Raw genomic sequence first — 174,372 nt, 5'->3', positions numbered from 1 at the left:
GCGAGGATTTTTTGGTTCCTTTTTGATCCTTCAAAAAGGGACCCGCCGTAAGGGCGGAAAGGTGAATAAGCGTCGACATCGCAAATGAATGCGCACACAACTTTCAACACCAACTAACCAAACAACCAAACAACCAAACAACCAAACAACCAAACAACCAAACAACGCTACCCCAAAAAACTCAAAGCCGCTGAAGAATCAACTCCCCCGAGGCCCCAGCCAACCCAGGCTGCCCGGCCTGCCCAGGCCGCCCATTCCCCCCAGCATCGGTCCGATAAACCAGACACCCCTTACTGACCCCACCCGCCCCAGCCTTCCCGGCAGCCCCCGCCTTACCAGGCGCACCACCATCAAGCCGCACCACAATCCGCTCCTGCGCAAACCCTTCAGGCACCGCCAGACGAACTCGCCCACCGGGGGCCCCATCATGCCCGTTGCCACCATCATCACCATTGGCCCCACGACTGGCCTGCCCCCAGGTGCAGCCCCCCGGCTTGCCATTGGCGCCGTCGAGCCCGACATACCCCGGCGCCCCAGCCCCGCCCCGGGCATCGATCGATAGCCGGTCCGCCTCCAGCGCCTGCAACCGCAGATCCAGGTTACGCCCCGGCCGCGCGGGCCGCTCGTAGCTTCCGGGCGCCCCTGGCGCACTGAATTCGCTACCCTCGCCCAGCCGAGCCGTCAACGCCTCGATGCTCAGGTCGCGCTCGGCCGGCGCGATGGCGATGCGCGCATCGCGCCCCAGTTCGAGCCGATCGATCTTCAGCTCGGTAAGGCTGGCCGGTAGCAACAAGGTCGCCGAGTCGGCCACTCGCAGGTGCTCCAGGTGCACGCTGGCCGCCTTGTTCGGCAGGCGCAACATCGAATGGGCAGCAACCTCCAGGCTTTCGGCCTGGGCCACGGGTGTAGCCATTACAGCCAGCAAAATCAGTTTACGCATGGCTCGGCGCCTCCTGCGACCGGGGAATGGACATGACATGGAAGATGCCGGTCAACAGAATCTGCAGGCGGTCGAACCAGCGGTGGCTGCGCCCGCGCAGGCTGCCGTTGAAGAACAGCACCTCGAGCACATGCAGCGACAGCAGGACGATACCTGCGGCATTGATCAGCAGATTGAGCGGCAATGGCTGCGGCATGAACTGGTTGAACAGCACCACACCCCAGAACGCCACCGTCAGAGCCTTGCCCAGGCCCAGGATGAACTTCATACCCCGCCCCCATGATTTATTGTTATGCCGACGCGGTCCGTTCGAGCGAACCGCGTCGGCAACAGTAACCCTACTGCCGGGGCATGCGCCAGAGGGGTCAGTTCAGGTGCAGTTCCACCCGTCGGTTGCGCGAGCGACCTTCGTCGGTGTCGTTGTCGGCCACCGGCTCACTCTCGCCACGGCCTTGGCTGGTCACCTTGTTCGGCGCCAGGCCCTGGCTGATCAGGTACTCGGCAACACCGCTGGCACGGCGCTCGGACAGGCGCTGGTTGTAACTGTCGGAGCCCACGCTGTCAGTGAAACCGATCACCTTGACACTGGCCACACTGGGGTCGTTGAGCTTGGGCAGCAAGCCCTGCAGACGCTGCTGGGCACCTTGGGTGAGTTCGGCGGAGTCGAAGGCGAACAGCACCTGGCCCTGATCATCGAGCGTGATCACTTCCGAGGTCGCCGCAGGCTCCGGCTGCGGTGCGGCGGCTGGATACTGCGGCAATGGGCAGCCCATATGGTTGACCTGGGTACCGGCCGGAGTATCCGGGCAGCGGTCGCGGCGGTCGAAAACGCCATCGCCATCCTCGTCGCCATCCTGGGCATAACAGATCAGGCCACCGGCAATCGCACCGGCAACGCCGGCACCAGCCGCCCAGCTGGAACTTTCGATGGCGCCCAGGCCGCCACCGACCAGGCCGCCAAGCAGGCTGCAGATGGGCCAGGTCCTTTGATTGAGGGGCGCGCTGCCATCGCTGTGGGTGGCGCAACCTGCCAGCAGGCTCGTGGCCACCACCAACGGCAGTGCCGCTTTCGACAAAACACGCATGGTGAATGCTCCTGTGTCACCGGCCGCTACCGGTCACACAGGAGTAAAGACGTGCCCACGCCACTTCTCAAGGCGCGGGCACGTCGCCATCAACGCTGGATCTTGATCTCGGTTCGACGGTTCATGGCACGCCCGTCGGCGGTGGCGTTGTCGGCGACCGGCTGCGTTTCACCCGCCCCCACCACCGAGACGAAGCTGGCACGCGGCACACCGCTTTCGACCAGGTAGTTGGTCACCGACTGGGCGCGGCGCTCGGAGAGCTTCTGGTTGTAGCTGTCGGAACCGACGCTGTCGGTGTGGCCGGAAACGCTCAGGCGCGCGCTCGGGGCTTCCTGCTTGAGCCGCGTGGCGATGGTGTTCAGGCGCTCCTTGTCGGTGGCCGTCAGGCGTGCCGAGTCAAATTCGAAATGCACGTCACGGATGACGATGACTTCTTCCTTCTGTACCACGACTTCCTCGACCACCGGCACCGGCTCCGGCGGGCAGCCATTGGCGTCGACCTGCACGCCGCGCGGGGTGCCCGGGCACTTGTCGCGGCTGTCCGGTACGCCGTCGCCGTCTTCGTCACCGTCGCCATGGGCCCAGCAGTAACCCGCCGCCAGGCCGCCACCGAGCAAGGCGCCCCAGCCGGCCCAGCTGGAGCTCTCGATCGCGCCCAGGGCCGCGCCGCCCACGCCCCCGACGGCAGCACACTTCGGCCAGTCGGTTTTCTGCAAACCTGCACAACCAGTCAACACACTGGTGAGCAGAACCAGGGGTATCGCTGTGCGTACTATGCTCATCTTGTTGCTTCTCCTAGGGGGAATCGGTAGAAAACCGATGCTCTGGGAGTAAAGACCGGCGCTTCCCGCTCTGCCAGCAATAAGCCACGCCGCAGCGGCGCACCCCTTTGCCCGCTGGCCTGGGACCGTTAGTCTTGAGCGACCTGAACGAGGAATGGCAATGACCGACGCTTTCTCCCAACGCACGCCCCAGCAGGCCCTGGCCGCCCTGTTGGAACGTTTCACCCCGCGCCACTTGCTGCTGGTGGGCAGCCGCTTCCCTGCCCTGGAAGCCTTCGCCGCCGCCCATCCCGATACCCACATCGAAGTTGCCGCACCCGGCCCGCTGCCTGCCGAACAGGCAGCCCGGCGCTTCGACCTGGCGGTACTGGTCGATTGCCTGGAACACCTGCCCAAGCGCACCGGCCTGGAGCTGCTCGGCGGCATCCGCAACCTCAACGCCAGCCGCGTCGCGGTGCTGGCCGACTTGGCCGCCTGCGGCTGGCAGGCCACCGATTTCTATTCGCTGGCGCTCTCGGCCAGCGAGCAGTTCCAGCGCGATGAACAGGTATTGAGCCTGTTCACCTATGATCTGCATGACTACAAACAAGTCCCGGATTGGCTCAACGCAAAGTTCTGGGCCAACCCCGAAAACTTCGGCAAGTACTGGTGGTGACCGAATGAGTGTCTCGATCTGCCCCTGCGGCAGTGGCAACCTGCTCGATACCTGCTGCGGGCACTATCACAGTGGAACACCAGCACCGGATGCCCAGACGCTGATGCGTTCACGCTACAGCGCCTATGTGCTGGGCCTGGTGGATTACCTGGTGGCTACCACCCTGCCGGCCCAGCGCCCAGGCCTGGACCGCGCCGCCATGGCGGCCTGGAGCGCGCAGAGCACCTGGCTGGGCCTGGAGGTGGAGGGCGCCGAGGTGCTGGGCGGGCAGCCCGAGCATGCCTTCGTCACGTTCACCGCGCGCTGGCACGACCTTGAGGGCGATCACCAGCACCGCGAGCGCTCGGCATTCGTCCAGCATGCCGGACGCTGGTATTTCATCGACCCGACCGCGCCCCTCAAGGCCGGACGCAACGACCCCTGCCCCTGCGCCAGCGGGCAGAAGTTCAAAAAATGCTGCGCCAGTTACCTCGGTAGTTGAGCATGCGCACCTTGGCCCGACTGCTCACGCTCAGCCTGCTGCTGGGCTGGTTGGCGGGCTGCGCCAGTTGGGGCGGTGATACCTGGCGCGAACCACAGCTGCACCTGCTCGAGGTGGAACCGGTGAAGGTGCGCCTGCACCAGCAGGAGTTCGTTCTGCACCTGCGCGTCGACAACCCTAACGACAGCCGCCTGTTCATCCGCCACCTGGCCTACTCGGTCCGCCTCGGCGACCTGCTGCTGGCCGAAGACGAGGCCAGCCTCTGGCGCAGCGTTGGCGGCCATGCCCGGCGCACCTTCAAGGTCACCGTGCGGACCAATCTCTGGCAGCACCTCAAGCCCCTGGCGAAGCTGCTCAAGAGCGGACAACCCGTGCAATACCAACTGCGGGGCGAGCTGGCCACCGGGCTGATCGTGCATCGGGACCTGTACTTGAGGCAAATGGGTGAGATAATCCCCGGCGATCTTAAACCGGAGTAACGCTGCAATGACCCAACAACCCCATGTCCATGGCCCCGACTGCGATCACGGTCACGACCATCACCACGACCACGGCCATGTGCATGGCCCGCACTGCAACCACGGCCACCAGGAGCCGGTGCGCAACGCCCTGAAGGACGTCGGCCGCAACGACCCTTGCCCATGCGGCAGCGAGAAGAAATTCAAGAAGTGCCACGGCGCCTGATCAACGTCAGCGCACGTGTTCAGGGCCAAGCCCACTCCCAGACAAATCGTCGCGGGAACGGGCTTGGCCCATGATCAACCCGCTCCAGCATGACCACTGGTAAATAAAGCTCCCCGGCACCTTGCACGGCGACTGCGCGCTCACTACCTTAGCGCCTTTCAGAACCCCGCCACACCCTGCAGGAATCCAGCCATGGCCGCCCCCGTCCTTCCACCCTTCCCTCTCCGCCTCGGCAGTGCTGCCGCGTTGCTTGGCCTGCTCGCGCTGGGCGGCTGCCAGATGGGTGGCTACCAGGACAGCGTCCTGCCCAACAGCGGCGTGCAACCGCTCAAGGGTCTGGCGCAGAACGTCTCGGTACGGCGTAACGCAATGGGCGCGCCGCTGATCGAAAGCGGCAACTTCCATGATGCGCTGTTCAGCCTGGGCTACCTGCATGCCGGGGATCGCATCGAGCAGATGGTCGCCATGCGCCTGCTGGCCCAAGGGCGCCTGGCCGAGCTGGCGGGAGCCGACGCCCTGGCGATCGACCGGCTGATGCGCGCGGCCAACCTCAAACAGAGTGCCGGTCAGCTGTATGCCGATGCCTCGCCGCGCCTGAAGCGCTTCTTCGAAGTCTATGCCCGCGGGGTCAACGCCTACCTGTTCCGCTATCGCGACAAGTTGCCGGGCGAACTCGCTCGCAGCGGTTATCGCCCGGAATACTGGAAACCCGAGGATTCGGCGCTGATCTTCAGCCTCTACGCCTTCAGCCAGTCGGTGAACCTGCAGGAGGAACTGTCGGCATTGATCCTGGTGCAGAAGGTCGGTGCCGACAAGCTGGCCTGGCTGCTGCCCGGCGCTCCGGACGAGCCCCTGGCCGAAAGCGAAGTCGACAAGCTCAAGGGCGTGAACCTGGCCAGCCAGCTGCCGGGCCTGGGCGCGCTCGCCGCCACTGGCCAGCAATTGGCCGACCTCGGCCTGCTGGGCGCCCCCGGCTCGAGCAACCTGGCGCTGTCGCCCCAGCGCAGCCGTGCCGGCAAGAGCCTGCTGGCCAGCGACAGCCGCGCTGCCTGGGCACTGAGCCCGGTGCAGATCCACACCGGCAAGTATCAGGTCGCCGGCCTGTCGCTGCCGGGGCTGCCGATCGTGCTGGCCGGCTACAACGGCAAGCTAGCCTGGAGCAGCAGCGCGGTGATGGCCGACAACCAGGACCTGTTCCTCGAGCAGGTGCGCCGCCAGGGCACCCAGCTGACCTACCTCGCCGAGGGCAAGTGGCAACCGGCGCGTGCCCGCAACGAGACCTTCTTCGTTCGCGGCCAGCGCCCCCAGCGCGAGGTGATGTACGACACCCGCCACGGCACCCTGTTGCCGGGGCATGGCAGCCTGGCCCTGGCCCTGCATCTACCGCTGCTCAAGGATGATCGCAGCCTCGATGCGCTGTTCGACCTGACCCGCGCGCAAAACATCGAGCGTGCTTTCGACAGCACCCGTGAAGTCGGTGCGGCGGCGCTGAACTTCGTCTTCGCCGAGCCCCAGCATATCGGCTGGCAGGTCAGCGGTCGTTATCCCAACCGCCGCGAAGGCCAGGGCCTGTTGCCCTCACCAGGCTGGGACGGGCGCTATGACTGGGATGGCTACGCCGATGCGATGCTGCACCCCTACGATCAGGACCCGCCCGCCGGCTTCATCGGCCACGCCAACCAGCGCAGCCTGCCCAAAGGCTACGGCATGCAGCTGTCGAGCAGTTGGTACTACCCCGAGCGTGCCGAACGCCTGGCCCAGTTGGCCGGCAACGGTCGTCACGACAGCCGCAGCCTGATGGCCCTGCAGAACGATCAGGTGACACTGCTGGCCGACAAGCTCAAGCAGATGTTCGACGCCCCCGGCATGGCCCAGCCGCTCAAGCAGGCCATCGACGCCCTGCCTGGCGCCCAGCGCGACAAGGCTCGCGATGCGCTGGCGCGGCTAAAGGCCTTCGATGGCCGGCTAAGCCCGGTGTCGGCCGATGCCGCCCTGTACGAACTGTTCCTCCAGGCAGTCACTCGCCAGACCTTCCTCGATGAACTGGGCCCGGAATCCAGCCCGGCATGGCAAGCGTTCATCGGCAATGCCAAGCTTTCCTACTCCGCCCAGGCCGACCACCTGCTGGGACGCGAGGACAGCCCGTTCTGGGACGATCGCGGCACGCCGCAAAAAGAAGACAAGCCCACCATCCTCGCCCGCAGCCTGGCTGCGGCGGTGGATGCCGGCACCACACAACTCGGCGCCGACCGCCGCGCCTGGCAGTGGGGCAAGCTGCATCAGTACCGCTGGCCGGCACCGGCCTATCACGGCCTGGGCGACAAACTCGAGCGCGCGCCCCTGGCGGCGGGTGGCGACTTCAGCACCCTGGCCCTGACGCCTTATGCCTGGGGGAGCAGCTTCGACACCCAACTGCCGGCCTCGGCGCGGATGATCGTTGATTTCGGGCAGACCGAACCGCTGCAGCTGCTGACCAGCAACGGCCAATCCGGCAATCCGGCCAGCCGCCATTACAGCGATGGGCTCGATGCCTGGTTCAAGGGCCGCTTCACCAGCCTGCCGCTGCAACCGCAGAATTTTGCCCGGGCCTATGGCAGCCAGCGGTTGACGCTGGTGCCTGGCAAATAGGTCTCAGAGACCAGAGCCAGCAAAATCGAGCGCCGCGCGCGGTGCTCGATCCCATGGTCACTGCCCCCATCCTCTTGCGCTGTCCTATGTGAATAGTGCGCCGCCCCCGAAGTTATGCTTCTATCCTTGATCCCAGCCCTTGCCGCACAGCGCTCACATCAGGACCACCATGCACCACTCGACCCACGACCTGCTCTCCCCTGTCCCGGGTATCGCCCGCCAGTTGCACAGCTTCCATTTCGGCCCACGTGGCGCCGGCAAGGTGTATATCCAGGCTTCGCTGCATGCCGACGAGCTGCCGGGCATGCTGGTGGCCTGGCACCTCAAGCAGCGGCTCGCGGACATGGAGCAGCAGGGGCGGTTGCGCAAGGAGGTCATCCTGGTGCCGGTGGCCAACCCGGTCGGCCTCGAGCAGGTATTGCTGGACGCGCCCCTGGGGCGTTTCGAGCTGCAAAGCGGCGAGAACTTCAACCGCAGGTTCGTCGACCTGTCGGACAGCATCGGCGACCAGATCGAAGGTCATCTTTCCCAGGACCCGGCCCACAACCTGGCGTTGATCCGTGAATACCTGCGCCGGGGCCTGGATGCCCACCCCGCGCACACGCCGCTGCAGTCCCAGCGCCTGACCCTGCAGCGCCTGGCCTGCGATGCCGACATGGTGCTCGACCTGCATTGCGACTTCGAAGCCGTCGAACACCTGTACACCACGCCCGAGGCCTGGCCCGAGGTCGAACCGCTGGCCCGCTACCTGGGCGTCCAGGCCAGCCTGCTGGCCACCGACTCGGGCGGGCAATCGTTCGATGAGTGTTTCAGCCTGGTGTGGTGGCAGTTGCAGCAGCGCTTCGGCAAACGCTTCCCGATCCCCCAGGGCAGTTTTTCGGTGACCATCGAGTTGCGCGGCCAGGCCGATGTCAGCCACGCCCTGGCCACCCAGGACTGCCAGGCGATCCTCGACTTCCTGACCCACGCCGGCGTCATCGAAGGCCAACCGGCGCCCTTGCCCGCTTTGCGCCATCCGGCCACGCCGCTGGCGGCGGTGGAACCGGTCATGGCTCCGCTTGGCGGGTTGCTGGTGTTCCATGCCAGCCCCGGGCAGTACCTGCAAGCCGGAGCGCTGATCGCCGAGGTCATCGACCCGCTCAGCGACCGGGTAACGCCCTTGCGCAATAGCCAGGCCGGGCTGCTCTATGCCCGCAGCATCAGGCGCATGGCCACCGCGGGCATGGTGGTCGCCCATGTGGCAGGCGAGCAGGTTTGCCGCAGCGGTTACCTGCTGGGCAACTGAGCGGCGTCAGGCCACAGGAGCGGGAGGCGGCTCATCGGGCAGGGTCGGCTCGCCCGGCTCCATCGGTGGCTGCTCGCCAGGCTGCGGCGGCTGGGGCGTGTCGGGATCAGGCTGGTGAGGCACTCCGCCTGCACGCATGGGCAGTGGCGTGTGTGTCGGCGGATGGGCCAGCAGCGACCAGGCTAGCAATCCGATCTGGTTCGGCTGCAGGACGGCCAGCTTGGCACTGATTGCGGGATCGATTTTCATGGGGGGCTCCTGACGAGAGCCGGCGCACGTCATGCGCGCCGGAACTGTTCACTCGTTGGAGTGCCGGGCGCGGAAACAATTCCCGCGCTTTGTCGGCTCAGGTGCGCGGCAAGGTGACGCCACGCTGGCCCTGATACTTGCCGCCGCGGTCCTTGTACGACACTTCGCACTCCTCGTCGGACTGCAGGAACAGCATCTGCGCCACGCCTTCGTTGGCGTAGATCTTCGCCGGCAGCGTGGTGGTGTTGGAGAACTCCAGCGTCACATGACCTTCCCACTCGGGCTCGAGCGGAGTGACGTTGACGATGATGCCGCAGCGCGCGTAGGTGCTCTTGCCCAGGCAGATGGTCAGCACGTCACGCGGAATGCGGAAGTACTCGACGGTACGGGCCAGGGCAAAGGAGTTCGGCGGGATGATGCACACGTCGCTCTTGATGTCGACGAAGCTGCCGGCATCGAAGTTCTTCGGGTCGACGGTGGCCGAGTTGATGTTGGTGAACACCTTGAATTCGTCGGCGCAACGCACGTCGTAGCCGTAGCTGGAGACGCCGAAGGAGATGACCCGGCTGTCGTGCTCGCCGCGCACCTGGCGCTCGACGAACGGTTCGATCATGCCGTGTTCCTGCGCCATGCGGCGAATCCACTTGTCCGATTTGATGCTCATGGCGGGGTGTCCTGAAGAGTGCAAGGTGAAAAACGAGATGCGCATCTTACCGGTCCCGGCGCGCGGGTTAAAGTTTCCTTGCCCATCCCGCGCCAGACGGGGCCTGCGCCGGCCGCCGATCCGAAATTCATCAAAGCGCTCCTTGGCCATTGGCAGGTCGTGGAAAGTGGGTTAAGGTGGCGCCACTGTGCTGCACGTGACACCGAGAATCTCTAGTTTGATGCACGATTATCATCGGCCCATCGCTGAATTTTCTGCTCTCTTTGCACTCAGTCCCGGGCAGGGTACTTCCTGACCGTAATCAACTTTGTCCAAGGAGACAGAAACATGTCCAACCGTCAAAACGGTACCGTTAAGTGGTTCAACGATGAGAAAGGCTACGGCTTCATCACCCCTCAGTCGGGTGACGACCTGTTCGTGCACTTCAAAGCCATCCAAGCTGACGGCTTCAAAACCCTGAAAGAAGGCCAGGCTGTTACTTTCGTCGCTACCCGCGGCCAGAAAGGCATGCAGGCTGAAGAAGTTCAGATCGCCTAAGTCGATCTCGCTTCCTAGCTTTCAAAAAAAACCCGCCATTGGCGGGTTTTTTTGTGCCCGAAGATTGATGGCTTCGTAAGCATGGCTATTCGTGGGAGCGGGCTGGCCCCGCGATGGCGCCAGCACAGGGAACCATCATCGCGGGGCAAGCCCGCTCCCACGCACCGCAAAGCATGCGTCTACTGAGCCGAATCAATCCTCGCTGATGGTGATGCTCGGCATCGCCGGCGCCGCCGCTTCCTGCAACACGATTCGTGCCCCCACCTGCCGCGCCAGCTCCTGGTAGACCATGGCGATCTGGCTCTCCGGCTCGGCAATCGCGGTCGGCTTGCCACTGTCGGCCTGCTCGCGGATAAGCATCGACAGCGGCAACGACGCCAGCAGTTCGACACCGTACTGGGCCGCCAGCTTCTCGCCGCCGCCTTCGCCGAACAGGTGCTCGGCATGGCCGCAGTTGGAGCAGATGTGCACCGCCATGTTCTCCACCACACCCAGCACCGGGATGTTGACCTTGCGGAACATCTCCACGCCCTTCTTGGCATCCAGCAGCGCCAGATCCTGCGGGGTGGTGACGATGACAGAGCCCGCCACCGGCACCTTCTGCGCCAGGGTCAGCTGGATGTCGCCAGTGCCTGGCGGCATGTCGATCACCAGGTAGTCGAGGTCGTCCCAGGCGGTCTGGGTCACCAGCTGCAGCAACGCGCCCGAGACCATCGGGCCGCGCCAGACCATGGGCGTGTTGTCATCAGTGAGGAAGGCCATGGACATGACCTCGACGCCATGGGCCTTGATCGGCACGAACCACTTCTGCTCGCGCACCTGCGGGCGGGTGCCCTCGGGGATGCCGAACATCACACCCTGGCTGGGGCCATAGATGTCGGCGTCGAGTATGCCCACCCGGGCACCCTCGCGGGCCAGGGCCAGAGCCAGGTTGGCGGCAGTGGTCGACTTGCCGACCCCGCCTTTGCCCGATGCCACGGCGACGATGTTCTTGACGCTGGCCAGGGCCGGCACCTGAGCCTGGGCCTTGTGCGTGGTAATCACGCTGTCGATGGCGACGGAGGCCGAAGTCACGCCGTCGAGGTTCTCGATGGCAGTTTGCAGCACCTGCGCCCAGCCCCCCTTGAACAGCCCGGCGGCATAACCCAACTGCAACTGCACATTGACCTGCCCGCCCTGGATATCGATGGCGCGCACGCAACCGGCGCTGACCGGGTCCTGGTTCAGGTAGGGGTCGGTGTACTGGCGAAGCACGCCTTCGACGGCGGCACGGGTAACGGCACTCATGGAGGCTCCCATTGGCAAACTGAATACGAAACAGGTGCCTATGCTAACCCGTCAATCGTCAGCGCATGCGTTGTTGGGGTGAAATATATTCGCCAGCCCTTTATAGTGGCCGATCACCCTCATTTTTACCCCGTAGCCAGATAAGTAGCCGAGCCACCATGTCCGAGCCACGTCAGATTCTCGTCACCAGCGCCCTGCCCTATGCCAATGGATCGATCCACCTTGGCCACATGCTCGAGTACATCCAGACGGACATGTGGGTGCGCTTCCAGAAACTGCGCGGCAACCAGTGCATCTATGTCTGCGCCGACGACGCCCACGGCTCGGCCATCATGCTGCGTGCTGAAAAGGAAGGCATCACGCCCGAGCAACTGATCGCCAACGTCCAGGCCGAGCACAGCGCCGACTTCGCCGACTTCCTGGTCGACTTCGACAACTACCACTCCACGCACAGCGAAGAGAACCGCGAGCTGTCGAGCCTGATCTACACGCGCCTGCGCGATGCCGGGCATATTGCCACCCGTTCGGTCACCCAGTATTTCGACCCTGAAAAGGGCATGTTCCTCGCCGACCGCTTCATCAAGGGCACCTGCCCCAAGTGCGCGGCCGAGGACCAGTACGGCGACAACTGCGAAAAATGCGGCGCCACCTACGCCCCGACCGAGCTGAAGAACCCCAAGTCGGCAATCTCCGGCGCCACCCCGGTGCTGCGTGACTCCCAGCACTTCTTCTTCAAGCTGCCCGACTTCCAGGCCATGCTGCAGCAGTGGACCCGCAGCGGCACCCTGCAGGACGCCGTGGCCAACAAGCTCGCCGAGTGGCTGGACGCTGGCCTTCAGGAATGGGACATCTCCCGCGACGCCCCGTACTTCGGTTTCGAGATCCCGGGCGAGCCTGGCAAGTACTTCTACGTCTGGCTGGACGCGCCGATCGGCTACATGGCCAGCTTCAAGAACCTCTGCGCGCGCCGGCCGGAACTGGACTTCGACGCGTTCTGGAAAGAAGACTCCACGGCCGAGCTGTACCACTTCATCGGCAAGGACATCGTCAACTTCCACGCCCTGTTCTGGCCGGCCATGCTCGAAGGCGCGGGCCTGCGCAAACCGACCGCGGTCAACGTGCACGGCTACCTCACCGTCAATGGCGCGAAGATGTCCAAGTCGCGCGGCACCTTCATCAAGGCGCGCACCTACCTCGATCATCTGCAGCCGGAATACCTGCGTTACTACTACGCCGCCAAGCTGGGCCGCGGCGTCGACGACCTCGACCTGAACCTCGAGGACTTCGTGCAAAAGGTCAACTCCGACCTGGTCGGCAAGGTGGTCAACATCGCCAGCCGCTGCGCCGGCTTCATCCACAAGGGCAATGACGGCGTGATGGTCGCCGGTGATGCCGCGCCAGAGCTGACCGAAGCCTTCCTCGCGGCCGCCCCGTCGATTGCCGAGGCCTATGAAGCCCGCGATTTCGGGCGCGCCATGCGCGAGATCATGGCCCTGGCCGATCGCGCCAACGCCTGGATCGCCGACAAGGCCCCATGGTCGCTGGCCAAGCAGGAAGGCAAGCAGGACGAGGTGCAGGCCATCTGCGCCCAGGGCGTCAACCTGTTCCGCCAACTGGTGATCTACCTCAAGCCGGTCCTGCCGGTGCTGGCCGCCGACGCCGAGGCCTTCCTCAATGTCGCGCCATTGACCTGGAACGACCACCAGTCGCGCCTGGAAAATCACCAGCTCAAGCCGTTCAAGGCGCTGATGAGCCGCATCGAACCGGCCAAGGTCGAAGCCATGATCGCCGCCAGCAAGGAAGACCTGCTGGCCGCCGAGGCCAACACCGCCCCGGCGGGCAATGGCGAGCTGGCCAAGGACCCGCTGTCGGCCGAGATCGAATTCGACACCTTCGCCGCAGTCGACCTGCGCGTGGCGCTGATCGTCAAGGCCGAAGCCGTGCCGGGTGCCGACAAGCTGCTGCAATTGACCCTGGACATCGGTGACGAGCGTCGCAATGTGTTCTCGGGCATCAAGTCGGCCTACCCGGATCCGTCCCAGCTGGAAGGCCGCCTGACCATGATGGTGGCCAACCTCAAGCCACGGAAGATGCGCTTCGGTGTTTCCGAGGGCATGGTCATGGCAGCCGGCCCGGGCGGCGAGGAGATCTACCTGCTCAGCCCCGACAGCGGTGCCAAGCCAGGCCAGCGCATCAAGTAACCGAATCAGGCAACCAATATGCCCCGGCCCCCTGGCCGGGGCATTTGCATCTGCCGCCCGCTGCCGGATAATGGCGCCATCGTCCCGCCGTCGGCATCTCCATGAGTGACTATGTTCTGGTCCTGGTCAGCGCCGCGCTGGTCAATCACCTGCTCCTGCAGGCAGAGCCAGTCGAGCGTGTGCGCCTGCATGCGCTGGGCCTGTGCACCGCACTGCTGATCCTCATGGCACTGCCAGTCGGCGCCTGGCTGTACCAACAACTGCTCGTGCCATTGCAGTTGCAAGACCTGCAGCTCTTGGTCTTCCTGCCGTTGCTGGCGGCACTGGCCTGGGCGCTGCCGAACCTGCTCCAGCGGCTGCGCCCGGACTGGCCCACACAAGGCCTGTCGGGCCTGCTGAGCGCAAATGCCGTGGTGCTAGGCTTGCTGGTGCAACTGTCCCATGACGACATGCGCGGCTGGCGCCTGCTGGCGTGGCCTCTCGTTGCCGCTTTGGGCTTCTGGCTCGCGCTGGTGCTGTATGCGGACCTAGATTTGCGCAGCCGCCAAGCCGAGGTACCCGCAGCGTTACGCGGCCTGCCTATTCAACTGATCGGTGCCGGGGTGATGGCCATGGCGTTTTCGGGACTCAACGGACTGTTCACCCAATGAATCTGTCTCTACACATCGACGTCTTGCTGCCGGCCCTGCAAAACATTGCCCGGCAATACCTCGAGGAGCTGCAGGCCCATGCCGCCACCTGATCCGCGCCTGCGCAGCGCCATGCAACTGGTGCTGCTGGCCTGCACCCCTGGCCTGCTGGCGCTGTTCTGGCTGCATGGCTGGGGCGTGCTGATCAACCTGCTGCTGAGCAGTTGCGCGGCGCTGGCCACCGAGGCCTTGCTGCTGAGCTGGCGCAAGCTGCCGGTGGTCTCGGCCCTGGGCGATGGCAGCGCGCTGGTCACCGCCGTCCTGCTGGCCGCCGCCCTGCCCATCCACGCCCCTTGGTGGCTACCGCTGATGGCAGCCTGTGTTGCCATTGGCCTGGGCAAACAAGCCTTCGGGGGAGTGGGACGCAACCTGTTCAACCCGGCCATGGTGGGCTATGCGTTCGTCCTGCTGAGCTTCCCCTTGCAGATGAACCACTGGCCTGGCCAGACCGCCGGGTTGCTGGACAGCCTGAACCTGAGCCTGGGTACCGGCGATCGCATCGATGCCTGGGCCAGCCCCACGGTACTCGACGTGCTGCGCCATAACCGCAGCCTGACCATCGACGAACTGTTTGCCAGCCATTCGGCCTTTGGCCATATCGGTGGGAGCGCCAGCGAATGGGTCAACCTCGCCTTCCTGCTCGGCGGGCTATTTCTGATGCAGCGCAAGGTCTTCACCTGGCACGCGCCCATCGGCTTGCTCGGCGCCTTGTTTCTGTTCAGCCTGCTGGGCTGGAACGGCTCAGGCTCCGACTCCAATGGCTCACCATTGCTGCACCTGCTGTCAGGCTCGACCATGCTGGCCGCGTTCTTCATCGCCACCGAACCGGTATCTGGTTGCAGGCAGCCACTGGCCCGTCTGCTGTTCGGTGCCAGCGCCGGCCTGCTGATCTACCTGATCCGTACGTGGGGCAGCTTTGCCGATGGCACCGCATTCGCCATTCTGCTGATGAACCTTGCCGCACCGTCCCTGGATCGCTGGGCGGAGCGTCGCCAGCAGGCCTGCCCGTGAGTGCCCGCTGGCGCAGCGCCGCGTGCCTGTCACTGCTGGCATTGCTGGCCGTTGTCACGACTTTGGCCTGGCAACGCTTCACTGCCAAACCTATTGCGCAGGCCCAGCGCCAGTGGCATGAACAGCAGTGGCTGACAGTGCTGCCGCCAGGCAGCTATGACAACCAGCCCTTGCAAACAGCCTTGGCCCTGGCAGATACCAGCCTGCGCCATAGCCGCCTGTTGGCCGCTTATCGCGCCACGCTGGCGGGAGCCCCAACCGCCATCCTGCTGCACAACAGGTTCCAGGGCTATGGCGGCGCCATCGAAATGGTCATCGCCATCAACACCCAGGGCCGCCTGGTGGGCATGCGTGTACTCGAGCAACAGGAAAGCCCAGGCCTGGGCGACCAACTGGCAGACCCGGCGCGTCAATGGCTCGACCAGTTCATCGGCCGGGCACAGGAAAATACACCCGAGCAGGCCTGGGCGATCAAACGTGACCAGGGCGCGTTCGATCAACTGGCCGGGGCGACGGTAACCTCTTGGGCTGTCATCGCGGCGATCCAGGATGCGCTGCGCTATTTCGACGACCACCGCCCCGCACTGCTCGGCGAGGCGCGCCCATGAGCAGGTTCTGGCTACTGATGATCAGCCTGGTACCGCTGCTCGGCGCAACCCGGACCATTGTCCAGGCGATCTCCATCAGCCTTTGCGCTTGCCTGCTGACAGGCCTGCACCAGGCACTGATGGCACCACTGCGTCGCCACCTTGCCCAGGGCGCCAGCCTGTGGGCGAGCGCTGTATTGACCGCCACCTTGGTAACCTGCCTGTACCTGGGGCTGCGGGCGTGGGCCCTGCCCCTGGCCGATGAACTTGCCCTCTACCCCCTGTTGCTGGCGCTGCCCTGCCTGGCCTGCGAACAGTTGCTGCCGCACGCTCACCGATACCACCAACTGTGCCGCGGCCTGGGTGGGCTCCTGCTGGCCAGCCTTGCCCTGGGCATCTGTCGACAAGTGCTCGCCGACAATCTCGACCTCCACATTGCCACGCTAGCCCCCGGCGCCTTGATACTGCTCGGCCTGCTGCTGGGCTTGTACAATCACCTGCGTCCATCAACCACCTCCCCAAGTCGTCAAGGAAGCCGTTGACCCCATGAATGCTGCCAAACGCCTGGAGATCTTTCGCAGGCTGCATGAAGACAATCCCGAACCCAAGACCGAACTGGCCTATTCCACCCCCTTCGAACTGCTGATCGCCGTGATCCTTTCGGCCCAGGCGACGGACGTCGGCGTCAACAAGGCTACCGCTCGCCTGTTCCCGGTCGCCAATACGCCGCAGGCCATCCACGCCCTGGGTGTTGAAGGCCTGAGTGAGTACATCAAGACCATCGGGCTGTACAACAGCAAGGCCAAGAATGTCATCGAGACCTGTCGCCTGCTGGTCGAACTGCACGCAGGTGAAGTCCCGCAGAACCGCGAAGCGCTGGAAGCCCTGCCCGGCGTTGGGCGCAAGACCGCCAACGTGGTGCTCAACACCGCCTTTCGCCAACTGGCCATGGCCGTCGATACGCATATCTTCCGGGTCAGCAACCGCACCGGTATCGCGCCGGGCAAGACCGTTCTGGAAGTCGAAAAGAAATTGCTCAAGTTCGTGCCAAAGGACTTTCTGCTCGATGCCCACCATTGGCTGATCCTGCATGGCCGCTATGTCTGCCAGGCTCGGAAACCGCGCTGTGGCAGCTGCCGAATCGAGGACCTGTGCGAATACAAGTTCAAGACCTCGGACGATTGAAGCAATAGCTGACAACAGCACAAGGCGATTGAAAAAATCTTTTTTACCCGCTCTGCGATTCCCGTTATAAGGACGGCCAATGGCCCTTTGGCTTGGAGTGACGCATGAGCACCGATAAAGAAGACTTGGCAAACGATGACGACTTCCAAAGTACGGACGACGACGTGGAGCCGCAGGCCGAACCGGCCAAGACCAACCTCAGCAAGCGCCGCACCATCGACAACATGCTCGAGGAGCGACGCCTGCAGAAACAGCTGGCCGACTTCGACTACGATCTGTAACGCAGACATGCGAAAGCCTCCTGAACGGAGGCTTTTCAATAGGGCTCAGGCCAGCCCATGGCGCTGGGCGAGTTCGATCAGGTCCACCAACGAGCGAGCATTCAACTTGAGCAGCAGGCGAGTCTTGTAGGTACTGACCGTCTTGTTGCTGAGGAACATGCTGTCGGCGATCTCCTTGTTGCTCTTGCCCCGTGCCAGTTGCTGCAGCACCATCATCTCCCGGCCGGAAAGCCGCTCGACCATCTCCATTTCCGTAGCGCCTCCCGTGCCCGAGCGCCCCTTGTGCAATGCCTGGTTGGGGAAATAGCTGTAGCCGGACAGCACGGCCTTGATGGCACTGAGCAGTTCGGTCAACTCCTGTTGCTTGCAGACATAACCTGCCGCCCCCGCTTGCATGCAGCGCATCGAGAAGTGCCCCGGGGCCTGTGAGGTCAGAACAAGTACCTTGCTCGCCGGGCTCACCAAGGTCATCCGCGCAATCACTTCAAGCCCATCCAGTTTGGGGATCCCGATATCCAGAATGACAATATCCGGCAGATACTCCCGCGTCAGTTGCAGGGCATCCACACCATTGTCACTCTCCGCCACCACTTCGTAGCCATGCCGTTCCATCAGCATGCGTACGGCCAGGCGAATGACCGGGTGATCATCCACGATCAGCACTTTATTCATGCAATTCCCATTGATACGTTATTTTTAGTTCGATAGACCACCACACCCGAGCATAACGATTATTTATGCGGCGGATTCCCTGGTAAATTCACCGAAAGAAGTGACCTACAATTAATGGAGACTATTCCTACAAACTCCCCTTCTCACAAAATGTAATAGATATTGGTTCGTCGCAACGATTCAGAAAGTAACAGTCGCCAGAATTGGATCCAAGTGTCATTGGGGCACACTTCACGCGGGAAAATTCGACTGTATACGCTGGATAAAGGTAGGCGTTGAGGGCTGGGACTTGGCCTGGGAGGGAAACAAGGCACGCTTAATACAGTGGGGAAAACACGCTACAGATGGGCAAAGCATCACCAGGCCCTCATCATGAACCGCGACCCCATCAGTCCGTTGACCCTTATCGCTGTCTTTGCCGGCGTGATCGAAGCGTCTGCCCTGGCATCACTCCCGTTCCTCAGCGAAGACAGCCAGACCCTGTACACCTGGTTCCTGGTGGGCTTCCCATTCTTCCTTACCGTACTATTCTTCCTCACCCTCAACTTCAACACTCGCTCGCTATTCGCACCGGACAGCAATGCCAGCAGAGCCCGCAAGTCTGCACGCACACCTGTCTCAGGGAGCAAAGGCGCGATGATCATCGCCATTTCCGGAGCCGACAGTCAGAAGATCATCGAAAACCATGTACTGCGAATGATCGATCGCCCCCACGGTCGACAACGACGCTGGGTGCTGTACAACCTGGATACGCGCACCTGCATCCATCTCTCAACCGCGCCCATGCAGGATGACGAGACCACGACCGCCACCAAAGCAGAAACCCAGGCATGAAAAAACCCGGCCAAGGCCGGGTTTCTTCGTACGCTCGAGGCTGCTTACAGCAGCGAACGGCCTTTGTTGGCCGCGATACGCATACGCAACGCATTGAGCTTGATGAAGCCTGCGGCATCGGCCTGGTTGTAAGCCCCACCGTCTTCCTCGAAGGTCGCAATGTTGGCATCGAACAACGAATCGTCCGACTTGCGCCCCACGACGGTGACATTGCCCTTGTACAGCTTCAGGCGGACAACGCCATTCACGTTGAGCTGCGAGGCGTCGATCATCTGCTGCAGCATCAGACGCTCCGGGCTCCACCAGTAGCCGGTGTAGATCAGGCTGGCGTACTTGGGCATCAGCTCATCCTTCAGGTGAGCGACTTCGCGGTCCAGGGTGATCGACTCGATGGCGCGGTGAGCCTTGAGCATGATGGTGCCGCCCGGGGTCTCGTAGCAACCGCGCGACTTCATGCCGACATAGCGGTTCTCGACAATATCCAGGCGACCGATGCCGTTGGCGCCGCCAATGCGGTTGAGGTCGGCCAGCACGGTGGCCGGGGTCTTCTCGACACCGTCGATGGCGACGATGTCACCGTTGCGGTAGGTCAGCTCGATGTAGGTGGCCTGGTCCGGGGCGCTCTCCGGAGAGACGCTCCATTTCCACATGTCTTCCTCGTGCTCGGTCCAGGTATCTTCCAGGACACCGCCTTCGTAGGAAATGTGCAGCAGGTTGGCGTCCATCGAGTACGGCGACTTCTTCTTGCCGTGGCGCTCGATCGGGATACCGTGCTTCTCGGCATAGTCCATCAGCTTCTCGCGGGACAGCAGGTCCCACTCGCGCCATGGCGCGATGACCTTGACGCCCGGCTTGAGCGCATAGGCACCCAGCTCGAAACGCACCTGGTCGTTACCCTTGCCGGTGGCACCGTGGGAAATGGCGTCGGCGCCGGTTTCGTTGGCGATTTCGATCAGGCGCTTGGCGATCAGCGGGCGGGCGATAGAAGTACCCAGCAGGTACTCGCCTTCGTAGACGGTGTTGGCGCGGAACATCGGGAAGACGAAATCACGCACGAACTCTTCGCGCAGGTCGTCGATGTAGATTTCTTTCACGCCCATCGCCTGGGCCTTGGCGCGGGCCGGCTCGACCTCTTCGCCCTGGCCGAGGTCAGCGGTGAAGGTCACCACTTCACAGTTGTAGGTGTCCTGCAGCCACTTGAGAATCACCGAAGTATCAAGGCCGCCGGAATACGCCAATACGACCTTTTTTACGTCCGCCATGCCATCACTCCACGGGGTTGTACGGAAAGCCGATGATTCTACCGGCCTTGCCGAAAAATTTACAATGGGGCGACAGCTTGTGACGACAAAGCGACAGGAATTGTCGAGAGCGCGACCCGCTGTCGCACTCAGGATTTCGCGGGAGCGGGCTGGGTGGCAGCGGCCGCAGGCGTCGCAGGCGCAGGTGCGGTAGCCGCGGGTGCCGGAGCCGCCGGCGCAACCGGTGGCTCCGGCTTCTCCAGCGGCTTCTCGACCGGTGTCACGCGGTCGAGCTGGATGTTCACCCGGCGGTTGCGCGCCCGGTTGGCGGCAGAGTTGTTCTTCGCCAGTGGATAGCGCTCGCCGTGGAAGCGCACGGTGATCTGCTCTTCCGGCACGCCATGGGCCTTGAGGTAGTCGGCAACCGCCAGTGCCCGTCGACGCGAGGTGTCACGGTTGGTCAGGCGGTTGCCGCTATTGTCGGAATGGCCGTTGAGTTCGATACGGTTGACCGTCGGATCGGCCTTCAGATAATCAAGCAGCACATCCAGGCGCGCACGGGCCGAGCTGTCCAGTTCGATCCCGCCACCGGGGAAGCCGACCTGGGTCTGGCGGATCTGGTCATAGTTCATCGGCAGCAGCTTGGCGGCGCACAGTTGGTAGTCGCTGTAGGCCTTGGCGAAGCTGACTGGCATCACCTGCACTTGCATCGGCCGGCCACCCTCGCCCCGGTAGTTGCGCACCACCGTGCTACGGCCATCGAGCAGGCCATTGATCAGGCGGCTGGCCTGCCCCTGGCTGGAGGTGAACAGCACGCCAGTGCGGGCCATGTGCACCGCACCGAGGTTGATATCGCCCCGCCCTGGCTGCCAGGGGGCTGCGGCGGCCAGCAAGGTGGCGGACCCCGCGCCGAGGACGTTGCTGTCCGAACGCAGTTGGAACGTCGGTTGTTCGCCGGCACGGCGCACGAACTCGCCGCTGCCGAAACCGTCGATCGGCTGGATCAAGCGACATTCGAACTGATCACCCTCGACTTTCCAGGCGACGTTCTCCACGCGGGTCTGGAAGGTCATGGCCCCGGCCGGCAGGCTGGCGACAAGTGTGAACAGGGCTAGGTAACGCTGGCGCACGGTCGGCTCCACTGATTCTGACGGCTTACCTGAATGCTATCGGACGCCCGTCGGAAAACTTGATAGCCGTGCTCGAACAGGGGTTTTCCGGTAGCATTGGCTTCTGAGTTCGACCCGCCTGGAATCTCCAATGTCCGATCGCCTGACCCTCCTGCGCCCCGACGACTGGCACATCCATCTGCGCGATGGTGCCGTCCTGCCTCACACCGTCGGTGACGTGGCGCGTACCTTCGCCCGCGCCATCATCATGCCCAACCTGGTTCCGCCGGTGCGCAACGCCGTCGAGGCCGATGCCTACCGCGCCCGCATCCTTGCCGCACGCCCCGCCGGCAGCCGTTTCGAGCCACTGATGGTGCTGTATCTTACCGACCGCACCAGTCCGCAAGACATCCGCGCCGCCAAGGCCAGCGGGATCGTGTACGCCGCCAAGCTGTACCCGGCCGGCGCCACCACCAACTCCGATTCCGGCGTGACCAGCATCGACAACATCTTCCCGGCAATCGAGGCACTGGCCGAAACCGGCATGCCCCTGCTGGTGCACGGTGAGGTCACGCGCAGTGAAATCGACGTGTTCGATCGCGAGAAGCGCTTCATCGACGAGCACATGCGCCGCCTGGTCGAGCGCTTCCCGACCCTGAAAGTGGTGTTCGAACACATCACCACCGCCGACGCCGCGCAGTTCGTCACCGAGGCGCCGGCCAACGTCGGTGCCACCATCACCGCCCAGCACCTGCTGTACAACCGCAACCATATGCTGGTCGGCGGTATCCGCCCGCACTTCTATTGCCTGCCGATCCTCAAGCGCAACACCCACCAGGTTGCATTGCTGGATGCCGCGACCAGCGGCAACTCGAAGTTCTTCCTCGGTACCGACTCGGCGCCTCACGCCAAGCATGCCAAGGAAGCCGCCTGCGGCTGCGCCGGCTGCTACACCGCCTACGCCGCCATCGAGTTGTATGCCGAGGCGTTCGAGCAGCGCAACGCGCTGGACAAGCTCGAAGGCTTCGCCAGCAAGCATGGCGCTGACTTCTACGGCCTGCCGCGCAATACCGACACCATCACCCTGGTGCGAGAGCAATGGACAGCGCCGGACAGCCTGCCCTTCGGTGACACCACCGTCATTCCCCTGCGCGCTGGTGAAACGCTGCGCTGGCGCCTGCAGGAGGACAACGCGTGAGCGAAGATCTGTACGAAGACGACCAGGACAGCCAGGTCAGCAGCGGCTCGCGCCATCCGATGGCCGAGCGTTTCCGCGGCTACCTGCCCGTGGTGGTGGATGTCGAAACTGGTGGCTTCAACAGCGCCACCGACGCGCTGCTGGAGATTGCCGCCGTCACCATCGGCATGGATGAAAAGGGCTTCCTGTTCCCCGAGCACACCTACTTCCATCGGGTCGAACCGTTCGAGGGCGCCAATATCGAGGCCGCCGCGCTGGAGTTCACCGGCATCAAGCTCGATCACCCGCTGCGCATGGCGGTGAGCGAGGAAAGCGCGCTGACCGATATTTTCCGCGGCGTGCGCAAGGCGCTGAAGGCCAATGGCTGCAAGCGGGCGATCCTGGTGGGGCATAACAGCAGCTTCGACCTGGGTTTCCTCAATGCTGCGGTGGCGCGCAACGATATCAAGCGCAACCCGTTCCACCCGTTCTCCAGCTTCGATACCGCCACCCTCGCTGGCCTTGCCTACGGCCAGACCGTGCTGGCCCGAGCCTGCCAGAGCGCAGACATCGACTTCGACGGCCGTGAGGCGCATTCGGCGCGTTACGACACCGAGAAGACCGCCGAGCTGTTCTGCGGCATCGTCAATCGCTGGAAAGAGATGGGCGGCTGGCGCGACTTCAACGACTGATCACACGCTTGTAGCTCGAAGCATAAAAAAACCGGCCACTAGGGCCGGTTTTTTTATGCGCTTGGCAAATTACAGCTTGCCAGCGTTCTCGCTCAGGTAAGCCGCGACACCTTCCGGCGAAGCGTTCATGCCCTTGTCGCCTTTCTTCCAGTTGGCCGGGCAGACTTCGCCGTGCTCTTCGTGGAATTGCAGGGCGTCGACCAGGCGCAGCAGCTCGTCCATGTTGCGGCCCAGCGGCAGGTCGTTGACGATCTGCGAGCGGACAACACCGTTGGTGTCGATCAGGAAGGCACCACGGAAGGCCACGCCGCCTTCGGACTCGACGTCGTAGGCCTTGCAGATTTCGTGGGTCATGTCGGCTGCCAGGGTGTACTTGACCTGGCCGATGCCGCCATTGTTGACCGGGGTGTTGCGCCAGGCGTTGTGGGTGAAGTGCGAGTCGATCGACACGCCGATCACTTCCACGTTGCGCGCCTGGAAGTCAGGGATGCGGTTGTCCAGGGCGATCAGCTCGGACGGGCAGACGAAGGTGAAGTCCAGCGGGTAGAAGAATACCAGGCCGTACTTGCCCTTGATGGCCGAGGCCAGGTTGAAGCTGTCGACGATCTCGCCGTTGCCCAGCACGGCTGGAACGGTGAAGTCCGGGGCTTTTTTGCCAACGAGTACGCTCATTCGATCTCTCCTGATGAGGGGTGAAAAACCTTGCCCGGGCGGAACGCGTCCCCCGGATCCAGCAAAGGCCGACCATCATACACAGCTTTGCGTGACAGGCCGAATCTCAACCGCCGGTCGCTCTGGAACGCACCTTACACAATGTGTTTTGACAAGCATTCTCATTACCATTACTCTCCAATGCATCGAATCAACCCGCGATGGTCAGCCTTTATGTATGTGTGTCTTTGTGTCGGTGTCACCGACGGACAGATCCGCGATGCGATCTACGAAGGATGCTGCAGCTACAAGGAAGTTCGAGCCGCCACCAATGTCGCCAGCCAGTGCGGCAAGTGCGCCTGCCTCGCCAAGCAGGTGGTGCGCGAAACCCTCACCGAGCTGCAACTGAGCCAGCAGGCCGCCCTGCCCTACCCCGTTGAATTCAACGCGGCGTAATGTCCCCAAATTTGAAGAACCGGACCTAGTGTCCGGTTTTTTTATGCCTGCAATTCAATAAGTTAGCGTTCGAACGCAGTTCACAAACATTCTTATTCCGATTAATTTTCACTTATTATTCAATAACTTAGGTTTGACATAGATAGTTGCGAGGCTCAAACTTGTTTGCATTGGCTCAACTTCTACAGGGCAGACCCCATCATGAAAGGCGACGTAAGCGTCATCCAGCATCTCAACAAGGTCCTCGGAAACGAGCTGGTCGCAATCAACCAGTACTTCCTGCATGCGCGCATGTACGAAGATTGGGGCCTGAACAAGATCGGTAAACTCGAGTACAAAGAGTCCATCCAGGCGATGAAGGATGCTGACAAGCTGATCAAGCGCATCCTCTTCCTCGAAGGCATCCCCAACGTCCAGGACCTGGGCAAGCTCATGATTGGCGAGCACACCAAGGAAATGCTCGACTGCGACCTGAAGCTTGAGAAAAAGGCCCACGCCGACCTGAAAGCCGCCATCGCCCACTGCGAAACCGCTGGCGATTTCGGTTCGCGTGACGTGCTCGAGGACATCCTCGAAGACCAGGAAGAGCACATCGACTGGCTGGAAACTCAGCTGGGCCTGATCGACAAGATCACTATCGAGAACTACCTGCAGTCGCAGATGGGCGAAGAGTAACTGCAACGCCCGGACATGGAGCCCTGCCAATGCAGGGCTTTTTTGCGGGTGTTTAGGCTCTGTACGAAATGTATCTGCACTCGCCCATACTGCGTTGAAACGGGGCTCGGAATGCTCATGTACTCCAGTACACTGCGCTTCCTCCCCCCGTTTCGCCTTGTCGGGCCTTCGCGCAGACACATTTCGTACAGCGCCTGCTGCTCGATCAACGACAACAAAAAGCCCCGCTATTGCGGGGCTTTTGCATGCTGGCGAAGAACGCCGGAATCAGGCTTCGGAAGCCTTGGCCTTGGCGGCCGCATCCTTGATCAGCGTCTGCAGTTCACCCTTTTCGAACATCTCGATCATGATGTCGCTGCCGCCGACCAGCTCACCCGCCACCCACAGTTGCGGGAAGGTAGGCCAGTTGGCGTACTTGGGCAGGTTGGCGCGGATTTCCGGGTTCTGCAGGATGTCGACATAAGCGAACTTCTCGCCACACCCCATCACGGCCTGCGAAGCCTTGGCCGAGAAACCGCACTGCGGGGCATTCGGCGAACCTTTCATGTAAAGCAGAATGGTGTTGTTGGCGATCTGCTCTTTGATTGTATCGATGATATCCATGAAGCACCTCGGCTGAACTTTCCGACTGGGTCGTCGGCACGGTGACGCATTGTATCGGAAAGCCGAGCGGCGTGCTCGGCCTTGCCGATGCTCAGGCGGCCTCCACTTGCACAGGTACGCCATTGAGGGCGGCGTTGCCGGATACGCCATCACGCAAGTGCTCGTCGGTCAGGTCATTGGCACTCACTCCCGGCTGCGCACCGGCCACCTGCAAGCGTGCGCCCTGGCGGCCGTGACCGTAGCCGTGGGGCAGGCTGACCACTCCTGGCATCATCTCCTCGCTGGCTTGGACAGGCACTTCGATCACGCCGGTGCGTGAGCGGATCCGCACCATCTGCCCGTCTTGCAACTGGCGATGACGCAGATCATCCGGATGCATCAGCAGATGATGCCGCGGCTTGCCTTTGACCAGCCGATGATAGTTGTGCATCCACGAATTGTTGCTGCGCACGTGGCGGCGGCCGATGAGCAACAACTGGCCTGCCGTCGGCGCTGCCTGCCGGGCCAGGCGCTGCAGGTCACCGAGCAGTACCGCCGGTGCGGCTTCGACTTTGCCGCCAGCCGTGCGCAAGCGTACCGCCAGGTTGGCACCCAGCGGCCCTAGATCCAGGCCGTGGGGGTGTTCATCGAGCATCTGCAGGGAAAGCTTCCAGGAAGACTCATCACCATAAGGGCCCTTGCGCAACGCAAAGTCGATCATCCGTGCCGGTGGCAGGGTCGCCTTGAGCTCGACCTGCGCACGTTGGGCAAAGGCCTCGGCCAGACCTACGAAAATCTCCCAGTCATGCAGCGCCCCCTCGGGTTTGGGCAGGATCGCCCGGTTGAAGCGGGTGACGTTGCGCACCGCCAGCAGGTTGAAGGTGGAATCGTAGTGATCATTCTCCATTGCCGAGGTGGAGGGCAGGATCAGGTCGGCATGTCGCGTGGTCTCGTTGATGTAGAGGTCGATGCTGAGCATGAACTCCAGGCCGGCCAGCGCCTGGTCCAGGCGCCGCCCGTTGGGCGTGGACAACACCGGATTGCCGGCCACGGTCACCAACGCCCGTACCTGCCCGTCACCGGGCTCGAGGATCTCCTCGGCCAAGGCCGAGACCGGCAGCTCGCCAGCATATTCGGGCAATCCCGAGACACGACTGCGCCATTGGTCGAAATGGCCACCCGAGGTGCTGGCGACCAGATCGACAGCCGGCTCGGTGCACAACGCCCCCCCCACTCGATCAAGGTTGCCGGTGACCAGGTTGATCAATTGCACCAACCAGTGGCACAACGAACCGAAGGCCTGGGTCGATACCCCCATCCGGCCGTAGCACACGGCCTTGTCGGCAGCGCCGAAGTCCCGCGCCAATCGGCGGATGTCCTCGGCCGGGATGCCGCACAACGCGCTCATGCTGGCGGCATCGAATGGCAGGATCGCCTCGCGCACCTGCTCCAAGCCATTGATCGGCAAGTGCGAGCCACGGGCCAGGCCCTCGACGAACAGGGTATGCAACAGCCCACACAGCAACGCTGCGTCGCCACCGGGGCGGATGAACAGGTGCCGGTCGGCCAGTAACGCCGTCTCGCTTCGCCGCGGATCCACCACCACCAACTGCCCGCCCCTGGCCTTGAGCGCCTTCAGGCGCTTTTCCACGTCGGGGACGGTCATGATGCTGCCATTGGAAGCCAGGGGGTTGCCGCCAAGGATCAGCATGAACTGCGTGTGGTCGATGTCTGGGATGGGCAGCAACAGACCATGGCCGTACATCAGGTGGCTGGTCAGGTGCTGCGGCAGCTGGTCCACCGAGGTGGCCGAGAAGCGGTTGCGGGTCTTGAGCAGGCCGAGGAAGTAATTGCTGTGGGTCATCAAGCCATAGTTGTGCACGCTGGGGTTGCCCTGGTAGACCGCAACAGCATTGCGCCCATGGGCCTGCTGCACCGCCCACAGCCGCTCTGCGGCGAAGGCGAAGGCCTCATCCCAGCCAATCGCCTGCCACTGGTCACCGATGCGCCGATGAGGCTGGCGCAGGCGGTCAGGGTCTTCCTGGATGTCCTGCAGGGCGACCGCCTTCGGGCAGATATGGCCGCGGCTGAACGGATCCTGCGGATCGCCCTTGATCGAGCTGATCCGCGGCGGCCCTTCCGCCCCATGGGTAACTTCGATGTTCAGGCCACAAATGGCCTCGCACAGGTGACAGGCTCGGTGATGCAGGGTCTTGGTCATGGCCGCCTCTGCCTTGTTGTTCTGGAGGTTCGACTATGCGCCGCACCTACCGGGCATGCCAGCGCGCTTCGCGGCATGAATCGGGAGACATCAGGCCGACGATTCGCGACGACGAATTTGCCAAAATCGAGGTAAGCCGTGTACAACCTCTGTAGCAAATAAAAAACAGCTGCTCGCCAAAGGCTTACGACACCCTTTGACACAGAGGCGCTGTTTCCCCTCTTGGTTTCAGGCGACATTTAATTATAGTATTGCGCCTTCCCCTATTCCGTCCGCCCCAGGCGGCTTACGCCGCAGGTCACTCCCGTTGTCAACAAAACCCATACGGTCGACCTGCAAAACGTTGCAGATAAGGTAGTCAATCATGAGCGCTAGGCACTTTCTCTCCCTGCTGGATTTCACCGCTGACGAATTGCTCGGCGTGATCCGTCGCGGCATCGAGCTGAAGGACCTGCGTAAACGAGGCGTGCTGTTCGAGCCGCTGAAGAACCGCGTCCTGGGGATGATCTTCGAGAAGTCCTCGACCCGTACACGGGTATCGTTCGAAGCAGGCATGATCCAGCTTGGCGGCCAGGCGATCTTCCTGTCGCCGCGCGACACCCAGCTTGGCCGCGGCGAGCCGATCGCCGACAGCGCCATCGTGCTGTCGAGCATGGTCGACGCGGTGATGATCCGTACCCACGCCCACAGCACCCTCACCGAATTCGCCGCCAATTCGAAGGTGCCGGTCATCAATGGCCTGTCCGACGAATCGCACCCCTGCCAGTTACTAGCCGACATGCAGACCTTCTTCGAACACCGTGGCGCGATCCAGGGCAAGACCGTGGCCTGGGTCGGCGACGGCTTCAACATGTGCAACTCCTATATCGAAGCTGCCGTGCAGTTCGATTTCCAATTGCGCATCACTTGCCCTGAAGGCTACGAGCCCGATCCGCGCTTCCTGCAGCTGGGTGGCGACCGCGTGCAGATCATCCGTGATCCGAAGGAAGCCGTGCGCGGCGCCCACCTGGTAACCACGGATGTCTGGACTTCCATGGGCCAGGAAGAGGAAACTGCACGGCGCCTGGCGCATTTCGCGCCTTACCAGGTCACCCGCGAACTGCTCGACCTGGCGGCACCCGACGCCCTGTTCATGCATTGCCTGCCCGCCCACCGTGGCGAGGAGATCAGCCAGGACCTGCTCGACGACCCCCGTTCGGTCGCCTGGGACGAAGCTGAGAACCGCCTGCATGCGCAGAAGGCCCTTCTGGAATTCCTTGTAGAACCGGCTTACCACCACGCATGAGTCAACAGCTACTGCTCAACCTGCGCAACCTGGCCTGCGGCTATGGCGACCAGCGCATCGTCCAGAACCTCAACCTGCACCTCAACGCGGGCGACATCGGTTGTCTGCTAGGGTCCTCCGGTTGCGGCAAGACCACCACGCTGCGCGCCATCGCCGGGTTCGAGCCGGTGCACGAAGGCGAGATCCAGCTGGGCGGCGAGGTCATCTCCCGCGCCGGGTTCACCCTGGCGCCGGAGAAACGCCGGATCGGCATGGTGTTCCAGGACTACGCGCTGTTCCCCCACCTGACCGTCGCGCAGAACATCGCCTTCGGCATCGGCAAGCACCCGCGCCAGGCCATGGTGATCGAGGAGATGCTCGAACTGGTCAAGCTGGCTGGCCTCGGCGGGCGTTACCCGCACGAGTTGTCGGGCGGCCAGCAGCAACGCGTGGCCCTGGCCCGGGCGCTTGCACCGGAGCCACAGCTGCTGTTGCTCGACGAGCCGTTCTCCAACCTCGACGTGGAGCTGCGCCGACGCTTGAGCCACGAGGTCCGCGACATCCTCAAGAGCCGCGGCACCAGCGCCATCCTGGTCACCCACGACCAGGAAGAAGCCTTTGCCGTCAGCGATCACGTGGGGGTGTTCAAGGAGGGGCGCCTGGAGCAGTGGGACACGCCCTACAACCTCTACCACGAGCCGCAAACGCCGTTCGTCGCCAGCTTCATCGGCCAGGGTTACTTCATTCGCGGCCAGATGAGCAGCCACGAAGCAGTAGCCACCGAACTCGGTGAGCTACGGGGCAACCGGGCCTATACCATGGCACCCGGAAGCTCGGTGGACGTGCTCTTGCGCCCCGACGACATCATCCATGCCCCCGACAGCACGCTACGGGCACAGGTCATCGGCAAAAGCTTCCTCGGCGCTTCGACCTTGTATCGCCTGCAGCTTCCCACCGGCAGCCAGCTCGAGGCGATCTTCCCCAGCCACAACGACCACTTGCTCGGCCAGGACGTCGGCATCGCTGTCGCCGCCGATCATCTCGTGCTGTTCCCGGTGCCCGGTAGCGTTGCCGCGCAGCTACCGCGCCAGGAGAACGGCGTGCGTCGCATCGGCTCGGCGCTCTGAGGTTCGACAGCAGCGCGGGGCAAGTCCGCTTCCACATCCTGTAAACAGGCGTGGGGCGGGCTCGCCCGATCACTTTGAATCAGACCATCAAAGTACCAGAGGCCACCAAGCGGGCCTGTCCACCGATCTTCACCCGCTCCCCCTCCAAGCGACAGAACAGCTCGCCACCACGTGCGGACCGCTGGTACGCGTGCAACTGTGACTTGCCAAGGCGTGCCGCCCAGTAAGGGATAAGCGAGCAGTGAACAGAACCTGTGACCGGATCCTCGGGGATTCCGATACTCGGTGCAAAATAGCGCGACACGAAATCGTGCTCTTCACCCGGCGCCGTTACGATCACGCCCAAACCCGGCAGTCTCGCCAACGCCACCATGTCTGGCGTGCAGGTACGCACGGCTTGCTCCGAAGCCAGTACCACCAGCAACTCCTTGGCTTGGTAAATCTCCTGCACCTCGCACCCCAACGCCTCGGCCACAGCCACCGGCTCAGTCAAGCGCTGCGCATTGATTCGCGGAAAATCGAGCCACAGGTGGCGCCCTTCACGCGTCACGCTCAATGGCCCGGACAGGCTTTGAAAGTCCAGACGGGGCTTCTGCTCGCCATAAACCTCGAACAGCACATGGGCACTGGCGAGGGTGGCATGACCGCACAGCGGCACTTCGGTAGCGGGGGTGAACCAGCGAATCCGGTAGCCCTCTCCTTCAGCGACCACGAACGCAGTTTCGGCGAGGTTGTGCTCGGCGGCGATCTGCTGCATCAGCGCATCGTCGAGCCACTGCTCCAGGTGGTAGACCATGGCCGGATTGCCGGCAAAGGGCCGGTCACTGAACGCATCGCCCTGATGAAAATGCAGCTGCATGCCACGACTCCTGTGTAGGGCGGAAAAGGCCTCGAGCATGGAGCAAGGCGCCTGGACCGAACAGTGACAGAGTCGTGGAATTTGAATCAGTACAGATGATCAGCCGCGACCGATCTCAGCGAACTGTGCCTGGGTATGGGCAGCGAGAACTACTGCGGCGAGTTCCACTTCCAATCCGCGGCGGCCAGCGCTCACATGAATCGTTTCATGTTGTTGCGCGGATTGGTCGATGAAAGTGCGCAGGCGCTTCTTCTGTCCCAGCGGGCTGATCCCACCAACCAGGTAGCCCGTGGCGCGCTGGGCAGCCTGCGGGTCGGCCATTTCGCATTTCTTCACGCCGGCCGCGTGCGCCAGCGCCTTCAGATCGAGCGTCCCGCCCACCGGCACCACCGCCACCAGCAGCTCACCTTTTTCGCTGCTGGCGAGCAGCGTCTTGAACACGCGCAATGGGTCAAGGCCGAGCTTTTCCGCAGCCTCCAGACCGTACGATGCGGATTTCGGATCATGTTCGTAGCTGTGCACGCGGTGCTCGGCACGCGCCTTTTTCAGTAGGTCCAGGGCGGGGGTCATCAACGGCTCCAGGCGATCACAAGTCGCCCGGTACTTTAGGGTAAATCCGCCGGGGCAGCCAGCGCAGGACCCAGCCTAGAGCAGCGGCCGTGGATTCACCACGCGTCATGGCAGTCAGAATGTGGCCGCGCGTTCATTTTCGACCTTTGACATCAGCGTTTCTTGTCTATATTTTTTCGTTTATGAATAAATGGTGCACCTATACGGTGCGCTTCCTGTACCCGCCCGGCGTCAATGGGGATCGACTCCGGGCTTTTTGCTGTCGAGCGCCCAGCGCCTCACAACAACAAGAACCGAGGTCATACATGACGACTGCTCTACGACAACCCACGCTATCCGCTCAGTGCCTGGCCGAATTTCTCGGAACTGCCCTGCTCATCTTCTTCGGTACCGGCTGTGTCGCCGCGCTCAAGGTCGCCGGTGCCAGCTTCGGCCTGTGGGAAATAAGCATCATCTGGGGGGTCGGGGTGAGCATGGCGATCTACCTCACCGCCGGTGTGTCCGGCGCGCACCTGAACCCGGCAGTCAGCATCGCGCTGGCCGTATTCGCCGGCTTCGACAAGCGCAAGCTGCCGTTCTACATGCTCGCCCAGGTGTGCGGTGCATTCTGCGGCGCCGCGTTGGTGTACTTCCTGTACAGCAACCTGTTCTTCGATTTCGAACAAAGCCACGCCATGCTGCGTGGCAGCCAGGCCAGCCTCGAGCTGGCCTCGGTGTTCTCCACCTACCCGCATCCAGCGCTGTCCACCGGGCAGGCCTTCCTGGTCGAAGTGATCATTACCGCCATCCTGATGGCGGTGATCATGGCCCTGACCGACGACAACAATGGCCTGCCCCGCGGCGCCACCGCGCCCCTGCTGATCGGCCTGCTGATCGCCGTGATCGGTAGCGCGATGGGCCCGCTGACCGGCTTTGCGATGAACCCGGCGCGCGATTTCGGGCCTAAACTGATGACCTTCCTGGCCGGCTGGGGTGAAATTTCCCTCACCGGCGGGCGCGATATTCCGTATTTCCTGGTGCCGGTGTTTGCGCCGATCCTCGGTGCCAGCCTGGGCGCGGCCCTGTACCGCGGGCTGATCGCCCGCAACTTGCCGACGACACAAGCCGTGACCCAGCAGACAGACGATAATCCTCAGGGCGACACCCAGGTTTCCTGATGCCAGCGCCGGGCCCGGACCGCAAGGCCGGCGCCCGCCACGCCCTGACCTACTCCCATATTCGTGCAAGGCCACCGACATGACCGATACCCTGGACAAGAACTACATCATCGCCCTGGACCAGGGCACCACCAGTTCGCGCGCCATCATCTTCGATCGCGACGCCAACGTGGTGGGCACCTCGCAGCGTGAGTTCGCCCAGCACTACCCACAGGCGGGCTGGGTCGAGCACGACCCGATGGAAATCTTCGCCACCCAGAGCGCGACCATGGTCGAGGCCCTGGCCCAGGCCGGCATCAGCCACGCCCAGGTCGCAGCCATCGGCATCACCAACCAGCGCGAAACCACCGTTGTCTGGGACAAGGAAACCGGGCGCCCGGTGTACAACGCCATCGTCTGGCAATGCCGGCGCAGCACCGAGATCTGCGCCCAGCTCAAGCGCGACGGCCATGAGCAGTACATCCGCGAGGCAACCGGCCTGGTCACCGACCCGTACTTCTCCGGCACCAAGCTCAAGTGGATCCTCGATAACGTCGAGGGCGTGCGCGAGCGCGCCGAGCGTGGCGAGCTGCTTTTCGGCACCATCGATACCTGGCTGATCTGGAAATTCTCCGGCGGCAAGGTGCATGTCACCGACTACACCAACGCCTCGCGCACGCTGATGTTCAACATCCACAGCCTGCAATGGGACGAAAAGCTCCTCGATATCCTCGGCATCCCAAGCCAGATGCTGCCCCAGGTTCGTCCGTCGTCCGAAGTCTACGGCCATACCAAGAGCGGCATCGCCATTGCCGGTATCGCCGGCGACCAGCAATCGGCGCTGTTCGGCCAGATGTGCGTGGAACCCGGCCAGGCCAAGAACACCTACGGTACCGGGTGCTTCCTGCTGATGAACACTGGCGACAAGGCGGTGCAATCGTCCCACGGCCTGCTCACCACCATCGCCTGCGGCCCGCGTGGCGAAGTGGCCTACGCCCTTGAGGGCGCGGTCTTCAACGGTGGTTCCACCGTGCAGTGGCTGCGCGACGAACTGAAGATCGTCAACGATGCCTACGATACCGAGTACTTTGCCAGCAAGGTCAAGGACAGCAACGGCGTTTACCTGGTGCCAGCCTTCACTGGTCTGGGTGCGCCCTACTGGGACCCATACGCCCGCGGCGCGCTGTTCGGCCTGACCCGTGGCGTCAAGGTCGACCACATCATCCGTGCCGCCCTTGAGTCGATCGCCTACCAGACCCGCGACGTGCTCGACGCCATGCAGCAGGACTGCGGCCAGCGCCTGTCCGAACTGCGCGTGGACGGTGGCGCGGTGGCCAACAACTTCCTCATGCAGTTCCAGGCCGACATTCTCGGCACCTGCGTCGAGCGTCCGAAAATGCGCGAAACCACAGCGCTGGGCGCGGCCTACCTGGCGGGCCTGGCCTGCGGTTTCTGGAGCGGCCTGGACGAGCTGCGCGACAAGGCGATCATCGAGCGCGAGTTCAGCCCGCAACTGGACGAAACGGCCAAAGAGAAGCTGTACAAGGGCTGGCGCAAGGCTGTCGATCGCACCCGCGACTGGGAAGATCACGACGACTGATCCCACAAGCATCGCGGGGCAAGTCGCAGCGGCGTACCGCCGATGCGACTTGCCCCGCGGTAAGCCTTTACGCATTAACCAGACTGGTCCTACACCACGACCTACGGCATCATTGCAGAATTTGTCCGGCTGCCCCAAAGGACCGCCCATGAATCTGCCTCCACGCCAACAACAAATCCTCGAGCTGGTCCGCGAACGCGGCTATGTCAGCATCGAGGAAATGGCGCAGCTGTTCGTCGTCACCCCACAGACCATCCGCCGCGATATCAACCAGCTCGCCGAAGCCAACCTGTTGCGCCGCTACCATGGTGGTGCCGCCTACGACTCGAGCATCGAAAACACCGCCTACGCCATGCGCGCCGACCAGATGCGCGACGAGAAGCAACGCATCGCCGACGCCGTGGCCCGGCAGATTCCCGATCATGCCTCGCTGTTCATCAACATCGGCACCACCACCGAATCCATCGCCCGCGCCTTGCTCAACCACAATCACCTGAAAGTCATCACCAACAACCTGCACGTGGCGGCGATCCTGGCGGCCAAGGACGACTTCGAGGTGTTGGTGGCCGGCGGCACGGTACGCCGCGACGGTGGCGTGGTCGGCCAGGCGAGCGTCGACTTCATCAACCAGTTCAAGGTAGATTTCGCCGTGGTCGGCATCAGCGGCATTGACGAGGACGGTAGCCTGCTGGACTTCGACTACCAGGAAGTACGGGTATCCCAGGCAATCATCGCCAATGCTCGCCAGGTGCTACTGGCCGCGGACTCTAGCAAGTTCGGCCGTAATGCCATGGTTCGCCTGGGCTCGATCAGCCTGGTCGACTGCCTGGTGACCGACCAGGCGCCTTCCCCGGCCCTGACCCAACTGCTCAACCAGTACAAGATCCGCCTCGACGTGGTTTGAGACCAAGGGCCTCGCCCCGCCCCTTGCGTACCGCTGGGTCGAGTACCGTCCCGGCGGCACTTGATCTCTGCCTTGCAAATCGACACCCTGCCTTTTCGCAAATGTTCATTTCCCTGTCATCCGATCAGTTTTTTCTATGAAGACTGACTGGCAGCCGCCTGTTCATTACGCTACTATTTTCGGAAACGAACATTGATGTTCACATTCGATGTGAACAGCCCCAGGAGGCCTTGCCCGTGTCCCAGCCCGTTTCGTCCCAGCCACCCCTCCAAGACTGCTACGACCTCGCCGTTATCGGCGGTGGCATCAATGGCGTGGGCATTGCTGCCGATGCCGCCGGGCGCGGCCTCAAGGTGTTCCTTTGCGAAAAGGACGACTTGGCCCAGCACACCTCCTCGGCCAGCAGCAAACTGATCCACGGCGGCCTGCGCTATCTGGAGCACTACGAGTTCCGCCTGGTGCGCGAAGCGCTGGCCGAACGCGAAGTGCTGCTGGCCAAGGCACCGCACATCGTCAAACCCATGCGTTTTGTGCTGCCTCATCGCCCGCACCTGCGCCCGGCCTGGATGATCCGCGCCGGTTTGTTCCTTTACGATCACCTCGGCAAGCGCAAGCGCCTGGGCGCTTCGCGCAGCCTGCGCTTCGGCCCTGGCTACCCGCTAAAACCCACCATTACCCGCGGCTTCGAATATGCCGACTGCGCCGTCGATGACGCTCGCCTGGTCGTGCTCAACGCCATGGCCGCGCGCGAACACGGTGCCGACATTCTCACCCGCACCCGCTGCTTGCGGGCCGAACGTGTCGATGGCCTCTGGCAGGTAGACTTGCAACACGCCGATGGCAGCCTGCAGACCATTCGTGCGCGCGCCCTGGTCAACGCCGCCGGCCCATGGGTCGCCAGCTTCATCAAGGACGACCTCAAGCTCGACGCGCCGTACGGCATTCGCCTGATCCAGGGCAGCCACCTCATCGTGCCGCGCCTGTACGAAGGCGACCACGCCTACATCCTGCAGAACGAAGACCAACGTATCGTCTTCTGCATCCCTTACCTGGACCGTTTTACCCTGATCGGCACCACCGATCGCGAGTACAGCGGCGACCCGGCCAAGGTAGCGATCACCGAGCAGGAAACCCACTACCTGCTGAAGGTCGTCAACGAGCACTTCAACCATCAACTGAGCCAAGCCGACATCCTGCATACCTACTCCGGGGTGCGGCCGTTGTGCAACGATGAGTCGGACAACCCGTCGGCAGTGACTCGCGACTACACGCTCGCCCTCTCCGCCCAAACAGGTCAGGCACCGCTCCTGTCAGTGTTCGGCGGCAAGCTCACCACCTACCGCAAGCTGGCCGAATCGGCCATGGCTGAACTCAAGCCCTTCTTTACCCAGATGCGCGGCAGCTGGACTGCCGACGCGCCACTGCCAGGCGCTGAAGGGATGACAACGGTGCAGGCGCTGATCGATGCCGTACTGGCACGTTGCGGTTGGTTGCCTGCCGACATCGCCAAACGCTGGGTGCTCACCTACGGCAGCCGTGTATGGCGGCTGCTCGATGGCATTGATGGGCCCGAAGGGTTAGGACAGGCTATCGGGGCCGGGCTGTTCACCCGCGAGGTAGACTACCTGCTGAAGGAAGAGTGGGCTGAGCAAGCCGCTGACATCCTCTGGCGTCGTACCAAGCTGGGCCTGTCGCTGACCGCGCAGGAACAGATGGCTTTGGAGGCGTATCTGCAGCAAGCCCGCAAGCTGCGTGCCAATAGCCGCGCAGCCTGACAGTGACCGTGATGCCCTCTTGATGGTTCAAGAGGGCGTCCCCGGCCAACGCTCGTGGGCTTCGCGCGCCAAACGCACCAGCAACGCCCGCTCGCTGCGTTCGTAATCAGTCCTCAGGGCTTCACAGCGTTGTAGAAACTCGCTTTCGTTGATCACTTGCTCATCGACCTGAGCCTGCAACGTCTCCATACGCCGGTGCAGCGGCTGCACCAGCTCTTCAAATCGCTGCGCATGAAACTCCCGCGCGTACTGCTCCCAAAACGGTCGCAGGGCCAACGATTGAATCAGGGCATCGACCGATTCATTGCTAAGCACCATGTCCTGCGCGCGCAGCAGATCACTAGTGGTGATGTTCGCAAAACCGGGGTAATGCATTTCGTCGATCTCGATCGGCAGGCCCAGAGGATGCACAAGCCGCTGCCGGTAGAACAGCCTGACCTCGATTTCATCGACATGTGGAGCGTGCTCGGCATGCATGCGTTGCACGTGCAGCGCAGCCAGGCGGTCGACCTCGTCGAGCCTGGACAGACCACGGCCCAACCCCAGCAAGCGGGCTTCGATCCGGTGACCATGGGCATCTTCAACAGCGCGCTGCACCAGCACGCCGAGCTCCATCTGCTCCAGTAGCAGGAGAAGCCGGTCTTCACAGCTGCGAGGGCCAGATGCCTCGAGAAAGATCTGCTGGCGCAACTGCTCATGCTGTTCGCAGGATTCCAGTATGCGCCAGATACGGCTGCGGTAAAGCCCGGAGTGCTGCTCGAAGTCCTCGGTGTGAGCGAAGTCTGCCAGGAAGCGAAACAGTCCTTGCGATTGTGGTTCTTCAAGCAGTGCTGTCCAGGTCGCCTGCTGGCGGTCACGCTCGGCGGAATCTGCGGCACTGCTGGCCCAACTGTTGAACAAATTGCTGTCAACCGCACGATGCCGTGCGGACGCTGCCCCCCATTGCCCCGGGCTCAGCCCGCGGGCTTCATCGAGCAGTGCTTCGTCAGCTTCGTTCAGCGGGTTGTCGTGCATGGACATCCGTTGCACCTGAAGGCGCAGCTGTTGCACCTCTCGACGTAGTGCGCGAATGTTGTTGTTGCGCAAGTCCACAAAGGCACGAAACGAAACCCGCTCAGGTAACGCCTCCAGGCCGGCAGAGCGCAGGTTGACCTCCCGCAAATTGCCCAGACGGGTCAATACCGGTGCCCTCCCCAGCGGGTTTTGGCTGAGGTCGAGACGTCGCAGTGCGCTTGTCCCGGCAAGCCGCAGTTCCCCGCCTTCGTCCATCACCACCCTGTTGCGCCGCAGATTCAAATACCGCAGCTGGGGCATCTGCTCAATGCCCTCGGGGATTGCTGCCAGGCGATTACCGGAAAGGTCGAGCTCCACCAGGTTTGGAAAACGCCTGAGAAAATCCCCTTCGATTTCAGTCAGGCCCATGTCAGTCAGGATCAGACGCCGGACATGGTGAAAGCTTACCCCCTGCGGTAAATCGGGCAGGCTACCGACTCGCTCGCCGTCGATAATCAGCGCGTAGTCGCCGCGCTCATCGGTAATCTTTCGACGCCAACTGCGCCGTATCGCCGCGGCGACCCGGCGCCGGCGCAGCGCATCCAGCGGATTACTGGTGTCCCTGCGCCACTGGCGCAACCCTCGACGCAGGCTCGACAACTGGTCCCTCAGCTGGCCGTAATGTTCCCAGAGCCCTTCCCGCCGCTCCGTGAGGTCGAACAGATAGGTTTGTAGTTCTTCGTCCGTCAATGTCGGAAAAACCTGGTGAATACCACGCGCCATCGCGCGTCGGCTGCTCTGGCCTCGGCCACTCAAGGGGTAACCGATACGCCCGTCACCCAACCGGGTCGGCGGCCGCAGGCCGGCGCCCAGGCGCGCCATGCCGCACAGCTCGGCCGCCTGACGGCGATCATTGGCGGCTGCTTCGATCAGCAGCGTGCCCAAGCCGTCAGGGCTGACACCGGCATCGCCAAGATCAGCTGTTTGCGTCTCGTCAAGCGCAGCCAGCACTGCCGCCAGATAGGAGCCAGAAGTGGAATGCCCCGCATAGCGGTAGCCGTCGCTGCGGCGCACGATACACCGTACGTCCGGGGCATCCTCTGGGCCAATACCGGCCAGATGCCGGCCGCTCTGGCTGCCTTCGCGCACTTCGATTCGCAGAGCGTCCGGCCAGGTTACCTGACGCTTCAACAAGCCCAGGGCCAAGCGTTCAGTATCGGGATTGACGCACCGCGGCAGGCGCAAACCGGCGCACGCCCGGTCCAGGCGGCTTTCGCGCAGTGACCATCGGGCGCGCTCGGCCACTGCCAGCGGAATGCGCTGTGCGTCGCTGAGCGTATCGAGTTGGGCCCCGCTGCATTGCTGCAGGACCTCACGCGTGCAGCGAATCGACAGGCCCGGGAATGTTCGCTGCAGTATTCGCTCACTGCCCTTGGGCCGCACCTGCCGCGCGGCAACGTGCTGGGCCAGTCGCGGCGCGCTGAAGTCCGGATGTTGCTCATGCGCCTGATGAAGCTCCAGGGCATCGAGCAAGCGTGCGGGTGCGCTCATGTGTTCCACATGCAAACGGCGAATCTGTGCTTCAGTGAACCCGGTCACCTGAAGCAGATAGTCGCAGGTTGCCTCCGGCAGCTCTGCCAGTGGTGCACTCAGGCGACGGACCAGACTGGCCCGTCCTGCCCAATGCTGGGGAGCTTCCAGTTCGTGGCGCCAGCCGCCGCCACCGTTCTCTTCGACAACCGGCCGGTAGGCACTCCTGCGACCCGGGTGCATGATTCTCGAGCGGCCGTCCTGAGGATCGTCCACAACCCGATAACGCCCCTCGTCGACATGCCAGAGCCACTCCTGTGCGCCTACACGACGTACAGGCTGGGCATCGTAACCCGGCAGGTCTGTGGCCATGAGTTTGACCTTGCCTGCGGAGGTGTACACCGGAGCCAGGTCATCCACGAAAGCCAAGCGTTCAACGGCATGTATGGCAAGTTTGCTGCCGCCAGCGATCAGCACGCCGGCTACCACGTTCTCGGCAACGTTGAATAGGTGGTTCAAGGCCCCTTCGCGATCACCCATGCGCCAGTCTTCATACCCTTCGTAGACTTCGCCTGCAATCTGTACCGCGTTTGCCACCACCAGCACGGCACCGAGCGCCGGCACGAAGAAACCGGCCACATTCAGCAGATTCAAACCCAGCTCCCTGTAGCCCTGCATGCGCGCCTCCCGGTCCTCGTCGTCTTCGACATCGGTGGGCACGGCGAGTACCTTGGCGTCATCCATGATCTTGGCGAGGTATTGCCTGCGCAGGTGTTCAAACGGCATGCCGGAGACTGGGACAGAACGGGCATCGAGCTCCACTGCGCCTGCGCGCGCCTCTGAAACCCGCTCGTTCAATACCCGATAGAAATTGATGCGCTCACGCTCGCTGACAAAGCGTGCAAAAAAACGTCGATACGCCGGGTCACGGAAACGCTCGCCAAGATGCCGGTTCAGCGCAGCCCAACTGGCATGACGGGAAACAGGTACATGAGGGTCGTCAGGTATCCAGAGAACCACGGACTCCACTGCCTCATCGGCCGAAGGGCGCACTTCCAGCGCCAGCACCCCTTGCACCGAGCGACCCAACAGGTACAACTGACGAGGCAACAGCGTGCCTACCAGCGCCGGAACCACCGGCTTTTCGGTCACCTGTGGCAACAGCAAGAAATAAGTGCGCTCGTCAATATCGCCTTTGAACGCAGCGATCCGCATAGCCACTTCGAAATTGGCCCTGAAATTGGCTTCGAACAGCTCGTGCAAACGGGAGGTCGCCTGGCCCGGCTCATCCTCCGGACCATCTTCAGGCTGTAGATGGCGCGCCAATAACGCCTGGTACTTGCCACCTACGTCAATCTCGCGACACGCGGAGGCAAACGCATGAAAGCTTATCGGCAGGCGAGTGCCCTTGCAGTCGACCAGGTCTCCCTTGAGCCGCAGCCCAGGACGTGTTTCCGCCCGGTGGTAGTTATGCAACGCCGCCTCCAGCAATGACCGCTTGGAACGACGAACGTAGGTGGGATGCGGCAGCGCCGGGGATACGGTAGGCACCACCAGCCGCTGCGAGACGCGCACCTTGCTGCCAGTCACGTCCGGGTTGCTGATACCGCTCGCGCGCAGTTTCGGTTTGAGCAGGTCTTTTGCAAAGGTATGCAAGGAGGGAATTGCTTTCAGGATCGGATCAAGCCGGGCCTGGCACAGGACCTGGCGGCGCAGGGCATGGCGAAGGGCATCGAGCCTTTCCGGTTGCGTGTGGTCCACCAGCCATCCAGGCAGGCGTTGGGCGATAAGGGTATCAATGGAATCGCTCGGGGGCTGATCAGTTGGCATGGGCGGGCCTCGGCTGGCAAAGCGCATAGCACACCCAGTCAGCGCCCCTGCCGTGCATTGCATAGTTATCGCTTCGGCCTGCATGTCAGCGCCTTGCGTTCGGATAGCCGAACGCAAAGCCGCGGATCGTTCGGCAGGTCGAACACCTGCGGATTCTTCCAACAGTCAAACTCACGCAATGACAAGTCGTTAAGGTCGACAGCATGGCTTGGCACGAGTCATGCTCTACACTTGGAAGCCGAATGCACACCGCTTCATGCTGTATTCGTTGAACGAAAGAGTCCGCCAACGGCTCCATAAAAAAAACAAACACGTCGAGGAAAATTTGATGCGTATCGTTCGTCAATTGCTGGGCGCCGCCATCGCGGCTGCAGTCATCGCATCGCCGGTCATGGCTGAAGAGCTGACCGGTACTCTGAAGAAGATCAAGGATTCGGGCACCATCACCCTGGGCCACCGCGACTCCTCCATTCCGTTTTCCTACCTGGCAGGCAAGCCGGAGCCTGTGGGCTACTCCCACGACATCCAGCTGGCCGTCGTCGAAGCCCTGAAAAAGCAACTGGGCACCGACATCAAGGTCAAGTACAACCTGGTCACCTCGCAAACCCGCATCCCGCTGGTGCAGAACGGCACCGTGGACCTTGAGTGCGGCTCCACCACCAACAACGTCGAGCGCCAGCAGCAGGTCGGCTTCTCGGTGGGGATCTTCGAAGTCGGCACCCGCCTGCTGACCAAGGTCAAGGATGGTCAACCGTCCTATAAAGACTTCCCGGACCTGGCCGGCAAGAACGTGGTGACCACCGCCGGGACCACCTCCGAGCGCATCCTCAAGGCGATGAACGCCGACAAGCAGATGAAGATGAACGTGATCTCCGCCAAGGACCACGGCGAAGCCTTCAACATGCTCGAAGGCGGCCGCGCCGTGGCCTTCATGATGGACGACGCCCTGCTGGCCGGTGAAATGGCCAAGGCCAAAAAGCCTGGCGACTGGGTCATCACCGGCACGCCACAGTCGTACGAAATCTACGGCTGCATGGTGCGCAAGGAGGATGCTGCGTTCAAGAAAGCGGTCGACGAAGCCATCGTTGCCTACTTCAAGTCGGGTGAAGTCAACAAGAGCTACGACAAGTGGTTCCAGCAGCCAATTCCGCCAAAGGGCCTGAACCTGCAGTTCCCGATGAGCGACGAGCTGAAGAAGCTGATCGCCGAGCCGACCGACAAGGCAGCGGACGAGAAGAAGTCCTGATCTCCGGCAAATAGTGGCCTGAAGCGCATCCGCGCGAATCCATCCAACAGGCCACTTAGTTAGTGTCTAACCTTTACATCCGAGGGCGTCGAACGCCCCCGGATGTATCGAGGTGCCCGTGAAACAACCGTCTGAGGGGAAATCCCGATGAATTACAACTGGGACTGGGGCGTGTTCTTCAAGTCCACCGGCGTGGGCAGCGAAACCTATCTGGACTGGTACATCACCGGCCTGGGCTGGACCATCACCATCGCCATCACCGCCTGGATCATCGCCTTGCTGCTGGGCTCGCTGCTCGGCGTGATGCGTACCGTACCCAATCGTCTGGTGTCAGGGATCGCCACCGCCTACGTCGAGCTGTTCCGCAATGTGCCGCTGCTGGTGCAGCTGTTCATCTGGTACTTCCTGGTGCCGGACCTGCTGCCCGAAGGCTTGCAGGAGTGGTTCAAGCAGGACCTCAACCCGACCACCTCGGCGCTGATCAGCGTGGTCATCTGCCTGGGCCTGTTCACCGCCGCCCGTGTCTGCGAGCAGGTGCGTACCGGCATCCAGGCGCTGCCCCGCGGCCAGGAGTCGGCCGGGCGCGCGATGGGCTTCAGCCTGCCGCAGATCTACATGAACGTGCTGCTGCCCCAGGCCTACCGGATCATCATTCCGCCGCTCACTTCGGAATTCCTGAACGTGTTCAAGAACTCCTCGGTGGCCTCGCTGATCGGCCTGATGGAGCTGCTGGCGCAGACCAAGCAGACCGCCGAGTTTTCCGCCAACCTGTTCGAGGCGTTCACCCTGGCTACGCTGATCTACTTCACCCTGAACATGGGCCTGATGCTGCTCATGCGCATGGTCGAGAAGAAAGTCGCCGTGCCTGGCCTGATTTCCGTGGGGGGCAAGTAAATGGAAATGGATTTCAGCGAAATCATCCCCGCGCTGCCCGCTCTGTGGGACGGCATGCTGCTGACCCTGCAGCTGATGGTCATGGGCGTGGTTGGCGGTATCGCCCTGGGTACCGTCCTGGCCCTGATGCGGCTGTCGTCGAGCAAGCTGCTGGCCAACGTCGCCGGCGCCTACGTCAACTACTTCCGCTCCATCCCGCTGCTGCTGGTGATCACCTGGTTCTACCTGGCGGTGCCTTTCGTGCTGCGCTGGATTACCGGTGAAGACACCCCCGTGGGCGCGTTCACCTCTTGCGTGGTGGCGTTCATGATGTTCGAGGCGGCGTACTTCTGCGAAATCGTGCGTGCCGGCGTGCAGTCGATCTCCAAGGGCCAGATGGGCGCCGCGCAAGCGCTGGGCATGAGCTACGGCCAGTGCATGCGCCTGATCATCCTGCCCCAGGCGTTTCGCAAGATGACCCCGCTGCTGCTGCAACAGAGCATCATCCTGTTCCAGGACACCTCGCTGGTCTACACCGTCGGCCTGATCGACTTCCTCAACTCGGCCCGCGCCAACGGCGACATCATCGGGCGCTCCCACGAGTTCCTGATCTTCGCCGGTGTCGTCTACTTCCTCATCAGCTTCTCCGCTTCCTGGCTGGTCAAGCGCCTGCAAAAAAGGATCGCCGTATGATTTCCATCAAGAACGTCAACAAGTGGTACGGGGACTTCCAGGTACTGACCGACTGCAGCACCGAGGTCAAGAAGGGTGAAGTGGTGGTTGTGTGCGGCCCGTCCGGCTCGGGCAAGTCGACCCTGATCAAGTGCGTCAACGCACTGGAACCGTTCCAGAAGGGCGACATCGTGGTCGACGGCACCTCCATCGCAGACCCGAAGACCAACCTGCCCAAGCTGCGTTCGCGGGTGGGCATGGTGTTCCAGCACTTCGAGCTGTTCCCGCACCTGTCGATCACCGAGAACCTGACCATCGCCCAGCGCAAGGTGCTCGGTCGTAGTGAGGCGGAAGCCACCAAGAAGGGCCTTGCCCTGCTCGACCGCGTCGGCCTCGGCGCCCACGCCAAGAAACACCCCGGCCAGCTGTCCGGCGGCCAGCAGCAGCGCGTGGCGATCGCCCGCGCCCTGTCGATGGACCCGATCGTCATGCTGTTCGACGAACCGACCTCGGCACTGGACCCGGAAATGGTCAACGAAGTGCTGGACGTGATGGTCGAACTGGCCCACGAAGGCATGACCATGATGTGCGTGACCCACGAGATGGGCTTCGCCCGCAAGGTCGCCAACCGGGTGATCTTCATGGACAAGGGCAACATTATCGAGGATTGCCAGAAGGAAGACTTTTTCGGCAATCCCGAAGGCCGACACGAGCGTACCCAGCACTTCCTCAGCAAGATCCTGCAACACTAAGTCGGCCACAGTGACGCTGCCCGGCCACCTGCCGGGCAGCGGAAGCTGGTCGTGACAAGGCCACTGTGATGAAATGCGACCCTTCGCTCCTTCGCCCCGCCCAGCCCACCGTGAAAACCCGCCTGATTCGCCAATTGCTCGTCCCCCCCCTGGTCATCCTGTTAATGGTCGGTTTAGGGATGGCTGGCTTCCTGATCAGCGAAAGCAACGGTATCCGCACGCTCAGTGAGAACGGCGAGCGCCAGCTGGAGCTGCATGCGCGCACCGTCGAAAGCGAAATAAGCAAGTACACCTACCTGCCCAGCCTGCTCGAGCTGGAAGACAGTGTCTCGCGCCTGCTCACCGACCCCGACGCCGGTGACCGCCAGGCCGTCAACGAATACCTCGAAGGTCTGAACCGGCGCAGTCGCAGCCGGGCGATCTTCGTCCTCGATACCAATGGCCGGGTCCAGGCTACCAGCAACTGGCGCGACGCCGACTCCTTCCTCGGCGAGGACCTGGCGTTCCGCGCCTACTTCCAGGTCGCCGTGCGCGGCGAACCCGGGCGGTTCTACGGTATCGGCAGCACCACCGGCGAGGCCGGCTACTACCTGGCCCACGGCCTGGAAGAACACGGCAAGATCATCGGCGTGGCCGTGATCAAGGTGCGCCTCGACACCCTCGAGGAGCGCTGGCAGCGTGCCCGCCTGGAGGCTTTTGTCAGCGACGAGAACGGCATCATCATCCTTTCCAGCGACCCGTCCCGGCGCTTGAAATCGGTGCGCCCGCTTAACCCACAGATCAAGGAGCGCCTGGCGCGCAGCCTGCAGTACTACTGGTGGCCGCTCAACGAGCTGCAGCCGCTGGCCCGGGAAACCCTCGCCGATGGCGTGGAGAAGCTGACCTTTCCGGCCAACAGCGAGACCGAGCACGGCAAGCAGCGCGACGTCTCCTACCTGGCCCAGACCCGCCGCCTGGCCGACACGCCCTGGCACTTCACCCTGCTCACCCCCCTGCAGGACCTGCGCCGCGAGTCGATGGTGCAGGGCATCCTGGTCGGGGTGGCCTTCGCCCTGCTGGCGATCCTGGCCATCGCCTGGAATGAGCGACGCAAGGTGATCGCCACCCGCCTGGCGGCCCGCGAGGCACTGGAAGAGGCCAACAGCCAGCTGGAGCGCAAGATCACCGAGCGCACTGCCGACCTGCGCGCCAGCAACGAACGCCTCAAGGGCCAGATCCGTGAGCGCCGCCATGCCGAACAGACCTTGCGCCACGCCCAGGACGAACTGGTCCAGGCCGGCAAGCTGGCGGCCATCGGCCAGATGTCCACCAGCATCGCCCACGAACTCAACCAGCCGCTGGCGGCGTTGCGCACCCTGTCCGGCAATACGGTACGCTTCCTCGAACGCGGCGCGCTGGAAACCGCCAGCGCCAACCTGCGCACCATGAACGACCTGATCGATCGCATGGGCCGCATCACCGCGAGCCTGCGCTCGTTCGCCCGACGCGGCGACGACAGCGGCCAGGCCTCGCTGGAGAAGGCTGTGGAAGCCACGTTGCAAGTGCTGGCCAACCGTATCAGTGCCTGCCACCTGCAACTGCACCGGCAGTTCGACGACCCGCTGCTGGCCATCGACCAGACCCGACTGGAACAGATCCTGGTCAACCTGATCGGCAACGCGCTCGACGCCATGGCCACCCAGCCCGTGCCGCAACTGTGGCTGGAAGGCGAAGTCCAGGGCGACAAGTACCGCCTGCGGGTGCTCGACAACGGCCACGGTATCGACGCCGAGGCGCGCAAGCACCTGTTCGAACCCTTCTTCACCACCAAACCCGGCGAGCATGGCCTGGGCCTGGGCCTGACCTTGTCGGCAAGCCTTGCCACCGCGGCCAAGGGTACACTGAGCGTCGAACACCCCAGCGGTGGCGGCACTGCTTTCGTCCTTGCCCTGCCCCTGGTCACGCCCCCTAGCGAATTGGCTGAGCCTCTATGAATCAAGCACCTCTCACCGTCCTGATCGTCGAAGACGACCCGCACGTGCTGCTCGGCTGCCAGCAGGCGCTGGCCTTGGAAGATATCGCCTGTGAAGGCGTCGGCAGCGCCGAGCAGGCCCTCGAGCGCATCGGCGACGACTTCGCCGGCATCGTCGTCAGCGATATCCGCCTGCCGGGCATCGATGGCCTGGAGCTGCTAAACCGCCTCAAGGCCCGCGACCGCAGCCTGCCGGTGGTGCTGATCACAGGCCACGGCGATATCGACATGGCAGTCGGCGCCATGCGCAACGGCGCCTACGATTTCATGGAAAAGCCCTTCTCGCCGGAGCGCCTGGTCGATGTGGTGCGCCGCGCCCTGGAGCAACGCGGGTTGTCCCGCGAGGTGTTCGCGCTGCGCCGCCAGCTGGCCGAACAGAGCAGCCTGGAAGGCCGCATCATCGGCCGCTCGCCGGCCATGGAACATCTGCGCGAGCTGATCGCCAACGTCGGCGATACCTCGGCCAACGTGCTGATCGAAGGTGAAACCGGCACCGGCAAGGAGCTGGTCGCCCGCTGCCTGCACGATTTCAGCCGACGCCAGGGCCAACCCTTCGTGGCGTTGAACTGCGGTGGCCTGCCGGAGAACCTGTTCGAAAGCGAGATCTTCGGCCACGAAGCCAACGCCTTCACCGGCGCGGGCAAGCGCCGCATCGGCAAGATCGAGCACGCCAACGGCGGCACGCTGTTCCTCGACGAGGTCGAGAGCATGCCGATCAACCTGCAGATCAAGCTGCTGCGCGTGCTGCAGGAGCGCACCCTGGAGCGCCTGGGCTCGAACCAGAGCATCCCGGTGGACTGCCGGGTGATCGCCGCAACCAAGGCCGACCTCGCCACCCTGGGCCAGAGCGGCCAGTTCCGCAGCGACCTGTACTACCGCCTTAACGTGGTCACCCTCGAGCTGCCACCGCTGCGCGAGCGTCGCGAAGACATCCTGCAGCTGTTCGAACACTTCCTGCAGCAGTCGGCATTGCGCTTCGACCGCGAGGCGCCGACGCTCGACAGCCAGACCCTGTCGCAGCTCATGGCCCATGACTGGCCAGGCAACGTGCGCGAGTTGCGCAACGTCGCCGAGCGCCATGCCCTGGGCCTGCCCGCGTTCAAGAAGGGCACCAGTGCTGGCGCCAGCCAGGGGCTTGGCTTCGCCGAAGCGGTAGAGGCATTCGAGCGCAACCTGCTCAGCGATGCTCTGCAACGCACAGGCGGCAACCTCAGCCAGGCCAGCCAGGAGCTGGGCATGGCCAAGACCACGCTGTTCGACAAAGTGAAGAAATACGGCCTCGGCTGACCTGCAACCCGAACCTGGAAAGACAACTTGGACTTGGTATTCAAAGCGGGCCTTGGCGCCGGCGTGGTGGTGCTCCTGGCGATTCTGTCGAAAACCCGCAACTACTACATCGCCGGGCTGGTGCCGCTGTTCCCCACCTTCGCCCTGATTGCCCACTACATCGTCGGCAAGGGCCGCTCACTGGAGGACCTGAAGACCACCATCCTGTTCGGGATGTGGTCGATCATTCCCTATTTCGTGTACCTGGCCACCTTGTACCTGCTGGTCGAGCGCATGCGCCTGGAGACCTCGCTGCCCCTGGCCACGGTGGCCTGGCTGGTGGCGGCCACCGTGCTGGTGACCCTGTGGGTGCGGATGCACTGAAGCCATCGTGATTCGCTCTAAAGCCCGGCGATATGCGTATCCTGCCGGTTCGACTGCAGGTAAGGCAGTACCGCCCCCAGCAGCGGCGCCTTGAACGGCTCCTGGAACCGGTGCGCCAGCCCCGGAATCAGCCGCAACTGGCTACCCTGGATGTGCGCCGCCAGATGCACCCCATGCATCACCGGCAACAACGGGTCGGCCGTTCCATGCACCACCAACGTCGGCACCCGCAGTTGGTTGAGCAACTCGACCCTGCTGGGTTCGGCGAGGATCGCCATGATCTGGCGTTTCACACCCTCCGGATTGAACGCCCGGTCATAGGACAAGGCGGCCTGCTCGATCAGGGCAGCGCGGTCATCATGGACCTCGGGGCTGCCTAACGCCGCCAGCAAGTCGGCTTGCTGCTCGATGGCCACCTCACGACTCGGTGCACTGCGCCGCGCCAGCAGTTGCACCAGTGCCGGGGCCGGGGCAGGCAGACCGACGGCGCCTGAACTGGACATCACCAGTGTCAGGCTGCGTACCCGCTGCGGCGCCATCGCGGCTATATGCTGGGCGATCATGCCGCCCATGCTCACCCCCAGCACGTGAAACTGGCGAACCTCGAGCGCATCCATGAGGCGTACGCCATCATTGGCCATGTCCGTCAGGCTGTAGGGTGCCGAAACCGGCAACCCCAGCTTGTAGCGCAGCAGTTCGAGGGTCAGGTTCGCCGAAGCCGGCATTTGGTTCCAGCGCGACAGGCCGACATCGCGGTTGTCGTAGCGGATCACCCGAAAGCCCTGGCGACACAAGGCCTCGACCACATCATCCGGCCAGTGGATCAATTGCCCGCCCAGGCCCATCACCAACAAGAGCACAGGATCACGGGGCGCACCGACACTCTGGTAGACCAGGCTCAACTCACCCAGCTCGGCCCGTTGCACAGGCACATGGACGTCACAGCGGCTCTCGGCAAAGCTCGCCGGCACGCTGACCATTAAAAAGAAGAAAAATAAAAACGCCCGCATGAAAGAAACACCAGAATGCAGATCCCCAATTGAGCACGAGTCTGATGAATCTCCTGCCAGCGCGCTGCCACAAAACAGTGACAGTTTGATGAATCTTGCCGAATGGCCGGATTCGATAATTAACTACGACCCAGCAATCGCCCCCCTTTCCTTCAATGGCGTTGCCGTATCCGGCAATTCTCAAGAAGGATCGACTGATGCACAAGCTGACACGCCCCCTCCCTCCGTTTGCCCTTACGCCCCTACCACTGGATGCCATACCGCCGGATGTCCCGGTTGTTCATCAGGCACGTAAAGCGTGCGAAGAGCAGCGACGGATATTCGATACGCTGCTGCTCCAGGCGCCCGGCGTTCGCCAGGTCATTGGCACTTGGTTGAAAGAAACGCTGTCCATCGCCCCCGGGCAAGTCGACCTGGTGCTTGAAACGGCGCAGCAGCCACAACGTATAGATCTCGTCGCGTTGACTGCCTGGGCCCAACATCACGCCACACATCCCATGATTGACCTATGCGCACGCATCACGGGCAACCCTGGAGCGCCACTCCAGTCGCCGAGCAAATTGCTGGAACTTCTGGCCGCCCTGAATCTCCCCAGCCTCGTTCGGCAGTGCTGGAGCCGCTATTGGGAGGAACGCGCGCCGGGAACGCCGATGAGTCGGAAGGAACAGGCTCGCACCCAGTACCGGCGCCATTTCGAGGCCACCGTCGATATAGCGTTCGCCAGTGATCCCGCAGCGTTGGCGCTACGTCCAGTGCTAGGTGTCATGGACAATCCAGAGTCGCAGCGGAGCGATCATCGCCAACTGTTTATCGAAACACCCACCTGCGAGCCAGGCACGCTGATCTTCAGTATCGAAGGCGAATCGACGCTGACCCTCTACTCCCCCGGCAGCAGCGAAACCCTCAGTTATCACCTGTCACGCCAGGCTCTGGAGTCCAAGCTCGGGCAAACCACCTACACCCCAGTGGACTCAATCGAAAAAGGTTTCGACACCCTCTTCGAAAGCCTGGAGAGCAGCTTGCTGGCAACGCTCGACCACGATCCCGGTGAAAGCCTTGGCAACGCAGTGACAGCATTGGCGCTGGCTGATCAACTGTATAGCGACTGGCGCCATCCAACGGTTTTCGCCATGCCGTTTGCCCTTGAGTCCGCTGAGGACGACGCCCCCTCCGGCCACTCACTGTTCGAGCTGTCTCCCTTTGGCATGGAGGCACCCTGGTCGAGGCGCGTGCAATTGGTCGCTCTACAACTGAAAAAGCTGGCACAGCTTTCCCAGCAAGACCTTGAGGAATATCAACGACAACAAGGTATTCTGCACAAGGCGCGTGAGGCCGCCCAGACCCAGATAGAAACCATCCTGGCCTCGGCGAAATGGCACTCCGACGCCCGCCCGGTCACAGCCCCACCCGCTTTGTTGACGGCTCACGGCCAAGCCCTGCTGGCCCATGCCCGAATGAAACGGTTGCTGGGCGAACTGGCGCCTGGCGTGCTCGCATTGGTTGAATCGCTGTTCAACTCGAATGACGACGGCGCGCTGACCGCTTCACCTGTATTGCGCTCGGCCCCAAGTAAGCCGGCAGGCAGCCCTCGCGAACAGGTGCTGCACGATGGAGTTGTCATCGCCAGGCGCACGCTCCTGAACACTCCCGATACCCGCCAACCCTTCGCCATTTACTGGCTTGGGGGGCACGGAGGGCTGTTGCAGTGTGACGACCAGGCCGTACTCGCTCGTTATCTGTTCCAACATGGCACAGAGCTGTCGCTTCGCTTCGAGCCTATCGTCGGCGACAGCCTTGCCTACGCACTCGACACGCAACTGACGCATGCGCGCCAAGCCTGGCAGACACTGCAGAACGAGAAAGGGCTCGACGCCGCGGCTGCTGAACTACCGCAGGCAAGACAGACCCTGGGCCTACACCTGCAGGTGCCCTGGCTGGGCACGCGGGAGGCGGCGCTCTCCCACCTGAAAGATGAGCAACAGCTTACAAGCAGGTTAGGCAGCTCACCCAGCGCCTTCGCCAAGATGACCGAAGAGGTGCGCACCTCTTTCAAGACCATGGCCAATGACTACTTGGCAGCCTTGCGCGACAGCCAGGCGCTGATGGATCGCGATCTGCCGGAACGCACGGCGTTCTGCCAGAAATGGGTGTCGAAAACCCTGATACAGGATTTCGATGGTTTCGACGGTGGCCGGATTCTTCTGCAACTCCCGCTTTCGACAAGCTGGCGCAATCATCCGGTCGTAGGCAGTGGCGCTCCAGGAACGCCAACCCGGCCAGTGCTGACCGCAAGCCGGGAGACCGAGGAGGTCACGCTTGAGAGCCTACTGTTGCAAAACATCGACAGCACCCTGCTCGAACGCCTGAGTTTCGCCAAACCCAAGCGAGCCGACGGGCAGCCGCCAGGGCAGGCCATCGAGAAAGGCCTCGATCGCGCCTACTTGCACGACCTGGCACGCCGCCTGGACCTTGCCGGGCGCTACGAATCGGCGCTCCATACCGTCTTCAGCGACCCCACCGAGTCAGAATATGCCCATGCCTATCGCCGAGAATGCCTGATAGCTCCTCATCGTTTGATGCTGAAGTTGCAAAACCTGCTGTATCACCAACGAGGGGACTTGGATAGCGTCGGCCACGCGATCCTTTGCGTGGCAATTGATGCCGACAGCCGATCGGCCTTCCAGGCCGACGGCCATGACATCCAACTGTTGCCCGCCCAGTTGACGGCTGGCGGCAAGGATACCGACGAGCAACCCACGACACTGTCGGGGGTGACATTCATCGAGGACCGAGCCAGCAAGGTCACCTTGCTCTATTGTCCCGATCACCCGACCCACGGGCTGCGCCAGTACGACAGTCTCGAGCAGGCGCGGCTGGCGCTGTTCGATGAGCGCGACGACTACCTCGTCAGCCGGGCACTGAGCGGAAACCCTGGCGCCCATCGCACACGGCTGCGCGAAGCGCGCGCTCGCCATTTCGACCGCATGATAGGTGTAGGTACCGCCTGGCCCATTACCACCTCACTGGCCGCCCACCTGCTCGAAGCCCACCGAGGGCGCCTGGTGATGGAACATCGCGCGACGTCGCGCGCCAACCTGGACCTGTTTTTCGAGCATTTGGCCGGGCAGAGCGCTGGCGTGCTGATAGGGTTCAAGATCGCCCTGGGGGCGATCCCGTTCCTGGGGCTGCCGATCAGCGCCTACGACGCATTCGTCAGCGCCAGCGAAGTAGTGGGGGCTTTTTCCAAGGGCTCGCCCGGTGACGTCCTGCAAGCCATCAACGACTTGATTGTCTCGCTGATCGATGTCGCGATGGACTTACTTGGAGGAGGTATCGGCATCAATGTCGCGCTCCTGCGCCGAGCCGACAGGATGCGTCGCGCCCATGGTCTGGGCCAAGGGACCATCCGCCTGCGTCAGGACTCATCGCCCCAGCGCAGCCTCGACCGCTTCACCGGGCTGGAGTATCAGCTCCCCCTATCGCTGGAGGGACTGCAACCGGCCAAGCACGGCAAGTACCGAGGCATCTACCGGCACGCCGAAGGGCACTTCATTCTGGTCGGCAACCAACCCTACAAAGTGAGCTGGGACTCGACAGCACGCACTTGGCAGCTGGATGGCAACACCCGCCACAAGTGGAAACGCGCCATCGCGCAAGACGAGCACGGCGAGTGGGATACGCACTTCGCGCTCTATGGCGTGCACCGCCAGGGTGCGGGCGTCGGTGGTGGTCAAGCTCTTGGCCGCGTTGCCGATACGCTCGAACCACTCTGGCCCGCGGTGATACGCGAACGCTTGCCACGCTGGTGGCGCGACCACGCCTATCGCCAGCACAACCGCTTGCGCGACAGCATTACCCGCGACATGCAGTTACTGCAACCTCGTGCCAACGAGCTCAATCAACAGATGAAGCGCGCTCTGGAACAACAGGGAAAGCTTGACCCATCACTGAAGGCTTCGCTGAAAAGCACCATCGCCGACGCAGAGCGCATTCACCGTGATTGTGAGGCATTCCAGCAGGTTTCCGCCGGGCGTATTCGCAAAAGGGCGAAGGATCAGGCGAACGACCTGGCCATACTTATTTGCAATGGTCATCAACGCCTCAGCGGCGAAGCCCGCACCCAACTCACTCTCGTGATGGATGAAATAGAGAGTCTCAAACTACGTCTTCATCAAAAATCCACCGAACTCTCGCCGGGCCTGGACGACAGGCAGTTCCAGGTCATCTTCGAGCAATTGTCCAACCTGAGGGCCAGGATGAATAAGGCCCGACAAAATGCACTGGCGGCTGTGGATGATATCCGCGAACAAGTCGCCCACCTACGTTCCTGGCGCAAGCAAGTACAGCAGATTGGCGAACATAAGGACTTGTTCAAAACCATCGACAGCACCTTGAGCGTTTTCAGCGACCCCGTTTTGAACTTCATGGCTATCGGCCAACTGACTGCGCTGCTGCTCAAACCGGGCCAGGCGATGAGCGGCGCCAGCATCCGCCTGCAATTCCAAATGAAAGAACCGCGAACAACACTGGACCGCGCACTGTATGCCTTACACCAGCTGGGCGAAACAAAAGCCTCGGCCACACAACGTGCCACCATCATCACAGCGTCGCTACAGCATTCCGAACGTTTTCGTCATCAGTTGAAATACTGGCTCGGCAGCTACGCAACGTACCTCGACCCCGCTGCCGCGCAGCGCCTGGAGTCGTCACTGACAGCTTATGAAGCGCATTTCAAAGGGCTGCTGCTCAATAAAACCAAGCCCGCAGCGCTGGCCAGCAAGAAGGGCACCCGCCAGCCCCGCGTATTCGAAACCATCGACAACCGCCTGCTGGTCGGTGAGCCAGACCAGCATAGCCCCAACGTGTACCGCATCACCGGGGTCAACGGGCGAACCGAGATCTATCACCAGGATCGCTCGGGAAAATTCACCCTGACCAACCCGGACACCGGCCCCAGCGTTGGCCCTACGGTATCCCTGAAGGAGCTGCGTGCCGAGGCCAGGCGTCAACTGGACGAACTGCAAGCGTATCGAGGCAAGGTGCAGCAGTACGCCAATCAAGGCATGGACGGTACCAGTCTTGACGATCTCATGCAGTTCAAGGCTAACGATCTGGAAAACCTCGCCTCACGAATCGCCGAGCAGGCAAACGACGACAGCCTGGTACAGCAGTTGCGCGACATGGCACAGGCGTCGACGCGGCATGGCAAGGCACTGCGCGTCGACTACATCATCGGTACACGCCACCCCAATAGCGCACACCTTGATTATCTGCACGACGCAGGCCTGGTCCGGATCGAGAAGGAGGGCGGATTGGTGGAGCTGCGACAGACCAGCGATGGCCGCAGGGACTTCCTGCAGGAATTCGTGGTACTCGATACCCGTGAAACCTCGCCGCGTCCACTGTGGTATGCCCACTTCCATTTCAACAAGGCCAATCCCTCCTTCGACGATTTCGTCAAGGCGCACTTGAAGACCGTCCCTCAACGGCGCCTTGGGCGGGAATGGCAGGACAGCCACGTCGAGCAGATCTGGCGCGGTGAACTGACGCGGGTCATCGCTCGCAAGCACTTCACGGCATTGTTCTGATCGACCGCGAGGGGCCCGGCCCAGGCCCCTCGCGCCATACATCGACAGACACCATCAACATGAGGGAAACTCAACATTTCTGAGCAGTCTGCGCCCGAATATCGTTGGAGTTTCACCGTGCTGGAAATACGTCACTTGAAAACCCTTCACGCCCTGCGCGAAGCTGACAGTCTGGTGGAGGCCGCTGAACGGTTGCACCTGACGCAATCGGCGCTCTCCCACCAGTTCAAGGAACTGGAGGAACGCCTCGGCCTGCCCCTGTTCGCGCGCAAGACCAAGCCGATCCGCTTCACCAGCGCCGGCCTGCGCCTGCTGCAACTGGCCGACGCCACCCTGCCCCTGCTACGTGGCGCCGAGCGTGATATCGCCCGCCTGGCCGGCGGCACCGCCGGGCGCCTGCACATGGCCATCGAGTGCCACAGCTGCTTCCAGTGGCTGATGCCGACCATCGACCAGTTCCGCGACGCCTGGCCGGAAGTGGAGCTGGACCTGGCCTCGGGCTTTGCTTTCGCCCCGTTGCCGGCCCTGGCTCGTGGCGACCTCGACCTGGTGGTGACGTCCGATCCGGTGGACCTGGCCGGCATCACCTACGTGCCATTGTTCACCTACGAAGCCATGCTCGCCGTGGCCAACCAGCACCCGTTGGCCGGCAAGCCATACATCGTGCCCGAGGACCTGCTCGACCAGACCCTGATCACCTACCCGGTGGAACGCGACCGCCTGGACATCTTCACCCGCTTCCTGGAGCCGGCCGACATCGAGCCGGCCGCGGTGCGCACCTCGGAGCTGACGGTGATGATGATGCAACTGGTGGCCAGCGGTCGTGGCGTATGCGGCATGCCGCACTGGGCCCTGCACGAATACAGCTCGCGGGGTTATGTGAAGGGCAAGCGACTGGGCGACAAAGGGTTGTTCGCCACCCTTTATGCGGCGGTGCGCACCGACATGCTCGATGCGCCGTACATGCGCGACTTCCTGCTGACCGCCAAGGACACCTCGTTCGCCACCCTCGACGGGGTCAGCGCGGTGCGTTGAGGCCTGCGCGCCACAGCGGCAGGATCAGGTCGCGGGTCAGCGGCGCCAGGTTCAGCGTGTTCGCCTGGTCTAGGGCCAGCCAGATGACCTCTTCGATTTCCGCCGCCGGAGCCACCGCCTCGCGGCACTCGACACGGAACAGTTCGGCCTGGACCTCGAAGCCCGGCTCGTTGGCGGCCGGGGCGCTGAAGCGGCCCAGGTGGATGGCCTGGGCGGGATCGACATGCAACCCCAGTTCCTCGTGCAGCTCACGCACCAGCGCCTGCGCCGGCGACTCGCCCGGGTCGATCTTGCCACCCGGCTGCATGAAGGCCAGGGTGTCGCGCTTGCGTACCAGCAGCGTCCGCCCTTGGGGGTCGATGAGCAGGGCGGCGGCGATTCGGATGGTCTTGGGCATGCTGGACACTCGGTTTACTGAGGTTGCGCAGGATACCTGACAGGGCCCTGTCGCGGGGCAAGTCGCAGCGGCGAACCGCTGCCCCCACGAGTACTCGACAGGGCCAGAACAGGCAGACGAACGGCCCCTTGTCATTCCCCTGCTTACCCGCCATAACCAACCCATGAACCTGCCCGCCCAGCTCCACCCGGTGCTCGACCTGTTCCACCCCGCCGTCGCCACCTGGTTCCGCCAGCGCTTTGCCACGGTCACCGAGGCCCAGGCCGGCGCCTGGCCGCTGATCCATGCCGGCCAGTCGATGCTGCTGGCCGCGCCGACCGGCTCGGGCAAGACCCTCAGCGCCTTCCTCGCGGTGCTCGACGAGTTGTTCCGCCAAGGGTTGGAACACGCTGGCGCGCTACCCGCGCAAACCCAGGTGGTCTATGTGTCGCCGCTCAAGGCGCTGTCCAATGACATTCGCCTCAACCTCGACGCCCCGCTCACGGGCATTAGCCACCAGTTCGCACAGCTCGGTCTAGAGGCCCCGCGCATCACCACCGCCGTGCGCACCGGCGACACTCCCCAGAAAGACCGCGCCGCCATGCGCAAGCTGGCACCGCACATCCTGGTGACCACGCCGGAATCACTGTATGTGCTGATGGGCTCGGCCTCCGGCCGCCAGGGGCTGGCCAGTGTGCACACGGTGATCGTCGACGAGATCCACGCCCTGGCCGGCAACAAGCGTGGCTGCCACCTGGCGCTGACCCTGGAACGCCTGCAAGCCCTCGCTGGCCGACCTTTGAGACGTATCGGCCTGTCGGCGACCCAGCGGCCTGTGGAGCGCGTGGCGCAGTTTCTAGTTGGCCACGAACGGCCCTGCGCCATTGTCGATATCGGCCATGTCCGCAAACGCGACCTGGCTCTGGAAGTGCCGCCCGTGCCACTGGGCGCGGTGATGGCCACCGATGTCTGGAGCCTGGTCCACGACCGCCTCGCGGTCCTCGCCCGCGAGCACCGCACCACGCTGGTGTTCGTCAACACCCGACGCCTGGCCGAGCGCCTGACGCGCCACCTGGGCGAGCGCCTGGGCAACGACGCGGTCGCCGCCCATCACGGCAGTCTGGCCAAGGAGCATCGCCTGGCTGCCGAGCAGCGGCTCAAGGCTGGCGAACTGCAGGTGCTGGTGGCCACCGCGTCGCTGGAGCTGGGCATTGATATTGGCGATGTCGACCTGGTCTGCCAGATCGCCTCGCCCGGCTCGATCGCCGCGTTCCTGCAGCGGGTCGGACGCTCCGGCCACCAGGTCGAGGGCATCCCCAAGGGTCGACTGTTCCCCACCTCGCGCGACGACCTGATCGAGTGCGTGGCGTTGCTCGACTGCGTTCGCCAGGGCGAGCTGGATGCCTTGCACATCCCTCACGCGCCGCTTGACGTGCTGGCCCAGCAGATCGTCGCCGAGGTCAGCAACCAGCCGTGGTCCGAACACGCGCTGTTCGACCTGCTGCGCCAGGCCACGCCTTATGCCGAGCTGGACGAGAAGCATTACCAGGCCTTGCTGCGCATGCTCGCCGAGGGCTACAACGGCCGCCAGGGCGTGCGCGGCGCCTGCCTGCACCGCGATGCGGTGAACGGCACCCTGCGTGGGCGTCGCGGCAGCCAGCTGACCGCGCTGACCAGCGGCGGCACCATCCCCGAAACCGCCGACTACACCGTGCTGCTCGAACCCCAGGCGTTGAACATCGGCAGCGTTAACGAGGATTTCGCCGTCGAGAGCATTGCCGGCGATATCTTCCAGCTGGGCAACGCGTCGTACCGCATCCTGCGCGTCGAGCCTGGGCGGGTGCGGGTCGAGGATGCCCACGGCTTGCCCCCGACCATCCCGTTCTGGCTCGGCGAGGCGCCCGGGCGCAGCGACGAGCTGTCCGCCGCGGTGGCCCGGCTGCAGCAGCGCATCGACCAACAATTGCAGGCCGGCGACGCTAAACAGGTGCTGGCCTGGCTCCAGGCAACTTATGAACTGGACGAAGCCTGCGCCAGCCAACTGCTGGACTACCTCGGCCGCACCTGGCAGGTGCTCGGCGCCCTGCCCTCGCAGCAGACACTGGTGATGGAGCGCTTTTTCGACGAGTCCGGCGGTACCCAACTGATCATCCACTCACCCTTTGGCAGCCGTATCAACCGCGCCTGGGGGCTGGCCCTGCGCAAGCGCTTCTGCCGCACCTTCAACTTCGAACTGCAGGCGGCGGCCAGCGAGGACGCCATCGTGCTGTCACTGTCCACCAGCCACAGTTTCGACCTGGACGAGGTGTGGCGCTACCTGAACAGCCGTAGTGCCGAAGCGATCCTGGTCCAGGCCTTGCTCGACGCCCCGCTGTTCGGCGTGCGCTGGCGCTGGAATGCCGCGGTGGCCATGGCCCTGCCGCGCTACGTGGGCGGTCGCAAGGTGGCGCCGCAGATCCAGCGCATGAAAAGCGAGGACCTGGTGGCCTCGGTGTTCCCCGACCAGCTCGCCTGCCTGGAGAACATCGTCGGCGAGCGGCAGATCCCCGATCATCCATTGGTCGAGCAGACCCTCGACGACTGCCTGCACGAGGCCATGGACAGCGAAGGCTGGCTGGCGCTGCTGCGGCGCATGGAGCGCGGTGAAGTAGACCTGCTCAGTCGCGATCTGCCGGCCCCCTCGCCGCTGGCTTCGGCGATTCTCAATGCCCGCCCCTACACCTTTCTCGACGACGCGCCGCTGGAAGAGCGACGCACCCAGGCCGTGCTCAACCGACGCTGGAGCGACGTGCACAGCGCCGACGACCTGGGCGCGCTGGACGCCGACGCCATTGCCGCGGTGCAGGCCGAAGCCTGGCCCCAGGCTCGCAACCCCGACGAAATGCATGAGGCGCTGATGAGCCTGGGGGCCATGGCCGAGCACGAAGTAGATACCAATGGCGCCTGGCGCGCCCTGTTGCAGCAATTGGCCAAGGCGGGCCGGGCTTGTCAGCTGGATACGGGCGAACACCGTCTGTGGCTGGCCCGCGAGCGCCAGGCGGCGCTGCTGGTCCTGTACCCGGATGCTCGCCTGGTACCGGACATGCCGCTATTGCCGGGCTATGACGCCCCCGTCGACAGCGATACCGCCCTCACCGAACTGCTGCGCTGCCGCCTCGATGGCTTTGGCCCGATGACGCTGGAGCAAATCGCGATACCTCTGGCGCTGAAGGCCGGCGACTGCGAACAGGCCCTGGCCCGCCTGGAGGGCCAGGGCCTCGTGATGCGTGGCCATTTCAGCCCCGGCCAGACCCGCCTGCAATGGTGCGAACGGCACCTGCTGGCGCGCATTCATCGCTACACGGTCAAACGCCTGCGCCAGGAGATCGAACCGGTCAGCCTGCAGGACTACCTGCGCTTCCTGTTCGACTGGCAGCACGTGAGCGGCGAAACCCGCCTGCGTGGGCCGCAGGCAGTACCCGAGGTGCTTGCCCAGTTGCAGGGCTTTCCCGCCGCCGCCGGGGCCTGGGAAAGCGACCTGCTGCCGGCGCGAATCAAGGACTACAGCCCCCACTGGCTCGATGAGGCCTGCCGCAGCGGCCAGTGGTCCTGGAGTCGACTGGCGGCAACGCTATCGGCCAGCACCCTGGCCAGCACGCCCCTGGTACTGCTGCCGCGTGAGCACCTGGGGTTGTGGCGCAGCCTCACCCCCGCGCCCGACCTCGAACAGCTGGGCGCCCGCGCGCAGCGAGTCCTGCAAGCCTTGCAGGAGCAAGGCGCGCTGTTCTTCGACGAACTGGCCCATGAAGCCCGCCTGTTGCCCAGCGAGCTAGAGTCGGCGCTGCAGGAACTGGTGGGCTCGGGCCTGGCCAGCGCCGACGGTTTCAGCGGCCTGCGCAGCCTCATCAGCCCGGCGGCCAGGCGCAGGCCTCGCACCAGCCGGCGCGGGCACCCAGCACTGTCGAGCAGCATGGCCCATGCCGGACGCTGGGCCTTGCTGCGCCGCTCGGCCGCCACGGTCGACAGCGACCAGCGCCTGGAACACGTGGCCCGCAGCCTGCTGCGCCGCTATGGCGTGGTGTGCTGGCGCTTGCTGGGGCGCGAGAGCGATGTGCTGCCCGCGTGGCGCGCACTGCTGCGCTGCTATCAGCGTCTCGAGGCGCGTGGCGAGATCCGCGGGGGGCGCTTCATTGCCGGGCTGGCGGGCGAGCAGTTCGCCTTGCCCGAAGCGGTTGGGTTGCTGCGCCAGGTGCGCAACCGCGCGCTGGGCGGGGAACTGGTGGTGGTCAGCGGCTGCGATCCCCTTAACCTGGCCGGCACACTGCTGCCGGGAACGAAAGTGCCGGCAGTGGCGGGTAATCGGCTGCTGTACCGCGATGGGGTGCCAGTCGCCAGTCGCGTGGCAGGGAGGTACCTGTTTGCGGTCGAGGCATCGGCCAGTGAACAGGATCACTGGCGCCAGCTTCTGTTGCGCGATGCAGCAACCTAGGGAGCGGCGGTTCAGCCCTTGGCCTGAAAACCGGCGAAGCGCTTGTTGAACCCGGCCACCCGCCCTTCCACCGTGGTCTTGCGCTGCTGCCCGGTGTACACCGGATGCGAAGCGCTGGACACATCCAGCGCGACGTAGGGGTAGGTCTGGCCATCGCTGTGCACCTGGGTGCGGTCGGTATTCACCGTAGAGCCGATCAGGAAGTACACATCGGCAGCCGTGTCGTGGAACAGCACCGGGCGATAATCGGGATGAATGCCAGCTTTCATGACGCAATCTCCTGGGAAGCACATTAGATACTTTATAACATATCATAATGCGAATGATTTTCGATACCCGAATTTTCATTTTTGTGCCGCCCGGTACGCTGGCAAAACGCCGCCCAACCGGGCTATGGTCGGCCTTTGCCCAGGCCCCTGAGCCTGACCGAGCCATCCGCAAGGACCCCGTATGAGCCTGTCACTTCTCAGCCGTTACGCCTTCTTCGCCGCCTGCGTGCTGTTCACCTTCGCCAGCCTGCCCTTCCTCGCCCACGACTGGCTGTGGCCGTTCGCCCTGACCACCGGCGTACTGAGCCTGATCGGCGTGTTCGACCTGCTGCAGCAGCGCCACGCGGTACGCCGCAACTATCCGATCCTCGGCAATATCCGCTACCTGGTCGAGGGCATCCGCCCGGAGATCCGCCAGTACCTGCTGGAGTCCGACAGCGATGCGCTGCCCTTCTCCCGCGCCCAGCGCTCGCTGGTGTATGCCCGGGCCAAGAACGAGGCCTCGGACAAACCCTTCGGTACCTTGATCGATGTGTACGAGTCGGGCTTCGAATTCATCGGCCATTCCATGCGCCCCGCGCCGCTGGCTGACCCGGCCGCCTTTCGTGTCGTGGTCGGCGGCCCACAATGTACACAGCCGTACTCCGCGTCGATCTTCAACATCTCGGCCATGAGCTTCGGCTCGCTCAGCGCCAACGCCATCCGCGCCCTCAACCAGGGCGCCAAGCTGGGCAACTTCCACCACGACACCGGCGAAGGCAGCATCAGCCCCTACCACCGCGAACACGGCGGCGACCTGGTGTGGGAGCTGGGCAGTGGCTACTTCGGCTGCCGCACCGCGGATGGCCGCTTCGACCCCGAGCGCTTCGCCGCCCAGGCGCAGAGCCCGCAGGTGCGGATGATCGAGATCAAGATGAGCCAGGGCGCCAAACCCGGCCACGGCGGCATCCTGCCCAAGCACAAGGTGACCAAGGAGATCGCCGAGACTCGCGGCATCCTGATGGGCGAGGACTGCATCTCACCGTCGCGTCACAGCGCCTTCTCCACGCCGATCGAAATGATGCAGTTCATCGCCCAGCTGCGTGAGCTGTCCGGCGGCAAGCCGGTGGGCTTCAAGTTTTGCCTCGGCCACCCCTGGGAGTTCATGGGCATTGCCAAGGCCATGCTGGAAACCGGCATCCTGCCCGACTTCATCGTCGTCGACGGCAAGGAAGGCGGCACCGGCGCCGCCCCGGTGGAGTTCACCGACCATATCGGCGTGCCGCTGCGCGAAGGCCTGCTGTTCGTGCACAACACCCTGGTGGGCCTGAACCTGCGCGACAAGATCAAGCTCGGCGCCAGCGGCAAGATCGTCAGCGCCTTCGACATCGCCAGCGTGCTGGCCATCGGCGCCGACTGGGCCAACTCGGCGCGCGGCTTCATGTTCGCCATCGGCTGCATCCAGTCGCAGAGTTGCCACACCAACAAGTGCCCGACCGGCGTGGCCACCCAGGACGCCCTGCGCCAGCGCGCACTGGTGGTGCCGGACAAGGCCCAGCGAGTGCTCAACTTCCATCACAACACCCTGCGCGCCCTGGCCGAAATGCTCGCCGCCGCAGGGCTGGAGCACCCCGCGCAACTGGAGGCCAAGCACCTGGTGCGGCGTATCTCGGCTACCGAGATCAAGCTGTTCTCGCAGATGCATGTGTTCCTCAAGCCGGGTGAGTTGCTCACCGGCGAGGTGAACGGGCAGTTCTATTCGCGGATGTGGCAGTTGGCGCGGGCCGACAGCTTCGAGCCGCACAGCGAAGCGGCAGCCTGATAGACCGCGGGAGCGGGTGCAGAAAACACAAAAACAAAGCCCCGGCACTGGCCAGGGCTTCGTTCATCAGGAGGCGGTACTCACCGCACCCTGCGCCTCTTTAGGCGCCAGGCGGAAGGTATAGTAAAGCGCCGTCAGCAGCACCAGGAACGCCGGGCCGATGTACAGGGCCACGCGGGTGTCCGGGAAGTACGCCATCAGGCCCACCACCAGCACCAGGAACGCCAGCGCCAGGTACGAGCTCAGCGGCCACAGCCACATGCGGTACTTCAGCGCATTACGCTCGGCGGTGGTGAGCCCGGCGCGGAACTTCAACTGCGCCAAAAGGATCATCACCCAGGTCCAGATCGCGCCGAAGGTGGCGATGGAGGTCACCCAGACGAACACTTTCTCCGGCACCAGGTAGTTGGCCAGGACACCCAGCAGTAGCGCGGCGATGGACAGCAGCAGCGCATTGCGCGGCACGCCGTTCTTCGACGTGCGGGCGAAGGTGGCCGGGGCCTGGCCATTCTGCGCCAGGCTGTAGAGCATGCGCCCGGTGCTGAAGATGCCGCCGTTGCACGACGACAGCGCGGCGGTGATCACCACGAAGTTGATGATGCCCGCGGCAGTCTTGATGCCGAGGCGCTCGAAGGTCATCACGAACGGGCTGCCCTGGCTGCCGATCTCGTTCCACGGGTAGATCGACAGGATCACGAACAGCGCGCCCACGTAGAACAGCAGGATGCGCCAGAACACCGAGCCGATGGCCTGGGGGATGGTCTTCTGCGGGTTGCGCGCTTCGCCGGCGGTCAGGCCGATCATCTCCACGCCCAGGTAGGCGAACATCACCATCTGCAGCGACATCAGCACGCCAGTCACGCCGTTGGGCATGAAACCGCCGTTGCTCCACAGGTTGGAGACGCCCATGGCCACACCGTCGTTGCCGAAGCCGAAGGCGATGATGCCGATGCCGCCGAGCACCATGGCGATGATGGTGACGATCTTGATCAGGGCGAACCAGAACTCGAACTCGCCAAACGCCTTGACCGCGATCAGGTTGATCGCGCCCATGCTGCCCAGGGCCATCAACGCCCAGATCCAACGTGGCACATCGGGGAACCAGATGCCCATGTAGATGGCCACCGCGGTGATCTCGGCGACGCAGGTCACCAGCCACAGGAACCAGTAGTTCCAGCCGGTCAGAAAGCCCGCCAGCGGGCCGAGGTAGTCTTGGGCGTAGCGGCTGAACGACCCGGCGACCGGGTTGTGCACGGCCATCTCGCCAAGGGCGCGCATGATCACCAGGATGGCCAGGCCACCGATGATGTAGGAGAGCATGATGGCGGGGCCGGCCATTTCGATGGCCTTGGCCGAACCGAGGAACAGGCCGACGCCGATACAGGCGCCAAGGGCCATCAGACGGATGTGCCGTTCGCCCAGCTCGCGCTTGAGCGGGCCGCCCTGGGCGGACTCGCCTTGGGCAGGGTGGTTGCCGACTGGCATAGCAATACAACCTCATTTTGTTATTGGATTGACCTTCGTGCAGCACCGGCCCTGCCGATAGGCGGGGCGTCGTCTTGCCAGGCGGCCTTGTGGACCGGCCTGTCCACCGGGGCCAAGGGCGCCGACGGGTCGAAGGGGGCGAGCAGTATAGGAAGCCGCTTGCAGGGCTTTTCACTATATACAGCAGGAAATTTGGCGAGAATTCTCGGCCAGATAGCCTTCACCGGAGGGGCATCCTAGCCTCGCTCCGCCCATGCACAGGAATGGGGCAGCTACCTTAGCAACATTGCCGAAGAATGGAAGCCGCACCAAAGGCGCATGTTCATGCGTGATTCCCCGAAGCTTCTTACAAATTTTTCACCAAACTCGGCCACCGTCTAAGCTTCAGACAAGCAACGCGAAAACACCTGGCCGGACTCAAGACTATGGGCGCACTGTGGCAATCGGAACCAACCAGAACGGAAGCACCCAAAGAAGCTCAGGCTGAAGCCCCCTTGTCCAAGACCCCACGTCAGCGCCGCCTGTGGTGGCGCCTGATCCTGCTTATCCTGCTGGTGGCACTGGTGGCGATAGGTATGGCCGCCTACGACGAATTCCAGACCTCACGCCTGCAGTCCCGTGAATTCAGCCGCCTGGCCGGTACCCTGACCTATGCCCTGGAGCCCGGCCCGAGCGATGCCATCGTCTACCCGGGCGACGGCCCGTTCGACAAACGCCTGGGCTACAGCGCCCTGGGCGAGTTCCTGCCACGGCTGCTCAAGCGCGACTACCTGATCAACCAGCAGGTGCGCTTTTCCCCGGCGTTGATGAACTACGTCGATCACGGCCTGTTCGTGCCATACGTGGAAAAAATCCAGGCCGGCCTGTCGATCACCGACTGCCGCGGCGACATGCTCTACCAGTACAACTACCCGCAGCACCTGTACCCGAACTTCGCAGCGATCCCGCCGGTGATGGTCAACAGCCTGCTGTTCATCGAGAACCGCGACCTGCTCGACCCGAAGGACCCGCAAAACAACCCGGCGGTGGACTGGCCACGCTTCGCCAAGGCGGCCTACAGCCAGGTGGCCAAGTACCTGGCCCTGCCCGGCCAGTCGGCCGGTGGCAGCACCCTGGCCACTCAGCTGGAGAAATATCGCCACTCGCCGGACGGGCTGACCGTCTCCGGCGCCGAGAAGATCCGCCAGATGATCTCCGCCAGCGTGCGCGCCTATCAGGGCGGCCCTGACACCACCGAGGCCCGCGAGCGCATCGTGCGCGACTACCTCAACAGCGTGCCGCTGTCGGCGGTCCCCGGCCACGGTGAGGTGCACGGCATGGCCGAAGGCTTGCGGGTGTGGTACGGCGCCGACTTCGATCAGGTCAACCAGGCGCTCACCTCAACGGCCACCGATGACAAGAGCATGGCCGAGCGCGGCTTGGCCCTGCGCCAGGTGCTGTCGCTGATGATCGCCCAGCGCCGCCCTTCGCATTACCTGTCCAAGGGCCGCATCGAACTGGCGGAACTGACTGATTCGCACATCCGGGTACTCGCCGCCAACGCTGTCATCGACCGTCCACTGGCCGACGCCGCCCTGGCCAGCAAGGCGGTGTACCGCGACTGGGTGGCCCAACCGACCATCGTGCCGATCATCACCAACAAGGGCATCAGCCTGGCCCGCAACCGCCTGGCGGCCATGCTCAACCGGCCGCTGTACGACCTCGACCGCCTCGACCTGTCGGCCACCAGCACCCTGCAGGCCGACCTGCAGGTGCAGGTCAGCCAGTACCTGAAGAACCTCGCCGACCCGGCGTTCGCCGCACAGCTCGGCCTGATCGGCGAACGCCTGCTGACCAGCAAGACCACCGACCAGGTCAGCTACAGCTTCACCCTGTTCGAACGCACCGCCGACGGCTCGCGGGTGCGGGTGCAGACCGACAGCACCAACCAGCCCTTCGACATCAACGAAGGCAGCAAGCTCGAGCTGGGCTCCACCGCCAAGCTGCGGGTGCTTACCACCTACCTGGAAATCGTTGCCGAGCTGCACGACAAGTACGCTGGCAAACCCGCCGCCGAACTGAAGAAAGTGCCGGTGGCCGAGCTCGACCGCATCAGCCAGTGGTCACTGGAATGGCTGATGCAAAATGGCAAGAACCAGAGCCTGGACGCCATGCTCGACGCCGCCCTTGAGCGCAAGTACTCGGCCAACACCGGCGAGGCCTTCTTCACCGGTGGCGGCATGCATGTGTTCAACAACTTCCGCAAGGAAGACAACAACCGCAACCCGACCCTCAAGGACGCCCTGCGCGAATCGATCAACCTGCCGTTCATCCGCCTGATGCGCGACATCGTGCGCTACGTCACCTACCAGCAACCGTTCAACCGCGAGCCGCTGCTAAGGGACGACAGCGACCCGCGCCGCCAGGAATACCTGGCGCGTTTCGCCGATCGCGAAGGCTCCAACTACACCATGCGTTTCTGGAAGAAATACCAGCGCAAGACCTCGCAGCAGCGCCTGGACACCTTCCTCGACAGCATGCGCGTGACCCCGCAGCGCTTGGCTGCAGTGCACCGCTACCTGTTCCCCGAGGCCGGCCAGGAAACCTTCAACGCCTTCGTCCGCGCCCACAGCAAGGACGACAAGAAGGCCATGGCCAAGCTCACCGACGGCCGCCTGGTGGAGATGTATGAGGCCTATGGCCCAGGCAAGTACGACCTGCCCGACCAGGGCTACATCGCCAAGGTCCACCCGTTGGACCTGTGGTTGCTCGGCTACCTGCTGAAAAACCCGGGTGCCTCGCTCAAAGACGTCCTCAACGCCAGCCGCTTCGAACGCCAGGAGGTCTACAGCTGGCTGTTCAAGAGCCGCCACCAGGGCGCCCGCGACAGCCGCATCCGCACCATGGTCGAGATCGAGGCGTTTACCGACATCCACCAGCGCTGGAAGCGCGTGGGTTATCCGTTCGACCACCTGGTACCGTCGCTGGCGACCGCCATCGGCAGCTCCGGCGACCGACCGGCCGCCCTCTCCGAACTGGTCGGGATCATCCAGAACGATGGCGTGCGCCTGCCGACCCTGCGCATCGACACCTTGCACTTCGCCCAGAACACCCCGTACGAGACGCAACTGATCAGCGACCCGGACCGCGGTCAGCGGATCTTGCCCGTCGAGGTCGCCCGGGCGCTCAAGGGCGCCATGTCGCAGGTGGTCGATGCCGGTACCGCGCGGCGCATCTCCGGCAGCTTCAAACTGCACGACGGCACGCCGCTGGTGATGGGCGGCAAGACCGGCACCGGCGACAACCGTATCGAAAGCTTCGGCGCCGGCGGCCGGCTGATCGGCTCGCGCTCGCTGAACCGCACCGCCACCTTCGTGTTCTTCCTCGGCGACAACCACTTCGGCACCCTCACCGCGTTCGTTCCGGGGCGCACGGCCGAGGCCTTCACCTTCACCTCGGCACTGCCGGTGCAGGTGCTCAAGGGCATGGCGCCGATCCTCATGCCGTACCTGGAACCAGGCAACCCCACCGCCTGCAAGGCACCGCAAGTGGCGGGACAGTCATGAACCATCAAAAAACTAGATGATAATCATCTGCATTTGAGGGCTTGTCTTTAGATATATCTTGAGTAATATCTTGCGATATATCTAAACAGACGGAGCCCTCTCCATGCGTGACCATGATCCCTTCGAACGCCGCCCCGGCCGCGGCGAACGTGGCCCACGGGTATTCGCCCCGGGCGACCTGAAACTGCTGATGCTGTCGATGCTGGCCGAGCAACCGGGGCACGGCTACGACCTGATCCGTCAGATCGAGAGCCTCTTCGACGGCAGCTACAGCCCCAGCCCCGGGGTGATCTACCCGACCCTCAGCTACCTCGAGGAAGCCGAGCTGGTCACCGGCGCCATCCAGGGCAGCAAGCGCCTTTACGCCATCACCGACGCAGGTCGCAGCGCCCTGGCAGAACAGGCCGTCGCCCTCGACGGCGTGCGCATGCGCATTGAGGTCAGCAAGCGTGCCTTGCGCGGCCATGACCGCCCCGCGGAAATCCACGAAGCCGTCGGCAACCTGCGCCATGCCCTGCACATGCACAGCGGCCGCTGGAGCGCCGAAGAGATCGAGCGGGTGCGCAACCTGCTCAACGACACCGCCAAGGCCATCGCCTCCGGGCCGGCCATCCCTGTTACGGAGAACACCCCATGAGTGCCACGATCCATCGCGTCAACCATGAGATCCGCCAACGCCGCCTCGACGTGCTGCGGGTCGTCGACCTGACCCCGCGCATGCGCCGCATCACCCTGGGTGGCGCGGAGCTGGCGGGCTTCGCCAGCGTCGGCAGCGACGATCACATCAAGCTGCTGTTCGCCTGCACGCCCGAAGAACAACAGGCCATCGACGCCCGCAACCTCGGCCGCGACGGCGGCGCCCGACCGACCATGCGCGAGTACACGCCACGGCGTATCGACCTGGCGAACCTTGAACTGGATATCGACTTCGTCCTGCATGGCGACGGCCCCGCCTCCACCTGGGCCGCACAGGCGACGCCAGGACAGACCCTGGACATTGCCGGCCCACGTGCCTCGATGGTGGTGCCGGACATCTTCGACAGCTACCTGCTGATCGGTGACGAAACCGCAATCCCGGCCATCGCCCGGCGCCTGGAAGAGTTACCAGCGGGGCGCCAGGTACTGGCGGTGATCCAGATCGAGGACGAGCAAGAGCGCCAGGCACTGGCCAGCAAGGCGAAAGTGGAGGTGATCTGGGTGCGCCGGCATGCAGAAGACCTGCTGGAGCGGGTCAGGCACCTGGCGCTGCCCCAGGGCCGGCTGTATGGCTGGGTGGCGCTGGAGAAGGCACTGACCCGGCAGGCCAAGGCGCTGCTGCTGGAAAAGGGCGTGCAGGAAGACGCCCTCAAGGCTGCCGCCTACTGGCGGGCCGACGGCACTGCCGACGACGAATGACGCCGGCCGGGCCTGTGGCAGCGGGCAAGCCCGTTGCCAGGGGTGCCGCTACTGTACCTTCTGTTACTGCAGCTCCTGCTGCGGCGTCTCCTGCCCGGCGCAGCGCACCGCGCGCTTGCGGTTGTCCACCAGCACGCCGGTCAGCCCTTTCTGCTGGGTATCGAACAGCACCAGCACGCCGTCGATGCATTGCGCCACCTGCGGCGCCGGGGTCAGCGAGAGCTTGTAGTCCTCGCCGGGAATGGTCTTGAGCATGGTGAAGTCCTGCAGCAACAGGGCGTCCTCAGGCTTGGCGAAATGCAGGTAGCCGTAGTACCAGAGGGCTCCCACCGTCACGATGATGCTGCCGACACCGGTCAGGATCAGCGGGATGGCGTTGCGTTCTTCACTCATTGCTTGTTCTTCTCGTCAGGATAGTTGGGTACTTCGGCCAGACGACGCAGGCCGTTGAAGTGCGTGGGATCGTCCAGGAAGCGCAGCATCACCTGGCGCCAGGTCGGGTCGGCGAAGGTCTGCACATGATCGCCACGGGTCAGTTGCAGCACCCGCGGCGGCGGTGCATGCCGGTACAGGCGCAGGCCGTTGTCCAGCGGCACCAGGTTGTCGTCGATGCTGTGGAAGAACAGCTTCGGCGGGCTGTCCAGGCGCTCGATCGAGTGGATCGCGCTGTCGCCATCGGGCACCAGCCACGACAGCGGCACCTGCAGCGGCCAGGTCATCCACGAGGTACTCAGGGCATAACGCCCCACGGCCCGGTAGCTGGCCGGCACACCGTCGAATACCAGGGCGCTGAAACGCCGACGCTGCTCGGGATGCTGTGCCAGATAGTGAATGGCCATCGCCCCGCCGAGGCTCTGGCCCAGCAGCACCAGCGGCTTGTCTTGCACCTGGGGAGCGGCGCGCAGCCAGTCCAGGGCCGCGCCGATGTCGCCATACACCTCGGGCAGCGTCGGTTTGCCCTGGGACAGCCCATACCCGCGATAGTCGAGCATCAGCACCTGGTAGCCCGCTTTCGGCAGCCAGTAGCTGCCGCCCAGATGCCAGGCCAGGTTGCCGCCGTTGCCATGCAGGTGCAGCACGGTGCCCTTGACCTCGACACCCTGCGGCACCGGGATCCACCAGCCGTGCAGGCGCGTGCCGTCGGCGGCGGTGAGGCTCAGGTCCTGATACTGCAAATGTGCCTGTGCCGGGGTGAACGGCTGGCCGGGCTCGGGATAGAACAGCAGGCTGCTGCACCCCCCCAGCAGCAGCAAGCCGAGGCCGAAGGCGAGGTGACGGCAGGCGTCAGAGAATGTTCGCGTAGTCGGCTTCAATACGGTCCAGGCTCAGGTGGTTGAGGAAGTTGGAGAAGCACATCCAGGCCGACAGCGCGTTGAGGTCGCGGAACTGTTCAGGTAGGTACTTGGGCGGCTCCACCAGCCCTTCCTCGACCAGCTGACGCAGCGTGCGCATGTCTTCCAGGGTGGTCTTGCCGCAGAACAGCAGCGGGATCTGCTCGAGCTTGCCCTTCTTCACGGCCAACTGAATGTAGTTGTAAACCATGATGAAGCCCTTGAGGTAGGACAAGTCCTTGGTGAACGGCAGGCCGTTGGGCACCGAACCACGGAACACCCGGCTGGCGTTGCTGTAGCTCTGGCCCATCTCGAAGCCCTGGCCGCGGAAGAACTCGAAGACCTGCAGGAAGTCCGCGCCCTCCTCGACCATGTGGATGGCCCGGGTGCGGTTGGTGAGCTTGCGCAGGCGGCTGGGGTAGGAGGCGAAGGCGATCACTTCCATGAGAATCGCCAGGCCCTCCTGGGTCACCGTCGACGAGGGCGGTCCTTTGGCCAGGAAGGTGCAGATCGGCTGGTTCAGGCCATTGAGGGTGGTGCCGACATGCACCAGCCCTTCGTGGACCTCCAGAGCCCGCACGTCGCGGCTGTTGAACATGGCGTCGGCGCGCACCTTGATGTAGTCGGCGCCGGCCGCGGCGTCGGCGACGATACCGTCGGACTCGAACACGCGGATGGTTTCCTCGGCTTCGCCGAACACCTTGTTCAGGCGACGCTGGAGAATCTCCACCGCTTCCTTGGCGGTGAGGTTCTTCGGCTCGTCCTTCAAGTCGCCGCGGCCGTCGATGTTGTTCAGGTAGTCCGAGAGCATCAGGCCCAGGTCGGCCAGGGTCGGGTCACCGGCGTGGAAGGCATCGGAGGCGGCGCCGTAGAGCTCTTGGGAAATCAGGCCGAAATCCTCGGTGCCTCGCGCCTCAAGCATGCGCACCACCATGCGGTACTCCTTGCACATGCGCCGCATGATCTGCCCGACCGGGTTGAACTGGCCCAGTTGTCGGGTGATGTCGCGCTCGATGCTCTGGAACTCGGCTTTCACCGCATTGGAGTCGAACGACAACGGCCGGTTCTGGTAATAGGCGCGATCTACCGCAGGCGGCTCCTTGCCCTTGGCCTTGAGGAAGCCCTGGCGGATGCCGTCGTCCCACTTCACCGCGTCGAGCACGCGAATCGGCGTCTGCGTGGCGACAATGCGATCGGACAGGCTGCGGATAGTTTGCTGGTATTCGTCCACCGGGGACTCCTTGTTGAAGCCTGTCGCGAGGTTGCGTGGGAGCGGGTTTGCCCCGCGAGGAGGCCGGTATGCTCAGTGCTATTTGGCGGAGCGCTGGAAGCGCGCTACTTCGACGAACAAGTCGGAGTTGGCCGGGTCGTCCAGATAGGCCAGCACACGCTCCGTCGGGCTGTCGATCAGCACGCCGGGGCCATTGTCCTCGGGCACCTTGGTGCTGCGCCCGCTCAGCTCCTTCTCGTCCACTGCCTGCTGGACCTGCTCGACATCGAGGTTGTAGACCACCAGCTGCTTGCCGTCGATCACCTCGAAGCCGCCAATCAGGAAGTTGCCGCCCAGCCGCTTGGGCACGCCCGCCGACAGGTACCAGCGGTTGCCGTGCCGGGCCACGGTGAAGACGTACTCCTCGGGCGCCTTGCCCTGGGCACGGGCCACTGCCTTGTAGGTATTGCCACCGGCGCGGCTGATACTCAGCTTGAGCGGCTGGCCCCAGGCGTCCTTGCTGCTCCACTGCCCGAGTAGGGCCTTAGGCGCTGGCTGGTTGGCCGGCAGCGGTTCGTCGAAGGTCACCAGACAACCGCCCAGCAGGAGGAATGACAAGGTCAACAACACCACACGCCAGGCTTTCATCAGGTTCTCCTTGAAAAATCGTTCGCCACTCAGGCCGAGGCCAGCACCATCTGCAGGTATCGGACAAGGATAGCGAGCATCTGCCCATCGGACTGCGCATTCGCATCCTTGAGCAGGCCCTGATATTCCATCTGCTCGATAATCGCCGTCAACATCTGGGCATCCTGTTCCGGCTGGCGCGAGCCGACTACCTGCAGTATCTGGCGCGCGCCATGCAGCAGGATCTGCTCGTGGGCCTGCACCAGTTCGGCCAGGCGCGGGCACAGCAGCGCCTCCTGGCGGAAGGCCTGTTCGGCCATGAGGAAGTCGCGACGGTTGTTCAGTTGGCGCAGCACGTAGTCGGCCAGCATGCGCGCCACTTCATCGGCCAGGTGCGCCCGCGCCTCGTGGCTGCCGTCGCCCTGGGCCAGCAACTGGCGCAGCACGCCTTCGGTGTTGGTCCAGAGCTTGGCCATGTAGGCCGCGCTGCGCTCGACGTACTGGGCGAAGGTGTCGGCCAGCAGGTCCTGGATATCCTTGAAATAGTAGGTGGTGGCCGACAACGGCACGCCGGCCTCGGCGGCCACGGCGCGGTGGCGCACGCCGCGCACGCCATCGCGCACGACGATGCGCATGGCGGCGTCGAGGATCTGCTGGCGGCGTTGTTCGCTGCCCTGTCGGGCGGTCTTGCGGCCTTGGTACTGCACGCTTTCGGCGACGGCGGTGGCGATGCCGGCGGCGCCCTGGTGGGGCATGGCGGGGGTCACTCGGGTTTACCTCACGAACAGTGGGTTGCCTGTACCGGCCTCATCGCGGGGCAAGCCCGCTCCCACGGTTGCACCACAAAGCTTGAAACTTGCGATGTAGCGTGGGAGCGGGCTTGCCCCGCGATGAGGCCGGTACAAACAACATAAAGCTTCAGGCAAGAAAAAGCCGCCTCGAAAGGCGGCTTGTTCAGATCACTCAGGCCTGTGGACGCATGTGCGGGAACAGGATCACGTCGCGGATCGACGGCGAGTTGGTCAGCAGCATCACCAGGCGGTCGATGCCGATGCCTTCACCGGCGGTCGGCGGCATGCCGTACTCCAGGGCACGGACGAAATCGGCGTCGTAGTGCATGGCTTCGTCGTCACCGGCGTCCTTTTCGGCCACCTGGGCCAGGAAGCGCTCGGCCTGGTCTTCGGCATCGTTGAGCTCGGAGTAGGCGTTGGCGATCTCGCGGCCACCGATGAACAGCTCGAAGCGGTCGGTCACGGCCGGGTTGTCGTCGTTGCGACGCGCCAGCGGCGAGACTTCGAACGGGTACTCGGTGATGAAGTGCGGCTGCTCCAGCTTGTGCTCGACCAGCTCTTCGAAAATCATCACCTGCAGCTTGCCCAGGCCCTCGTGGCCGAGCACCTTGGCGCCGGCCTTCTTGGCGATCTCGCGGGCGCGGTCGACGTCCTGCAGGTCGGCAGCGGTGAGCTCCGGGTTGTACTTGAGGATCGAGTCGAACACCGACAGGCGCACGAATGGCTCGCCGAAATGGAACACCTTGTCGCCGTACGGCACGTCGGTGCTGCCCAGCACCAGCTGCGCCAGTTCGCGGAACAGTTCCTCGGTGAGGTCCATGTTGTCGCGGTAGTCGGCGTAGGCCTGGTAGAACTCGAGCATGGTGAATTCTGGGTTGTGACGAGTCGAAACGCCTTCGTTACGGAAGTTGCGGTTGATCTCGAACACTTTCTCGAAACCACCGACCACCAGGCGCTTGAGGTACAGCTCCGGGGCGATGCGCAGGAACATGGCCATGTCCAGCGCGTTGTGGTGGGTTTCGAACGGCTTGGCCGCGGCGCCGCCGGGGATGGTCTGCAGCATCGGGGTTTCCACTTCGAGGAAGTCGCGCTCGATGAGGAACTTGCGGATGTGCGAGATCACCTGCGAACGCACACGGAAGGTGTGGCGGGTTTCCTCGTTGACCATCAGGTCGACGTAGCGCTGGCGGTAGCGCTGCTCGGTGTCGGTCAGGCCGTGGTGCTTGTCCGGCAGCGGGCGCAGCGACTTGGTCAGCAGGCGCACGTTGGTCATCTCGACGTACAGGTCGCCCTTGCCGGAACGGGCCAGGGTGCCTTCGGCGCTGATGATGTCGCCCAGGTCCCAGGTCTTGACCGCCGCCAGGGTCTCTTCCGGCAGGGTCTTGCGGTTGACATAGACCTGGATGCGGCCGGTCATGTCCTGGATGACCATGAACGAGCCACGGTTGAGCATGATGCGACCAGCAACCTTGACCGGAATGGCGGCTGCTTCCAGCTCTTCCTTGGTCTTGTCCGCGTACTGTTTCTGCAGGTCGTTGCAGTAGCTGTCGCGACGGAAGTCGTTGGGGAAGGCGTTGCCCTTGGCGCGCTCGGCGGCAAGTTTTTCCTTGCGCAGCGCGATCAGGGTGTTTTCTTCCTGTTGCAGGTCTTGCGCTTCGGTCTTGAGGTCGCTCATGTCGTCATTCTTTCCATCAGGTATTCGTTGCCCCTGTCGGGCAGGGCACGCAATACCGGGCAAAGGCCCGGTATTGCGGCGGTGGTGTGCGGTTTACAGCCCCTGCTTGAGGCTCGCTTCCAGGTACTCGTCGAGGTCGCCGTCGAGCACCTTCTGGCAGTCGCTGCGCTCGACACCGGTACGCAGGTCCTTGATGCGCGAGTCATCGAGTACATAGGAGCGGATCTGGTGACCCCAGCCGATGTCCGACTTGCTGTCTTCCAGGGCTTGCGAGGCGGCGTTGCGCTTCTGCATTTCCAGCTCGTACAACTTGGCCCGCAGCATTTTCATGGCGGTGTCCTTGTTGGCGTGCTGGGAACGTTCGTTCTGGCAGGCCACCACGGTGTTGGTCGGCACGTGGGTGATACGCACCGCCGAGTCGGTGGTGTTGACGTGCTGGCCACCGGCACCGGAGGAACGGTAGGTGTCGATGCGCAGGTCGGACGGGTTGATCTCGATCTCGACCTTGTCGTCGATCTCGGGCGAGACGAACACCGCCGAGAACGAGGTGTGGCGACGGGCGCCGGAGTCGAACGGGCTCTTGCGCACCAGGCGGTGCACACCGATCTCGGTGCGCAGCCAGCCGAAGGCGTACTCACCCTTGATGTGCACGGTGGCGCCCTTGATGCCGGCGACTTCACCTTCGGAGAGTTCGATGATGGTGGCGTCGAAGCCGCGCTTGTCGGCCCAGCGCAGGTACATGCGCAGCAGGATGTTGGCCCAGTCCTGGGCCTCGGTGCCGCCGGAGCCGGCCTGGATATCCAGGTAGGCGTTGTTCGGGTCCATCTCGCCGCTGAACATGCGACGGAACTCGAGCAGGGCGAGGGATTCCTCCAGCCCTTGCAGCTCGGTCTCGACATCGCCGACAGCGCCTTCATCGCCCTCTTCGACAGCCATGTCGAGCAGGTCCTTGCAGTCGGCCAGACCGTTGGCCAGCTTATCAAGCGTCTCGACCACCTGCGCCAGCATCGCGCGCTCACGGCCCAGGGCCTGGGCGTACTCGGGCTTGTTCCAGACGGCGGCGTCTTCCAGCTCGCGGTTTACTTCGACCAGACGATCATGTTTGTGATCGTAGTCAAAGATACCCCCGAATGGACTGGGAACGCTCGGTGAGGTCCTTGATGGTGTTCAGGATCGGTTGGATTTCCATGGGCGGGCAGCTCTCGTGCGAATTCGGTGAAAAGCCCGCGAGTATAACCGAGTCTGCGCCACGGCGGCAGACCCGCCGGGCGGTATCGCCGGGCGCAGGGGTCGCCACCCCCACAGATTGAATCAACGAGCGACATTCACCCCTTCAGCGCCTTCTTGGGATAGATATCGTACCGGCTGGATTTGCCCTCGAGGCTGTGAGAAGGCTTGCCCCCCTCTATGATCGGCGCCTTGCGCGGCCGCTTGACCACCACCCGGTGGGTGGCCAGCGCCAGGGCGGCCTCGAGCAGGGCAGGCGCATCGAGGTCATCGCCGACCAGCGGCCTGAACACCCGCATCTCCTTCTTCACCAGCGCGCTCTTGTCGCGATGCGGGAACATCGGATCAAGGTAGATCACCTGCGGCGCCTCCCCCTCCCACGCACGCATGCGCTCGATGGCATTGCCCGTCAGCAGTTGCATGCGCGCTACGATCGGGCCGATTTCGGCATCCCCCCGCGCCCGCGCCAAACCGTCTTCCAGCAGCGCGGCAATCAAAGGCTGGCGCTCGATCAGGGTCATCTCGCAGCCCAGGCTGGCCAGCACGAACGCGTCCTTGCCCAGCCCCGCCGTGGCATCGAGTACCCGCGGCCGCACGCCTTGGGCGATGCCGACCGCCTTGGCGATCATCTGCCCGTTGCCACCGCCGTACAGCCTTCGATGCGCCGCCTGCCCCTCGACGAAATCCACCCGCACAGGCCCGGGCGCCTGCGGCCCCAGTTGCTGGATCTGCAAGCCCTCGGCGCCCAGTTGCACGGCAAACTCCGCCGCCTCGTCAACCAGCGGCAAGCCCAGTCGCTGCGCCCATGCCTCGGCCTGCGCCTGGAATTGCGCGACCAACGCCTCGACCCTGATACCCGCCGCCTGTTGTTGCTCTAACATCGATTCGCGCACTCGAAAAAAATTAATGTAACCCCGGCCAGAGCCGATACAGGCAATATCCCGCTATTCTGCCAGAGCACAACGCCCGCGACTGCCATGTCAGACACTCTTCCCATTGGCTTGACCTACTTGTCGCCCGTCGGCAACTACGGTCGACAGAATACCCAGGCACTGGGTGGCGTCAGCCACCTGTGGCAGGATTTCTTTGCCCGCGCCATGGCAGAGCAACAGGAAGGCGAAGTCGACGGTTTCAGCCAGGCGCTGATGCAGTGCGACCAGGAGAGCGGCGAACCGATCGGCGGCGCCCGTGCCCTGGCCCTGATCGATGCCCAGCGCGCCCTGCCGGTTCACGACACCGAGGTGGCACCACCCGAGCCGCTGTTCCTGCCCAAGGCGGAACTCGAGGCCAAACTGCTGCCCCCTGCCCCCGAGCCCTTCGACACCGTCGAGTTGATCGAGCAGCAACGCCAGCTCGACATCGACAACAGCTGGGTGCGTCCAGTGGTCATGAGCCGGGGCCACCCCATCGCCGAGCCCGGCCCTGGCCCAACGCCACGCCCGCTGTTCCTGCCCATCGCCGAGTTCGAGACCGGCCTGCTCGACCCTGCGCCCGAGCCCTTCGACGACAGCACGCTGGCCAAGCAGCAGAACGACCTGGAGTTCGATATCCACTGGGCGCGCCCGGTAGTGCTGAACAACGTGCGCCTGCACGCCTGAACCTCAGCGGCAGATCTGCCAGAAGCCCATGTCCGCATGGAAGTGATTGTGGTGGGCGGCGTTGTAGTCCGGCCCCAGCACCGTGCTGAAGCTTGCGCACGCCGCCTCCTGCACCTGGCGCAGGAAGTCCGCCTTGCGCCCATCTCCCTGCCAGTCCCGCGCCAACACGATACGCTGGCCGTCCTGCAGGCGAAAACCACTGATATCCAGGGCATTGGCGCTGGCATGCTGGCTGAGCCGCCCTTGCTTGCGATGGTAGACGTTGCGGCAGGCAAAGCTGCCCAGGTGATCAACCTGGGTCACTGGCTGGCCGAACACCCGCTGCGCCGCCGGTTGCAACCCATGCACCTCGAACAGCGCATAGGCCACGGCCAGCGGGCAACTGGCGAGGAAGCTGCTGCTGAGCCGCGCCTGACCGCCTTCGACGCGCCAGACGTTGCGCAACGGGCAGTTGGCCGTCACCGGGCTGTCGCTTTGCTGCCGATAGCGCAATGACGAGGTCTGCAACGCCTGACGGCACAGCTCGGGGTTGGCGCGCAGGCGCGACAGCTTGTAGGGTGTCAGCAGGTTCGGCGGCTGCCGCACGTCCAGCACCGCCCAAGGGTTCCAAGCATCCGCCGGGCGCCAACCGAGCCACCAGGCAACAAGCACGGCCAGCAGCAGGCTGGCCAGTACGGTCAACGTCTTGCTCATGCGGCCTCAGCGACGGAACAAGTCATTGAGCTGAGCGAATGGCAACGCCTGCTCGCCATAACTGAAAGTGCCCTGCTCACGGATCTCCAGCGCGGCCCGCTGCAGAGCGCCCAGGGCGGCACGCGCCAGCGATGAGCCGACACTGATGCGCTTGACGCCCAGGTCTTGCAACTGATTCACGCTCAAGGGCACGCCCGCCATGCCCATCAGCACGTTCACCGGCCTTGGCGCCACGGCCTGCACCACCGCACGGATCTCATCGACGCTGCGCAGCCCCGGGGCATACAGCACATCGGCGCCGGCCTCGGCATAGGCTTGCAGCCTGCGAATGGTGTCATCCAGGTCGAGACGCCCGTGCAGCAGGTTCTCGGCGCGCGCGCAAAGGGTGAAGGGGAACGGCAGGCTGCGGGCAGCCTGCACGGCGGCGCGTACACGCGCCACGGACAAGTCGAAGTCGTAGATCGGCGCTTCGGCGCGGCCACTGGCATCTTCGATCGAACCACCCACCAGCCCCGCCTCGGCGGCGCGCAGAAGGGTCTGTGCGCAGTCCTCGGGCAAATCGCCGAAGCCGTTTTCCAGGTCCGCCGCCACCGGCAATGGCGTGGCATCGACGATCGCCTGGGCGTTGCCCAGGGTTTCCTCGAGCGTCAGCGCGCCCTCGGCATCCGGCCGCCCCAGGCTGAACGCCAGCCCCGCGCTGGTCGTGGCCAGCGCTTCATATCCCAGGCTGGCCAACAGCCGGGCGGAGCCGGCATCCCACGGGTTGGGGATGACGAACGCGCCATCTTGCTCATGCAGCGCCTTGAAGGCTTCGGCTCGCAGGGTTTGCACATCCATGGTTCAACCTCCCGGCAATCAGATCAAAGTAACCCCAGTTGTTCGACCTCAGGGGCGCGGGGCAATTCAGGCAGCGCTGCAAGGCCCGGCAGGCGCGCCATCAGCCGCTGGTGAAAACGCTGGGCCAGCGCCGCCGCCAGGCGATTGTCGGAAGTATGCAGGAACACGTAGGGGCTGCGGCCCTCTTCGATCCAGGCAGCGACCTTGTCGATCCACGGCGTGAGGAACGCCTCGTTGGCCTCGAGCTGCGGGTGACCGATGAAACGCACCTGCGGAGACTGGCTGAAGGCCGCTGGGCGCGGCGGCACCTTGGGCTTCTTGGCCTGGGCATGGAGCACCGCGGGCTCGCGCGAGGTGCAACTGAACAACGCACGCGGATCCAGACAGATACGCTCGACTCCACGTTCATGCAGCAGGCGATTGAGCTGACGCTCCTCCTCGCCCCGGGCGAAGAAGGCATCGTTGCGCACCTCCACCGCCAGGGGCACGCCGATCTCATCAAGAAAATACGCCAGCTCGCCCAGGCGCGACGGGCCGAACATTGCCGGCAACTGCAGCCAGTACGGCGCAACGCGCTCGCCCAGGGGCGCCATCAGCCGGGTGAAATCGACGGCCGCATCGAGTTGTTCGCGCAGGTCGCCGGCATGGCTTACATCGCCCGGAAACTTGGCCGTGAAGCGAAACCCCGACGGCATGATCTGCGCCCAACGCTCGACGGTCGCCGGCGCGGGACGGGCATAGAAGGTGGTATTGCCTTCAACGGCGTTGAATACCTGGCTGTAGAGCCCGAGGAACTCGCCGCTACGGGCGTCGGCCGGATAGAGGTACTCGCGCCAGGCGTTTTCAGCCCAGGACGGGCAACCGAGGAAATAAGGGAGGGGTGATGGCGTCATCCATCAAATGTACAGGTCCAGCCCCAGCACTTCCATCTCCCAGTCGGTGAAGCCGGCGGTGGTCAGGTAGCTGGCCAGGGCGGTGGAGGTTCGGCGGTTGCGGGCGCGGGGGAAGATCAGGTCCTGCTGGCGGGCGGGCAGGTTCTCGCCGCGACGGCTGGCGCGGCTGATCTGCGCGTCGATGTCCTCGATGATCTCGGCATCGGCTTCGTCGATGGCTTCGTCACGCGCTGGCGCCTTGCGTGGCGCACGCTTGATGGGGTAGCTCTGTGAGGAGAAGCCGTCGATACGCATGAAAAAGGCACTCAGGATCAATGATGGCAATTTAGCAGCATCAGGAATCCTTCGCTAATGCCCGAACTGATAACTGGACCACAGTTCGCGCAAAAGGTTTTATCGTGAACGGCGATAGCCGACGAAATGCCTTCAACGCGCCTTGGGCGTAGCCACATTATCGCGCAGGTAGACCGGTTGCGCCTGTTCGGCGACCACCGCCTCGCCCCGTGCCCAGGCAAAGCCGGCCAGAGTGAGGATATCCAGGGCGCTAGGCAACGCGGCCGCATCGCTGGCAGAAACCTGCACGGCCAGGCGCTCGGCGTAGCCCCAGCCGGTACCGGCACCGAACCATGCCTCGCCCGGGCCTTGCGGCAGGGCCACGCGCTCTGGCGGCAGTACCGCCTCCTGGCCGATCAGGCGCATCTCGCCCTGTTCGGCGCGGTAACAACCCCAGTACACCTCGTCCATGCGCGCGTCGATGGCCGCGGCCACCTGCTGCACGCCACGCTCACGCAAGGCGCCCTGCGCCAGGGCCGCCAGGTTGGACGTTGGCAGTACCGGGCGTTCGAGGGCGAAAGCCAGGCCCTGGACCACGCCGATGGCGATACGCACGCCAGTGAAAGCGCCCGGGCCACGGCCAAAGGCGATGGCATCCAGCGCGCTCAGCGCCACGCCCGATTCGGCCAGCAACTGCTTGATCATCGGCAGCAGTTTCTGCGCGTGCATGCGCGGGATGACCTCGTAATGGCTGGTCACCTTGCCGTCATGCAACAGGGCGACGGAACAGGCTTCGGTAGCGGTATCCAGGGCCAGCAGGGTGGTCATCGAGCGAGGTATCCAGGCGACAGGGGAAAAGAGCGGCAGTATAAACGACAACGGCCCGCAAGCGGGCCGTCGTGACGCACGGTGACGGATCAGCTCAGGGCTGCCAGTACCTTGGCGGTGATCGATTCGACCGAACCGACGCCTTCGATGTGGCTGTACTTCGGCTTGCCGGCGTTGGCGGCCGACAGCTTCTGGTAGAAGTCCACCAGCGGCTTGGTCTGGCTGTGGTAGACCGACAGGCGGTGACGCACGGTTTCTTCCTTGTCGTCATCGCGCTGGATCAGGTCTTCGCCGGTGACGTCGTCCTTGCCTTCCACCTTCGGTGGGTTGTACTGGATGTGGTAGGTGCGGCCGGATGCCAGGTGCACGCGGCGGCCAGCCATGCGGCCGACGATTTCTTCGTCGTCCACGGCGATTTCGACCACGGCGTCGATGTCGACGCCGGCAGCGACCATGGCTTCAGCCTGCGGGATGGTGCGCGGGAAGCCGTCGAACAGGCAGCCGTTGGCGCAGTCAGCCTGCGCGATGCGCTCCTTGACCAGACTGATGATCAGCTCGTCGGAGACCAGCTGGCCGGCATCCATGACCTTTTTCAGCTCCAGGCCCAGTGGGGTACCGGCCTTGACGGCGGCACGCAGCATGTCACCGGTGGAGATCTGGGGAATACCGAACTTCTCGGTGATGAACTTTGCCTGAGTACCTTTACCGGCCCCGGGAGCTCCCAGCAGAATTACGCGCATCTTGTGCTCCTCATATTTTTTATGCAAATCAACGGATTCGGCGCACAAGGCCAACTCCGGAAAAATCGGTCGAGACCGCAAAATCGGTCAAAAGGCTGCTCAAGATACACAGCGCCCGCCCCCCCGACAAGCGTCCCAAAGTGGCAGGAATGCGCCACTTGCAGCTTGCCGGGGGACAGGTTGCGCCGGGCGCAACCAGCCATGGAAGGAGCGGCCACGGCCAGCCCTGCCACTCATCGCGCCTACCCTCGGCCTAACTCAGCCGGTGTTGCGCAACCCGGCCGCGATCCCGGCCACCGTCACCAGCAAGGCCTGTTCCAACGGGCTGTCCAGAGCGGCTTCACGGCTGCGCGAGCGTGCCAGCAACTCGGCTTGCAGGCGGTGCAACGGGTCCAGGTAGGTGTTGCGCAGGCGGATGTATTCCAGGGTTTCCGGGCTGTGCGCCAGTAGCACCGACTGCCCGGTCAGACCCAGTACCACTTGGCACGACTGCGACAATAGGTCGCGCAGGTGCGCGCCCAACGGCAGCAGTTCGGGTTGCACCAGACGTTCGTCGTAGGCCTCGGCGATCTGCGCATCGGCCTTGGCCAGGACCATCTCCAGCATGTCGATGCGGGTACGGAAGAACGGCCATTGTTCGCGCATCTGCGCCAGCAGCGTCCCCTGCCCGCGTGCCAGGGCATTGTTCAGCGCGGTCTCCCAGCCGAGCCAGGCCGGCAGCATCAGCCGTGTCTGGGTCCAGCCGAAGATCCAAGGGATCGCCCTCAGGCTTTCGATGCCGCCGGCGCGGCGCTTGGCCGGGCGGCTGCCCAGCGGCAGCCGGCCAAGCTCCTGCTCGGGGGTGGACTGGCGGAAGTACTCGACGAAGTCCGGATTCTCGCGCACCACGGCGCGGTAGGCCTTGACGCCGTCGGCGGCCAGTTGGTCCATCAGTGCGCGCCAGGCCGGCTCAGGCGGCGGCGGTGGCAACAGGGTCGCCTCCAGCACCGCGGCCAGATAAAGATTGAGGTTCTGCTCGGCGATGCCCGGCAGACCGAACTTGAAACGGATCATCTCGCCCTGTTCGGTGGTGCGAAAACGCCCGCCCACCGAGCCCGGCGGCTGCGACAGGATCGCCGCGTGAGCAGGGCCACCGCCACGTCCCACCGTGCCACCGCGGCCATGGAACAGCAGCAGCTCGACCTGGTGTTCACGGCAGATGCGCACCAGGTTTTCCTGAGCACGGTACTGGGCCCAGGCCGCCGCCGTGGTGCCGGCATCCTTGGCCGAGTCGGAATAGCCGATCATCACCTCTTGCGGGCCCTGCAGCCCGGCGCGATAGCCCGGCAGCCCGAGCAGGCGCTCCATGACCGGGCCTGCGTTGTCCAGGTCGGCCAGGGTCTCGAACAGGGGTACCACGCGCATCGACCGGGTCAACCCGGCCTCCTTGAGCAACAGCTGCACCGCCAGCACGTCGGACGCCGCGCCGGCCATGGATATCACGTACGAACCCAGCGACGCCGCCGGGGCCGCGGCGATTTCGCGGCAGGTGGCGAGTACTTCGGCGGTATCGGCCTGGGGCTGGAAGTGCGCCGGCAGCAACGGGCGGCGATTCTTCAGCTCGGTCTGGAGGAAGGTGATGCGTCGCTCTTCGTCCCACTCGGCATAGCGGCCGAGCCCGAGGTAGTCGGTGATTTCCGACAGCGCATCGCGATGGCGGGCAGCGTCCTGACGCACATCCAGGCGCACCAGGAACAGACCAAACGTCACCGCCCGGCGCAGGCAGTCGAGCAACGGGCCGTCGGCAATCACGCCCATGCCGCACTCATGCAGCGACTGGTAGCACAGCTCCAACGGCGCGATAAGGTCGCGATTGTCCACCAGCACCGCCGCGCTGGCCGGCTGCGTCGCGGCCAACGAGGCGTGGGCCCAGGCGCGGGTGGCACGCAGGCGGTCGCGCAACTGCTTGAGCAGCGCCCGGTAAGGTTCGGCGCTGTCCCCGACCTTTTCCTTGAGTGCGGCGCTGGCCTGCTGCATGGACAACTCGGCGGCCAGGTAGTCGATATCACGCAGGAACAGGTCGGCGGCCATCCAGCGCGCCAGCAGCAGCACTTCGCGGGTTACCGTCGCCGTGACATTGGGGTTGCCGTCACGATCACCCCCCATCCAGGAAGCAAAGCGAACCGGCGCCGCCTCCAGTGGCAGGTGCATCCCGGTCGCCTCGAACAGTGCCGTGTCGACCTTGCGCAGGTGGTTGGGCACCGCCTGCCACAATGAATGCTCGATCACCGCGAAGCCCCACTTGGCCTCGTCCACCGGCGTCGGCCGGGTCCTGCGGATTTCCTCGGTGTGCCAGGACTCGGCGATCAACCGGCGCAGGCGCTCACGCACCTGCTGGCGCTCGGCGGGGATGAGGTCGCGGTGGTCCTGCGCGGCCAGCTGCGCGGCAATGGCGTCGTACTTCTGGATCAAGGTACGCCGGGCCACCTCGGTGGGGTGCGCGGTAAGCACCAGCTCGATGTGCAACTTGCCCAGTTGCCGGGCCAGCTCATCGTTGCCGTGGCCAGCCGCCTTCAGGCGCGCCAGCAATTCGGGGAGCACGCGGGCCTCGAACGGTTCGGGCTGGCCGGCGTCACGGCGGCGGATCAGCTGGTACTGCTCGGCGATGTTGGCCAGGTTGAGGAACTGGTTGAACGCCCGCGCCACCGGCAGCAGGTCCTCCTCGGCCAGGTCGCCCAGGGTCGAGCTCAGTTGCTCGCCCGCCTCGCGCCGGTCGGCCTTGGCGCTGTGGCGGATGTCCTCGATCTTCTGCAGGAACGCCTCGCCATGCTGCTGGCGGATGGTCTCGCCAAGCAGTTCTCCCAAAAGGTGCACATCCTCGCGCAAGCGCAGATCGATATCACTCATCAGCCTTCTCCACTCCAGGAAACCGCATGCGCCCAAGAGTGCCCACTCGCGCCCGCCCCTGGCAAGCCGCGAGCCGCCAAAGCAACTAAAGTAAACACAGGTCATCCGAAGCAATGCCACTCCAGGCTTTGACAGAGGTCATCATGAAAATTCGCCAACTCGCCCAGCACTGGGAACAGAACGCCGCCGGCCGCCTGAGCCCCACCGGTCATGTCCTGCACCTGGACATGGAAGCAGAAGCGCGCCTGGCCGCGCTGATCGACATGTACCCCAAGCGCAGCCCCGAGGAACTCCTGGGTGAGCTGGTGGCGGCGGCACTGGAAGAGCTCGAGGCCAGCTTCCCCTACGTCAAGGGCCAGCAGGTGATCGCCACCGACGAGGAAGGCGACCCGTTGTACGAGGACATCGGCCCTACGCCGCGCTTTCTGGCCCTGTCCCGGCGCCACCTGCAGGCCCTTGGCCGGGTACAGAAAGACCCCTCGCACTGAGCCCTCCCGGGTGCCGGGCGCTGCCCGGCATACCGTCATCTATAGCGGAAGTTCCAGGCGAAATCCGCTGACTGATTAGTCAGAAAAAAATACCTTTAGCGTGCAAATTTTTCTGAACTATTCAAAAACCGCTTCGGTCACAGCCAATAGCCATCACGGCAAAACCCTGTAAACACGGGCCTTTGCGCCCGACGCTGGCAACAGGGGAACAGCGATTGTCACTGCGTGGCATCGTCGTTTAACAGGAGTGACCCAATGGAGTTGACCACCATGAAGACCCGCATCGCACAACCTTCCTCCACTCATCTGCGCGGGCTCAAGCTGGCCGCGCTGGCCCTGGGCAGCAGCCTGGTGCTGGCCGGCTGCGCGGGCAAGCCGCCTACCGAGCAGTACGCCGTGACCCAATCGGCGGTCAACTCGGCAGTCAGCGCCGGTGGCACCGAGTTCGCAGCAGTGGAAATGAAAGCTGCCCAGGACAAGTTCAAGAAGGCCGAAATCGCCATGCACGACAAGAAGTATGACGATGCCAAGCTGCTGGCCGAGCAGGCCGAATGGGACGCCCGCCTTGCCGAGCGCAAAGCCCAGGCGGCCAAGGCCCAGAAGGCCGTGCAGGATGCCCGCCAGGGCGTCCAGGACGTACGTGAGGAAGGCCTGCGCAGCGCTGAGTAAGCCTGCCCTGCCTCTATAGCCTTCGTTTAAAGATCAAAGGATGAACACTATGCGCAACTACGTCATGATTCCCGCCCTGCTGGCCCTGAGCGTCGGCCTTGCCGCCTGCTCCCACGACCCGAACGCCAACCTCGAGTCGGCCCGCACCAATTTCTCCGCCCTGCAGAGCGATCCGCAGTCGAGCAAGGTGGCCGCGCTCGAGACCAAGGACGCCCAGGATTGGCTGAACAAGGCCGACAAGGCCTACATGGATCGCGAGGATGAGAAGAAGGTCGACCAGCTCGCCTACCTCACCAATCAACGCGTCGAAGTAGCCAAGCAGACCATCGCCCTGCGCACCGCCGAAGGCGAGCTGAAAAATGCCGCGGCACAACGCGCCCAGGCCAAGCTCGACGCTCGCGATGCGCAGATCAGGAAACTGCAGGACAGCCTCAACGCCAAGCAGACCGACCGCGGCACCCTGGTGACCTTCGGCGATGTGCTGTTCGACTTCAACAAGGCCGAGCTCAAGAGCAGCGCCTACCCGAACGTCACCAAGCTGGCGCAGTTCCTCCAGGAAAACCCTGAGCGCAAGGTGATCGTCGAGGGCTACACCGACAGCGTCGGTTCGGCCAACTACAACCAGACCCTCTCCGAACGTCGCGCCGCCGCAGTGCGCATGGCCCTAGTGCGTGCCGGCGTGGACCCTGCGCGCATCGTCGCCCAGGGCTATGGCAAGGAGTATCCGGTAGCGGACAACGGCAGCAACTCCGGCCGTGCGCAGAACCGTCGTGTGGAAGTGACCATCTCCAACGACAACCAGCCGGTTGCACCACGCTCGGTCAGCCAGATCCAGTAAACCGTTGCTGGCTAAACGAGAACCCCGCCTTGATGGCGGGGTTTTCGTTCGGATCGATCAAAGCGTTCGCCAAGCCACTTACGCAAACGCCCCGAACACGTCGGGGCGTCTGCCTGGCGCACGTCACTGACTACTGGAACAGCGACTCGCTGGACAGGCCATTCTTCTCGAGGATCTCGCGCAGGCGCTTCAGGCCTTCGACCTGGATCTGCCGCACCCGCTCACGGGTCAGGCCGATCTCCAGCCCGACATCCTCCAGGGTACTGCTTTCATGCCCACGCAGGCCAAAACGCCGAACCACCACCTCACGCTGCTTGTCGGTCAACTCGCCCAGCCACTGGTCGATGCTCTGCGACAGGTCATCATCCTGCAGCAGTTCGCATGGGTCGGTGGGACGGTCATCGGTGAGGGTGTCGAGCAGCGTCTTGTCAGAGTCGGGCCCCAGCGAAACATCCACCGAGGACACCCGCTCGTTCAGGCCGAGCATGCGCTTGACCTCGGCCACTGGCTTCTCCAGCAGGCTGGCGATCTCCTCAGGCGACGGCTCGTGGTCGAGCTTTTGCGTAAGCTCGCGGGCGGCGCGCAGGTAGACGTTGAGTTCCTTGACCACGTGAATGGGCAGGCGGATGGTGCGGGTCTGGTTCATGATCGCCCGCTCGATGGTCTGGCGGATCCACCAGGTCGCGTAGGTCGAGAAGCGGAAACCGCGTTCAGGATCGAACTTCTCCACCGCACGGATCAGGCCCAGGTTGCCTTCCTCGATCAGGTCGAGCAGCGACAGGCCACGATTGACGTAACGGCGGGCAATCTTGACCACCAGGCGCAGGTTGCTTTCGATCATGCGCTTGCGCCCGGCAGGGTCGCCTTTTTGCGACAGGCGCGCGAAATGCACTTCTTCCTCTGGCGAAAGCAGAGGCGAGAAGCCGATTTCGTTGAGATACAGTTGGGTCGCATCAAGTGCCCGACTGTAGTCGATGTACTTGTGCTGCTTGAGCGATGCGCCCTGTTTCGACTTGGTCCGAACCGAAGGTACAGCAGGTTCGTCTGACACCACATCCGTTTCCAAAACGATGCCCGTCTCCATCAGAAGCAGGTCATCGTCGATGTCAAACTCCGGCACTTCTTTACTGAGAGCCATTGTTATAGTCCTTTGCTGAGTTCGAACTCAGACTCGAGCGTCACCCTTCCATGGCAGCGCTGGAGCCTGTCCCCTCTACATCCAAGGAACAGGCCGGGACAATGATCAACGGCGTGGCAGGAACTGGAGAGGATCGACGGGTTTGCCCTGGCGGCGAATCTCGAAATGCAGCTTCACCCGATCAGTGCCCGTGGACCCCATTTCTGCGATCGTCTGCCCTGCCTTGACCTGCTGCCCCTCCCGAACCAAAAGCCTGCGGTTGTGACCGTAGGCACTGACGTAGGTATCGCTGTGTTTGATGATGATGAGCTCGCCATAGCCCCTCAAGCCACTGCCGGCGTAGACCACCGCTCCATCAGACGCAGCAAAAACAGGCTGTCCCAAATCACCGGCGATATCAATGCCTTTATTCAAACTACCGTTTGAAGCGAATTTTCCAATCAGCACGCCATTCGCCGGCCACGTCCAACCGCCGACCGCGCGCTCTGCGGCGGGCACCTGGGCAACCGTTTGCGAGGTGGTGGAAGGGGCAGTTGTGGCACTTTTGCCATTGCTGGTTGCCGGCGCCGTAGTGGCAACCGGCCGGCGGATCACGGTGGTCCGGCTCGATGAAGAAGCGCTGCCGACGACCGTCGTGCTGCCCCCCGCGCCGCTGCTGAAACGGATCGGCTGGCCCGGGCGGATGGTGTAGGGGGCGGGAATATTGTTGCGTGCCGCCAGCTCCTTGTAGTCCCAACCGTAGCGGAAGGCAATGGAGAACAGCGTGTCGCCGGGTTTGACGATGTACTGCCCCGAGGTGACGGTCGGGCGCTTGGGCGCGGCGTTGTTGCGGTCGACCACGCGGGCGCCGTTCGAGCTGGTGCTGGAACAGCCAGCCAGCAGGGTCCCCATGGCCAGCGCGATCACCAGAAGCTTCAAAACCGACCGATCCTTGCGCTGCCGCATGCCTGTGTGACCCACCCGCGCTCCCCTCATGCTGTCAAAAAATGACGATACAAAAATGCAATATTGTTTCAATTATAACCGAGCCACCCTGCTTGGGGTGACTCGCTGTTGGCCTGATCCAGTACGAAAAGCGCCACGCCAGATAGACAGGGCCCAGGCGCAAGAATTCGTCGTCGCCGCAAATATTCCGTTACGCCGCTCAGGCCAGTGGGCCATTGAGCAGCGGCACGAAGCGCACGGCGCCGAGTACCCGCCGCGAGAAGCCATGCTCTTCGCGCACGATCAGCATCAGTTGCTGGGTCTCCCCCGCCGGCCCGACCGGGATCACCATGCGTCCGCCCGGCGCCAGCTGATCGAGCAGTGCCTGCGGCACTTCAGGCGCGACTGCGGTGACGATGATGCCGTTGTAAGGCGCCAACGCCGGCCAACCTTCGCAGCCGTCGCCCCAACGGAACACCACGTTGCGCAGGTTGAGCTCGACCAGGCGCTCCTTGGCCCGGTCCTGCAGCACCTTGATGCGCTCCACCGAGAACACCCGCTCGACCAGTTGGGCCAGGATCGCGGTCTGGTAGCCCGAGCCGGTGCCGATCTCCAGCACCTTGTCCAGGGGGCCTGCCTCCAGCAACAGCTCGCTCATATGCGCGACCATGAACGGCTGGGAGATCGTCTGGTTGTGGCCGATCGGCAGCGCCGTGTCTTCATAGGCGCGATGGGCCAGGGCTTCATCGACGAACAGGTGGCGCGGGGTGCGACGAATGGCCTCGAGTACCTTGGCGTTCGACACGCCTTCTTCATAGAGCCGCTGGATCAGCCGCTCCCGGGTACGCTGGGAGGTCATGCCGATGCCGCGGCGCTGCAGATCGTCCTGTTCGCGCATCAGAGCAGGCCCTCCAGCCAACCGTCGAGGCGCTCGAAGGCATCGTTGAAGGTGCGGTCCAGTTGCAGCGGGGTGATCGACACGTAACCCTGCATCACGGCATGGAAGTCGGTGCCCGGGCCGCCATCTTCGGCATCGCCGGCCACGGCGATCCAGTAGCCTTCCTTGCCCCGCGGGTTGACCACCTTGGTCGGTGCCGCGGCACGCGCGCGGTGCCCCAGGCGGGTGAGCTGGATGCCACGTATATGCTCCAGCGGCAGGTTGGGGATATTGACGTTGAGCACCGTGCGCGGCGGCAACTCCAGGCGCGACTGCGCCTCGACCAGGCGCCGGGCGATGTAGGCGGCGGTCGGCAAGTTGTCGGGCAGGCGCGACAGCAGCGAGAAGGCCAGCGAGGTGCCGCCGAGGAAGCGCCCCTCCAACGCCGCAGCCACCGTGCCCGAATAGAGCACGTCATCCCCCAGGTTGGCGCCCAGGTTGATGCCGGACACCACCATGTCCGGGGTTTCCGGCAACAGGCCGTTGAGCCCCAGGTGCACGCAGTCGGTCGGCGTGCCGTTGAGGCTGATGAAGCCGTTGGCCAGCGTCTGCGGATGCAGCGGCCGGTCCAGTGTCAGCGAGCTGCCAGCACCGCTTTTGTCTTGATCCGGGGCAATCACCACGCACTCGGCATAGTCCACCAACGCTTCATGCAGCGCGGCGAGGCCGGGTGCGGTAACACCGTCGTCATTCGAAATCAGAATACGCATGGGCTGTCCGTCTGCCCTGCCGGCACCAGATCGACGAGTTCGCGCACCACCACGGTGGCGAAGCATCCGGCCGGAAGGACGAATTCCAGTTGCAGGATATCAGGCTCGGGATAATGCCACGTCAGCCGCCCAATAGGGAGCCGCAGGATGCGCCGTTCGTGATCCATGCCCGCTCGCGCCAGCCAATCGCACAGCGCCGGATGACGTCCGGCGAGCGTGGACTCGAGGTCGAGGGTCGCGCCCTGGCTCGGTGCCGCACCGGCGCCCCACAGCGGGCCCGTCGGGTGCAGGTCGAGAATGGCCAGGCGCGGGTCGTTGCACTCGGTCTCGCCGGCCACGAAGAAGCTGCGCTTGTCGGTGAAGGCCAGCAGGTCGCCGACCTGGGCGCGCTGCCAGCTGCCGTCGGCGACACGGGCGGCCAGCACCTGGTTGAACAGGTAGCTGCGCCCAGCCGACAGCAGCCGCGAACGCAGGTTGCGCTGCTCGGGCAGCGCCTGGCGAGCGGCCCAGCCCTGTGCGTCGTGCACATTGCCACCGGCATGGCCGAAGCGCTGGCTGCCGAAGTAGTTGGGCACGCCCTGCTGCTTGAGTTGCTCCAGGCGGGCATCAAGAGCCTGGTGGTCGGCCTCCAGCGCGGTCAGGCGCAAGGTGAAGCCATTGGCCGAATGCGCGCCACGCTGCAGCTTGCGCTGGTGGCGCACCTGCTTGAGCACGCGCAGGGTGTCGTCCTCGGCACGGGACAGGTCGGGGTCGGCCTTGCCCGGCAGGTGCAGGCTGAACCACTGGCGGGTCAGGGCCTGGCGGTCCTTGAGGCCGGCATAGCTGATGGCCCGCACCGGCACGCCGGCGGCGCGGGCCAGGCGGCGAGCCGCCTCCTCGGTGTTGAGGTCACGCTTCTCGACCCACAGCCACAGGTGCTCGCCCTGGCCGGACAGCGGGATATCGAGGACTTCATCGACCTGGAAGTCTTCAGCCACCGCCTTGAGCACCGCGGTGCCCAAGACATCGCCCGAGGCCCGAGGGCCTAGCAGTTCCAGTTCGGTCATGCTGGCAGCAGCAGGGCGACCGCATGCACGGCGATGCCCTCCTCGCGGCCGGTGAAGCCCAGCTTTTCTTCAGTGGTGGCCTTGACGTTGACCTGGTCGAGCTCGACCTGCAGGTCTGCGGCGATGTGCTGGCGCATGGTCTCGATGTGCGGGGCCATCTTGGGTGCCTGGGCGACGATGGTGGCGTCGACATTGCCGACCTTCCAACCCTTGTCACGCACGACAGCGACCACGTGGCGCAGCAGCACCCGGCTGTCGGCGCCCTTGAACTGCGGGTCGGTGTCGGGGAAATGCTTGCCGATGTCGCCCAGCGCCGCGGCACCCAGCAAGGCATCGCTCAGGGCGTGCAGCAGCACGTCGCCGTCGGAGTGGGCCAGCAGGCCGAACTTGTGGGGGATACGCACCCCGCCCAAGGTAATGAAATCACCGTCGCAGAAACGATGGACATCGTAGCCGTGGCCAATACGCATAGAAGAACGCCCTGATTGAGTCAGGGCGTGATTCTACCTGCTTTTACGGTATTGGGGCTGCTTCACGGCCCTGCGGCTCAGACCCTGCCCAGTGCCACCGCATGATGGCGCAGGTGTTCATCGATGAAGCTGGCGATGAAGTAGTAGCTATGGTCGTAGCCTGGCTGCAGGCGCAGGGTCAGCCCATGGCCGCCCTTACGGGCCGCCTGCTCCAGCGCCTCTGGCTTGAGCTGCTTTTCAAGGAAGTCATCGCGATCCCCCTGGTCCACCAGCAGCGGCGGGCATTCATCCGCCTCGGCCAGCAGCACACTGGCATCCCACTCGCGCCACTGCGCCCGGTCTTCGCCCAGGTAGCGGCTGAAGGCCTTCTCACCCCAAGGGCAATCCATTGGATTGCTAATCGGTGAGAACGCCGACACCGAGCGGTAGCGCCCCGGGTTGCGCAAGGCGCAGACCAGCGCGCCATGCCCGCCCATTGAGTGGCCACTGATACTGCGCTGGCTTGACGCCGGGAAATGCTCCTCGATCAACTCCGGCAACTCGTGCACCACGTAGTCGTGCATCTGGTAGTTGCGCGCCCAGGGCTGCTGGGTGGCATTGAGGTAGAACCCCGCGCCGAGGCCGAAGTCCCAGGCACCGTCCGGATCACCCGGCACCTGCTCGCCACGCGGGCTGGTGTCCGGGGCGACGATGATCAGCCCAAGCTCCGCAGCCAGGCGCTGGGCGCCGGCCTTCTGCATGAAGTTCTCGTCGGTGCAGGTCAGGCCGCTGAGCCAGTACAGCACCGGCAGCTTTTCGCCCTGCTCGGCTTGGGGCGGCAGGTACACCGCGAACACCATGTCGCAGGCAAGCACCTTGGAGCTGTGCCGGTAACGCTTGTGCCAGCCGCCAAAGCTTTTCTGGCAAGAGATGTTTTCCAGCGTCATGGCGAGGGCCTCAGAAGTGGATTACGCTGCGGATGCTCTTGCCTTCGTGCATCAGGTCGAAAGCTTTGTTGATGTCCTCCAGGCCCATGGTATGGGTAATGAAGGTGTCCAGCGGGATCTCGCCTTTCTCGGACATTTCCACGTAGCTCGGCAGCTCACTGCGGCCACGCACGCCGCCGAAGGCCGAACCGCGCCAGACGCGACCGGTGACCAGCTGGAACGGACGGGTGGCGATTTCCTGGCCGGCACCGGCCACGCCGATGATCACCGACTCGCCCCAGCCCTTGTGGCAGCATTCCAGTGCCGCGCGCATCAGTTGCACATTGCCGATGCACTCGAAGGAAAAGTCCACGCCGCCGTCGGTGAGATCGACGATCACTTCCTGGATCGGGCGGTCGTAGTCTTTCGGGTTGATGCAGTCGGTGGCGCCCAGCTGCCGGGCGATCTCGAACTTGGCCGGGTTGATGTCGATGGCGATGATGCGCGAAGCCTTGGCCTTGACCGCGCCGATCACTGCCGACAGACCGATTCCGCCGAGGCCGAAGATGGCCACAGTGTCACCCGGCTTGACCTTGGCGGTGTTGAGCACCGCGCCGATACCGGTGGTCACGCCGCAGCCGAGCAGGCAGACCTTCTCCAGCGGGGCCTCTTTCTGGATCTTGGCCACGGAGATTTCCGGCAGCACGGTGTACTCGGAGAAGGTCGAGGTGCCCATGTAGTGGAACAGCTGCTGGCCCTTGTAGCTGAAGCGGGTGGTGCCGTCGGGCATCAGGCCCTTGCCCTGGGTGGCGCGGATGGCTTGGCACAGGTTGGTCTTGCCCGACAGGCAGAATTTGCACTTGCCGCATTCCGGGGTGTACAGCGGGATCACGTGGTCGCCGACCGCCACCGAGGTCACGCCCTCGCCAACCGCCTCGACGATCGCCCCGCCCTCATGGCCGAGAATCGACGGGAAGATGCCTTCCGGGTCGGCGCCAGACAGGGTATAGGCGTCGGTATGGCAGACACCCGAGGCGACGACGCGCAGCAGCACTTCGCCGGCCTTGGGCATGGCCACGTCCACTTCGACGATTTCCAGGGGTTTCTTGGCCTCGAAGGCTACAGCAGCGCGGGACTTGATCATCAAAGGTCTCCAGACAAGAGTGTCGATTGCAGGCAAGCAGTGTAATTCACAGCCTTTTGATGAATAATCCGGCCACTCACAAAACATTATTGCCATACAGGGATAATCCATTGAGCAGCCGCTGGGAAGGCATCGACGAATTCGTCGCCGTGGCAGAAATGGGCCAGTTCACCGCCGCCGCCGAACGCCTCGGAGTGTCTTCGTCGCACATCAGTCGGCAGATCGCCCGCCTGGAGGAACGCTTGCAGACCCGCCTGCTGTACCGCAGCACGCGGCGGGTGACCCTCAGCGAAGCCGGGCAGACCTTTCTCCAGCACTGCCAGCGCCTGCAGGATGGCCGCGAGGAAGCGTTGCGCGCCATGGGCGACCTGGCCAGCGAACCCAAGGGCCTGCTGCGCCTGACCTGCGCGGTAGCCTATGGCGAGCGCTTCATCGTGCCGCTGGTGACGCGCTTCATGGCGCTGTACCCGCAGTTGCGGGTGGAGGTGGAGTTGAGCAACCGCACCCTCGACCTGCTGCATGAGGGCATGGACCTGGCGATCCGCCTGGGCCGCCTGCAGGATTCCCGGCTGGTGGCCACGCGCCTGGCGCCGCGACGCATGTACCTGTGCGCATCACCGGCCTACCTGGCACGCTATGGGCGGCCGCACAGCGTGTCGGAGTTGGCGCGGCACAATTGCCTGGTCGGCAGCTCCGACCTGTGGGCGCTGCAGCAGGAGGGGCGCGAGATCAGCCAGCGGGTGCAGGGCAACTGGCGCTGCAACAGCGGCCAGGCGGTGCTGGATGCGGCGCTGCAAGGGATGGGCCTGTGCCAGTTGCCGGACTACTACGTGCTGGAGCATCTGCATAGCGGGGCGCTGGTGTCGTTGCTGGAGGGGCACCAACCGCCGAATACAGCGGTATGGGCGTTGTATCCGCAACAACGGCATCTGTCGCCGAAGGTGCGGCGGTTGGTGGACTATCTCAAGGAAGGGTTGGCGCAGTTGCCGGAGTATCGCACCACGCCTTTGCAGGAGCGGCCTTAGCCGCGATGCGGGCAACGCGGTCAGGCACCCGCTGCGCGAGTGATCGCGGCTGAAGCCGCTCCTACAGATACGGCGTCAGACCATCGCTCAGCGACGCCCAGCCCAGCGCTGGCGCAACCACTCCAAGTCCTCTGGCCGGGTCACCTTGATATTGTCGCTGCGCCCTTCGACCAGGCGCGGCGCATACCCGGCCCACTCGATGGCGGACGACTCATCGGTGACTGCTACATCGGACACCAGGCACTCGGCCAGCGCCCGGTGCAACATGCCGAGACGGAACATCTGCGGGGTGTAGGCTTGCCAGACGGTGCTGCGATCGACCGTCGCCGCCACCCTGCCCTCGCCGTCGGCACGCTTGAGCGTGTCCCGAGCGGGTACGGCGAGCAATCCACCGACGGTATCTTCAGCCAGGGCTGACAGCAACTTGTCCAGATCGCCACGCGCCAGATTCGGCCGCGCGGCGTCGTGCACCAGCACCCAGTCGTCATCCGACGCGCCCTGGGCGTGCAGCAGCAAAAGCGCATTGAGCACCGAGTCAGCGCGCTCGTCACCACCCGGGGCACGCTGGATACGCGGATCGCTGGCACAGCGCAGGCCGGGCCAGTAAGGGTCGTGTTCGGCAATGCTGACCACCACGCCCTTGAGCATGGGATGGTCGAGGAAACAGTCGAGGCTATGCTCGAGAATGGTCTGCCCGCCCAGTTGCAGATACTGCTTGGGCCGGTCGGCAGCCATGCGGGCGCCAATGCCCGCGGCGGGAATCACGGCCCAGAAGGCCGGCAGTTCGTTTGTCATTTCTGTGGCAGCTGGTAGAGGGTTTCGCCCTCCTTGACCATCCCCAGTTCATGACGAGCCCGTTCTTCCACGGTCTCCATACCTTTCTTCAACTCCAGGACCTCGGCATCGAGCACACGATTGCGCTCCAGCAGGCGCTCGTTTTCCGCATGCTGGTCGGCGATCTGCTGCTTGAGTTCGGTCACTTGCGCGAGGCTGCCATTACCTACCCAAAGGCGATATTGCAGGCCGCCGAGCAGCAGGAGCAGGACGAGGAACAACCAATAGGGACTGCGCATGAAGATATCCAGGGTAAAAAAGGCCGCCGCAGCGAGCTTCCGATAGCACGAAGCCTGGCCGAGGCCAGGCTTCGTCGACAGAAACCCGTGGAGACAGCCAAACGTTCATTACGAACGTTCAGCGGGCCCCGGCTGCTGCCTTTTTACCATCTCTTGCTCAGCCGCGAAACTCGGCACGACCGCGATACACGGCTTTGGCGCCCAGTTGCTCTTCGATGCGCAGCAGTTGGTTGTACTTGCTGACGCGGTCGGAGCGGCACAGCGAGCCGGTCTTGATCTGGCCAGCGGCAGTACCCACGGCCAGGTCGGCGATGGTCGAGTCCTCGGTTTCACCGGAACGGTGCGAAATCACCGCGGTGTAGCCAGCGGCCTTGGCCATCTGGATGGCTTCGAGGGTTTCGGTCAGCGAGCCGATCTGGTTGAACTTGATCAGGATCGAGTTGCCGATGCCCTTCTCGATACCTTCCTTCAGGATCTTGGTGTTGGTCACGAACAGGTCGTCGCCAACCAGCTGGACTTTCTCGCCGATCTTGTCGGTGAGGATCTTCCAGCCAGCCCAGTCGGACTCGTCCAGGCCGTCTTCGATCGAGATGATCGGGAAACGCTCGGTCAGGCCCTTCAGGTACTCGGCGAAACCTTCGGCGTCGAACGACTTGCCTTCGCCGGACAGGTTGTACTTGCCGTCTTCATAGAACTCGGAAGCGGCGCAGTCCAGGGCCAGGGTCACGTCGGTGCCCAGCTTGTAGCCGGCTTTCTCGACCGCTTCGGCGATGGCGGCCAGGGCGTCTTCGTTGGAAGCCAGGTTCGGCGCGAAGCCACCTTCGTCACCGACGGCGGTGTTCAGGCCACGGGCCTTCAGTACAGCCTTGAGGTGGTGGAAGATCTCGGTGCCCATGCGCAGGCCGTCGGAGAAGGTCTTGGCGCCAACCGGCTGGACCATGAACTCCTGGATATCGACGTTGTTGTCGGCGTGCTCGCCGCCGTTGATGATGTTCATCATCGGCACCGGCATGGAGTACTGGCCCGGGGTGCCGTTGAGGTTGGCGATGTGCGCGTACAGCGGCAGGTCCTGGTCCTGGGCGGCGGCCTTGGCGGCAGCCAGGGACACGGCGAGGATGGCGTTGGCGCCCAGCTTGGCCTTGTTCTCGGTGCCGTCCAGCTCGATCATCGCGCGGTCCAGGGCTTTCTGGTCCGATGGGTCCTTGCCCAGCAGCAGGTCGCGGATCGGGCCGTTGATGTTGGCGACGGCCTTCAGCACGCCCTTGCCCAGGTAACGGCTCTTGTCGCCATCACGCAGCTCCAGCGCTTCGCGCGAGCCAGTGGAAGCACCCGACGGCGCGCAGGCGCTGCCGATGATGCCGTTGTCGAGCAGTACATCGGCTTCCACGGTGGGGTTGCCACGCGAATCGAGAACTTCACGACCTTTGATGTCGACGATCTTTGCCATTGTTGTAAGCACTCCAGAATTGACGAAAACAACGCAGCTTTTGGGAATTCTTGCCGTTCACCAGGCGACATGGCACGGGCAGGCCTGGCGAAGGGAGCCCCTGACCGAAAGGTCAGGGGTGGAACGGGCGGTACTTTACCCGAGAAATGAGCTTTACGCGGTTTCTACCGTCGGAAAACTTTTCACCAGGTCGTCCAGCTGCTTGAGCTGTGCCAGGAACGGCTCAAGCTTGTCCAGGCGCAGGGCGCACGGGCCATCGCACTTGGCGTTGTCCGGGTCCGGATGTGCCTCGAGGAACAGGCCGGCCAGGCCCTGGCTCATGCCAGCCTTGGCCAGGTCGGTAACCTGGGCGCGGCGGCCACCGGCGGAGTCGGCGCGACCGCCCGGGGTCTGCAACGAGTGGGTCACGTCGAAGAACACCGGGTACTCGAACTCCTTCATGATGCCGAAGCCGAGCATGTCCACGACGAGGTTGTTGTAGCCGAAGCTCGAGCCGCGCTCGCAGAGGATCAGTTGGTCGTTGCCAGCCTCGACGCACTTGGCGAGGATGTGCTTCATCTCGTGGGGCGCCAGGAACTGCGCCTTCTTGATGTTGATCACCGCGCCGGTCTTGGCCATCGCCACGACCAGGTCGGTCTGGCGCGACAGGAAGGCCGGCAGCTGGATGATGTCGCACACCTTGGCCACCGGTTCGCACTGGTAGGGTTCGTGCACGTCGGTGATCACCGGCACGTTGAAGGTCTGCTTGATCTCCTCGAAGATCTTCAGGCCCTCTTCCATGCCCGGGCCGCGGTACGAGTTGACCGACGAACGGTTGGCCTTGTCGAAGCTGGCCTTGAACACGTACGGGATACCGAGCTTCTCGGTTACCCGCACGTACTCCTCGCAGACCTTCAGGGCCAGGTCACGGGACTCCAGGACGTTCATGCCGCCGAAAAGGACGAACGGCTTGTCGTTGGCGATCTCGATGTTACCGACGCGAATGATCTTCTGAGTCATGGATCAGGCCTTGTTCTTCTGTGCCAGGGCAGCCTTGACGAAACCGCTGAACAGCGGATGACCGTCACGTGGCGTCGAGGTGAACTCCGGGTGGAACTGGCAGGCGACGAACCATGGGTGGTCCTTGGACTCGACCACTTCAACCAGCGCGCCGTCTTCGGAGCGACCGGACACCTGCAGGCCAGCTTCGACCAGCTGCGGCAGCAGGTTGTTGTTGACTTCGTAGCGGTGGCGGTGACGCTCGGTGATGATGTCCTTGCCGTAGCAGTCGTGCACCTTGGAGCCGGCAGCCAGTTGGCAGTCCTGAGCGCCCAGGCGCATGGTGCCGCCCAGGTCGGACGCTTCGGTACGGGTCTCGACCGCGCCGGTGGCATCGGCCCACTCGGTGATCAGACCAACGACCGGGTGGCCGCTGTTGCGGTCGAACTCGGTGGAGTTGGCGTCTTTCCAGCCCATCACGTTACGGGCGAATTCGATCACGGCAACCTGCATGCCGAGGCAGATGCCCAGGTACGGGACCTTGTTCTCACGGGCGTACTGCACCGCGGTGATCTTGCCTTCAACGCCGCGCAGGCCGAAACCGCCCGGGACCAGGATGGCATCGGCGCCTTCGAGCAGGCTGGTGCCCTGGTTCTCGATATCTTCGGAGTCGATGTAGCGCAGGTTGACCTTGGTGCGGTTGGTGATGCCGGCGTGGCTCATCGCTTCGATCAGCGACTTGTACGCGTCCAGCAGCTCCATGTACTTGCCGACCATGGCGATGGTCACTTCCTGCTCAGGGTTGAGCTTGGCGTCGACGACCTTGTCCCACTCGGACAGGTCGGCGCTATTGCACTGCAGGCCGAAGCGCTCGACGACGAAGTCGTCCAGGCCCTGGGCATGCAGCACGCCTGGGATCTTGTAGATGGTGTCGACGTCTTCCAGCGAAATCACCGCACGCTCTTCGACGTTGGTGAACAGCGCGATCTTGCGGCGCGACGAGGCGTCGACCGGGTGGTCGGAGCGGCAGATCAGCACGTCAGGCTGCAGACCGATGGAGCGCAGTTCCTTGACCGAGTGCTGGGTCGGCTTGGTCTTGGTCTCGCCGGCGGTGGCGATGTACGGGACCAGGGTCAGGTGCATCAACATGGCGCGCTTGGAGCCCACTTCGACGCGCAACTGGCGGATGGCCTCGAGGAACGGCTGCGACTCGATGTCGCCCACGGTGCCGCCGATCTCGACCAGCGCGACGTCGGCATCGCCGGCGCCCTTGATGATGCGGCGCTTGATTTCGTCGGTGATGTGCGGGATGACCTGGATGGTCGCGCCCAGATAATCACCACGGCGCTCCTTGCGCAGCACGTGCTCGTAGATGCGGCCGGTGGTGAAGTTGTTGTTCTGGGTCATCGTGGTGCGGATGAACCGCTCGTAGTGGCCCAGGTCGAGGTCGGTCTCGGCGCCGTCGTGGGTGACGAACACTTCACCGTGCTGGAACGGGCTCATGGTGCCCGGGTCGACGTTGATGTACGGGTCCAGCTTGAGCATGGTGACTTTAAGCCCCCGCGCTTCCAGGATGGCCGCCAGGGAAGCCGAGGCAATGCCTTTCCCCAATGAAGAAACAACACCGCCCGTGACGAATATGTAGCGCGTCATGAAAAACCCTAGAAGTCTGCGTTAAGGCGGCCAGCGCCGCCGGAGAAAGCGAAGGAAGGCCGAAGCCCCCGATCACCTGCGTCAATCACAGTGCATCTCGAAAAACTGCCGCGTCTGTACAGACCAGGGGTGTCCCCGGCATGGAGCTCGCTCGTCATTTTAAGAAATCAGCCCAGCAAAAAACTGCTTGGTAATCGGCAACTGCTGTGTTTTCGCGGAACCCACAGAAGTTGTATCAAGAAGGGAGGGTAGTCTACCGGAATGTACCCTTCAGCTCAAACCTTGCACGTTCGTCGGCGGTTGCCAGTGCAGTTGACATTCGGCCTGAGCGAGTCCGGGCAGATTGGCCACCGCCAGCAATTGCTCGCCCCGGTACAGCAGTGGCAGGCGCGAGCGCACGAAGTGCGGGACCTGCAGCTCGTTGAAAAGACGCTTGAGGTCACGCCGGCCACGGCCACTGACCTCCAGCATTTCGCCGCCTTGACGGTAGGCGATGCGCAGGCCTGTGTTGTCCATGCAGCCTTCCAGCCACACCTGGCCGTTGCCCGGCAGCGCCAGGGGCGTGGACGGGTTCGGCCACGCCCATTCACCCGTCGGAGCCTGGAGCCATTGCCCGTCCAGCCACCAGATGCGCCCGTGGCTGCGCTGCAACTGACCGTCGGTCAGGCGCCAGATCGGGCAGGCATCGCCTGCCGCGCCACGCAGGTCATCCCAACCGGCCCAGTGGCGGCTGTCCGGCAGGCGGGTGCGGCGACCGAGCCAGCATTGCAGGGCATTGCGCTGGCGCGCCGGTGACAGCGCCTGGAGTACGGCGAGGTCGAGGGAGGCAAGACCGAGCCAGGGCAGCGGCGCATTGTCGCACGCCGGAGCCAGGTCAGTGGCGGCCAGCTCGTCAAGCAGGCCGAGGGCCTCGCCCAGGTGCTCGGCGCTGCGCGCCAGGTTGCCCTCAGCCTGGGGCCAGCGACCGCGCAGCAGCGGGAAGACCTCCGCGCGCAGGAAATTGCGGGCGAAGGTGGTGTCGGTATTGGAGGGATCGTCAACCCACACCAGCCCCCTGCTCTGGGCATAAGCGTGCAAGCGCTCACGCGAAACCTTCAGCAGCGGGCGCACGAGCCTGCCCTGCCCCAACGAGCGCGCCTCGGGCATGGCCGACAGACCACGCAAGCCGGCGCCGCGCAGCAGACGGAACAGCAAGGTTTCGGCCTGATCGTCACGGTGTTGGCCGGTGAACAGCACTTCGCCTACGCCCAGCCGTTTTTCGAAGGCGTCGTAGCGGGCGTTGCGGGCCGACTGTTCGAGGCTGGCGCCAGGGGTGACCTGGACAGGGACCACATCGAGTTCGACACCCAGGGCGGCACACACCGCTCGGCAGTGATCGGGCCAGGCATCGGCGGCGGCTTGCAGGCCGTGATGGACATGGATGGCGCGCAGGGGCGGCGTTGAATGGTTGCGGGTGTAATCGGCGAGCTGGTGCAGGAGGACGGTGGAGTCCAGGCCGCCGGAGAAGGCGACGTACCAGGCGGGGGCGTTGAGCCAGGGAGAGAGTTGCGCAGTGAGGTCGAGCATACTAGTCCCTCTTCAAATCGCATCGCGGGGCAAGCCCGCTCCCACGCTACAGAACGTGGGAGCGGGCTTGCCCCGCGATCGAGGGCGTCAGACTACGATCAGAGACCGTAGCTCATCAGGCGATCGTAACGGCGCTTGAGCAGCGCGTCGTTGTCGAGCTTGCCGAGCATGTCCAGCTGTTCGATCAGGTCGGCGCGGATGCTCGCGGACATCTTGGCCGGATCACGGTGGGCGCCGCCCAGCGGCTCCTGGATGACCTTGTCGACGATGTTCAGGCTCTTCAGGCGCTCGGCGGTGATGCCCATGGCCTCGGCGGCGTCGGCGGCCTTGTCAGCGGTCTTCCATAGGATCGAGGCGCAGCCTTCCGGCGAGATCACCGAGTAGGTGGAATACTGCAGCATGTTCAGCTGGTCGCACACACCGATGGCCAACGCGCCGCCGGAACCACCCTCACCGATCACGGTGGCGATGATCGGCGTCTTCAGGCGCGCCATCACGCGCAGGTTCCAGGCGATGGCCTCGCTCTGGTTGCGCTCTTCGGCGTCGATGCCCGGATAGGCACCCGGGGTGTCGATGAAGGTCAGGATCGGCATCTTGAAACGCTCGGCCATTTCCATCAGGCGGCAGGCCTTGCGATAGCCTTCGGGACGCGGCATGCCGAAGTTGCGGCGCACCTTCTCGCGCACTTCACGGCCCTTCTGGTGGCCGATGACCATGACCGGCTTGTCGTCCAGGCGCGCGGTGCCACCGACGATGGCGGCGTCGTCGGAGAAGTGACGGTCGCCGTGCAGCTCTTCGAACTCGGTGAAGAGGTGGTCGATGTAGTCGAGGGTGTAGGGGCGGCGCGGGTGACGGGCCAGACGGGCGATCTGCCAGCTGGTCAGGTTGCCGAAGATGCTCTCGGTCAGGGTGCTGCTCTTGTCCTGCAGACGGGCAATTTCATCGCTGATGTTCAGCGAGTTGTCGTTACCCACCAGGCGCAGCTCTTCGATCTTGGCTTGCAGGTCGGCAATCGGCTGTTCGAAATCGAGGAAATTCGGGTTCATAGGCTTCCGTCTTGGGTCTACGGCCAGGCGGCCGGCCGGTTGATCCGTTTGGCGCCCTACCTTAAGGGATCAGGCGCATATAGGTCGAGATTAAAATTCGTCGTTTCAACGGTATTGCAGGAAGACGTTCTCACGTCCGAACTGGTCACGCAGTGCCTGAATCAGGCCGTCGGCCGGGTCGATGGACCACTGGTCGCCGAATTGCAGCATGGCCTTGGCGTCGCTGCCGGTGTACTCCAGGGTGATCGGGCAGCCACCACGGTGGCGGGTGATCAGCTCGCCCAGCCAGTTCAGGCGGTCCCCCTTGAGCGCGTCGTGGGCGACCTTCAGGCGCAGGCTTTCGGCCAGCTTGGTACGGGCATCCTCCATGGTCATCACCGTCTTGACCCGCAGGCGCAGGCCACCGGAGAAGTCGTCGTTGCTGACCTCCCCTTCCACCACCACCATGGCGTCGGTCTGCAGAAGAGCCTGGGCGCCCATGAAGGCATCGGCGAACAACGAGGCCTCGATGCGCCCGGAACGGTCGTCGAGGGTGACGAAGCCCATCTTGTCGCCCTTCTTGTTCTTCATCACGCGCAGGGCAATGATCATCCCGGCGATGGTCTGGGTATCCCGCGCGGGCTTCAGGTCGACAATGCGCTGGCGGGCGAAACGGCGGATCTCGGTCTCGTACTCATCGATCGGATGCCCGGTGAGGTACAGGCCGAGGGTGTCCTTTTCGCCCTTCAGGCGCTCTTTGAGCGTCAACTCCCGCACCTTGCGGTGGTTGGCGTAAACGTCGACATCCGCCTCGTCGAACATGCCGCCGAACAGGTCGACATGGCCACTGTCGGCGGTATGGGCCGCCTGTTCGGCAGCCTTGACGGCCTCACCCAGCGCCGAGAGCAGGGTCGCGCGGTTGATGTCGATGTTGGCCTGGTAGGCCTTGATCTCGTCATGGAAGTGCGGGCCGAGACGATCCAGTGCGCCACTGCGAATCAACGCATCGAGGGTACGCTTGTTGACGCGCTTGAGGTCGATGCGCTCACAGAAGTCGAACAGGTCCTTGAACGGACCACCCTGTGCGCGCGCCTCGACGATCGCCTCCACCGGCCCCTCGCCCACCCCCTTGATCGCCCCCAGGCCATAGACGATGCGGCCATCGTTGTTGACGGTGAACTTGAAGTCGGAGAAGTTCACGTCCGGCGCGTCGAGGCGCAGCTTCATGCTGCGTACTTCCTCGACCAGCACCACGACCTTGTCGGTGTTGTGCATATCCGCCGACAGGACCGCGGCCATGAACGGCGCCGGGTAGTGGGTCTTCAACCACGCTGTCTGGTAAGAGACCAGGCCATAGGCCGCAGAGTGAGATTTGTTGAACCCGTAACCGGCGAATTTCTCTACCAGATCGAAGATGTTACCGGCCAGATCCGCATCAATGTTGTTGGCCACGCAGCCTTCGATGAAACCGCCACGCTGCTTGGCCATTTCCTCGGGCTTTTTCTTACCCATGGCCCGGCGCAGCATGTCGGCGCCACCCAGGGTATAGCCCGCCATCACCTGGGCGATCTGCATCACCTGTTCCTGGTACAGGATGATGCCGTAGGTCGGCGCAAGAACGGGCTTGAGGCCTTCGTACTGGTAGTCCGCATGCGGGTAGGCCAACTCGGCGCGACCGTGCTTGCGGTTGATGAAGTCGTCCACCATGCCCGATTGCAGCGGGCCGGGACGGAACAGCGCCACCAGTGCGATCAGGTCTTCCAGGCAGTCGGGTTTGAGCTTCTTGATCAGCTCTTTCATGCCGCGCGATTCGAGCTGGAACACTGCAGTGGTTTCAGCCTTCTGCAACAGCTCGTAGGTCTTGCGGTCGTCCAGCGGGATGAAGTCGATGTTGACGTCGGGCAGGTTCTTCTTGGCCTGCTCACGGTTGATGATCTCCATCGCCCACTTGATGATCGTCAGGGTGCGCAGGCCGAGGAAGTCGAACTTCACCAGGCCCGCGGCCTCGACGTCGTCCTTGTCGAACTGGGTCACCAGGCCGCCGCCTTCTTCATCACAGGCGATCGGCGAAAAGTCGGTAAGCTTGGTCGGGGCGATCACCACGCCGCCGGCGTGCTTGCCGGTACCGCGGGTGACACCTTCGAGCTTGAGGGCCATGTCCCAGATTTCGCGGGCATCCTCGTCGCCCTTGAGGAAGTCGCGCAGGATCTCTTCCTGCTCGTAGGCCTTCTCCAGGGTCATGCCCACTTCGAACGGGATCATCTTCGACAGGCGGTCGGCCAGGCCGTAGGACTTGCCCTGCACCCGCGCCACGTCACGCACCACCGCCTTGGCGGCCATGGTGCCGAAGGTGATGATCTGGCTCACCGCGTTGCGCCCGTATGCCTCGGCCACGTAGTCGATCACCCGGTCGCGGCCATCCATGCAGAAGTCGACGTCGAAGTCGGGCATGGAAATACGTTCAGGGTTGAGGAAGCGCTCGAACAGCAGGTCGTAGGCCAACGGGTCGAGGTCGGTGATCTTCAGCACGTAGGCCACCAGCGAGCCGGCACCCGACCCCCGGCCCGGGCCGACCGGCACGTCGTTGTTCTTCGCCCACTTGATGAAGTCCATAACGATCAGGAAGTAACCGGGGAAGCCCATCTGGATGATGATGTCCAGCTCGAACTTAAGGCGGTCCAGGTAAACCTGGCGCTTCTCTTCATAATTGGGCGTGGTCTCCTTCGGCCAAAGCACCGCCAGGCGCTCTTCGAGGCCTTCGTGGGAGACATGCCGCAGGTAGTCGTCGATACCCATGCCGTTGGGCGTCGGGAAGTCGGGGAGGAAGTACTTGCCCAGCTGCACGGTGATGTTGCAGCGCTTGGCGATCTCCACGGTGTTGGCAATGGCATCCGGCAAGTCGCTGAACAGCTCGGTCATCTCTTCGGCGGACTTTAGGTACTGCTGGTCGCTGTAGCCACGCGGGCGGCGCGGGTCGTCCAGGGTCCAACCCTCGCCGATGCACACGCGGGTCTCGTGGGCGTCGAAGTCCGACTGCTTGACGAAGCGCACGTCGTTGGTCGCCACCAGCGGCGCGCCGAGCTTGTCGGCCAAGGCCACGGCAGCGTGCACGTATTCCTCGTCACCAGCGCGGTTGGTACGCTGCACCTCGACGTAGAAGCGCTCGGGGAACATGCTCATCCAGTCGGCGAGCAGTACCTGGGCTTCGTCCTGACGATTGGCCATCAGCGCCATGCCGATGTCGCCTTCCTTGCCCGCGGACAGGGCAATCAGCCCCTCGCTGGCCGGGGCGATCCAGTCGCGCTGGATGATCACCAGCCCATTGCGCTGGCCATCGGTCCAACCACGCGAGATCAGCTCGGTGAGATTGCGGTAACCCTTGGGGTTCATGGCCAGGAAACAGATGCGCGACAGTGGCGCCTCCGGGTCAACGCCAGCCAGCCACAGGTCGGCGCCGCAGATCGGCTTGATGCCGGCGCCCATGGCGGTCTTGTAGAACTTCACCAGCGAGCACATGTTGCTCTGGTCGGTGATCGCCACCGCCGGCATGTTCATCCCGGCCAGGGCCTTGGCCAGCGGCTTGATCCGCACCAGGCCGTCGACCAGGGAGAATTCGGAGTGCACGCGAAGGTGAACGAAGGAGACCGACATGGAGGATCCTGTAGCAGTGCTGAACGACAAGGGCGGGATTGTAGCGTATTGCTCTGCGCTTGCCTCGCCTGCAGGTCAGCGGTTGATTGCAGAATGCATCACGGGGCAAGCCCGCTCCCACGCCAAGCCTGCAATGGAATCGGCTGCGTGGGAGCGGGCTTGCCCCGCGATGCATGGCGATAATCAGATCAGAAAGGTGGAAACGCCCTCACGAGCTTCCCAGGCAGCTCGAACAGGTGCGAACGAACGCCGATGAATGGGCGTCGGCCCTAGACGGGCCAGGGCCTCAAGGTGCACTGGAGTCGGATACCCCTTGTGCCCGCCGATCCCATAACCCGGGTAGATCAGCTCGAACGCGCTCATCTCGCGGTCACGGGTGACCTTGGCCAGAATCGAGGCGGCGGCGATGGCCGGCACCTGCGAATCACCCTTGACCACCGGAGCCGCCGGTACCGAAAGCTTCGGACAGCGGTTGCCATCGATCAGCGCCAGTTTCGGCGTGACGTGCAGCCCTTCGACCGCACGCTGCATGGCCAGCATGGTCGCATGGAGGATGTTCAGTCGGTCGATTTCCTCGACCTCGGCGCGAGCGATGCAGAAACTCAGCGCCTTTTCGCAGATCTCGTCGAACAGCGCATCGCGCTTGGCTTCGGTGAGTTTTTTCGAGTCGTTCAGGCCGAGGATAGGCCGGCGCGGGTCGAGAATTACCGCTGCGGTGACCACTGCGCCGCACAGCGGACCACGGCCCACTTCGTCGACGCCGGCCACCAGTTCCTCGACCAGGTTGAAATCCAGTCCCATCTGCATGTCAGCGGTCCTTCAACAGGGCAAGCACCGCGTCGGCCGCCTGGTTGGAGGCATCGCGGCGCAGGGTGCGGTGGATCTGGTCGAAGCTGTCGGTCTGCTGCGTGCCGTCCTTGACCAGCGGCGCCAGGGTTTGCGCCAAGGCCTCGCTGGTGGCGGCGTGCTGCAGCAACTCGGGCACCAGCAGGCGCTGGGCGAGCAGGTTGGGCAGCGACACGTACGGGCTCTTGACCATGCGTTTGAGGATCCAGTGCGTCAGCGGTGCCAGGCGATAGGCCACCACCATCGGCCGCTTGTACAGCATCGCTTCCAGGGTGGCGGTACCCGAGGCGATCAGCACCGCGTCGCACGCCGCCAGGGCCTTGTGCGACTGGCCGTCGAGCAAGGTCAGCGGCAGCTCGCGCCCTTCGAGCATCTGCTCGACCTGGGCGCGGCGCGCGGCATTGGCGCACGGCAGCACGAAACGTGCGCCAGGCACCAGCTCGCGCAAGCGCTGGGCTGCGTCAAGGAACAAGGCGCCCAGGCGCCCCACTTCGCCGCCGCGGCTGCCAGGCATCAGGGCGATCACCGGGCCATCGCCCAGGCCCAGCTCGGCACGCGCAGCGCCACGGTCAGCCTCGAGGGGAATGGTATCCGCCAACGGGTGGCCGACGAAACGCACCGGCACACCCTGCTCTTCATAGAAGCGCGCCTCGAACGGCAGCAGGGTGAGCATCAGGTCGCACCCCTCGCGGATCTTCAGTACGCGCTTCTGTCGCCAGGCCCAGACCGACGGGCTGACGTAGTGCACCGTCTTGATCCCGGCCTGGCGCAGCTTGAGCTCAATATTCAGGGTGAAGTCAGGTGCGTCGATACCGATGAACACGTCGGGCTTTTCACCGATCAGTGTCTCGATCAGCAGCTTGCGCCGCTTGAGCAGCTCGCGCAGACGCCCGAGCACCTCGACCAGGCCCATGACGGCCAGGCGCTCCATCGGGAAGTAGGAGGTCATGCCTTCGGCTTCCATCAAGGGACCGCCGACGCCGATGAACCGCACATCGGGATGGCGCGCCTTGATGGCACGCATCAAGCCGGAACCGAGGATGTCGCCGCTGGCCTCGCCCGCGACCAGCGCCACGCAAAGTTGGGCCATGTCAGCGCGTGATGCCGCGGGCGGAGTTGGCGATCGATTGACGGAACAGGTCGACTTCCGGGAACTGGCTCACCAGCTCGTCCAGCTCCTTGAGCGCCTCTTCGACGGTCAGGCCCTGGCGATAGACAACCTTGTAGGCGCGGCGCAGTGCATGCAGCACCTCGTCGCTGAAACCACGACGGCGCAGGCCTTCGAAGTTCATGCTGCGCGCCTCGGCCGGGCTGCCGAACACCGTCACGTAGGCCGGCACGTCCTTGCCGATCGCGGTACCCATGCCGGAAAAGGCATGCGCGCCGATATGGCAGTACTGGTGCACCAATGTGTAGCCCGACAGGATCGCCCAGTCGCCCACGTGCACGTGCCCGGCCAACGCGGTGTTGTTGACCAGGATGCAGTGGTTGCCGATGACGCTGTCATGGCCGATGTGGGCATAGGCCATGATCAGGTTGTGATCGCCCAGCGTCGTTTCCGAACGGTCCTGCACGGTGCCGCGATGGATGGTGACACCCTCGCGGATCACGTTGTGGTCACCGATCACCAGGCGCGTCGGCTCACCCTTGTACTTCAAGTCTGGGGTGTCTTCACCGATCGAGGAGAACTGGTAGATGCGATTGTGCTTGCCGATACGGGTCGGCCCTTTAAGCACGACGTGCGGGCCAATGACGGTGCCCTCCCCGATTTCGACATCGGGGCCTACGATCGACCAGGGGCCAACCTCGACGCCCTCGGCCAGCCTGGCCGAGGGGTCGATGATCGCCCGTGGATCAATCGAACTCATAGGGAGCGTTCCGCGCAGGTAATCTCGGCCGAGCAGACCGGCTTGCCGTCCACCAAGGCACGGCATTCGAACTTCCAGATCATGCTCTTGCGGCTGAGGAACTTGGCTTCCAGGACCAGCTGGTCACCCGGCAGTACCGGTTGGCGGAAACGCAGCTTGTCGGAGCCGACAAAGTAGTAAAGCGTGCCGTCAGCCGGTTTGGCGTCGAGCATCTTGAATCCGAGAATTCCGGCCGCCTGGGCCATCGCCTCGATGATCAGCACGCCCGGCATGATCGGATGCGCCGGGAAGTGGCCATTGAAGAACGGCTCGTTGATGCTGACATTCTTGTAGGCACGAATGCTTTGGGCCTCGAAGTCCAGGTCCGTCACCCGGTCCACCAGCAGGAACGGGTAACGGTGAGGCAGGTATTCGCGAATCTCGTTGATGTCCATCATTTCGGGGGGAAGCCTGTATAAGAATAGGGAGCGCAGGTGCTGACCACACGCTCCTTTTGCAGATCCAAAGAGGAGCCAGCTAGCGACTGTAACGCTCGCTCAGTAAATGGTATCAGCCTTCTGATGTCGGCTGGCCACCTGAGGTCACGGTGTCGACACGCTTTTCCAGCTGCTGGAGACGCTTGGACATCTCGTCCAGCTGGCGAATGCGAGCGGCGCTCTTGCGCCATTCGGCCAAAGGTTGCATGGCCGTACCGGAAGAGTAGCCACCCGGTTCGGTAATCGAACGGGTCACCATGGTCATGCCGGAGACGAAAACATTGTCGCAGACGTCGATGTGACCGACCATCCCGACCCCACCGGCAATCATGCAGTGCTTGCCGATACGGGTACTGCCCGAGATGCCGACGCAGGCCGCCATCGCCGTGTGGTCACCGACCTGCACGTTATGGGCGATCTGGATCTGGTTGTCGAGCTTGACGCCATCACCGATGCGCGTATCCGACAGGGCGCCGCGGTCCACCGCAGTGTTCACGCCGATCTCGACATCGTCGCCCAGGGTGACGCCGCCGATCTGCGCAATCTTGCGCCAGATGCCTTTCTCGTTGGCAAAGCCGAAGCCCTCGCCACCGATCACCGCGCCGGACTGGATGACCACGCGCTTGCCGATGGTCACGTCGTGATACAGCGTGACACGGGGTGCCAACCAGCCACCCTCGCCGATGATGCAACGGGCACCGATGAAACAGTGCGCGCCGACCGTCACGTTGGCGTCGATTCGCGCGCCGCTTTCGACCACCGCGAACGGACCGATGCTGGCGCTGGCATCCACCTGGGCATCCTCGGCAACCACGGCGCTGGGATGGATTCCCGCCACAGCCTTGGGCTTCGGATCGAACAGGTGCGAGATGCGCGCGTACGCCAAATACGGGTCGGCCACGATCAAGGCATTGCCGGCGAAACCTTCGGCGTCCTCGGCCTTGAGCAATACCGCGCTGGCTGTGGAATCCTCCAGAAACTTGCGGTACTGCTTGTTGGCCAGGAAACTCAGCTGCCCGGAAACGGCCTCCTGCAAGGTGGCCAACCCGGTGATTTCCAGCGCTTCGGGACCTTTGAGCTCGGCCCCGAGGGCTTCGGCCAGCTGGCCGAGTGTCATGGTTACGGTCATATCAACGGGCTTGGTTCATGCGCTCGATGACCTGGCGAGTGATGTCGTACTGCGGCTTGACATCGATGACCGCGCCACGCTCGAGCACCAGGTCGAAGCCGCCCTTCTTGATCACTTCCTCGACGGCGCCATCAAGCTTGGGCTTGAGCTGCTTGAGCATGTCGCGATCCGCCACGGCCTTGGCTTCGTTGAGCTCCTTGGACTGGAACTGGAAGTCGCGGGCCTTTTGCTTGAACTCGAGCTCGAGGCGCTCGCGCTCTGGCTGAGGCATCTTGTCGCCGCCCTTGATCAGGCGATCCTGGATGCCCTTGGCGCTGCTTTCCAGGCCCTTGAGCTTGGTCAGTTGCGGGCCGAACTTCTTCTCGGCGTCAACGGCGTATTTCTTGGCCGCGTCGGATTCCAGCAGGGCCATCTGATAGTTCAGCACGGCAACCTTCATTTCGGCGAAAGCCGGGGTGGCGACCAGCGCCGCGGCCACAAGGGCCAGTTGAGTCAACTTACGCACGATGCACTCCTGGATAATCCGTTGTCGTTATGCAAGGGCCGACCTCAGAAGGTCTGGCCCAGAGAGAATTGGAACACTTGCGTGTCGGCGTCGTCCGGCTTCTTGATCGGCATCGCCAGGCTGAAGCTCAGCGGGCCCAGCGCGGTGATCCAGGTTACGCCCAGACCGACGGAGCTGGCCATGTCCGAGAAACCGACCTTGGTGCAGTCCGGCTTGGAACCGCAGTTGGTGTCGAACACGTTACCCACGTCCCAGAACACGGAGGTGCGCAGCGAACGCTGGTCCTTGACGAACGGCAGCGGGAACAGCAGCTCCACACCACCCTGGACGAGGACGTTGCCACCGAACGGCAGCGGATCCTGGTCCGGGTCGGCGATGGTGCCCTGGTTGCCGGTCACGGCGGCGCCACGGCTCGGTGTGCTGCGTGGGCCCAGGGTACTGTCCTTGAAGCCGCGCACGGAGTTGAAACCGCCCGCGTAGTAGTTCTCGTAGAACGGCAGACCGTTGGTCGAGCCATAGCCATCACCATAGCCCAGCTCGGTGTGCAGGCGCAGGGTGTAGTCGTTGTTGATCGGCTTGAACAGCTGGCCACGGTAGTCGAGCTTGTAGAACGACAGGTCGCTGCCCGGCACGGTGGTCTCGAGGGTCAGGCTCTGGGAGTGACCCCGGGTGGCCAGCACGCCCTTGTTCAAGGTCGACTCGGACCAGCCGATCGACGCCTTGAAGTTGAGGAAGTTGTCGCCTTCATCCTGGATGAACTTGAAGATCTCATCGACGGTGTAGCGGCCGGTCTTCAGCTTGTCCTGCTGCACGGTCAGGCCGTAGGTCAGGCGCGAGGTCTCGCTGATCGGGTAGCCGAGGCTGACGCCCGCACCCAGGCTGTCCACCGCATAGCTGGCCACGTCGACGTCGAGGTCGTCGTAGTCGGTGCTGCGGTAGAAGGCGTTGTAACCCAGGCTCACACCGTCGGGGGTGAAGTAGGGATCAACGTAGCCGAAGTTGTAGCGGGTCTGGTATTCGGAACGGGTCAGGCCGATGGAGACCTTGTTACCGGTACCCAGGAAGTTGTTCTGGCTGATCGAGCCACCCAGGATCAGGCCCGCGCTCTGGGCGAAACCGACGCTGGCGGTGATCGAGCCGGAGGCTTGCTCTTCGACGCTGTAGTTGACGTCGACCTGGTCGTCGGTGCCCGGCACCGGCGGCGTCTCGACGTTGACTTCCTTGAAGAAGCCCAGGCGCTCGAGGCGGGTCTTGGATTGGTCGATGAGGTAGGTCGAAGCCCAGCCACCTTCCATCTGGCGCATTTCGCGGCGAAGCACTTCGTCTTCGGTCTTGGTGTTGCCGCGGTAGTTGATGCGGTTGACGTAGGCACGCTTGCCCGGATCGACGACAAACATGATGTCGACGGTGTGATCCTGGTCGTTCGGTTGCGGCACGCCGTTGACGTTGGCGAAGGTATAGCCTTCGTTACCCAGGCGACGGGTGATCAGGTCGGAGGTGGTAGTCATCACCTTGCGCGAGAACACCTGGCCCGGCTGCACCAGCAGCAGCGACTTGACCTGGTCTTCCGGTACTTTCAGGTCACCGGACAACTTCACGTCGCGGACGGTGTACTTCTCGCCCTCGTTGATGTTGACGGTGATGTAGACGTGCTTCTTGTCCGGGGTGATCGACACCTGGGTGGAGGCAATGTCCATGTTGATGTAGCCGCGGTCCAGGTAGTAGGAACGCAGGCGCTCCAGGTCACCGGACAGTTTTTCGCGGGCGTACTTGTCGTCGTTCTTGAAGAACGACAGCCAGTTGGTGGTCTTGAGCTCGAACAGCTGGCCTAGGGTCTCGTCGTCGAAGACCGTGTTGCCCACCACGTTGATGTGCTGGATCGCGGCCACGGTGCCTTCGTTGATCTTGATCTTCAGGCCCACGCGGTTGCGCGGCTGCGGCACGACTTCGGCGTCGACTTCGGCCGAATAGCGGCCCTGGGCCACGTACTGGCGCTGCAGCTCGTTACGCACGCCTTCGAGCGTCGCGCGCTGGAAGATCTCGCCTTCGGCCAGGCCCGACTGCTTCAGGCCCTTCATCAGGTCTTCGGTGCTGATCGCCTTGTTGCCTTCGATCTCGATGCTCGACACCGAAGGGCGCTCGACCACGTTGATGATCAGGACATTGCCGTCGCGGTTCAGCTGGATGTCCTGGAAGAAGCCGGTCTTGAACAGCGAGCGGGTGGACTCGACCAGGCGGCGGTCGTCGACCTGGTCACCGACGTTCAGCGGCAACGCGCCGAACACGCTGCCGGCGGAAACCCGCTGCAGGCCGTTGACACGAATATCGGAGATGGTGAAGGACTCGGCGTGAACTTCAGCGATCATCAGTGCGGAGAGCACCGCAGTTAGCAGCAGACGTTTCATGAAGTCCTTTTATTCCAACTGGCAATAAACAACCCGCCGCGAGAAAGCGGCAGGTTTCGCGATTGAGCGAAGCTTTTATAGTCGACCCAGATCGTTGATCAGGGCGAGCAACATCACCCCGACGACCAAACTGATACCGATCTGGACCCCCCAACCTTGCACCCGATCCGAGAGCGGACGACCGCGCGCCCACTCGATCAGGTAGAACAGCAAATGCCCCCCATCCAGTACCGGGATGGGCAGCAGGTTCAGAACCCCCAGGCTTATGCTCAGGTAGGCCAGGAAATTCAGGAAATCCCCAACGCCCGACTGGGCTGAAGCGCCCGCCACTTTAGCAATGGTTATCGGTCCGCTCAAGTTTTTTACCGAGAGCTCTCCGAACAGCATTTTCTTCAGCGATTCGAGGGTCAGGACACTCATGTTCCAAGTGCGGGACAAGCCCTCGCCCACCGCCTCCAGCGGCCCGTAACTGACCTCGCGAAGCATCTTCGCCGGCCATTCGCTCGCCTTGACCCCGGCGCCCAGATATCCACCAGACGCCTGGCCTTCGCCCTTGCGTGCCAGGGTGACCGGCACCTCAAGGGCTGCGCCGTCGCGCTCGATGCGCAGGTTCACAGTGCGCTCGGGGCGGGCGCGGACCGCGTCGACCACCTGCTGCCAGTCGCCCAGCGCCATACCGTCGATCGCCAGCAGCTTGTCACCGGTCTTGAGCCCGGCGGCGGCGGCCGGCCCTTTCGGATCGATCTCCGCCAGCACCGGAACCATCGCAGGTCGCCACGGACGCAGACCCAGGGACTGGATCGGATCAGGCTCATCGGCGCCCTTGAGCCAATTGTTCAGGGTAATGTCGAGCTGGCGCTCGGCCGTTGCCCCTTCATCGAGCACACCTACTCGCAGCGTGCCGCTCTCCCCGAGGCGACGCACCAGTTGCAGATTGACCGCCGACCAGCCGTTGGTCGGCTTGCCATCAATGGAAACAATTTCCTGACCGACGCCGAGGCCGGCGCTGGCCGCCAGGCTGCCGGCCTCGACTGCGCCGATGACCGGGCGCACCTGCTGCGAGCCCAGCATGGCGAGCACCCAGAAAAACAGGATGGCGAGGAGGAAGTTGGCGACCGGACCGGCCGCCACGATAGCGATGCGCTGGCGTACCGATTTACGGTTGAACGATTGCTCGACCAGCGCTGGCGGCACCTCGCCCTCGCGCTCGTCGAGCATCTTGACGTAGCCGCCCAGGGGAATCGCGGCGACGACGAACTCGGTGCCCTGGCGATCGTGCCAGCGCAGCAACGGCGTGCCGAAGCCCACCGAGAAGCGCAGGACCTTGACCCCGCAGCGCCGCGCCACCCAGAAGTGGCCGAACTCGTGGAAGGTGACCAGCACGCCGAGCGCAATCAGCGTGCCGACAATCATGTAGAGCGCAGTCATGTCCTATCTCCGGATGACATTCGGCGGAGCCGGCCGCAGGCTTCAGCGGCCGTGGCGTCGCAACCATTCCCGGGACAGCTCCCGGGCACGCTGGTCGGCGGCGAATACCGCGTCAAGCGTGGGCAATGCCACCACAGGCTCCTGGTCGAGCACCTGTTCGATCATACCCGCGATCTCCGGGAAGCGGATACGCCGCTGGAGAAACGCTTCGACAGCCACTTCGTTGGCGGCATTGAGCACCGCCGGCGCACTGTTGCCCGCCTCGGCAGCCTGACGCGCCAGGCGCAGGCATGGGAAGCGCTGTTCGTCGGGGGCCTGGAAATCCAGACGGGCGATGGCGAACAGGTCCAGCGGCGCCACGCCTGAATCGATGCGCTCCGGCCAGGCCAGGGCATTGGAGATCGGCGTGCGCATGTCCGGGTTGCCCAACTGGGCGAGCACCGAGCCATCGACATAGTCCACCAACGAGTGGATGACACTCTGCGGGTGCACGACCACTTCGACCTGCGAAGGCTTGGCATCGAACAGCCAGCAGGCCTCGATCAGCTCCAGGCCTTTGTTCAGCATGCTCGCCGAGTCGACCGAGATCTTGCGCCCCATGGACCAGTTCGGGTGGGCGCAGGCCTGTTCCGGCGTGACATCCAGCAAGGCTTCGGCCGGGGTTTCGCGGAACGGGCCGCCGGAGGCGGTCAGCAGGATGCGGCGCACACCGACAGCGCCAAGGCCGCGGGCATAGTCGCCGGGCATGCACTGGAATATCGCGTTGTGCTCGCTGTCGATCGGCAGCAGCACCGCGCCGCTACGCTGCACCGCCTGCATGAACAGGGCCCCGGACATCACCAGGGCTTCCTTGTTGGCCAACAGTACCTTCTTGCCCGCCTCGACCGCGGCCAGGGTTGGACGCAGACCGGCAGCACCGACGATGGCGGCCATCACGGTATCGACCTCCGATGCGGAGGCGACCTGGCACAGCCCGGCCTCACCTTCCAGCACCTCGGTGGCACATCCGCTCCTGGCCAGCCCCGCGCGCAGCCGCCCGGCCGCCTCGGCGCTCGGCACCACGGCGTACGCCGGGCGATGGCGCTCGCACAGGGCCAGCAGTTCGTCGATGCGCGAATAGCCGCTCAAGGCGAACACCTGGTAACGGTCAGGATGGCGAGCGATGACGTCCAACGTGCTCAAGCCAATGGAGCCGGTGGCCCCCAGCACGGTAATGCGTTGCACGCGACTCACATCACACCCCACTCAGCCGCCCACAACAATACGGCAAACATCGGAATCGCCGCGGTCAGGCTGTCGATGCGATCAAGCACGCCGCCATGGCCCGGCAGCAGGTTGCTGCTGTCCTTGATACCTTCACGGCGCTTGAACATGCTTTCGGTCAGGTCGCCGACCACCGAAGACATCACCACCACCACGGCGCCCAGCAAGCCCAGCAGCACCTGGCCGACACTCCAGTCACGGGCAATGCCCACGCCCAGAGTGATCAGCAGGCTGACCGCGAGGCCGCCATACACGCCCTCCCAGCTCTTGCCCGGGCTGACCTGTGGCGCCAGCTTGCGCTTGCCGAAGGCACGGCCGGAGAAATAGGCACCGATGTCGGCCGCCCAGACCAGCACCATGACCGCCAGGATCAGCCAGTTGCCCAGCGGCCAGTGCTTGAGCAGCACCAGCCCCTGCCAGGCGGGCAGCAACACCAGCAGGCCGATCAGCAGGCGGCAGGCGGCACTGCTCCACAGCTCGCCGCTGCGCGGATAGGTCAGCACCAGCCACGTGGCCAGCGCCCACCAGATCACCGAAGCGCCCAGCACCCAGGGCGCGAGATCCGGCATCAGGTAGAGCAGCATCAGCCCGCCCGCCACCACGGCGGCATAGGCGATGCGCAACGGTTGCGCCACCAGGCCGGCCAGACGCGCCCACTCCCAGGCACCGAGCGTCACCACGAAACCGATGAAGAGGGCGAAATCCCCACCATTGAGCAGGAAGAAACCTCCCACCGCGATCGGCAGCAGGATCAGCGCGGTAATGATGCGTTGTTTAAGCATTAAGCACGGGCTCCGGCTTCGACCTGCTCGCTGGTCTTACCGAAGCGGCGCTGGCGCGAAGCGAAATCGGCCAGCGCATTGCGCATGGCCTCGTGTTTGAAGTCCGGCCAATAGAGGTCGGAGAAGTACAGCTCGGCGTAGGCCAGCTGCCACAAGAGGAAATTGCTGATGCGGTGCTCGCCACCGGTGCGGATGCACAGGTCAGGCAATGGCAGGTCGCCCGTCACCAGGCAGGTCTGCAGCAAATCCGGGGTGATGTCCTCCGGCCGCAGATGGCCGGCCTGCACTTCACGCGCCAGGCGCTGGGCAGCCTGGGCGATATCCCACTGGCCACCGTAGTTGGCGGCGATCTGCAGGATGAAGCGGTTGCTGCCGGCAGTCGCGGCCTCGGCCTCGCGCATCGCAGCCTGGAGTTCAGGGTGGAAGCGTGAGCGGTCGCCGATGATGCGCAGGCTGATGTTATTGTCGTTCAGGCGCTTGGCCTCGCGGCGCAGCGCCTTGAAGAACAGGTCCATGAGGGCACTGACTTCGTCCGCCGGTCGCTGCCAGTTCTCACTGGAGAACGCAAAAAGCGTGAGCACCTCGACCTTGGCCTCGGCGCACACTTCGATCACGGCGCGCACCGCATCGACACCCGCTTTATGCCCGGCAACGCCGGGCATGAAGCGCTTCTTCGCCCAGCGATTATTCCCATCCATGATGATCGCCACGTGACGCGGCACCACGGAGGGCACAGTCTGCTTGGTCTTTTCCATGAAGGCGTCCTGACCCTTAGATGGCCATCAGGTCCTTTTCTTTTGCTTCGGTGGCCTTGGCGATCTGCGCCTCGAAATCCTTGATCAGCTTGTCGATGTCGGCACTGGCACGACGCTCTTCGTCTTCACTGATTTCCTTGTCCTTGGACAGCTTCTTCAGGTCACCCATGGCGTCACGACGAATGTTGCGCACGGCAACGCGGGCATCTTCGGCTGCGGCACGTGCCTGCTTGGTGAAGCCCTTGCGGGTTTCTTCGGTCAGCGGGGGCATGTTGACCAGCAGCAACTCGCCCAGGTTGGTCGGGTTGAGGTTCAAGCCGGCACTGCCGATGGCCTTGTCGATGGCGCCCAGCATGTTGCGCTCGAAAGGCACCACTTGCAGGGTCTGGTTGTCTTTCACGGTCACGTTGGCCACGCTGGTCAGCGGGGTGTCGGTGCCATAGTAAGGCACCATCACGCTACCCAGGACGCTCGGGTGCGCCTTGCCAGTGCGGATCTGGCCAAATGCGTGGATCAGCGACTCCAGCGACTTTTGCATGCGCGCCTGGGCGTCTTTCTTGATTTCGTTGATCATTTTTGAACTTCCTCGATCAGAGTTCCTTCCGCGCCGCCATGCACGATGTTCAGCAGGGCGCCGGGTTTGTTCATGTTGAAGACGCGCAACGGCATCTTGTGATCGCGGCACAGGCAGATTGCCGTCAGGTCCATTACACCCAGCTTGCGATCCAGCACTTCATCGTAGGACAGATGATCGAACTTCTCGGCATGCGGGTCCTTGAATGGATCTGCAGTGTATACACCATCGACCTTGGTTGCCTTCAATACCACGTCGGCATCGATTTCGATGGCGCGCAGGCAAGCGGCGGAGTCGGTGGTGAAGAACGGGTTGCCGGTACCGGCAGCGAAGATCACGACTTCTTTCGAGTTCAGGTGGCGCATGGCCTTGCGGCGATCATAGTGATCGGTGACGCCGACCATGGAGATGGCCGACATGACGATCGCGGTGATGTTCGCACGCTCCAGCGCGTCGCGCATGGCCAGTGCGTTCATCACGGTGGCCAGCATGCCCATGTGGTCGCCAGTGACCCGATCCATGCCGGCTGCGCTGAGCGCCGCACCACGGAACAGGTTGCCACCACCGATCACCAGGCCGACCTGAACGCCGATGCCGACCAGTTGGCCGACTTCCAGCGCCATGCGATCCAGGACCTTGGGATCGATCCCGAACTCTTCCGAGCCCATCAGGGCCTCGCCGCTAAGTTTGAGTAGAATGCGTTTATAGCGAGCCTGATGACCACTGCCCTGCTGAGCCATTGCGAATCTCTCCTGCGGCGTTTGTAAAAATCTGGCGGGCTGTTTTCAGCCTGCGCGTAACTCTAGCGTGACGCAGCTACTGCGTCAGCGAGCAGCGATCTGGTAAACCACTCCCGCTTTGACAAAGAGGCTGCGCGCGTGAGCGGGCAGCCTCTTTGGGGCGACAGACGAGTCCGTCTTACTGCTTGGCGGCAGCTACCTGGGCGGCAACTTCGGCAGCGAAGTCGTCAACCGGCTTCTCGATGCCTTCGCCAACCTTGAAGTAGGTGAAGGAAACGATTTCGGCACCGGCTTTCTTGGCCAGCGCGCCAACTTTGACTTCCGGATCCATCACGAAGGCTTGCTCTTTCAGCGAAGCTTCGGCTTTAAACTTGGAAATACGACCGTTGATCATGTTTTCAACGATGTTTTCCGGCTTGCCGGCGATCTTGTCGGCGTTCAACTGCAGGAAGACGTTCTTCTCGCGCTCGATAGCCTCGGCGGAGATTTCCGACGCGTCCAGGAACTCTGGGTTAGAAGCAGCAACGTGCATGGCAATGTTCTTGGCCAGATCGACGTCACCGCCTTTCAGGACAACAACTGCACCGATCTTGTTACCGTGCAGGTAAGCACCGACAACGTCACCCTCAACGCGCACCAGGCGACGGATGTTGACGTTCTCGCCGCACTTGGCGACCAGGGCTTCACGAGCAGCTTCACGCGAAGCGATCAGCGGAGCGGCGTCGGTCAGCTTCTCGGCGAAGGCCTGCTCGATGCTTTCGGCAACGAAGTTCTTGAAGTCGTCTTGCAGGGCCAGGAAGTCGGTCTGCGAGTTCACTTCCAGCAGGACGGCGGATTTACCGTCGGTCTTGACGGCGATGGCGCCTTCGGCGGCCACGTTGCCAGCCTTCTTGGCGGCCTTGATGGCGCCCGAGGCACGCATGTCGTCAATGGCCTTCTCGATGTCGCCGCCGGCCTTTTCCAGGGCCTTCTTGCAATCCATCATGCCTTCGCCGGTACGCTCGCGCAGTTCTTTGACCAGCGCTGCAGTAATTGCTGCCATTTCAAAATCCTCTTGGAAAGTTTTTCAACCATTCCACCCGTTCGTCACGGGCGTTAAATTCTGCAAATCCGCTGTTTTATACCTCAGCCTGCCCATGATGCGGGGCCTTCGCTGACAGCAGGATTTCAAGGTGGCAAAAAGGGGGCAAAGCCCCCTTTTCGCGTGCCAAGTAGACGCTAAGCGTCAATTACTCAGCAGCAGGTGCAGCCGCTTCTTCAACATAGACTTCAGTGCCGCCGGCAACGTTGTTGCGGCCGCGGATGACGGCGTCGGCCATCGAAGTCATGTACAGCTCGATAGCGCGGATGGCGTCATCGTTACCTGGGATGATGTAGTCAACACCTTCAGGGCTGCTGTTGGTATCGACAACGCCGATAACCGGGATGCCCAGCTTGTTGGCTTCGGTGATGGCAATGCGCTCGTGGTCGACGTCGATCACGAACAGGGCATCAGGCAGGCCGCCCATGTCCTTGATACCACCCAGGCTGCGGTCCAGCTTCTCCAGATCGCGCGAACGCATCAGAGCTTCTTTCTTGGTCAGCTTGGTGAAAGTACCATCTTCGGCCTGGGTTTCCAGGTCACGCAGACGCTTGATCGAAGCGCGGATGGTCTTGTAGTTGGTCAGCATGCCGCCCAACCAACGGTGATCAACGTATGGCGAACCGCAACGAGCAGCTTGCTCGGCGACGATCTTGCCGGCGGAACGCTTGGTGCCGACGAACATGATCTTGTTCTTGCCCTGGGCCAGGCGCTCTACGAAGGACAGAGCCTCGTTGAACATCGGCAGGGTTTTTTCCAGGTTGATAATGTGGATCTTGTTGCGCGCGCCGAAAATGTACTTGCCCATTTTCGGGTTCCAGTAACGGGTCTGGTGGCCGAAGTGCACACCGGCCTTCAGCATATCGCGCATGTTGACTTGGGACATGATAGTTCCTTGATAAGTCGGGTTGGGCCTCCACGTATCCCAATGACCAACCCGTGTTTCCAGGGAAACCGGGCACCCAGGCCATCGTGTCGACACGTGTGTGGGTTTGAGCTGACGGAGGACATCCCCCCGAAAGCGGCGCATTTTATACCACAGCCAGCGGGCGAACGGAACCCGGATGATGCTTCGTCCGTCAGCGGCTTTTGCAGCCCCCGCCTTTTGGGGCCAGAATGCCGTCAATAGACCACCGGATCTGCTGGACTATCCCGACAGATCGACGCCGCGCTCTGGTAGAATCCGGCCTTTCCCGTTTGTTCGCGCCGCCCGCGGCGCCGTAGAGAGCCTGTAATGACCGTCACCATCAAGACCGCAGAAGACATCGAGAAGATGCGCATCGCCGGCCGCCTGGCCGCCGAAGTGCTGGAAATGATCGAGCCACACGTCAAGCCCGGTATCACCACCGAGGAGCTCGACCGCCTCTGCCACGACTACATCGTCAACGAACAGAAGGCCATCCCGGCGCCACTGAACTACAAAGGCTTCCCCAAGTCGATCTGCACCTCGATCAACCACGTGGTCTGCCATGGCATCCCCAATGACAAGGCACTCAAGGATGGCGACACTATCAACATCGATGTGACCGTGATCAAGGACGGCTACCACGGCGACACCAGCCGGATGTTCCATGTCGGCACCGTCGCGCCGTGGGCCGAACGCCTGTCCAAGGTCACCCAGGAGTGCCTGTACAAGGCCATCGAACTGGTCAAGCCCGGCTGCCGCCTGGGCGACATCGGCGAGGTGATCCAGAAGCACGCCGAAAAGAACGGCTTCTCGGTGGTACGCGAGTTCTGCGGCCACGGTATCGGCAAGGTGTTCCACGAAGAGCCGCAGATCGTCCACTACGGCCGCGCCGGCACCGGCATGGAGCTCAAGGAAGGCATGACCTTCACCATCGAGCCGATGATCAACCAGGGCAAGGCCGACACCAAGGTGCTGGGCGACGGCTGGACCGCCATCACCAAGGACCGCAAGCTCTCGGCCCAGTGGGAACACACCCTTGTGGTGACCGCCACCGGCTACGAAATCTTCACCCTGCGCAAGGACGACACCATCCCGCGCACCTCGGCCTGATACTGAACGACAGGAACGCGACTCGATGCCCCAGGTGGATCCCGAACTGTTCGACCGCGGCCAGTTCCAGGCGGAACTGGCCCTCAAGGCAAGCCCCATCGCCGCTTTCAAGAAGGCCATCCGCATGGCCAGCGAGGTGCTCGACAAGCGTTTTCGCGAAGGCCGCGAGATCCGTCGGCTGATCGAGGACCGCGCCTGGTTCGTCGACAACATCCTGCAACAAGCCTGGCACCAGTTCAGCTGGGGCACGCCAGACGGCATCGCCCTGGTGGCGGTTGGCGGCTACGGCCGTGGCGAGCTGCATCCGTATTCGGACATCGACCTGCTGATCCTGCTCGACGCCGCCGAGCACGAGCAGTACCGCGATGCCATCGAGCGCTTCCTCACCCTGCTCTGGGACATCGGCCTGGAGGTCGGCCAGAGCGTGCGTACCGTCGACGAGTGCGCCGAGCAGGCCCGGGCCGACCTCACGGTCATCACCAACCTGATGGAAAGCCGTACCATCGCTGGCCCCGAGGCGCTGCGCCAGCGCATGCTCGACGCCACCAGCACCGCGCACATGTGGCCCAGCAAAGAGTTCTTCCTGGCCAAACGTGCCGAACTCAAGGCTCGCCATCACAAGTACAACGACACCGAGTACAACCTTGAGCCCAACGTCAAGGGCGGCCCGGGCGGCCTGCGCGACATCCAGACCGTGCTCTGGGTAGCCAGGCGCCAGTACGGCACGCTGAACCTGCACGCACTGGCGGGTGAAGACTTCCTGCTGGAGAGCGAAAACGAACTGCTGGCCTCGTCCCAGGCCTTCCTCTGGCGTGTGCGTTACGCCCTGCACATGCTGGCCGGGCGCGCCGAAGACCGCCTGCTGTTCGACCACCAGCGCAGCATCGCCGCGCTGCTGGGCTACACCGACGAAAACCCAAAGCGCGCCATCGAACAGTTCATGCAGCAGTACTACCGGGTGGTGATGAGCATCAGCCAGCTGTGCGACCTGATCATCCAGCATTTTGAAGAGGTGATCCTGGCCGATGACGACAGCGGCGCCACGCAGCCGGTCAATGCCCGGTTCCGCCTGCACGATGGCTATATAGAAGCGGTCAACCCGAACGTCTTCAGGCGCACCCCGTTCGCCATGCTGGAAATCTTCGTACTGATGGCCCAGCACCCCGAAATCAAGGGCGTGCGCGCCGACACCGTGCGCTTGCTGCGCGAACATCGCCACCTGATCGACGACAAGTTCCGCCACGATATCCGCAACACCAGCCTGTTCATCGAGCTGTTCAAGTGCGAGATCGGCATCCACCGCAACCTGCGGCGAATGAACCGCTACGGCATCCTCGGCCGCTACCTGCCAGAGTTCGGCCTGATCGTCGGGCAGATGCAGCACGACCTGTTCCACATCTACACGGTCGACGCCCACACCCTCAACCTGATCAAGCACCTGCGCAAACTGCAATACACGCCCGTCTCGGAGAAATTCCCGCTGGCCAGCAAGCTCATGGGCCGCCTGCCAAAGCCCGAGCTGATTTACCTGGCAGGGCTTTACCATGACATCGGCAAGGGTCGCCAGGGTGACCACTCCGAACTGGGCGCCGTCGACGCGCAAGCGTTCTGCCAGCGCCACCAGTTGCCGGCCTGGGACAGCCGCCTGATCGTCTGGCTGGTGCTGAACCACCTGGTAATGTCCACCACCGCCCAGCGCAAGGACCTCTCCGACCCACAGGTGATCAACGATTTCGCGCTGCATGTCGGTGACGAGACACGCCTGGATTACCTCTACGTGCTGACCGTGGCCGACATCAATGCCACCAACCCCAGCCTGTGGAACTCCTGGCGGGCGAGCCTGCTGCGCCAGCTCTATACCGAAACCAAGCGCGCCCTGCGCCGCGGCCTGGAAAACCCGCTGGACCGCGAAGAGCAGATCCGCCAGACGCAAAGCGCGGCGCTGGACATCCTGGTGCGCGAGGGCACCGACCCGGATGACGTCGAGCAGCTCTGGTCGCAACTGGGCGACGACTACTTTCTCAAGCACACTGCCGCCGATGTGGCCTGGCACAGCGATGCGATCCTCCAGCAACCGGCCGATGGCGGCCCGCTGGTGCTGATCAAGGAGACCACCCAGCGCGAATTCGAGGGCGGCACGCAGATCTTCATCTACGCCCCCGACCAGCACGATTTCTTCGCCGTGACCGTGGCCGCCATGGCCCAGCTCAACCTGAACATCCACGATGCCCGGATCATCACCTCGAGCAGCCAGTTCACCCTCGACACCTATATCGTGCTCGACAACGACGGCGGCTCGATCGGTGACAATCCACAGCGGGTCAGGCAGATCCGCGACGGCCTGACCGAGGCGCTGCGCAATCCCGAGGACTACCCGGCGATCATCCAGCGCCGGGTGCCACGCCAGCTCAAGCACTTCGATTTCCCGCCGCAGGTGACCATCCTCAACGACGCCCAGCGCCCGGTGACCATCCTCGAGATCACCGCGCCCGACCGCCCCGGCCTGCTGGCCAGGATCGGGCGGATCTTCCTCGAGTTCGACATCTCACTGCAAAACGCCAAGATCGCCACTCTCGGCGAGCGCGTGGAAGACGTGTTCTTCATCACCGACGCCGACAACCAGCCGCTGTCCGACCCGCAGCTGTGCAGCCGCCTGCAGGAAGCCATCGTCCAGCAGTTGCAGGCCGGCCAGGCCAGCGACGCCAGCCCTACCCGCATGACCTTTTGACGCTAACGAGACCTTGCGCCGATGAACCACGCCCTGACCCAGCTCCAGCCCTACCCGTTCGAGAAACTGCGCGCCCTGCTGGGCACCGTGAAACCGGCAGCCGACAAGCGCGCCATCGCCTTGTCGATCGGTGAGCCGAAACATGAATCGCCGGCGTTCGTCGCCAGGGCCATGGCCGACAACCTCGACAAGCTGGCGGTTTACCCCAGCACCATCGGCCTCCCGGCCCTGCGCCAGGCCATCGGCCAGTGGTGCGAACGGCGCTTCGGCGTACCGACGGGCTGGCTTGACGCCGACCGTCATATCCTGCCGGTCAATGGCACCCGCGAAGCGCTGTTCGCCTTCACCCAGGCCGTGGTCAACCGCGCCGATAACGGTCTGGTGGTCAGCCCCAACCCGTTCTACCAAATCTACGAAGGTGCAGCCCTGCTGGCCGGCGCCACCCCACATTACCTGCCGTGCCTGGAAGACAACGGTTTCAACCCCGACTTCGACGCCGTGCCGGCCGAGATCTGGGAACGCTGCCAGATCCTGTTCCTGTGTTCCCCGGGCAACCCCACCGGCGCCCTGGTGCCGATGGACACCCTGAAGAAGCTGATCGCCCTCGCAGACAAGCACGACTTCGTGATCGCCGCCGACGAGTGCTACAGCGAGCTGTACTTCGACGAGGACGCGCCGCCACCGGGCCTGCTGAGCGCATGCGCTGCACTTGGTCGCAGTGACTTCAAGCGCTGCGTGGTGTTCCATAGCCTGTCCAAGCGCTCCAACCTGCCCGGCCTGCGTTCGGGCTTCGTGGCTGGCGACGCCGAGATCATCAAACCATTCCTGCTGTACCGTACCTATCACGGTTGCGCAATGCCGGTGCAAACCCAGCTGGCCAGCATCGCCGCCTGGCAAGACGAGGCCCACGTGCGCGAGAACCGCGACCAATACCGCGCCAAGTACGACGCGGTGCTCGACATCCTGCAGCCGGTAATGGATGTACAGCGCCCGGATGGCAGCTTCTACCTGTGGGCCAAGGTACCGGGCAGCGACGCAGAATTCACCCGCGACTTGTTCGAGGCAGAGCACGTCACTGTGGTGCCCGGGTCATACCTGTCCCGCGAGGTGAACGGCGTAAACCCAGGCGCCGGCCGCGTGCGCATGGCGCTGGTTGCTCCGCTGGCCGAGTGCATCGAGGCGGCCGAGAGGATTCGCGACTTCCTGCACAACCGTTGAGTTGCAAGGGGGCGCCCTGCGCCCCCTGCTTCACTAGCGAACCTGCCCCAGGTTCGCCTCGCTCATGTCCAATTCCCCCAGCACCTGTCGCACCACCTCATCACCCACTAGATGCTGGCGATGCAGCTCGTACAGTTCCAGGCGCTGAGCACGTAATGCCCGCAGACGCAGGCGACGCTCCAGCAGATCCATCTGCTCCGCCAGCGCACGGGCCTCGGCGGTGTCGTTGTAGCTGTCCAGTTCATCCCGGTATTCGGCCATCAGCCGCGCTTTCAGCTCGGTGGCCAGGGTGGCCTGGGCGGCGTCCTGGGGCGCATTGGCATCGATCACTTCCTCGGCTTCCAGGGCATGGATAGCCGCTTCGGCGGTGCGCCGCCAGGCCTCCTGCACCTCCTGGTGCAAGCGTTCGTCAGGGCTCTTGGTCACGCCACGCAGCAGGATCGGCAGGGCAATCACCGCGCTGACCAGCGACAGCAGGATCACCCCGGCGGCAATGAAGATCAGCAGGTCGCGCTCGGGGAAGGCTTTGCCCGCCCCCATCAGCAACGGCACCGACATCACGCCCGCCAGGGTCACCGCCCCGCGCACGCCGCCAAAGGTCAGCAGCCAGCAGGAGCGCGCGGTCGGCATCAGCACCAGCGCCGGCTTGCCGCGCCAGCGCCGCACCACGCCGATCGCCCGCCAGATGCTCTGCACCCAGACAAAACGCAGCAGCACCAGCGCGGCGAAGATCGCCACCACGTCCAGGCAGCGCCAGGCCAGGGTCGGCCACACCGTCGCCTCGTCGGTGACCACCGCCTTGATGATGTCCGGCAACTGCAGGCCGAGCAGCAGGAAGATCAGGCCATTGAAGGCGAACTCCAGCAACGACCAGACACTGCGATTGAGCAGGCGGGTGCTGGTCTGGCGCGGCAGCAGGTCGAGCCAGCTCTGCATCATGCCCGCGGCCACCGCCGAGAGGATGCCCGACACGCCCAGGCGCTCGGCCAGCACGTAGGCGGCGAACGGCAGCAGCAGCATGAACACCACGTGCGTGGCCGGATCGTCCCAGCCGTGGGTGATCATCCACATGCGCAGGCGCCCCACCAGCCAGCTCAGCGCCACGCCCACCGCCAGGCCGCCAAGGGCGACGAGCACGAAGGTCAGGCTGGCCTCGGTCAGCGAGAACACGCCGGTGATGGCGGCGGCCAGGGCGAACTTGAAGGTTACCAGGCCCGAGGCGTCGTTCATCAATGCCTCGCCTTGGAGCATGTGCATCAGGGGCGTGGGCAGGCGGTCCTGGGTGATGGCCGAGACCGCCACCGCATCGGTGGGCGACAGCACCGCCGCCAGGGCAAAGGCCACCGGCAGGGGAATGCTCGGCAGCAGCCAGTGGATGAAGTACCCGGCGCCGACCACGGTGAACAGCACCAGCCCCACGGCCAGAGCCACCACCGGCCCGCGGATACGCCACAGCTCGCGCTTGGGCATGCGCCAACCATCGGCGAACAGCAACGGCGGCAGGAACAGGAACAGGAACAACTCCGGGTCCAGCGCCACGTGCAGGCCCAGGGTTGGCCAGGCCAGCAAGGCACCCGCGCCAATCTGTACCAGCGGCAGCGGCAGCGGCAACACGCGCCCTACCAGTTTCGACACGCTCACCAGCATCAGCAGGATAAGAACGGTATAGGCTGACTGCATCGGCAAGCTTCCTGTGTGATCGGAGAAACGACAGCGAAACATCGCCATTGAAACAATATGTTAGCGAGGACCTTCTATTGTGGACCGCTGCACGTTAGTCGCAACCCACCGGCGAATATGTAACACAATGCTACTTGAGACGATGTGACATACATCCCCCCATTCCTTCGGGCCCGCAGCCGTGGCGCCAACCCCATTGATACCGCATAATCGCTGCCACCCAATCTTCAAGGAGTATCGGGGACGCCAGGCCACGGCCGGCAGCCCCAGGCATTTCAATGGCTTACACTCTCTACGGCATCAAAGCCTGCGACACCATGAAAAAGGCCCGTACCTGGCTTGAAGAAAAGGCCATTGGCTACGACTTCCACGACTACAAGACCCAGGGCATCGACCGCGACAGCCTGAACCGCTGGTGCGACGAGCATGGCTGGGAAGTCGTGCTGAACCGCGCCGGGACCACCTTCCGCAAGCTCGACGACGCCAGCAAGGCCGACCTCGACCAGGCCAAGGCCGTCGAACTGATGGTCGCCCAACCGTCGATGATCAAGCGCCCGGTGCTCGACCTCGGCGAGCGCACGCTGGTCGGCTTCAAGCCCGACCTGTACGCGGCGGCGCTGGCCTGATCACGCATTACGCTCCATCCCCTTTTCGCATGAGGTAATCGCATGTCTCAATCGCTGTTCAGCCTGGCCTTCGGCGTCGGCACCCAGAACCGCCAGGGCGCCTGGCTGGAAGTCTTCTACGCACAGCCTGTGCTCAAGCCGTCCGCCGAACTGGTCGCGGCCATCGCACCGGTCCTCGGTTATGAAGGGGGCAACCAGGCCATCGCCTTCAGCACTGCCCAGGCCGCCCAGCTGGCCGACGCGCTCAAGGGCGTCGACGCCGCCCAGGCCGCCCTGCTGACCCGCCTGGCCGAAAGCCACAAGCCGCTGGTCGCCACCCTGCTGGCCGAAGACGGCGCCCTGGCCTCCACCCCCGAGGCCTACCTCAAGCTGCACCTGCTATCGCACCGCCTGGTCAAGCCGCACGGTGTGTCGCTGGCCGGCATCTTCCCGCTGCTGCCCAACGTCGCATGGACCAACCAGGGCGCGGTCGACCTGGCGGAGCTTGCCGAGCGGCAACTGGAAGCGCGCCTGAAAGGCGAACTGCTGGAAGTATTCTCGGTGGACAAGTTCCCGAAGATGACCGACTACGTGGTGCCCGCCGGCGTGCGCATCGCCGACACCGCCCGTGTGCGCCTGGGCGCCTACATCGGCGAAGGCACCACCATCATGCACGAAGGCTTCGTCAACTTTAACGCCGGCACCGAAGGCCCGGGCATGATCGAAGGCCGCGTCTCCGCCGGCGTGTTCGTCGGCAAGGGCTCGGACCTGGGCGGCGGCTGCTCGACCATGGGCACCCTGTCCGGCGGTGGCAACATCGTCATCAAGGTCGGCGAAGGCTGCCTGATCGGCGCCAACGCCGGTATCGGCATCCCGCTGGGCGACCGCAACACCGTCGAAGCCGGCTTGTACATCACCGCCGGTACCAAGGTGAACCTGCTGGACGAGAACAACCAGCTGGTCAAGGTGGTCAAGGCACGCGATCTGGCCGGCCAGACCGACTTGCTGTTCCGCCGCAACTCGCTCAATGGCGCCGTGGAGTGCAAGACCCACAAGTCGGCCATCGAGCTGAACGAGGCATTGCACGCTCACAACTGAGGCTCTGCCTGGGTTTGAGGTGATAAGATCGGGTCTGCTCCTACGGGCAGACCCGATTTTTCATTCCAGGCCCCGCGAACATGTTCCAGCCCTCCCCCTGGCGTACCGATTTCCCGGCCATCGCCGCCCTGCAACGGCAGCACCAGACCTACCTGGACAGCGCCGCCACCACGCAGAAACCCCAGGCCCTGCTCGATGCCCTGAGCCATTACTACGGCCATGGCGCAGCCAACGTGCACCGCGCCCAGCATCTGCCGGGCGCCTTGGCGACACAGGCCTTCGAGGGCACACGGGACAAGGTCGCCGCCTGGCTCAATGCAGCCGATGCGCGCCAGATCGTATTCACCCACGGCGCTACCTCGGCTTTGAACCTGCTGGCCTATGGCCTGGAACATCGCTTCGAGGCAGGCGACGAAATCGCCGTCAGCGGCCTGGAGCACCACGCCAACCTGCTGCCCTGGCAACAACTGGCGCACCGCCACAACCTGCGACTGGTGGTCCTGCCGGTCACTGACCAGGGGCATGTCGACCTGGAGCAGGCCCTGCAACTGATCGGTCCGCGCACTCGCCTGCTGGCGATCAGCCAACTGTCCAACGTGCTGGGTACCTGGCAACCGCTGGCGCCTTTGCTGGCACATGCCCGCGCCCAGGGCGCGCTGAGCGTTGTCGATGGCGCCCAAGGCGTGGTTCATGGCCGGCATGACGTGCAGCAACTGGCGTGCGACTTCTATGTGTTCTCCAGCCACAAACTCTATGGTCCCGACGGGGTGGGCGTACTTTACGGCCGCCAGGATGCGCTGGCGTTGCTGCGTCACTGGCAGTACGGCGGAGAAATGGTGCAGATGGCGGACTACCAGAGCGCCAGTTTCCGCCCCGCGCCACTGGGTTTCGAAGCCGGCACCCCGCCGATTGCCGGGGTGATCGGCCTGGGCGCCACCCTGGACTACCTGGCCAGCCTCGACATACATGCCGTGGCCGCCCATGAAACCAGCCTGCACCAGTACCTGGTACGGGGCCTGACTGATCGCGAGGGAGTTCGCCTGCTCGGCTCGCCCGAGGCGGCACTGGCCAGTTTCGTCATCGATGGCGTGCACAACGCCGATATCGCCCACCTGCTGACCGAACAGGGCATCGCCGTGCGCGCCGGGCACCATTGCGCCATGCCACTGCTCAGGCACCTGGGGCTCGATGGCGCGATTCGCGTATCGCTGGGGCTGTACTCCGACAGTGACGACCTGCAGCGCTTCTTCGCGGCGCTCGACAAAGGCCTGGAGCTGTTGCGATGAACCTTTCGCCAGAGGCCAGCCAAGCGCTGGAAGCGTTCGAACAGGCGCGTGGCTGGGAGCAGCGGGCGCGGTTGCTGATGCAGTGGGGCGACCGCCTGGAACCGCTGGGTGACAACGACAAGACCGAAGCCAATCGGGTGCATGGCTGCGAGAGCCTGGTATGGCTGGTGGCTGTGCAGGACGACGGCCAGTGGCGGTTCAAGGCAGGCAGCGATGCGCGGATGCTGCGGGGGTTGCTGGCACTTCTTCTTGTGCGGGTACAAGGCTTGGCCAGCGATCAGCTGGAAGCGGTCGACCTGAGCGCCTGGTTTACCCAATTGGGGCTGGAGCGGCAGTTGTCACCGTCGCGCAGCAATGGGCTGCATGCGGTGCTACTCAGGATGGCCGAACTCGCCACCCAGGCCTGAATCACTACCCCGCGATAGCCTAATCAGCCTTGACCCGCTCCGAAGGGCGCCGCGCCCCGGTCACAAGCTTTTCAACGGCCTTGCTCGCCGCCACCATGCCGAAGGTCGCGGTCACCATCATCACCGCGCCGAAACCACCGGCGCAGTCCAGGCGTACGCCTTCACCGACAAAGCTCTTCTGCAGGCACACACTGCCGTCGCCCTTGGGGTAGCGCAGCTGTTCGCTGGAGAACACGCATGGCACGCCATAGTTGCGGCTGGTGTTGCGCGAGAAGTTGTAGTCGCGGCGCAAGGTCGAGCGCACCCGTGAAGCCAGCGGGTCGTTGAAGGTCTTGTTGAGATCGCCGACCTGGATCTGGGTCGGGTCGATCTGCCCACCGGCGCCACCGGTGGTGACGATGGCGATCTTGCGCCGGCGGCACCAGGCGATCAGCGCGGCCTTGGCCATCACGCTGTCGATGCAGTCGATCACGCAGTCCATCTGCTCGGTGATGTACTCGGCCATGGTCTCGCGAGTGACGAAATCGGCCACCGCGTGCACCGTGCAGGCCGGGTTGATCGCCCGCAGACGCTCGGCCATCACCTCGACCTTGAGGCGGCCCACCTGCCCTTCGAGGGCGTGGGCCTGACGGTTGGTGTTGCTCACGCAGACATCGTCGAGGTCGAACAGACTGATCTCGCCCACGCCACTGCGCGCCAGGGCCTCGGCTGCCCACGAGCCGACCCCGCCGATACCGACGATGGCCACATGGGCCTGGCGCAGGCGCTGCAGGCCGTCGTCGCCATAGAGCCGGGCGACGCCGGCGAAGCGTGGATCTTCTGTGCTCATGTGGGGACCTCGAAAAAACCGGCGCGCATTATATGCCAAGGCATGCGCTCCAGGGGGAGCACAGCGCGTGAACACGCCGCAAGGGCGTGGCAGAGCGGCCCGGGGTTGGAACAAAACCTACCGAGCCTGCTTTAATGTCCTATCAAGCAAATATATCTGGACGACAAGCGAACGGCCTCAGAACTACATTCCTTGTCGATAATCCAACAGATTACCTTCTCCGGCACTTGTAGGACCCACGGCCTGCGACAGCGACCCTCGCTCCCCTCTTCGGAACCTCGAACACCTATGTCATCACGTAAATTCGGTCTCAACCTGGTGGTGGTCCTGGCGATCGCCGCGCTGTTCACCGGGTTCTGGGCCTTGATCAACCGCCCGGTTTCCGCCCCCGCCTGGCCGGAACAGATCTCTGGGTTTTCCTATTCGCCCTTCCGCCTGGGGCAAAGCCCGCAGAAAGGCCAGTACCCCAGTGAGGACGAGATCCGCCAGGACCTCGAGCAACTGAACAAGCTGACCGACAACGTGCGCATCTACACCGTTGAAGGCACCCAGGCCGAGGTACCGCGCCTGGCCGAAGAGCTCGGCCTGCGCGTGACCTTGGGCATCTGGATCAGCAACGACCAGGAGCGCAACGAGCGCGAGATCGAAAAGGCCATCGGCCTGGCCAATACCTCGCGCAGCGTGGTGCGGGTGGTGGTCGGCAACGAAGCGTTGTTTCGCGAGGAAGTCACCGCCGAACAGTTGATCGGTTACCTCGACCGGGTGCGCGCCGCGGTGAAGGTGCCGGTGACCACCAGCGAGCAGTGGCACATCTGGAAGGAACACCCGGAGCTGGCGAAACACGTCGACCTGATCGCCGCGCACATCCTGCCCTATTGGGAATTCGTGCCCATGAAGGACTCGGTGCAGTTCGTCCTCGACCGTGCCCGCGAGCTGCGCAAGCAGTTCCCACGCAAGCCTCTGCTGCTCTCGGAGGTCGGCTGGCCAAGCAATGGCCGCATGCGCGGCGGCGCCGACGCCACCCAGGCCGACCAGGCCATCTACCTGCGTACCCTGGTCAACACCCTCAACCGCCGTGGCTACAACTACTTCGTCATCGAAGCCTATGACCAGCCATGGAAGGCCAGCGACGAAGGCTCGGTGGGCGCCTACTGGGGCGTGTACAACGCCGAGCGCCAGCAGAAGTTCAACTTCGAGGGGCCGATCGTGGCGATCCCGCAATGGCGCGCCTTGGCCGTGGCCTCGGTGGTGCTGGCGATGATCGCCCTGGCCGTCCTGCTGATCGACGGCTCGGCCCTGCGCCAGCGTGGGCGTACCTTCCTCACCTTCATCACCTTCCTGTGCGGGTCGGTGCTGGTATGGATCGCCTACGACTACAGCCAGCAGTACAGCACCTGGTTCAGCCTCACCGTGGGTGTGCTGCTGGCGCTCGGTGCCCTCGGCGTTTTCATCGTGCTGCTGACCGAGGCCCACGAACTGGCCGAGGCGGTGTGGATCCACAAACGCCGACGCGAATTCCTGCCCGTGCAGGGCGACAGCGCCTATCGGCCCAAAGTCTCGGTGCATGTGCCGTGCTACAACGAGCCGCCGGAGATGGTCAAGCAGACCCTAGACGCCCTCGCCGCGCTGGACTACCCGGATTACGAAGTGCTGGTGATCGACAACAACACCAAGGATCCGGCCGTTTGGGAGCCGCTCAAGGCCCACTGCGAGAAACTCGGCGAGCGCTTCAAGTTCTTCCACGTCGCGCCCCTGGCCGGCTTCAAGGGCGGCGCCCTGAACTACCTGATCCCGCACACCGCCAAGGACGCCGAGGTGATCGCGGTGATCGACTCGGACTACTGCGTCGACCGTAATTGGCTAAAACACATGGTGCCGCACTTCGCCGACCCGAAGATCGCCGTGGTGCAGTCGCCGCAGGACTACCGCGACCAGCACGAGAGCGCGTTCAAGAAGCTGTGCTACAGCGAGTACAAGGGCTTCTTCCATATCGGCATGGTCACCCGCAACGACCGTGACGCGATCATCCAGCACGGCACCATGACCATGACCAGGCGCAGCGTGCTCGAGGAGCTCGGCTGGGCCGAGTGGTGCATCTGCGAAGATGCCGAACTGGGCCTGCGGGTATTCGAGAAAGGCCTGTCGGCGGCCTACGCCCACAACAGCTACGGCAAAGGCCTGATGCCCGACACCTTCATCGACTTCAAGAAGCAGCGCTTCCGCTGGGCCTACGGCGCCATCCAGATCATCAAGCACCATGCCGGCGCCCTGCTGCGCGGCAAGGGCAGCGAGCTGACCCGCGGCCAGCGCTACCACTTCCTGGCCGGCTGGCTGCCATGGATCGCCGATGGCATGAACATCTTCTTCACCGTCGGCGCGCTGCTGTGGTCGGCGGCGATGATCATCGTGCCGCATCGGGTCGATCCGCCGCTGATGATGTTCGCCATCCCGCCGCTGGCGCTGTTCTTCTTCAAGGTCGGCAAGATCCTGTTCCTCTATCGCCGCGCGGTGGGTGTCGACCTGAAGGACGCCTTCGCCGCCGCCCTGGCAGGGCTGGCGCTGTCGCATACCATCGCCAAGGCGGTGCTGTACGGTTTCTTCACCAGCAGCATGCCGTTCTTCCGCACGCCAAAGAATGCTGATAGCCATGGGCTGCTGGTGGCGATTGCCGAGGCCCGCGAAGAGCTGTTCATCATGCTGATGCTGTGGGGCGCGGCGCTAGGGATCTATCTGGTTCAGGGGCTGCCGAGTTCGGACATGCGCTTCTGGGTGGCGATGCTGCTGGTGCAGTCGTTGCCATACCTGGCGGCGTTGGTGATGGCGCTGCTGTCGTCGCTGCCCAAGCCGGCGGACAAGGTCAGCGAAGCACAAGTCGTTTGATGCGGCGTGGGAGCGGCGGTACGCCGCTCCCGCCAAGCACATCGTGTCCGCAGACATCATTTGATATAAGATAACGCCCCAGTTTCCCGCCCTGCCTTGCCCCCGGAGTCTTGCAATGACGGCCCCAGCCGAGCTTTCGCCTACCCTGCAACTGGCCTGTGACCTGATCCGCCGCCCGTCGGTCACCCCGGTCGATGCCGACTGCCAGACCCAGATGATGAACCGCCTGGGCGCCGTCGGCTTCCAGCTCGAGCCGATGCGCATCGAAGACGTAGACAACTTCTGGGCCAGCCATGGCACCCAGGAAGGCCCGGTGCTGTGCTTCGCCGGCCACACCGACGTGGTGCCCACCGGCCCGGTGCAGCAGTGGCAGCATGAACCATTCGAGGCGCTGATCGATGCCGACGGCATGCTCTGCGGCCGCGGCGCCGCCGACATGAAGGGCAGCCTGGCGTCGATGGTGGTGGCCAGCGAGCGCTTCGTGCAGGACTACCCGAACCACCGCGGCAAAGTCGCCTTCCTGATCACCAGCGATGAGGAAGGCCCGGCCCACCACGGCACCAAGGCTGTAGTCGAGCGCCTGAAGGCGCGCAACGAGCGCCTGGACTGGTGCATCGTCGGCGAGCCGTCCAGCACCACCCTGCTCGGTGACGTGGTCAAGAATGGCCGTCGCGGCTCGCTCGGCGCCAAGCTGACCGTGCGCGGCAAGCAGGGCCACGTGGCCTACCCGCACTTGGCGCGCAACCCTATCCACCTGGCCGCGCCGGCCCTGGCGGAACTTGCGGCCGAGCACTGGGACGAAGGCAATGCGTTCTTCCCGCCGACCAGCTTCCAGATTTCCAACCTCAACTCCGGCACTGGTGCCACCAACGTGGTACCGGGCGAGCTGACCGCGCTGTTCAACTTCCGTTTCTCCACCGAATCGACGGTCGAGGGCCTGCAGCAACGCGTCGCGACGATCCTCGACAAGCACCAGCTGGAATGGAGCATCGATTGGGCGCTCTCGGGCCTGCCGTTCCTCACCGAGCCGGGCGAACTGCTCGATGCGGTGTCGTCGAGCATCAAGGCCGTCACTGGCCGCGAGACCCGACCATCGACCAGTGGCGGTACCTCCGATGGCCGTTTCATCGCCACCATGGGTACCCAGGTGGTCGAGCTCGGCCCGGTCAACGCCACCATCCACCAGGTGGACGAGCGTATCCTGGCCAGCGACCTCGACCTGCTGACCGAGATCTACTATCAGACCCTGGTACGGTTGCTCGCCTGATGCTCGCCTGCCCTCTCTGCCAGGCGCCCCTGGCGCAGCTCGACAACGGCGTGGCCTGCCCCGCCGGCCACCGCTTCGACCGCGCCCGCCAGGGCTACCTGAACCTGCTGCCGGTGCAACACAAGAACAGCCGCGACCCGGGTGACAACCAAGCCATGGTCGAAGCCCGTCGTGACTTCCTCGACGCCGGGCACTACGCCCCGGTGGCGAGTCGCCTGGCGCAACTGGCTGCCGAGCGCCAGCCGCAGGCCTGGCTGGACATCGGCTGCGGCGAAGGCTACTACACCGCGCAGATTGCCCAGGCGCTGCCTGCGGCCGACGGCTACGCCCTGGACATCTCCCGCGAAGCGGTGAAGCGCGCCTGCCGCCGAGCCCCTGAAATGACCTGGATGGTGGCCAGCATGGCCCGCGTCCCCATGGCCGATGCCAGCTGTGGCTTCATCGCCAGCGTGTTCAGCCCGCTCGACTGGCAGGAGGCCAGGCGCCTGCTCGCCCCGGGCGGCGGGCTGATGCGGGTCGGCCCGACCAGCGGTCACCTGATGGAGCTGCGCGAGGTGCTCTACGATGAAGTGCGTCCCTACGCCGACGACAAGCACCTTGCCCTGGTCCCTGAAGGCATGACCCACGCCCACAGCGAGGTCCTCGAGTTCCGCCTGAGCCTGGTCGAGGCCAAGGCCCGCGCCGATCTGCTGGCGATGACCCCGCACGGCTGGCGGGCCAGCGCCGAGAAGCGCGCACAAGTGATCGACCAACCCGAACCTTTCGTGGTCACCGTTTCCATGCGTTATGACTATTTCGTGCGCCAAGACTGAGCACACTGGAGCCTCCCATGCGTCAACCCGATATCGAGATCTACCTCAAGGACGCCGAGGTCGATCATAAGCAGATCGCCGACTGGCTTACCCAAGCCCTGGGCCCGTGCAGCGAATGGAAGCAGAAAGGCCAGACCTTCAAGTGCACAGCCGGTAACATCCCGGTTACCTGGTTGCCAAAGGCTGTGGGGAAATGGAACAGCCTGTACCTGGAAAGTGACCAGACCCCCTGGGTCGACGACATCGCCTGCGCGCGTGCGGCATTCGCCGCGCTGAACGTCGAAGTGCGTTGCGCGCCAGGTAGCTGGGCGGAAGAAGACGGGGAAGAAGATGCCGATCGCTGGATCCGCATCAGCGCCGACGGTGAAGAGGAAATCACCTGGCGTACCAGCTGAGGCCGTTCGCATCAGGCTGCAAGTTCCACGGACAACTTGCAGCTTGAGCGTGCAGCCGGAAGACTCAGAGCCCGACTACATCCTCTGCCTGCAGGCCTTTCTGGCCCTGCACGAGTGCGTACTCCACCTGCTGTCCCTCGACCAGGGTGCGATGCCCCTCACCGCGGATAGCCCGATAGTGGACGAACACGTCCGCACCACCTTCGCGCTGAATGAAGCCATAACCCTTGGCATCGTTGAACCACTTCACATTCCCAGTCTCACGAGACGACATCTGAACTACTCCGGATTTTTATTTTGAAGATCGCCTTGCTGGCATGGGCTCACCGCCCGTGCCGACGCAGCTTGCGCGAATATCCTGCAAGCGGCAGGCCGAGTATATGACAGGGAACAAAAAAAATTCATGACAGGGTCATTTTTGGCGGAATTTTGCTGAACTTACGCAGATACGGCAGACTAACGTGCTGAAAAGACACTGCAACTTCCACCCAGGGCCCACCCCATGACCCGTTCTCCCCTGCGCCGCCTCATCTTCGGCGCCCTGCGTCGCGTTCTCTACCTGTGGGTGCGCTCCGAAACCATCAACCAGTCCTCGCTGACACTCAAGCTCGACCGCAGCCGACCGGTGTTCTACGCCCTCTCCTCGCCTTCGCTGACCGACCTGGCCGTGGTTGACCACGAATGCACCAAGGCAGGGCTGCCACGCCCGGTGCTGCCGGTGGCCGTCGGCCCCTTGCAGGAGCCCGCGGCGTTCTTCTACCTGACCCCCGACCCCGACTGGCTCGGCCGCCAGGACAAGCGTGGCGCGCCGCCCACCCTCGAACGCCTGGTCGCGGCGATCAGCCAGCACGCCGAGGAAGACGCGCAGATCATTCCGGTCAGCGTGTTCTGGGGCCAGACCCCGGCCAGCGAGTCGAGCCCGTGGAAACTGCTGTTCGCCGACAGCTGGGCGGTCACCGGCCGCCTGCGCCGGCTGCTCAGCGTGCTGATCCTCGGGCGCAAGACCCGGGTGCAGTTCTCCGCGCCAATCCACCTGCGCGAGCTGGTGCAGCACAACAAGGGCCACGAGCGCACCGTGCGCATGGCCCAACGCATGATGCGCGTGCATTTTCGCAACCTGAAGACCGCGGTCATCGGGCCAGACATCTCGCACCGTCGCAACCTGGTCAAAGGGCTGGTGCACGACCCGTTGGTGCGCCAGGCGATCAGCGACGAGGCCGACCGCGAGAAAATCCCCTACGCCAAGGCCGAGGCCAAGGCGCTGCACTATGGCAATGAGATCGCCTCGGACTATACCTACACCGCGATCCGCTTCCTTGAAGTGGTGCTGAGCTGGTTCTGGAACAAGATCTACGACGGCATCAAGGTAAACCACATCGAGCAGGTGCAGGGCATCGCCCCCGGCCACGAAGTGATCTACGTGCCCTGCCACCGCAGCCACATCGACTACCTGCTGCTGTCCTACCTGCTGTTCCGCAACGGCCTGACGCCGCCGCACATCGCTGCCGGCATCAACCTCAACATGCCGGTGATCGGCGGCCTGCTGCGCCGCGGCGGGGCGTTCTTCATGCGCCGCACGTTCAAGGGCAACCCGCTGTACACCGCCGTGTTCAACGAGTACCTGCACACCCTGTTCACCAAGGGCTTCCCGGTGGAGTACTTCGTCGAAGGCGGGCGCTCGCGCACCGGGCGCATGCTGCAGCCGCGCACCGGCATGCTGGCGATCACCCTGCGCAGCTTCCTGCGCTCCTCGCGCACGCCGATCGTCTTCGTGCCGGTGTACATCGGCTACGAGCGGGTGCTCGAAGGCCGCACCTACCTGGGCGAGCTGCGCGGCGCCAGCAAGAAGAAGGAATCGATCTTCGACATCTTCAAGGTCATCGGCGCGCTCAAGCAGCGCTTCGGCCAGGTGTACGTCAACTTCGGCGAGCCGATCCGCCTGAACAGCTTCCTCGACCAGCAGCAACCCGGCTGGCGCGAACAGGCGCTGGGCCCGCAGTTCCGCCCGGACTGGCTCAACGAAACCACCACCCGCCTGGGCGAAACGGTTGCCCGCCACCTCAACGAGGCTGCGGCAATCAACCCGGTCAACCTGGTGGCGCTGGCCCTGTTGTCGACCAGCCGCCTGGCCCTGGACGAACGAGCCCTGACCCGCGTGCTCGACCTGTACCTGGCCCTGCTGCGTCAGGTGCCCTACTCGCCGCACACCACCCTGCCCGAGGGTGACGGCAAGGCACTTATCGAGCACGTACTGGGCATGGACCTGCTGGCCGAGCAGAAGGATGCGCTGGGTCGCATCCTCTACCTGGACGAAGCCAACGCGGTACTGATGACCTACTACCGCAACAACGTACTGCACATCTTCGCCCTGCCGGGGCTGCTGGCGAGCTTCTTCCTCAGCAGCTCGCGCATGAGCCGCGAACTGCTGGGCCAGTACGTGCGAGCGCTGTATCCGTACCTGCAGGCCGAACTGTTCCTGCGCTGGACGCCCGAGCAACTGGACGAGGTGATCGACCAGTGGCTGGCGGCGCTGGTCGAACAGGGGCTGCTGCGCAAGGAGCACGACATCTACATGCGCCCCGCGCCCAGCTCGCGGCAGTTCGTGCTGCTGACGCTGCTGGCACGCACCATCACCCAGACCCTGCAGCGCTTCTACATGGCCACTTCGCTGCTGCTCAACAGCGGCCAGCACACGCTGAGCGCCGAGGAACTGGAGGAGCTGTGCGTGATGATGGCCCAGCGCCTGTCGATCCTGCATGGCTTGAATGCGCCCGAGTTCTTCGACAAGACCCTGTTCCGCCACTTCATCCAGACGCTGGTACGCGAAGGGGTCTTGCGACCCGACAGCACCGGTAAGCTGGGCTACCACGACAAGCTCGCCGAACTGGCCGAAGGCGTGGCCAAGCGCGTGCTATCGGCGGAGCTGCGCCTGTCGATCCGCCAGGTGGCCTTGCACCGCGATGAAACACCGGACCCTGCGGCGACTGCCTGACTGGCCCGGTCCCGGACTAAACGATACGCTGAACCTGCTCCATTCTGCCCATAAGGAAAGCCCCATGATCCGCTCCTCCCTGCGCTTCACCACTCTGTGCGCCGGCCTGCTGTTGTCGGCCAGCGCCCTGGCCCTGTCGCTCGGCGACCTGTCCCAGAGCGACGCCTCCGGCGGCCTGAAGGACGCCCTTACCCAAGGCGCGCAGATCGCCGTCAAGCAGCTGAGCACCCCCGGCGGCTTCAGCAACAACCCGGATGTGCGCATCGAGCTGCCGGGCAACCTCGGCAAAGCGGCCAAGGCCATGAAGATGTTCGGTAAGGGCGACCAGGTCGATGCCCTGGAAACCAGCATGAACAAGGCCGCCGAGGCTGCCGTGCCGCAAGCCCAGGCGATCCTGGTGGACGCGGTGAAGAAGATGACCGTGACCGATGCCAAGGGCATCCTCAGCGGCGGCCAGGATTCGGCCACCCAGTACCTGAACAAGAGTAGCCGCGAGCAGATCCGCGCCAAGTTCCTGCCGATCGTCAAGCAGGCCACCGACAAGGTCGGCCTGGCCCAGCAGTACAACAGCTTTGCCGGGCAGGCCAAGGGCCTTGGCCTGATCAAGGATGACGCCAATATCGAGAACTATGTGACCGAGAAGGCGCTGGACGGCTTGTTCGAGATGATCGGCAAGCAGGAAGAAAGCATTCGCCAGAACCCGGCCGGTGCGGCCACCAGCCTGGCCAAGAAGGTGTTCGGCGCGCTGTGATGTCGAGCTGAAAACCAGTGGGGCTGCTGTGCAGCCCTATCGCTGGCAAGCCAGCTCCCACAAGTACTGCGCAACGCGTGTGGGAGCCGGCTTGCCGGCGATAGGAGGGCAAAGCCCTCCCGCTCGTTCCTCAGTTTTTCTTGACCCTGAACCACGCCGCATACAGCGCCGGCAGGAACAGCAGGGTCAGCACCGTGGCGACGATCAACCCACCCATGATCGCCACCGCCATCGGCCCGTAGAACACACTCCTCGACAACGGAATCATCGCCAGCACCGCCGCCAGCGCAGTCAGCACGATCGGCCGGAAGCGCCGCACCGTGGCCTCGATGATCGCCTGCCAACGCTCCATCCCCGCAGCGATGTCCTGTTCGATCTGGTCCACCAGGATCACCGAGTTGCGCATGATCATGCCGGCCAGGGCGATGGTCCCGAGCATGGCGACGAACCCGAACGGCTGGCGGAACACCAGCAGGAACAGGGTCACGCCGATCAGCCCGAGGGGCGCGGTGAGGAACACCATGAACATCCGCGAGAAACTGCGCAGCTGGATCATCAGCAGGCTCAGCACCACCACGATGAACAGCGGCATGCCGGCGTTCACCGAACGCTGGCCACGCTCGGAGTCTTCCACCGTGCCGCCCACTTCGAGCAAGTAGCCATCAGGCAGCTCGTCCTTGATCTGCGCCAACGTCGGCTGGATCTGCTTGATCAAGGTCGCCGGCTGTTCCTTGTCGTAGATATCGGCGCGCACGGTGACCGTGGGCAGGCGGTTGCGGTGCCAGATGATGCCTTCCTCGAAGCCGTACTCAAGGGTCGCCACCTGCGACAGGGCCACGCTCTGGCCGTTGTCGGTGGGCACCGCCAGGCTGCCCAGGTTGCCCAGCTCACGGCGCTCCTCTGGCGTACCGCGCAGGAGAATCTCGATCAGCTCGTTGTCTTCGCGGTACTGGCTGACGTTGCTGCCGGTCAGCGAACTCTGCAGGAAGCTCGACAGGTGCGCGGTGCTCACGCCCAGCGCCCGGGCACGGTCCTGGTCGATATCCAGGTACACCGCCTTGCTCGGTTCTTCCCAGTCCAGGTGCACGTTGACCACGTGCGGGTTCTCACGCACCTTGGCCGCCACCTCGCGGGCCAGGGCGCGAACCTTCTCGATGTGTTCGCCGGTGACCCGGAACTGCACCGGATAGCCTACGGGCGGGCCGTTTTCCAGGCGCGTGACCCGCGAACGCAGGTCGGGGAACTGCTGGTCCAGGGTGCCGATCAGCCAGCTGCGCAGGCGTTCACGGTCCTCCAGCGACTTGGCCAGCACCACGAACTGGGCAAAGCTCGCCGCAGGCAGTTGCTGGTCCAGCGGCAGGTAGAAACGCGGGGAACCGGTGCCGACATAGGCGACGTAGTTGGCGATACCGTCCTGCTGCTTGAGCAGCGCCTCCAGTTGCTTGACCCGCTCGGCGGTGTTGTTCAGCGAAGCGCCTTCGGTCAGCTTCAGATCGACCATCAGCTCCGGCCGCCCGGAAGCCGGGAAGAACTGCTGCGGCACGAAGCGGAACAACAGGATGCTGCCGACGAACGCGGCGATGGTCAGCACGATCACGGTCTTGCGCCGCCGCACGCACCACTCCACCACGCGCCGGACACGCTGGTAGAACGGCGTCGCATAGGGGTCGGGGGCATGCCCGTCGGCGCCGTGGCGAGCAGCGTGGAGCTTGGCCAGGTCCGGCAGCAGGCGCTCGCCCAGGTAAGGCACGAACACCACCGCCGCCACCCAGGAGGTGAGCAAGGCAATGGTCACCACCTGGAAGATCGAACGGGTGTATTCCCCTGTGCTCGACGCCGCCGTGGCGATCGGCAGGAAACCCGCCGCAGTGATCAGGGTGCCGGTGAGCATCGGGAACGCCGTACTGGTCCAGGCGTAGCTCGCGGCCTTGAGCCGGTCGTAGCCCTGTTCCATCTTGATCGCCATCATCTCCACCGCGATGATCGCGTCGTCGACCAGCAGGCCCAGGGCCAGCACCAGCGCCCCCAGCGAGATCTTGTGCAGGCCGATGCCGAAGTAGTGCATAGCGGCGAAGGTCATGGCCAGCACCAGCGGGATCGCCAGCGCCACCACCAGGCCGGTGCGCAGGCCCAGCGAGAAAAAACTCACCAGCAGGACGATGGCCAGGGCCTCGACCAGCACCTGCACGAACTCACCGACCCCGGCCTTCACCGCCGCCGGCTGGTCGGACACCTTGCGCAGCTCCATGCCCGCCGGCAGGCTCTGCGCCAGGCGGGCGAACTCGCCTTCCAGGGCCTTGCCAAGCACCAGGATGTCGCCGCCGTCCTTCATCGACACCGCCAGCCCGATGGCGTCCTCGCCCATGAAGCGCATGCGCGGCGCGGGTGGATCGTTGAAACCGCGCTGCACCTCGGCGACGTCACCGATGCGGAAGGTGCGATCACCAATGCGGATAGGGAACTGGCGAATCTGCTCGACGCTGTCGAAGCGCCCGCTGACTCGCAGTTGCAGGCGCTCGCTGGGGGTTTCGAAGAAGCCCGCGGTACTCACCGCGTTCTGTTCGCGCAGCGCCTGCTGCACGGCGGCGAGCGGCACCCCTAGGGTAGCCAGCTTGACGTTGGACAGTTCGATCCAGATCTTCTCGTCCTGCAGGCCGATGAGCTCCACCTTGCCCACGTCCTTGACGCGCTGCAGCTGGATCTGGATACGGTCGGCGTAGTCCTTGAGCACCGCATAGTCGAAGCCGGCGCCGGTCAGGGCGTAGATATTGCCGAAGGTGGTGCCGAACTCGTCGTTGAAGAATGGCCCCTGCGCCTCGGGGGGCAGGGTGTGCTTGATGTCCGCGACCTTCTTGCGGATCTGGTACCACAGCTCGGGGATATCCTTGGAATGCATCGCGTCACGGGCCATGAACGTGACCTGGGACTCACCGGGTCGGGAGAACGAGACGATCTTCTCGTACTCGCCGGTCTCCATCAGTTTCTTCTCGATACGCTCGGTGACCTGGCGCGACACCTCCTCGGCGGTCGCGCCAGGCCACAGGGTACGGATGACCATGGCCTTGAAGGTGAAGGGTGGATCCTCGCTCTGCCCCAGCTTGGTGTAGGACATGGCGCCTACGGCCGCCAACAGGATCATCAGGAACAACACGATCTGGCGATTGCGCAGCGCCCAGGCGGAAAGGTTGAAACCCATCGGGACTTACTCCTTGGCCGCCAGGTTCACTTCACGGTTGCTGCGGTCAACAGGCCGCACCTGTTGCCCCTCGCGCAGCACATGGCCACCGGCGGCAACCACCCAGTCGCCAGCGTCCAGGCCTTCGAGCACCGGCACGCTGTCCGCGCCATAGGCACCCAGACGCACGGCGGCGCGCTGCAGGCGGTTGTCCTTGCCAACCCGCCAGACATAGGCCTGCCCCGCCTCGGCGGTCACTGCCGACAGCGGGACTGCCAGCGGCGAACGTTCGGCATGATCGATGAACACTCGCGCGCTCTGGCCCAGCTCGGCAGGGGTGGCGTTGGAGATAAAGGCGATGCGCGCGGCGAAGGTGCGCGAACGCGGGTCCGCCGCCGGGGAAAGCTCGCGGATCCGGCCTTCGAAACGCCGGTTCGGGTGCGACCACAGTTCCACGCTGACTGTCTGCCCGACAGCAAAGCGGGCGAACTGTTGCTCCGGCAGGCCTATGACCACTTCGCGCTCACCATCGGCAGCCAGCGTGAACACAGTCTGCCCCGCCGCCACCACCTGGCCCACCTCGACCTGACGCTTGGCGATCACGCCGGCCTGGGGCGCGCGCAACACGGCGTACTCGGCCTGGTTGCCCGCCACTTCGTACTCGGCCTTGGCCTGCTTCAGGCGGGCCATGCCGGCGCGGTAAAGGTTCTCGGCATTGTCGAACTGGGAATGGCTGACCATCTGCCGATCCAGCAGTTTCTGGTAGCGGTCGCGCTCGGCGCGCACCAGCGCCAGGTTGGCTTCGGCCGCGGCCAGCTGGGCGCGGTTAGCCTCCAGTTGCAGACGCACGTCCTGCGGGTCGAGTTCGGCCAGCGGCTGCTCGGCCTTGACCCGCTGCCCCTCCTCCACCAGGCGTTTGCTGACCTTGCCTCCGATGCGGAACGCCAGTTCAGGCTCGAAGCGCGCCCGCACCTCGCCCGGGTAACTGTCGGCGGATGCGCCGGCCGGCTGGGGTTGGACCACCAGCGCCGGGCGCGGTGCGGCAGGTGGCGCGGCCTCCTGGCCGCAGGCGGTGAGCAGCAGCACGGCAACGGCCGGCAGGGCGAGGGACAACGCACGACGCAACATGATGAATGACCTTTGGCAGAGGGCGCATCGAATATTTATACTGGCGAGTATATTAAGTCAGCGAATCGGGTCGGGGAAGCAGGCGCTTCAGAGAAAATCGATATTTAGTGGTGCGACGTACGCTGCAGCCGACCGCCCCCGGACCCGGTAAGATGTGCCCCTTTCACAGAGAATGCGGTCCCTCATGTCCAACGACGCACCCATCGGCCCCGGCCGGCCCAAGGACCTGGCCAAGCGCGAGGCCATCCTCGAAGCCGCCAAGCGCCTGTTTCTCAGCCTTGGCTATGCCAACACCAGCATGGATGCGGTCGCTGCGGCGGCAGGTGTTTCAAAACTCACCGTGTACAGCCATTTCACCGACAAGCAGACCCTGTTCGGCGCGGCGGTCATGGCCACCTGCCAGAACCAGTTGCCCGACCTGATGTTCGAGTATCCCGAAGGCGCGGCGGTGGAAGATGTGCTGCTGAACATTGCCCGTGGTTTCCAGGCTTTGATCAGCAGTGACGAGGCCGTCAAGCTGAGTCGCCTGATCTTTGCCCTGGGTAGCCAGGATCCGGGGTTTGGCCAGTATTTCTATGCGGCGGGGCCCAAGCGGGTGATGAGCGGGATGGAGGCGTTGCTGCGTTGTGTCGACCAGCGCGGGCTGTTGCGGATCGATAACCCGTGGCAGGCGGCGGAGCATTTCTTCTGCCTGGTGAAGGGGGCGCCGGATTATCGGTTGCTGCTGGGGTGCTCGCCGGCGCTGGAGGGGGATGAGGCTGAGGCGCATGTGCGGGAGGCGGTGGGGGTTTTTATTCGGGCGTTTCGGGGGTAAGGGTTCGGGTTCGGGTTCTGGGCGATTGTTTTGTTTTTTGTGAGCGCATTCGTAGAAGATGTCGACATTTAGTCACCTTTCCGCCCTTACGGCGGCCGACTTTTGTCGTGGCAAAAGTCGGCAAAACCGTTCGGCTCCGTTCATACGGCCCCTACGCTTCGCTACGGGGTTCCCTCGCTCCGTTCTTGCTCCCGTGGGTACCGCGCTGTACGCCCCATCCTGGGGCGCAGCGCTCGACGGCCATCCATGGCCGTCGCCCCACTACGCAAGAACTCCACTCGGCCTCCTGAAGTCGCAATTTGTGTCGCCTGAACTATCGCGCACTTAGAAGCAAGATCAAGAGCAGATCAAGAGCAGATCAAGAGCAGATCAAGAGCAGATATGTTGGTTTTGTTAGTGGCTGTTATGTTGTTCTTCATTACGCTATCGCGGGGCAAGCCCGCCCCCACGTTGAATCACGTAGTCAAACTATGGTGGGAGCGGGCTTGCCCCGCGATGTTGATCTAGAGTTCCCATGACGGCAACTAGCGACTAGCTGCGTTAGTGCAGGCGCCGCCCGTAACTTCGCGACTTCAGGAGGCCGAACGGAGGTCTTGCGGAGGGAGGTGACGGGCATGGATGCCCGTCAAGCGCTGCGCCCCAGGATGGGGCGTTCAGCGCGGTCCTCCCGGGAGCAAGGCCGGAGTGAGGGAACCCGGAGCGAAGCGGAGGGCCGGATGAATGGAGCGCAACGGCTTTGCTTACTTTGGCCAAGACCAAAGTAAGCCGCCGTAAGGGCGGAAAGGTGACTATGCGTCGCCATCGCAAATGAATGCGCATACAACTTCAATACAGCCAAAAAACCAAAACCCCAAAACCCCAGCAATTCAAAAAAAGATCACCGCGCTTCCATATGCGCAATCATCAACTGCACACTCTCATTCCCCCGAAACTCATTCACATCCAACTTGTAAGCCAACTCCACCCACCGCACTGTAGGATTCGGCCAGACCTCCCGGTCAATCCCAAAGGCAATCCCATCCAACCGCACCGCCCCACACTCGCTCTTGAGCACCACCTTCAGATGCCGCTCCCCAACGACCCGCTGCTCGACCAACTGGAACACCCCGTGGAACAACGGCTCGGGAAAGTGCTGCCCCCAGGGCCCGGCATTGCGCAATGCCCGCGCCAAATCCAGGTGAAACTCCTCGACCGCCAACGTGCCATCCGACAACAACCGCCCAGTCAGGTCTTCCTCACGCAACTGCCGCCGTACCTCGTCGTCGAACGCCTCGGCAAACGCGGGGAAGTTCTCGGCCGGCAAGGACAGCCCCGCCGCCATGGCATGCCCGCCAAACTTGCTGATCAAGCTCGGATGCCGCGCCGCCACGGCGTCCAGCGCATCACGGATATGGAACCCCGGCACCGAACGCGCCGAGCCCTTCAACACCCCTTCCCCCGCATCGGCAAAGGCGATGGTCGGGCGGTGATAACGCTCTTTCAGGCGCGAGGCGAGGATGCCGATCACCCCCTGGTGCCAGTCGGCGTCGAACAGGCACAAGCCATAAGGCATGGACTCGACCGGCAGGTCCTTGAGCTGGGCCAGGGCCTCGCGCTGCATGCCCTGCTCGATGGACTTGCGATCCTGGTTCAGGCCATCCAGTTGCTGGGCCATGTCCAGCGCCAGGGCCGCGTCTTCGCACAACAGGCATTCGATGCCCAGGCTCATGTCGTCCAGGCGCCCCGCCGCATTGAGCCGAGGGCCAAGGATGAAGCCAAGGTCGGTGGAAGTGATGCGCTTGTGGTCACGCCGCGCCACTTCGAGGATGGCCTTGAGCCCCGGGCGGGCGCGACCGGCGCGAATTCGCTCCAGCCCCTGATGCACCAGGATGCGGTTGTTGGCATCCAGCGGCACCACGTCGGCGACGCTGCCCAGCGCCACCAGGTCAAGCAACTCGCCGATGTTCGGCTGCGGCTGCGTTTCGTAGCGCCCCAGGCTGCGCAACCGCGCACGCAGGGCCATCAGCACGTAGAAGATCACGCCGACACCGGCCAGTGACTTGCTGGGGAACGCACAACCCGGCTGGTTGGGATTGACGATGGCATCGGCGGCCGGCAACTGCTCACCCGGCAGGTGGTGGTCGGTGACCAGCACCTTGAGCCCGGCGGCCTTGGCTGCGGCCACGCCATCGACGCTGGAAATACCGTTGTCCACAGTGATCAGCAATTGCGGCTGGCGCTCGAGCGCGACCGCGACGATCTCCGGGGTCAGGCCATAGCCATATTCGAAGCGGTTGGGCACCAGGTAGTCGACATGGGCAGCGCCCAGCAGACGCAAACCCAGCACCCCCACCGTGCTGGCGGTGGCGCCGTCGGCGTCGAAATCACCAACGATGAGAATGCGCTGGCGCTGGTCAAGCGCCTCGACCAGCAGGTCCACCGCCGCCTCGATACCCTTGAGCTGCTGGAAAGGCAGCAGGCGCGCCAGGCTCTTGTCCAGCTCAACCTCGGACTGCACACCACGGGCGGCATAGAGACGGGTCAGCAGGGGTGGCAGGTTGCCCAACAATGGCAGGGGCGACGGCAGAGAACGGGGTTCGATACGCATGGGGTCTTCGATAATCCGGTGAGAGTCAGGTCAGCCGCGCTCGCCGAGCAGCCACTGCAACTGCACTTCGTGCTGGCCGCGGTCATCGGTGACGAACACCGTGCCTTCGCTGATCATCACATCCCACTTGATGGTACGCGGCATATCGGTGGCGAGGACTTCCAGCACCTCCTGCGGCACGGCGGCAATGCTCAGGTTCTTCAGGCCCTTGACCGCGCCAAGCACCTTGGTCTCCCACACCCGCAAGCTGCCGTAGGCCAGCAGGCTGGTGCGCTCGGTACGCCGCGAGCACCAGGTCAGGCGGTCGGCGTCGGGCTGGCCGACTTCAATCCAATGCAGGATGCGATCGTCCAGGCTCTTTTCCCACAGTGCCGCCTCATCGACGTCCGACAGGCCGCGCCCGAAGGACAGCTGCTCGTTGTACCAAAGGGCATAGCCCAGCAGGCGCACGGCCATGCGCTCTTCGGTTTCCGAAGGGTGGCGGGCGATGGTCTGGCGAACATTCTCGTACACGCCGCGGTCGAGGTCGGTCAGATTCAGTTCGAACTTGTAGGTGGTGGACGGCTGGGCCATGGGCGATAGGCTTCTTGCGGGGGAAAGTCGCACAGTCTAACTGATCCCGGGCGCCAGCGCCGGATCAGACAACGCCGATATACCTGCCGCCGCCGAGCTGTGATACAACCTGCGCTCACGCCCAGCCGCCACGGATGCCCCATGACAATGCCCAGCAAACCTCTCGCCGGCCTGAAAGTCATCGAGCTCGGCACCTTGATCGCCGGCCCGTTCGCCTCGCGGATCTGCGCCGAATTCGGTGCAGAGGTAATCAAGGTCGAGTCACCCGATGGCGGCGACCCGCTGCGCAAATGGCGCAAGCTGTACGAGGGCACGTCACTGTGGTGGTTCGTCCAGGCGCGCAACAAGCAATCACTGACCCTCAACCTCAAGCATCCTGAAGGCCGCGAAGTGCTCAAGCGCCTGCTGGCCGAGGCCGACATCCTGATCGAGAACTTCCGCCCCGGCGTGCTGGAGAAACTCGGCTTGGGCTGGGATGTGCTGCACGCCCTCAACCCGCGCCTGGTCATGGTGCGCCTGTCGGGCTTCGGCCAGACCGGCCCGATGAAGGACCAACCGGGCTTCGGCGCGGTTGGCGAATCCATGGGCGGGTTGCGCTACATCACCGGCTTCGAGGATCGCCCACCGGTGCGCACGGGGATTTCCATCGGCGACTCCATTGCCGCCCTGTGGGGCGTAATCGGCGCGCTGATGGCCTTGCGTCATCGCGAAGTCAACGGTGGCGACGGCCAAGTCGTGGATGTGGCGCTGTACGAAGCCATCTTCGCCATGATGGAAAGCATGGTGCCGGAATTCGATGTGTTCGGCTTTATCCGCGAGCGCACCGGCAACATCATGCCGGGTATCACCCCTTCCTGCATCCATACCACCGCCGATGGCCGGCACGTACAGATCGGCGCCAATGGCGATGCGATCTTCAAGCGCTTCATGCAGGCCATCGGCCGCGACGACCTGGCCAACGATGCCGCCCTGGCCACCAACGATGGCCGCGATGCCCGCCGCGACGAGCTGTACGGCGTCATCGACCGCTGGGCCAACGGCCTGCCGCTGGACAAAGTGATGCAGGTGCTCAACGACGCCGAGGTACCGGCCAGCCGGATCTACTCCGCCGAGGACATGCTGGGCGACCCGCAATTCCTCGCCCGCGAGATGTTCCTCCAGGCCCGACTGCCGGACGGCAAGCCGTTCAAGATGCCGGGTATCGTGCCCAAGCTGTCCGACACCCCCGGCAGCGCCGAATGGGTCGGACCGGCCCTGGGTGAACATACGACGCCGCTACTGGCCAGCCTGGGCTACGACGCAGCCGCCATTGCCCGCCTGCGCGCGGCCGGTACGGTCTGATCCACGGCCCATGCGCATCCGCCACCTGCCCCTGCTGCTCTGCCTGGTATTCAGCGCGCTCGCGGCACAATCGGCCGAGGCCAGGGAGCGCCTGCTGTGGCTGGTCCGTGACCTGCCGCCGTTCACCATTTTCGAAGGGCCGGCCAAAGGCCAGGGCGTGATCGACCAATTGTTGCCCAAGCTGATCGCGCAGATGCCCAAGTACGACCACCAGATCGTCCGAGTCAATCGCGCCCGCGGCATCCAGATGCTCCAGGAGCACAGTTTCACTTGCGACCCGACCCTGCTGTGGACGCCCGAACGTGCCAGGTACGTGCATTTCTCCCAGCCATCGCTGGGCGTACTGAGCAGTGGCCTGGTGGTGCGCAAGCACGACCAGGCGCTGCTGGAGCCTTATCTGGACGGACAACAGGTGGATCTTCAGCGGCTGCTGACCCAGACCCGGCTCAAGCTCGGCATCGTCGCAGAGCGCAGCTACAGCATGCAGGTCGATGATGTCCTGAAGCAGTTGCCTGACAGCGCCTTCAGCCGCCACTACGGCAACGATGCCACCGCCAGCCTGCTGGAGATGCAACAATTGGGGCGCCTGCAACTGGTGCTCGGCTACTGGCCAGAGGTTCGCTACCTGATCCAGCAACAGAATGGCTCGCTGGACGATTACCGCTTCTATCCCATCCGTGGCGTCAACCGCTACCAGTTCCTCCATGTAGGCTGCTCGGACACCGCCTTGGGACGCGAGGCGATCGCCAATATCGACCAGCTGCTGCCGATGCTGCGCCGCGATACGTTGCCAGGCCTGTATGCCCGCTGGCTGGATCCGGAGCTGCAGGAAGATTATCTGGGCCAGGCCCGGCATTTTTTCGAGCAGGGCGAAGCGCCGGTGCGCTGAACTGACCCGTGCAGATCAGCAGTGGCACCTAACAGGGTGCAGGTGAATTCAAGGCAAAAGAAACCCCGGCCGCTGGGGAAGACGACCGGGGTCAAGCGAAAGTCCCTGGGACTTCCAGTGACAGCCTGGATGGCACCGGAGCAAAGCACCGTCAGGTTGCCCTTGCTGAGTCTGACGGGCCGGTCAGGCAAAGGTTCCCTGCATTTGCCTCTGATGCTGCAAGGCGGCGATCACACAGGGTTGCAGACGGCCTTCGGCAATCTGCAGGTCACGGTGCAGGCCATCGACCAGATCGACCAGCAATTGCTGTTCTATCAGCTCTCGCTCACAAACGGTACGCCGCAAAATCGGCAAACCGTGCTCATCGTGAACACTCAGGTGACGGCGGCCACGGTTATCGGTCGGTCCAAGCTCGGCGTGGTAAGGGGTCAGGGCATCGTTGAGCAGTCTGCAGATTCTTTCCATCCGGATCACTCGCTGGCTAAGGTAAGAAAACTGACCATCGGGGCCGGTGGAAAGTTCGCCAGGCCCGTCATCACGAGCATCCGCGATCAACATGACAGTTTCGATGCTCCGCCCCCCTTGCTTGCCGAAGGTCAGGCTACAGGCGCCCGAGCGCCTGCTCCAGGCCCACCATTGACATCGGCCAGGGCAGCTCAGCCAGGACATTCAAGCCCTGCTTGCGGGCCTCGAGCGCCAGGTCGATGCCCCCCGCGTCGCCATAGCCGACAAACAGCAACCCACCCGCGCAGGAAGCCTGCACCAGGTACTTGAACAGGCGCCGGGCATGACGGCTTGGCATCCCCTGGTCGAGCACCAGCACATCAACGGGTCGCTGCCCTTGTGTGATGTTGGCCGTGGCTGCCGGCACGTCATCGGTGAGCCGTACGTTGTACACACCCTGGGCATTGAAGGCCTGATGCAAGAGCATCTGATAGTAGGGCCGAGCCTGGTGGATAAGGACATTGAGCTGATGCATGAGCCTCCCACTGGAGTCGTGTGTTCTGTTGGTCAGAACGCCACTTTAGTAAGGGTATCCATCGAACTACATGGGAAAAATCTGAAATCCGCTGCCGTGCGTCTTGCGCCCACAAAAAAGCCCGTGCAAGACGGGCTTTTTTGTGAGTGGTGCCGCTTACAGCGGCTTGCCGCGGTTGCCATGCTGGCTGACGAAGGCCTGTACGGCCTTCAGGTCGTTGGCCAGCACCGTGCAGCGTTCCTCGCGGCTGAACAGATCGCTCAGGTGCGCCGGCAGCTCCAGGGCCTTGGCGACACCGGCCTTCTCCACCGCCTCGGGGAACTTGACCGGGTGCGCGGTCCCCAGCACCACCATCGGCGTATCCAGGCTGCGGCGGCACTCGCGGGCGGCCTTGACGCCGATCGCGGTGTGCGGGTCGAGGACTTCACCGGTGGCCTTGAACACCTCGGCGATGGTCTCGCAGGTCTGTTCATCGGTGACGGCCAGCGAATCGAACAGCTTGCGCGCTTCGGTCCAGCGATCCTGCTCGACGCTGAAGCCGCCGCCTTGCTTGAAGGTGTCCATCAGCTGGGCAACCGCGGCACCATTGCGACCGTGCAGGTCGAACAGCAGACGCTCGAAGTTGGACGAGACCATGATGTCCATCGACGGCGACAGGGTCGGGTGCAGGGCGTCCTTGACGTACTGGTTGCCGCTCATGAAACGGTGCAGGATGTCGTTGCGGTTGGTCGCCACCACCAGCTGGCTGATTGGCAGGCCCATGTTGCGCGCCAGGTAACCGGCGAAGATGTCGCCGAAGTTGCCGGTCGGCACCGAGAACGCCACCGAACGCGCCGGGCCGCCGAGCTGCAGCGCGGCGTGGAAGTAGTAGACGATCTGGGCCATGATCCGTGCCCAGTTGATCGAGTTGACCGCCACCAGACGTGTGCCCTTGAGGAAGGACTGATCGGCGAAGCTGGCCTTGACCATCTCCTGGCAGTCGTCGAAGTTGCCTTCGATGGCAATGTTGTGGATGTTGTCGCCAAGGATGGTGGTCATCTGCCGGCGCTGCACTTCCGACACGCGCTGGTGCGGGTGCAGGATGAAGATGTCGACGTTGTCGCAACGGCGGCAGCCTTCGATGGCGGCCGAGCCGGTGTCACCGCTGGTGGCACCGACGATCACCACGCGCTCGCCGCGCTTGACCAGCACGTGGTCGAGCAGGCGGCCGAGCAGTTGCAGGGCGAAGTCCTTGAAGGCCAGGGTCGGGCCGTGGAACAGCTCCATCACCCACTCGTTGCCGTTGAGCTGGCGCAGCGGGGCGACCGCAGCATGGGCGAAGTTGCCGTAGGTCTCTTCGAGAATCTTCTTGAAATCGGCGTCGGCGATGCTGCCTTCGACGAACGGGCGCATCACCCGGAAGGCCAGCTCGTGATACGGCAGGCCAGCCCAGGAGGCAATCTCTTCCTGGGTGAAGCGTGGCAGGTTCTCGGGAACGTACAGCCCGCCGTCGCTGGCCAGGCCAGCCAGCAGGACGTCTTCGAAGTTCAGGGCCGGAGCCTGGCCGCGGGTACTGATATAGCGCATGGATGCAAACCTTCGATGCTGGGCGCGGGCCGCCGTCACGGCCCGCCACCGGAATTAATTGAGCTGTTCGACGCGGATGCGCACGACCTTGCCGACCACGTCCTGGAGCGCTTCCAGGGCGACAATGGCGTCGTCGATGCGCTGCTCGACCACACGGTGGGTCAGCAGGATCATCGGCACCAGGCCATCCTGTTCCTCGGCTTCCTTCTGCATGATCGACTCGATGTTGATGCCGCGCTCCGAAAGGATGCTTGCGACCTGGGCCAGCACGCCCGGGTGGTCCTTGGCCTGGATACGCAGGTAGTAGGCGCTTTCGCAGGCTTCGATCGGCAGGATCGGATGGGCCGACAGCGCATCCGGCTGGAAGGCCAGGTGCGGTACACGGTTCTCCGGGTCGGAAGTCATGGCGCGAACCACGTCGACCAGGTCGGCGACCACAGACGAGGCAGTCGGCTCCATGCCGGCGCCGGCGCCGTAGTACAAGGTGGAACCGGCGGCGTCGCCATTGACCATCACCGCGTTCATCACGCCATTGACGTTGGCGATCAGGCGATCGTTCGGGATCAGCGTCGGGTGCACGCGCAGCTCGATGCCGTCAGCGGTGCGACGGGCCACGCCCAGGTGCTTGATGCGGTAGCCCAGGGCCTCGGCATAGTTCACGTCGGCGGTGGTCAGCTGGGTGATGCCTTCGGTGTAGGCCTTGTCGAACTGCAGCGGGATACCGAAGGCGATGGACGCCAGGATGGTCAGCTTGTGCGCGGCATCGATGCCTTCGACGTCGAAGGTCGGGTCGGCCTCGGCGTAGCCCAGCGCCTGGGCTTCGGCCAGCACATCGGGGAAGGCACGGCCCTTGTCGCGCATTTCGGTGAGGATGAAGTTGCCGGTACCGTTGATGATCCCGGCCAGCCAGTTGATGCGGTTGGCCGACAGGCCCTCGCGGATCGCCTTGATCACCGGGATGCCACCGGCCACGGCAGCTTCGAAGGCGACGATGACGCCCTTCTCGCGGGCCTTGGCGAAGATCTCGTTGCCGTGCACGGCGATCAGCGCCTTGTTGGCGGTGACCACGTGCTTGCCGTTTTCAATGGCCTTGAGCACCAGGTCGCGGGCGATGGTGTAGCCGCCGATCAGCTCGATGACGATATCGATCTCGGGGTTGCTCGCGACTTCGAACACATCAGCGGTAATGGGGGTACCGGTAATCTGGCAGTTCGGGTTCTGCGAGCGCATGGCAATCTGTGCCACTTCAATACCGCGCCCGGCACGGCGGGCGATCTCCTCGGCGTTGCGCTGAAGTACATTGAAGGTTCCGCCACCGACGGTCCCCAACCCACAGATGCCTACTTTGACCGGTTTCACTGTGAACTCCCCATAGAACGGCCGGCACCTGCGCCGACCGTGAAACATGCCGTCACCCCATGACGACGGCGTATTGAATTGGTTACTTGCTCTCGGCCAGGGCCAGCTTGGCCACTTGCGGTGCCGGCTGATAGCCCGGAATCACCTGGCCATTCTGTAGAACGATCGCCGGCGTGCCATTTACACCAATCGACTGGCCCAGCTGGAACTGCTTGCTGACCGGGTTGGCGCACTTGGCAGCCTTGATTTCCTTGCCATCGACCATCTTGTCCAGCGCCGCGCGACGGTCGCTGGAGCACCAGACGGCCTGCAACTGCTCGTCGCCCGGCGAACCCAGGCCCTGGCGCGGGAAGGCGACGTAACGCACTTCGATACCGCGGCGGTTGAGCTCCGGCACCTCGGCGTGCAGCTTGTGGCAGTACGGGCAGGTGGTGTCGGTGAACACGGTGATGTGCGACTTGGTCTCGCCCTTGGCCGGGTAGACCACCATCTCGCCGGCCGGAATACCGTTGATCAACTTGGCGATGCCCTGGCGCTCGGTCTTCTCGGTGAGGTTGACCGGCTTGCCGTCCTGGATCTGGAACAGGTAGCCCTGCATGACGAACTGGCCGTCGGCGCTGGCGTACAGCACGCGGCCGCCTTGCAGCTTGACCTCGTACAGGCCGTTGAGCGGACTGCTGGCAACGCTTTCGATCGGCACCTCCAACTGGAGGTTCTGCAACGATTTGCGGATCGCCTGCTCGGCACCGGCATTGCCATCGGTAGCCGCGGCAACGGCAAAGGTACTGGCCAGCGCCAAGGCGGCGGCGGCGAAAATCTGGGTCACGCGCATGGGGTACTCCTGAAGGCGGACGGGGCCGTGGGGACGTCGCCCAGCCCTGGCGGGCGGCGAACGGTCGGCCCTTGCAACAAACCGTCCAAGCCTACCACAACAGACTGGCGCAGTAGGGGTACTCAGGCACCAGTCGGCGGAACATGAACATCATTCATCCACGGGGGTGGTGTTCGGCATGCAGCTGTTGCAGGCGGGCCTTGGCCACATGGGTGTAGATCTGCGTGGTGGACAGGTCGCTGTGGCCCAGCAGCATCTGCACCACACGCAGGTCGGCGCCATGGTTGAGCAAGTGCGTGGCAAAGGCGTGGCGCAGGGTGTGCGGGGACAGCGGCTTGTCGATGCCGGCCACCCGCGCGTGGTGCTTGATGCGGTGCCAGAAGGTCTGGCGGGTCATCTGCTCGCCGCGCTGGCTGGGGAACAGCACGTCACTGGGGCGGCCGCCCAGCAACTCGGCGCGGCCATCGCGCAGGTAGCGCTCGATCCACACCACCGCTTCCTCGCCCATCGGCACCAGGCGCTCCTTGCTGCCCTTGCCCATGACCCGCAGCACGCCCTGGCGCAGGTTGACCTGGTCCAAGGTCAGGCTGACCAGTTCGGTCACTCGCAAACCGCAGGCATAGAGCACTTCGAGCATGGCGCGGTCGCGCTGGCCAATCGCCTCACCGCGATCCGGCGCCTGCAGCAAGGCTTCGACATCGGCCTCCGACAGCGACTTGGGCAGTGGCCGGCCCAGCTGCGGCATGTCCACCTGCAAGGTCGGATCGACGACGATCAACCGCTCGCGCAGCAAGTAACGGAAAAAGCCGCGCACCCCGGACAGGAAGCGCGCGGTGGAACGAGGCTTGTAGCCTTGGTCGAAGCGCCAGGCCAGGTGATCGAGGATCAGTTCGCGGCCGGCATCGGGCAACAGCACGTGCTTTTCCTGCAGCCAGCCGTTGAACAAGGCCAGGTCACTGCGGTAGGAAGCGCGGGTGTTGTCGGAAAGCCCCTTTTCCAGCCACAAGGCATCGAGGAACTGGTCGATCAGCGGGTGGTCCAGTGCAGGCATGAAAACTCGGTGGCAAACGACGAAATGACGCTTAGTCTTTCACAACATGGCATGCAGAGGGAGCCCGCATGAACGAACAGCAGATTCTTTTGAGTGTCGGCGGCGTCGGCGCGGCGGCCCTGCTCTGCCAATGGCTGGCCTGGCGCCTGAAACTGCCTGCGATCCTGTTCCTGCTGCTGTGCGGCATCCTCACCGGGCCGGTGCTGGGCTGGCTGCAACCGCAGGCATTGTTCGGCCCGTTGCTGATGCCACTGGTATCGCTGGCGGTGGCGCTGATCCTGTTCGAAGGCAGCCTCACCCTGCACCTGTCGCAATGGCGCGAGATCGGCAGCGTGGTGCATCGCCTGGTCACCGTCGGGGCGCTGAGCACCTGGCTGGTGATCGCCCTGGCCACCCACTGGCTGCTGGGCTTCGACTGGCCCCTGGCGATCCTGTTCGGCACCTTGACCCTGGTCACCGGCCCCACGGTGATCGTACCCATGCTGCGGGTGGTGCGGCCGAAGGCGACGATCGCCAATATCCTGCGCTGGGAAGGCATTGTCATCGACCCGATCGGCGCGCTGCTGGCGGTGGTGGTCTACAGCTTCATCATCGCCAGCGCCGCCGGTGAAGGCCTGAGCCACAGCCTGGCGACCTTCGCCGGGGTGATTTTCTGCGGCAGCGCGCTCGGCGTCGCCGGAGGCTGGCTGCTCGGGCAGATCATGCGTGAGCAATGGCTGCCGGAGTATCTGCACAACCTGGCGTCGCTGGCCGCGGTGCTGGGCATCTTCATCGCCGCCAACCAGATCGTCCACGAGTCGGGCCTGCTGGCGGTGACGGTCATGGGCATGTGGTTGGCCAACATGCCCGGCGTGGATGTGCGGCAGATCCTGCACTTCAAGGAGAACCTCAGCGTGCTGCTGATCTCCGGCCTGTTCATCCTTCTGGCGGCGCGGCTCGACCTGCAGGCCCTGCTCGCCTTGGGCCCAGCGGTACTGGCACTGTTGCTGGTGATCCAGTTGCTGGCCAGGCCGCTGAACGTGTTGCTGTCGACCCTGGGATCGCCGCTGAACTGGCGGGAACGCGCGCTGCTGGCCTGGATCGCGCCGCGGGGCATCGTCGCCGCGGCGGTTTCGGCCATCTTCGCCATTCGCCTGGACCAGGCCGGGCACGAAGGCGCGCTGCTGCTGGTGCCACTGACCTTTGCCGTGATCATCGGCACCGTGGTCCTGCAAAGCGCTACCGCAAGGCCCTTGGCACGCCTGCTAAAGGTGGCGGAACCAGCGCCGAGCGGGTTTCTCCTGGTCGGCGCCAACCCACCTGCGCGCGCCATCGCCAAGGCCCTGCAACAACTGGGCTGCCGGGTGCTGCTGACCGACTCGAGCTGGGAGAACATCCGCGCCGCTCGCATGGACAACCTGCCGACCTACTTCGGCAACCCTGCGTCGCAGCATGCCGACGCTCACCTCGATCTGGTCGGGCTGGGCCATCTGCTGGGGCTGTCACCGGCGGGCGAACTCAATGCCCTGGCCTGCGCGCGCTTTCGTCATGACTTCGGCCACGCCCGGCTTTTCGTGCTGGCCAGCGGCCTGGAGAAACAGCGCAGCGACAAACACCGGGCCAGCGAGGAGCATCGCGGGCAATTGCTCGGGTCGAGCGCGATGACCTATGGGCAGCTGGCCAAACTGCTGCATCAGGGTGCCGAGCTGTACAGCACCACGTTGACCGAGGCATTCAGCTGGGGCGACTACCAGCAGTTGCATGGCCCACGGGCGACGCTGCTGTTCGCCCGGGACGGGCAAGGCTGGGTACATGTGGCCAGCCCGGACAACCCGCTCAAGCCACAGCCGGGGTGGACACTGGTGGCGCTGGTGGAGCCGGAGCTGACCGAACAGCCTGTGACGCATTGAATATACGGGATCGGCAATCAGGCCAAAGGCAGCACCGGCACCGGGCGCTTGTCCTCGTCGATGGCAACGAAGCTGAACACGCCATGGATCGCCCGTTCGCGGCCATCGAGGTACATGTTCTCGACGAACACATCCACCTGCACCTGCAGGCTGGTGTTGCCGACCTTGATCACCGTCCCCACCAGCTCGACGATCGAACCTGCCGGGATCGGGTGCTTGAAGTCGATGCGGTCGGTGGACACGGTCACCAGCGGCAGCCGGCAGAAACGGGTGGCGGCGATGAACGAAACTTCGTCCATCCACGCCAGCGCCGTGCCACCGAACAGGGTGTTGTGGTGGTTGGTGGTGTTGGGGAACACCGCCTTGGTCACGCGGGTCACCGACAGTTCGGTGCGGCGCTGGATTTCCTGGTCTCGGGTTGTCATCTCGGAGTCACATCGCAAAGGCAAGATTCAAGACGCAAAAAAGCAGCCCGAAGGCTGCTTTTTCTCGCACGGGGCCTAGGCCACCGGACAAACTGCACTCAGGACAGTTTTTCCTTGATGCGAGCTGCTTTACCGGACAGGTCACGCAGGTAGTACAGCTTGGCTTTACGCACGTCACCACGACGTTTCACGGCCAGGCTGTCGATCTGCGGGCTGTAGGTCTGGAAGGTACGCTCTACGCCAACGCCGCTGGAGATCTTGCGCACGGTGAAGGCGCTGTTCAGACCGCGGTTACGCTTGGCGATAACGACGCCTTCGAACGCCTGCAGACGCGAGCGGTCGCCTTCCTTCACTTTGACCTGGACGACAATGGTGTCGCCTGGTGCGAAGGTCGGGATCTCTTTGCTCATCTGCTCGGCTTCGAGCTGCTGGATGATCTTGTTGGTCATGCTGTGCTCCTAAGATGGATAACGCGATCCACCATCGATACGTTTAACTATCGTCCCGCTCGCGGAGGTATTCCTCGAGCAGCTTCTTCTCTTCTCCAGAAAGCGAGCGACTTTCCAGAAGATCGGCGCGTCGTTCGAAGGTCCTACCAAGGGACTGCTTCATCCGCCATCGCCGGATATGTGCATGGTTGCCACTAAGCAACACGTCGGGTACACGCTGATCCGCATACACCTCGGGTCGGGTGTAGTGCGGGCAATCCAGCAGACCGTCGGTGAAAGAGTCTTCCTCCGCCGAGTCCACATGCCCTAAAGCTCCGGGCAGCAGCCGCGTAACCGCATCGATCAGTACCATGGCCGGCAGCTCGCCACCGGAAAGCACATAGTCGCCAATCGACCACTCCTCATCGACATGAGCCTCGATAAAGCGCTCGTCGATGCCTTCATAACGGCCGGCGATCAGGATCAACGATTCCTGTTCGGCCAAGCCTTTGACCGCCTGCTGGGTCAGCTTGCGGCCTTGTGGCGAAAGGTAGATCACCTTTGCCGCAGCTCCGGTCGCCTGCCTGGCGCTAACCAGGGCGTCTTCCAGAGGCTTGATCTTCATCACCATGCCCGGACCACCGCCAAACGGCCGATCATCCACGGTGTGGTGGCGATCTGTGGTGTAGTCCCGCGGGTTCCAGCAGGTCACTTGCAGCAACCCCTGTTTCACCGCACGGCTGGTAATGCCGTACTCCGTGATGGCCGAGAACATCTCGGGGAACAACGTGATGACTTCTACGCGAAGGCTACCCATCGTTTAGAAATCCGCATCCCATTCGACTCGCATCACACCGGCCTGCAGGTCGATTGCCAGCACGCATTGCTCCGTATAGGGCAACAGACGCTCGCGATCATCCAGGCTGCCTGTGCAAGGCTTGACCACCATTACATCGTTCGCACCGGTCTCCAACAGGTGATCGATCGTGCCGAACAGCTGTTCGTCCTGATTGATGACCTTCAGGCCTTCCAACTGGTACCAGTAGTACTCGTCGGTTGCCAGGTTGGGCAAAAGGCTCCGCGCAATGCAGATTTCGTAACCGCTCAGAAGACGGGCTTCGTCACGATCCTCGAGGCCTTTCAATTTCACGACCAAGCCCTTTTGGGAGCCACGACCGCTGACCAGCTCGACCTGCTTTACCTTGCCTTCGTGCCTAAGCGTCCAGCGCGGATAATCCAACAGGTTTTCAATCGGATCGGTAAAGGAATACACCTTCACCTCGCCGCGAACGCCGTGAACCGAAAAAATCTTGCCAATGACGATGAGGTCATCAGCCTTTTCTGGCGTCGCGTTCATACTGCTCAGGCTGCAGCCTTGGCAGCTTCCTTCAGCAGCTGAGCAACACGCTCAGACGGCTGTGCGCCCTGGCTCAGCCAGTAGGTGACGCGCTCTTGGTTGACCGACAGCTTGACTTCGGCGCCCGATGCGATCGGGTTGAAGAAGCCAACGCGCTCAACGAAACGGCCGTCACGGGCGTTACGCGAGTTGGTCACGGTCAGGTGGTAGAATGGGCGCTTTTTCGAGCCGCCACGGGCCAGACGAATGGTTACCATGTGAACATCGTTCCTATAGTCGGTGCTGCAAAACTGAATGCCCAATGGGCACACGGGTGCCCAAAAGGCCGCATATTCTCGGGGAATACACGGACATTTGCAAATGCCTTTTTCGGCGAGCGCTTGACCCACCGTTCAGATCTGCCGGTTAAGCCGCCATTTGGCGGCACTGTACCCGCCGAAGCGGGGGCTGGGCGGCGGTCTTCATATTAAAGACCGCCGCCCGGATTCGCTTACATCTTGGGCATGCCGCCACCCGGCAGCATCCCACCAAGGCCACGCATCATCTTGGCCATGCCGCCCTTGGCGGAGAATTTCTTCATCATCTTCTGCATCTGCTTGTGCTGCTTGATCAGCCGGCCAATGTCCTGCACCTGGGTGCCGGAACCGAGGGCGATGCGGCGCTTGCGCGAACCGCTGATCAGGTCAGGGTCGCGGCGTTCGGCAGGGGTCATGGAATTGATGATCGCTTCCATCTGCTTGAACTGTTTCTCGGCCGCGCCCTGGGCATTGCCCATCTGCGACAGGTTGACGCCACCGATGCTCGGCAGTTTGTCCATGAGGCCGCCAAGGCCGCCCATGTTCTTCATCTGTTGCAGTTGATCGCGGAAGTCTTCGAGGTCGAAGCCCTTGCCCTTCTTCAACTTCTTGGCCAGTTTGTCGGCCTTTTCCTTGTCGATGTTCTGCTCGGCCTGCTCGATCAGGCTGAGCACGTCACCCATACCGAGGATGCGCGAAGCGATCCGGTCGGGGTGGAACGGCTCGAGGGCTTCGGTCTTCTCGCCCATACCGATGAACTTGATCGGCTTGCCGGTAATGGCGCGCACCGACAGGGCGGCACCGCCACGGGCATCGCCGTCGACCTTGGTCAGCACCACGCCGGTCAGCGGCAGCGCATCGCCAAAGGCCTTGGCCGTGTTGGCGGCATCCTGGCCGGTCATGGCGTCGACCACGAACAGGGTTTCGATCGGCTTGACCGCGGCGTGCAGTGCCTTGATCTCGTCCATCATGTCGGCGTCGACGTGCAGGCGACCCGCGGTGTCGACGATCACCACGTCGATGAACTTGAGCTTGGCTTCGCGGATCGCCGCTTCGGCGATGGCCACCGGCTTCTGGCTGATGTCGGACGGGAAGAAGGTCACGCCGATATCATTGGCCAGCGTCTCGAGCTGCTTGATTGCCGCCGGACGGTAGACGTCGGCCGACACCACCATCACGCTCTTCTTCTTGCGCTCTTTCAGGTGACGCGCCAGCTTGCCGGCGGTGGTGGTCTTGCCCGCGCCCTGCAGGCCGGCCATCAGCACCACGGCCGGCGGGGCGGCGTTGAGGGTCAGCTCTTCGTTGGCCGCCCCCATGAGGCTTTCCAGCTCGGCCTGGACGATCTTCACGAACGCCTGGCCCGGGGTCAGGCTGCGCGACACTTCGGTGCCGACCGCACGCTCCTTGATGCTGTTGACGAAATCCTTGACCACCGGCAGGGCGACGTCGGCCTCGAGCAGGGCCATGCGCACTTCGCGCAGCGTGTCCTTGATGTTGTCTTCGGTCAGCTTGGCCTTGCCGGTGACATGGCGCAGCGTCTGTGACAGGCGGTCGGTCAGGTTTTCGAACATGGTGATCCTTTCAGGCCCAGTGAAGCCGAGGTTTTTCAGGCGCCCAGGTGGAAATGCACACGCGCTGGGCACAACAAGGCGGCGATTATAGCGGAGACTGCCTTGCGCGCACACCTTGCTCGGGACCACCGGCCAGATGCGCTGCCTATCCCTGGCCATGGCCCCGTGGTATCGGGCTTGCCCCGCGATTGATACGCAGTCTTCCTTGCCTACCGCGTTCTATGCCAAACTCCGTCCCTTTAGGGCTTGCACGCCAGGACTTATGTTCTCTTCACCCAGCCTCATCCCCAACCTGCTCGCCGCCTTCCTTTATCTGGCCGCGACCGTCTACCAGGCCACCGGCCTGGCCCGTGGCGCCCGTGCCGACAAACGGCTGCTTGGCCTGCTCGGCACCCTGGCGGTCATCGCCCAGGGCGGCGCCCTGTTCTTCCAGCTGATCACGCCCCTGGGCCTGAGCCTCGACTTCTTCAGCGCCGCCAGCCTGATCGCCGTGGCGGTGATCGGCTTGACCCTGCTCGCCTGCCTGAGCATTCCCGTGGAGAACCTGCTGGTGCTGCTGTTCCCGCTCGGTGCGGTGACCGCGCTGCTGGCCCAGTTCGCGCCCCCCGGCACGGTGCCGCTGATCAACGAAGAGCCAGGCATCCTCGCCCATATCCTGCTGTCGATCCTGGCCTACGGCCTGTTCACTATCGCCGTGTTCCAGGCCTTGCTGCTGTTGCTGCAGGACTACCAGCTCAAGCACAAGCACCCGTCCGGACTGATCCGCAACTTCCCGCCGCTGCAGACCATGGAAAGCCTGCTGTTCGGCTTCCTCTGGGCCGGCTGGGGGCTGCTGTCACTGTCGCTGATATCCGGCTGGCTGTTCCTCGACAACCTGTTCGCCCAGCATCTGGTGCACAAGACGCTGCTGGCCTGTGTCGCCTGGATCGTCTTCAGCGTGCTGCTGTGGGGCCGCACCCGCCTCGGCTGGCGCGGTCACAAGGCGATCCGCTGGACCCTGGCCGGTTTCTGCCTGCTGATGCTGGCCTACTTCGGCAGCAAGCTGGTCCGCGAATTCATCCTGCACATCTGACGGCCGCCCATGGACACTCTGCCGTACGCCCCGCTGCTCGGCATCATCGCACTGGCCCTGCTGTGGTCGGCGCTGTTCACCGCGGTAGACTGCGCCCGCCAGCAGCTCAATGGCCACGGCGCCCCCACCCTGCCCGCCCAGGGCCTGGTGCTCGGCGCCAGCCTCGGCAAGTTGCTGGTACTGGGCCTGGCCTGCCTGATTGGCCAGCGCTACAGCGGTGAACACGGCTTCTGGCTGGCCGGCCTTGGCGCCAGTTTCACCCTCCTGGTGCTCGCCGACTACCTGCCGCGCCGCCTGGCACGCCGCAACCCGCAAGCCTTCCTGGACCTGGGCGGCAACCTGCTGAAATTGCCGCTGACGTTGCTGCAGCCGCTGGGCTGCCTGCTCGACGGCTGCGCCAAAGTGATCCTGCGCCCGTTCCGCGTGCAACCCACTGCGGTGGCACTGCACCCGCAGCAGGGCGACGCATTCGACGAAGACGAACCTGCCGAGACCAGCCAGCACGGCCTGCTGGAGGGCCTGCAGGCGCTGGACAAGATCACCGTCAACGACATCCTGGTACCGCGCAACGAAGTAGACGGCATCAACCTCGACGATCCCATCGAGCAGATCATCGAGCAACTGATCATCAGCCGCCACACGCGCCTGCCGGTCTATCACAACGACATCAACCAGGTAGAAGCCGTCCTCAACACCAAGCTGATCAGCCACCTGCTGCCGCGGGCAGAGCTCACCCAGGAGAAGCTCCAGGCCGCCTGCTACGAGCCCTACTTCGTGCCCGAGAGCACACCGCTGCAGATGCAGTTGCTGAACTTCCACAAGCAGCAGCGGCGCATGGGCGTGGTGGTGGACGAGTATGGCGAAGTACTGGGTATCGTCACTTTGGAAGACATTCTCGAAGAGATCGTTGGCGAGTTCGAGGACGAGCAGAACCTGGACAACCCGCATGTCCACCCTCAGCCTGATGGCCGCTTCGTCATCGAAGGGACGGCTTCGCTGCGCGAGATCAACCGTACCCTGGGCTGGCACCTGCCCTGCGACGGCGGGCCGAAAACCCTGAACGGCCTGGTCACCGAAGCACTTGAAAGCATTCCAGAAAGCGCTGTATGCCTGAAAATTGGCAGATATCGGCTGGAAATCCTCGAAACCGAGGACAATTGCGCGAGCAAGGTACTGGTCTGGACGCTGGCTCGATAGCTATACTCGGGTCACGCTTACCCAGCCCTGCCGTCCCGCCCGCTACCCGCACCCGGCGTCCGACGGCCAGTCCGCCCCACTGACACGCCCCGCGGTCCTGCTCAGCACCCCGATCAGCCACCGCTCACCGCCTATCCCCTGGGCTATCGTCAGTCGGCGACCAACAACAATACGCTCCGGCTCCCGTGTGCCCGCCACATGGGCCGTGCCCCATGGAGCATGACTGTCAGGGAACTTCGCATGACTACCAGCACCACCTACGCCGAACCTGCCTCGGCGGCCCCGGTCAACTCGCCTGCCCGGGTGGCCACCGCCAGCTTCATCGGCACCGCCATCGAGTTCTACGATTTCTACGTCTACGCCACCGCCGCCGCGCTGGTGATCGGGCCGGTGTTCTTCCCGTCCGGTTCCGGTACCGCGCAAATGCTGGCGGCCTTCCTTACCTTCGGTATCGCCTTCCTCGCCCGGCCACTGGGATCGGCGCTGTTCGGCCACTTCGGCGACCGCATCGGGCGCAAGTCGACGCTGGTCGCCTCGCTGCTGCTGATGGGCGTCTCGACCACCCTGATCGGCGTGCTGCCCGGGTATGACAGCATCGGCGTATGGGCACCGATCATGCTCTGTGTGCTGCGCTTCGGCCAAGGCCTGGGGCTGGGCGGCGAATGGGGCGGCGCGGCATTGCTGGCCACTGAAAACGCCCCTGAGGGCAAACGCGCGTGGTTCGGCATGTTCCCGCAGTTGGGCCCGTCGATCGGCTTCCTCGCCGCCAACGGCCTGTTCCTCACCCTGGCCCTGGTGCTCAGCGACGAGCAGTTCCGCGAATGGGGCTGGCGCATTCCGTTCCTGCTCAGCGCCGCACTGGTGCTGGTCGGTCTCTACGTGCGCCTGAAACTCGAGGAAAGCCCGGTGTTCGCCAAGGCCGTGGCCCGCCAGGAGCGGGTCAAGATGCCTGTGCTCGAGCTGTTTTCCCAGTACTGGCTGCCGACCCTGCTGGGGGCTGCGGCGATGGTGGTGTGCTACGCGCTGTTCTACATCTCCACGGTGTTCTCGTTGAGCTATGGCGTGTCCACACTGGGCTACAGCCGTGAAACCTTCCTCGGCCTGCTGTGCTTCGCCGTGGTGTTCATGGCCCTGGCCACGCCCCTGTCGGCCTGGTTGAGCGACCGTCATGGGCGCAAGCCGGTGCTGATCGCCGGCGCGCTGCTGGCCATCGCCTCGGGCTTTGCCATGGAACCGCTGCTGACCTCGGGCTCGACCGCAGGCGTGGCGCTGTTCCTGGCCATCGAACTGTTCCTGATGGGTGTGACCTTTGCCCCGATGGGCGCGCTGCTGCCGGAGCTGTTCCCGACCCATGTGCGCTACACCGGCGCTTCGGCGGCCTACAACCTGGGCGGCATCGTCGGCGCCTCGGCGGCACCGTTCTTTGCCCAGAAGCTGGTGAGCATGGGGGGATTGAGCTGGGTGGGAGGCTATGTGTCGGCGGCGGCGCTGATCAGTCTGATTGCCGTGCTGTGCCTGAAAGAGACGCGCAATACCGAGCTTTGAATCAATCGCGGGGCGAGCCCGCTACCACGCCAGACTGATACTGGCGTGGTAGCGCGCTCGCCCCGCGATCGTTTCAGATCAGAACTCGACCTTGACCGCCTGCGAAGCCCGGGTCGCCTTGGCCCGCGCCGCCTCGACCGATTCGTCACGCGCCAGGCACACGCCCATGCGTCGAGTACCATTGATCTCCGGCTTGCCGAACAGGCGGATGGCGGTATCCGGCTCGCTCAGCGCCGCGCCCAGGTTGGCGAAGCTGGTCTGCTGCGACTGGCCTTCAGGCAGGATCACCGCCGACGCCGACGGGCCGAACTGGCGCACCACCGGGATGGGCAGGCCGAGGATGGCCCGCGCGTGCAGGGCGAACTGCGACAAGTCCTGGGAAATCAGGGTCACAAGGCCCGTGTCGTGCGGGCGTGGCGACACTTCGCTGAACCACACCTGGTCGCCCTTGACGAACAGCTCCACACCGAACAGGCCACGGCCGCCCAACGCGTCGGTGACCGCCTGGGCTACACGCTGCGACTCGGCCAACGCCTTCGGGCTCATGGCCTGGGGCTGCCAGGACTCCTGATAGTCGCCCTTTTCCTGTCGGTGGCCGACCGGCGCGAGGAAGGTCGTGCCACCGACATGGCGCACAGTGAGTAGGGTGATCTCGTATTCGAAGTCGATGAAGCCTTCGATGATCACCCGCCCCTTGCCGGCACGGCCGCCTTCCTGGGCATAGTCCCAGGCTTTCTGCAGGTCATCGGCGCCGCGCAGCAGGCTCTGGCCCTTGCCGGACGAGCTCATCACCGGCTTGACCACGCACGGGTAGCCCAGGTCGGCCACCGCCTTGCTGTAATCCTCGAAGGTGTCGGCGAAATGGTACGGCGAGGTCGGCAGGTCCAGCTCTTCGGCAGCCAGGCGACGAATGCCTTCGCGGTTCATGGTCAGCTGGGTGGCGCGGGCGGTGGGGACGACATTGAAACCTTCGTTTTCCAGCTCGACCAGCGTGGCGGTGGCAATGGCTTCGATCTCGGGGACGATGTAATGCGGCTTTTCCGCCTCGATCACTGCGCGCAGGGCCACGCCATCGAGCATGTTGATCACATGGCTGCGGTGCGCGACCTGCATCGCCGGCGCATTGGCGTAGCGGTCCACGGCGATCACTTCGACGCCCAGGCGCTGCAGCTCGATCACCACTTCCTTGCCCAGCTCGCCGCAGCCGCACAGCAATACACGGGTCGCGGTGGGCGACAGTGGGGTTCCGATACGGGTCATTTCAGGTCCTCGAAGGCGTCCGGGGCCGCGCCACGCTGGCTGCCGCCCGCTGAAAAATGGACCGGTATTCTACATCAGGATGTGGCCACCGCGCGCCGTGCCCGCCAGGCCATGATCAACCACACCGCGGTGACCCCGGCGAACTTCGAGGCCATCGCCGTGCCGATAACTGCAGGCGTCAAGGCACCGATCATGCCGAAGAAGATGAAGGTGTCCACCGGGATGCTCAGCGCCGAGCTCAGCCACAGGCGGTCGCGCAGGGGGCGCCGGGTAACGCTGAACACCAGCCAGTCGATCAGTTCGGAGACGAAGAACGCGGTCGCGCTGGCCAGGGCGATGGCAGGCTCGGAGGTGATATAGGACAGCACCAGCGCCACCAGCATGGCCAGCAACGCGCCATGGCCGTAGCGGGTCTGCACCATGTCGCGCAGGATGAACACCAACCCGCCCCAGGCGGACCAGATCACGTCCAGGTGCGGCGCACTGGAGAAGGCGAAGTTGATCAGCACCACGCTGCTGATGTAGGCGATGAGATAGAACATGATGGGTGTTCGGAATGGGCAAGCCGGACAGATTAGCGTCGCCCCCTTCGCCGGGCAAGCCCGCTCCCACGGCTGTTCGACAGGTGCTACAGACCGATGATCAACCCGGCCGCCAGCGCCCGCTCATGGCAGCGCTGCAACACCACGCGCCGCTCGGCATTGTCCATGCGCCCCCAACGAGTGATCTCGCTCACCGTACGCTGGCACCCGGTGCAGATATCCTGCTCGTCCAGCGCGCAGACATTGACACAGGGCGAGGCCACGGGCCGCTCGTCACTCATCGTCGCTCACCAGGTCACGGGCATAGCGCTGGGCATTGTGCACATAATGGGCGGCGCTGGCCTCGAGCATGCGTTTCTGCTGCTCGGTCAACTCGCGCACCACCTTGCCCGGCGACCCCATCACCAGCGAGCCGTCGGGAATCTCCTTGCCCTCGGGGATCAGGGCGTTGGCGCCGATGATGCAGTGCTTGCCGATACGCGCCCCGTTGAGGATCACCGCATTGATGCCGACCAGGCTGTAGTCGCCGACCGAGCAGCCATGCAACATGGCGTTGTGGCCGATAGTCACGCCGCGACCGAGGGTCAGCGGCGAGCCCATGTCGGTGTGCATCACCGTGCCGTCCTGGACGTTGCTGTCCTCGCCGATGTCGATCAACTCGTTGTCGCCGCGCAGCACCGCGCCGAACCACACGCTGGCCCGGGCCTGCAGGCGCACCTTGCCGATCAGCGTGGCAGTGGGCGCGGCCCAGCTTTCGGGATGGGCTTCGACGCGCAGGTCGCCCAGGCGGTATTTCATGTGTCGCTCCTCACGGTTGAACGCCAGTGGCGGGGTGTGCCCCGCTCAGTTCTCGATGAAACGCTCGGGGGGCTGGTGCAGGCTGATGCCAGCGTCGAACAGCAGGTTGACCAGTTCGACGATCATGATCGCCGAGAGCCCCCAGATCTTGTAGTCGCCGTAGCGGTAGCTGGGCACATACCAGCTGCGGCCCTGGTAGTCGATGCGGTGGGTGTGCTCGCGGGGGTCCTGGCGGAAAAACGCCAGCGGCACACTGAACACGGCGGCGATTTCCGCGTCGTTGGCGCGGTACTCGACATAGTCCGGGATCAAACCGACGAACGGCGTCACCTTCAGGCCATGCAGCGAGATCAGCGGGCTGAGCGGGCCGATGACCTCGACCAGCCCGGGCGGCAGGCCGATTTCCTCCTCGGCTTCGCGCAGGGCCGTGAACACCAGGTCTGGGTCCTCAGGGTCGCGCCGCCCGCCCGGGAAGGCGACTTCACCGCCGTGGGTGGACAGGCCCTTGGCGCGCAGGGTCAGCACCAGCTCCGGCTCCTCGCTGCGGGTAATGGGCAGCAACACCGCCGCTTCGGGGAAACGGCGGTCCGTCTCCGGTGATGCGGGGGTATGGTTGCTCATTCGGCGAAGAAGCTCGTCCAGCATTACGCACTCTCGTGTCCAAGGCCTGCCCTGCATGATGCACCAAAGCCGCGAGGCACCCAAGCCCCGCCCGCAGGCCGCTTGCGATAAGCGGGCCGGGCGCGCCAAGATAGCCCGACCCCACTGGAATGAATGAAAGCATGAAATTCTGCAGCGCGTGCGGCCAACCGGTCACCCAGCGGATCCCCGAAGGCGACAGCCGCCTGCGGTATGTCTGCGATCATTGCCAGACGATCCACTACCAGAACCCCAATATCGTCGCAGGGGTCTTGCCTACCTGGGGCTCCCAGGTACTGCTGTGCCGCCGGGCGATAGAACCGCGCCGAGGGTTCTGGACGCTGCCCGCCGGCTTCATGGAAAACGGCGAAACCCTCGATGCCGCCGCGCGTCGCGAAACGGTCGAGGAAGCGTGCGCGCGGGTCGGCGAAACCTGCCTGTACCAGTTGTTCGACCTGCCGCACATCAACCAGGTGCACGTGTTTTTCCGCGCCGAACTGGCCGACCTGGACTTTGCAGTGGGCATCGAGAGCCTTGAAGTACGCTTGTTCGAAGAGCACGAGATCCCCTGGCGCGAGCTGGCTTTCCGCACCGTCACACGCACACTAGAATGCTATTATCGCGACCGCGTCAGGCAGCACTATCCGATTGGCCATGAATACCTGCCGCCGATGAACGTCACGTCGTCCACCACCTAAGTTTTCAGGGATACGGTTTCATGCGCTGGCTGCTTGCCCTCTTCTGCCTCAGTGTCGCCTCGGTGTCGCAAGCCGCCTTCACCGAGACTATCATCCGCAAGACGCCGTCGGCCGCGCCGTCGCCGGTCCAACCCGCCACCACTGGCACCCAGCAAGAGCGGCTGATCGACAAGGTGCTGGTGATCAAGTCCGAGCGCCGCCTGCAACTGATCAGCCGTGGCGAGCCGCTCAAGACCTACCGCATCTCCCTGGGCAAGCAACCCAAGGGGGCCAAGGCCCGCGAAGGCGACAAGAAAACCCCGGAAGGCCTGTACTGGCTCGACTGGCGCAAGGTCAGCGACCGCTACAACCTGGCCATGCACATCTCCTACCCGAATATCACCGATGCCGCCAAGGCGCGCAGCGAAGGTGTTGCCGCTGGCAGCATGATCATGATCCACGGCACGCCGATCAACGAGGAGTACCCCGAGTGGTATTTCCATACCCTCGACTGGACCGAGGGCTGCATCGCCATGCGCAATGACGACATGCGCGAAGTATGGAGCATGGTCAAGGACGGCACGCTGATCGAAATCCGCCCCTGAGCGCTCACCGGTGGCACCAAAGGCCTGTCCTGCTCACGCGTGACAGGCCTTTCTTTTTTAGTGCACGCCCCCTTTCGCCACACCACCGCTCACTTTTCCTACAGTTAGAATCGCCTCATTCCCCGCACAATAGTGGCGTTGAGCCACATAAATGCCATCACTGACATTCTTAGAATTCCCGCAGCTGATTTCACGATTTCGTACATCACTTGCGAGGTTTTCATGCAAAATCCTGTCTCCAAGACCAGACCCGACCCCCTGCGCTGGGCTGTCTTCCTTGCCCTGCTGGGCAGCACCCAGGTTCAGGCGCAAGGCGCCCTGACACCGACACCGGGCCCTGGCGGCACCCCGATCATCGACAACAGCCATGGCGTACCGGTCATCGACATCGTCGCGCCTAACACTAGCGGCCTGTCGCACAACCAGTTCCTCGACTACAACGTCGGCAAGCCCGGCTTGGTGCTGAACAATGCACTGCAAGCCGGGCAGTCGCAGTTGGCCGGCCAGTTGGGCGCCAACTCGCAATTCCAGGGCCACGCCGCCTCGACCATCCTCAACGAGGTGGTCGGCCAGAACGCCTCGCGGATCGAAGGGGCTCAGGAGATCTTCGGCCAGAAAGCCGATTACCTGCTCGCCAACCCCAACGGCATCACACTCAATGGCGGCAGCTTCATCAATACCACCCGCGCCGGCTTCCTGGTCGGCAGGGCGGACGTTCACGACGGGCAGATCAGACACCTCGACAGCCGTGACGCCAGCGGCACGCTGAATGTGCTGGGCCGCGGCCTGAGCAATGCCGCAGGCGCCCTGGACCTCATCGCGCCGCGTATCGACACCACTGGGCACCTGTTCGCCAAAGGGCAGCTGAACATGACCATCGGCCACAACCTTGTCGACGCCCGCAGTCGCGAGGTGCTCGAACAGCTCCCCGCCGCCACCGCCATCGATGCCAACCTGCTTGGCGCCATGCAGGCCGGACGCATCCGCATCGTCAGCACCGCCGAAGGCGCCGGCGTGCAGGTCGGCGACAAGGAACTGCGCGCGGATCGCGACTTGATCATCCACTCCGCAGGCAACCTTCAGGTGCAGGGCAGTGACAAGCGCCAGGCGAGTCTCGTCAGCCATACTGGCAAGCTGGACCTCAACGCCGCCGGCGACCTGCGACTTACCCACGCTCATGGCAAGGCGAGGCAGATCGAGGTCCGCGCAGGGAACAAGCTGACCCTCGATACCGCCACCCGCGAAAAGGTGACGGACGACCCTGTCAACTGGTCGAAGCAATGGCTGTTCATCCCCACCGAAAGCCACAACGGCAAGACCACGCAAACCAGCCGCCAGCAACTGGGCAGCAGCCTCGTGGCCGAGGACAGCGTGACGTTGCAAGCGGGCAGCGACCTGCACCTGACCGCTGCGCACTTGCAGGCGGACAACGGCCTGAAACTGCGCAGCGATGGCAATATGACGATCGACGGTGGCGTGGACACCCTCGATATCGCCGAGCAGTCCACCCACAAGCGCTACCTGAACCGCACCGACATCGACAGCCAGTCACACAGCCAGCAGCTCAAGGCCAGCACCCTCAAGGGCGGTACCCTCGTCGCCAGCGCCGAGGGCGACATGCAGATCTCCGGCGCCCACCTCGAGGCGCGCAAGCAGGTCAAACTCGACGCCAAGGGCGATCTGCGGATCGAAAGCGCCGTGGAAAACGATCATGCCCAGCGCACCACAGGCAAGCGTGAACTCGTGGCCAGCGCCGGCAAGAACGCCCCTGACTCGGAGCAGTACACGGCCAAGATCGGCTACGAAAAACTTCACAGCGACGAGCAGACCACCGCGACACGCCAGATCGCCAGCAGCATCAGCGCGGATTCCGTCTCGCTGCACAGTGATCGTAAACTGACGCTCAGTGCTTCGAACGTGCAGGCAAGGAAAGACCTCATGCTGACCGCCAGCGAAGTCGAACTGGCGGCAGCCTACGACACCCAGGCCAGGCATACCCTCGATACCCGTACAGGTGCCGCGCTGAGCGTCACCGGCGGCACCGACCGCGTAGGCCTTGGCATCGACGGCTATCATGGCCCGGCCGCCGTGCTCGAACGCGAAACCACGACTCGACGAAGCCATCTGTCAGCAAGCGGCGATCTGCACATCGACACCGCGCAACTCACCACCACCGCTGCTCAGCTGAATGCGGGACGCACCTTGAAAGTGGACGCCGAGCGCATCGACAACCGTGCGGCAGCCGACACCAAGGTCCGGGAAACCACACTCACTAACTGGGACGGCGGCCTGAGCGTAGGCATCGACTATAAGTACCTCAGCGATCGCGTCAAGCAGCTGTTCACTGGCAAGCAAGCCG

157 protein-coding genes (1 of these 157 running past the window's edge) are annotated in these 174,372 nt (G+C 63.9%); 67 read left to right on the top strand and 90 right to left on the bottom strand.

Features of this window, described 5'->3' with window-relative positions:
* Positions 1-181 precede the first annotated feature (181 nt).
* From DFS21_RS09230 to DFS21_RS09215, 4 genes are all read right to left on the bottom strand, one after another.
* Complete coding sequence (locus tag DFS21_RS09230) at positions 182-940, bottom strand: collagen-like protein (protein ID WP_111532164.1); 759 nt, start codon at positions 938-940, stop codon at positions 182-184.
* Positions 933-1,208 (bottom strand): DUF1145 domain-containing protein, encoded by a 276-nt coding sequence (locus DFS21_RS09225; RefSeq protein WP_046854474.1) that lies wholly within the window; start codon positions 1,206-1,208, stop codon positions 933-935. The genes DFS21_RS09230 and DFS21_RS09225 overlap by 8 nt, the downstream gene beginning before the upstream one ends.
* 97 nt (positions 1,209-1,305) lie before the next feature.
* Positions 1,306-2,025, bottom strand: a complete 720-nt coding sequence (locus DFS21_RS09220) for an OmpA family protein (protein WP_102684783.1) — start codon at positions 2,023-2,025, stop codon at positions 1,306-1,308.
* Between the two features lie 89 nt (positions 2,026-2,114).
* On the bottom strand, positions 2,115-2,807 hold the full coding sequence (locus tag DFS21_RS09215; protein ID WP_102684782.1) for an OmpA family protein: 693 nt from the start codon (positions 2,805-2,807) through the stop codon (positions 2,115-2,117).
* A 160-nt stretch (positions 2,808-2,967) separates the two neighbouring features.
* Here DFS21_RS09215 and DFS21_RS09210 point away from each other — a divergent pair, with 160 nt between their 5' ends.
* The 6 genes from DFS21_RS09210 to DFS21_RS09185 all read left to right on the top strand — a co-directional run bounded on the left by DFS21_RS09210 (position 2,968) and on the right by DFS21_RS09185 (position 8,540).
* Positions 2,968-3,462: a DUF6231 family protein gene (locus tag DFS21_RS09210; RefSeq protein ID WP_102684781.1), complete on the top strand. Its 495-nt coding sequence runs from the start codon at positions 2,968-2,970 to the stop codon at positions 3,460-3,462.
* 4 nt (positions 3,463-3,466) lie between these two features.
* Positions 3,467-3,943 (top strand): YchJ family protein, encoded by a 477-nt coding sequence (locus DFS21_RS09205; RefSeq protein ID WP_110701996.1) that lies wholly within the window; start codon positions 3,467-3,469, stop codon positions 3,941-3,943.
* Between the two features lie 2 nt (positions 3,944-3,945).
* Positions 3,946-4,422, top strand: coding sequence for an LEA type 2 family protein (locus DFS21_RS09200; protein WP_110701994.1), 477 nt, complete (start codon positions 3,946-3,948; stop codon positions 4,420-4,422).
* A 7-nt stretch (positions 4,423-4,429) separates the two neighbouring features.
* A complete protein-coding gene (locus tag DFS21_RS09195; RefSeq protein ID WP_029613223.1) occupies positions 4,430-4,627 on the top strand; it encodes an SEC-C metal-binding domain-containing protein in 198 nt (65 codons plus the stop codon).
* 192 nt (positions 4,628-4,819) lie between these two features.
* Positions 4,820-7,255 (top strand): penicillin acylase family protein, encoded by a 2,436-nt coding sequence (locus DFS21_RS09190; protein WP_111532163.1) that lies wholly within the window; start codon positions 4,820-4,822, stop codon positions 7,253-7,255.
* A 169-nt stretch (positions 7,256-7,424) separates the two neighbouring features.
* Positions 7,425-8,540, top strand: a complete 1,116-nt coding sequence (locus tag DFS21_RS09185) for a succinylglutamate desuccinylase/aspartoacylase family protein (protein ID WP_102684777.1) — start codon at positions 7,425-7,427, stop codon at positions 8,538-8,540.
* A gap of 6 nt (positions 8,541-8,546) precedes the next feature.
* Here the strand turns inward: DFS21_RS09185 and DFS21_RS09180 are convergent, their stop codons facing one another.
* Both DFS21_RS09180 and dcd read right to left on the bottom strand, forming a co-directional pair.
* Entirely contained in the window at positions 8,547-8,789 is a 243-nt protein-coding gene (locus DFS21_RS09180; RefSeq protein WP_102684776.1) for a hypothetical protein, read from the bottom strand.
* Positions 8,790-8,886: 97 nt separating this feature from the next.
* Positions 8,887-9,453 (bottom strand): dCTP deaminase, encoded by a 567-nt coding sequence (gene dcd / locus DFS21_RS09175; protein ID WP_023630764.1) that lies wholly within the window; start codon positions 9,451-9,453, stop codon positions 8,887-8,889.
* Positions 9,454-9,780: 327 nt separating this feature from the next.
* Between dcd and DFS21_RS09170 the strand changes: the two genes are divergently transcribed.
* The gene (locus DFS21_RS09170; RefSeq protein WP_012273869.1) at positions 9,781-9,990 is read left to right on the top strand and encodes a cold-shock protein; all 210 of its coding nucleotides are present in this window, start codon (positions 9,781-9,783) and stop codon (positions 9,988-9,990) included.
* A 192-nt stretch (positions 9,991-10,182) separates the two neighbouring features.
* Here the strand turns inward: DFS21_RS09170 and apbC are convergent, their stop codons facing one another.
* Positions 10,183-11,277: an iron-sulfur cluster carrier protein ApbC gene (gene apbC, locus DFS21_RS09165; protein WP_111532162.1), complete on the bottom strand. Its 1,095-nt coding sequence runs from the start codon at positions 11,275-11,277 to the stop codon at positions 10,183-10,185.
* 158 nt (positions 11,278-11,435) lie between these two features.
* Between apbC and metG the strand changes: the two genes are divergently transcribed.
* The 7 genes from metG to DFS21_RS26720 all read left to right on the top strand — a co-directional run bounded on the left by metG (position 11,436) and on the right by DFS21_RS26720 (position 17,231).
* Complete coding sequence (metG, locus tag DFS21_RS09160) at positions 11,436-13,478, top strand: methionine--tRNA ligase (RefSeq protein ID WP_110701986.1); 2,043 nt, start codon at positions 11,436-11,438, stop codon at positions 13,476-13,478.
* 101 nt (positions 13,479-13,579) lie between these two features.
* Entirely contained in the window at positions 13,580-14,128 is a 549-nt protein-coding gene (locus DFS21_RS09155; protein ID WP_110701985.1) for an Rnf-Nqr domain containing protein, read from the top strand.
* A gap of 78 nt (positions 14,129-14,206) precedes the next feature.
* Entirely contained in the window at positions 14,207-15,178 is a 972-nt protein-coding gene (locus DFS21_RS09150) for an RnfABCDGE type electron transport complex subunit D (RefSeq protein WP_110701983.1), read from the top strand.
* Positions 15,175-15,786, top strand: coding sequence for an RnfABCDGE type electron transport complex subunit G (locus DFS21_RS09145; RefSeq protein ID WP_111532161.1), 612 nt, complete (start codon positions 15,175-15,177; stop codon positions 15,784-15,786). The genes DFS21_RS09150 and DFS21_RS09145 overlap by 4 nt, the downstream gene beginning before the upstream one ends.
* Positions 15,783-16,307: an Rnf-Nqr domain containing protein gene (locus DFS21_RS09140; RefSeq protein WP_110701979.1), complete on the top strand. Its 525-nt coding sequence runs from the start codon at positions 15,783-15,785 to the stop codon at positions 16,305-16,307. Before DFS21_RS09145 ends, DFS21_RS09140 begins: the two co-directional genes overlap by 4 nt.
* Before the next feature lie 4 nt (positions 16,308-16,311).
* Positions 16,312-16,950, top strand: coding sequence for an endonuclease III (gene nth, locus DFS21_RS09135; RefSeq protein ID WP_110701977.1), 639 nt, complete (start codon positions 16,312-16,314; stop codon positions 16,948-16,950).
* A gap of 104 nt (positions 16,951-17,054) precedes the next feature.
* Positions 17,055-17,231: a PA3496 family putative envelope integrity protein gene (locus DFS21_RS26720; RefSeq protein ID WP_023630757.1), complete on the top strand. Its 177-nt coding sequence runs from the start codon at positions 17,055-17,057 to the stop codon at positions 17,229-17,231.
* A 45-nt stretch (positions 17,232-17,276) separates the two neighbouring features.
* On the opposite strand, the gene DFS21_RS09130 is transcribed toward DFS21_RS26720, so the two are convergent.
* Positions 17,277-17,903 (bottom strand): response regulator transcription factor, encoded by a 627-nt coding sequence (locus DFS21_RS09130; protein ID WP_046854458.1) that lies wholly within the window; start codon positions 17,901-17,903, stop codon positions 17,277-17,279.
* 372 nt (positions 17,904-18,275) lie between these two features.
* Here DFS21_RS09130 and DFS21_RS09125 point away from each other — a divergent pair, with 372 nt between their 5' ends.
* Positions 18,276-18,737, top strand: a complete 462-nt coding sequence (locus tag DFS21_RS09125) for a hypothetical protein (RefSeq protein WP_110701975.1) — start codon at positions 18,276-18,278, stop codon at positions 18,735-18,737.
* Positions 18,738-18,781: 44 nt separating this feature from the next.
* Here the strand turns inward: DFS21_RS09125 and DFS21_RS09120 are convergent, their stop codons facing one another.
* Positions 18,782-19,999 carry an argininosuccinate synthase gene (locus DFS21_RS09120; RefSeq protein ID WP_046854456.1) on the bottom strand — a complete coding sequence of 406 codons (1,218 nt, stop codon included), beginning with the start codon at positions 19,997-19,999 and terminating at the stop codon, positions 18,782-18,784.
* Between the two features lie 128 nt (positions 20,000-20,127).
* Positions 20,128-21,108 carry an OmpA family protein gene (locus DFS21_RS09115; protein ID WP_111532160.1) on the bottom strand — a complete coding sequence of 327 codons (981 nt, stop codon included), beginning with the start codon at positions 21,106-21,108 and terminating at the stop codon, positions 20,128-20,130.
* 130 nt (positions 21,109-21,238) lie between these two features.
* Between DFS21_RS09115 and pyrC the strand changes: the two genes are divergently transcribed.
* Both pyrC and rnt read left to right on the top strand, forming a co-directional pair.
* Positions 21,239-22,285 carry a dihydroorotase gene (gene pyrC, locus DFS21_RS09110; protein ID WP_110701971.1) on the top strand — a complete coding sequence of 349 codons (1,047 nt, stop codon included), beginning with the start codon at positions 21,239-21,241 and terminating at the stop codon, positions 22,283-22,285.
* A 59-nt stretch (positions 22,286-22,344) separates the two neighbouring features.
* Entirely contained in the window at positions 22,345-22,956 is a 612-nt protein-coding gene (gene rnt, locus DFS21_RS09105; protein ID WP_225933324.1) for a ribonuclease T, read from the top strand.
* A 69-nt stretch (positions 22,957-23,025) separates the two neighbouring features.
* Here rnt and DFS21_RS09100 read toward each other — a convergent pair whose 3' ends face one another.
* The gene (locus DFS21_RS09100) at positions 23,026-23,628 is read right to left on the bottom strand and encodes a peroxiredoxin (protein ID WP_003254945.1); all 603 of its coding nucleotides are present in this window, start codon (positions 23,626-23,628) and stop codon (positions 23,026-23,028) included.
* Positions 23,629-23,841: 213 nt separating this feature from the next.
* On the opposite strand from DFS21_RS09100, the gene DFS21_RS09095 reads away from it, so the two are divergent.
* Positions 23,842-24,063, top strand: coding sequence for a bacterioferritin-associated ferredoxin (locus DFS21_RS09095; RefSeq protein ID WP_046854452.1), 222 nt, complete (start codon positions 23,842-23,844; stop codon positions 24,061-24,063).
* 201 nt (positions 24,064-24,264) lie between these two features.
* Complete coding sequence (gene bfr / locus DFS21_RS09090) at positions 24,265-24,738, top strand: bacterioferritin (protein WP_046854451.1); 474 nt, start codon at positions 24,265-24,267, stop codon at positions 24,736-24,738.
* A gap of 267 nt (positions 24,739-25,005) precedes the next feature.
* Here bfr and grxD read toward each other — a convergent pair whose 3' ends face one another.
* Positions 25,006-25,341, bottom strand: a complete 336-nt coding sequence (gene grxD / locus DFS21_RS09085; RefSeq protein WP_110701969.1) for a Grx4 family monothiol glutaredoxin — start codon at positions 25,339-25,341, stop codon at positions 25,006-25,008.
* A gap of 91 nt (positions 25,342-25,432) precedes the next feature.
* Positions 25,433-27,541: a molybdopterin oxidoreductase family protein gene (locus DFS21_RS09080; protein ID WP_110701967.1), complete on the bottom strand. Its 2,109-nt coding sequence runs from the start codon at positions 27,539-27,541 to the stop codon at positions 25,433-25,435.
* A 364-nt stretch (positions 27,542-27,905) separates the two neighbouring features.
* On the opposite strand from DFS21_RS09080, the gene argF reads away from it, so the two are divergent.
* Positions 27,906-28,826, top strand: a complete 921-nt coding sequence (gene argF, locus DFS21_RS09075) for an ornithine carbamoyltransferase (protein ID WP_046854449.1) — start codon at positions 27,906-27,908, stop codon at positions 28,824-28,826.
* The gene (locus DFS21_RS09070; RefSeq protein ID WP_110701965.1) at positions 28,823-29,932 is read left to right on the top strand and encodes an ABC transporter ATP-binding protein; all 1,110 of its coding nucleotides are present in this window, start codon (positions 28,823-28,825) and stop codon (positions 29,930-29,932) included. The genes argF and DFS21_RS09070 overlap by 4 nt, the downstream gene beginning before the upstream one ends.
* Before the next feature lie 79 nt (positions 29,933-30,011).
* Here the strand turns inward: DFS21_RS09070 and DFS21_RS09065 are convergent, their stop codons facing one another.
* Together DFS21_RS09065 and ybaK are read right to left on the bottom strand one after the other, a co-directional pair.
* Complete coding sequence (locus DFS21_RS09065; RefSeq protein WP_111532159.1) at positions 30,012-30,791, bottom strand: PhzF family phenazine biosynthesis protein; 780 nt, start codon at positions 30,789-30,791, stop codon at positions 30,012-30,014.
* Between the two features lie 99 nt (positions 30,792-30,890).
* Positions 30,891-31,361: a Cys-tRNA(Pro) deacylase gene (ybaK, locus tag DFS21_RS09060; protein ID WP_110701961.1), complete on the bottom strand. Its 471-nt coding sequence runs from the start codon at positions 31,359-31,361 to the stop codon at positions 30,891-30,893.
* A gap of 305 nt (positions 31,362-31,666) precedes the next feature.
* Between ybaK and DFS21_RS09055 the strand changes: the two genes are divergently transcribed.
* The 4 genes from DFS21_RS09055 (at position 31,667) to glpD (ending at position 36,776) form a co-directional block, all read left to right on the top strand.
* The gene (locus DFS21_RS09055) at positions 31,667-32,518 is read left to right on the top strand and encodes an MIP/aquaporin family protein (RefSeq protein WP_110701959.1); all 852 of its coding nucleotides are present in this window, start codon (positions 31,667-31,669) and stop codon (positions 32,516-32,518) included.
* A gap of 79 nt (positions 32,519-32,597) precedes the next feature.
* Positions 32,598-34,097 carry a glycerol kinase GlpK gene (gene glpK / locus DFS21_RS09050; protein ID WP_110701957.1) on the top strand — a complete coding sequence of 500 codons (1,500 nt, stop codon included), beginning with the start codon at positions 32,598-32,600 and terminating at the stop codon, positions 34,095-34,097.
* Between the two features lie 148 nt (positions 34,098-34,245).
* Positions 34,246-35,001, top strand: a complete 756-nt coding sequence (gene glpR, locus DFS21_RS09045) for a DNA-binding transcriptional repressor GlpR (protein ID WP_023629017.1) — start codon at positions 34,246-34,248, stop codon at positions 34,999-35,001.
* 236 nt (positions 35,002-35,237) lie between these two features.
* A complete protein-coding gene (glpD, locus tag DFS21_RS09040; RefSeq protein WP_111532158.1) occupies positions 35,238-36,776 on the top strand; it encodes a glycerol-3-phosphate dehydrogenase in 1,539 nt (512 codons plus the stop codon).
* A 27-nt stretch (positions 36,777-36,803) separates the two neighbouring features.
* Here glpD and DFS21_RS09035 read toward each other — a convergent pair whose 3' ends face one another.
* Positions 36,804-41,129, bottom strand: coding sequence for an NEL-type E3 ubiquitin ligase domain-containing protein (locus DFS21_RS09035; protein ID WP_111532157.1), 4,326 nt, complete (start codon positions 41,127-41,129; stop codon positions 36,804-36,806).
* A gap of 328 nt (positions 41,130-41,457) precedes the next feature.
* Here DFS21_RS09035 and DFS21_RS09030 point away from each other — a divergent pair, with 328 nt between their 5' ends.
* The 7 genes from DFS21_RS09030 (at position 41,458) to DFS21_RS09000 (ending at position 48,333) form a co-directional block, all read left to right on the top strand.
* Positions 41,458-42,375: a glutamate/aspartate ABC transporter substrate-binding protein gene (locus DFS21_RS09030; RefSeq protein WP_110701951.1), complete on the top strand. Its 918-nt coding sequence runs from the start codon at positions 41,458-41,460 to the stop codon at positions 42,373-42,375.
* Positions 42,376-42,522: 147 nt separating this feature from the next.
* On the top strand, positions 42,523-43,269 hold the full coding sequence (locus DFS21_RS09025) for an amino acid ABC transporter permease (RefSeq protein WP_110701949.1): 747 nt from the start codon (positions 42,523-42,525) through the stop codon (positions 43,267-43,269).
* On the top strand, positions 43,270-43,941 hold the full coding sequence (locus tag DFS21_RS09020; RefSeq protein WP_023629013.1) for an amino acid ABC transporter permease: 672 nt from the start codon (positions 43,270-43,272) through the stop codon (positions 43,939-43,941).
* Positions 43,938-44,672 (top strand): amino acid ABC transporter ATP-binding protein, encoded by a 735-nt coding sequence (locus tag DFS21_RS09015; RefSeq protein ID WP_038706667.1) that lies wholly within the window; start codon positions 43,938-43,940, stop codon positions 44,670-44,672. Before DFS21_RS09020 ends, DFS21_RS09015 begins: the two co-directional genes overlap by 4 nt.
* Before the next feature lie 68 nt (positions 44,673-44,740).
* Positions 44,741-46,645: an ATP-binding protein gene (locus DFS21_RS09010; protein ID WP_110701947.1), complete on the top strand. Its 1,905-nt coding sequence runs from the start codon at positions 44,741-44,743 to the stop codon at positions 46,643-46,645.
* On the top strand, positions 46,642-47,970 hold the full coding sequence (locus DFS21_RS09005; protein WP_110701945.1) for a sigma-54 dependent transcriptional regulator: 1,329 nt from the start codon (positions 46,642-46,644) through the stop codon (positions 47,968-47,970). The genes DFS21_RS09010 and DFS21_RS09005 overlap by 4 nt, the downstream gene beginning before the upstream one ends.
* Before the next feature lie 27 nt (positions 47,971-47,997).
* Positions 47,998-48,333, top strand: coding sequence for a GlpM family protein (locus DFS21_RS09000; protein ID WP_111532156.1), 336 nt, complete (start codon positions 47,998-48,000; stop codon positions 48,331-48,333).
* 17 nt (positions 48,334-48,350) lie between these two features.
* On the opposite strand, the gene DFS21_RS08995 is transcribed toward DFS21_RS09000, so the two are convergent.
* Entirely contained in the window at positions 48,351-49,343 is a 993-nt protein-coding gene (locus tag DFS21_RS08995) for an alpha/beta fold hydrolase (protein ID WP_110701941.1), read from the bottom strand.
* Positions 49,344-49,540: 197 nt separating this feature from the next.
* Between DFS21_RS08995 and DFS21_RS08985 the strand changes: the two genes are divergently transcribed.
* Together DFS21_RS08985 and metR are read left to right on the top strand one after the other, a co-directional pair.
* Positions 49,541-54,931 (top strand): DUF6543 domain-containing protein, encoded by a 5,391-nt coding sequence (locus DFS21_RS08985; protein WP_146603134.1) that lies wholly within the window; start codon positions 49,541-49,543, stop codon positions 54,929-54,931.
* A 117-nt stretch (positions 54,932-55,048) separates the two neighbouring features.
* Positions 55,049-55,966 (top strand): transcriptional regulator MetR, encoded by a 918-nt coding sequence (gene metR, locus DFS21_RS08980; RefSeq protein WP_110701935.1) that lies wholly within the window; start codon positions 55,049-55,051, stop codon positions 55,964-55,966.
* On the opposite strand, the gene DFS21_RS08975 is transcribed toward metR, so the two are convergent.
* On the bottom strand, positions 55,950-56,363 hold the full coding sequence (locus tag DFS21_RS08975) for an NUDIX domain-containing protein (RefSeq protein ID WP_110701932.1): 414 nt from the start codon (positions 56,361-56,363) through the stop codon (positions 55,950-55,952). The genes metR and DFS21_RS08975 overlap by 17 nt on opposite strands.
* 163 nt (positions 56,364-56,526) lie before the next feature.
* Between DFS21_RS08975 and DFS21_RS08970 the strand changes: the two genes are divergently transcribed.
* Complete coding sequence (locus tag DFS21_RS08970) at positions 56,527-60,810, top strand: DEAD/DEAH box helicase (RefSeq protein WP_111532153.1); 4,284 nt, start codon at positions 56,527-56,529, stop codon at positions 60,808-60,810.
* An 11-nt stretch (positions 60,811-60,821) separates the two neighbouring features.
* Here DFS21_RS08970 and DFS21_RS08965 read toward each other — a convergent pair whose 3' ends face one another.
* Positions 60,822-61,079 (bottom strand): type B 50S ribosomal protein L31, encoded by a 258-nt coding sequence (locus tag DFS21_RS08965; protein WP_102685177.1) that lies wholly within the window; start codon positions 61,077-61,079, stop codon positions 60,822-60,824.
* Positions 61,080-61,260: 181 nt separating this feature from the next.
* On the opposite strand from DFS21_RS08965, the gene DFS21_RS08960 reads away from it, so the two are divergent.
* Complete coding sequence (locus DFS21_RS08960; protein ID WP_110701928.1) at positions 61,261-62,880, top strand: FMN-binding glutamate synthase family protein; 1,620 nt, start codon at positions 61,261-61,263, stop codon at positions 62,878-62,880.
* Positions 62,881-62,946: 66 nt separating this feature from the next.
* Here the strand turns inward: DFS21_RS08960 and DFS21_RS08955 are convergent, their stop codons facing one another.
* Positions 62,947-64,365 (bottom strand): amino acid permease, encoded by a 1,419-nt coding sequence (locus tag DFS21_RS08955; RefSeq protein ID WP_110701926.1) that lies wholly within the window; start codon positions 64,363-64,365, stop codon positions 62,947-62,949.
* Between the two features lie 425 nt (positions 64,366-64,790).
* Here DFS21_RS08955 and DFS21_RS08950 point away from each other — a divergent pair, with 425 nt between their 5' ends.
* The 3 genes from DFS21_RS08950 (at position 64,791) to DFS21_RS08940 (ending at position 69,305) form a co-directional block, all read left to right on the top strand.
* Complete coding sequence (locus DFS21_RS08950) at positions 64,791-67,910, top strand: biosynthetic peptidoglycan transglycosylase (protein WP_110701924.1); 3,120 nt, start codon at positions 64,791-64,793, stop codon at positions 67,908-67,910.
* Between the two features lie 103 nt (positions 67,911-68,013).
* Positions 68,014-68,547: a PadR family transcriptional regulator gene (locus DFS21_RS08945; protein ID WP_046854428.1), complete on the top strand. Its 534-nt coding sequence runs from the start codon at positions 68,014-68,016 to the stop codon at positions 68,545-68,547.
* The gene (locus DFS21_RS08940) at positions 68,544-69,305 is read left to right on the top strand and encodes a siderophore-interacting protein (RefSeq protein ID WP_110701922.1); all 762 of its coding nucleotides are present in this window, start codon (positions 68,544-68,546) and stop codon (positions 69,303-69,305) included. Before DFS21_RS08945 ends, DFS21_RS08940 begins: the two co-directional genes overlap by 4 nt.
* 63 nt (positions 69,306-69,368) lie before the next feature.
* Here the strand turns inward: DFS21_RS08940 and DFS21_RS08935 are convergent, their stop codons facing one another.
* From DFS21_RS08935 to DFS21_RS08900, 8 genes are all read right to left on the bottom strand, one after another.
* Entirely contained in the window at positions 69,369-69,698 is a 330-nt protein-coding gene (locus DFS21_RS08935) for a hypothetical protein (RefSeq protein ID WP_023632434.1), read from the bottom strand.
* Complete coding sequence (locus tag DFS21_RS08930; protein WP_110701920.1) at positions 69,695-70,618, bottom strand: alpha/beta hydrolase; 924 nt, start codon at positions 70,616-70,618, stop codon at positions 69,695-69,697. The genes DFS21_RS08935 and DFS21_RS08930 overlap by 4 nt, the downstream gene beginning before the upstream one ends.
* Positions 70,590-71,867: a flavohemoglobin expression-modulating QEGLA motif protein gene (locus tag DFS21_RS08925; RefSeq protein WP_046854425.1), complete on the bottom strand. Its 1,278-nt coding sequence runs from the start codon at positions 71,865-71,867 to the stop codon at positions 70,590-70,592. Before DFS21_RS08925 ends, DFS21_RS08930 begins: the two co-directional genes overlap by 29 nt.
* Positions 71,868-71,945: 78 nt before the next feature.
* Positions 71,946-72,494 carry a hypothetical protein gene (locus DFS21_RS08920; protein ID WP_111532152.1) on the bottom strand — a complete coding sequence of 183 codons (549 nt, stop codon included), beginning with the start codon at positions 72,492-72,494 and terminating at the stop codon, positions 71,946-71,948.
* A gap of 29 nt (positions 72,495-72,523) precedes the next feature.
* A complete protein-coding gene (locus DFS21_RS08915; protein WP_110701916.1) occupies positions 72,524-73,228 on the bottom strand; it encodes a TetR/AcrR family transcriptional regulator in 705 nt (234 codons plus the stop codon).
* Positions 73,229-73,436: 208 nt separating this feature from the next.
* Positions 73,437-74,939, bottom strand: coding sequence for a lysine--tRNA ligase (lysS, locus tag DFS21_RS08910; protein WP_023630948.1), 1,503 nt, complete (start codon positions 74,937-74,939; stop codon positions 73,437-73,439).
* A gap of 93 nt (positions 74,940-75,032) precedes the next feature.
* Positions 75,033-76,128, bottom strand: a protein-coding gene (gene prfB, locus DFS21_RS08905; RefSeq protein WP_102684078.1) for a peptide chain release factor 2 whose coding sequence is annotated in 2 segments (ribosomal slippage) — positions 75,033-76,055 and positions 76,057-76,128 — 1,095 coding nt in all. Because the reading frame shifts where the segments join, the coding sequence is not laid out codon by codon here.
* A 136-nt stretch (positions 76,129-76,264) separates the two neighbouring features.
* Positions 76,265-77,047, bottom strand: a complete 783-nt coding sequence (locus DFS21_RS08900; protein ID WP_111532151.1) for a class I SAM-dependent methyltransferase — start codon at positions 77,045-77,047, stop codon at positions 76,265-76,267.
* 96 nt (positions 77,048-77,143) lie between these two features.
* Between DFS21_RS08900 and DFS21_RS08895 the strand changes: the two genes are divergently transcribed.
* Positions 77,144-77,764, top strand: coding sequence for an energy transducer TonB (locus DFS21_RS08895; protein WP_111532150.1), 621 nt, complete (start codon positions 77,144-77,146; stop codon positions 77,762-77,764).
* 3 nt (positions 77,765-77,767) lie between these two features.
* On the opposite strand, the gene DFS21_RS08890 is transcribed toward DFS21_RS08895, so the two are convergent.
* From DFS21_RS08890 to ppc, 7 genes are all read right to left on the bottom strand, one after another.
* Complete coding sequence (locus DFS21_RS08890; RefSeq protein ID WP_110701912.1) at positions 77,768-78,457, bottom strand: extensin family protein; 690 nt, start codon at positions 78,455-78,457, stop codon at positions 77,768-77,770.
* Positions 78,458-78,463: 6 nt separating this feature from the next.
* Positions 78,464-79,294 (bottom strand): oxaloacetate decarboxylase, encoded by an 831-nt coding sequence (locus tag DFS21_RS08885; protein WP_110701910.1) that lies wholly within the window; start codon positions 79,292-79,294, stop codon positions 78,464-78,466.
* A 23-nt stretch (positions 79,295-79,317) separates the two neighbouring features.
* Complete coding sequence (locus tag DFS21_RS08880; RefSeq protein WP_110701908.1) at positions 79,318-80,187, bottom strand: DUF72 domain-containing protein; 870 nt, start codon at positions 80,185-80,187, stop codon at positions 79,318-79,320.
* 3 nt (positions 80,188-80,190) lie between these two features.
* Positions 80,191-80,481, bottom strand: coding sequence for a hypothetical protein (locus DFS21_RS08875; protein WP_038707592.1), 291 nt, complete (start codon positions 80,479-80,481; stop codon positions 80,191-80,193).
* Between the two features lie 132 nt (positions 80,482-80,613).
* Positions 80,614-81,288, bottom strand: coding sequence for a tRNA (adenosine(37)-N6)-threonylcarbamoyltransferase complex dimerization subunit type 1 TsaB (gene tsaB, locus DFS21_RS08870; protein ID WP_102684073.1), 675 nt, complete (start codon positions 81,286-81,288; stop codon positions 80,614-80,616).
* 89 nt (positions 81,289-81,377) lie between these two features.
* Complete coding sequence (gene adk / locus DFS21_RS08865; RefSeq protein ID WP_023632584.1) at positions 81,378-82,028, bottom strand: adenylate kinase; 651 nt, start codon at positions 82,026-82,028, stop codon at positions 81,378-81,380.
* Positions 82,029-82,286: 258 nt separating this feature from the next.
* On the bottom strand, positions 82,287-84,914 hold the full coding sequence (ppc, locus tag DFS21_RS08860; RefSeq protein ID WP_111532149.1) for a phosphoenolpyruvate carboxylase: 2,628 nt from the start codon (positions 84,912-84,914) through the stop codon (positions 82,287-82,289).
* 143 nt (positions 84,915-85,057) lie between these two features.
* Between ppc and DFS21_RS08855 the strand changes: the two genes are divergently transcribed.
* The 3 genes from DFS21_RS08855 (at position 85,058) to DFS21_RS08845 (ending at position 86,909) form a co-directional block, all read left to right on the top strand.
* A complete protein-coding gene (locus DFS21_RS08855) occupies positions 85,058-85,402 on the top strand; it encodes a hypothetical protein (RefSeq protein WP_046854414.1) in 345 nt (114 codons plus the stop codon).
* Positions 85,403-85,657: 255 nt separating this feature from the next.
* Positions 85,658-86,071 carry a DUF4398 domain-containing protein gene (locus DFS21_RS08850; RefSeq protein ID WP_046854413.1) on the top strand — a complete coding sequence of 138 codons (414 nt, stop codon included), beginning with the start codon at positions 85,658-85,660 and terminating at the stop codon, positions 86,069-86,071.
* Positions 86,072-86,120: 49 nt separating this feature from the next.
* The gene (locus DFS21_RS08845) at positions 86,121-86,909 is read left to right on the top strand and encodes an OmpA family protein (protein ID WP_046854412.1); all 789 of its coding nucleotides are present in this window, start codon (positions 86,121-86,123) and stop codon (positions 86,907-86,909) included.
* 130 nt (positions 86,910-87,039) lie between these two features.
* Here the strand turns inward: DFS21_RS08845 and rpoS are convergent, their stop codons facing one another.
* The 8 genes from rpoS to DFS21_RS08805 form a co-directional block, all read right to left on the bottom strand.
* The gene (gene rpoS / locus DFS21_RS08840; RefSeq protein ID WP_011535249.1) at positions 87,040-88,047 is read right to left on the bottom strand and encodes an RNA polymerase sigma factor RpoS; all 1,008 of its coding nucleotides are present in this window, start codon (positions 88,045-88,047) and stop codon (positions 87,040-87,042) included.
* A 105-nt stretch (positions 88,048-88,152) separates the two neighbouring features.
* Positions 88,153-89,007, bottom strand: a complete 855-nt coding sequence (locus tag DFS21_RS08835) for a peptidoglycan DD-metalloendopeptidase family protein (RefSeq protein ID WP_102684066.1) — start codon at positions 89,005-89,007, stop codon at positions 88,153-88,155.
* Between the two features lie 184 nt (positions 89,008-89,191).
* Complete coding sequence (locus DFS21_RS08830; RefSeq protein WP_162175259.1) at positions 89,192-89,830, bottom strand: protein-L-isoaspartate(D-aspartate) O-methyltransferase; 639 nt, start codon at positions 89,828-89,830, stop codon at positions 89,192-89,194.
* A gap of 38 nt (positions 89,831-89,868) precedes the next feature.
* On the bottom strand, positions 89,869-90,618 hold the full coding sequence (surE, locus tag DFS21_RS08825) for a 5'/3'-nucleotidase SurE (RefSeq protein WP_046854410.1): 750 nt from the start codon (positions 90,616-90,618) through the stop codon (positions 89,869-89,871).
* Positions 90,606-91,664 (bottom strand): tRNA pseudouridine(13) synthase TruD, encoded by a 1,059-nt coding sequence (gene truD / locus DFS21_RS08820; RefSeq protein ID WP_111532148.1) that lies wholly within the window; start codon positions 91,662-91,664, stop codon positions 90,606-90,608. The genes surE and truD overlap by 13 nt, the downstream gene beginning before the upstream one ends.
* Positions 91,661-92,134, bottom strand: a complete 474-nt coding sequence (gene ispF / locus DFS21_RS08815) for a 2-C-methyl-D-erythritol 2,4-cyclodiphosphate synthase (RefSeq protein WP_102684063.1) — start codon at positions 92,132-92,134, stop codon at positions 91,661-91,663. The genes truD and ispF overlap by 4 nt, the downstream gene beginning before the upstream one ends.
* A gap of 77 nt (positions 92,135-92,211) precedes the next feature.
* Positions 92,212-93,060 carry an S-formylglutathione hydrolase gene (gene fghA / locus DFS21_RS08810; protein WP_110701900.1) on the bottom strand — a complete coding sequence of 283 codons (849 nt, stop codon included), beginning with the start codon at positions 93,058-93,060 and terminating at the stop codon, positions 92,212-92,214.
* A 10-nt stretch (positions 93,061-93,070) separates the two neighbouring features.
* Complete coding sequence (locus DFS21_RS08805) at positions 93,071-94,183, bottom strand: S-(hydroxymethyl)glutathione dehydrogenase/class III alcohol dehydrogenase (protein WP_016712915.1); 1,113 nt, start codon at positions 94,181-94,183, stop codon at positions 93,071-93,073.
* A gap of 110 nt (positions 94,184-94,293) precedes the next feature.
* On the opposite strand from DFS21_RS08805, the gene DFS21_RS08800 reads away from it, so the two are divergent.
* Positions 94,294-95,208: a LysR substrate-binding domain-containing protein gene (locus tag DFS21_RS08800; RefSeq protein WP_102684061.1), complete on the top strand. Its 915-nt coding sequence runs from the start codon at positions 94,294-94,296 to the stop codon at positions 95,206-95,208.
* Between the two features lie 87 nt (positions 95,209-95,295).
* On the opposite strand, the gene ispD is transcribed toward DFS21_RS08800, so the two are convergent.
* From ispD to rpsB, 23 genes are all read right to left on the bottom strand, one after another.
* Positions 95,296-96,003, bottom strand: a complete 708-nt coding sequence (gene ispD / locus DFS21_RS08795) for a 2-C-methyl-D-erythritol 4-phosphate cytidylyltransferase (RefSeq protein ID WP_110701898.1) — start codon at positions 96,001-96,003, stop codon at positions 95,296-95,298.
* Positions 96,000-96,281 carry a cell division protein FtsB gene (ftsB, locus tag DFS21_RS08790; RefSeq protein ID WP_011535259.1) on the bottom strand — a complete coding sequence of 94 codons (282 nt, stop codon included), beginning with the start codon at positions 96,279-96,281 and terminating at the stop codon, positions 96,000-96,002. Before ftsB ends, ispD begins: the two co-directional genes overlap by 4 nt.
* 157 nt (positions 96,282-96,438) lie before the next feature.
* The gene (gene eno, locus DFS21_RS08785) at positions 96,439-97,728 is read right to left on the bottom strand and encodes a phosphopyruvate hydratase (RefSeq protein WP_008099635.1); all 1,290 of its coding nucleotides are present in this window, start codon (positions 97,726-97,728) and stop codon (positions 96,439-96,441) included.
* A gap of 153 nt (positions 97,729-97,881) precedes the next feature.
* Positions 97,882-98,727 (bottom strand): 3-deoxy-8-phosphooctulonate synthase, encoded by an 846-nt coding sequence (gene kdsA / locus DFS21_RS08780; RefSeq protein WP_110701896.1) that lies wholly within the window; start codon positions 98,725-98,727, stop codon positions 97,882-97,884.
* A 3-nt stretch (positions 98,728-98,730) separates the two neighbouring features.
* Positions 98,731-100,359, bottom strand: coding sequence for a CTP synthase (locus tag DFS21_RS08775; protein WP_046854404.1), 1,629 nt, complete (start codon positions 100,357-100,359; stop codon positions 98,731-98,733).
* A gap of 270 nt (positions 100,360-100,629) precedes the next feature.
* A complete protein-coding gene (tilS, locus tag DFS21_RS08770; RefSeq protein ID WP_110701894.1) occupies positions 100,630-101,925 on the bottom strand; it encodes a tRNA lysidine(34) synthetase TilS in 1,296 nt (431 codons plus the stop codon).
* 98 nt (positions 101,926-102,023) lie between these two features.
* A complete protein-coding gene (locus DFS21_RS08765; RefSeq protein ID WP_023628729.1) occupies positions 102,024-102,971 on the bottom strand; it encodes an acetyl-CoA carboxylase carboxyltransferase subunit alpha in 948 nt (315 codons plus the stop codon).
* 105 nt (positions 102,972-103,076) lie between these two features.
* Positions 103,077-106,601: a DNA polymerase III subunit alpha gene (gene dnaE, locus DFS21_RS08760; RefSeq protein ID WP_110701892.1), complete on the bottom strand. Its 3,525-nt coding sequence runs from the start codon at positions 106,599-106,601 to the stop codon at positions 103,077-103,079.
* 183 nt (positions 106,602-106,784) lie between these two features.
* On the bottom strand, positions 106,785-107,408 hold the full coding sequence (gene rnhB / locus DFS21_RS08755; protein WP_111532147.1) for a ribonuclease HII: 624 nt from the start codon (positions 107,406-107,408) through the stop codon (positions 106,785-106,787).
* Position 107,409: 1 nt separating this feature from the next.
* The gene (gene lpxB, locus DFS21_RS08750; protein WP_111532146.1) at positions 107,410-108,537 is read right to left on the bottom strand and encodes a lipid-A-disaccharide synthase; all 1,128 of its coding nucleotides are present in this window, start codon (positions 108,535-108,537) and stop codon (positions 107,410-107,412) included.
* Between the two features lies 1 nt (position 108,538).
* Complete coding sequence (lpxA, locus tag DFS21_RS08745; RefSeq protein WP_111532145.1) at positions 108,539-109,315, bottom strand: acyl-ACP--UDP-N-acetylglucosamine O-acyltransferase; 777 nt, start codon at positions 109,313-109,315, stop codon at positions 108,539-108,541.
* On the bottom strand, positions 109,312-109,752 hold the full coding sequence (fabZ, locus tag DFS21_RS08740) for a 3-hydroxyacyl-ACP dehydratase FabZ (protein ID WP_003252314.1): 441 nt from the start codon (positions 109,750-109,752) through the stop codon (positions 109,312-109,314). Before fabZ ends, lpxA begins: the two co-directional genes overlap by 4 nt.
* Before the next feature lie 112 nt (positions 109,753-109,864).
* Positions 109,865-110,920 carry a UDP-3-O-(3-hydroxymyristoyl)glucosamine N-acyltransferase gene (gene lpxD, locus DFS21_RS08735; protein ID WP_111532144.1) on the bottom strand — a complete coding sequence of 352 codons (1,056 nt, stop codon included), beginning with the start codon at positions 110,918-110,920 and terminating at the stop codon, positions 109,865-109,867.
* 1 nt (position 110,921) lies between these two features.
* Entirely contained in the window at positions 110,922-111,425 is a 504-nt protein-coding gene (locus DFS21_RS08730) for an OmpH family outer membrane protein (protein WP_023629834.1), read from the bottom strand.
* 44 nt (positions 111,426-111,469) lie between these two features.
* On the bottom strand, positions 111,470-113,830 hold the full coding sequence (gene bamA / locus DFS21_RS08725; protein WP_046854398.1) for an outer membrane protein assembly factor BamA: 2,361 nt from the start codon (positions 113,828-113,830) through the stop codon (positions 111,470-111,472).
* A 75-nt stretch (positions 113,831-113,905) separates the two neighbouring features.
* Entirely contained in the window at positions 113,906-115,258 is a 1,353-nt protein-coding gene (gene rseP / locus DFS21_RS08720) for an RIP metalloprotease RseP (RefSeq protein WP_111532143.1), read from the bottom strand.
* Between the two features lie 42 nt (positions 115,259-115,300).
* On the bottom strand, positions 115,301-116,491 hold the full coding sequence (gene ispC, locus DFS21_RS08715; protein ID WP_102684052.1) for a 1-deoxy-D-xylulose-5-phosphate reductoisomerase: 1,191 nt from the start codon (positions 116,489-116,491) through the stop codon (positions 115,301-115,303).
* A complete protein-coding gene (locus DFS21_RS08710; protein ID WP_038706689.1) occupies positions 116,488-117,303 on the bottom strand; it encodes a phosphatidate cytidylyltransferase in 816 nt (271 codons plus the stop codon). Before DFS21_RS08710 ends, ispC begins: the two co-directional genes overlap by 4 nt.
* Complete coding sequence (gene uppS / locus DFS21_RS08705; protein ID WP_102684051.1) at positions 117,303-118,058, bottom strand: polyprenyl diphosphate synthase; 756 nt, start codon at positions 118,056-118,058, stop codon at positions 117,303-117,305. Before uppS ends, DFS21_RS08710 begins: the two co-directional genes overlap by 1 nt.
* A gap of 16 nt (positions 118,059-118,074) precedes the next feature.
* Positions 118,075-118,632 (bottom strand): ribosome recycling factor, encoded by a 558-nt coding sequence (gene frr / locus DFS21_RS08700; RefSeq protein ID WP_046854394.1) that lies wholly within the window; start codon positions 118,630-118,632, stop codon positions 118,075-118,077.
* Positions 118,629-119,372, bottom strand: a complete 744-nt coding sequence (pyrH, locus tag DFS21_RS08695) for a UMP kinase (protein WP_023629889.1) — start codon at positions 119,370-119,372, stop codon at positions 118,629-118,631. Before pyrH ends, frr begins: the two co-directional genes overlap by 4 nt.
* A gap of 178 nt (positions 119,373-119,550) precedes the next feature.
* Positions 119,551-120,414 (bottom strand): translation elongation factor Ts, encoded by an 864-nt coding sequence (gene tsf, locus DFS21_RS08690; RefSeq protein ID WP_023629890.1) that lies wholly within the window; start codon positions 120,412-120,414, stop codon positions 119,551-119,553.
* A 187-nt stretch (positions 120,415-120,601) separates the two neighbouring features.
* Entirely contained in the window at positions 120,602-121,339 is a 738-nt protein-coding gene (gene rpsB / locus DFS21_RS08685; protein WP_023629884.1) for a 30S ribosomal protein S2, read from the bottom strand.
* A gap of 348 nt (positions 121,340-121,687) precedes the next feature.
* On the opposite strand from rpsB, the gene map reads away from it, so the two are divergent.
* The 3 genes from map to dapC are packed head-to-tail and all read left to right on the top strand — an operon-like array spanning position 121,688 to position 126,416.
* Positions 121,688-122,470 (top strand): type I methionyl aminopeptidase, encoded by a 783-nt coding sequence (map, locus tag DFS21_RS08680; protein ID WP_094011637.1) that lies wholly within the window; start codon positions 121,688-121,690, stop codon positions 122,468-122,470.
* 25 nt (positions 122,471-122,495) lie between these two features.
* Positions 122,496-125,198, top strand: coding sequence for a [protein-PII] uridylyltransferase (locus DFS21_RS08675; protein ID WP_110701877.1), 2,703 nt, complete (start codon positions 122,496-122,498; stop codon positions 125,196-125,198).
* Positions 125,199-125,219: 21 nt separating this feature from the next.
* Positions 125,220-126,416, top strand: coding sequence for a succinyldiaminopimelate transaminase (dapC, locus tag DFS21_RS08670; RefSeq protein WP_110701875.1), 1,197 nt, complete (start codon positions 125,220-125,222; stop codon positions 126,414-126,416).
* A gap of 33 nt (positions 126,417-126,449) precedes the next feature.
* Here the strand turns inward: dapC and DFS21_RS08665 are convergent, their stop codons facing one another.
* A complete protein-coding gene (locus DFS21_RS08665) occupies positions 126,450-128,096 on the bottom strand; it encodes a Na+/H+ antiporter (protein WP_111532142.1) in 1,647 nt (548 codons plus the stop codon).
* A gap of 278 nt (positions 128,097-128,374) precedes the next feature.
* Here DFS21_RS08665 and DFS21_RS08660 point away from each other — a divergent pair, with 278 nt between their 5' ends.
* From DFS21_RS08660 to DFS21_RS08645, 4 genes are all read left to right on the top strand, one after another.
* Complete coding sequence (locus tag DFS21_RS08660; RefSeq protein WP_046854389.1) at positions 128,375-128,722, top strand: ArsC family reductase; 348 nt, start codon at positions 128,375-128,377, stop codon at positions 128,720-128,722.
* 42 nt (positions 128,723-128,764) lie between these two features.
* Complete coding sequence (dapD, locus tag DFS21_RS08655) at positions 128,765-129,799, top strand: 2,3,4,5-tetrahydropyridine-2,6-dicarboxylate N-succinyltransferase (protein ID WP_110701871.1); 1,035 nt, start codon at positions 128,765-128,767, stop codon at positions 129,797-129,799.
* An 80-nt stretch (positions 129,800-129,879) separates the two neighbouring features.
* Positions 129,880-131,085, top strand: a complete 1,206-nt coding sequence (locus tag DFS21_RS08650) for a cysteine desulfurase (protein WP_110701869.1) — start codon at positions 129,880-129,882, stop codon at positions 131,083-131,085.
* A complete protein-coding gene (locus DFS21_RS08645; protein ID WP_110701867.1) occupies positions 131,082-131,492 on the top strand; it encodes a SufE family protein in 411 nt (136 codons plus the stop codon). The genes DFS21_RS08650 and DFS21_RS08645 overlap by 4 nt, the downstream gene beginning before the upstream one ends.
* Before the next feature lie 19 nt (positions 131,493-131,511).
* Here DFS21_RS08645 and tcdA read toward each other — a convergent pair whose 3' ends face one another.
* Positions 131,512-132,321, bottom strand: a complete 810-nt coding sequence (gene tcdA, locus DFS21_RS08640; protein WP_110701865.1) for a tRNA cyclic N6-threonylcarbamoyladenosine(37) synthase TcdA — start codon at positions 132,319-132,321, stop codon at positions 131,512-131,514.
* Positions 132,322-132,609: 288 nt separating this feature from the next.
* Between tcdA and DFS21_RS08635 the strand changes: the two genes are divergently transcribed.
* The 4 genes from DFS21_RS08635 (at position 132,610) to DFS21_RS08620 (ending at position 137,675) form a co-directional block, all read left to right on the top strand.
* Complete coding sequence (locus tag DFS21_RS08635) at positions 132,610-135,201, top strand: glycosyltransferase (protein ID WP_111532141.1); 2,592 nt, start codon at positions 132,610-132,612, stop codon at positions 135,199-135,201.
* 115 nt (positions 135,202-135,316) lie between these two features.
* Complete coding sequence (gene dapE / locus DFS21_RS08630; protein WP_110701861.1) at positions 135,317-136,468, top strand: succinyl-diaminopimelate desuccinylase; 1,152 nt, start codon at positions 135,317-135,319, stop codon at positions 136,466-136,468.
* Complete coding sequence (locus DFS21_RS08625) at positions 136,468-137,280, top strand: putative RNA methyltransferase (protein ID WP_110701859.1); 813 nt, start codon at positions 136,468-136,470, stop codon at positions 137,278-137,280. Before dapE ends, DFS21_RS08625 begins: the two co-directional genes overlap by 1 nt.
* 17 nt (positions 137,281-137,297) lie before the next feature.
* Entirely contained in the window at positions 137,298-137,675 is a 378-nt protein-coding gene (locus DFS21_RS08620) for a hypothetical protein (protein ID WP_102684040.1), read from the top strand.
* A gap of 64 nt (positions 137,676-137,739) precedes the next feature.
* Here the strand turns inward: DFS21_RS08620 and DFS21_RS08615 are convergent, their stop codons facing one another.
* Positions 137,740-137,949, bottom strand: coding sequence for a cold-shock protein (locus tag DFS21_RS08615; protein ID WP_011535295.1), 210 nt, complete (start codon positions 137,947-137,949; stop codon positions 137,740-137,742).
* A 228-nt stretch (positions 137,950-138,177) separates the two neighbouring features.
* On the opposite strand from DFS21_RS08615, the gene plsB reads away from it, so the two are divergent.
* Both plsB and DFS21_RS08605 read left to right on the top strand, forming a co-directional pair.
* Positions 138,178-140,667, top strand: a complete 2,490-nt coding sequence (gene plsB, locus DFS21_RS08610) for a glycerol-3-phosphate 1-O-acyltransferase PlsB (protein ID WP_110701857.1) — start codon at positions 138,178-138,180, stop codon at positions 140,665-140,667.
* Between the two features lie 64 nt (positions 140,668-140,731).
* Positions 140,732-141,418 carry a DUF4197 domain-containing protein gene (locus DFS21_RS08605; RefSeq protein ID WP_023631317.1) on the top strand — a complete coding sequence of 229 codons (687 nt, stop codon included), beginning with the start codon at positions 140,732-140,734 and terminating at the stop codon, positions 141,416-141,418.
* Between the two features lie 130 nt (positions 141,419-141,548).
* On the opposite strand, the gene DFS21_RS08600 is transcribed toward DFS21_RS08605, so the two are convergent.
* Together DFS21_RS08600 and DFS21_RS08595 are read right to left on the bottom strand one after the other, a co-directional pair.
* Entirely contained in the window at positions 141,549-144,614 is a 3,066-nt protein-coding gene (locus DFS21_RS08600) for an efflux RND transporter permease subunit (RefSeq protein WP_110701855.1), read from the bottom strand.
* 6 nt (positions 144,615-144,620) lie between these two features.
* On the bottom strand, positions 144,621-145,721 hold the full coding sequence (locus DFS21_RS08595) for an efflux RND transporter periplasmic adaptor subunit (RefSeq protein WP_111532140.1): 1,101 nt from the start codon (positions 145,719-145,721) through the stop codon (positions 144,621-144,623).
* 172 nt (positions 145,722-145,893) lie between these two features.
* Here DFS21_RS08595 and DFS21_RS08590 point away from each other — a divergent pair, with 172 nt between their 5' ends.
* Complete coding sequence (locus DFS21_RS08590) at positions 145,894-146,535, top strand: TetR/AcrR family transcriptional regulator (protein ID WP_102690704.1); 642 nt, start codon at positions 145,894-145,896, stop codon at positions 146,533-146,535.
* 877 nt (positions 146,536-147,412) lie between these two features.
* On the opposite strand, the gene recJ is transcribed toward DFS21_RS08590, so the two are convergent.
* Together recJ and DFS21_RS08580 are read right to left on the bottom strand one after the other, a co-directional pair.
* Positions 147,413-149,122 carry a single-stranded-DNA-specific exonuclease RecJ gene (gene recJ / locus DFS21_RS08585; RefSeq protein ID WP_110699748.1) on the bottom strand — a complete coding sequence of 570 codons (1,710 nt, stop codon included), beginning with the start codon at positions 149,120-149,122 and terminating at the stop codon, positions 147,413-147,415.
* Between the two features lie 30 nt (positions 149,123-149,152).
* Entirely contained in the window at positions 149,153-149,695 is a 543-nt protein-coding gene (locus tag DFS21_RS08580) for a YaeQ family protein (protein WP_110699750.1), read from the bottom strand.
* Between the two features lie 141 nt (positions 149,696-149,836).
* Here DFS21_RS08580 and DFS21_RS08575 point away from each other — a divergent pair, with 141 nt between their 5' ends.
* Together DFS21_RS08575 and DFS21_RS08570 are read left to right on the top strand one after the other, a co-directional pair.
* The gene (locus tag DFS21_RS08575) at positions 149,837-151,036 is read left to right on the top strand and encodes a CaiB/BaiF CoA-transferase family protein (RefSeq protein ID WP_110699752.1); all 1,200 of its coding nucleotides are present in this window, start codon (positions 149,837-149,839) and stop codon (positions 151,034-151,036) included.
* Positions 151,037-151,046: 10 nt separating this feature from the next.
* On the top strand, positions 151,047-151,925 hold the full coding sequence (locus tag DFS21_RS08570; RefSeq protein ID WP_110699754.1) for a TIGR02285 family protein: 879 nt from the start codon (positions 151,047-151,049) through the stop codon (positions 151,923-151,925).
* A 183-nt stretch (positions 151,926-152,108) separates the two neighbouring features.
* On the opposite strand, the gene DFS21_RS08565 is transcribed toward DFS21_RS08570, so the two are convergent.
* From DFS21_RS08565 to xerD, 6 genes are all read right to left on the bottom strand, one after another.
* The gene (locus DFS21_RS08565) at positions 152,109-152,390 is read right to left on the bottom strand and encodes a DUF3509 domain-containing protein (RefSeq protein ID WP_110700079.1); all 282 of its coding nucleotides are present in this window, start codon (positions 152,388-152,390) and stop codon (positions 152,109-152,111) included.
* Between the two features lie 136 nt (positions 152,391-152,526).
* Positions 152,527-152,904, bottom strand: coding sequence for a response regulator (locus DFS21_RS08560; protein ID WP_102685321.1), 378 nt, complete (start codon positions 152,902-152,904; stop codon positions 152,527-152,529).
* A gap of 156 nt (positions 152,905-153,060) precedes the next feature.
* The gene (thrC, locus tag DFS21_RS08555; RefSeq protein WP_111532139.1) at positions 153,061-154,470 is read right to left on the bottom strand and encodes a threonine synthase; all 1,410 of its coding nucleotides are present in this window, start codon (positions 154,468-154,470) and stop codon (positions 153,061-153,063) included.
* A 54-nt stretch (positions 154,471-154,524) separates the two neighbouring features.
* A complete protein-coding gene (locus tag DFS21_RS08550; protein WP_023630110.1) occupies positions 154,525-155,829 on the bottom strand; it encodes a homoserine dehydrogenase in 1,305 nt (434 codons plus the stop codon).
* An 82-nt stretch (positions 155,830-155,911) separates the two neighbouring features.
* Complete coding sequence (locus tag DFS21_RS08545) at positions 155,912-156,661, bottom strand: thioredoxin fold domain-containing protein (RefSeq protein WP_102685319.1); 750 nt, start codon at positions 156,659-156,661, stop codon at positions 155,912-155,914.
* A 154-nt stretch (positions 156,662-156,815) separates the two neighbouring features.
* Positions 156,816-157,712, bottom strand: a complete 897-nt coding sequence (gene xerD / locus DFS21_RS08540) for a site-specific tyrosine recombinase XerD (protein ID WP_111532138.1) — start codon at positions 157,710-157,712, stop codon at positions 156,816-156,818.
* Between the two features lie 68 nt (positions 157,713-157,780).
* Between xerD and DFS21_RS08535 the strand changes: the two genes are divergently transcribed.
* Positions 157,781-159,601, top strand: a complete 1,821-nt coding sequence (locus DFS21_RS08535) for a sodium:proton antiporter (protein WP_111532137.1) — start codon at positions 157,781-157,783, stop codon at positions 159,599-159,601.
* Between the two features lie 17 nt (positions 159,602-159,618).
* On the opposite strand, the gene DFS21_RS08530 is transcribed toward DFS21_RS08535, so the two are convergent.
* The 6 genes from DFS21_RS08530 to ffh form a co-directional block, all read right to left on the bottom strand.
* Positions 159,619-160,026 carry an acyl-CoA thioesterase gene (locus DFS21_RS08530; RefSeq protein ID WP_023629813.1) on the bottom strand — a complete coding sequence of 136 codons (408 nt, stop codon included), beginning with the start codon at positions 160,024-160,026 and terminating at the stop codon, positions 159,619-159,621.
* Positions 160,027-160,124: 98 nt separating this feature from the next.
* Positions 160,125-160,475 carry a 50S ribosomal protein L19 gene (gene rplS, locus DFS21_RS08525; RefSeq protein WP_023629812.1) on the bottom strand — a complete coding sequence of 117 codons (351 nt, stop codon included), beginning with the start codon at positions 160,473-160,475 and terminating at the stop codon, positions 160,125-160,127.
* A gap of 43 nt (positions 160,476-160,518) precedes the next feature.
* Positions 160,519-161,271: a tRNA (guanosine(37)-N1)-methyltransferase TrmD gene (gene trmD, locus DFS21_RS08520; RefSeq protein ID WP_023629811.1), complete on the bottom strand. Its 753-nt coding sequence runs from the start codon at positions 161,269-161,271 to the stop codon at positions 160,519-160,521.
* A gap of 3 nt (positions 161,272-161,274) precedes the next feature.
* Positions 161,275-161,811, bottom strand: coding sequence for a ribosome maturation factor RimM (gene rimM, locus DFS21_RS08515; RefSeq protein ID WP_111532136.1), 537 nt, complete (start codon positions 161,809-161,811; stop codon positions 161,275-161,277).
* A 5-nt stretch (positions 161,812-161,816) separates the two neighbouring features.
* Positions 161,817-162,068, bottom strand: coding sequence for a 30S ribosomal protein S16 (rpsP, locus tag DFS21_RS08510; protein WP_011535318.1), 252 nt, complete (start codon positions 162,066-162,068; stop codon positions 161,817-161,819).
* 233 nt (positions 162,069-162,301) lie between these two features.
* Positions 162,302-163,678: a signal recognition particle protein gene (gene ffh, locus DFS21_RS08505; protein ID WP_023629809.1), complete on the bottom strand. Its 1,377-nt coding sequence runs from the start codon at positions 163,676-163,678 to the stop codon at positions 162,302-162,304.
* 262 nt (positions 163,679-163,940) lie between these two features.
* On the opposite strand from ffh, the gene DFS21_RS08500 reads away from it, so the two are divergent.
* From DFS21_RS08500 to DFS21_RS08490, 3 genes are all read left to right on the top strand, one after another.
* Positions 163,941-164,750, top strand: coding sequence for an inner membrane protein YpjD (locus DFS21_RS08500; RefSeq protein ID WP_110699772.1), 810 nt, complete (start codon positions 163,941-163,943; stop codon positions 164,748-164,750).
* A 9-nt stretch (positions 164,751-164,759) separates the two neighbouring features.
* Positions 164,760-165,947: a transporter associated domain-containing protein gene (locus tag DFS21_RS08495; protein WP_110699776.1), complete on the top strand. Its 1,188-nt coding sequence runs from the start codon at positions 164,760-164,762 to the stop codon at positions 165,945-165,947.
* A 240-nt stretch (positions 165,948-166,187) separates the two neighbouring features.
* Positions 166,188-167,492: an MFS transporter gene (locus DFS21_RS08490; RefSeq protein ID WP_102682909.1), complete on the top strand. Its 1,305-nt coding sequence runs from the start codon at positions 166,188-166,190 to the stop codon at positions 167,490-167,492.
* A 78-nt stretch (positions 167,493-167,570) separates the two neighbouring features.
* Here DFS21_RS08490 and purT read toward each other — a convergent pair whose 3' ends face one another.
* The 5 genes from purT to DFS21_RS08465 form a co-directional block, all read right to left on the bottom strand.
* The gene (gene purT, locus DFS21_RS08485) at positions 167,571-168,752 is read right to left on the bottom strand and encodes a formate-dependent phosphoribosylglycinamide formyltransferase (protein WP_110699778.1); all 1,182 of its coding nucleotides are present in this window, start codon (positions 168,750-168,752) and stop codon (positions 167,571-167,573) included.
* A 74-nt stretch (positions 168,753-168,826) separates the two neighbouring features.
* Complete coding sequence (locus DFS21_RS08480) at positions 168,827-169,294, bottom strand: VUT family protein (protein ID WP_023629807.1); 468 nt, start codon at positions 169,292-169,294, stop codon at positions 168,827-168,829.
* A gap of 86 nt (positions 169,295-169,380) precedes the next feature.
* Positions 169,381-169,575, bottom strand: a complete 195-nt coding sequence (locus DFS21_RS08475; protein ID WP_102682911.1) for a DUF1289 domain-containing protein — start codon at positions 169,573-169,575, stop codon at positions 169,381-169,383.
* Positions 169,568-170,092, bottom strand: coding sequence for a gamma carbonic anhydrase family protein (locus DFS21_RS08470; RefSeq protein WP_102682912.1), 525 nt, complete (start codon positions 170,090-170,092; stop codon positions 169,568-169,570). The genes DFS21_RS08475 and DFS21_RS08470 overlap by 8 nt, the downstream gene beginning before the upstream one ends.
* A gap of 45 nt (positions 170,093-170,137) precedes the next feature.
* Positions 170,138-170,737, bottom strand: coding sequence for a CoA pyrophosphatase (locus DFS21_RS08465; protein ID WP_046854363.1), 600 nt, complete (start codon positions 170,735-170,737; stop codon positions 170,138-170,140).
* Positions 170,738-170,874: 137 nt separating this feature from the next.
* Here DFS21_RS08465 and DFS21_RS08460 point away from each other — a divergent pair, with 137 nt between their 5' ends.
* From DFS21_RS08460 to DFS21_RS08450, 3 genes are all read left to right on the top strand, one after another.
* Entirely contained in the window at positions 170,875-171,429 is a 555-nt protein-coding gene (locus DFS21_RS08460; protein ID WP_102682914.1) for an NUDIX hydrolase, read from the top strand.
* Between the two features lie 20 nt (positions 171,430-171,449).
* The gene (locus DFS21_RS08455; protein ID WP_102682915.1) at positions 171,450-172,013 is read left to right on the top strand and encodes a murein L,D-transpeptidase family protein; all 564 of its coding nucleotides are present in this window, start codon (positions 171,450-171,452) and stop codon (positions 172,011-172,013) included.
* Positions 172,014-172,235: 222 nt separating this feature from the next.
* Positions 172,236-174,372, top strand: partial view of a hemagglutinin repeat-containing protein gene (locus tag DFS21_RS08450; protein WP_111532135.1) — the 5' portion only. 1,859 nt of this gene lie beyond the right edge of the window; the window shows 2,137 of its 3,996 coding nt (coding positions 1-2,137); it begins with the start codon at positions 172,236-172,238; its stop codon lies beyond the right edge, outside the window.

This window comes from Pseudomonas sp. 2848 (assembly GCF_003253945.1).
GTDB lineage: Bacteria > Pseudomonadota > Gammaproteobacteria > Pseudomonadales > Pseudomonadaceae > Aquipseudomonas.
Note: the sequence above shows the minus strand (reverse complement) of the source record. Positions and strands in the feature narration are given on the sequence as shown.

Excerpts from the sequence above, each read along its gene's own strand:
- DFS21_RS09230 (WP_111532164.1), bottom strand. The coding sequence starts at position 940 with ATGCGTAAACTGATTTTGCTGGCTGTAATGGCTACACCCGTGGCCCAG.
- DFS21_RS09225 (WP_046854474.1), bottom strand. The coding sequence starts at position 1,208 with ATGAAGTTCATCCTGGGCCTGGGCAAGGCTCTGACGGTGGCGTTCTGG.
- DFS21_RS09220 (WP_102684783.1), bottom strand. The coding sequence starts at position 2,025 with ATGCGTGTTTTGTCGAAAGCGGCACTGCCGTTGGTGGTGGCCACGAGC.
- DFS21_RS09215 (WP_102684782.1), bottom strand. The coding sequence starts at position 2,807 with ATGAGCATAGTACGCACAGCGATACCCCTGGTTCTGCTCACCAGTGTG.
- DFS21_RS09210 (WP_102684781.1), top strand. The coding sequence starts at position 2,968 with ATGACCGACGCTTTCTCCCAACGCACGCCCCAGCAGGCCCTGGCCGCC.
- DFS21_RS09205 (WP_110701996.1), top strand. The coding sequence starts at position 3,467 with ATGAGTGTCTCGATCTGCCCCTGCGGCAGTGGCAACCTGCTCGATACC.
- DFS21_RS09200 (WP_110701994.1), top strand. The coding sequence starts at position 3,946 with ATGCGCACCTTGGCCCGACTGCTCACGCTCAGCCTGCTGCTGGGCTGG.
- DFS21_RS09195 (WP_029613223.1), top strand. The coding sequence starts at position 4,430 with ATGACCCAACAACCCCATGTCCATGGCCCCGACTGCGATCACGGTCAC.
- DFS21_RS09190 (WP_111532163.1), top strand. The coding sequence starts at position 4,820 with ATGGCCGCCCCCGTCCTTCCACCCTTCCCTCTCCGCCTCGGCAGTGCT.
- DFS21_RS09185 (WP_102684777.1), top strand. The coding sequence starts at position 7,425 with ATGCACCACTCGACCCACGACCTGCTCTCCCCTGTCCCGGGTATCGCC.
- DFS21_RS09180 (WP_102684776.1), bottom strand. The coding sequence starts at position 8,789 with ATGAAAATCGATCCCGCAATCAGTGCCAAGCTGGCCGTCCTGCAGCCG.
- dcd (WP_023630764.1), bottom strand. The coding sequence starts at position 9,453 with ATGAGCATCAAATCGGACAAGTGGATTCGCCGCATGGCGCAGGAACAC.
- DFS21_RS09170 (WP_012273869.1), top strand. The coding sequence starts at position 9,781 with ATGTCCAACCGTCAAAACGGTACCGTTAAGTGGTTCAACGATGAGAAA.
- apbC (WP_111532162.1), bottom strand. The coding sequence starts at position 11,277 with ATGAGTGCCGTTACCCGTGCCGCCGTCGAAGGCGTGCTTCGCCAGTAC.
- metG (WP_110701986.1), top strand. The coding sequence starts at position 11,436 with ATGTCCGAGCCACGTCAGATTCTCGTCACCAGCGCCCTGCCCTATGCC.
- DFS21_RS09155 (WP_110701985.1), top strand. The coding sequence starts at position 13,580 with ATGAGTGACTATGTTCTGGTCCTGGTCAGCGCCGCGCTGGTCAATCAC.
- DFS21_RS09150 (WP_110701983.1), top strand. The coding sequence starts at position 14,207 with ATGCCGCCACCTGATCCGCGCCTGCGCAGCGCCATGCAACTGGTGCTG.
- DFS21_RS09140 (WP_110701979.1), top strand. The coding sequence starts at position 15,783 with ATGAGCAGGTTCTGGCTACTGATGATCAGCCTGGTACCGCTGCTCGGC.
- nth (WP_110701977.1), top strand. The coding sequence starts at position 16,312 with ATGAATGCTGCCAAACGCCTGGAGATCTTTCGCAGGCTGCATGAAGAC.
- DFS21_RS26720 (WP_023630757.1), top strand. The coding sequence starts at position 17,055 with ATGAGCACCGATAAAGAAGACTTGGCAAACGATGACGACTTCCAAAGT.
- DFS21_RS09130 (WP_046854458.1), bottom strand. The coding sequence starts at position 17,903 with ATGAATAAAGTGCTGATCGTGGATGATCACCCGGTCATTCGCCTGGCC.
- DFS21_RS09125 (WP_110701975.1), top strand. The coding sequence starts at position 18,276 with ATGAACCGCGACCCCATCAGTCCGTTGACCCTTATCGCTGTCTTTGCC.
- DFS21_RS09120 (WP_046854456.1), bottom strand. The coding sequence starts at position 19,999 with ATGGCGGACGTAAAAAAGGTCGTATTGGCGTATTCCGGCGGCCTTGAT.
- pyrC (WP_110701971.1), top strand. The coding sequence starts at position 21,239 with ATGTCCGATCGCCTGACCCTCCTGCGCCCCGACGACTGGCACATCCAT.
- rnt (WP_225933324.1), top strand. The coding sequence starts at position 22,345 with ATGGCCGAGCGTTTCCGCGGCTACCTGCCCGTGGTGGTGGATGTCGAA.
- DFS21_RS09100 (WP_003254945.1), bottom strand. The coding sequence starts at position 23,628 with ATGAGCGTACTCGTTGGCAAAAAAGCCCCGGACTTCACCGTTCCAGCC.
- DFS21_RS09095 (WP_046854452.1), top strand. The coding sequence starts at position 23,842 with ATGTATGTGTGTCTTTGTGTCGGTGTCACCGACGGACAGATCCGCGAT.
- bfr (WP_046854451.1), top strand. The coding sequence starts at position 24,265 with ATGAAAGGCGACGTAAGCGTCATCCAGCATCTCAACAAGGTCCTCGGA.
- grxD (WP_110701969.1), bottom strand. The coding sequence starts at position 25,341 with ATGGATATCATCGATACAATCAAAGAGCAGATCGCCAACAACACCATT.
- DFS21_RS09080 (WP_110701967.1), bottom strand. The coding sequence starts at position 27,541 with ATGACCAAGACCCTGCATCACCGAGCCTGTCACCTGTGCGAGGCCATT.
- argF (WP_046854449.1), top strand. The coding sequence starts at position 27,906 with ATGAGCGCTAGGCACTTTCTCTCCCTGCTGGATTTCACCGCTGACGAA.
- DFS21_RS09070 (WP_110701965.1), top strand. The coding sequence starts at position 28,823 with ATGAGTCAACAGCTACTGCTCAACCTGCGCAACCTGGCCTGCGGCTAT.
- DFS21_RS09065 (WP_111532159.1), bottom strand. The coding sequence starts at position 30,791 with ATGCAGCTGCATTTTCATCAGGGCGATGCGTTCAGTGACCGGCCCTTT.
- ybaK (WP_110701961.1), bottom strand. The coding sequence starts at position 31,361 with ATGACCCCCGCCCTGGACCTACTGAAAAAGGCGCGTGCCGAGCACCGC.
- DFS21_RS09055 (WP_110701959.1), top strand. The coding sequence starts at position 31,667 with ATGACGACTGCTCTACGACAACCCACGCTATCCGCTCAGTGCCTGGCC.
- glpK (WP_110701957.1), top strand. The coding sequence starts at position 32,598 with ATGACCGATACCCTGGACAAGAACTACATCATCGCCCTGGACCAGGGC.
- glpR (WP_023629017.1), top strand. The coding sequence starts at position 34,246 with ATGAATCTGCCTCCACGCCAACAACAAATCCTCGAGCTGGTCCGCGAA.
- DFS21_RS09035 (WP_111532157.1), bottom strand. The coding sequence starts at position 41,129 with ATGCCAACTGATCAGCCCCCGAGCGATTCCATTGATACCCTTATCGCC.
- DFS21_RS09030 (WP_110701951.1), top strand. The coding sequence starts at position 41,458 with ATGCGTATCGTTCGTCAATTGCTGGGCGCCGCCATCGCGGCTGCAGTC.
- DFS21_RS09025 (WP_110701949.1), top strand. The coding sequence starts at position 42,523 with ATGAATTACAACTGGGACTGGGGCGTGTTCTTCAAGTCCACCGGCGTG.
- DFS21_RS09020 (WP_023629013.1), top strand. The coding sequence starts at position 43,270 with ATGGAAATGGATTTCAGCGAAATCATCCCCGCGCTGCCCGCTCTGTGG.
- DFS21_RS09015 (WP_038706667.1), top strand. The coding sequence starts at position 43,938 with ATGATTTCCATCAAGAACGTCAACAAGTGGTACGGGGACTTCCAGGTA.
- DFS21_RS09010 (WP_110701947.1), top strand. The coding sequence starts at position 44,741 with ATGAAATGCGACCCTTCGCTCCTTCGCCCCGCCCAGCCCACCGTGAAA.
- DFS21_RS09005 (WP_110701945.1), top strand. The coding sequence starts at position 46,642 with ATGAATCAAGCACCTCTCACCGTCCTGATCGTCGAAGACGACCCGCAC.
- DFS21_RS08995 (WP_110701941.1), bottom strand. The coding sequence starts at position 49,343 with ATGCGGGCGTTTTTATTTTTCTTCTTTTTAATGGTCAGCGTGCCGGCG.
- DFS21_RS08985 (WP_146603134.1), top strand. The coding sequence starts at position 49,541 with ATGCACAAGCTGACACGCCCCCTCCCTCCGTTTGCCCTTACGCCCCTA.
- DFS21_RS08975 (WP_110701932.1), bottom strand. The coding sequence starts at position 56,363 with ATGCCCAAGACCATCCGAATCGCCGCCGCCCTGCTCATCGACCCCCAA.
- DFS21_RS08970 (WP_111532153.1), top strand. The coding sequence starts at position 56,527 with ATGAACCTGCCCGCCCAGCTCCACCCGGTGCTCGACCTGTTCCACCCC.
- DFS21_RS08965 (WP_102685177.1), bottom strand. The coding sequence starts at position 61,079 with ATGAAAGCTGGCATTCATCCCGATTATCGCCCGGTGCTGTTCCACGAC.
- DFS21_RS08960 (WP_110701928.1), top strand. The coding sequence starts at position 61,261 with ATGAGCCTGTCACTTCTCAGCCGTTACGCCTTCTTCGCCGCCTGCGTG.
- DFS21_RS08955 (WP_110701926.1), bottom strand. The coding sequence starts at position 64,365 with ATGCCAGTCGGCAACCACCCTGCCCAAGGCGAGTCCGCCCAGGGCGGC.
- DFS21_RS08950 (WP_110701924.1), top strand. The coding sequence starts at position 64,791 with ATGGGCGCACTGTGGCAATCGGAACCAACCAGAACGGAAGCACCCAAA.
- DFS21_RS08945 (WP_046854428.1), top strand. The coding sequence starts at position 68,014 with ATGCGTGACCATGATCCCTTCGAACGCCGCCCCGGCCGCGGCGAACGT.
- DFS21_RS08940 (WP_110701922.1), top strand. The coding sequence starts at position 68,544 with ATGAGTGCCACGATCCATCGCGTCAACCATGAGATCCGCCAACGCCGC.
- DFS21_RS08935 (WP_023632434.1), bottom strand. The coding sequence starts at position 69,698 with ATGAGTGAAGAACGCAACGCCATCCCGCTGATCCTGACCGGTGTCGGC.
- DFS21_RS08920 (WP_111532152.1), bottom strand. The coding sequence starts at position 72,494 with ATGAAAGCCTGGCGTGTGGTGTTGTTGACCTTGTCATTCCTCCTGCTG.
- DFS21_RS08915 (WP_110701916.1), bottom strand. The coding sequence starts at position 73,228 with ATGCCCCACCAGGGCGCCGCCGGCATCGCCACCGCCGTCGCCGAAAGC.
- lysS (WP_023630948.1), bottom strand. The coding sequence starts at position 74,939 with ATGAGCGACCTCAAGACCGAAGCGCAAGACCTGCAACAGGAAGAAAAC.
- DFS21_RS08900 (WP_111532151.1), bottom strand. The coding sequence starts at position 77,047 with ATGTTAGAGCAACAACAGGCGGCGGGTATCAGGGTCGAGGCGTTGGTC.
- DFS21_RS08895 (WP_111532150.1), top strand. The coding sequence starts at position 77,144 with ATGTCAGACACTCTTCCCATTGGCTTGACCTACTTGTCGCCCGTCGGC.
- DFS21_RS08890 (WP_110701912.1), bottom strand. The coding sequence starts at position 78,457 with ATGAGCAAGACGTTGACCGTACTGGCCAGCCTGCTGCTGGCCGTGCTT.
- DFS21_RS08885 (WP_110701910.1), bottom strand. The coding sequence starts at position 79,294 with ATGGATGTGCAAACCCTGCGAGCCGAAGCCTTCAAGGCGCTGCATGAG.
- DFS21_RS08880 (WP_110701908.1), bottom strand. The coding sequence starts at position 80,187 with ATGACGCCATCACCCCTCCCTTATTTCCTCGGTTGCCCGTCCTGGGCT.
- DFS21_RS08875 (WP_038707592.1), bottom strand. The coding sequence starts at position 80,481 with ATGCGTATCGACGGCTTCTCCTCACAGAGCTACCCCATCAAGCGTGCG.
- tsaB (WP_102684073.1), bottom strand. The coding sequence starts at position 81,288 with ATGACCACCCTGCTGGCCCTGGATACCGCTACCGAAGCCTGTTCCGTC.
- adk (WP_023632584.1), bottom strand. The coding sequence starts at position 82,028 with ATGCGCGTAATTCTGCTGGGAGCTCCCGGGGCCGGTAAAGGTACTCAG.
- ppc (WP_111532149.1), bottom strand. The coding sequence starts at position 84,914 with ATGAGTGATATCGATCTGCGCTTGCGCGAGGATGTGCACCTTTTGGGA.
- DFS21_RS08855 (WP_046854414.1), top strand. The coding sequence starts at position 85,058 with ATGAAAATTCGCCAACTCGCCCAGCACTGGGAACAGAACGCCGCCGGC.
- DFS21_RS08850 (WP_046854413.1), top strand. The coding sequence starts at position 85,658 with ATGGAGTTGACCACCATGAAGACCCGCATCGCACAACCTTCCTCCACT.
- DFS21_RS08845 (WP_046854412.1), top strand. The coding sequence starts at position 86,121 with ATGCGCAACTACGTCATGATTCCCGCCCTGCTGGCCCTGAGCGTCGGC.
- rpoS (WP_011535249.1), bottom strand. The coding sequence starts at position 88,047 with ATGGCTCTCAGTAAAGAAGTGCCGGAGTTTGACATCGACGATGACCTG.
- DFS21_RS08830 (WP_162175259.1), bottom strand. The coding sequence starts at position 89,830 with ATGACCTCCCAGCGTACCCGGGAGCGGCTGATCCAGCGGCTCTATGAA.
- surE (WP_046854410.1), bottom strand. The coding sequence starts at position 90,618 with ATGCGTATTCTGATTTCGAATGACGACGGTGTTACCGCACCCGGCCTC.
- truD (WP_111532148.1), bottom strand. The coding sequence starts at position 91,664 with ATGACCGAACTGGAACTGCTAGGCCCTCGGGCCTCGGGCGATGTCTTG.
- ispF (WP_102684063.1), bottom strand. The coding sequence starts at position 92,134 with ATGCGTATTGGCCACGGCTACGATGTCCATCGTTTCTGCGACGGTGAT.
- fghA (WP_110701900.1), bottom strand. The coding sequence starts at position 93,060 with ATGACGCTGGAAAACATCTCTTGCCAGAAAAGCTTTGGCGGCTGGCAC.
- DFS21_RS08805 (WP_016712915.1), bottom strand. The coding sequence starts at position 94,183 with ATGATCAAGTCCCGCGCTGCTGTAGCCTTCGAGGCCAAGAAACCCCTG.
- ispD (WP_110701898.1), bottom strand. The coding sequence starts at position 96,003 with ATGACAAACGAACTGCCGGCCTTCTGGGCCGTGATTCCCGCCGCGGGC.
- ftsB (WP_011535259.1), bottom strand. The coding sequence starts at position 96,281 with ATGCGCAGTCCCTATTGGTTGTTCCTCGTCCTGCTCCTGCTGCTCGGC.
- eno (WP_008099635.1), bottom strand. The coding sequence starts at position 97,728 with ATGGCAAAGATCGTCGACATCAAAGGTCGTGAAGTTCTCGATTCGCGT.
- kdsA (WP_110701896.1), bottom strand. The coding sequence starts at position 98,727 with ATGACTCAGAAGATCATTCGCGTCGGTAACATCGAGATCGCCAACGAC.
- DFS21_RS08775 (WP_046854404.1), bottom strand. The coding sequence starts at position 100,359 with ATGACGCGCTACATATTCGTCACGGGCGGTGTTGTTTCTTCATTGGGG.
- tilS (WP_110701894.1), bottom strand. The coding sequence starts at position 101,925 with ATGCTCGACCTCACTGCGCAACTCTCTCCCTGGCTCAACGCCCCCGCC.
- DFS21_RS08765 (WP_023628729.1), bottom strand. The coding sequence starts at position 102,971 with ATGAACCCGAATTTCCTCGATTTCGAACAGCCGATTGCCGACCTGCAA.
- dnaE (WP_110701892.1), bottom strand. The coding sequence starts at position 106,601 with ATGTCGGTCTCCTTCGTTCACCTTCGCGTGCACTCCGAATTCTCCCTG.
- rnhB (WP_111532147.1), bottom strand. The coding sequence starts at position 107,408 with ATGCAGATGGGACTGGATTTCAACCTGGTCGAGGAACTGGTGGCCGGC.
- lpxB (WP_111532146.1), bottom strand. The coding sequence starts at position 108,537 with ATGGCCCAACTTTGCGTGGCGCTGGTCGCGGGCGAGGCCAGCGGCGAC.
- lpxA (WP_111532145.1), bottom strand. The coding sequence starts at position 109,315 with ATGAGTTCGATTGATCCACGGGCGATCATCGACCCCTCGGCCAGGCTG.
- fabZ (WP_003252314.1), bottom strand. The coding sequence starts at position 109,752 with ATGATGGACATCAACGAGATTCGCGAATACCTGCCTCACCGTTACCCG.
- lpxD (WP_111532144.1), bottom strand. The coding sequence starts at position 110,920 with ATGACCGTAACCATGACACTCGGCCAGCTGGCCGAAGCCCTCGGGGCC.
- bamA (WP_046854398.1), bottom strand. The coding sequence starts at position 113,830 with ATGAAACGTCTGCTGCTAACTGCGGTGCTCTCCGCACTGATGATCGCT.
- rseP (WP_111532143.1), bottom strand. The coding sequence starts at position 115,258 with ATGACTGCGCTCTACATGATTGTCGGCACGCTGATTGCGCTCGGCGTG.
- DFS21_RS08710 (WP_038706689.1), bottom strand. The coding sequence starts at position 117,303 with ATGCTTAAACAACGCATCATTACCGCGCTGATCCTGCTGCCGATCGCG.
- uppS (WP_102684051.1), bottom strand. The coding sequence starts at position 118,058 with ATGGAAAAGACCAAGCAGACTGTGCCCTCCGTGGTGCCGCGTCACGTG.
- frr (WP_046854394.1), bottom strand. The coding sequence starts at position 118,632 with ATGATCAACGAAATCAAGAAAGACGCCCAGGCGCGCATGCAAAAGTCG.
- pyrH (WP_023629889.1), bottom strand. The coding sequence starts at position 119,372 with ATGGCTCAGCAGGGCAGTGGTCATCAGGCTCGCTATAAACGCATTCTA.
- tsf (WP_023629890.1), bottom strand. The coding sequence starts at position 120,414 with ATGGCAGCAATTACTGCAGCGCTGGTCAAAGAACTGCGCGAGCGTACC.
- rpsB (WP_023629884.1), bottom strand. The coding sequence starts at position 121,339 with ATGTCCCAAGTCAACATGCGCGATATGCTGAAGGCCGGTGTGCACTTC.
- map (WP_094011637.1), top strand. The coding sequence starts at position 121,688 with ATGACCGTCACCATCAAGACCGCAGAAGACATCGAGAAGATGCGCATC.
- DFS21_RS08675 (WP_110701877.1), top strand. The coding sequence starts at position 122,496 with ATGCCCCAGGTGGATCCCGAACTGTTCGACCGCGGCCAGTTCCAGGCG.
- dapC (WP_110701875.1), top strand. The coding sequence starts at position 125,220 with ATGAACCACGCCCTGACCCAGCTCCAGCCCTACCCGTTCGAGAAACTG.
- DFS21_RS08665 (WP_111532142.1), bottom strand. The coding sequence starts at position 128,096 with ATGCAGTCAGCCTATACCGTTCTTATCCTGCTGATGCTGGTGAGCGTG.
- DFS21_RS08660 (WP_046854389.1), top strand. The coding sequence starts at position 128,375 with ATGGCTTACACTCTCTACGGCATCAAAGCCTGCGACACCATGAAAAAG.
- dapD (WP_110701871.1), top strand. The coding sequence starts at position 128,765 with ATGTCTCAATCGCTGTTCAGCCTGGCCTTCGGCGTCGGCACCCAGAAC.
- DFS21_RS08650 (WP_110701869.1), top strand. The coding sequence starts at position 129,880 with ATGTTCCAGCCCTCCCCCTGGCGTACCGATTTCCCGGCCATCGCCGCC.
- DFS21_RS08645 (WP_110701867.1), top strand. The coding sequence starts at position 131,082 with ATGAACCTTTCGCCAGAGGCCAGCCAAGCGCTGGAAGCGTTCGAACAG.
- tcdA (WP_110701865.1), bottom strand. The coding sequence starts at position 132,321 with ATGAGCACAGAAGATCCACGCTTCGCCGGCGTCGCCCGGCTCTATGGC.
- DFS21_RS08635 (WP_111532141.1), top strand. The coding sequence starts at position 132,610 with ATGTCATCACGTAAATTCGGTCTCAACCTGGTGGTGGTCCTGGCGATC.
- dapE (WP_110701861.1), top strand. The coding sequence starts at position 135,317 with ATGACGGCCCCAGCCGAGCTTTCGCCTACCCTGCAACTGGCCTGTGAC.
- DFS21_RS08625 (WP_110701859.1), top strand. The coding sequence starts at position 136,468 with ATGCTCGCCTGCCCTCTCTGCCAGGCGCCCCTGGCGCAGCTCGACAAC.
- DFS21_RS08620 (WP_102684040.1), top strand. The coding sequence starts at position 137,298 with ATGCGTCAACCCGATATCGAGATCTACCTCAAGGACGCCGAGGTCGAT.
- DFS21_RS08615 (WP_011535295.1), bottom strand. The coding sequence starts at position 137,949 with ATGTCGTCTCGTGAGACTGGGAATGTGAAGTGGTTCAACGATGCCAAG.
- plsB (WP_110701857.1), top strand. The coding sequence starts at position 138,178 with ATGACCCGTTCTCCCCTGCGCCGCCTCATCTTCGGCGCCCTGCGTCGC.
- DFS21_RS08605 (WP_023631317.1), top strand. The coding sequence starts at position 140,732 with ATGATCCGCTCCTCCCTGCGCTTCACCACTCTGTGCGCCGGCCTGCTG.
- DFS21_RS08600 (WP_110701855.1), bottom strand. The coding sequence starts at position 144,614 with ATGGGTTTCAACCTTTCCGCCTGGGCGCTGCGCAATCGCCAGATCGTG.
- DFS21_RS08595 (WP_111532140.1), bottom strand. The coding sequence starts at position 145,721 with ATGTTGCGTCGTGCGTTGTCCCTCGCCCTGCCGGCCGTTGCCGTGCTG.
- DFS21_RS08590 (WP_102690704.1), top strand. The coding sequence starts at position 145,894 with ATGCGGTCCCTCATGTCCAACGACGCACCCATCGGCCCCGGCCGGCCC.
- recJ (WP_110699748.1), bottom strand. The coding sequence starts at position 149,122 with ATGCGTATCGAACCCCGTTCTCTGCCGTCGCCCCTGCCATTGTTGGGC.
- DFS21_RS08580 (WP_110699750.1), bottom strand. The coding sequence starts at position 149,695 with ATGGCCCAGCCGTCCACCACCTACAAGTTCGAACTGAATCTGACCGAC.
- DFS21_RS08575 (WP_110699752.1), top strand. The coding sequence starts at position 149,837 with ATGACAATGCCCAGCAAACCTCTCGCCGGCCTGAAAGTCATCGAGCTC.
- DFS21_RS08570 (WP_110699754.1), top strand. The coding sequence starts at position 151,047 with ATGCGCATCCGCCACCTGCCCCTGCTGCTCTGCCTGGTATTCAGCGCG.
- DFS21_RS08565 (WP_110700079.1), bottom strand. The coding sequence starts at position 152,390 with ATGGAAAGAATCTGCAGACTGCTCAACGATGCCCTGACCCCTTACCAC.
- DFS21_RS08560 (WP_102685321.1), bottom strand. The coding sequence starts at position 152,904 with ATGCATCAGCTCAATGTCCTTATCCACCAGGCTCGGCCCTACTATCAG.
- thrC (WP_111532139.1), bottom strand. The coding sequence starts at position 154,470 with ATGCGCTATATCAGTACCCGCGGCCAGGCTCCGGCCCTGAACTTCGAA.
- DFS21_RS08545 (WP_102685319.1), bottom strand. The coding sequence starts at position 156,661 with ATGCGCGTGACCCAGATTTTCGCCGCCGCCGCCTTGGCGCTGGCCAGT.
- xerD (WP_111532138.1), bottom strand. The coding sequence starts at position 157,712 with ATGCCTGCACTGGACCACCCGCTGATCGACCAGTTCCTCGATGCCTTG.
- DFS21_RS08535 (WP_111532137.1), top strand. The coding sequence starts at position 157,781 with ATGAACGAACAGCAGATTCTTTTGAGTGTCGGCGGCGTCGGCGCGGCG.
- DFS21_RS08530 (WP_023629813.1), bottom strand. The coding sequence starts at position 160,026 with ATGACAACCCGAGACCAGGAAATCCAGCGCCGCACCGAACTGTCGGTG.
- rplS (WP_023629812.1), bottom strand. The coding sequence starts at position 160,475 with ATGACCAACAAGATCATCCAGCAGCTCGAAGCCGAGCAGATGAGCAAA.
- trmD (WP_023629811.1), bottom strand. The coding sequence starts at position 161,271 with ATGGGTAGCCTTCGCGTAGAAGTCATCACGTTGTTCCCCGAGATGTTC.
- rimM (WP_111532136.1), bottom strand. The coding sequence starts at position 161,811 with ATGAACGCGACGCCAGAAAAGGCTGATGACCTCATCGTCATTGGCAAG.
- rpsP (WP_011535318.1), bottom strand. The coding sequence starts at position 162,068 with ATGGTAACCATTCGTCTGGCCCGTGGCGGCTCGAAAAAGCGCCCATTC.
- ffh (WP_023629809.1), bottom strand. The coding sequence starts at position 163,678 with ATGTTCGAAAACCTGACCGACCGCCTGTCACAGACGCTGCGCCATGTC.
- DFS21_RS08500 (WP_110699772.1), top strand. The coding sequence starts at position 163,941 with ATGTTCTCTTCACCCAGCCTCATCCCCAACCTGCTCGCCGCCTTCCTT.
- DFS21_RS08495 (WP_110699776.1), top strand. The coding sequence starts at position 164,760 with ATGGACACTCTGCCGTACGCCCCGCTGCTCGGCATCATCGCACTGGCC.
- DFS21_RS08490 (WP_102682909.1), top strand. The coding sequence starts at position 166,188 with ATGACTACCAGCACCACCTACGCCGAACCTGCCTCGGCGGCCCCGGTC.
- purT (WP_110699778.1), bottom strand. The coding sequence starts at position 168,752 with ATGACCCGTATCGGAACCCCACTGTCGCCCACCGCGACCCGTGTATTG.
- DFS21_RS08480 (WP_023629807.1), bottom strand. The coding sequence starts at position 169,294 with ATGTTCTATCTCATCGCCTACATCAGCAGCGTGGTGCTGATCAACTTC.
- DFS21_RS08475 (WP_102682911.1), bottom strand. The coding sequence starts at position 169,575 with ATGAGTGACGAGCGGCCCGTGGCCTCGCCCTGTGTCAATGTCTGCGCG.
- DFS21_RS08470 (WP_102682912.1), bottom strand. The coding sequence starts at position 170,092 with ATGAAATACCGCCTGGGCGACCTGCGCGTCGAAGCCCATCCCGAAAGC.
- DFS21_RS08465 (WP_046854363.1), bottom strand. The coding sequence starts at position 170,737 with ATGCTGGACGAGCTTCTTCGCCGAATGAGCAACCATACCCCCGCATCA.
- DFS21_RS08460 (WP_102682914.1), top strand. The coding sequence starts at position 170,875 with ATGAAATTCTGCAGCGCGTGCGGCCAACCGGTCACCCAGCGGATCCCC.
- DFS21_RS08455 (WP_102682915.1), top strand. The coding sequence starts at position 171,450 with ATGCGCTGGCTGCTTGCCCTCTTCTGCCTCAGTGTCGCCTCGGTGTCG.